Source organism: Alkalitalea saponilacus (genome assembly GCF_900168165.1).
In the GTDB taxonomy this organism is placed as follows: Bacteria; Bacteroidota; Bacteroidia; order Bacteroidales; family Marinilabiliaceae; genus Natronoflexus; species Natronoflexus saponilacus.
In genome coordinates this window covers 1-230686 of record NZ_FUYV01000001.1, presented here as the reverse complement: position 1 = coordinate 230686, position 230686 = coordinate 1, and the positions used below count along the sequence as shown (strand labels likewise).

Sequence of the window (230686 nt, the reverse complement as noted above, 5' to 3'; positions counted from 1 at the left end):
AACGTATCATTAAGTTAAATTTTGAAGAGCCATTTGTTATAGTCAGTTTTGTCTGTTCTTCGAAAGGGAACTTAGTTTCCTGTTTAAGATTAATGTTCCGGTCTTTCCAATTGAGTTCTGAGGCAATAAAAAGATTAAGGAACAAAGAGTCTCCAGAATGTGTGTATATAAATTGATTATATTTTGCATGGTTTTCCATTCCAGTGCCTACGCAACACCACATGGCCTCATTTGGTGCTGAATAGACTCTGTAATGACGGGGTCGCGCTGTTGTGAAATAAACATATCCTCCATGCTCCGGATGCTGAGTAGAAAGAATATGATTGAAGAGTGTTCTTTCAAAGTAATCGGCATAGTGAGCTGAAGGTTGTTGCCTGAATAAAACTTCGGTCAACCTTAACATATTATATGAGTTGCACGATTCAGGGCCATCAACATCTCTGATAAAATCGCTGCACGCGTTTACACTTGGGAAGTGCTCCCTGCGGCTATTGCCTCCAAATGCAAGCGACCGATTTTCAGTAATGGTTTCCCATGAGAATCTCCCAGCTTTGTTGTATTGATCATCGCCACTTAACTCCGCAATGCGTGAAAATCCAATGAACTTCGGAATCTGGGTGTTGGCATGTTTGTTATCTAAATTATCAATTCCCTGCGACAATGGCTCCAAAAACATCCTATGTGAATATCGTTTTGCAGCATCCAGATATTTCTTGTCGCCGGAGATTTGATAAGCATCTGCAAAGATTTCATTCATTCCCCCATGCTCCTCATCGAGCATATGTTGCATTTGTTGGTCATCTAGTCCGGAAGCAATCTCTATTCCCCAATTGCAAAATTCCAAAAACATGGATTTCGCCTCCTCGTAACCACAATACAGCCAGGCGTCTCTGAGACCTGCATACATCTTATGCAAGTTATAAAAAGGAGCCCATGAAGAGTTGTAAACTCTGAAATCACCAATTTTGAACCCTGACCAAAGTGCTTCGCTGTTTGGAAAACCACCCAAATAACCTACTCCCCACTCAGGATTATTGATGGCATTTGCCTCCTGACATTTTTTAAGCTCGGAAAGCATATATTCCAACCTTCTTTTAGATTCCTGATGGCCTGTAGCAGCATAATTTAAGGCCATGGCTGTTAAATAATGGCCGGCAACATGCCCATCCAGCCCATCCCAGTTGGGATAGCTTGGAGCTTTCTCGGGTAAACCGGCTTCTTTACGGTAGGGTGCAAGTAACCTATCAACATCATATTGCAAAAGTACTTCGACATTAAGATCACGGGCATTTTTAAATTTCCCATCCAACAGTTTAACGTCAGACAAGGGGAATGTATTATAATACAATTTTTCTTGTGCTTGAGCGGTGTAAAAAGAGATCAATATGATGATATTAATCAGAAGAAGTTCTATTTTTTTCATGTGTCTATGATTTATAATTCAATGGCCACATGGGACTCACCATAATAGTCATACTCCTATCAAAGAACAGTCTCTCATGGCTCGTAAATGCAGCAAATAATTCCAAAACATTTTTTTGAGATAATCAAAAAAACTTAGGGCTATGATTTGATAACCGGAAGTAATAATCAATGCAGGGTTTAAAACTATTTTATTTTCCAGTTTTAAAAGAAACAGTAATATGTAGATAAAAAAATAGTAAGGAATTTTACAATTCCTTACTATTTTTCTAAAATTAATATTACTTCAACAAGAACTTTTCAACTCTTATTTGGTTATTTTGATCAGTTAACTGAATAACGTACATCCCTCTTGCAAAACCACCTACATCTAAACTATAGGACTCATTTGCAGAGGTGCCAGAATAAACAAGTACGCCCATGCTATTAAAAATGCTTATTCTAAATGGTGATGATTCGTATGCTATATTTAGATTATTTGTTGCCGGGTTGGGATATATTCGAACCCTACTTTGCTCGATGTTGGTCGTGCCAACGGATGATGCCTTATTAGCAATCTCCTCAGGCCCAAATGCATTAGCAACACTGCCATCCAAAGCTCTAAGCGAACCAGGGAAATAAGATACAGAGATATATTGTCCCGAAGAAACATTTGAACTCAAAGAGAGAATGACTGCATTCCCGTTATCAGGATCAACATTCGCCGCTTCAACACCTATATTACCTGACGAGAAAAATCTGTAATTACTGCCTCGCAACGAATTACCATCAATGGGCTTATCGAATAACAGCCTCACAGAATTTCTCCCAACAAGTTCTGTCTCCAAGAATTGTGGCCCCTTAACTACTGCATCTTCCTCATTTAATACAAAAACCGCATCGGCATTTGCCTTCAGCAAAGGAACCTCGAACACTTTAACCACCCCGTCAAATTCTGCTTCCACGGTGTAGTTACCATGGAATGCATTAAAAGTTAAAGGTTCATTGGCCGGCATTACTGCATCGAAATTAGTTGCCCACTTAGTTTTAGTATAATAAAGTAAGGTATCGGCAGCCAGCTTTGGTCTTCCATCTCTATCAAAGAAGCCTGAATTTTCACGCCAGGCCCATCCGTCTCTGAGTGACCAATGATATAATCCTACAATAGAAGGGTGAGAAAAAGCAATTGTAAGAACCATGATATAATCAGCAGCTTGCTCAGCCTGCGTAAGATTTCCGCCGAAATCATACTCAGTCAGTTTAATTGGCAAGCCTGGTTCAGCAACAATATTAATGTTACGTACCAACTCATTAATCCCTGGCCTGCAACAATCCCAGAAATGAGCCTGCATTCCTACACCTGTAACCGGTGCACCTTGATTTAACATTTCAAAGATCAAATCCCGGTATTCTTCGGCCTGACCCCAATTGTACTCCACATTATAATCATTTATATAAAGTTCGGCATCAGGATCTACTGAACGTGCCCATTTAAAGCTGTCCCATATAATACGGTCTCCTACTTCATTTCTTAACCAATCAGCATGACCGGTAAGTGGCTCATTCACTACGTCATATTCTTTAATAATCCCTCTATAACGTTCAACATCCCGAAGAACCCTCTCTTTACAAGCTTCATAAATATCATCTGGAGTTGGCAAACTCCTCACCCAATTAGGGGTTGAATGGTTATCGTTACCACCCCAAATCAATGCATGTCCTCTCAGCTCCCAACCAACTTTTTGAGCCCATCTAACGGCATTTTCAAATACGGTATAATTGGGCGGACCGGGCTGTGACTGAACACCACTCCATTTAAAAGAGTTTTCGGTAACACCGGCGTTAAAATATTTATACATCGTGGCTTTTCTCCAGTCATCGTTGGATGCGACTGTATTGGCGTCAGGATCGAAAAACCCAGCCTCTGCAACATATTCATTGCCATCAGCTGTTGTTAATGCAGATCCCCCACAATTAATCCTTAAAGTAAAATCACCATCAACTTCTTCAACAACAATCCCTTTTATAGCTACATTATCCACTACAGCTTCAAATTCAATAAGAATTTGATTCCCGGAAGATGTAACCACCAGACTCCTATCTACAGCAATATCTCTACCTCCGGCCACTGCATGAGTATCAAAATTTTCCAAAAAGAGTTCCCCATCAACCCGCACATTAAATATGCGGGCATTATTTCCTCCATGAAATATTTCAGCGAACTTAAGGGTGACTTCATAATCTTTTCCAGCTTCAACCGGGATGGCATAGGCTATATAGCCACCCCATCGTTCAGTCCGGTAGATTTCGGCATCTTTTTCGGCCTGTACAACATTATTTGTGGAAAAAACATTGCCCATGCTTTGAGCTCCTTGGGAGAAATCAAAGGCAATGCCAAATGGGAATTCATGTTTCTGCATTCGAATAGCGACTTCGCCCGTGTAAGGCTCTCCGTTTCTATCGAATATTTGTATGCCATAGGAGTCCATACGAAGCTCCTCGATACGCTCTTGCGCATTGTTATACCAACTGGTATAGTTTTGAGCTTGTACGCTTATTGGAAAAATAGATATTCCAATAAGCATACATAGCAGTATATTAATTGATTTCATAGAATAGATTGGATGGATAAAAATTAGGCTGATTAATTATTTAATTGTAACGGTTGCTTTTTTCAGATCTGATTCATGTGAGCTATTTCCATAATAAACCACATATTCACCGGGAGTTACAGTTATTTTTTGTTGCTCCCAATCGTAAAATTCAAATGAAGATTGCGACAATTCAATTTTTGCCTGACGTTTTTTTCCTGCCGGAATATCTACTCTCTGGTAACCCCTCAACGTTTTTAACGGGCCGTTTACGTCTCCAACTTTCCGAATATACACCTGTACTATTTCTGTACCATCGCGGTGGCCGGCATTTTTTACCGGTATGGTAATCGTTGTGGTTTGATCTCCACTTAATTTAGATCTGCTAAGCTTAGCTTTTCCAATTTCGAAATTGGTATAGCTTAGACCAAATCCAAATGGGAATAGCGCCTCTGTGGTATATCGGTAGGTACGGCCCTGCATGGAGTAATCTTCAATATCACCCAGATTATCTGAATTTGCATAAAAAGTTACAGGAAGCTTCCCGGATGGGTTAAAGTCTCCAAATAAGACATCGGCCACAGCCAAACCTCCTTTTTCTCCACCATACCAAGCCTGAAGAATAGCGTCGGTGGTTTCCAATTCAGGCTCAAAAGCAATTGCTGAACCAGAACAATTAACAAAAACGACAGTTTTGCCTGCATCTCTCAGAGCTCTCAAAGCATTCCTTTGTACAGCAGGTAATTCAATATCGGTACGATCTCCGCCTTTAAACCCGGGATAAGAAACCGGCATCTCTTCTCCCTCTAAATGACCGGAAAGACCTCCCACGAAAATTACAGTATCAAATCCTTCAAGCCTCTTTACCAGAGCTGCGTAATCCACGTCCTCTTCTCTTCCAAAATCGAATTCGATATTGGCTTGCCAGTTTTCTCTGTGTGCATACCTTATCTTTATGTGGTAGGTTTCACCGACTTCTACCTTGAATGGGATTCTGGTTGATAATGTTCTCCAATTGGTATAGCTTTCCAGGACTTCGTCATTTACACTCAGTTCAAAAAATCCGGTTGCTCCACCCTTAAATACAATCTCTTCAGAAACCGTTGGGGTAAAAGTTGTTTCATATACTGCCGAAAACTCCTCAAGCCATACTCCGGGAGCAAATTCATGCTGTCCGGCTGCCGTTTGTCTGATGGAATTAGCCATTTGACGAACAGCAACAGGCTCACCCTCAAAATTTGGATGATTCCAGTATGTCGCTTTAAAACCTGAACTACCATCAATTGATGTTAAAGGAAAGTAGCTAATGGTTACCTGATCATCAACCAGATCGACACCTTTTTCGTAATAAATTTCTGCGTTAGGTAATTTAGATTTAATACCGTCAAGAATTGTGATGGTATTTATGGGTGTTCCGTTATAGTTTCCCCAAAGCATCTCTTCATCATCAGCATTAGGGCCAATAACTGCAATTCTTTGGATGGTTGTTTTGTCCAAAGGCAAAACACCGTTAGGATTGTAAAGCAGCGTCATGGTTTGCTGAGCCATTTCATATGTGAGTTGGCGGTGGCGCTCATTATTAAGAATCGTTTCGGGAATTTGAGCCCAGGGCACAATTGAATCATCATCCATATCACCCAGATCAAAACGTCCAATTAACACGCGCATCAAACTAATGTCTATGTCTTCCTCTGTAATCAGGTCCATTTCCAAAGCCTTGGGTAAATCTTTGTAGTGATAATTGTCCCAGATACATTCCAGATCGGTACCCCCCAACAGAGCTCTTGCAGCAGCATGTTCACGGCTTGATGAAACATTATGTGTTGTATAAAAATCTGTGATGGCACCACAATCGGCCACGACCAAATGTTCAAACCCCCATTCTTCACGAAGAATTCGTTGCAAAAGTCTTGTGTTACTACAACAAGGCTCATCTTCAAGACGCTGATATGCACACATCACTTGTCGCACATCGGCATCCTGAACCAATGCTTTAAAAGCAGGCATGTAGGTTTCGTAAAACTCTCGCGGACAAACATGGGTAACATTTAATTCGTGACGGCTCCACTCAGGCCCTGAGTGTACTGCATAGTGTTTGGCACATGCTAAAAGTTTGCGATAGCGGGCATCTTCGGGACCCTGTAGACCTTTTACAACTTGTACGCCCATATTTGACATCAGAAATGGGTCTTCGCCATAGGTCTCCTGACCCCGTCCCCAGCGAGGATCACGAAAAATATTTACATTGGGCGTCCAAACAGACAAACTTAAAAATCTGCGATTCTCTTCGCCACGACGCATGGCCTGATGATATTTAGCTCGCGCTTCATCTGATGTCGCATCAAAAATCTGAAACACCAATTCATCATTAAATGATGCGGCCATCCCTATGGGCTGGGGGAAAACCGTAACGCTATCGTTGCTGGCGTAACCGTGTAACGCTTCGCTCCACCAATTAAACCTCTTAATCCCTAATCGGGGGATGGGATCTGACTGATCGCATAGCAAAGCAGCCTTCTCTTCAACGGTTAAACGGGAAATTAGATCCCGCGCGCGTTCTTCCGAACTTAAACTTGGATCCTGAAAAGGGTATTGCTGCGCTGAAATTGCTAATGAACATAGCAAGCAAATTGTAATGGATAGTAAGTTTTTCATTTATATTTAATTTAATATTGTCATTGCCAATATTGAAGTTCCATGAGATATCATTTATATAATATTAATTTTCTCACTCATGAAGCATTCATTAAGTAGTTATATTTTAAAGTTTTACTTCAATTTTGCCACCATTGTAAAAAACCTTTCGATCAATTACCATTGGAACCATTCCAGTATTCTTACCTTTTTCGACCTTCACGACATTAAAATGTCGCTCGTTAAGCATACCGGGAAATGAGCCCTTTCTATCATCAATGGTTAATGTGCTGTTAGCATCATCCCAATAAAAGGTTATTGTTGAATAGTATCCTTCCTCGTAATTATAATTATCTTTCTCATCTTCATAGAGAGTAAATTTCCCGTTGGCACCGGGATAAATGCGTATTTCAAGATTGTCCCATTTCTTTTCAGTTGCATATTGCACTTTTGGACCCACAGGCAAAATAGAGCCGGCCTTTATATATAGCGGCATGATATCAATCGGGCTTTGTTTTTTAATGGTTTGGCCACCCGAATGTTTCTCTCCAGTCCAGAAATCTATCCAATCTGTTCCTTTAGGAAGATAAACCTCGGAGGACTTCACCGTGCTAAAATCCTCTCTGCCATTTGTGGTATACATTGGTTCAGTGACCGGGCATACAAGAATAGATTTTCCAAACATATATTGATTATCAATATCAAGAACCTTTGGATCGTTTGCAAAATCCATCACCAGTGCTCGCATAAAACTTGATTGGTTAGCAGTCACATCCCAAGATGTAGAATATATGTATGGCAGTAGAAGATATCGCAAATTAATAAATTTTTCAATGGCATCATAAACAGGTTCCCCTTTGCTTCCGAACTGAAAAATCTCTCTTGGGGCTTCCGCCCCATGGGAACGCATCATAGGGCAAAACGCACCAAACTGAATCCAACGCGCGTACAATTCTCTGTAGTCAGGGTCATCAAGTCTGGCAGGATATTCCCACAGGAAAAATCCGCCTATGTCGCTGTTCCAATGCGGGATACCGGATAGAGAAAAATTAAGTCCTGCTGAGATTTGATTTCTTAGAGCATTCCAGGATGCAACAACATCACCTGTCCATGTATTTGCTCCATATCGTTGCTGGCCTGCAAAAGCTGAACGAGTAAGGATGAACACCCTTTTATCGGAAGTTACAGCTCGTTGATTCTTATAAACTCCGCCTACAGTCATTAGTGGATAAGCATTTCGAACCCTCCTGAATGAGCCAAGATATGTGTTGAAGTCAAAATCCTCAGGTTGCCAGTTAAAATGATCTGGTTCAGTTGAATCCATCCACCAGCCATCAATTCCAAGAGAAAAGAGCCCTTCGTTCAGGTATTTCCAGTAAATATCCCGAGCCTCTGGATGGTATGCATCATATACCCTGACCCCGGATGGATAATCGAGTCTTGGAGGCCATAACTGTGAACCGGACTCAGGCCAGGTTGATATATTCATCAACATTCCTCCAGCGTCAAGCTCCCTGTACTGTTTGGTTTTTGGCCCAAATGATGACCAAATGGTAATAATCATATGAGCATTAAGTTCATGCACCTCATTTACAAACCTTTGAGGATCTGGAAACTCAACATCAAGAAACTCCATGGCATTCCAAAGATAATTGCTTCCCCAGTACTGCCAATCCTGTATTATACCATCCAGCGGCACACCCAAGTCTCTGTATTTCCTTACAATTCCAACAGTTTCTTCCTGACTTTTATAACGCTCCTTACTTTGCCAGTAGCCATATGTCCATAGAGGAAACATTGGAACCTGGCCAGTTAACTCACGCATTTCAGCAACTACACCATCGGCATTGCCACCATACATGAAATAATAATCTATGCAATCTCCAACTTCTGAATTAAATGAAGTCGCTTCTGTGGAGTCGGAAAAGATGGTTGGGGAATAATTATCCCAAAAAAGACCATAACCTTTAACCGACTGAAAGAAAGGGACAAAAGACTCAGTATTATTCTGAATCATATTCATTTCTAAGTTTCTTTGAATCATCCTTCCCTGCTGCTGAAAACCTAAACCATAAATCGGTTCATCGGTTTCCAAACCAAAAGTTTGAGAAACGCTATAGGATTTTACTCCAGCATCATCGATTTCAACGAATACCGCGCCATCATTCTTCTCTTTTAACAAGGCTTTGCCGTTGTTCTTATAAAAAGAGACTTGTCCGTTGTTTGTGTTCAAATTAACCGTTAAGTCATCGCTCTGCAATGAGATTAAGTCATTTTCCGAAGAAATATCCAGAGAGATCGATTCTGGCGATTTAACAACTGAAAGACTCTCTTTTTTGAAATTTGTTCCTTCCGGCCATTTAATAACTCTAACAATAGAGTTGCTGAAGAACTGAATTTCAACTTGCATTGAATTACAATGGACAACAACCCCTGTTTCTGTTTCCTGATATGATTGAGATACAGCAGAGGAACTTATGAAGAACAAGAATAAATAAATAAGCATCAATCGCGTCATCAAAAAATGAAAAAAGTTTCTGCCTTCATTGCGAGGTCTCACTGTTCGCATATCAATTGCGCTCAGATTTTTCTTTGTGGTGAATACAAATGGATGTTTCATATAGTTTGGATTATTAGTCTTGTATACTTGCCTGAGAGAATCAATACCATATTAGAAACTAATTCTTCCAGGCCAAGTATCACAGTTAATAATTAGTTATTCATTGGTTGAAGTTTGGCTGCAAATCCACCCCTACGTAACATTTTTACATCAATTGTGCTTGATTTATTCACCACAGAGTAATAAGTAGAGAAATCCTTATCATGATTTCCATCGGAAATCAACACAATTCTATAATCAACTCCATCATCCAGAAAATCAAAGCTCAAGGTATAATTCTTCTCTACATTTTCAGAATTTATTCCACCAACATACCATAACTTATCATTTCTACGAGCCATAACAACATCGCGTCCCGGATAGCCATCCAACAATTTTGTATCATCCCATGCCACCGGCACATCTTTTAAAAATGACTTGGGGGCGTCTGGTAAATTATAATAACCTTCAGGCCGATCAGCCATATGCTGAAGAGCAGATTCATAAAGCACACTTAAGGCCAATTCATGTCCATAAGAGGTTAATGAAGGATATTGTGAATTGGTGAATGTAACAGGTGTGTAATCCATTGAGCCAACTACGTTGCGGGTGAATGCCATAACACTGTTGTGTTCCGGTGCTGTAGTAGTAAACTCAGGCCCGTTATTGTACCATTCGGCACCGCGCACCCCTTCCAGGGTCATCAGGTGCGGGTATGTTCTTGCCCAACCTCTTGGAACCACCGAACCATGGAAATTCACCATCATTTCAAACTTGGCTGCATCTTCAAGAATATCAAGATAATATTCTATCATATATTGCTTTTCGCTGAGGAAAAAGTCAACTTTTACTCCAACAAAACCCAAACTCTTTAGCCAGGCAAATTCCTCCATCCGGTTTTCATGTGTTTTCATGCGATCAATGGGAGTGGCTGTAATCCATTGAAACATGCCAGAGTTATACCACAAAAAGGGCTTTACACCTTTTGAAAGTGCATATCTTGCTGCATCCTCAACATTTCCTCCGTTTGACATAACATCCCACTCCCAGTCGAAAAGGGTATATGGCCAACCCATGGCAGCAGCTAAATCGGTAAAGGCAGCAACAGTTTGAAAGCACCTTGTACCATGATTGTCAGACCAATAATTCCAGGAAACCAACCCGGGCTTTATCCAGTCGGTGTTCTCCAGAACAGAAGGTTTGGAAACATCATCAACCAAAGTTGACTCAACGATATCAGACAACGCGCCCATGATTACAACGCGCCAGGGAGATTTCCATGGCAAATTGATGGTTGGTAATGCCTCTCCTTTACCTTCATGAGGATAGGGAAGAGTTACTTTGTATACAGGCACGTTCTCGGAATTATTTAGTTTTGTTGCACAATAGGTTCTATCCAATCCTGCCTCATGGATGAGATACCAACAGCCGGTATCGGGAGTATTGAACAAGGCCGGATATCCCCAATCCCCACCAGATTGTGCATCCTTCATCTTGGTATAAAGATGTTCGTTTGACAGGTCAAAGTCCTGAAGCCACCTTGTAGTACTATCCGGAATATGATAAGATGTTAATTCATCCAGAATGGTATATGTTCCACTACCCCTTGGAAATTCATAACGAAATACAATTCCATCGTTATAAGCTCGTACTACCACGTTTATTCTGGATCGCTCTGAATTCTCAAATTCCATAACTACTTCATTGGCCACATTGCTACGCTCACTGCGCTTTCCATGTATCGAGGTATATTGCTCAACCACTCTCTTGGGGCGGCTTGCCTTTAAAAATCTTAGATTATCTGAGAAACTTTGGTCATTGCGTATAAGACCCAAATCAATACGCGGAATAACTTCAGATTTTTCGTCATCACTAATATAATTTACCTGTAAATACCAGCTTCCGGTATTGCCATCCTGCTCGCTTAGCAACATAACTTCGTTTTTGCTATTGGGTGATAGAACAACTGCTTTTTGTGACATTAAAGGGAATGCCAAAAACGCAAAAACAAAGGGAATGAACCACCTAAACAAATTCGGTTTTAACATTAAATCATTCATCATTATAGCTTTAAAATTTACATATTAATTGATACTTGCTTTCCATTATAAACGACTCTTTCATTATAATAACCGGAAGGCTCGATTCCGAATCCGAAATTGCTGCTTACGATTACAATATTAAATTTTCGCTCTGACAACATGCCAGGGAAAGCACCATTTCTGTTACTGATGGTTAAAGTCCTGCTACTATCATCCCAATTAAATGTGATGGTCTCAAAAACACCATCTTCGTAATTGTAATTATTATTCTCATCCTCATATAAAACAAACTCTCCATCCGCTCCTTCATATATGCGAATTTCAAGCTCATCAGCCGGCTTCTCAGTTGAGAATTGCATTATGGGCCCCATCGGTATAATAGAACCTGCCTGCACAAAAAGAGGAATCACATCTAGCGGAGCATCGGTTTTAATGGTTTGATTACCATTAAAACGTTCTCCTGTCCAGAAGTCATACCATCCTTCTGATTTTGGCAAATAAACATCCCATTCGTCAACACCTGGCTCTATGATCGGAGCCACCATTATACCGTTCCCAAACATATACTGATATGGTTGTTTGAGAGCCGTCTCATCTTCTCTAAAATCCATTACCAAAGCTCTCATCATGGTTGAACCGCTGCTGGTAACCTGCCAGGCTTCTGAATAAATATAAGGGAGTAACCTATATCTCAGATTCAGCATTTTTCGCATATTTTCCTCTACTGTTTCACCATATTTCCATGGTTCTGTTTCACTCATATAACCATGGTTCCGGAAAATTGGCTTAAACGCACCCCACTGAAACCACCGGGTTAGTAATTCACGGTAATTTTCATCGGTGTATTGAGAATGCCCGGGTCGGAAAAAGCCTCCAATATCGGTTGTCCAATAGGGCAACCCTGTGATTGTGAAGTTCAGTCCGGCAACAATTTGACGCCTGTATTCGTCCCAGGTGCCGCCAACATCACCGGACCAATTAATGACTCCATATCTTTGTTGTCCAGCAAAAGCAGATCGGGTTAAAATACAAACCCTTTTATCAGAAGTGACTTCTCGCTGACCTTCATAAACAGACTGGCTAACCAGAAGAGGATATATTAACCGATAAAAGTCGCCCGGGCCAATGTGCGTCATCTCTCCGGTTAGGGCATCATTTTCCGGCTCAACAGCATCCATCCACCAGGAATCTAGGCCGTGAACAAACATATTCTCGTACAATGTATTCCAGTACGCTTTTCGAGTTTTGGGATTGAAATAGTCCAACCAGTTGGTGTTAGGTATAAAGTGGTTGTTGCGTTGATACTCTCTTCCCAATTCAGAATTGATGTCAGGATTTGACCAAATTGAGATGCAGAAATGTGCATTCAGGTCATGAATTTCACCAATAAACCCGGTGGGATTTGGATAATACCTCTCGTCAAACTGCGGAACACCCCATCCTTTGTTTCCCCAATATTGCCAATCTTGTACAATCACATCCATTGGCAAATTTCGTTTACGAAATTCCTTTACATTCTCTATCAATTGGTTAGATGAAGAATAGCGCTCTCTGCATTGCCAAAAACCATAGGCCCACTTAGGCAACATAGGAGCAACACCTGTCAGATTACGGTAAGAAGAAATCACCTCATCGGCCGTAGGCCCATAAAACACAATGTAGTCAATCATTTGAGCATGAGGAGAACGATAGGTTGTTACATCCTCCTTCAATTTCCATGATAAGGTTGGTTCATTATCTGATTTACATATCAGCTGAACATCATGTTCACCAGCCTCAAGATTTACCAGAACCCCTGCAGTAGGTGGAAGCCACATATTGGTTTGGTCCATAACTGGAATGCCATTTATAACCACATAATGACGATTACCCATATCGCCCAAGTCTAAAAAGATGGAGTATTCTCCACTTCTGGGCACAGTAAAGCTCCCGGTATAAAGAGACTGATCCTGTGCCACCTTCTGTGTTCCTGCAGTTGTAGTAACTTCTGCGATACTGCCCTGATCTAAATTGGCATCATCTTGTTTTTCAAGTTGAACAAAATTGTCTGTTGGGTTAAAATCAGTTAATCCATACTGATGCCAGAGCAACCCATAGCCCTTGTTCGAATAAACAAATGGGATAACAATCTGACTGTTTACCTGAGTTAACCGACGGGTAAGGCCTTTAAGATTAAAGTTTCCATCCTGAAACTGACCTAAACCGAAAATGGCCTCATCGGAAGGAGATTCGAATTTTTGCTCTACAAAAAAGCATGATTCACCCATTATTGAATCTGGCTTCAATAATCGTGTACCAGGCATTTCCTTTAGAAAAACCTCGCCTTCCTTATCAACATAAGAAATCTGACCGGTTCTCTTATTGACCTCAACAACCATTCTATCCAGAGATATGCTAACAATATTTCCTTTTTCAAAAACTTCAAAAGGCGGCACTTCAAGGTCATTCTGTATAACAAATTCAGGAAGAATCTTGCTGTTCTCTAAAGTAAATTGCACCCGAACGGTATTATCCGTAAGCGGATATACTAACAGAACTCCCTCATCTGTATGAAAAGTTACCCGATTACTTTCTTTTAAATAGCTCTTTACAAATTGGTTTTGGCAACTCAAAAAGAAAAGAGCTACACTTAACAGAAAAATAGCTTTCATAATAATATATTTATAATCTCATTTATATGTAATTACTTAAGCCCCGTGTTCTTTCACCTTATCTAAAAATTGGATATTTATTATAATCACTTGCCTTCCTGGAAGCCAAGCTCTCATTTATATAAATTAGACTCTCAAATAAAAACCAATCTTGTTTAAAAACTTCTTATTGTCGCATACACTCCATAAACTTCATCCTCTATCTCAAATAAAGGTTTTAAGGTGTAAGTTGACCCGTTGTTATTAAGATAAAACAGATCATTTTCAGAAACCAGATTAGCCAAAATTGATTCATGATCTCCTTTTAAAATCAATTCATTACCACTTTTAAATGCTAATAAGACAGGGCCATAAAACAAGGCGATCACATTCTCATCGTCGGGCATGGTTTTAAGATGAAAGTCATACTCAAAAGACAAACTAATTTTGTCTTGATCATTCCATCGTTGATTTAAACTGAGGAATGATTCCGGCTTAGTATTAATATTTTGTATTTCATCATTAACAGAAACGGTAACGTTGTGTGCCCATGAAGGAATAAAAAATCTGAGGTCTAACTCTCTCTCTTTTGATGTTGAAACATTAAACTCCACCAATGTGCTATGAGGGAAATCTCCTGTTTGTTCGATTTCCACATCCAATTCGGCCCAATTTAGCTTTGATGGGATATACATATTTATCCATAATATTGAGTCGTGGTGAAAATAGATTCCTGAATTAAGTTGGGCAAAAGCCTCAATTGAAGAACCATTGCAACAATGAAAGTCATTTTCTTCTAGAAACTGCTTTTGCCTGGGCGAGCCCAAAGGCAAATGGTAAACACACTTGCCTGAGCGGGCACTTTGTAATGCCATAATTGAATTATAAAAAGTATTCATATAGGCATCTGCATATTTTGGGTCAGCAGTCCAGGAGAACAATGACTTTGAGATCTTCTGAGTATTATGCGAAACGCAAGTTTCAGCAATTTCCTTTGTCATGGTATTGCTCAACATCCCCGGCACACCCCAGTGTTCAGCACTTAATGAAGTAGGTGTTATAACGTTAGGTCGGGGTCCACTACTAGAGCCATTAGCGTACACATGATAATTGATTAACATATCCCAAAAATTTATCACGGCGTTGCGATACTTCTCATTATTATTTATAGGATATGCCTCTGCAAAACCATTAACCAGTACAATATGTGTATTGGAATGGAGACCCGACAAGATGTTTTCATTATTTGCCATTGGTTTAAGGAACCAATCACGGTCGAAGAGTTGAGCCAATTCCAAGTGAGCAGAATCGTTTGTCACTGCATATAGTTTGTAAAGCACCTCATTCATTGCCCCCGCTTCATTCATTGGATTAGCTCCAGCACTATAGAGAACTTTTTCAATGGTTTCCTCATCAAGTTTCGACATGCGCATCTTTACATATGCAGCCATTTGTTTCACCATATCCAAAGCCTTTTGATTGCCTGCAAAAATGTATGCATCCAGCAAGCCCTGCATGATTTTGTTGTATGTATAATAAGGAGCCCAAACCCCACCAAACTGAGATTCTAACACGTCAAAATCTCTTTCAGGAAATGCACTTAGATAGCCATTCCCAAATACCATCTGACATTTATAAAGTTCATCCACCATGTAATTTATTCTCTCCAAAAAATCAGAATCCCCATACCTTGCTACTAAAAAAGAAGCAGCAGAGAGGTAATGCCCAGTGAAGTGACCTTTAAGGCCAATCCACGGAGCTTCCCAACCATCAAGAGGTTTCGTATTGGTTGGTAATCCTGCATTTTCTCTGAAATTATGAAGCAACCTGTCGCTGTCAAGAGACCTTAAATAGGCTGTATTTAGCTGTTCACGCTCTTTCACCCAGGAATCGGTTAACGTTACCAAATGCCCGGGAAAAGGTAATGCTGTGTCTTTAGAAAAAGCAGCAGATGACTTATCCTGATCCTTAGAAGAACTGCAAGAGTAAATCAAAACACACAATAAAACAGATAGTACTTTAAGATTTTTCATAGAAACAATTCCTTTCTAATGCAATTAATATCGTAGAATGGCTTTTGATTCTATATCTCTGACAGAGCTTACAGGAACCAAAGTAAAACTATATTTATGACCTTCGGCACTTGGCCTTAAGAGGTATGGTTCGTGCGGTGGCGATCCCCAAGGCTCATCTCCACTTACTCCAATCATCCGATAATCAATATGCAATTCAACTAAATCTTGAGGTTTAATATCGTTAATATGGCGAAGGTTAGAGTCTTTATTCATGCCAGCATCAAAATCTTCAATGGGGTTGTTCAAAGCATTAAATTCTATGATCGAATCTGCAACCACTAAAAGTCCGGTGCCATCCTTCCTGCTAAGCGCTAACCAGCGTACATCCGTGCGATGACCATTTTCCTGTGGACGTACATACGGTACGTACATATCTGCTACAGTTGTTTTGTAACGACCTATAAAAGTTGATGAGTTTCGATCGGAGTAATTTTCCCAGGGGCCTCTTCCGAAATACTCCACTTGGGTTAAATCCGCAGGTAATTGCATCTTCATTCCCATACGTGGGATAATGGGTACATCGTCACCAAATGTAATCAACTCATTATCTATCTTAATCATACCATTACCCATTATGGTATATTTTGTTGTCCAGATTGATTGTAACGAATCAAGATTATAAACCACTTCAACCTGAACAGCATTTCCAAGTTGGTTTGCTCTCACACTTGCCGCAACAGGCAATTGTTCAGATGCCTCTTTCCATAGGCGGCATCTCTGTTGCATTCTCCATAAATAATCGTTATCGATAGGAGCGCGCCAAAACGCAGGTCGGGGGCCAAAACCATTAAGGAACAACTCTTTTCCCTTGCTCTTATAGGAAGTTATAATTCCTGTTTCGGAATCAATTGCCAGAGAAAAATCCCTTCCTGTAATGTTTATCGAAGCGCCTTCACTATAGGAAACTTTTCCTGCTTTTGTTATGTCGAACTGAGCTCTGGGTGCTTCAACGGGTAGTTTTATTTGTTGCGATGCTATCTCCCACCCTGCCGGTAAAAGATTTTCAGCTTTTTTGGTTTTGGCCGAAAGAATGATAAAATACTCAACACCGGGTTTTGCCTTTATGCGCCGCAAATCGATATTTACCGTTTTAGATTGACCCGGTGGGATATCTAAAACGGAAAGTTTTCCGGTTCGGACTACCTTCCCGTTTGCTGTAATTTCGTAACTAAAAGCGTAATCAATCAAATTTGTAAAGAAGAACTTGTTGGTGATGGTTATTTGACCCTCCTCAATATTTTCCGGTTCAAAACCGATATTCTGATATACGTGCTTTACTTCCAGACTATGAGGCTTAATGCTTCTGTCGGGGAAAAGCACTCCATTGATAACAAAATTTCCATCTGAGGGGGTTCCTTCCGGTCCATAGTCTCCTCCATAAGCCCAAAACTCTCCCTTTTCATTTTCATTGGCAAGGCCCTGGTCAACCCAGTCCCATATAAAACCACCCTGTAATTGCGGGTATTTCTCAATAATCTCCCAATAATCCTTCAGGTTTCCAATGCTGTTACCCATAGCATGAGCGTATTCGCAGAGAATCAATGGTCTATCGGTATGGTTTTGAGCATAATGCTCAATATTGTGAGGCCTTGCATACATTGGAGCAACGATATCGGTATTCCATTCGAGACCTGCCTGCTCATATTGGATTGGACGCATTTCGTCGCGACTACGAATAAACAGGTACGTCTTATAAAAATTATAGCCATTACCGGCCTCATTTCCCAATGACCAGATAACCACCGACGGGTGATTTTTAGAGCGCTCAAACATGTTACGCGTACGGAAAATATGCGCTTCTGTCCAATCGAGATTATTCCCAAGACTCCTCCCTTTTGCTCTATCATAGCCCATTCCGTGCGATTCAATATTGGCTTCATCAACCACATAAAAACCATATTTATCGGCAAGATCGTAAAAGAAACTGGGCTGCGGATAATGGCTCAACCTAATAGCATTAACATTAAGTTCTTTCATTCGTCTCAGATCAAGCATGACGGTTTCTTCATCAACCACCTGTCCGTTAATGGGACAAAACTCGTGCATATTAACTCCCTTAATAAGAACCGGCTCCCCATTTACCAAAAATTGCCCGTTCTTGATCTCACTTGTTCGAAAACCAATTCTAATTGATGCTGCCTCGGTAATATTACCGGATTGGTCTTTCGAAGTAAGCAATAGAGTGTACAAATTAGGCGTTTCAGCAGTCCATGAGTCAACGTCAGGTATCGTAGCCTTAAAGTTCAGATGTCCAACAGAATCAACAATCTCAATAGATTTCGAATCTGAAGCCACAGATTGACCCTTGTTATCGATTATTTCATAACTGAATGATTTCAATGTTGAATTTCCGGTATGGTTTTTCAGTTCTACATCGAGATCGAAAACACCATTCACATAGCTCTCGTCCAGTGTTGCTTTTGCATAAAAATCACGCAGCCGAACCTTTGGCTGTGCATACACAAACACTTCACGCGGAATACCACTTAAACGCCAAAAATCCTGACATTCGAGGTAGGAAGCATCGCTCCAGCGGAACACCTCCACGGCAATTGAGTTTTTACCGGGCTTTACATACGGAGTTATATCAAATTCCTGCGGTGTTTTACTGTCCTTACTCATACCAACCCGCTGACCGTTCACCCATACAAAGCCCACCGATTTGATAGAACCGAAATAAACAAAAACCTGCATATCTTCCCACGATTGGGGAACTTCGAAATCACGTCGGTAATACCCAATGTTATTCTTTTCTAAATCATTAACATAGGGCGGCTTAAAATTCCAATTTGGATAAAATTCATAACTAACGTTTGTATATATGGGATAGCCGTAACCATGCATCTCCATGTTCGAGGGAACAGGGATATCATCCCAACCTGAAATATCGAGATTTACATCGGCAAAATTCTTTATCCGGTTCGAAACCCCGGTTACAAAATTGAATTTCCATGTACCATTTAATGAGGTAAACCTGTCAGAAGCTTCCCTATTATTCTTTAAAGCCAGCTCCCTGCTTGCATAACTATTAAAGGAAGCTCTTGGCAGTTCTTTATTAATGCCTTGTATGGCAGGATTCTCCAGCTCGGGGTGTGGAGGCCGATCCTGTGCCTCAGAATTCAATGCGATTATGCATATTGAAATGAGGATAAATAATCTCTTCATTGTGTAATATTTAAAAATTCTTTAGTCAGGCGGAACCCACCCATATTTCTAAAGGTTTGAAATATGCCATAAGCATATTTCACAATCACCTATTTAATTATTACTTATCTGCGAAACTACTGTAGATTCTTTTTATCAACAGTCCAAACTTCCGATTTTGAAAGAAGACAGGGGTTGCCGGTAAACATTTTTCCAGCTTTTTCGTCACCCTTAAGCTGCCACTTGTACCATGCAGTTGCTATAATGGCAAACTCTCCGCCATGTGGTTGACGATAGGTTCCGCCGTGGCCAACATCCATATTGGCTACAAAAACAGGCACATGATTGATTCGATTGAAATCGTCCATCCCGTTATTATAGGCAATATCCGACTCTCCACCAAGCAAATAAAGTGTTGGTGTGTGTAGTTTTTCCAGATGATCTTTGGATAATGCCGGCATACCCGGCATTCCTCCACCCGGATTAGGCAGTATTCCACTGTTGCATATAATGGCTGTGGTTACCCTTGGATCGGGAGCTGCCTCAAGAGCTTGTAATCCACCACACGACATCCCGCTGACCGAGATTTTCGATACATCAACTTTATTGTAGAATTCACTTTCGCTTTTACTGCTTTGAGCAATTGCCCAGTCAATGGCATCAGTAAGTTGGGAGGAAACAGACCTGCCGCCTCCTTGCTCTTGCCCTTCATGTGGCATAGGGCCTATGGCAATTACCAGAAATCCGTGTGAGGCCACTTCCGACAGAAAATTAATATGCTCCCAGGGAGAATTGGCGCATGCGCCATTGCCCCATACAATGATTGGTAATTTATATTGATCTCCAAAAACATCAAGATTCATTGGTCGAAAAATGGTATGAGTAATTAAAGAACCATCCGTGTACATAATAGCGCTATAATCACCTGTTCCCCCATCTTCAACAACCCTGGGCTCGTTCACTATTAAAGAGATATTCTGTTGTGCATATATCCCGAAACTTAAAAACATCAGGAACGATAAGAGAAATCGAAAAAAATTGCCATAGAACTTCATAATTAATATTTCTTTGAGTTAGATATTTAAGCGTTTAATTGAATAATAGCTCGTTAATATTTCTTTATTTGCCTAATTATCAAGCACTTATAAATCTATTGCGATAATATTTAATCAACTGATAATAAAAAGCTTACTTGTGTCTTATATCTAATAATCTAAAAGTCTAACGATCTATTGATTGAACTTCCACCAGTCAAAATCGAACAGATCTTTTTCTCCCCTAAAAACAAAATAGACATCGCGAACACCTTTTGCATGTTCGTTTACAGGTGCTGAAAAAGTTCTCCAAATGCCACCTTCCCGCGAGGTATTTACATCAACTGTTGCTATAATTGGGCCATCGAGTTTATCAACCCTTATTTCAATTTTTCCTCCATAAAGTGATGCAACACTCACCTCAACCGTCTTTGCACCAGTAGAAAAATCAGCCCCTTTTACCATAATGTAATCACCATGATTTATTGAGGTTACAAATTTACGATCAGCAATTCTCTCTCCCCTTGCCCAATCAAAATCGCCTTCCCATTCCGTTTCAGATCTGGTTTTAACCCCTTCGCTCCAGGCCATTGTTTCCGCTTCAACACGTTTGAAAGGATTTAGAGTTCCCACTTGTTCCGGACCTTCTACCGTCCAGTAAGGACGGTTTTGTATGGTTCCATCAGCGTTATAGATCATTTCATCGAGCATCACCGAGCGGCGCTCGTAAAATTTAGTGGTTGTTAGTTTAAGTAAATCGTAACTGTGGCCAAAGCAGTACCATTTCCCTTTGAATTCAATAATTCCGGGATGGTTGCCCCTGCTAAGTTCTGTTGCGTCCATAATCATACCCTTATACCCCCATGGACCTGTGGGCGAACTACTCATGGCATAACCAATTCCCTCGGGGCAACATGTAGATGCATAAGCCATGTAATAATGCTCATTGCGTTTCCAAACCCAAGGACCCTCCTGATAGTTTGCAGGTGTAGTTTCTTCTACCATAATATCTCCGGAATATGAAATCATATCCTCATTAAGTTTCACATAGTAAACTTTTGGATTTCCCCAATACAAGTAGGCCTGTCCATCATCGTCGATGAAAACAGCCGGGTCAATATCATGATGGCTATTCTGAATCAAAGGCTTTCCAAGCGGATCCACAAAAGGACCATACGGGCTATCGGCGACTAAAACCCCTATCCCTATCCCATTGGGAATGGGACAATAAAAATAAAACTTCCCATTGCGTTCGATACAATGAGGAGCCCATGCTCCATTGTCGTATGGAACCCAATCAAAATTATCTAACGATGCTACCACACCATGATCTGTCCAATTCACCATATCGGTTGATGTATACAACAACCAATTAAACATTTTAAATCCCATGGCATCATCAGCATCGTGACCCGTATACAAAAACACAGTATCGTTATAAACCATAGGTGCCGGATCAGCGGTGTACTTAGTTTGGATGATGGGTCTTTGAGCAAAACTATTTTGAATCATCATGAAAGAGATGACCAAAAACAGTGTTACTCGTAAGGTTCGACTTTTCATAGCTTTCATATTAATTTAGGTAATTCGAAATTTAATGTGCGATTCCATGTTTTTTTGCTAATACAGAGAATTCACTGAAATAAAAATTCATTCATGAGTATAAATCCAGCTCTTAAATAATTGGCTTCATGTGAGATATAATCGTCTCGATCTTGGCATCTTTAACCTTTTAATTCCTCATCAAACACAATCGCCACTTTACCACATTTCCCTTCATTCATAAGCTCATAGGCCTTATCTGCTTCATTTAGCGAAAATCGGTGCGTTACCAGATCTTCAGGATGAATGCCCCATCTGACCAAACGCTCCACCAACTCCTCCATTCGCCAGATATTGGTTACCCAGGAACCATGAATGGATATTTGATCATGAATGATGTCGGGACTTGGATTGAACTCAACCGTACCTCCCTCGCCAATCATAACCATTTTGCCCCATTTTCTGGTTGCTCTGATACAAAGTTGACGCCCGTGGGTGTTGCCGGAACAATCGACGGTTTTTTCAAACCCTTGATTTTGATAGGTTGTATTCAGAACCTCTTGAAGCGTCTCAGAACCGGAAACAAAAGTTTGATTGGCCAATCCCAGATTTTTGGCAATATCGCATCTCTCTTTAACGGTATCTACTCCCACCAGGTGATTCGCTCCCATTGCTTTGGCAAGCATCAGAGCAGCAAGTCCTACTGGCCCCAAACCAACTACCAGAACGGCGTCATTTCCCGACACCCCGATCCTTTCGAGGCCTTCATAAACAGTTCCAAATCCGCAGGCAATTTGTGCACCATCCACATAGGTAAGTTCATCTGGTAACAATACACAATCCTTCTCCTCTGCAACAATATACGGAGCCATTCCTCCATCCCGTTGCCAGCCATAGGCTGCACGCGACGGACTGGTACAAGAAATCATATAACCTCTGCGACAATCATTACACACGCCGCATCCTGAGATATGATAAATCACTACCCGATCGCCTTCTTTAAACCGCTTAGTATTTGATCCACATTTAACGATTTGTCCACAAGGCTCATGTCCTGCAATTTTATTCTGATATGCTTCCGGCCCTTTTCCCAGGTGTTCACGGTAAATGGCTCGTATATCGCTACCACAAATTGTAGAAGCTTTCATTCTGATGAGAACTTCACCCGGACCGGGCTGTGGTATGGTAACGTCTTTAAAATCCACGGTACTATTACCCGGAAGATATGCTGCTTTCATACTTGTTTCCATATATTCTTTCTCCTTTAATTTGATATTTTACCATCTAAATCCCATAACGCTTCCCAACCTTTTGCGCCTTCCCATAAAAAAACCTGTCCTTTAATCAAACGGCAATTTTTATCGATGCCGGCAATTTGCTTCATCTCCTCATTGGTGATGGACTCCCCGGTGACTGCTTTAAGGTTATTTACTATTTTTGCAGGCGAAACAGAAAATGGTATTACCACTTCCCCCCTTTGAACTCCCCACTTAATACAGACTTCAGCAGGATGCAAATTCAATCTTTCTGCGACTTTTACAATCACCGGGTCTTCAATATCAACAGTATCTTCCTTCGTTCTGTCGCGCTCCGGTCTTTTAGGGGAGCCAATTGGCGAATAGCCAATTGGCTGAATATTCCTTTCAGCCAAATAATTAAATAACTCAGATTGTTGAAAATGGGGATGCAACTCCATTTCATTTACCACCGGCTTAATTTTGGCATCTCTTAATAACAACTCCATTTTTGGAATGGTCATATTGGACGTACCAATAGATTTTACCAAACCCATCTCCACCAACTTTTCCATTTGGCGCCAGGTCTCCATATATTTTTCATGATTATATGGTCGTGAATCAGGGTTGCGAGCATCGCCGTCGCAACCGGGAGCATGATAATTCGGAAACGGCCAATGCACCAGATAAAGATCCAGATAATCAAGCTTTAAGTCGTTTAAACTCTTCTTACATGACTCAACAACCTCATCATGGGCATCATTCCAAACTTTGGAAGTAACCCAGAGCTCCTCGCGCTTTACAACTCCCTCGTTGAGCAATCCTGAAATTGCATTCCCAATTTCAGGTTCGTTCATATATACCGAAGCGCAATCAATGTGTCTGTATCCCTTTCTGATAGCAAAATCAACGGCCTCGGCAATCTGATTTGCATTGTAATTGTCGGAACCAAAAGTTCCCAGACCCAAAACCGGAATCTTTGCGCCATTGCTAAGCGTGACTTTCGGAACGCTTTCTGCGCCAATATTTTTCTCTGTATCTGATTCCATATATAACTATCTATTTTTGATATTCTTTTGATGTAACGAATCCAAACCTTGCAATTACGACAAAGCATATGAGCGGCAGGATAAATGATAAATTTACAGCCGAAAAACCCAATACATATTCAAAATCTATAATCATGCCCTGTAAAGGGGGCATGAGTGCCCCTCCCACAATGGCCATAACCAGCCCTGCAGCACCAAGGGTGGTATCCTCACCAATGCCTTCAAGTGAAATACCATAAATGGTGGGAAACATAAGCGACATAAATGCAGATGTTGCGATAAGGAAATACAAACCTCCCATGCCCTGAATCAATATCGTTCCAGAGATGGAAATAATTCCTCCAATTGCGAAAATCATCAATAGCTTTCGCGAATTGAAGTATCGCATCAGGAAAGTGCTTATGAACCTAAAAGATATAAACAGAGCCATAGCCACCATATTATACCTCTGAGCAGTAGCTTTGGATAGTCCAAGATCTTCGGCATAGTGAATAATAAACGTCCAGCACATGATTTGAACTCCCACATAAAACACTTGGGCGATAACCCCTTGTCGATAAATCGTATTTTTAAACAATCGTTTAAAAGAGGCTCTAACCGACGAATTTGGATTCTCATCGCGGGTATGTGGCATTTTTGCAATCAGAAAAACCACTATCATGCCAATAACGACCAAACCTAATGCCACATAGGGGTCGCGTATCACAGCCAGATCGTGGGTGCGAATGGCGGCACGTTCAGCGAATTCTAATGATTCAAAAATTAAGTTTCCGGAGCTGTCCCGTAAGTCGGACTGCAACGAAGCCAATATGACGTTTGAAGCCACAAACATGCCAAGAATTGAGCCCAAAGGATTAAATGACTGCGCCAGATTCAACCGTCGGGTTGAGGTTCTTTCATCACCCATGGAAAGAATGTATGGATTGGCCGTTGTTTCCAAAAAGGCCAATCCAAATGTTAGTATGTAGAGCGATGCAAGGAAAAAACCAAACATTTCGAACTGCGCTGCGGGAATAAAAAGTAAAGCACCCGTTGCATATAGAGCCAATCCAAGAATAATTCCCTTTTTATAACTAAATCTGCGCACGAACAATGCTGCCGGTATGGCCATGGTTGCATACCCCCCGTAAAAAGCAAACTGTATCATAGCTGCCTTTGCATTGGGAATTTCCATGATGGTTCTAAAAGCTGCAACCAAAGGATTTGTTATATCATTGGCAAATCCCCACAATGCAAACAAGCTTGTTACGATGATAAAAGGGAAGAGATATTTCTTTTCAACAAGTTTTGGCTTTGACATAAATCTATGTTTTTATCCACTATCGTTTAACAATGGTATATTCTCTTCCTTTTTCTGTACTAATATCGTACATATAAACCTCTGGTACATCAAACTCATTCAGGTTGGCTGATGGAGAAATTAAAGGTCTCTTAATTTCAGGCAACTGATAAAAAGGATTGCTATTATTGCCTTGCGCAACCGACATTGCTCCTTGTCCTTTTAGGTCAATTTCGTTGGCTACTCGAATCCGTAAGTTCCCTCCCAGAGTAGATTTAATTACAGCTTTTGTTATTTCATGATTCTTCCACTCCAACTCAACAATTTCGAATCCTCCACGAGTTCTCAGACCGGTAACCCGTCCATTTGGCCACACATCGGGCAGTGCAGGAATCAGATGAATCGCACCATCGTGGCTTTGCACAAGCATCTCAGTCAGTCCGGACGTAAATCCAAAATTTCCGTCAATTTGGAATGGAGGATGAGCATCAAACATATTTGGGTATGTTCCACCCATCTCAGAATGGGCTCTGGCATTCTCTTCGCGTCCTACAAGTTTGATTTGCTCCCTCATGAGATTATAAGCATGATTTCCGTCAAGCAGACGTGCCCACAAGTTAATTTTCCAGTTGATTGACCACCCTGTTGATGGGTCGCCACGATGGATAAGACTAGTTCTGGAAGCGTCGGCCAATTCAGGATTTTGAAATGGCGATATTTGATTTGAAGGGAACAACCCATATAGATGTGAAACATGCCTGTGCTTGTCATCCGGGCTATCCCAGTCGTGCATCCACTCCTGGAGTTGTCCATGCTGACCAATCTGCATAGGAGGCAACAGGTCAAGGATTCTTTCCATTTCAGGAATTAAATCCTCCTCAATTCCTAAAATCTCAGCCGCCCTGATGGTTTTTGTAAACAAATCAAAAACCAACTGGTTATCGATGGTTGTTCCAGCTGCTATTGATGATTGATAGTGAATGGTAGGCGAATTTTCAGGCGAATTAGAAGGCACTACAACCATCCATCCGTTTTCAGGCTCTTCAACCATGAATTCGACACAGAACTCTGCTGCACCTCTTAAAATATCATAAACTGATCGCAGATACTCAACATCGCCGCTATACTCGTATTTATCAAACAAGTGCTGACTCAGCCATACGCCACCCATTGGCCACATTCCCCAGTAGGAACCGTCCACGGCACCAGTAATTCTCCAGATATCGGTATTATGGTGAGTTACCCATCCATTGACTCCATACATTGTTTTGGCAGTTTCCCTTCCGGCTTCTGAAAGCTCACGTATCATTTGAATAAATGGCTCATGCAATTCACTTAAGTTGGTTGGTTCAGCCGGCCAGTAATTCATTTCAGCATTAATGTTCAAAGTATATTTACTGTCCCATGCCGGGAAAAGTTGATCATTCCAAATCCCCTGTAGGTTTGCAGGCTGCGTGCCCGGCTGCGATGAAGTGATTAACAGGTAACGACCAAACTGAAAATACATGGCGGCCAAAGAAGGATCATATCCCCTGCTAAACTGTTCGATTCGAACATCAGTGGGATTCTTTATGGAATCCGTTTGTCCTAAGTCCAAAGAAACGCGGTTAAAATACTCCTGGTAGAAAGCAACATGTGAACTACGCATCTGATTATAATCTCCACCAATTGCTTCGTTTAAATATTTCTCAGCAACCTGCTGCGCATCACCACTAATATCGGTATAGTTTATGAAGTTTGTTCCTATGGATACCAATATGGTTACGCTGTTGGCGTTTTCAACCCTAATTTCATTATTGACAGCGGAGACCGTACCTCCATCGTTGATAAATTTACTCAACACCACGAACTCCACCTTCCCTTCAACCGTTTCATGGCTGCTGGTGACTCCACTCATTCTAATCATATCGTTACCAATGGTGCTGACTTCAACATGCCCGGGACGATCCATTGTTGATGTAAAACTGATGGATCCGGGCTTATTGGCAGTTAAACGAACCACTGTAACCTCATCTGTAAACGATGAGAATACTTCGCGCTTAAACTTAGTTCCATCAACCGAATAAAGAGTTGTGGCAATTGCTTTTTCAATATCTAAATCTCTGTAAAAAGAAGTGTAATTTTCATGTCCCTGAAAATTAAGTCTTAAATTACCCGCTGTTTGATATGGCATTCCATGAGATCTCTTTGATATAATGTTCTCATTGGCCATATCTTGTGCTTCAATAAACTTCCCGTCAAAAATCAGCTGCCGAATTGTAGGCAGTATTTCTAATGCACCAGGGTTATCATTTCTGTTAGGACTTCCTGCCCAAATGGTATTCTCATTTAATTGAATAAGTTCTTCATCAGGAATTCCGAATACCATTGCGCCCAAACGACCATTTCCAACAGGCAATGCCTCTTCCCACATGGTAGCAGGCTCAGAATACCATAGTTTCAGATCCGAATGAGCTTGTTCATTACTACATGAACTAATAATCATCATCAAAAAAAGAAAACTAACAATTTGTTTCATATCTATATCATTTTAATATTTTTCTCACTATTAAGATCATGGCTGGCATTAAGCAAAAAGGTGATCGTTAACCCAAAGGAGTTACCCCTTTTTTTAGAATAATATTTCCATACTTGGCCGTTTCTCCTGTCATAACTACTGCAAAGGCCTCTTTGGAGCGTTCATAAAAAGCAAAACGTTCAATGCGTTTCACTCCATTAATCTGCGGATTGGTTTTTTGCACAGCTTTTATATATTGTTCCTCCACGCTGGAATCCAGCACATCACCATCAACGGCTGCCATCATAATTAACGGATGAGGGACATAACTGTCCAGTTCAAACAGAGGCAATACAGCCTCGAGTATATCTGGAATTCGAAGCCCATCTGCCCGAATCACTCTTTTATTAAATGATTCACCCGGAAAATGTGAATCGGCCAACACTATTTCATCGCCATGCCCCATACGGGCAAGAATACTCAGTAATTCAGGGCTGATAAGTGGTGATATCCCTTTTAGCATGATTTCTATTTTATATTATTATCAATAATTTCTGCGTTAAATTCCATGGTCTTAATATCATGATCATCCGGATGTCTGATGGCCTCCATTAATAGACTAAAAGCCATTTCTGCCATTTCTTTCTCCGGCTGTTTTATAATTAATGTTTTGATGGACGACACAGGTGAAAAAGTATCCGCACCAAAGCTGGCTATGCCGATGGTTTTTAGTCTATCCGGTTCACTCTCCTTTAAATAATTCAATGCACCAAGGGCTAAAAAATGAGAATCAAAAACAATAGCATCTGGTTTTTCTCTAATCCGAAAAAGCTCCTTTGCTATCTCTTTCCCTTTCTGCACACTGAAAGCACCCGGAATGTTTATGCAGTTTAAATAAGACGATTTAATCTCCTTAACGCCCAATGTATAACCCCTTTGCCTGTCCTTGAACAATTGAATGGAAGATGAACCCGAGAAATAGGCTACTTTAGAATAGCCTTCCTTTCCTAGTCTCATAACCACTGATTTAAGAGCAGACTCATTTTTAAGCACCACCGAAGACTTTTTCAACGATGAATTCACCCGGTCAAAACAAACCAACGGAATCTTATATTTTTCCAAAAGATTAAAGTGGCTAGTATCCTGAGTCTCCATTGAATGAGATGAGACAACACCTGCAAGATTTTGCTGTATGATTGAGTGAATAATCTCAGTTTCTTGCTTCAGTGATTCTTCAGATTGAAAAACAGCAACAATATATCCGGATTCAAACGCCTTTCTTGTGATATTACTAACAAAATTTGAAAAGAAGTTATGATGAATATTTGGAACGATTACACCTATAATATTGCTCCCTAAACCCCTCAACTGCAAAGCATTTCGATTTACCTGGTACCCCTTGCTCTCTGCATAGTTAATAACCCTGTCTCTTGTTGCAGGATTAATTACAGAGCTAAATCTCAATGCTCTTGATACAGTAGAATGGTGTAAACCAAGCTCTTTGGCTATGTCTTTAATAGTAATTCGTTTCATAACAGCGAATGCACACGTGTGCATTTGTTTGTAAAATAAAAGTGAAATTCACACAAAATCGTATAAACCTCACGTATCAGACACTATTATTCAATAAAAAATTGCGTTGCACCCAAACACAACCCAAATAAAAATACACATTACTTAAATAATATTCACAAATATACAACAGAATCGCAAATATCCATTTGCAAATTTGAATAATTAGTGTTTAAAAATAAGATAAAAAGAATTCAAGCATAGAAATTTCAAGCAATTTTGAACCATGTAATACTAAGGTTCTAGAACCATTATAAACCACGGCCTTAATCCATACAACTCTCACATTGACAACAACTAACAAACCAAAACGCAGAATAAAGTGCTAAAATAGAATAACCGACGTCTATGTTTTGGAATAATTTAACAAATCTTTAAAGCATCTCAAAGCCCACCAAAATAAACCGAAACAGAACAGAATACACTTTTCTCATCTTTTTTTATCAATTAATACATTTTTTTATTTAAATTTGTTATTGCATAAAAATTAACATCTTAAACAACAAAAATTATGAAGAAAATTTACAATTTAATTGTAGCACTATTCGTGTGCTCTGTTTTAGTGAACGCAGAAGAACCCGTTTACACGAACATTCTTCCTTCAGGAAATTTTGAAGGTTTCGCAGACAAGGCCGCAACAGGGTGGGCTTTTTGGAACAGTACAGAATGGGATTTGGTTGCAAGTGACAACACCCTAGATGCCACAAGCACACAAATGATTAAGGCTGTTGCCAGGGACAATGCAACTAATGCATGGGATGCACAATTGGTATCTCCTACTTTGGACATTACAATTGATAAGGAGTACACCATTACATTCCAAGTCCGTTCCAATGTGGCTGGTCAGGGAAGGATATCTCTTGGCGACAATCAGTTAAGCAATCAGTATTTACCAGATTTTAACACCTCTAATGAATGGGTTGAGTTATCATTTGGACCCTACACCGCCATTGGAGAAGAATTAAGTATTCGATTTGACATTGGATACATAGCTGATGTTGAGTATTATTTTGACAACGTGAGGGTATATACCATCCTTGAGGACGAGAACGGTGATGAAAATGGTGAAACTGGACCAATAAATGTATTTCCTGCCGGAAGTTTCGATGGCTATGCTGACAAGGCTGCTCTATTAACTGAATGGAATCTTACAAATGGACCTGTTGATGAATTGGAGTTACTGGCAAGTAACAATACTCTTGATGATAACAGTGTAAATATGGTTAAATTGGTAGCAGGTACCGGTACTGATGCCTGGAGTCTTCAATTTACAACGCCTGTTATTCCTCTTGAAGAAGGCAAGCATTATGCGGTATCATTTGATATCCGTTCCGAAGGTGTTGGGAAAATGCGAATTTCAACAAGTGCTGCGGATCAATTTATCGATAACCAATACTGGGAAGATATAGATACAGATGAGAATTGGACTAACTTCAGATTTGAATATACTTACGGAGATCCAAGTCGTCCATTAATCGCAGGACCTGCCAACGCGGTTCAATTGAATTTTGACATGGGAACCATTCCGGAAATGACATACTATCTGGATAATGTTAAAGTTATTGAATTAAGTGATGCCACTTCAACACCTGAGTTATTTAAGATAGAAGGATCTCCTGTTTACGCGACAAACGGCAATGTAATCATTGATGACGCATTTGGAAAGAACATTGAAATATACGCTATTACCGGCGTTCGAGTATATGGAGCATCTGCTACCGCAGACAGTGTAACAGTACCTCTTTCAAATGGCATCTACATTGTAGTAGTAAACAACGTAGCCACTAAAGTTCTTGTTAAATAAGTTACTAAGTCCTTTTTCACAGGTTGTGAGAAATATTAAATAAATAAATGGTTGTAAACCAATGTGGTTTACAACCATTTATCTCTCTCTTCAGAGGTGCAATTAACACTTGGTCCCATCTCAAAAAACATTCATTCTTACTATATTATACTTCAAAAGTTTAAATAACAAAACCTCGTAGTGCAATATCTATTGAATATCTCAGAATCTATAAACATATTAGCCGTAGGGTAATATCAACTGCATTATTCCAAATAGTAAAGTGACATCATCCAGGGGTAAACAGATAGAACTCTATACTGGTTAACTCTCAACACTTCGTCTCGCAACGCCCTTATATTTTATATATAGGAAATAAATATCCAAAATTAAAACCCATATATCTATAACCAAAATTGACTTAGCTTAAAAATTTAATATTTTTATATATTTTAAAGCTCAATTGATTGTTAGTCCCGAATACCCCGGAATAGAAATTTAGATGTTAAACAATGGCAAACGCTTTATTATAAGCAAATTACGCATATAGTAGGAAGGCTTTTACATACCTGATAGTCAAGCAGATATAGAAGCTTGACGAGCTATTAAAGTTATTTCATAATATATATCCAAAGTCAGAGTTAAAAGCATGTTGTAATCGTAGTATTAACCCGTAACATCTGGCACAGAAATTCTAACATTACCTAATATAAACACCGTCTTAGTCCTAATCTTTTCAATTAATCATTCGAAAGCAGTCATCTATGTGTGAAAAAAACAAAATATTACACTGAAGATTTTTCCATCTTAGCTAATTAAGAATCAACACGAAATAGTTATATGAACATTAACTTAAATAAACTATACTACCATGAGAAAAAATTTCATTTTATCTTTTTTTGTGCTGGCATTTGCTGTATTACATTCCTGCACTGAAAGAAGCAATGACATTGCTGTTTTTGAACACTTTCGGTACAAAGGAAATGATGCTTTGTTCGACAAAGAATTTGACCCACAGAATCAGTATCTCAATCCCGTATTGGCAGGCTTCTACCCCGATCCTTCCATATGTAAAAAAGGAGATACTTATTATGTCGTGCACTCCTCATTCAGTCTATACCCGGGAGTACCCATCTTCAAGAGTAACGATTTGGTAAACTGGGAACAAATAGGACATGTTTTGGATCGTCCTTCACAATTGGAATTAGAGGGACTACAAATTTCCAATGGAATTTTTGCTCCTGCCATTGAATACAATCCATACAATGAAACATTTTACATGATAACAACCAGTACCTGGGGTATTGGCAACTTTTATGTAAAAACCAAAGATCCAGAACAAGGATGGAGCGATCCGATTGTATTTCCACAAGTTAGAGGTATCGATCCGTCAGTATTTTTTGATGATGATGGAAAAGGATATATTTTGGAATGTGCTGAACCGATGGGCGGAGCCGATTATCGTGGTCAGAGAGCAATCCACATGCATCTATTGGATGTAGAAAATGACGTTATAATAGGAGAACCAAAGGAGATAGTAAGAGGAGGAGCCAGACCTGAAGATAGACCCATCTGGATAGAAGCTCCCCATATCATAAAAAAATTTGGTTACTATTATCTGATTTGTGCCGAAGGGGGAACTGGACTTAATCATTCACAAGTTGTGTTTAGGAGTAAAGATGTATGGGGGCCATACATTCCTTATGAGAACAACCCTATTTTAACTCAACGTGACTTACCTGAAGATCGTGAGGATAAGATAACAACTGCCGGGCATGCAGACTTTGTTCAAGACGAGAACGGTCGGTGGTGGGCTGTTTTTCTGGGTGTTCGTCCCTACGAATTTGATATGACCAATGTTGGAAGAGACACCTATTTATTGCCAGTTGAATGGCCAGAAGGTGGGTGGCCTACAATATTACCGCAAGGCGAACAAATTCCGATTGTTAATAACAAGCCTGGTTTAAATCCTGACCCGAACATTCCGCCTACTACCGGGAATTTTGAATTCATTGACAATTTTGATTCAGAAGATCTTGGCTTTACCTGGATGCACATACGTACACCTCGTGAGAAATATTATAATGTAGGAAGTGGCAAGCTGGAATTACGTCCGCGTGATATCACCACCGAAGAGATTGGCAATCCATCGGCTATTTTGCGGAGACAACAACATACCACCTTTGAGGCTGAGACCAAACTTGAATTTTATCCTGAAACTGAAGCTGATTTTGCAGGCTTCACTCTTTTCCAGAATGAAGAATATCAATTTCTATTTGGAAAAACCATAGTTGACGGAAAAACTTCATTAGTTGTAAACAGACTTGAGAAAGATAAAGAGACATTGGCTACAGTTGAATTAACAGGAAGAGATAGAAACCGTCCGGTTTATCTTAAAGTTACCGGAGATGCAGCCGACTATAGTTTCTTGTACAGCATGGATGGGAAAAATTGGGTAACAATGGTAGAAAATGCTGATGGAAGAAACCTTAGCTCAAGAGTTGCCGGAGGTTTTATTGGAGCTCTTATAGGATTATACACCACCAACAACTTCGAACTGTAACTTTCATTTAGAGTGAAGTTTCAAAGGTGTAAATTTTGAAACGCCTATACAAGAAAAACTCCGAATAAGGGAATTTTCATTCCCTTATTCGGAGTTTCTCTTTTAAGAGCATATTTTCACGGTGCGTTTCGGGCAACCCGGAATCCCTGATCAGGCCCGGATCCATTTGCTTCAAACATACCACGGTAGGAAATTGCACATGCATGTTCTCCACCAATCCAGCCCCCGCCGCGCCAAACTCTCCTGTGACCACTTTCAAGTTCATCATCTTCGTACCAATCCCAACACCATTCTCTCACATTTCCTGACATATCATAAAGCCCAAGCTCATTTGGCCGTTTTTGGCCTACAGGGCGAGTTCTTGAATGATTATTCTCAATATTAACCCAACTCCATTTTCCATCTAAATATATATTTCCGGAATTTCTCCAATACCAGGCAACATCCTTCAGGTTATTAGAACCACTGTATATATAATTATTGCTTTTTATGCCTCCACTGGCAGCATAATCCCATTCAATCTCGGTAGGTAGTCGATAACCATCAGCTGCTTCGTTAATTTTTACACTCCATTTTAAATCATCAAATTCGCTGAAATTATTCAAATCAATTTTCAATGTATCCACAATATAATAGGGCGTAAATCCTTCAACCTCACTACGTCGATTACAATATAAGATACACTCATACCAACTAACCATATCAACTGGGAGGTTGTCCCCGGAAAATTGTGACGGGTTATATCCCATCACCTCAATCCATTCTTTCTGTGTTATTTCGTATTTACTCAAAAAAAAGTCTTTAACAACAATGTCTTTCCCAAAAAAATACGAATGTTCATTTTTAAACTCACCTCCATTTATTAATATCAACTCATTGGAAGCATCTTTTTTACACCCCGATAAAATCAATACAGGCATCAGCGCCAAATAGAAAAAAAATTTCTTCATTAGTAAAATATTAACAAGTTAATTTCTAAAATCCAGTCAATTGAAAACAATCCTGTTATGCATTATAAAATTAATAAAATAGAACAGTAACACATTCCTGGTAATTAAGATTTATCCATACAACTATCAAAAAAATAATGAGATCTATAATCACAATCAGGGTTGTGAAGTATTTTCCATTGATTTTATATGATCATATTTTAAAATTCTGCCCGACAAAAAAATTGTCGGGCAGAATAAAACTAAATGCTTTTATGCCATTTTATGCTTAAAACATTAAACTTAAGAATCTATTGAACTGGTACAAACCTCCAATGCGAATTGTGATGGTTGGTGTTTGCCCATTGACCTACATCAGAGCCGTTGGAAGTTCTTCCCATACCATCAAGGTATAATCCGGTTCCTCTGTTTCTTAAACGGTAATAACCGCTTCCTGCAGACTCAAGGCTCCATTGTGCATTGTTGTGATTTGTGTTAGCCCACTGTCCAACATTTGCACCATTCTCATTTCTTCCCATACCATCAATATACAAACCTGTACCTCTGTTTCTAAATCTTTCAAAACCACCGGAAGCTTCTCTAGTCCATTGCGCGTTTTGGTGATTGGTGTTGGCATATTGTCCGAGGTCGGCTCCATCAGAAGTTCTACCCACTCCATCTAAAAACAGTCCTGTTGCCCGGTTTTGTATCCTATAGTAGGTAGCTCCACCACCACCGGTATTACCGCCATCTCCAGTTCCTTCACCTGCACTCCATACGGTTGCATTTACCGAACCCTGGCTGTTCCCGCCATATGCTTCTGTAAGTAGAATCGCATATGGAGACATATCATTTAAATGATATCCAAGATTAGCCCAGGCATTCACATGATTTGCGAAAGTAATAGTGCGATTTTGCCCAACAGGAACCTTAGATCTTCTTGTACTGTATATTTGGGTAAAAGTCTGAGTTCCTTCGATAGACGGGGCATTTACCCTGGTATCAGTATAGATATCATAAGTTGAACCGTCGCTGTTAACAGTCCCAAGGAATCTGCCATAAGTAGGTCTTTGAGTACCCCAGCTTTCATTTACATAATACTCAATCATTGGACTTCTGGACCAGCCATAATATCCAAAAACGCCACCACCACTATGGTTATGAACACCTATATTATAACCAATAATTCTTGTTTTGGAACCGGAACTCCATCCTTTTCCACAAGTAAAATTACCATTGTAATCCCAAGAAACACTATAATTTCCTCCTTCTCCGTTTCGGTAATCTATCCAGCCACTATGGTCATCTGTCCAAAGTTGCCAGAAATATCCATCATGTGTACCCGAATCATATGATTTAAGGGTGACATCAGACATTTCATCGTTCATTAAATCTGCGTCAATGATATCTTCAGAACAACCAGCAAACATAAAAACTAATGCTGCTGCAATAAAAAAAACTTTTTTCATAATTTTTGTTGGATTTTTATCAGTGTAAGGCATAAAAGCATTCATTTTGAATTGTGTTTTTTACTATTTACAGACTAGTTTTAAAAAATGTAAAGAAATCAACTGGGGAAACCTTTGGTGTGATGATAGAGAGTAACGCTCACATTTTTTAGCGTTCAAATATACTTTTTTATATTTAACCAGAATACAAATTCAGCTATTATTTTTCTTACTATCCTAAACTATTATATTGTTTATCTAAAAAGAGCTCGTACTACAATACCCTGATATTGCGCACTCTAATCAATTTGATAACCATTAATTGCATATAATCCTAAACAACAATCTATAAAACTTTCACCTATTCATCTAAAAAATGAAATTTGAATCAAAATTTCATCAAACTTCCTACATGTATTTATTTATTTACTGTTAAAATAAGAAGCATGAAAAAATCAACTTCAACATCCTTTATTATGATTTCTATCTTACATAATTATCTCTTTTTGCAAATTTAATATCTGATTTCATAAACACGTTCGCTCCGGATTTAACTATTTTTGTTTTTATTTTTTAGTTTTTCAATAACTCATTATAACTACCACGAAGGGTACACCTGAAAATGTCATTATAGATGCTCAACATGAACCTGCCTAACACAATTTGCATATTGAGGAGCTAACCGATATAAAAATTTTGAACAGAAAGTATAATTGATATTGATAAAACAAATTGCATCACGATTAATCTCCTTATTCAATTACGTTAATAGCAAATTCGTATTAACGTAATTTGTGTTTTAATCCCTGTTCCAACGGGATATACCTTGAAACCGAATGATAGGTTCTAGGGGTTCTCTATTTGCCAATACTTCAGTCAGATATCATTTTTATTTAATTTAAACCTCTAATTATGAAATTATTTCGACTCTTAATTCTGTTATTAACCTTAAACCTATTGCCTTCAATGGTTGCTGCCTGGCCGGGCATGGAACTCCCGCCATTACACGTTGATGGCAGATATTTAAAAGATCCTTGTGGGAACAACGTCCTTTTACATGGCGTTGCAATTACGCCAAGTCCTTGGTTCAACGGTTGTATGTATGGCAACGAACACTGCAGGTGGGAGAATTATGATGTACAGGGCTGTTTGAATTACAATTTTGCCATCATCAACCGATTAACCGATACGTCTGATGGATGGTACCTAAACTACATAAGATTGCACATTGATCCCTATTGGACAAATGATCCTGGCCCTCCAATTTCAGAGCATGACATTTCCAGATTTAATTTCAACCGTTTGGTACAATATACCGATGAAGTGATCATTCCTTTAATCAACCACGCTCATTCGAGAGGCTTATACGTGGTGCTGAGACCACCCGGAGTTTGTCCTGAAAGAATCTCTGTAGGCGATGCTTACCAACAGTACCTGACAACTGTTTGGGATTTTCTTTCCCAACATCCTCAGATCAGAAATGCAGATCATGTAATGTTTGAGATAGCCAATGAACCGGTAGAAATTCTGGGCACAAATGGTGTATGGGGAGGTACATCTCAGGCCCATTTCGATGCCTTAGTGAATTATTTTCAACCTATTGTTGATTTAATAAGAAACAATGGTGCAAATAATATTTGTTGGATTCCTGGCACGGGGTGGCAATCGCACTATGCGGGTTATGCAAACAATCCTATTACCGGCGGGAATATTGGATATGCAGTTCATATTTACCCGGGGTATTGGGGAGGAATAAGAAACTATCAGGATTTCCTAAATGGATGGAATGTAAACGTTAAACCTGTTGCAGACATAGCGCCAATAATCATAACAGAAACGGATTGGGCGCCGCAAAGTTATAAAGATGCCGGGCATTATGTTTGGGGAATTGGAAATACTGGGGTTGCAGGTGGCCAGGGATTCGGAGCTAATTTTAAATACATAGTTGACCAATCCGGTAACGTAAGTTGGAATGTTTTAGCTCCTGAGAACCTTATACATATGGGAGATCCAAATGGCGCAACGGCCTACAACAATGACTGGGAAGCAGTTGCAGCACCTGTAAAGCAATGGTTCTCCGAATATGCGGCAGGTAACATTCCAACCAGTAATTGTGAACCATTAGCAGGTTGCAGCGGAAACGTGCAGGATGGGATATACACAATATCAGCAAAACACAGCAACAAATGTCTGGATGTATATAACTTCTCCATGTCGGATGGAGGCAACATTGTTCAGTGGAGTTGCGGAAACACAGAGAACCAACAATGGCTAATTCAGCAAAACAGTGAAGGATACTACTCAATCCGAAGCTTATACAGTGACAAATGTCTGGACGTGGCAAATTGGTCAACAAATGATGGGGCCAATATTCAGCAATGGAGCTGTAATGGACAAGAGGTTCAGCAATTTTGTCTACAAAGCACTGGCGATGGGTATTACACCATCGTGAATAGAAATAGTGGAAAATGTATTGATATAACAGATTTCTCTATGGATGATGGTGCTAATGTACAACAATGGACTTGTTATAATAACGATTGTCAACAGTTTGCTTTAACACCTGTAACAACGCAAACAATTGCCAATGGAACGTATAGTATCCAGAACAGAAACAGCGGACAAGCTCTGGACAGCTATAATCTCGGTACAAGTGATGGTACTAACCTGGTACAATGGCCAGGAACAGGGCAAACCAATCAACAGTGGACCATCACTCACGTTGAAAACGATTTCTACCGAATTTCTCCTGTTCATGCACCAACCAAGGCCCTGGATGTAATTGATTATTCCTCTGCAGATGGAGCCAATGTGCAATTATGGGAATATTGGGGAGGTACTTGTCAACAATGGCGTTTCATCGATGTTGGAAACGGATATTTTCAGATAGAAGCTCGCCACAGCGGCAAACTTCTTGAAGTAGCAGGTGCATCCTTGGACAATGGAGCCAATGTTCAACAATGGCCTGCCAACAATCACCATTGTCAACACTGGATACTATCATCCTTGCGAAGTGCATCATTACTCGAAAATGAAGTCGGTTCTGATAATGAAACTGCACTGGAAGTTCAGGTTTTCCCCAATCCTGTTACAGATGGGAATGTTACCATAGTACTACCTAAAACGAAGATTGATGCTAGCAATGAAATAATTATAAACATCATGAATTTGCAAGGAAGCACAGTTTATTCAACAAAAATTTGTCGTAATCATAGCATCAATATATCATTAAACTTAATACAAGGTCTGTATATATTAGAAATAAATGATGGAGATGAGAGGTATGTCCAAAAGTTAATTATAAAATAGAGAGTTCCAATTTCGCAAATTTTAATATGTAAAAAAAGGCTGTCCTCGTTAGGACAGCCTTTTTCATTTAATTGCACTAAAAAACTACAAGAATATCTCTAAAACAAATTTCCTTAGAAATTTGACTTCATTGTTTTCAAAACTCTCATAACAAAAATAACCTATACTTGCAAGAAGTATCTTTAAAATCAGATATTTCATTTCTAATTATGAGTAAATCTTCAAAAAGCTGAATTGTTATTTACTTATTTTAGGCAGATTTAACCCCAAAGACACTATAGCAACCTAATAAACTGAACAATACAAGACCAAAATATTTTTTCATCTCTGCTCTAGTGGTAATTATCCAATAAGCCCTATCCATATTTTAAAACACCAATAAAAAAAGCTTCCACGTAATATTACTAACTTATTTTTCCCATCGAATCATCTTATCAAATAGATAGCAAAACTTACAAATACGCTCCTAATAACCAGAAAAGGCTCTAGTTTATAATAGCGTTTCTACTTTCAAGGGCAACCTCATGGGACAGGGATTAATACCCCGGTCTAAACTATAAGAACAAGGAATTAAGCTGCCCTTCACAGGACGAATATGAAATACATCACTTCAGCCCAAGGCGTTGCTTTGGGCTGAATTAATTTAGGCTTTCAGCCTGTTGGAAGACACAATCTCAATGCGCAGCATTGTTTTGGGTTGGATTAAATAAGGCTTTCTGCATTGGAAATACTTTTGGCATTGATGTAGCGCACAGATAAAGGATCTTGCTTATTGCAACGCCATTGAGTGGCCAGATATCGCTTATAGAAAATAGATATTCTTTAAATGGGGGTTAAATTAAGGAACCCCTCCCCAAAAAAACCAATTTTAAATCATCTATTTGATAAAAAAAGAGGTTGTCCCGGGGGGACAACCTCTTATACAAACCAAATAATGAATAAAACTTCAAAAACTAAAGTATATTCCAATGATTATCAAACTTACTCCTTTCCAGCTAATCCATCTGCAAATCCACCATAAGTGTGCTTGCGTCTGAATGTAGATTCTGTCCATAAACCGATAGGTTCTCCACCTCTCCATGATGATCCTTGTGGACTATCAGTAGGACTCCAATGGGTTATACCATATTGTAGGTTGGCCGGAATAATTTCAAAATATTTCTGAATGATAAACTTGTAATGATCACTCATGGCTCTATGTTGTTCGCTTGTTACATCAGCTGTTCTCACAGTGTTGCCATCTTCATCAATAAGTCCCATATCCAATTCGGTAATTTTAATAAATTTACCGGTTTCGGCCAATAGCTCAAACATTTGAATGATATGAGCATCTCTAACAGCTTGCTGTGCAGGATCCATATGATATGAAACGTGCATCTGAGTACCAATTCCATCAATCACTGTTACGCCATCGCTTTCCCATCTGTCAATCCAATAGATAAGACTCTTGAGTTTGTGATTGTCATCCCAGAAAGATTCGAGATTGTAATCGTTAACAAACAACTTCAAACCATCTGGACCATATTCACGTGCTAATTTAACGGCTACGCGAACATAATCATCACCCAAATAATCTTGCCAGTAGAAGCTATTTTCAGCAGCTTCTTCTGATACAGTACCTCGAACGGCAGACTTAAGATCGTAAAATCCTTCTCCTACATTACCTTGGCCAGCAAGTGGTTCGTTAACAACATCCCACTCTTTAACATAACCGTCAGTAGCTTGCATCATACCTGAAATCCAATTACGCAAAGCATAAGTTAACGTATCAGCCTTTTCTTCAGGGCTGAGAGGAATGGTGTTGCCTGACTCTTCCGACTCCCAAACGATATTTGCAAAATAGTAAGTTATCGCAGTTGGATTTACATTGAGATTGAAAGCTATAGACCTCATACCGTCACCCTGACCAGGAATAGTACTAGTGGCTTCATAATATTGCCATTCAGTGGTGAATTGAGGATTCTGCGGAAGCATCTGCCAATGCATGTATGAGCCAGGTGCTCCATGACACTGAGATTCAGAATTGGCTTCTGCAGAAGCTTTGTACCAGAAAGATATTCTATAATTCTCACCAGCTTCCCATGCCTTGTTCGGCGTATAAATAAAGAATTGAGTGTCCCAGGGATTAGCAGGATTATCAACAGAATTGATCTTGATAGCGTTCATTCCGTCGGGTCCCTCGCCTTCAAGAATAGCACCGGGAACATCGGCCTGACCACTCTCGCGAACGATGAAATTGTCCATTGAACCACCTACCAGCATCTCACTGTTCTCAAGTTGGTTTACGTAATAAGTAACCGCTGCTGCAACTTCATGAGTTACCCTCACCCATTCAATTTCATAGGTTCCCACGTAGTGTCCTGATTGCAACATCACAAAAGCATCGTTGGCAGTAACAGTACTGTTAAGCTCAACTGACACCTCTTCCCATTCTTGTGTTATTGGAATGGTTGTATTTTGTTGAGCGCCCCAGGTTCCCAAAGCCACAGTAATTGATGCCTCACTAGTTCCTTTTATACGTATCGTAACTTTATGCCTGGTATCTTCCTTTATAGAAATGCCATTGGCAACATGATATTGCACATCCCAGAAGTTAGGTTGTGCTTCAGTACTGGTTACCACCAATCGTCCATCCTCAACAACAGGCTGAACAGGTCCACCTACCCAACCGGTAAACCCTTCTACTCTATAATCCTTAAATCCATCAACAACCTCATCTTTTGCATCAGGATCAACCTCAATCTCTCTGTCAGCAATTAAACGATTTAGGTAGTTTCTGTTTTGTTGTGAATGCCACACCAATGTATGACCATAAATTTCAATTCCTGCACTTCGGGCAGCCTCAACAAACTGAATTACCGAACCAAAATTCATAGAACCATTGTCGCCAACAACAGAGCTATACTTCATGGCATTTCCTGCTGTCAGCATGTCAAAATTTGAATTCATTACCCGGTAAACATGACCTAATCGTAGGTATTCACTAACAGTAACACCTGCTCCTAACTTGAAATTGGGACTTGCAGCTCTATCAACGTAGGATTTTAGGAAATCATAGTCATTAAGATATTCCAATTCAGCAATAGATTCAGGTTTTTCAACCTCAAAGAAATCTATTGAGTCATCCACGCATGAAACGGCAAAAATCAATAGCAAGAAGCACGCGGCTAAAATATTTATTGTATGTTTCATATTTTTTGATTTTACAAAAAAATTGCTATTATTTTAATACGGATGTAAACCACTCAGGCTTAACTCCCCTGTCTCGAACCACCATAGTATCAGTAATGGTAAATTGAACATCGCCATAATCTATGGTGTACTCCAGATAAAGCGCATCACGATCTTTATTACCCCAGCTGTTTTTCTCGCCTTTAGAGACAAATGTTCCGGTGCCGCTAGCTGTAATTCCATCAGTATCGGAAGTAATTACACAATTACCTTGATCATCGAAAGTAAGTAATAAGACACAACTACGACTAAAATCATCCAAATCTCTGGATTGATGTTCCCACGCAATTGTATTTAAAGAACGTGTGGAAATGGTACTAACAACTTCATCCCACTCAACATACTCTGCACTCCGTGTAATGGTACCCGATTGGTCTCCCGAAATGACATCCTGACCTCTGCGCAAATAATTAGCATCATACTTGTTGATGTATTTAATGGCATAGAGAATATAGTCTTTCGGTTGAACTTCCCAATCGTCAGCTACGCCTCTTCTTGGATTTTCCACAAGAGGAACTCCTTGAAGAATTGAGTCTGCATTTGTAACCGAAGTCATAACTACAGGAATCACATAATGGGTAGTCAGAGCCAAAGGATCTGCAAAAAAGGCTTCAGTTAGCTGAACCGTAACACCTCCAAGTATATCTCCTTTTTTGATGGTTATTCTGTCAGATGAGAGAGAATAATAGTTTTCCGGCATAGCAACGATGTCCTGCAATGGATCCTCGTTCCCATCAAATGCAAGTCCATCAACTAAAGAGTTATCAACTTGAATTTGAATAACAACATCTGTATTGTTAGCATAAACACCACCCATTGTAGCCATTATCTGAGCCTTGTATTCATTATCAAGAGTGGTATCGTAAACATCTTCCCCAAGGGTGATGGTACGAATAGGACTCTGGTAGGCAAAATATACGGCAGTGTGCTCAAAATCGGGAAACTCCCAATCTGCATTGTCACAGGATGTAAACAATCCTGTTACAAACGCCGTAATAAGTGTTATAAATAATATCCTTTTCATTTTCGATCGTTTAAATGTTCAATATACTACTACCATCCTTGGTTCTGAAATAGGTTGTCGTACTTAGTTACTTCACTAAAAGGTATAGGACCATAGTACATGTGATTTTGATAAGCACGGCTTTCTACCATAGGAATAACAGTGTAGTTCCCACCTTGAATTCTCATTCCCATTGCCGGTTCGGTAAGATCTTCTTTCCAGCGGCGCAGATCCCAAAAACGGAAGTTTTCAAAACTCAACTCAATTCTACGCTCGTTGCGAATCAACTCACGCATTTTATCTCTATCACCCATTGCAGAGTCAAGGTAAGGGTCGCTACCATTTACACCAATGCCGGCTCTTTGCCGAATTGCCCTTACAACATCGTAAGCTGAATAACCATGGGCTCCGGTTCCTGTTGGCCCCCAGGCTTCATTGGCTGCTTCTGCATACCCAAGAAAGAACTCTGTATAACGCATGAATGCTCTGTAACGCCATCCGCCAGCTTCATTATCCGGATTGGCATTGACAGTATGATTCAACAATTTTCTTAAATAGTAACCTGTTCTGGTTGAAGTTGCCACTCTATTCAGGGCGTTGTTTCCTTCGGCGTCTGCGGCAGTATTAATTACCGCATTTGTGTGTCCAGCTGTTGTACCATTATAAATTACAATTTGTGCCAAACGAGGATCTCTATTTGCATAAGGATCGTTGGGGTTGTAATTACTATTGGGATCATCGATAGGATAACCATTCAACATTGGAAAAGCATCAACAAAGTTCTGAGTTGGATTTACACGTCCTCTTCCAAATAGAGTTGGAGGATAATTATCCTGCTCCAGGCCTAAATTCTGCTCTTTATTTCCCCGCCACAATATCTCACGCGGGTTGAATCCTGCATCGAAATCACGAATTTCATTATTATTGGCATACCATAGATTTCCCAAAGGATCCACCTCATTTACAGGATTTGCGCCGAGTCCAGCCAATACTTCAGCCATCCTATCAGCAGCATATTCCCATGTAATGGTTGAACCGGCACTATAAGCAGGACTGGCAGCCAAAAGAGCGGCTTGAGCATGAATTGCTCTGGCAATTCGGGCACTCATACGGTTTTTGGCATGATCTCCGAAGACACGGCTATATTGACTGGCTGTTACCCCCATGTTTGCATACTTCGCAGGAACAAGACTGTTCTGTGAAATATCACCATAATCATCAGGGAGCAGACCTATAGCTCTATTAACGTCAGCAATTAAAAAGTCAATACACTCCTGAAAAGTATTACGTGGCAAATTAAACTCAGAGGTAACAGTCTCAGGTTCCGTAATAATAGGAATTCCCAATAATTGGCCATCAGGCCCGGGTCCTGCATGATGCAGCAATAAGTGATGCATCAAAAGAGCCCGCATTCCATATGCATCCCCCTTAAAACGATCCCTATACATTTCTGCAACCAAAGGATCGGCAGCCCAATTCACATCATCAGCTATATCCAGGACAACATTCAAATAATTCCATGCTGATCTTAGGTTTTGCCATCGATCCATCGGGTTATTGTTCGCCCTCCATGATCCGGTAGCCATGGCACGCAATCCACTATTAGGATCGTTGATAACAGCGTTGTCGGTGGCAACATCTGTAATCTGCCATGAGGCCAACGGGTTGCCTATATAAACATGTCCTAAAAGACCTGCGGCCCATAATGGCATGTTTAATAAATCACTCTCTTCTTTATGGTTCTCAATAGCAGGTTCAAACATGTCATCACAACTTGTCTGAGCTATAAAGAACAAAGCCAAAAGTGCAATTAAGGATATTTTATTACTTTTCTTCATAATTAATTACATTTAATTCTGATTATGCCTAAAAGAAGCCTTTTACACCAATGTTGTAAAAACGAGTCTGTGGAGCACTTCCAACATTCATTTCAAAGTGTTTGCGCTCCTTAGAAATAGTCAGAAGATCATAACCACCCACATATACACTCAATCCTTTTACAAAAGAGCCCTCCAAGGCTGTTTCAGGTATATCGTAAGTTAATTGAACCTGCGATAAATTTATTCTGTCAGTCTTGAATAACCAGTAATCAGAAGCACGGAAATTATTTGCGCCATCTGTAGTGGTAAGTCTTGGATAAGTGGCTGTATCTTTGGTTTCTTCAGTCCACCTGTCTCTTACGATATCCGAATACTTATTTTCTCCGCGTACCCAATAATATGAGTTATTCTTCAGTCCATGCCCTCCGAAGTATCCGTTGGCCATAGCAAATAAAGTGAAGTTACGCCATTTTGCGGTGAAATTTACCCCTAAACGGAATGGTGTATCCCAACGACCTAAAAATACCTGATCATTGTTGTCAATGACTCCATCACCATTTTGATCCTTGTATCTAATGTCCCCGGGGCGCACAGTTTCACCAAAAGCTTGCACGGGAGCCGCATCAATTTCGTCCTGATCTCTAAACAAGCCTAGGCTTTCCAATCCCCAAAGTCCATTCACATGGTATCCAATTCTTGACAAGTGCATATTCTCTTCAGATAGATTCTCATCACGTCTTGAAGCTTCAGTTGTAGAATACATACCGCTCACACCAAGAGTCAAATCAACACCACTTACCTCCTGATTGAAATACATGCTAAAATCAAACCCGGAACGATCATCAATGTTGTAATTCACATACGGAATCAGAGATCCAGATGGATAACCTACCTGTGTGAAATATATTGGATAGATAGAAACCGGACGGGTGATACCTCCATCCATTGTACCCATAAAGTAATTGAAATCAAAGGTCATAGCCCGGTTTAATATTGAACCACGTAATCCAACATTGATTTCTTTTCTTTGTACAAATGTCATGAGTGGACTTTCTCCCCGGTTAAATCTGGTAGCGGCCTCTCCACCTAAATCAGCCCATGAGTACCATCCTGCTCGTTCTACAATAGGCTTATAAAGATAGTAACCCATCTCATTCTCATCGGTTCTGATATCCATATCCTGATTAATGATACCTCCGGAAACAGTTAGCATCAGATCATCAAAAAAAGAAGTTCCAAAGAAATCCTCTTTAACAGGACGCCATCCTAAAGTTACAGTTGGTGAGAACCCAAGTCTGTTATCTGAAGGAAGTTTTGCTGAGTATGGAAGAGCAGAACTAAAATCGACATAATACTTATGATCGAAATTATAAGAAGCCTGAATCCCAAGATTCACATTGGTAAGCATGTGGTATTGCCCACTCATTCTTCTTTGCCATGCATTTGCAACCACCATACCATACCAGTTGTGATTTTCGTTAACCGTACGTGAAAAATCAAAGAGTCCACCCAAGTTATAGGTATATCTGTAAGCAGAATTGTTTATTTGCTCAGTTCCAGATCTTCTGTCAACCCCATATGAATTAAGACTTGCAATTCTGTCGGGACCGTCATAGTTAGTCCAGATTGGCTCAAAAGTCGCATATTCGTTTACATATGTCTTATTATAAGTCATAGCATAGTCAATGCCATACCATGAACGGAATTTTAATCCCTCCAATACAGATTTAAGATCTAAGTCAAAACGTGTATTGAACTGAAACTGACGACTCACGAACCTATCGGTACCCGCAGCATATGCATCGGCAACCGGGTTAGTTGGATCTAGCTGCGTGCCTCCAAGAAAATATCTGCCATCTATCACATTTCTACTGGCATCTATCTGTGCCCATGATGGGGCATCATTCTCTTCCAGATAAGTTAATGGAATCAGGGGTGCAACCCTGTTTGGCCTAAGATTAGCGGCACCACCCCACCAGTTTGTTCTGGCGCCATGTGCGTCATAAAAAGTGGCATTCGCATCGGTACTTACAGTGAAGTTTTCATGTAAGTTCAAATCCAAATTACCTCTGGCAAACATGCGGCTTACATAATTCTCCGAAGTGTTTCCTACATCAAGAATAGAACTTTCACGTAAATATCCTGTGGTGGTATAGTATTTAACGCGTTCATTACCTCCAAATATCTCAGCAATACCCTCAGTCTGATTATACATTCTCTTTAAGTAATCCGAAGAGTACATGTCTAAGTTTGGGTACCGATAAGGGTTATCTCCGGTTGAATGGTAATAGATTTGCTCCGCGCTAAAACTAGGATCCAATCCATCATTCATACGTGCTTCATTGTAATAGGTCATGTATTCCGCTGAACCTAAATATTTAGGATAGGCCTTTGGCACACGAACACCAGAATTAACACGTATATTCAGTGATGGCTCACCTAGTTGCCCCCTTTTGGTGGTAATTTGTACCACCCCTTTTGAAGCACGGCTACCATAAAGCACCACAGCTGCAGCTCCTTTAAGAACTGTAATTTGCTGTATTTCTGTTGGCAAAACATTATTGGCATCACGAACCATACCGTCAATAACGACAAGCATTTCATTCATGCCCCAAATGTTCCCGTTAACTCCACCAACAACATTTTCGATAAAAGAAAAACTAGAAAGGGTATAGGATTTCTTTGTCAATGCTTCAACATCTATGACAGAAATACCTCCCAACAGGTCTTGTTCGTTCACAGAACGAAATGCGACCTCGACCTTTTTTTCAATTGTATCGTTAACCAATGTCTCAGTTTCTACTAAATCAACTTGGGCAGAAGCATTTAGAGCACTGAAAGCAAGAACAATACAAATTGCGAGACCAATATATATATATTTCATTTTAGTCTTATTTTATATTCTCAATTTGTTACCAGCCCGGATTCTGATAAAACTCGGGATATATGCTCACATCTTCTGTCTTAAGAGGAAGCCAGTAATGTCTGTTGGTGAGGTTACGCTCAATGATAACCTCTTCCCTCCAATTAAGGACAGAGTTTTCTCTTGGATCTACATCAGGATCAAGAGGTGCGGCACGATCAAAATGTTGTCTGGTTTTGATGTTATAGGGATACTCTGTCAACAATAACCAGCGACGTAGATCGTTGAAACGATGGCCTTCAAAAGCAAGCTCAACAGCACGTTCTCTTATCAGTTCGTCCATAAAAGCAGCCACTGACCCGGTGTATTTACTATGTACTTCATCAACACCTGCTCGTTCACGAACTGTATTAACAGCTTCCACCGCACTTTTTGAGAAGGTGGCAGCTGATGCATTAGGATTACCATACCCTTGCGCAGTTGCTTCAGCATACATCAGATAAACATCAGCCAATCGCATCCAGGAAAGGTGCATATGTGTTGCAAAACTGTATCCATATCTTTGATCCCATCTGTTTGCGCCCAATGGAATAAACTTATAATTCAAATATCCAGTTCGGCTAACTGATCTGGGGTCATTAACATAGCTACCTCCGGTGTAAAGATTCGCAAACCTCCATTGTTCATCTATAGGGTTTGTAATGGTTCCAGCCACCACTTGCATTCCGTCAAACACAAAATTGTGATAGAATCTGGGATCCCGATCCAACCAGGGCTGAGTTTCACTAAAACCTGACTCATCGTCTGTCAAAGGCAACCCGTTTTGCATCCCAAAGTAATTGACATAATTAGCAGCCGGTGCCAAAACGATTCCATCACCTTCTGCCATTGGAGAGGGCTGGTAGGAGTTCATCTGCCTCCAATATGAATCGGGGCCATATGTCGGACTTCTGATGATCGCTTCTGTACCTCCAGGCATTAACCAACCCTGCTGAATGGTATAAAACAGTGAAGAATAATCCTCAAAAGGAACAAGTGCATATTGAGTTTGGCCACCCTCAACCAGGCTTAACACTTCTCCAAAAGCATCAGCTGCAAGTTTACTCATCTCTGCATCATATTGCAGTGGTATACCATTTACTCCTTGTGACATTAAGGGACTTGCGCCATAAAGATAGGCTTTGCCAACCATGGCCATGGCCCATATTTTATTAACACGCAATTCATTATTCCCCAATGTACGAGCACCAACTTCAGTATTATCCCAGTTAATAGGGAGAAGCTCTGCTGCACGTTTAAAATCTGCTGCCATTTTTATGGCATTCTCTTGGTATGATTCACGCGGAAGAGTCAACGGTTCATCACTGGGTAATACCTGATCAACATAAGGCATACCTCCCCAGTAGGTGGTTAGCTGAAAATGGAACCAGGCACGGAAAAAGTACAATTGTCCTTTGATAAAATCTCTCTCCATCTGCGAGGCATCAATCAGAAGACCATTTTCGATAGCTTCCAGTCCCATATTGGCAACTCGGATACCATGCCAGGAACCACCCCAAATTGATTTCTGAAAGCGATCTCCACCTGCACTCCAGTTGCGATCCAGAAAGCTGTCACCTTTACCAATATAATTACGATAGTTTCCTCTGTCGATGGCAAATCCCATCAGGTACTCTCCGTTACCCAGAGTTACAACTTCGTCTTCGCCCCAGTTAAAGGAACTAACCCAAAAATGCTTCGAAACATCGGGTGTTAAATGATACATTCGTTCAACAAACCCCTGGAAATTTCTAAAATCCTTAAAAGCATCCTCCGGAGAAATTATAGACTCAGGAGCCTTGTCCAGATAGTCTGTACATGCACCTACGCTTATCATAAGCGAGATGGCCATTCCGTATAGATAATAGATCAATTTTGTCTTCATCATAAATATATTATAAAGATATTCTTACACCTAAATTATAACGTTTCTGTGTTGGATAAGCAGTGTTACCTCCAGTATTCGATTCACGGTCATCCGGCATCTTTGTCCAAAGGATCAAATTGTTACCATTAACGAATACTTTCATGTTATTCAACCCAATACGTCTTATCCAATCATCACTTCCAAAAGTATAAGAGATTTCAGCATACTTCAATCTTAGGTAGGACCCATCATGAAGGAAGCGTGTACCGCTGGTATAAGGACTAGCCTGCGTACTCCATCTTGGCAAAGGGACATCTGCATTCATATCGTCTTTAGACCAATAAGACCCTTCGTCGAAAGCGGTATTCCTAATACCTCCAAGACTTGACAGTCCAACATAACGGGTTACATTTCTGGCTCCATAAAATTGAACAAAACCGCTCCAACCCTTATAGTCAGCTCCTATCTGTAAGTTCATGGTTTGCTGTGGCACCCCTGTAAAAGCGTAAGGGATGTTATCAAAGTTTGTAATAATACCATCAGCATCAAAATCTAAAATGATGTAATTTCCAGGCATCCTATCTGCATCCAATGCATCGTGAGCAGTGCTACCGTATAATTCATCCCAATTATTAAAATAGCCATAATCTACGTAAGCTCTTGTCTGATCAATGGGTTTCCCTGCAAGATTCTGGTAATTAGGTCTAAGAATTGGGTCATCAGCATATTTGATTTCACTCTCAGCATGGGTATAAAATACATTACCCCATAAACGCCAGTCACGTCCTACAGGCCTGTTCCAACGCAACTCCACCTCATAACCGTGAGTATCAACCTCCCCAAGGTTGGCTACAGGAGCATTGGCTCCATAATAGCCGGGAATGGCGCGTCTGTTTCCTTGCAATAGGATATCGCTTCTTCTCTCAGTAAAATAATCTACAGATCCTGCCAGAAATCCTCCCAGGAAAGCATAGTCTAAACCAATACCGGTTTTAGTTGCAACCTCCCACCGTAAATTTGGATTTCCAACCAGCTCCTCGAAATACCATTGATATGGACTTTGAGCAGGGTTGATGCCGGTAATAGCATGGTTAAAGGCACCTCCATACCCCCAGGTATCCATATAAAGCCAACGGTTTTCTCGGGCAAATTCATTCCAACCGATTCTGTCATCGCCAATCTTTCCATATGAAGCTCTGAACTTCAACATATCCACCCAATGTAAATTGAGATTTTTAAACATTGGTTCTTCTGACATCATCCAACCCACAGCACCTGAGGGGAAGAAACCGAATCTGTAATCCACTCCAAACTTTTCTGAACCGTTGTAGGCGCCATTAAATTCGACCATATAACGTCTTAAAAAGTCATAGGTACCTCTAAAAACCCAGTCCTCACGATAAATTGGTTGATTACTCCCTCTTGAATACTCTTCACGGCTAAAGTTACCCATAGCTCCAACAGTATGACTTCCAAAGGTATTATTATAGTTGATCTGTGCGGAATAGTTCATTCTGCGGAATGTTTGATTATTATCAACGCTACCAGGCGTTGTAAACCAGGCGATGTTATTTTGATAATCAAATCTATTGTTTCTATCAACAGTTACATTGGTGTACTCTATTCCTGTTTCAGGATCAATCCATTTCATTGGTTCAGCTTCCCAATCATCCCTATCATTAATACCACGATTTATTTCGCGGAAGCTGTTATCTAATACAAATTTACCTTGAACAGATAAACCTTCCAGGAAGAATCCCAAATCCTGCTCGAGAGTAAAGTCGGTATTAACCCGGTTATTGGTAGTGTAACCAACACCGTTTACACTAAGATCCATCATTGAGTTTGTGGTAGAATGGGTGGGGCTGGGATGATAGTACCCAAATGACCCATCGCTATACTTAGGTCTGAACGCATCAGGAGCAATTCCATAAAATGCAGCCCACACAAGATTTTCCCATTCAAAAAAGTTTGTTCCTTTTGTAACCCCATGTGAACCTGATAAATTCATTCGTAGAGTTGTTGTATTTGTCAGAGAAAAATCAAGGTTACTACGAACATTGAGTCGGTCAAACCCGAATCCTGTTTCATATCCACGATTGTTCTCAAAGCTTTTGTATAAGTCACCCTCGTGCGTATAATCCAAACCCACAAAATATTTGGCAAATTTACTACCCCCTGAAACGTTAACATTAGCATTATAAGATGTAGCATATTTTTTTAGCAGCTCATCTACCCAATCGACATTAGGATAACGCTCAAATTCTTCCTGATTTGCAGGCCATCTGTACTTATCAATAATTGCCTGTGGCTGATAATAACTCCATGCCTCCGGTCTATAAGCAAGCTCGTGCTCAATCACCCGGTTACGTAACATTAATGCATCATACGAATCCATTAACTTTGGCAATTTTGAGTGTGTTTTAAGAGTAGTGGTAAAATTAACATCAATGCTTGCTCTTCCTTCCTGTCCACGTTTAGTCGTAATTAGAATTACACCATTAGCACCGCGAACTCCAAATACTGCTGTTGCTGATGCATCTTTTAAAACAGAGATAGATGCAACAGAGTTAATGTCAACGCTGCTCATTGGTCGCTCAACACCATCAACCAATACCAAAGGCTCGCTATTGTTCCACGAACTTACCCCCCGAATTACAATATCCGGATGCTCTTCTCCGGGTCTTCCAGAGCTAGACATAGTTACAACCCCCGGTAGGTTACCAGTCAATGCTTGACCTAAACTTGATACCCCTCCGGTACGCTCGAGTGTTCTGCTGTCAGTCTGAGAGATAGCACCTACCACACTTTCCTTTCTTTGTTGACCGAAACCAACAATAATAACCTCATCAAATACTGTTACTTCATCTTCCATAACAATATTTACCTGAGTCATCCCGGCTATATCAAGCGTACGGGTTCTCATACCTATGAAGGAGACAACTACAACAGTATTCTCTCCATCCAATCGCAACGTAAATCTTCCATCTATGTCTGTAATGGTTCCTACCGATGTATTATCGCGAAGATAGATCGCAACACCGGGAAGAGGTTCATTACGGCTATCAACTACAGTTCCCTGAACAGTCTGTTGATTCTGAGCAGACAATATGAGACCATTTAAAATCATCATCAGAGAAATCAGCAGTCTGATATTGAACCACCCCTTAGAGAAGTAAAATATTCTCTGTTTAATTTTCTTCATATCATTAAAATTTGATTTTCGGCCGAGCACAAACAAAAACTGCTTGCATTGGCATTTTTTTTAGATGTAATTATTATAGTAACATGGAATTCGGAATGAACTTCTGACATTCGAATTATACCAACTTAAGATATTATCGTCCCTAATTCTATTCATAAGCATTTTAGTTTACAATTTAGACTTTTTATTACAAGCGAAATTAACTTCTATTTAGATTTTCCTTTTTAGATATGAGATACTTCTTTATTAGTTTTAGATATTTTTTTAAATTAGTGTTAATTTTTTAGAAAAAAACAACTAACGAACCTCATGCCCTATAAAATCTTCTTTTCCCGATGCCCCAATTCGCATAAAAAAATTAACAAATCAGTTTTCGAATCCATTTTAGAGGTTTTATTTTAGAGAAATGTTCGTTTCGTATCTAAATTTGAAAGCGATTAGCTTTTATCAACACTCAAACATACATAAAACGAACATGATTTTACATTTTTTTTACTTTTTTTGTTTTTACAAGTCAATAGTTCGTTAAACCTTCAGCGGCCTCAGTGCTCTAAAATATAAATCTGAATTTACATCAAATAAATTCTGAACACCTTGTTAAACAAAATTATGAATAATGTAAAAATAATAAAGTCGATACCCTAAATAGAGTATATTTTTGCAGAAAAGGTGTAATTTTATATCAAAAACAGTAAATATTCATTGAATTAGATGAATTTTACACAATCATTAAAAAAAACAACCCTACATTGTTAAAAAAAGTAAACGAGCGTGATCGGTTTGATGGAAGCGAGCGACAGGGTTTCCATTTGATATAGTACAAGCCATTTTAATAACTCAAATAAACTTCAGTTGAGTTTAAAGAGCGATAAATGGTTATATCCTGCTCACACCTAACCCCGTTCGGCTAGGGCTTCAGAGTGAGAGCTCGGAGTGAGCTCAATCGAACGCTCGCGTAGAAGCCAAGAGGGGACGCATAACGCACAATTCTAATCAGTAATTTTTTGGTTGACTTGAAACTAGTCATAAAACTCAACTACATTTCCAGAATTTCTGATGGGGGCTTACCAAAATGCTTCTTAAATACAGTGCTAAAATATGCAATACTTGAAAAGCCACACATCTCACTAACCTCAGTAATTGTTAATTTTCGGGATTGTAAGAGTTCCAAAGCTCTGCTTAAACGAACACTTTTTATAAAATCACTGGGCGATTTATCTGTTAAGCTTTTAATTTTCTTGTAAAGAAGAGAGCCACTCACATTCATTTCAGAGGCGAACATATCTTTGTTAAACAATGGATTTGAGATGTTTTCCTCCACAATCTTTAAGGCCTTCTTAACAAATTGATCATTTAACTCGTTGGTTAATATCGGTTCATTGTCCACACTTTTAATTAACTTCAATGCCTTATCATGAATTGCACTCCTGTTTATGATAATGGATTTAATCCTTTGCTTTAGTAATTTAGTATTGAATGGCTTCATTAAGTAATCGTCGGCGCCAAGTCTTAACCCTTCAAGTTGCTTAGCTTGATCACTTAGTGCAGTTAACAATACTACTGGGATATGAGAAGTTTCATAGGTGGACTTAATCAATTTGCATAATTCAAATCCATTCATTTCAGGCATCATAACATCAGAAATAACCAGGTCGGGCAAATTGTCCGATATCATTCCCCAAGCCTCTTTCCCGTTAGAAGCCATCAATACTTTAAAATCTGATTGTAATGAAAGAAGTAAGAACTCGCGTAATTCATCATTATCTTCAACAACAAGGACAGTAGGTGAATCTAAGTTTTCAAAACCATCTTCTAAAAAATCGTCAGGTTGAAAAATTTCTTCAGATGGTTTGGGTATGGTTAAAATCTCTACCTGGTTAAAAGCAGTCTCATTAGCTGGGATAGAAATTTTAAAAGTAGTACCTTCATCTAACTGACTTATACATTCTATAATACCACCGTGAAGCTCGACATACTTCTTAACCAATATGAGTCCAATACCAGAACCAACAACACGGGAATTTATAGCGTTCTCTCCGCGGTAAAATTCTTTAAAAAGCTGCTTTTGTGCACTTTTGTCAATTCCTATTCCATAATCCTGTATCTCAAGTAACCAATTCTCCCCTTTGGTATAAAATTTTACATCAACAACTCCTCCAGTATGAGAATACTTTATGGCATTTGAGATGAGATTATCAACAATCTTTTCTATTAAAACCTCATCGATGTATGCTTCCTGAAAAGCAGAATTTTCTTTAAATCTAATGTCTATATTTTTTTCACTGGCTAAAGAATCAAACATTAAAAGACGATTTGAGATTAACTTAACCACATCAACCTTCCTGACCGAAAGTTGCTCTTTCCCCACATCAGCTTTCTGGAAGTCCATTAATTGAGTAACTACTGTTGTCAATCGAAGAACTTGAGCACTGGCGAGCTCTAAATAGTATTTACCAATTTGTGACAAACCTGTCTCAGTGCTTAACTCATCAATCGGTGCTTTTATTAAGGTAAGCGAGGTTCTCATATCATGGGCAGTATTAGCAAAAAACCTTATCTTCTCTTCGGAATGCAACTGTTTAATAAGATTAATATGGTACTTCAAAGAGAAGTAAAAAACCCCTAATAAAAACAACGATACAGCAAGAAGAAACCACCACGTTTCCCAAAATGGAGGATGCTTAATTATTTTAAGAGTCCGTTCGTCAACAACTTTTAGCATCGAATTATCATACATTCTGATTCTCAATGTAAATTTGCCCGTAGGTAAATTAGAATAATTCAATGTTCTACTACCGATTGGAAGGCTCCAATCAGAGTCCAACCCTTCAAGAATCCATGAGAACTTGGAGCCTGATGTCATGTTCAATGGTAAAATATCCAAAGATAGGGTTCCCTGATTATGTCGTAATTCAATCTCATTTAAACTGTTGATTGGAACAGTGAGTTCTGGTCTTAATGATTTACCCATAACTCTAAGTTCCTGCAAAAAGATTTTGCCATTAGGTATAATGGGTTCTATATGTTCTGGATCAAAAATTACAGAACCTCTATTGGTTCCAAATACCAGTTCTCCGGAGTTCAACCTTAGTCGAGCGGTTCTGTTGTAGGATAGGCCTGAAAAACTCTCTATTTCTGAAAAATTCTCGACCGTATGGTTGTTGATATTAAATTTGCAAAGACCTGTTTCGGTTCCTAACCAAAAATAATCGCCATCTCTAATAATGCTATTAATAAATCTGGAAGGTAATCCCGATGACTCATCAAATCTTTCCTTTTCTCCTGATACCAAATTATATTTGAGCAAACCATCTCCTACAGTACACAACCAGACATTTGAACCTGAAATATAAAAATCATGAACAAGGTACCCGCTTAAAACTATATGCAACTCACCAGTCTCTGTATTTAAAGTACTTAATCCATAAGAACATCCCAGGAGCATCGTATTTTCAGAATACTGCTGTATTAAATAGACAGGCTGAGCCATGTAACTTCTAAACTCTCCAGTAGAACTATTATAACGAATAATATCTCCTCTTACACCAACAATCCATAGTTGATCTTTTTTGTCGCGGTAGATATCAAATATAAAATTGTTGTTAAAATCTATGTTCTCAGTTTCACTGCTGTAACGAGCCAACTCCTCTCCTGTAGTACCATCCAGCACAAAAACTCCGGCAGAATAAGTCCCAGCCCATATGTTCCCATTTACATCCTCATTAATCGACAGGAATACCTGAACCTCCTGCTCTTCATTATGATAAAAAGACGCCCACTCATTAGTTGATCTATTCCATCTGCTTAGTCCGCTATTGGTAGCAAACCATAAATTTCCACGTCGATCTTCAACCATGTCATTGATATCGTTGCTAACTATGGAATTTGGTTCGTTTATAATATATTCTACACGTTTAAGATAACGAGGACTATAATCAAAATACGAAACGCCGCCACTATAAGTGCTGATCCAAACCCTACCATTTCTATCACGGTAAATGTCATACACACCGTTTCCTCGTAATGAATGCTGATTGTTTAAATCCTCCTTAAAAAGATTTGTTACATGATACGTATCACGGCGTATCTCCCAGGCTCCTTGACCATCAACACCAATTAAATAAGTTGAATCAGTTACTTGCTCAATGGCTAGAATCGGCTGTCGGGGAATGGATTCAATTCGAAATGATCGGGAATTTATAAAATCATATGCATATAAACCTGAAAAAACAGTTCCAATCAGGAGTACAGATTTTTCTTTATCATAATATAAATCAGAAATTCTGGTGAGGGTAGTAAGAGACTCTGGCAGCTCATATACCACGTCCTCATTTTTAATATCAAATAATACAAATTGATTTTGAGCAGATACAGCCAGGGTTGTATCATCAATCCATTCTATAAATTGGACATCAGTAAACTTATCAAAAAGAGAAATTTCACCGTTCTCGTATTTTACCAAACCATCAACCGAAGCGAACCAGAAATTTCCGTCTACATCTATCACTAAATTGCTGATGCTTAGAAAACGGAAGTCCATAAGGACTGCCAAATTTACATAGAAGTCAAATTGGTCAAGAACAGGGTTGTAACGAAATATCTGACCGTTGTTCGTGTATGCATACAAAGTTAAATCATGATAGATTAGTCGAACAAGCACAACATCGGAGGTTTCATATGGGAGAGTATAGAAATGGTAATCATCATTAGATAAACGAAGAATCCCCATTTTGGAAGCCACCCAAACAAAACCATAGTTATCCATGACAGTTGAGGATGTCTCCCTCAAAGAAATTCCATGAATATCATTTATATTGTGGAATATCACATTTGAGGTATATCCATTAGAAAGCGTAAGACCCAATAATAGAGTGATAATGAAACGACGCACTTTTGTTAAACCAGATAAATAATGATTCCTGATTCGAAAAAAAGAGAGATCAATTATATCAACTCGAAGTTTGTCGCCCATTAGTGCAAATAATCTGTTAGCTTTCTCCACAACCTTATACTTCATAGAATCCAAATAAATCAGGTAATATTCTGTGTTGTGATTACAAACTTACAATAAAAGTAAAAAAACACTTTCATAAAAAGCAATAAAACTAAAATAGATATTAAAATTTGAATAATACAATAATAAGAAAAAGAGAGAGATTATTCACTGAATATCAACAATTTTAACAATTCTCCGTTGAACTGTTGAAAAAGAAATTACCAACCGCTTTTCCTTTTCGCTATATTTGGGTGATTTTTTTTTAGAACTATCCTTAACAAAATCCGAATATAGAACCCAAAGAAATATTAATTGAAAGGAGAAGCACGCAATGATTCAGAACTATTCAGAAGATACCATTCAAACGCTTGACTGGAAAGAACATATCAGACGCCGACCCGGTATGTACATCGGGAAACTCGGCGATGGCTCATATGCTGACGATGGTATTTATGTGTTGCTAAAAGAGGTGATGGACAACTCCATTGATGAATTCATGATGGGGTTTGGAAAAAAAATAAATGTAACCATGCAGGATGGCTATATCTCGGTTAGGGATTTTGGCCGTGGGATACCTCTTGGAAAAGTGGTTGATGTGGTTTCAAAAATGAACACCGGTGCCAAATACGACAGTCGTGTGTTTAAAAAATCTGTGGGACTAAACGGAGTAGGGGTAAAAGCTGTTAATGCTCTGTCGGTCAATTTTAAGGTACATGCATTCAGAGATGGAGAAACAAAGTGCGTTGAGTTCAGCAGGGGAGAAATCATCAACGATTCTCCGGTAGAGCCCACCAAAGAGCCAAACGGCACTTTGCTGGAATTTAAACCGGATGACACCGTGTTTGAATCATTCACCTTTCGTGAAGAGTTCATAGAAGACCTGCTAAAAAACTACACCTTCCTGAATACCGGTCTTACCATCCATTTTAACGATAGATCCTACATATCAAAAAACGGACTGTTAGATCTTCTTGATGAGAAGATGACCGACACAGGAATATATCCAATTATCCATTTAAAGGATGAAGATCTGGAAATAGCCATTACCCATACCAGTCAGTATGGCGAGGAGTACTATACCTTTGTAAACGGACAACATACTACACAGGGAGGAACGCATTTGATTGCGTTCCGGGAAGCCTATGTTAAAACCATCAGGGAATTCTATAATAAAAACTTTGATGTGGCAGATATCCGTCAGGGTATAGTAGCAGCAGTGAGTATAAAAATTCAGGAACCTGTTTTTGAGTCGCAAACAAAAACCAAACTGGGTTCCAAAGATATGGTTCAAGGTGGGGCATCGGTGAGAAACTATATTCACGATTATTTAAAGCAAAAACTGGATAATTTCCTTCATAAAAACGGCGAAATCGCTGACATTCTCTATAAAAAGATACAGGAATCTGAAAAGGAGAGAAAAGCCATTTCCGGCATCCAGAAATTGGCACGAGAAAGAGCGAAAAAAGTCAGTCTTCACAACAAAAAACTGCGCGATTGCCGCATTCATTACAACTCCAACGCCGAACGAAAACTGGAAACATCCATTTTCATCACCGAGGGAGATTCGGCCAGCGGATCCATCACAAAATCGAGGGATGTTACTTGCCAGGCAGTATTCAGTCTGAAAGGAAAACCCCTCAACACCTATGGTCTAACCAAAAAGATTGTTTACGAAAATGAAGAGTTCAATCTTCTTCAGGCAGCGCTTAACATTGAGGAAGGACTGGAAACGCTGAGGTACAATCACGTCATCATAGCTACCGATGCCGACGTGGACGGAATGCACATCAGGTTACTGCTCATCACATTCTTTCTTCAGTTTTTCCCAGAATTGGTGAAAAACGGACATTTATACATCTTACAAACGCCACTTTTCAGGGTAAGAAACAAAAAAGAAACCCGTTATTGCTACACAGAAGAAGAGAGAATTAAGGCAATCAAAAGCCTGGGAGCAAACCCTGAAATCACAAGGTTTAAGGGATTGGGAGAGATTTCGCCCGATGAGTTTAAGCACTTTATTGGAAAAGATATGAGACTTGATCAGGTAAGGATGAAAAAAGAAGATGCAGCAAAAGAACTGCTTGACTTTTATATGGGGAAAAACACACCTGATCGCCAAAATTTTATCATCGACAATTTGATTGTCGATGAAGAGATGCTTTAGCTTATATAAATATCAGGATCTATTAAACCATATAATTAGGATGATAGAGAGAATACAGACCAGCAAAATCAAACTTCGAGAAACATAATCTACTGGTCTCTATATTTCTTAAATCTAAAATTCTTATAAGATGTTGATCAAAAAACATAACAGCCAAGATGGATAACGAAAAAGCATTCGACGAGAACGAGCCTAAAGGTCAAGACAACAGCAACCAAATACCGGAGGAAGCACCAAAAATCACTCCGCTACAAGGCATGTATAAAAGTTGGTTTCTTGATTACGCATCCTATGTGATTTTGGAGAGAGCTGTTCCGCACATCAATGATGGATTAAAGCCGGTTCAGCGTCGCATTTTACATGCCATGCGTCGTTTGGATGACGGACGTTACAATAAAGTAGCCAACATCATTGGCCACACCATGCAGTTTCACCCTCACGGCGATGCTTCCATAGGGGATGCCATGGTGCAGATAGGTCAGAAAGAGTTACTGATTGATACACAGGGAAACTGGGGCAATATTTTCACAGGGGATGGTTCTGCTGCGCCGCGTTATATCGAAGCCAGATTGACAAAATTTGCGCACGAAGTGGTTTTTAACCCAAAAACCACCGAATGGAAACCCACCTATGACGGAAGAAATAAGGAGCCAATAACCCTGCCGGTAAAATTCCCATTGCTTTTGGCACAAGGTGTTGAAGGGATTGCCGTGGGGCTGGCATCTAAAATTCTGCCGCACAACATCCAGGAACTCATCGATGCATCCATTGCACATCTCAAAAATCAACCATTTGAGTTGTATCCCGATTTCCCTACAGGCGGTATGATGGATGTTGCAAGGTATAACGACGGGATACGCGGAGGAGCAGTTAAGGTACGAGCCAAAATAGCAAAACTCGATGCCAAAACCCTTATTATTTCAGACATCCCATTTGGCAAAAACACCACAACACTCATTGAATCGATTTTAAAAGCCGTAGAAAAGGGAAAAATTAAAATCAGAAAGATAGATGATAATACGGCCGAAAATGTGGAGATACAAGTTCACCTGCATCCAGGTGCATCACCCGACAAAACAATTGATGCCCTCTATGCTTTTACCGATTGTGAGGTGTCTATTTCTCCCAATGCTTGCGTTATCAGAGATAACAAGCCGTGTTTCATCGGAGTTTCGGAAATTCTGAGATCCAATACAGACCATACCGTTCATTTGCTGACTCGTGAGTTGGAAATCAGGAAAGATGAGCTGGAAGAAGCCTGGCACATGGCTTCGTTGGAGAAAATTTTCATCGAGAACAAAATTTACCAGCGCATAGAGGAATGTACCACATACGAGGCCATTATCCAAACCATTGACCATGGTTTGGAGCCTTTTAAGCCTAAGCTTAAAAGAGAGGTCACACGCGATGATATCATTAAATTAACTGAAATTAAAATCAAACGTATATCACGTTTTGATTCGAATAAGGCTGATGAATACATTGTATCCATCGAGGAGGAACTTGAGCAGGTAGAGCACAATTTACAAAACATCATCCCCTACTCAATCGACTATTACAAGCGATTGAAAAAGCAATACGCCTCTAAATACCCTCGTAAAACTGAGCTGCGCAACTTCCAAACCATTGAGGCCACCAAAGTCGTGGTTAAAAACGAAAAGCTTTACATTAACCGTACAGATGGTTTTGTGGGAACTTCGCTCAGAAAAGATGAATACATCTGTGATTGTTCCGATATTGACGACATCATTATTTTTTATAAAGATGGTCGCTACATCATCACTAAAGTACAGGAAAAAGCTTTTGTAGGGAAAAACATCATTCACATTGCGGTATTTAAGCGAAACGACAACCGCACCATATACAACGTCGCATACCGCGACGGGAAAGGTGGAAATACATATGCCAAACGATTTGCTGTCACAGGAATCACCCGCGACAAAGAGTACAATGTGACCCGCGGCACCGAAGGTTCTGAGGTGGTTTATTTCAGTGCCAACCCCAATGGTGAGGCAGAAATTCTGAAAGTAACACTGCGACCAAGACCACGAATCCGGAATCTCATTTTCGAATTCGATATGGGAGAGCTTCTTGTAAAAGGTCGCAGCGCAATGGGTAACATCCTTACCCGTCACGATATCCATAAAATCACGCTGAAAAAGAAAGGTGAATCGACATTGGGAGGCAGAAAAATATGGTTTGAACCTGAAGTGCTTCGCCTCAACACCGACGCAAGAGGCACATATTTAGGTGAATTCCAAAATGATGACCAGATACTGGTCATTACCCGTGACGGACAGTTCTATCAAACCAATTACGATCTAAGTAATCATTACGAAGACAACATATTATATATCGAGAAATTTAAACCGGAAACTGTATGGTCAGCGGTCTATTTTGATGCAGACCAGAACTACCATTACGTTAAGCGATTCCAGACAGAGCAGGTGAGCAAACCCCAAAAATTTATTGGTGACAATGCAAAATCCTACCTGGTGAAAATGACCAAGGTGGATTATCCCCGATTGGAAATTAAGTTTGGCGGTGAAGACAAAGACAGAGAAAAGGCCATCGTGGAAGTAGCGGAATTCATCAACGTAAAAGGCTATAAGGCAAAAGGGAAAAGACTCACAACCTACCAGGTTTCAAAAATAAACGAGTTGGAGCCTCTCAACAAACCCGAAGAGCCTTTAGAGCAAGAGCAAAATGCCGATGAGAACGATGCCGCCTCCAACAAAGATGAATCGGATGGTCAAATGTCAATCTTTGATAATTAAATGATGGGGTTTAAAAGAGTATATCTGTTAGGATTCATGGGATGCGGAAAATCTACCGTGGGAAAATCCCTGGCAAAAGCAATAAAATGGGATTTTATTGATTTGGATGATTTCATTGAAAAGAAATCAGGAATTTCCATTCCTGATATTTTTGCAACGCATGGAGAGGCATATTTCAGGCAACTGGAATCTACAGCCGTTGCCGAAACCACATCCATGAAAAATGTCATAATAGCAACAGGCGGAGGTGCTCCATGTTTTCAAAAAAACATGGAGGCTATGAATCAGGCAGGGTTAACCATATACCTTCAACTCAGTGCTGAAGGTTTAAGAGACCGGCTAAAATCGGGTAAAACCAATCGTCCACTTATATCTAACAAAAGCGATAATGAGTTGCTGGAATTCATAAAAGAAAAATTAGCCGAAAGAGAACCACATTACAAATTAGCCAAGGTTACCGCAGATGCAACCGCGGTTGGCCCCCAAACCTATATAAATATTTTGAAATCATACCAGACAATAAAATAATTGCTATTTTTATGATCAAAATATCCGGTACGCATGGAGGACAAAGAGACAAATCCTATTGAATCAGGTGGTAGCACCAGAGCATCAGCGCTGGAAAAGGAAATAATTAGATTAAAATCTAACTCTAGAAGACAGTCTGCAAAATATCAAAGATTAAAAAAATGGACCATCTTTCAACTTTTCTTTTTCTTTCTGCTCTTCCTTATGTTGCTCCTATTTAACGTCATACAATGGCCGGCCGGAAGCGACTCCATTCGTCAGGAAGCTGTCGTAATCAGAGATACCATCAGAGTTACGGAATATCGTGATGAAGCACCTATACCTCACATAGAAAGCCTGATTAAAATACCTGTTCCTGAAAACGGAATACTTTTCAGTGTTCAAATTGGTGCTTTTACTTCAATAAACCTCGCAGATTTCTCATTAAACCACGTATCCCTCAACCAATATTCATTTGAAGCCATTAATCAATATACAGTTGGGCTTTTTGAGGATTTTAACAATGCAGAGAAGTTCAGACAAGAGATAGTCAGAATGGGCTTTGCCGATGCTTTTATCATAGCTACAAAGAACGGAAGACGAATAGATTTGCAGGAGGCTTTGGTATTACAGAGAGACTAAAACCACCTCAAAAGCCATGATGTAGGAATAAAAAACACTGACTGCTATAATTCCAGAAGCAATCAGTGTTTAACTTTGATTCATGTCCGATATATTCTACTTTATCAGAAACTTGTGAATACAGGAATGCTTATAAACATCTCCGGGCTTTAGAATAACCGAAGGGAAATGTGCATGATTTATTGAATCAGGGAAATGTTGGGTTTCAAGGCAAAAACCTTCATGTTTATTATAAACATTTCCATGTTTGCCCTTCTCATTTTCCATCCAGTTTGATGAATAGAACTGTATACCAGGCTGAGTTGTATGAATCTCCATTACTCTGCCACTTGCAGGATCATGCGCAACGGCAGCCAAAACCATTTCTCCTGCTCTGTTTTTTAAAATCCAGTTATGGTCATATCCACCGCCATTCTTCAATTGCAAATCTTCTTTAAACAGATCCTCCCCGATAGGCTTTGCAGTCGAAAAATCCATTGGAGTACCGGCAACTTTGAGAATTTCTCCGGTTGGAATGGAGGTATCATCAATAGGGGTAAAATAATCAGAATTAATCATTAGCTGATGATCCAAAGCCTTTCCTGAACCCTCACCACCCAGATTGAAATATGAATGGCTGGCAAAATTGACCAGAGTGGTTTTATCTGTAGATGCTTCATAATCCAACACCAGTTCATTCTCCTCTGTTAATGTGTATGTAACTTTAGCGGTAACATTACCCGGATAATTCTCTTCTCCATCCTCAGAGAAATAAGTTAATACAACTTTATTTTCCGACAAACTCTCAACATCCCATACCACTTTATTGAAGCCGGTAACTCCACCGTGTAAATGATTTGGACCATTATTAACGGCCATATTATAAACCTTGCCTTCCAACTCAAATTTTCCATTGGCAATTCTGTTGGCACAACGTCCACAAAGAACGCCCATGTATGATCCATTACCATTGATGTAATCTTCCACATTGTCAAAGCCAAGTACTATATCTGCAAATTCGCCCTTTTTATTTGGGGCATATATACTTACGATTGTTGCTCCAAAGTTGGTAATTTGAGCAACCAAACCATTCTTGTTGCGAAGTGTAAACAAACTTGTTTTCTTTCCATTTACTGTAGCTTCAAACAGTTCTTCTTTAATGATATCAAATGTTTTCATAATCACTATTTTTCTAATGCTTTTATATGTTTTTAGTCAACTGGCCAAAATTATAGCGGAATAATCGAAGTAGATCCATGGGAAAGTAGACTCATCTGCAAACACAAATGAAACTCCTCCCAGCAGTAAACGCTATCCCAATATACCGATTCTTTATGAGATTTTTGCTATAGAACCACTTTAACAGCTCCTTTTTGCCTAATAAACAATTTATGACAGGCTCCTTCCCCGAAAACAGACTCAAGCGTTGTTACATATTTATCCAACAGATTTTTCGGAACAAAAGCCTGGATGGTGCCTGCAAATCCACCGCCATGTACCCGCCATGCACCTTCGTCTTTAAGCACCATATTGCTTAAAGCCAAACCTAAGGAGACTCCCTGCTCCTCTACGTTATTCACCGGAAAGATATTCTGATTATACATATACGAACTATATCCTGAATCAACCACCATCTTAAGAAAAGAGTCAAAATCATTTTTTTCCAGGGCTGAAACCTGGTCAACCACTCTTTCATTATCACCCAGAAAATGAATGGCTCTTAAAATGGCTCTGTCGCTTATCGTATTGCGAATTTCCGGAATGGCGCCAAGCACTTTCTCCATAGATACTTTCCGAAGCACATCAGCGCCCAAGTGTTGGGCTATTGATTTCATTTCAACTGGTATGGACGCATATTCGTCATTCAAATCAGCGTGATTTCCTCCTGTATCAGTAATGACAAGGACATATCCGGTTGAAGTAAAATCAAAATTCACTTTCTTCACCAGCGGATTGGCAGGGTCTTCAAAATCGATGGTAACAAGTCCTCCTACGGAACAAGCAGTTTGATCCATTAGGCCACATGGCTTACCAAAGTATGTATTCTCAGAATACTGCCCTATGATTGCATTCTGAACAGGATCCAACTTCCCATTATTAAATAAATGGCTTATGATTGCTCCTATAAGCACTTCAAATGAAGCAGAAGAGCTTAGACCGGATCCTTTGGGAACTCCGCCGTCAATGCACGCATTGAACCCTCCAATCTCAAATCCAAGTTCTTTCATTTTCGCGCAAATACCCTTTATAAGTGATCCTGAGGTAAAGAATTCCTTCTCATTCGGCGACAAATCTGACAAATCAACCTCAAACTGTGGATATCCTTTGGAGAGTATGCGTACGATATTTGTTCCATTCGCAGCCGCAACTGCAATATTATCCAGGTTTACAGCACCGGCAAGTACACGGCCAAAGTTATGATCTGTATGATTGCCGCCTATTTCAGTTCTTCCGGGAGAACTGAACAGCATTGCTTCATTTGCTTTGAATGTAGTTTTAAACTCATTGATAAGTGAAGCGTAACGATCTGCCTGCATTTTCAATACAGCAACGTCATTGCCATATAATTCCTTAAGAAAGGGGTTTTCATCAATATTCAACTTCTCAAGAATCTTTTCAATTTTTTCCATCATAATAGAGCTTTAATAGTTGAAAATCCTGTTTTTCTGCAATGTATTTAACAAAACTTAAGTATTCGAATGAGTGACACTTCACAAAGAAAACGTTTTTTCACAACAAAACCTACTGGTAGGGTGTGGTAGGTAATTAAATCTTAAACAAATATGTTTTAAATAGTTAAGCAACAGTATTATTTGCGTTGTTTTTGGGAAACAGACACCGTTTGATTCAAGAATAAAAAAAATCCCCGTCATCGGACGGGGATTTTTAAACAATTTCTAATCAAATCACTAAAGTGATTTCTCGGTGAATTCTCCTAATTTTTGATATTTTCTGTATATCTCTTCATATTTCTGAGAACTATCTGCATCTGGATAGTAGGTTTGTTCAAAACCCTTACCCATTGCTTTTTGAGCATCTTCAACTTTTGTATATATTCCTGCCACCACCGAAGCAAACATGGCTGCTCCAAATGCACAGGTTTGTTCTGTTCTGGCAACTTTAATTGGCATATTTAAAACATCGGCAAGAGTTTGCATCACAAATGGAGATTTCTTCGCAACTCCACCCAAACCAATTATTTCTTTAATTTCAACACCTTCGCGTGCAAACCTGTCAACAATTGCCTTTGAACCGAAGGCTGTGGCTTCTACCAAAGCTCGGAAAATACGTGGTGCAGATGATCCTAGTTTTAGTCCTGCAATTGAACCGGTAACTTCCTGACTTGCATCGGGGGTACGTCGACCATTCATCCAATCAACAGCTATGATGGTGGATTCCTCAACAGGAATCTTAATTGCTTCTTCAGCAAGTTTAGGAATAATGGCGTTTACACTCTCTTCAATAAGTTTTTCGCGCGTTTCTGCATCAACAATAGAGGTTTCGGCAAGGATGTTCTCCAAAGGCCAAGCCACTACTTTTTTAAACCACGCATAAATGTCTCCGAATGCAGATTGTCCGGCTTCCAGACCAACATAACCCGGAATAACTGAACCATCAACCTGACCGCAAATACCGGCAATCAGTTTATCTCCGATCTGCTCATATGGAGCAATCATGATATCACAAGTTGAAGTTCCGATGGCGCGAGCAAGTACATTGGGGGTAACTTCTCCTCCTACAGCACCCATATGGCAGTCGAAAGCACCAACACCTACGGCAACATTAGTAGTAAGGCCTAATCTTTTTGCCCACTCATCAGTTAAATTCCCAACTTTAACATCACTGGTATAAGTTTCTCGGAATAATCTTTGACGATATCCAGCCAAAATAGGATCCAAAGCAGTTAGAAATTCTTCAGATGGTAAACCATCCCACTTCTCCAACCACATTGCTTTGTGCCCTGCCGCACATCGGCTGCGCACCACATCTTCAGGTTTTTGTTTGGCGGTTATTAAGGCAGGCATCCAATCACAGTGCTCAATCCACGAATATGCAGCCTCGCGCACAGCTTTGTCTTCGCGTAAAACATGCAAAGCCTTAGCCCAAACCCATTCTGAAGAGTAAATACCTCCTTCGTAAGCAGTATAATCTATCTCCCATTTTTTGCAAAGTTCATTTATTTCTGCAGCTTCTTTAACAGCAGTATGATCTTTCCAAAGTACAAACATAGCATTTGGATTCTCGGCAAACTGGGGCAACAATGCTAATGGGGTTCCAGATTTATCAACAAATACGGGAGTACTTCCGGTGGTATCAAATGAGATCCCGACAACGTTTTCAGCAACGTCGGATCCTGCTTTTGATAAAGAATCCTTTATAATGAATTCCATTACCTCTATGTAATCAAGAGGATGTTGTCGATACTGATCCCTGGCAGGATCACAATATTTTCCATCAACCCACCTTGGGTAATGTTTTACTGATGTGGAAATTTCGTCTCCGGAAAGTGCATCCACAATAACAGCTCTTGCTGAATCGGAACCATAGTCCAGACCAATTACATATTTCTTTGACATTTTCCTATCTTTTAATTTTTTATCGGTTACTTCTGCCCATAATAGGCATTCGCTCCATGCTTGCGTTCGAAATGTTTGGTTGTGAGGAGGGGATTCATAGACATATTTGGATTTACAGACTGTGCTACAAACGCCATTTTTGCAATCTGCTCCAAAACGACGCTGTTATGTACTGCATCATGTGCATCTTTCCCCCAAGTGAATGGTGCATGGTTTTTGACCAATACACCGGGAATGTGCATAGGATTAATCTCTGCAAATTTTTCAATGATAACAGTCCCTGTTTCCTTTTCATAGGCACCTCCTGTAACTTCCTTCTCTGTCATATCCCGCGTACAAGGGATATCACCTGCAAAATAATCGGCATGTGTAGTTCCAACAATTGGTAAATCCATCCCGGCTTGTGACCATGCAGTGGCGTAGGTTGAATGCGTATGTACAATGCCTCCGATCTCAGGAAATGCTTTATATAGTTCCAAATGCGTAGGTGTATCACTGGAGGGTCGTAAGTTTCCTTCTACAATGTTCCCCTCCAAATCCAGCACAACCATCTGATCGTCGGTCATGTTATCATATTCCACTCCACTTGGTTTTATTACCACAAGTCCGCTTTCCCTGTCGATCGCACTCACATTACCCCATGTAAAAATCACCAATCCATATTTTACAAGGTCAAGATTGGCTTTACAGACATCTTGTTTCAATTTTTCTAGCATAAGATTTGCTTTAAATAAGTTTTCAATCAACTGGTGAAAATATAAACCAACTTATAAAGTTGGTTTAAAGCTCTGTGCTTATGAAGATCGTCCCTTATAGTTACATTCAGAACTGCATGGATTGTCATTTCTGTTCAATCCATGCAGTTAAAAAATGAATGGTTTATATCAGTTTACCAGAAATAAGCATAAAGGGCAACAATGATTACCACAATACCCATGGCCATAGTAAAGAACACCTTATCGGTCTTTATGATGTCCGGATTGAAATCATATGCTTTATCATCCTGCAAAGAGCTTTTAGCATTTGTATACATAATAACAGCTAAGAAGGTCATCATGGCAGTGGTCATAAAAATTGAATTAAATCCAAGGTGCAGCATGCCCATGCCAAACAGGTTGGTTCCCCATAACATTCCGGCCACAAAAGTAATAATTGCAAGAGCTGCAAAAACATGTCCGGCGTTCATTTGCTTTTTAATGTTTTCAGGGCTCATAGGAGTTGCCTTTACCTTATGCTTGTCGGTCAACACCAAAGTAATTGACAGACCAACCAATATGATAAATACATACCCCATGCGTATCATCCAGGGCAAATCGGGTAGAGCCAACTTCATTAATATACCGGTTGGAATGGTGGCAATGGTTGTCCACAATGCAGCCCGGTTGGTCGCTCTTTTCCACAAAATCCCCATACCAAACACTGCCACTACCCCAGGATAAATAAACCCTGTATATTCCTGTATATACTGAAATGCCTGATCAAGACCACCTAATAAAGGTCGCGCAGCAACAATGGCTATAGCTAGAGCAACAAAAGCAGCAAAACGACCAACACGAACCAACTGGCGCTCGCTTGCACTCTTATTTATAAGAGTTTTATAAATATCAAGCGTGAAAATGGTGGATGTAGAGTTCAGCAAGGATGCAAGAGAAGAAATTACGGCAGCAACCAGTGCGGCAAAGGCGAGACCTCGGATACCAACAGGTGCAAAATTTCTAAGAAGCCATGGATAGGCATCATCTGAAATAGCAACCTCACCAGCCAGAAGTGTTGAATCGCCCATCTGGTTTATAAATGCCAAAGACCCGTCAGCTGTTTCTACAGACATCCCATGTATGACATATGCAGTAATACCTGGTATAATAACAATAATAGGAATTAAAATCTTCAGGTATGCCGCAAAGAGCAATCCACGTTTGGCTTCCTTTAGGTTTTTAGCAGCCAACCCTTTTTGAATAATGAATTGATTAAAACCCCAGTAGCCAATATTGGTAAGCCACATGGCACCAAATATGACTGCCAGACCCGGCAGATTCAGAAAAGAATCACGTGTACCTTCAGAATCACCAATAATCATATTGAAGTGGGTGTCTGTCTCACTTGCTCTGATCTGGTTAAGAACAACCCTGAAACCTTCGAAAGCAGATTTTCCATCGCCGGCAACCGCATCCAAAGCAAACCAGGCAGTGATAAGTCCTCCAAAGATCAGGAAGAACACCTGTACAATGTCAGTCCAGGCTACTGATTTCATTCCTCCGTATATAGAGTAGACTCCAGCAAAAATCAACAATCCCGGAACTCCATAAAGAATTGGAACCCCCAAAATCTGATTCATAGCAAGGGCTCCAAGCCATGCAACAGAGGTCAGGTTAACAAAGACATAAACCAACAACCAGAAAAAGGAGAAAAAGAAACTCACACCTGAGCCATATCGCTCTCTGGCAAACTGTGGCATGGTGAAAATCTTTTTATCCAACATTTGAGGTAACAGATATTTTGCTACCAAAATCAGAACAATCGCCGCAATCCACTCATATGCTGCCATTCCAAGTCCAATCGCATAACCAGACCCTGACATTGCAATAAAGTGTTCAGCAGAAATATTTGCAGCAATCAAAGAGGCTCCAATAGCCCACCATGATAATGTTCCTCCTGCTAAAAAATAATCCTTGGAATCCTTTTCCTCTCCCTTCTTTGTTCGTGAAATCCAAAGACCGATTCCCATAATAAGAGCAGCGTATGCTCCGAAAATCAGATAATCAATTGTTGTAAATCCCGCATTCATAAAAATCATTTTTAGAACTAAAACAGGTAAGCCGAGACCAAAAATCTGTTTGACTTACCTGCTAGCATGAAATTAAATACCTTTACTAAGATGGTAGAATAAATCATTCCACTTCAACTCTTTTTTAAAATCTGAAATGGTCGTTTTATCATCGATCAACAGAAATTCTATGCCTGCCATTTCTGCAAAATCTTCCATGCACTCTGCCGTAATAACCTGACTAAAGGATGTGTGATGTGCTCCTCCTGCCAGAATCCATGCACCTGCTCCTACTTCCAGATTTGGTTTTGGAACCCATAGCGCACTGGCAACAGGTAATTTTGGCATAGGAGCATCCAATGGCACTACTTCAACCTCATTAACAACAAGGCGGAAACGGTTACCCATATCCATAATAGAGGCATTGATTGCACTGCCTGGACGAACAGTAAACGTTGAACGCACCGGGTCTGCTTTTCCACCAATTCCCAATTCATGAATTTCAACTTTTGGCTTGTTTTCCGCAATAGACTCACAAACCTCAAGCATATGCGCACCCAATACTTTTGCTCCGGATGGATTAAAGTCATATGTGTAATCTTCCATAAACGAAGTTCCGCCTTCCAATCCTGTGGCCATAACTTTCATTGCTCTTACAAGAGCTGCAGTTTTCCAATCGCCTTCTGCACCGAAGCCGTATCCATCAGCCATCAAACGCTGCACAGCAAACCCCGGTAGCTGCTCCAAACCATTCAAATCTTCAAATGTATCGGCAAAAGCTTTAAAACCTCCCTTTTCAAGGAAAGTACGCAATCCGATTTCAATTTTGGCAGATTCACGTAATGAATCATGTTTCGCTCCTCCTTTTCGAAGTTCTGGCACAACATCGTAATTTGCTTCAATCTCCTCTGCTAATTTGGTTATATCAGACTCAGAAACAGCATTAACTTCCTTTACAAGATCACCAATTCCATATCCATGAACTGTGAAACCCAGACGGATTTGCGCTTCAACTTTATCACCTTCTGTTACCGCAACATTTCTCATGTTGTCTCCAAATCGGGCGACTTTTAAATTCCGTAGCTCGTTCCAGCCTGCTGCTGCACGAGTCCAGGTTCCTATTCTTTTTTGAACGCCCTCTTCTGACCAATGGCCAACTACAACTTTACGCTGAATTCGCAGACGGCTACCTATAAAACCAAACTCTCTGTCACCATGGGCTGCCTGATTCAAATTCATGAAATCCATATCGATTTCTGACCAGGGTAGATCTTGATTATACTGAGTATGAAGGTGTAAAAAAGGCTTCTGTAGGGACATCAAGCCTGATATCCACATTTTCGCAGGCGAAAATGTGTGCATCCATGTAATGAGTCCTAAGCAGTTCTTTGCATTGTTAGCTTCTATACACACATTAAGAATTTCTTCCGCAGTTTTAACAACCGGTTTATATACAATTTTAACCGGTATATGCGCTGATTCATTTAAAGCTGCTGCAATGGCAGTAGAATTTGAAGCAACCTGTTCAAGGGTTTTTGGCCCGTATAAATGTTGACTTCCTGTTACAAACCAAACCTCAAGATGTTTAAGCATAATTTCTTCTATTTAATTTGTTATAATATAATTATCTGTTTTTTTAACAAGGTGAATCAAATTTAATCTAAACATTAAACCCTGCCAAAAAATGTTTTACATACTGGTTATAAGTCACCCCGATTCTTGTTGGTCATCCTCATGCCATACATCTCTTATAATGTGATCATTACTCCAGATTATAAGATCTCTGAAATATTACAAACAGATCTTCTTCAGACATGAAATGTACACATTGAAATAATTCTATAAAAGTAATTGCTACTTTTTTGAAAAACAAGAAAAAATTAAGAAATCATTCAAAATATTTTGATTGTTTAAATATAGTAACTATTACAATTATAGCAATTCAGAGATTAAACTTAAATCTGATATGTCTGAATAAATAATAATAGAGGCAATTTTAACTGCGTTTGACAATTGAGGAGTGAATCTTTCATTTTTTTGCAGAAGGAACATAATCATTAATCCATTGCCAATCAAACCGCTTATGAGTCAAAATTTAAATACATTACCTGGTGGTTCTATATGATAAGCAAAGTATAAACTGTCTCTCATTCTAGCCCAAACCCGTGATGGATTTAGGCAAACGTACAGTCGATCACTATTTACGGACCCTCTTCAACCCTACTGAGTATTCTGTCTTAATCCATCTGTTAACTTTTTAACCACTTTATAGTTATAGAAGAATTCACGCCCAACCACACGAACGATCGTATAAACGGGGATGGCCAAAAACATTCCCAGAATACCTGAAAGGTAGCCAGCCATCATAATTACAATAAAAATCTCCAACGGATGTGCCTTTACACTATTCGAGAAAATTACCGGCTGAAACACCATATTATCGGTTAATTGAACCAGAGAATAAATTAAGGCTATCCATCCCATCAAAGCGAGAAGAGATAATGGTAAAGGGATTTGAAGGTAAATAATTATTCCCGTAACAATTCCAAAGAAGGCTCCAATTAACGGCCCAACATATGGAATTACATTCAAAAGCCCACTGACCAGACCAATAGTCAATGCATGATTAAAATTAAAACCAAGCAACAAAAAGCCTGACGTAACCAGAAAGCAAATTAAAAACACCTGGATAAGGACTCCCAGAAAGTATCTACGAAGCAGGTATCGTACAGAATCTAACACATGCCGCAAACCCGCTTCATATTCATCAGGAATAACCAGCATCAGCAATCTCAAAAGCAGACCTTCCTCTTTAAGAAAGAAAAATGTGATAAAAGTAATTGCGAAAGCAGCCACAAATAGTCCTCCAAAAAAACTGACAACTCCGGAAACAGTCTCCCTAATACGATTCATGTCCAACAGAGCTGCTGCAGCTTCCCTTAATTGATCTTCCAACGCAACGACGATGGTAGCATTTGATTCACGATAGGGTTGTAATGCCTCATAAAGCATTTGGGTAACCCTATCAAATACCTGAGTTATGTCTACATTAGATAAGTATTGAAGTTCACTTCCGATCAATGGAATTGTGAAACGGAAAAATGTAATAATCAAAATCCAAATGACCAGTACAGTCAGCAGAGCAGCCAAACCATTACTCAAATGTTTTCTGCCAATATGGATGCGTTTAAATTGATCAAACAAAGGTCGAGCAATTAATGAAAACACAGCTGAGATCAAGATGAAGAAAAAGACGGATCGAAAATACCAGACCAAAAAGCCTCCGGCGATTAAAATTGCTACCAGCGCAAGGTATTTCACAACATCTTTCATGTGTCTAAAATTAGTTTTTAAAGAACCACATGGAACTCGTCCCGATACCTCGGGACTCGTTTCATCTGTTTAATCTTTGCTCTTTATATGTTCCCGAACCATCGGGAGAAATCGTCCCGATGCTTTTGGGACTCGATTCCTTGAACTAAACATGCTTATATTTTCGCTCAGGGAATTGTCATATTTAAAGCACAGGTCACAACATTCATCGAAAAAATGATTCCCCGTGCCGCCAAATTTTGATAATTCCCTCATAAAGAATGCTCATTGCTTTTGGCAATAACAAACATCATCCGGGTCAACTAAACTGTTTCAAAACACCTACAATGATGATGCGCTCATAGGCTATTGTAGAACAAGTTCCTTGATTTCAAATATAATGACTTTTTATGATTTCCAATCCCAACGCCTTATAGTATTACTATTCTTAAAAGCAATCAGACTCTCCAAATAAATAAAAATTAAGAATCTGCATATTCTATATAGCGCATCTACTGGCTTTCATCAACAGAGATCAAACTATATTTGAAAAAACAGCAGGCATAAGATTCTTGATTATAATATAATACCATATGCAAATCTTATTTACCATAATTTCTGTCTTTCTCAAACTTGTATTTTTCGTCTAAAACATCCCAATCGTCAAGATTACGCAAAAAATAAAATTCTTTTTGACTTATATTACTACCTTATGTGACTAATACTAAATTTACATATTTCGAACTTTTTATAATACTCTATGCTTTAATAAACATAACGTCTTCTTTTCTAATCAACTAAATATTGCATTTTATCAAAATAGATTACTTTAAACAACAATTACAGACAAACTCTATCTACCTGTTTTTGTGTACTATAGCAGAAATAAAAGCCAAATTCATCTCAATCCTAGTTGAACACAAGGTCAAAAAAATTTGATATTCTGACAATTACTTTTGATATTCGTCCTCTGTAAACACACATCACACACACCTAAACATAAGCATCAACAACATGAAAGGAGCAATTATTGGAGACATCATTGGATCTGCATTCAAAAATTCTGACTTGCCTGATACAGATTTTCAACTGTTCAGACCAACATCAGAATTTACGGATGACACGATCTTAACACTTGCCACTGCCGATTCGGTATTGCATGGAATTGATTATAAACAGTCGATAGTTAACTGGGTGCTGAAGCATCCCAATGCAGGCTATCGCAAGGACTTCCTGGATTGGGTAAAATCAGATCAGGGCAATCCTTATATAAGTAAAGGGGATGGCGCTGCCAGAAGAATTAGTCCAATCGGATTTCTGGCGCAAAGCATGGAAGAAGCTCTCCACGAAGCTGAAAAATCAACCATTGTAACCCATAACGTGCCAGAAAGAATTGCGGCAGCTCAAGCCACGGCTGTGTCTGTTTACATGGCATTTAACGGGGCCACCCGCAAAGACATTAAATCTTATGTATCAGCTCATTTCGAATACGATCTTAACTTGAAAACCTCTTACTGGAAAGAACATATTAGAAGTGGACAACCCTTAATAACGCCTGTTCCCCCGGCACTATCAGCTTTTTTTGAAGCTTCTGATTTTGAGGAGGCAGTAAGGCTGGCAATCTACATAGGTGGTCCGGCCAATACCATTGCTTCTATTACCGGAGCTCTGGCTCAGGCTTATTTCAAACACATTCCAAAGGCTTTTATAAAGAGAGCACTCACCAGACTTACAGCTGATATGGAAAATCTGATTGATAAGTTCGACCAATCTTGCAGAATTGAAGAAAAGATATCTGTAAGCTAAACTTAATATAGCAGCCAATACAAAAAGAGCAGTCATATCGAATGACTGCTCTTATTTTTATGCGCTACAATATTATTTCAGAGCCAGTTCCAGAACGTTCATGATGTTTTCAACATAATGAAATGTTAACCCTTCAACATAGATGTTCTTAATTTCATTTACATCTTTCTGGTTGTCTTTCGATAGAATGATCTCCAGAATGCCTGCCCTTTTGGCTGCAAGTATTTTCTCCTTGATACCCCCAACAGGAAGAACCTTTCCTCTAAGAGTAATTTCTCCAGTCATAGCAACCCGAGGTTTTACCGGACGTCCAGTAAAAATGGAAGCCATTGAGGTAACCATCGTAACACCAGCTGAAGGGCCATCTTTTGGGATGGCTCCCTCGGGAACATGAACGTGAATGTTGTTCTGCTCTGCAATGACGGGATCAATATTCAATTCCTCAGCATGCGATTTAATATATTCCAGAGCCAATACTGCAGACTCCTTCATCACATCACCCAAATTTCCGGTAAGAGTCAGATTCCCCTTACCTTTGCTCAGGCTACTTTCAACAAACAAGATATCGCCTCCACTTGCTGTCCATGCCAAACCTGTTACTACCCCGGGGGGCACATCCTTCTCCCAGCTGTCTCTGGAATATTTTTCCACACCAAGATACTCTCTCAAATCGGCCATGGTCAGACTTTTCTTCACCTCCTCATCCGAAGCAATTTTAAGTGCAATTTTTCTGAAAAGCTGGGCCAATACCTTGTCGAGCTGACGAACTCCCGACTCCCGGGTATAATTCTCGATCAAATAGGTTAGAACTTTTTTATTTAGTGATACCATGCTTTTGGGAACACCATGATTGGCCAACTGCTTGGGGATTAAGTGCTGTCTGGCAATTTCAACTTTCTCTTCAACGATATACCCAGTAACGTTTATTAATTCCATCCGATCCAGCAATGGAGCCGAAATGGAATTCAAAGTATTGGCCGTTGCAATGAACATGACTTTAGACAAATCGTAATCCACATCCAGAAAATTATCATGAAAATTGCTGTTTTGCTCGGGATCCAAAACCTCCAGCAATGCCGAAGCCGGATCTCCATGATAACTACTGCTTATTTTATCAATCTCATCAAGAATAAAAACAGGGTTGGATGAACCTGCTTTTTTAATATTCTGAATGATTCGTCCGGGCATGGCTCCTATATAAGTTTTGCGGTGTCCCCGAACCTCTGACTCATCATGTAATCCACCAAGCGACATCCTGACATATTGTCGGCCAAGCGCCTCTGCAACGGATTTTCCCAAGGATGTTTTACCCACTCCGGGAGGGCCATACAGACAAAGGATGGGCGATTTTAAATCACCCTTTAACTTAAGCACAGCCAGATGTTCAAGAATCCGTTCCTTTACCTTATCGAGACCAAAATGATCACGATCAAGAATTCGTTGAGCCTTCTTCAAGTCAAAAACATCTTTGGTGTATTGCTCCCAGGGCAAGTCGATCATGGTTTGCAAATAATTATGCTGTACCGAATACTCACCCGAAGCAGGATTCAATCTACGCAGTTTATCCAACTCCTTTTTAAAAACATCTGCAACCTCCTTTGACCACTTTTTCTTTTTCGAAGCCGCTTCCAGCTCTTTAGCAGCTTGCTCAATAGGGCTGGCACCCAGTTCATTCTGAATGGTTTTCATTTGTTGCTGCAACAAATACTCCCTCTGCTGCTGATCGATGTCAATCTTAACCTTAGACTGTATGTCATTTTTGATCTCAACCAACTGAACTTCACGAACCAGATGCTCTACCAACAAAAGCCCCCGCTTTTTCAGGTCGTTGGTTTCCAAAACACGTTGCTTTTCTGAAATCTTAATTTCACTGTTCGCACCTATGTAGTTAATCAAAAATGCAGGACTATCAATGTTTTTCAAGGCAAAAGATGCCTCCGGGGGAATATTGGAAGAGCCTTTGATTATTCGCATGGATAGATCTTTCAAAGATCCTACTATTGCCTCAAACTCACGCTTCTCGTCTCCCTCAGGTTTTACTTCATCAAGTAAAGAGACTTTTCCGGTAAAATAAGGCGTATCCGAAACTATCTCATGCCACTGAAAACGCTTTCTGCCTTGAATGATAACAGAAGTGGATCCATCGGGTAGTTCCAGAATTTTCAAAACACGGGCAATGGTTCCTACTCTGTAAAGATCCTCTGGTACCGGGTCTTCAGTTTTATGATCCTTTTGACAAACTGCACCCAACACTCCTTTAGACTTTTGAACGTCTCTTACCAGCTGCAATGATTTCTCCCTTCCGATGGATATGGGAAATATCACCCCCGGAAAAAGCACTGTATTTCGTAATGGAAGTATGGGAATTACATCAGGAACCTTCTCTTCATCCATCAATTGTTGGTAATCGTCATCTTCAACAATGGGGATAAACTCTGCCTCCGACTCCAAAAAATCGCTTAATTGAAAATTAAATGATGCCTTATTGGTTTTATTCATAATATTGAAACCTCTCTCGAACTGACAAAATGTCTTAAGTCGCTTTGAATTATATAATGTTCCTTATATGACAATAGCCATGCCAAATAAAAGGATAATATTGCTGAATGATTGCTATAAGATCCGTTTAACTCAAAAAAAAAGCTTCGGTACGACCGAAGCTTTTTGGTTTCTTTTCTCCTAAAAAAGAATTATTTCTTTTTATTGTCGAAATGTTTTTGATATCTGTTTCTAAACTTATCAACACGTCCTGCGGTGTCAACCAGCTTCATCTTACCAGTATAGAACGGGTGAGAGGAACTTGAAATTTCTAGTTTGATTACCGGATATTCAACTCCATCGACCTCTTCTGTGTCACGAGTATTAGCGGTTGAGCGGGTAAGAAATACGTCTCCATTGGACATATCTTTGAAAGCAACCATACGATAATTATCCGGATGAATTTCCTTTTTCATTGTCTTTTAATTTGTGTTTTATTCGTCTCCGGGCACCTTGATGTTCAGTGATTAAAGATGTTTCGGAAACTTTAACGGTTTTACAATCACTCTTTTAATTCTTAAACGGGTTGCAAAGGTATATAATAACCAATTAATCACCAAGTTTTTCTTGAAAATTGATCTTCATATTTTTGATTTATGATGATGGAAACCATAATATATGCATATATTGGGTTTAGGAATCAAGACGGCTTTTGGTATCGACGGGTATTTTACCTGCTCTTTGCTCTTCCCTTTTTTCAGGATCAAATATAAATCTGTAAGTGATGTGCTTTTTGCCAAAATCCGCATCCATGGCATTAAGCAGCGCTTGCATTTTTGGATTGAAATCTCCAACCCACGATATCTCCATCTCTTTCAGGTAAGTCTTTTTTGCCACAACGTCCCGCAAATGCCAAAAAATACCGGACTCTATTCCCATGCGTTGATATTTCGTTTTGACACCTAAAACGACTACCCGACCTCTGTCCATTTTATTCATCCATTTATAGAAAACAAAACGTATTTTGTTCCATAAACTAAACTTTCCGTTGAAGTATTTAAGAATCTGATTGACATCTGGAAAAATAACAATCAACCCGATGGGTTGATCGTTATGGTAGGCATACCATATCAACTCCTCATCCAGAAATGGTTTTGCTTCACGCAGGGATTTACGCAGTGTTTCGGGATTCATCGGTGTAAAATTTTCATGAAAACGCCAGGCATCATCATAAATCTCTACAAAATCATGAATGAATTTTTCAGATTCTTTCCAGGTAAAATGCTTATAGGAATATTCTTTCCGTTTTACAACCCGCGAAGCAATGTTCCAAAATCTTTCGGGGAAAGGTTTTAATACATCCAAGTGATGGGTTACCTGTTCAAAATAGTTATCAAACCCATAGTTCTCATAGAAGTCGCGATAATATGGCAGATTATATTGCATTCCAAATGCAGGAGGCGTAAATCCTTCCACCAATAAACCCCAAAAGTTATCATTTTCCCCAAAATTAATAGGGCCGTCCATAGCTTCCATCCCTCGTTCCAAGAGCCAATCGCGCGCAGCGTCAAAGAGTTTAAAAGCCGCTTCGCGGTTGTTGATGCATTCAAAAAAACCCATCCCGCCGGTGGGTTGTGAGTAACCAAAAGCTTTGTCCCGGTTTATGAAAGCTGCAACCCGACCAATAGGAGCATCCTTATCATCCAACAGGAGAAATCTCGCGGCTTCCCCATGTGAATAAAAATTGTTACGCGCAGGATCGAAAATTTCTTCGATTAGGTTGTCCAAAGGACGAATGTAGTTGGGATCATTCTTATAAATAACCTGAACCATGTCTAAAAACATGGTACGGGTTTGTTTATCACCAACAGGAATAATTCTCATTTTGCAACTTAGTCTTTGTATGATTTAACTCCGTTCTTTATAGATCTCTTTTTCGCCCTGTTTAAATTTAGTTTCAATTAAATATTATTAGATGCGAAAATCCATAGATTATAGACAGATAGAATTGATAAAAAAGATAATTAGAAATTTCTGTCCCGATGGTTCGGGATTAGAGTTTTGTCTATCGGTCTAACAATCTATTATTATATAATTTATTATTAAAATTTGACCAATTCTAGTTACTTTACCGGAAAACGGTGAAGTATCCGCTAAAAATATTTGTTGCATACCAATTTACACATCCAAAAATAGTTATCTCTGGAATTATTTCAACTAAAACAGGGTAGGAATTTTAACAGTTAACGCAATTCAATATCAAGATTAATAACTCCCCAGCTCAAACAACATCTCTTCTCCGGCAGCTTTTAGATGTACTTCAGATTTTTGAACCCAATCACGAGCCAGTTTTTCAACAGGAGTTTTTAACTCCGTATTGAATCGTCCGGCCATTTTCAGGCAATGGGCAACAGCTTTAACAATTCTCTTATCGTGTCCCATGGCATCGAGGGTATCTATCTGATTACCGACCAGGTTGCTTAACACAGGGCCAACAAACCTGAACTGCCAGCCAATGGCCATTAACGCAGTATACCTAACATATAACTTTGGACTTAACAACCATTTCTCCAAAACACCGTCAGAATTTCCCCTTTTACCAAGAAGGTTAAATGCCATTTGTTCTGCCAATTCAATGTTGGTAATTGATTCTGACCACTCGTTTAGCTTTTCATCAGATAATTCATCTCGTTGTGCCACCATGGTGGCAAGAATCATCATTTCCCGAATATTGCGATACCACAGTCTTTCCGCCAATTCGTTGCATGGTTTGTATTGTTGTGATATTTGTCGCAAATGCACCAGCGAAACACCATACATTTTTTGATATGAAAGACCTGCGGTTGCTAACTGACCAGCTACCTCACCATTCATCAACTGTCGTATCCGGATCTGAATCATCTTCATCTGCCGGTCAATATTCTCATCAAACGCGAAAAACTTCATTCGTGTAAAGTTTACTTATTTTTTGGTTCCCTAAGCGGTAGTTAAGCCTTTTTGGGAAAGAAGCACAACTATTATTTGAGCAAAATTTGCTCAAATAATATTCTTTCAAAAACTTAATCATCTACAAATAACCATCATAAAAAAAGAAATACCAAATTAGGGTTTAAATATTATTTTTTTTAAAAATTACTCTTGCAAAATTACAAGAAAAACCTTTATATTTGCAGTGCTAAAAAATGGTGATTGTAGCTCAGTTGGTTAGAGCGTCGGATTGTGGTTCCGAAGGTCGCCGGTTCGAACCCGGTCTTTCACCCTTTCGTAAACCCGGTAATGAAAATTACCGGGTTTTTTCATTATTAAATACTCTGTCCATCTACGTTTTACTCCCCTCCATCAAAAAAAAGTGCATCTTTTTTTGAATTTCCATAACTTGTTGCGATTAAAAGAGACATCTGCCTGAATTTTGAAATAAAAGCAATTGGTTTATGGCATACTTATACCTATCGGCAAAACCATACATACAATTCACAAGAAATAGTTCCGAACTAATGCAAAACGTCCGGAATAAAATTACCATCATCGTTTTTTTTGTGCTTTTCCATAGTCAGGCTTTTGGGCAAAGCATAATTGATATGATAGACCGCGCATCCAATGCCACTTTTACGGCTATCGCATGCGATAAGGATTTGCACCCAATTGACACCGCGCGAGCCTTTTTTATCAGTGCAGATGGTTTGGCAATTACCAGTGCTGCATTGTTTCAAAATGCCGACACGCTGATTTTTACAGATCATCAAAACAGACGACTTGCGATTTCCCGGGTTTTGGCCATACATGAATGGTCAAATCTGGCCATCATCCAGGTTGCCGGAATTCGCAACCGCGACAGCGATTATCTTTTACCAGAGAGAACAAGTTTTTCAACTCCATCTGAAATTCTGGCATTTACTTATGCAGAAAATGTAAACGAAGCCTTCACATTAGGCGAAATCCAATCGGTTCTTCATTCAGGATTCCTGGGACGTTCTGCCACTGTAACCATCAACCGAGGAAACAGTTCCCGAGCAGCTCCAATCATCAACTCAAACGGCCATTTTATTGGTATTTACGGATACCTTCCAACACGAAGTCAGGGGATATTAATATCATCTCACATCATTCACGATGAGCAATGGACTTCGATAAATCTTCCATGGGACAAATTTAAGCGCCATATGCACAAAAGCCGCCTGACCACTTCTTTGATGTTTCAGGCCATAGTATTGCAAGAGATGGAGTTATGGCTGGATGCTGCAAGAACATACACCTCATCAATCAGAGTTATGCCAGACAAAGCAGAATTATACGCGCTCAGGGCTATCTGTCGATACCAATATGGCAACCATATTGGAGGAGAAGAGGATTGCAACAGATCTGTCAGTTTGAATCCTGCTTCGGCACTTCCTCACTTAGCCAATGCCATTAACAACATTAACCAGAAACAATATCGCAGTGCTCTAGATCACTTGGTTAATTGTGTTGAATCGGAAAAACCTCCTGTACAAGCATGGCTCATGCTAGGACAAATACAAGCATTGCATGGACAAGTTCGCGAAGCTTATGCCAGCTACACCCTGGCCATTGAGCAGGACTCGCTTTTTGCAACAGGATATTACGAACGTGGCAGGTTGCTGATGCAGCATGCTACCGACCAGGAACGTGCGCTTAATGACTTTATGCTTGCAGCCAGACTGAATCACCAGCTCCCGGGTGTTTATACCCTCATTGGAAACATCAGGCTGAACCAAATGGACTACCTGGAAGCCATCAACGATTTTAACCGAGCTTTGCGAACCAACCCCGAGGATGTGCATGCTCTGATGAACCGTGGAATAGCACATTATAACACAGGATTAAAAGAACAAGCCTGCGAAGATTGGGATACCGCAGGACGGTTGGGAAACACACAGGCTTTCAGGCTGATTTCAAGACACTGTTCAGAACTTAGACGAAGCCGGAATACATCAGGACGATAATGGTGAAATCCCAACATAATTTAGTAAATTTGCAGGTTTAAACTAAGAAAAACAATGGTTACACCAGAACAGATTAAAGACTTAAGTGGACGTGAGTTGGCGTTAAGGAGGTATCTTTGACATCGACCGTAAAATAATTGAAATAGACGAAGAAGAGATCAGAACCCAGGCACCTGATTTTTGGGATAACCCCAAAAATGCAGAAGAACAGATGAGGAAGCTGAAAGACCTCAAAAGCTGGGTCACGTTATATGATAAAGTAAAATCAGCCATCGAAGACCTACAGGTTCTGAATGATTTTTTCAAAGAGGGAGAGGCCGACGAAAGCGATTTGGAGAAAGCCTTTCAAACTGCCAAAAGTTATATAGAGGATCTCGAACTGAAAAACATGCTCCAAAAAGAGGAAGATAAACTTGGAGCCATATTGAAAATTAATGCCGGCGCAGGAGGCACTGAAAGTCAGGATTGGGCTGAAATGCTCATGCGAATGTACATGCGATGGGGAGAACAGAACGGTTATAAAACAACTGTAAATCACATTTTGCATGGCGATGAGGCAGGTGTAAAAACCGTTACCATTCAGTTTGAAGGCGATTACGCATACGGATATTTAAAAAGTGAGAACGGCGTTCATCGGCTGGTTAGATTATCCCCCTTTAATGCAGCCAATAAAAGAATGACATCGTTCACATCGGTATTTGTAATTCCTCTCATTGATGATTCCATAGAGGTTGAGATCAACCAGTCGGATATAACCTGGGAAACCTTTCGTTCCAGTGGTGCTGGAGGACAAAATGTAAACAAAGTGGAAACAGGAGTCCGGTTGCGACATGCTCCAACGGGCATTGTTATTGAAAATACCGAATCGCGTTCCCAGTTAGGGAATAAAGAAAATGCTCTTCGTCTTCTGAAATCGCAGCTTTACGAAATAGAGTTACGAAAACGATTGGAAGAGCAGAACAAAATTGAATCCCAAAAGAAAAAAATTGAGTGGGGTTCTCAGATTCGATCATATGTATTGCAACCATACAAACTGGTAAAAGATGTGCGCACCGGATATGAAACCAGTAATGTACAGGCCGTTCTGGATGGTGATATTGATGGATTCATAAAATCCTGGCTAATGGAGCACGGAGCATCAGATGTGTTTGAAAAACAGTAAACCATGATACAAATACTACATAATCCCAGATGTAAAAAAAGTCGTGAAGGGCTGAGCTTTTTAATAGAAAAAGGTATCGAACCTGAAGAGATCAGATATCTGGATAATCCGCTCACGAAAGATCAAATCAGGGAATTGATCAAAAAAATGAACATTAAACCCGAAGATTGGGTTAGAAAAAATGAAGAGATTTATAAACAAAACTATAAAAACCGGAATTTGACAGATGAGGAGTGGATAGAGATCCTTTTCACTCATCCCAAATTACTTGAAAGGCCAGTGATTATAAACGGAGACAAAGCAGTGATTGCACGTCCCGTTGAGAAAATTTCAGAAATACTTTAATACAGGATAATAAAAATTAATGCAGATTCACTCCTCCATAGAAACATACAATGACCTGCCACCCATTGTAACCATGGGCACCTTTGATGGGGTGCATCCCGGGCACAGAGCATTATTACACCGGGTAAGTGAGTTAGCTCGCAACGAAGGAGCTCCGTCGGTGGCTTTAACATTTTGGCCACACCCGCGTATCGTATTGTCACAGGATGCCGAAAAGTTACGCTTGCTGACTACTTTGGAAGAGAAAACCAAAATCATCAGCGAAGCAGGAATTGATCATTTAATTGTGGTTCCTTTTACTAAGGAGTTGGCCGCACTTGCGGCCAAAGATTTCGTGAAAACGATCCTCATTAATAAACTCAGGGTTAAACACCTGGTGATCGGTTTTAACCACCGGTTTGGCAAGGGAGGCACCTCTCTGAAAGAGATCATCAAATTATCAAACCTCCATGGCTTTGATGTGAGCCAATTTCGGCACATAGATATCCATGGTCAATTCCCAAGCAGCACAAAAATAAGGGATCATCTGCTAAAGGGTGAAGTTATTGAAGCCAATATATTATTAGGATATCAATATACCATCAACGGGCAGGTTACCGGTGGAATGAAATTGGGAAGATCCATTAATTATCCGACAGCCAATCTTATGCTTTCAGAAAAAGCAAAGCTGGTGCCTCTTGATGGGGTGTATGCCTGCAATGTTCAGGTAATGGGAAAATCATACGGAGGAATGGTAAATATTGGTGTTCGTCCTACGGTTAATCACCAAATGGATAACCGCTCAATTGAAGTTCACATTTTAGATTTTCAGGGAGATATCTACTCAGAGGAGATTTCTCTCAGGTTTGTTGCCAGAACCCGCGATGAAATGAAATTTGCAAACATTGACGAACTTCGTCTTCAGTTGCAGAAAGATGAAATTGAAATTAGAAAAATATTATCCGATCACAGATTAAATTTTATACCATAATCTGATACCTAAAAATTATAAAATAAAAAAGGAAACCATGAGTAATAATCAGGATTTTAAAGTAGCCGACCTCTCATTGGCCGAATTTGGGAGAAAAGAGATTGCACTTGCAGAAAAAGAGATGCCTGGATTAATGTCCCTGCGTGAAAAGTACGGAGCAGAAAAACCTTTAAAAGGTGCAAAGATCATGGGATCATTGCACATGACGGTTCAAACTGCTGTTCTAATAGAAACCCTCACCCATCTTGGAGCATCTGTACGCTGGGCAAGTTGCAACATCTATTCCACTCAGGATCATGCAGCGGCAGCCATTGCTGAATCCGGAGTGCCTGTTTTTGCCTGGAAAGGTGAAACCCTTGAAGAATACTGGTGGTGTACTGAAAGAGCGCTTGATTTTGGAAACGGAACGGGGCCCGATCTGATTGTTGATGATGGCGGCGATGCCACCATGATGATACACAAAGGTGTAGATGCCGAGAAAGATCCTTCAATTCTTAAAAAAGATTACAGCGGTGAAGGTGAAGACTTCAGAGAGTTGATGGCTATTTTAGCGAAACTCCATGGTCAGAATTCAGGCCGTTGGCAAAAAGTTGCTGCCGGTGTTAAAGGCGTAAGTGAAGAGACTACTACCGGAGTACTTCGTTTATATCAGATGCTGGAAAAAGGAGAGCTTCTTTTTCCTGCCATCAATGTGAATGATTCGGTAACGAAATCAAAATTTGATAACCTTTATGGATGCCGTGAAAGTTTGGCCGACGGAATTAAGCGTGGAACCGATGTGATGGTGGCCGGTAAAACGGTAGTGGTTTGTGGGTATGGTGATGTTGGAAAAGGGTGCGCGCAAAGTATGCGCGGGTTTGGAGCCAGGGTGTTGGTAACTGAAATCGACCCCATTTGTGCACTTCAGGCAGCCATGGAAGGGTATAAAGTAACAACGGTAGAAGAGAGTCTTGAAGAAGCTGATATTTTTGTTACGGCAACCGGAAACAGAGACGTTATTACCGTTGAGCATATGCAGAAAATGAAAGATACAGCCATTGTTTGCAACATTGGTCATTTTGATAATGAGATTCAGGTGGAGAAACTGGAAAAACTACCAGGCATTAAAGAGATCAACATCAAACCACAGGTAGATCAGTTTATTTTCCCCGATGGGCATTGCATCATTCTTCTCTCACGGGGTCGTTTGGTTAATCTTGGAAACGCCACAGGACACCCAAGTTTTGTTATGAGTAACTCCTTTACCAACCAAACACTGGCGCAACTTGAGCTCTGGAAGAGTAAGTATGAACTGGGTGTTTACACTCTCCCGAAGCACCTGGACGAAGAGGTGGCGCGTTTACACCTATCGAAACTGGGAGTTAAACTTACAAAACTCTCGAAAGAACAGGCCAGCTATATTGGCGTGCCATTAGAGGGGCCATTTAAACCTGATCATTACAGATATTAAAAAGGAATCATAAAAAATGCTGCCAAAGGCAGCATTTTTTATTTAATTGTAAACCCTCAAAAGATTCCCGCTTCGTTGGGTTCGATAAGATTTAAGTCCCGGGCCGTCACTCGCAGGGCCTGAAATGGCGGGAGCACGTGCCGGATAAGGTTCGAATGTGTTGAGTAAAAATTCCGAATCGCAACAGGGGCAGATTCCATAAAACTGAGTTTCATCCAGAATTACTGCACACCTGGTCTCGTTGCTGAAAGGGCAATAACGTTCATAGGCAATGAAATCAGTACCGGTTCGGAAAATAATTAGACCTGAAATACCTGGTCGTCCGAAATCGTCACTATATCCGCTTCTATAATGAAGCGGGATATAGAAAATTTCGTCCATAAAATCAGGCATTCCCACATCAATAGTAATGCTAAACCGAACATTTGGCACAGGATCTTTTTCGGTTTTGCAACCCAAAAAAACAAAAACTGTAACCAAAAAAAATATAAATCGTATCATTAAGTTATTTTAAATAGTTGCGACAAAAATTAAACCACAAATATGCATGTTTAAATGTCTAAAACAGATGTTTTAGCAAATTTAAGTGCGCTTTATTTGGTAAATTGTTTTGTTCGGGCTAATTTAGCTATTATTTTTCAGACATGGGCGACGCGTTAGGTGACATAGTATACATCCTTTTAATGCTCGGAGCTTTGATTTTTAGTTTATACAAAAAATCAAAATCAGCCGGGCAAGATGGGGATTTTATGCCCGAACACGAAGTTGGTGAGAGCCCGGGTGAGGCTTTTCCTACATTTAAAGATCTTTTTGGAGATGCAGATGAGGAAGAGAAAGTTCCGGCTATAGGGAAAAAAACACCGGAAACTGAATACGCCACCATGCAGGCTGAAAAGTTAAAACCGCAAAAGCTGGAATACAAAAAGCCGGTTTATCAAAGTATTCAAAAAAGGGAAAGAATCAAAAAACCGGAGCGGGTCAGCCGTATCAAGCAGAAGATTTCCCAAATGAGTTTAGCCACTAAGGAAAAAGCGATTGACGAAACCTCTTACTGGGATGATGAAGAATTTGATTTGAAAAAAGCCATCATCTATTCTGAAATCATAAAAAGACCAACCATCTAAAAAGGTCAATCGGCTAAGCTAACTAACCAACAACAATCATTTAATTTAAGAAATCATTGCTATTACATAGCAAAGAGTCCCGGATAAGAGTTCGGGATTCTTTCATTTTTTTTATAAAGACATTAAATTATTAAAAAACATAAGGAGGAAACAACCATGTCAAAAGTGAGTTACATCACGGAGGAGGGTCTTAAAAGATTACGTGAAGAGTTGGTTCAATTGGAATCAATTGAAAGACCCAAAATATCCAAGCAAATCGCTGAAGCAAGAGATAAAGGCGATTTGTCGGAAAATGCTGAATACGATGCTGCCAAAGAAGCCCAAGGGCTATTGGAGATGAAAATTGCCAAATTAAAAGAGACCATTGCAGGCAGTCGTCTCATTGATGAATCCAAACTGGATACATCGAAGGTGCAGATTATGAATAAGGTCAAGATTAAAAATCTGAAAAACGATGCTGTAATGACCTATACCATTGTTTCAGAAAGTGAAGCAGATCTTAAAGCCGGAAAGATTTCCATATCCACTCCAATTGCAAAAGGCCTATTGGGAAAAAAAGTGGGCGAGAAAGTAGATATCACTGTTCCCTCAGGCATTATGCCTTTTGAAATATTAGAGATTTCTTTGTAAATTGACAAAAAACACTCTGATAGTATGGCATCAATATTCACAAAAATAATCAATGGCGAAATTCCATCTTTCAAGATAGCAGAAGATGAGCGCTATGTGGCATTTCTGGACATTACACCGTTGGCTAAAGGCCATACCCTGGTAGTGCCTAAAAAGGAGGTAGATTATATTTTCGACCTTGAAGATGATCTATTACAAGGGATGATTGTATTTTCTAAAAAGGTAGCCAAAGCCATTGAAAAATCGATAGAGTGCAAACGAATTGGCATTGCGGTAATAGGGTTGGAAGTTCCCCATGCGCATGTTCATTTGGTTCCGCTACAAACTGTTGCAGATTTAAGCTTTTCAAAGCCTAAGCTAAAATTAAGCAATGAAGAGATGGAGCAAATTGCAGCGGCCATAAAAGAAAATATCAACTAAGTGTGAAGCCTCGCGGTTTAACAAAAAAGCAGGTATAACTTTGTTATACCTGCTTTTTTATTATCGTTTAACCCTTCCGGGATTTTTATTGATGAATTCTTTCCAACTTTTAGCCCCTGAAGAAGGTATTGGTGATCGCATCTGAAAAAAATGACAAACAGCTGCGGCTAATCCATCTGTAGCATCCAGATACTTCTGATCCTGATCATCATGAAGTTTCAGGTATTGCTTTAGGAACAGGGCCACCTGCTCTTTTGATGCATTACCTCTCCCGGTGATGGCTTGTTTTATTCTAAGCGGAGCATATTCAAAAATAGGTATTGAACGGGAAAGCGCTGCAGCCATAGCGACTCCCTGTGCCCGCCCCAGCTTTAGCATCGATTGCACATTTTTACCAAAAAAAGGAGCCTCAATGGCCAATTCATCTGGGTGATAAGTGTCTATGAGCTGAACAACGCGCTCAAAGATCCGTTTAAGCCTGAGATAGTGGTCTTCCAGTTTATTCAGTTCCAACACCCCCATAGCAACCATAGAAGGCTGATTGCCTTTTATCAACAATACCCCGTACCCCATAACTGTGGTTCCGGGGTCAATGCCAAGAATGATTTTCTCCCCTGCTTTTTTGGTCATCCCATGGTTCTCTTCATAACGGAACTAAAATGCGTAATTTTGTCGCCAAATTGAGCCACCAGCGATTGAAGTTCAGGTGCCAACAGGTCATCAAGTTGGCCAATCTCTTCACTGTTGTTACATCGCCATTGTACTGAGTAAATCAGATGTTCGCCGCCTGTTTGTGAAACCACCTCGAAAACCTCAACAACGAGTTGAGGCAACGAAGCCTCAACATTTGGTAATAATCGGGTTTTAATCCACTCCTCCCAAACATCAGCAAATGTGACGGGTACATAAAAGGATGTATTGAAAATCAGTACAGACATCCCTTAAGCAATTACATCAAATCCACAATATGGCACCAAAACATCAGGAATTTTAATACCTCCCTCAAATTGGTTGTTTTCCAGTATGGCGGCTAAAATTCTTGGCAAAGCCAGGGCACTGCCGTTAAGTGTATGCGCCAATTGGGTCTTTTTTTCACCCTCCTCACGAAAACGGAGTTTCAAACGATTACTCTGGAAAGTTTCAAAGTTGCTGACTGAACTCACTTCAAGCCATCGCTCCTGAGCACCTGAATATACTTCAAAGTCGAAGGTTAGTGCCGATGCAAAACTCATATCGCCACCACACAGGCGCATGATGCGCCATGGTAAGCCGAGTTTTTCAACCAGACTCTGCACGTGGTTCACCATTTCATCTAAAACAACGTATGATTTTTCGGGATGAGCCACCTGCACAATCTCCACCTTATCGAACTGATGTAAGCGGTTCAAACCGCGAACATCCTTACCGTATGAACCGGCTTCGCGACGAAAACAGGCTGAATAGGCACAGTTACGTACCGGCAATTGATTGCCATCTAAAATTACATCCCTGTAAATATTGGTCACGGGAACTTCTGCCGTAGGAATGAGATATAAATTATCGGCTGTAACATGGTACATCTGTCCCTCCTTATCGGGAAGCTGACCGGTACCGAAGCCTGAATCTTCATTCACCATCAGTGGAGGCATCACCTCTTCGTAACCTGCTGCAATGGCTTCATCCAGGAAAAAAGCTATGAGTGCACGTTGTAAACGTGCTCCATGACCTTTGTAAACAGGAAAACCGGCTCCGGTAAGCTTTACACCCAGTTCAAAATCAATCAGATTGAACTTTTTTGCCAGCTCCCAATGTGGCAGAGCTTCTGTCAATTGAGGTATGAGACCACCTTCGCGCACTTTGATGTTATCATCGGCGCTTTTTCCCGCCGGAACAGATGGATGGGGAAGGTTGGGCAACTGCACAACCAGGTTTTGCAACTCTGTTTCGATGGAATCTTGCTGAGTTGTCAGGTTTTTAATCTGCTCTTTTAATCCGGCAGTTGTCTCTTTGGCCTGATTGGCCTCTTCCGCCTTTCCCTCTTTAAAAAGTTGTCCGATGGATTTTGACAACCGGTTCATTTCGGCCTGAAGGTTGTCGGCCTCAGTCTGGGTTGACTTGCGTTTGTTGTCAAGTTCGATGATTTGATCAACAATATTGACGGCGTCAAAGTTTTTAATCTTTAAGCGCTCTATGACTTCCTGTTTGTTGTCCTGAATTTGTTTCAGCGTAAGCATAAAGTTATATCTGTATAAGATGCGACAAAATAAAAATCTCCTGTATCTGTTACGAAAGTAACAAAAACAGGAGACATTTTAAGTTTTTTCTGTTGTTACTTATTCGGCAGCAACAGGCTCAACGGATACAAAAGAACGATTGTCTTTTCTTTTACGGAAAACTACGTTCCCCTCAACAAGGGCAAACAAAGTATCGTCCTTACCAATTCCTACGTTATCGCCGGGGTGGTGCTTGGTACCACGCTGACGTACGATGATGCTCCCGGCTTTGGCGAATTGTCCGCCAAAGATTTTTACACCCAGTCGCTTGCTTTCTGATTCGCGACCGTTCTTGGAACTACCTACTCCTTTCTTATGTGCCATATCACATTAATTTTTTAATTAACCAATCTGGATGTCTTCAATCTGAATTTGACTCAGGTACTGACGGTGACCGTTTTTCTTCTTGTACCCTTTACGTCTCTTTTTCTTAAATACGATAACTTTATCGCCTTTAAGGTGAGAAAGAACTTTAGCAGTTACTTTTGCTCCTTCAACAACAGGGGCGCCAATTTTTACGCCGCTTTCGTCTTCAACTAAAAGAACTTCATCAAACTCAACCGAAGCACCTTCATCAGCACTCAAACGGTGTACAAATACCTTTCGGTCTTTTTCTACTTTAAATTGCTGACCTGCAATAGTTACAATTGCGTACATCATTCATTATTTTTCTGTTACTTTCCGGAGGTGGACAAATTCACTCACTGATTGCCTCTTCTAACCCCGCGAAATTGATTCGGACTGCAAAATTAGACAAATTTATTGTGTTAACAAACAAATTATCAGAGATATTTTATAAAAATCAAATGCTTTTATATGATTCCTTTTGTTGGAGGATAAAATTAAAGAATTCCTCGCATCCGGAATAATGTTTCAATATTGGGGAATCGGCAAGAAATTGTGGAGGATCCTCCACAATTTTAACTTAGTCTAAAAAAAGGTCTTTCCATAGGATTAATCACATTTACTACCACATATAAAGAGCTGTAGCATCTATGTGGAAATTTCTATTCTACTTTTTGGCACGCTGTTTTCTTACCTAATCAGTAATTCTTTAATGTTTAACTTAAAACATTTACGTCATGAAAAACGCAGGAATTATATTACTCGCCATTATTACTATGTTAGTATCCCCTTCTTTTGTTCAGGCACAGGAAGTAAATACCGGAATTAAAGGAGGTTTTACTCTAAGCAATCTTTACATCGACCGCGATGAACTCAACGATGAAAATTCACGGGTTGGTCTTCACCTTGGTTTCTTTAGTCAGATTCTGCTTGGTGAAACGATTGGACTCCAACCTGAGTTTTTGTTTACCACAAAAGGGACAGAAGGCAGGTACGATGGGTTCGTCAATCAAACAGTAAACTTCAACATCAACTACATTGACATTCCCATTCTGGCGGTACTGAAACCAATTGAAATTTTGGAAATTCATGCCGGACCGTATATTGGATTTATGCTGAACAGTAATATAAAATATTCGGGAGCCATTGAAGGCGAAGAGAGTCTAGATAGAGACCATTTTAAAACGATGGATTATGGATTGGCGGCAGGATTCGCGCTGAATTTTGGAAATATTGAGGCAGGAGCACGCTACAATATTGGCCTGCAGGAGTTGGCAGACAGCAATGTTAGTCGATCTCTATTAGGGGATAGCAAGCATTCTTATGGTCAGCTTTTTATTGCCATTAAATTATAGCGTGACCGATTAGTCATTTCTATGTAGTCAGAGGTTAGATAAAACCAGGAGGAGTCCTGGTTTTGCTCAAGTGGTAATTGTTTAATTCGATAAAACACTTGGGGACTGAACATATACCAGATAAACGAGGATATTAAAGGCTGTTTTTTAGTAGCAATAATAATTTTGCCTTATGAGTCATTTGGTCGTAAATTGTAATGAGGTCATTGCTATTAAACCTAAAAAACAAAATTATGCTAATCCGAATCCTCAGTCTGATCGTTCTAATTATGTCGATCGCCACAGTCGCGAGCAGTCAAAAACAGCCAACCCCATACCCGGACGCTGTTTTGATGTATCCCGAACAGGAAAACACTTTACTCTCAAAAGACTCTTACGAAACAGTTAAATCTTTTTACTCAAAAGAGGCTGGATCTCCACGAACCGAAGACGGTGATGCTTCGTCTGGTAATTTTGCATTCTTTATGTATAAAAGAAGCCTCCCTGACGATTTAGGTGTCTCAATTTCTTCCGGCAGAGGCAGATCAACTGTTACAGGTGACATATTTAACAGGCTAAAAGGTTTTGAAGTGCAAGGAATAATCACGAATGATCAGTTGATGGAAATTAAAGAGGAATACAGCTTTTTGAAAAACTGTTACTATGCATACAAACCGGATGATAAGGGTGTTTTAACACCTGAAGATCGAATCATATTCAGGAAATACGAGAAAAAAACAGGTTTGGGATGGACTGAACCGGTTAATCAGGACGAAATAATGAGACAGATTGAGGCATTAATGTCATCCGGACGTGTTGCTGAAGGTTTGGAATTGGCTCAAAAGATGAAGGATGACATGTCAAGAGGGATGGAGATCAGATCAAATGAGGAGGCTGTTAAAATGTGGATTAAGTGTTTGGACGAAATATCAGAGAAAGCCTATAAAACAATGATTATAATTTCTATGTAGCATGAATATCCCGGAGAGGTTTATCACTCTAGAGTTTATAATCATCATATATTTTAAATATTATGTTACTTTTATGAATTGTAAACAATTAAATATCTTAACCATGAAAAAAATGATTTCTTTACTGGTGGTTGTAGTTTTTGCTATTACTAACATGAGCGCCCAAAATGATGCAGAAAAGCTAACTGCGCTTCTCGATGGGGTGCTTGATTTAAGCGAAGCATCTATTACTGAAAACACAACAGTCCCTGTCATCAGTCAACTGGCAGCACAGCAGGCTGAAACAACCATTGAATTAACGAAGGAGAATATTTCGGAGGCCTTTACAAAAGGAATGGATTATGCCAATGCTCTCATTATTGTTGGACAGCATACCATTGTTAAAATTACCAACTGGAGCGACTGTGTTGCTTCCGGCTCCTGGGATGCTTGTATGCCAAAAGGTGAAGGTCTTATCCGGAGAGGAAGTTATACCGAGAGTAACGACTATATTAACAATATTATAGGTGTGCCGGATGCTCAAACCAGAACACTGTATCTGTTTAAATAAGCATCAAAAAAGAATTTGGTTTAAATGAATCTCTGCCCTTTAATAAGTGCAGAGATTCCTTTTTTCCTGCCAATGGAGCGTATAAATAGGTCGAAAATGCACATCTATTAATCACCCCGTTTCGAAGAAATATTGTTACTACTTAGATAGACTTCCAGACTTAAAAGAAGTAGGCAATGTCAACTTAGTTAAATAATATTTCCCATAAAGAGTAGAGATTGAATCGACTCTTTCATGCAAAAACTGTTCATACGGGGAATCATCCAGGCCATATACGAAAGCTCTGCGTGAGTAAATTGAAGGTCGATTTAAACAATCGGTATAAACCTCACGGCCTTCTATTAAAGCATTAACTATAATATCATCTAAGGCTAAATCACTCTCATCCATTTGCATTCCGTTTATGATGTTTTCAACATGTTCGCCTGTGGAATATGCCACTCTGCCAATAATTAACCAATGGTCAACAACTAAATACAGAGGCGGATTATCATTATCTATGTTTGATATAATATGATTGCTCACCATGAATTCACTTTCCTTAAAATATTTATTCAAAGGAACTATCCCAACGGTAAGGTTCCAGATTAACACCCCAAAACCAATTTTTAAAATATCAAACCTATTATTTACAGCAATTGGGCCAAATATCATTGCTAGCAGAAACGGCAGCATTACCATAAACTCAGCATTACCATGAGAAATGAAAGCAAAAGTCAGATGAAGTGTAAAAACAAATAAATGAGTCAAAACCACTGTGCCAAACAAATCTCGGAACTTAAACCGAAAGCTCTTTAAAGCATAAAAAAAGCCAATAATTAAAACAGTTAGCCCTACTACCATTCCAAACAAATACATTGAACTCAACGTCAATAAATTTGGAATATATCCGTGCACCTGAACAAAAGTCCTTATAAAACTTATGGGTGTCAGAATAAAATTAATCCACCCCATTTCTGTGTTAACCCGTGAATAGTTATAATAATCATGTAAAATAAACTCAAAGAAAGAATTAATTGTTAGACTTATATCATACTCCCAAACCATTACCAGAGCATAAACCATGGGAACCATCAAAGCCGGAATAAAATAATATAACAAAATCCGGTTTAATCGCTTGTAGTAGAACAAGCCACCAAACAAACCAAGCCACCAAAAGAAGTGAATTTGGTGAATTAATGCGGCAAAAGCCGCCAGAAAACCGGCAACCCAAACCATTTTGACCTGTCCTGTTTTCAGGTAGGTATTCAGAGCCAGACTGGCAGCCATGGAAGCAACAATTGGCATCAGGTATGTCTCATTTTCTGTTGCAAAACGCATAACACCCCAGGAAGCACCTACAAAAATCAACCAGGCAATTCGATTAATCAAATTGACATTTGATTGTTTTAGGAAAATATCCAAAATATAGAGAGACAGGAAAGCACATACAGCATTCATTATTATTAATGCAGAAAGCACATCACCGATGCCAAGCAAGGATGCTAACTTTACCCAATACCAACCAATCAGGTTATAAAGCAGATGATGATGCAGAAATAAATCACGTCCTTCTTTTATTTGGGTCGCATAGCTATATGCATCCAATGTGCTGCTGTAAACGGGGAATATTAAATATAAAACGAAAAAAAGGAAGCAGACAATGGTGGAAAAATATCCATAATGGGATCGGCTTAAGTAATTTGATGACATATTTATATATTTACATTTTGAGAATCTGCCCGAAATGAGCATCTCAAATATACAAAAAGTCCGGATTATCATTCTGCACAAAGATGGATTAAAATCCATTCTTAGAAAACAGATGCGAGCATACGGCTCTTAAAAACACTATATAATGCAATTTTCTTATGTTCCGTAGGAACGTTTAATTTTATAAAGCCGGATTTTAATCCGGTTAAAATGCAAACTTAAAGAGTTTTTGATTTCTGTAGGAACGACTCAATTTAATGCATATAAGTTCATTTAAGCCCTTCACTCTCCGTAGTTTTCTCTGTTCAGCAAAGTTTGTTGCTTCCTCACTGTTGTCTCCATAGTTTCAAGGCTATAATAACTAAAACATAACATATTTTGCAGCTCGACCGCTCGGCTGTATTGGTAAACATCCAGCATGTTTTAATATATACCACATCGAACTGCGTTTCTCATCAAAGGGAAAACTTTGATCGTAAAAAAACTGGCTTAAACGTGGTAAATAGCTTGATGATAAATAAATTCTTTACTATTTTTGATGTAAGGTTAATTATCAGATTCAGAACATGATAATTGCCGACATACAAGCAATGAATCAAACATTAAATACTTTTCTGATGAAACAACTTACTTTAAATATAAAAGATAATAAATTCGATACCTTTTTAAAATTCATTAAAACACTGGATTACGTGGAAGTGCCGGAAGTTGATAAAAAAGCACTGAGCGAACTTCAAGGCAGCCTGAACCAGGTAAAATTGATGCAGGAAGGTAAAATTGAAAAACAATCGGCTGAAGATTTCTTAAATGAGTTATAGCGTATACCCAACCCCCGATTTTAAAAAGTTTTTCAAGAAGCTTGCTAAAAAACATACTTCTTTAAAAGCCGATTTACAGGGACTTACCAAAATCCTGAAGAAACAACCGGATTCCGGTTTAAACCTTGGTCACGGCATTCATAAAATACGTATGGCAATTACCTCAAAAGGTAAAGGCAAATCCGGTGGAGCAAGGGTTATCAACTATCTTGTAACCGAAGACAACGAGGTTTATCTGGTTTACATTTACGACAAGAGTCAACTCGAAAATATCACAAAAGAACAAATTATGGAACTACTTAAAAAAGCGGGGCTTATAAAGTAAAAAAGCCCAAACTTGTCGGGCTTTTATTCTTATTTCTTCTTTAAGTTAATTACTACCCCATCTGTACAACAAGATTTGTACTTCTTAGTATTTGTTTCATATCCCTCTTTCTTAAATGAAAGAGATGGCAGCCAGGCCATTTTGCATTCCGACGTTTCGGAAATGGCATAGTAAATATAGTGAAGTTTTTGGAGTTCAGTAGGAACGTCTAATTTTATAAAGCCGGATTTTAATCCGGTTAAAATGCAAACTTAAAGAGTTTTTGATTTCTGTAGGAACGACTCAATTTAATGCATATAAGTTCATTTAAGCCCTTCACTCTCCGTAGTTTTCTCTGTTCAGCAAAGTTTGTTGCTTCCTCACTGTTTTCTCCATAGTTTCAAGCCTATAATAACTAAAACATAACATATTTTGCAGCTCGACCGCTCGGCTGTATTGGTAAAACAAGCGGCAGAAACGAGCAGCAAACTACCGGATGAAATTCGACGAAGTTGAAAACCTCGCCTTTAGATTTGTATCGTATGGGAGCTTTTGTCTTTAACTACCAATTTGGTAATTTGCCTTAGGATGCTGATGTTTACTTAAACCCATTTTTTTTGTATTTTTGTAAATACAATTTATAGTATTAAGAATACATTTATGATGTTCGGGGATACTAAAAGGAGAAAAAGTACAGGACGACTCTACTTTAAAAGAAGTCGGAATTTCTGCTCCTGTGAATGGGATGAACGAAAAAAGCGGGATAAGACCTCCTGTTGAAGCAGCTGTTATCATCAATGGCTTGGATTCAACATGGATTTAGCACTTAAAAAGCATATAGAAGACCCAGATGCAAAGGGCGAAAAGGCATTTCTTTTAAAATGCAATATTCTAAGAAATGTAGTTGTTAAACCTAAATGAATAACATGAACATTCAAGCCGAAAAAGCGATTATTATAGAGCAGTTTAAGCAGGTAAACGATGTCGATCTGATTCATGCGATAAAAAACATGCTCAATTATGCTTTAAAGAAAGAAAATAAAAGCATTGATATACCGGAAGCCCACCAAAAACTGGTAATGGAACGTTTTGACAAGGTGCGCAAAGACCCCGGCAGGCTTTTGGATTGGGACGAAGCAAAAAAAACACTGAAAGCCTGATGAAAAAGTACAAAATAAAAATTGAACCTGAAGCCCTTGCTTGCCGACATACAGGAAATTACAGATTGGTACAAAGAAGCACAGGCAGGACTTGGCAAAAGGTTTCAGAAAACAGCAATCTAGCATATAAACTCTCTTAGTAAAGCCCCTCATATTTACGCCATCCGTTACAAAGAAATACGTTGTGTGTTGGTTAAGAAATTCCCATACATGGTTCATTTCTATATTAACGATGATAATAATACGGTTGAAGTTTTAGCTGTAATCAGTACTGACCGTAACCCAAAAATCTGGCAGGAAAAAACAAGTAAATACAAACACCCAGTTTGATGCAAATTCCTTGGTTAACCAAGCGACAGAGCCGAGCAAACGCTTGGTATACCAAGAATTGAAAATCGACGAAGTCAATGGCAGCTAAAAACTGCCGGTTAAGATTCAACGAAGTTGAAAACTTCGCCGAGCGGGGTGTGCTAAACCACCTAATTAACATCTAGTTTACTTAAGCCAATCAGCATCAAAAGGATAAAATAAAAACATTATCCTATCTTTATTAACAATGGTATCATTACGTACATTCGAAGAATAAATTCGTTCAAGTGTGGTGCTATTATGTATTACGAAAACATATTTTAATATATCGAAAGACCATGGGCCATATTGCGCAACCGTATTTACAGTTATTGTATCATTAACTACATTATAATTCCCTGTTCGCATTTTAGAATAAAATTCGTGAAACCCAGCAACAATCTGGTTGTGTGAATAATATTTTCCAAGCCTACCTTTAAACTCATTCCTATCTGTTATAATAAAGGGTCGGCACAAATAATCATCGCAAAGCCCAAAATAATAACCATCAATTCTTATCAGAGTATCTATACCATTATACTCTCGGGGGAAGTCCCGGGTAATGCTTCGCATCTCGCGATAATTGGCGCAGGAATACAAAAAGCATAACAAAAGTAGAAATATTAAATACCGCATAATTTGTTTAATATAATGAATAAGGATTATAATAACCTGAAAAGCCCCAAGGTTCATTATATACACCGTAAGGAGTTATAAAAAGTGGCGAACCTGATTTTATTAAATGTACTCCATTTTGGAAAATATCTTGCACAGCAGGATGATTGATACCTGCTCTTGAGACAAAATGTTTTCCATGACGTACCCCAACCCAAGCAGGACTGGAGTAAACCCGGCCATCAGCATAGGTGCCTGCTTCGGGTCTTGCAAGAAGGCCAAACTTGCGATAAAACCTGCTAAAATATGACTCGTCACGGTCGGCGTTCCTATCTGGGCTATTTGTATATACCGATTTCCCAATTAATAACCCACCAATTTCTAGTTCTGCAGCCGATGTTCTCAATCTATCATATTTATCACCCAATACAGGCCAAAAGTCGTTTTCAATGCGTAGGCTACCACCTGGGGCAAAAGCCTGAACACCTCCAACTCTCTGCGCATGAACACCTGTATATTGAGTAGAATACATCCCAAGCCCCCATCCTTTATATTTAACGCTACCACCCATACTAAATTCACTATATCCAGAACCTCGTCCAAATCCAAATCCAAATTCCATCTCACCCACAGGAATTGATGAGCCTACATTATAACCCCATCCATTTCCCTCTCCACCATATTCTGCATATGCGCTAACGTATCCAATGTCTGCATATCCATAGCCATAACCTCCTTGATAACCAACGCCAAAACCACCTGATGGAATTCCATTTTTATCGGCCCATCGGGCAAACTGATTTAGCCCATCCCAAGCACCATACCATTGTTTTTCAGCCCAACGACCAAATTATTTAAAGAACTCCCCACTCGGGTCCGTATAAATCAGCGGATTATTATAACAATACGCATACCTGTTATAATTAAACCAATTCCCCGGAGCCTGAATAAACGGGTCGGGACTCAGGAATTGAGCCATGAGCGGATCATACATCCGGCCATTCATGTTAATCAGGCCGAAATCGTCCAGATGTTCGTGCATGGTGTAGCCACGTGAGAACAGCAGGCTGGTGCGGTTGTCGGGTTGTGACCAATCACTCGGGTTGCGACGTGCGCCCCACGGGTCGTAGGCGTAGCGTTCTACTACCTGCCCTGCTTCGTTGGCCACTGCCAACAGGTTGCCCTGGTAATCGGAATAGGTATAGTATAGATTTTCCTGACCATTGGAGTAATCCATGATGGCTGACAGGCCATTTTGCACTCCGACGTTTCGGAAATGACATAGTAAATATAGTGAAGTTTTTGGAGTAGGGATTTTGGCATGGGTGGTTTTTTCCGTCGAGTTAAAGTCATTTGACTAATACATCTTCCAGATGGTCAAAACTATTGTGAGATACTAACATAAATCTGGTGCATTTCGTATCTTTGCCTTAGATTATTATAATTCTTTAATGAACTGATTCATTGAAACTATAATAGCCACAGAATAATGAGAACTATAACTGTAGAGATAAAAAATGATATAGCATTAACTTTTCTGCATAACCTGAAAAGCATGCACGTCCTTCGGGTTATAGACGATAAAACCACAACGTCTAAACAAAAACTCTCGGAACGTTTCGCCGGATGCCTGTCGAAAGAAAGAACGGAAGAAATGCAAAAAGAACTAACCCAAATGCGCAATGAATGGGAAAGAGATACTTATTAAAAAAATGAAGCTATGAATTTGCAATATATTACTGATACCAAAGGGCATAAAAGCGCGGTACTCCTTCCCCTGAAGGACTGGGAACAAATACAAAAAGACCTTGACGAACTGGAACGTTTAAGGAACAAAAAACTGTTCATGACCGAGCTGGCTGAAGCTGTTGAAGAAATGAAGCTGATTAAAGAGGGCAAGAAACAAGCCCGTAACGCCGAAGATTTTCTCAATGAGCTTTAATGTTAAATCCATATCCGTTTTTGAACGCCAGGCCAAACGCCTGATGAAAAAATTTCCATCGCTCAAAAAGGAAATTCAGGAACTCATAAAAGGACTAAAGGAAGAACCCGGAAAAGGCGCTTCCATTGGTCATAACTGCTATAAAATACGCCTTGCCATCGCCAGCAAGGGCAAAGGTAAAAGCACCGGGGCAAGGGTTATTACCCATTTTGTATTTAAAGATGATACCGTTTACCTTATCTCCATTTACGACAAATCGGACATTGAAAACCTTACCGATAAAGAAATTCTGGAACTTATTAAACTTATTCCATAAAAATGCCCGGTCTCCCGAGGCTTTAAATTTTATTCTCCGTTGGCGCGAGTTTGTTCCTCGTGTCCTTTTCACCATTAATTCTCACCGTTGCCGAGGAGCGAAGTTAGACACTGTCAATTTTAAATACACTTGCACTACATTTCAACGGTTCATTGCTAATCCGGACTTTGATTTTGCCCCGATTACAAATCATGAGTGGTCGAAAGATCAATTTTAGGTTAAGTTTGTCATTTTTCCATTTTATTTTATGATTGTGGAATCAATGGAGCTATTCTATCTTATTTTTTATGGAACTGAAAAGCGACTGAAATATTCCTTCTTCATAAGCTCTGGATTCCCTCCACATTCTTTAACAATAACTGCCACTAAAGTTTGCCATAGTTCTATTGTAAATCTACGTTTTGCAGTTTTATAACCTAATCCATTTTGTTTTTTATACAAAAGCAAAAGCATTGAAGCTATCAATGTCATATACAAAACCACCTTTATTCCATTTTCACTTACTGAGATAAAATGACTTGCATTGAGTTCTTGTTTTATAAATCTAAAGAACACTTCTATTTCCCATCTCTGTTTATATATTTCAGCTATTTCCTTTGGTTCGAGTTCTAAGTCGTTGGTAATAAAGTAAAAAACATCTTCCGTTTTTCGTTTGCTTGCCTTTTTCCCGGGAAGATGCTCTTCTTTTTTTATTTTGCGTTTAGCAATTATAAGCCGATAGCATTGGTCATAGTCAAAAGCACACTTACCACTTAAATTTACTACCTGACTACTTAATAAGTAGAGTTCATCTAAATCTTTTTGATTTTCAGAGAGTTCTTCTGACTCTACGATATGAAAACGCCGGTTGGTTTTTAAGCGTCCAACAAATCGGATGTCCTTTGTATTGAAATTAGCAAAAGCTTTTGTTGCAGCCACACCTCTGTCAAAGGTATAGATATTAAGGTGGGAATCTGTTTTGCTTGCATCATTGAGGATCAATTCCGGTATGGCAATATCTTCACTAGTATATTGAGGATCTGTAAATAGTTTAACATTACATGCAGTTAATCCATCAAAAGCCATAGTTAACTTTACCTGCTTAACTTTTTCCCCTCCATTAGTTCTCGCATTCCCTGGTGATAAGCCCTGTGTAAGTTTATTGCACGTTTCAGCCACCATACTGCTGTCAACTCGGATAACTTTATATTTTTGTTGTTCACTGGGAGAGAAATATTTAGAAAATTCAAGGTAGATTTGCTCATATGCCAATCGAAAAAAATCGGAGTCAATTACCGAAAGGCGTGTTGAAATTGAACTCCTGGAGATTTTCATATCTGATGCATAAGAGAACATTGTTTTGAATAGATCACTTTCAAAGAGATCTTCTAATACACGCTGACTTGTCCTTTCTGTTGTTAAAATACCATATAACAACAAGTTAAAGATTCTTTCTCCGAATAGAACCTTAGCGCAATAATCAACTTTAGTGTCTTTAGCTAACCTAAATAGTAAATCCTCAGGGATCAGTTCTAGGATTTTCTGAATTCTAACCTTATGATCTTTAAATAATGCCATTCTACATCTTTTTTGCAAAATTACAGATGTAGTTTAAAATAATCACTAATTTAATGCGTTAGTTATCAACTTTATACAACATTTTCTGTTGATAAAGTGGCCTAGTTTTTTGTTTTCATTTTTTATACTTAAAATGGTTATAAAATCTTTCGACCACTTATGATTACAAATCGGCGCGAACGGTGAAATCTATAGATGGATGAAATTTTGAACCTTTTTTAGGAGGCATCAGTCGGGGGCCATATGAACTGCTAATATAATTATTGACAGATGTCGAATTGTTGGTGATTGGGTTACGTGCGTTTTGAGCATTCAATCCAATATTCATGAGGAACAAACTCAAAACCAAAATATATACTATTATACCTTTCATAGATTACCTGGAATTTGGGAAATGGGAGTTTAGGAAATAAAAATCAGTAATTGTCGGACTATATTTAAAAAGAGAATGTTTCAAATTCGCTGTTTAACCGGACATCTTCTAATCCATCCAGAAACACACTTATGGTGTTATCATTATTTAACACAGCACTTAACCTATACCCTATAACCGTGCTTTGAACAATAGCTTTTCGAATAAGCTCCCCGCGGAGATTGTGCTCACTTAATACTGTTCTGATTTCTCCATTTATGCGAACTGTTGAGCTATTCAAAATTCTATCTTCAGAATTATCAATAAAACATCCTGTTCTGAAGTTCATAAGTTCACCATTTACTTCAAATGGCCTGATTGAACTTATGAAATCTCCAGTCAAATTATCAAATATTATATATCTCTCTCTACCTTTTCTAAACAACAAATAATTGCCATTTGGGGACAAAGCAGTATCCCAATTTCCACCTAAAATTTCTGGATTGCTCCACAATAACGTACCCGCTGAATTAAATGATTGCAGCCCGGGATAATTAGTTGAAGTTAGTGCTACATGACTTCCATCCTGAGAAACAGAAGACAGAGAGGATTGTATATCAACCGGTTGTTCCCATGAAGTGTTATTTTCCATATTGAAATATCCAAAAAAACGTATCTGGTCATTATCTTTTTCATTTTTTAGATAATACACTCCATTGTCATTTGTTGCAGCATAGTTCCCCACATCAGGAACAGATTTTAGCTGGTTCCCTTTTGAATCAAGAACTTTTAATTCTGAATAATCATTTTCACTAAGATAGGTATATTCGTAGATCATGACATGGGAGTATTTACCGTCATCGCTAATTGACGCTCTTAACACCTTGTAATCTAACTCTTTGCTGTATATCAAAACGCCGTCATCGGTAAATAATTCAATTTTACTTACAGCCTTATCAGAACCGGTTGAAGATTTCAATATCTCAGGGTCAAGAACCTCAACATTTGTAGCCTTAGCCAGAAACTTGCCATTACTGGATTTAAATACTACTGGATGTTCCTTTATGCCCTGGTTCGTTGATTTTAATTCGTTATCGACATTAACATTAAGTCCCTTCCAGCTTAAGGGAATATCATCTATAGTGACTGAAATGCCATTAAGATTAACCGTTTGAGCTGTAATTGGGAGTAACATAGCCTGGATAATGAGCCATGATGCTACTAATAAGAAATTTACAATATGTGTTTTCATAAAAGCTTGGAGTTTTCTAATGTTAGGAATTAAAAACTATTCAATAACTCTTTTAAGTTATTGATTTCATTCTGTTGTTCAAGTAGTGCTTTCTGGTGATCAATCACATACAGCGTTAGCTCCTCAATTTTCTGAAGTAAAAGTTTATTCATTTCGGCCAAATCCACTCCATTAGCATCGGTGTAAACCTGATTCTTTTTTCCCGATGATGTGTTCATTTCCAGATTAAAGCCGCCAGCCGTGCCGCTCACACCGTCCTGTAGAGTTACCAATACGCTATCTATTCCCTGACGGCTACCGGTGTTTATTACCACTCCTTCTACCACGGTAGTATATGTACTCTCTTTGCAACCGGTTCCCATGAGGAGCAGGATGAGGGTGGTTATGGTTAGTGCGATTAGTATCTGTTTCATGGCAATGGTAGTGCTATTGCCGGGATAAACACGGCAGAATTAGTAATATATGGTATCCCGATATGTCTCGAACGCTTTGATATAGACGCTGTCGATGCGAGAATGAAACGTATTGTCACGATTTAGCTCTATGTAGTACCTGCGATATTTGTCACCAATACTCCATACTCCATTTCGATAGGGAGCAAATGGACCCACGCCATTAAATGTTCTTATAAACTTATTAATATCACTTAAAGTATCAAGCTTTTCATAAGGAAGATCGTTAAACCGAACCACATCACCCCCAGTTGCTTCTTTGCTGAAAAGAACTGGTGCAAAACTTGCCTCCGCACTCATCTCAATTACAACATCCCCTGTGTACCCAGTGGGGAAAGAAAGCTGTGAACCCATAACATTCTCACGGTCGCTAAGATAGAATGCATACCCCTTCTTACCCACGTTGAGCCAGGGGCGATGCTCACCTGTAAGCTCCACACGAAACGCACCGTTGGCATCGGTGTAAACCTGATTCTTTTTTCCCGATGATGTGTTCATATCCAGATTAAAGCCACCAGCCGTGCCGCTCACACCGTCCTGTAGAGTTACCAATACGCTATCTATACCCTGACGGCTACCGGTGTTTATAACCACTCCTTCTACCACGGTAGTATATGTACTCTCTTTGCAACCGGTTCCCATGAGGAGCAGGATGAGGGTGGTTATTATTAGAGAGCTTATTTTTAGTTTCATATGGCAGTCAGTCAGGGTTAAACAATATCATCTTATACACAAAAATATTAAAATATTCAATCAAGCAAAACATTATCGCAAAATCTAATTTGTTGTTTATTCCAAAGAACAAAACTTCAATTTAAAATCATTCTAAAAAACACATCCGCTTTCGAAAACTTTCAGTAAATTTGCAACATGGTTGCAAATTTAGACTATATCAACAGCATACTAAGAAATAACAAACTGAATGTTACCGAAATACGGCAACAAATTCTTGATATTCTTTTGCAACCGGCCATGGCTTTAACCCAAAAAGAGATGGAGGAATTGCTGACTCAACGGATGAATTCAGTGGACAGAGTGACGCTATACCGTAACATTAAAACCCTGATGCAAAAGAAACTGATACATCAGATTATCGTTGGAACCAACTCCGTAAAATATAAACTGGCTGGAAATCACAAAACCGGTAATCATCCGCATTTTCAGTGTGAATTGTGCAACCGTTTGGTTTGTATGCCGCACCTTCAGGTTCAGTCAGAACATCTTCCTGAGGGATTTGTTATGAAATCAAGCAGCCTGATTATTGAAGGGGTGTGTGCGAGTTGTAATGGGAAGGTTTGAGGTTTAATGGTTAAGGTTTTGGGTTGATGGTTTATAGTTATGAAAGATACGTGCGGGATGAGGGTTCCACTTTTAGGAGGTTAGGGGGCAAGCGATGGGGATTGAAGTTCAATGTTTAAAGTTCTGGGTTGATAGTTGATGGTTTATAGTTGGAATTTAGTTGATGAACTAATTATATAAAAAAGTCACTGATTTATTAAAATACGAACAATCATTAAAGTATGAAAAATAAAATACTCTTAATAATATTAGCTGGTTTTTTAATGGCCGGATGTAAGACCGAACGCACTGCTGATGTGGTTTCAGTGAGTATATTACCACAAAAGTTCTTTATTGACCAACTCACAGGGGAATCTCTGGATGTTAACGTTATGATTCCTCCGGGGGCCAGCCATGCCACCTACTCTCCTACCCCGCAACAATACAGAAAACTTTCCGACTCCCGTTTGTATCTGGGAATTGGTCATTTGGGATATGAACAAGCCTGGACACCAAGGCTAAAGGAGCTAAATCCTGAAATGGCTCTCTTTACTCTATCGGATTTAGTGGAGCCAATTTATGGCACCTGCGATCATTCACATGACCACGGACACCATCATCACCACCACCATGGGGTTGACCCGCACATCTGGCTTTCGCCAAAAGTAATGCTGGAACTTTTGCCTCATATAAAAGAGGCTCTCATGGAAGCCTATCCCGAATTATCGGAAACCATCAGCAATAATTACCCTCAACTATATAGTCGTGTTGAATCCATACACCACGAGATGGAACAAGTAGCCGCCAGTGTTACTCAACGATCTTTTATGATCTTTCATCCGGCTCTCACCTACCTTGCCCGTGATTACGGATTGGAACAGGTATCCATTGAAGTGGATGGAAAAGAACCTTCCCCGGCAATGCTTGCATCAACCATTTCACAGGCAAAAGCGAAATCCATCCCTGTAATATTCATACAAGAAGAATACGATATTCGTAACGCCAAAATGGTGAGTGAATCAACAGGCATGAAAGTGGCACAGATCAATCCTTTGGCATACGATTGGGTTGAATCGATGCAGCATATTATGAATCTATTCAGAAAGCATTTATAGAAAAACTGATACATGAGTAATTTACTTGCCAGGCTTGACAACATCACCGCAGGCTACAATGGCGAACCGGTTCTAAAAGGGGTATCTCTTGATATAAGGGAAAATGATTTTATTGGAATCATTGGACCCAATGGTGGTGGAAAAACCACCATGCTGAAGGTTTTGCTGGGAATCTTGGAGCCATTTCGCGGAAGAGTTGATTTTCCCGGAGGGAAAATTAACATAGGGTATTTGCCACAGGCCTCACAAATAGACCGAAGTTTTCCCATTTCGGTTAAAGAGGTTGTGGAAGCCGGTTTAAAGCCAATTCGCGCATGGAGTCACCATCTTTCGAAAGCACAAAAAGAGTCTGCCTATAAATTACTGACAGAGGCAGGCATGGAGAGATATTACAAAAAACCAATTGGGGAGCTTTCGGGTGGACAGTTGCAAAAGGTTTTGCTTTGCCGTGCCATCGTAAGCAATCCGGCACTTTTGGTTTTGGATGAACCAAACACATACGTTGATAAGCATTTTGAAAGTGAACTTCATCAATGGCTGAAAAAACTCAATAAAAACATGGCCATTGTGCTGGTTTCCCACGATGTGGGAACCATTCCCTCACTGGTAAAATCCATTGCCTGCGTTAACGGAACACTCCATTATCACCCGTCCAACCAACTCACAACAGAATTGCTCAAAGTTTATGATTGTCCAATTGACCTCATCTCCCACGGACATGTTCCTCACAGGGTTTTAAAAAATCATTAGAAATGACTGATTTTATTTCACTATTTCAATATACATTTTTTCAAAATGCACTGATTGCCTCGGTGCTGATCAGCATTTTGGCAGCTATGATCGGTACATATATCGTCTCCCGAAAGATTGTCTTTATAAGTGGGGGTATCACCCATGCTTCATTTGGAGGTATTGGTATCGCCTATTTTCTTGGATTAAACCCTTTTCTTGGAGCGGCTATTTTTGCCATCCTTACCGGAACAAGTATTGAGTGGATTTCAAGCAAAGGGAAAGTTCGGGAAGACAGTGCCATTGCCATTCTCTGGTCGTTGGGTATGGCTTTAGGAATCATATTTGTGTTTATGACTCCCGGTTACACACCGAATCTTATGAGTTTCCTGTTTGGAAGCATCTTATCTGTGGGAAAATCCGACATCGCCATCATGCTGATAATTACATTTTTTACTGCCCTGTTCTTTCTGGTTTGGTACCGGCCAATTATATACTCTGCTTTCGACCCTGAATTCTCGAAAATAAACGGCGTTCCCGTCGCTTTTTTCAGGTATGCCATGGCAGTGCTTGTGGCACTTGCCATTGTGGTGAGTATCCGTGCAATGGGAATCATTCTGGTGCTTAGCTTGTTTACCATTCCGCAATCCACCGCCATGTTATTCACCAACAGTTTTAAACGGATCATTCCGTTATCAATCCTTTTTGGATGGCTGGGTTCATTTATGGGTCTGTTTATGGCCAATCATTTTAACATTCCATCGGGAGCAGCCATCATTTTTATGCTCACCATACAATTTCTGGTAATAAAAGGCGTGGCGGTTTTATTGGAGACAAGGATGAAAAGACAGTGATGTCTTTTTGTCTTTAGGGGCGTAGCCCTGACATCTAAATTTCTCCATGGTGCTGTGAAGATATTGAATGGTGTTTTTGGTCTGTGATTACTGTTGCTCCGGACTAAAATGGCTTTTTGGAAACCAAATGAATATCACATAATAGTTCAAAATAGAGATAGCTGGTTAGAAAAAACAATCAGTTCATCTTTCTATTTTCATTCCATAAAGCCTCTGCAATAATCATATCAAAGGGTGAAGTAATTTTAATGTTCTCCACATTCCCTTCCACATGATGAATCTGGCATCCCAAAGCTTCCACTACGGAGGCATCATCGGTAAATCGTTCTTCATAACTTTGACTGTATGCCTTTTTTAGCAGAGCGGTTTGAAAAACCTGCGGCGTTTGAACCATCCGATAGTTTTGCCGCTCACGCGCAAAACTACTATCCCCGCTAACTTCCCGCAAAGACTCTACAGGCGGAAGGACCGGAATAACAGCTCCCTTTATTTCAGCATTTTTAAAACAACGTGAAATGGTCTCCCTGCTAACAAAAGGACGAACGCCATCGTGTACACCTGTCATTCCAGCATCATCAACCAACTCCAAACCATTTTTTACACTCTCAAAACGTGTAACACCTCCATTTGCCAACCGATGATTAATTAAAAATTGATGCTTCTCGCATAATTCCTCCCAATATTTTTGGTGAGAAAGAGGTAAAACAAGGATGATGCTAATTTTCGGATCAAAATGATGAAAAGCCTCAATGGTGTGCATCAGGACTGGTTTTTGCCCAATGGGCAAAAACTGTTTTGGAAGTTCGGCTCCCATTCGAAGACCTTTGCCACCGGCAACAATGATGATGTTTTGATGCATAAATGTACAATTACTATGAAAATATAAAACTAAACAGCAGAAAACAAAGAGACAAATAATTATTTGTATTCTCTCAATTTTAAGAAATCATTAAAAAGGAATAAATCAATTTATTGTTTAAATTTGAGAAAAAAACCTATGACCCCAATTAGCCTGAATAAAATAAAACCCTGGTATGAGGGTGTTCTTTCTATTTTTTATCCCCAGCTATGTTTTGCCTGTAATAGAAATTTAAACCATGCCGAAGAGTTCCTTTGTAAAAAATGTATTGTACATCTCCCGCGTACCCAATTCGAAAACCAAATTGACAATCCGGTGGCACAAATGTTTTGGGGGAGAGTCTCTATTGCTTTTGCTTCTTCCCTTTTCTATTATCGAAAGGGCGAAGTAATTCAGGAAATTATTCACAGACTAAAATACAGAAGAAATCTGCATGCAGGTCTCTTTTTAGGTCGATTGGCTGCACGTATGGTAAAAGAAAGCAATCTGTTTCCATTTCCGGATTTAATAGTTCCAGTTCCTTTGCATAAGAGAAAAATGAGAATGCGCGGGTATAATCAAAGCGAACTCCTGGCTCGCGGTATGTCAGAAGTTTTGGGTGCTCCTTATGATGCAGAGGTCGCACTCCGGCAGGTTTATGGAGAATCTCAGACTCAAAAATCACGATACGAAAGGTGGGAAAATGTTGATGAGGCTTTTATTTGTGGAGAAATTTCAACTGATATCAGAAATATTTTGCTTGTTGATGATGTTGTTACCACAGGTGCGACCATTGAGGCATGTGCATCGGCTTTGCAGAAGGCTTCCGATGCAAAAATTAGCGTGGTGACTATTGGTTATGCAGCTCGTTAAAGAATATCCTTTAACTTTTTAAGTCCTACAGAAGCCTTTTCCTTAATGACGGTTACATTTGGGGAATTGATATTTGGCTGACCCGGATCAATTACAAATATTGGAACACCACTTGGGACATAAGAAAGAAGTCCGGCCGCCGGATAAACATTCAAAGAAGTCCCTACAACAACAAATATTTCGGCAGATTCAACAATTTTCATAGCATTGTAAATGGCATCTACTGACTCACCAAACCATACAATATGTGGCCTGAGTTGTGAGCCTTCATCACATAAATCACCCATTTTTAACTCCCAATGATCTAATTCATAAACAAGTTCAGGGTTTGATGTACTTCGGACTTTTTTAAGTTCACCGTGCAAATGCAACACTTTTTTACTACCTGCTTGCTCGTGAAGATCGTCAACATTTTGGGTAACAATATGTACATCAAATGAGTCCTCCAAACCAGCAATGATTTCATGTCCGATGTTTGGTTTTGATTCAAACAGTTTTTTTCGTCTTTCATTATAGAAACGGAGAACCAGTTCCGGATTAGATTGCCATGCTTCTGGTGATGCTACCTGGGTTACATCATATTTTTCCCATATTCCGCCCATGTCTCTGAATGTTGGGAGACCACTTTCTGCACTCATCCCCGCACCTGATAGTATTACTAGTTTTTTCATTATTCGAATTATCAAAACATGCATTAGTCAACAACAATAGCATGTTATTTTCAAAAGTAAACATTTAAAAGTAAAACAAAAACACCAAATACCGTTGCTAAATGTGCTTATTTTCTTATTTTTGCGAATGTCCAAAGAATTTAAAAAAATGAGCGCAACAAAAAAGATAAAAACCGCCCTGATTTCGGTTTTCTACAAAGATGGCCTTGATGAAATTGTTAAAACACTTGACAAACAAGGCGTAAAAATATACTCAACTGGTGGAACCCAGTCATTCATTGAGCATTTGGGAATAAAAGTGAACAGTGTTGAGTCTCTTACAGGCTATCCTTCCATTTTGGGTGGAAGAGTTAAAACACTTCATCCTAAAGTGTTTGGAGGGATTCTTGCCAAAAGAGATGATGCAGAGCATCAATCCCAAATGAAGGAGTTTGAAATTCCTGATTTGGATCTTGTTATTGTTGATCTCTATCCTTTTGAAGAAACAGTGGCTTCAGGTGCAGACCATGCAAGCATCATTGAGAAAATTGACATTGGTGGTATCTCTTTGATTAGAGCAGCAGCAAAAAATTATAAAGATGTTGTAATTGTTCCCTCGGTAAATCAATATCCAAAGTTATTGGAATTATTAAAGGAAAAGAAAGGGGAAACTTCACTGGACGACAGAAAATATTTTGCAGCTTCGGCTTTTGCGGTATCTTCAGGGTATGATTCTGCCATCTATAACTATTTTGGAGGAAAAGATTTCCCGGCTTACCGCGAAAGTGTTGATGAAAGTATGCCTTTACGTTATGGTGAAAACCCCCATCAAAAAGGGGTGTTCTATGGTGACTTCAGTGAAATGTTTGAGCAACTTCATGGGAAGGAGATTTCATACAACAACTTGTTGGACATAGATGCAGCTGTTTCGCTAATTGCAGAATTCGAAAATACCACTGTTGCAATTTTGAAACATAACAACGCTTGTGGTTTGGCCTCGCGAGAATCATTGACACAAGCATGGCTTGACGCATTGGCCGGCGATCCTGTTTCAGCTTTTGGAGGCATTGTTGTTACCAATAAGAACGTAGATGCGGATGCAGCTCTTGAAATGGATAAGATATTTCTTGAGGTGGTTATTGCTCCGTCTTATGATGCAGCTGCCCTGGATATTCTTAAACAGAAAAAGAACAGAATTATACTGATTCAAAAGAAAGAGTTTCTTCCTCCGAAAAACTCAAGAACTCTGCTTAATGGGGTGTTGGTGCAAGAGAGAGATGCTAAAACTGAAACCCCCGGCGATTTGAAAACTGTAACCAATGTGGCTCCAAATCAGCAGGAAGTGGATGATTTGCTTTTTGCTAATAAAATAGTAAAACACTCAAAATCGAATGCCATTGTTTTAGCCAAAAACGGACAGTTACTAGCCAGCGGTGTTGGTCAAACATCCAGAGTCGATGCACTGAAACATGCCATTAATAAAGCTCAGTCATTTAAGTTTGATTTGAATGGCGCCGTTATGGCTTCTGATGCGTTTTTCCCTTTTGCTGACTCAATTGAGATTGCTCATGAGGCAGGGATAAAATCGGTTATTCAACCGGGTGGCTCAATTCGAGACAATGAGACCATTGATTTTTGCAACAACAATAAGGTTTCCATGGTTTTTACCGGGATTCGCCATTTTAAACATTAAAAAAGACCTTTAAATGGGATTGTTTTCATTTTTATCTCAGGAATTGGCAATGGATTTAGGTACTGCCAATACAATTATAATCCACAACGATAAAATCGTTGTGGACGAGCCCAGTATTGTAGCTTTGGACAGACGAACCGACAAGTTGGTTGCCATCGGTGAAAAAGCTCGCCAAATGCATGGTAAAACGCATGATAATATTTACACCATACGCCCATTACGTGACGGGGTAATCGCAGATTTTAACGCTGCAGAGCAGATGATTCGCGGCATGATAAAGATGATTGATAATAACAAAAAACGGTTGTTTACCCCATCTTTAACCATCGTAGTATGTATTCCCTCAGGTAGTACTGAAGTTGAGATAAGAGCAGTTCGAGATTCTGCTGAACATGCAGGCGGTCGTGAAGTTTACATGATTTATGAGCCAATGGCAGCGGCGCTTGGTATTGGGTTAGATGTTGAAGCGCCTGAAGGTCACATGGTGGTGGACATTGGTGGAGGATCAACTGAGATTGCGGTAATCTCCTTAGGAGGGATTGTTACCAATCGGTCTATTCGGATTGCAGGTGACGATTTAACCGCAGACATCATGGAATACATGCGTCGCCAACACAACATCAAAATTGGAGAAAGAACTGCCGAAGAGATTAAAATCCGTGTTGGTTCGGCGTTGCCTGAATTGGATGAGCCTCCGGTGGATTATATTGTAAATGGGCCAAACCAGATGACGGCTTTACCGATTGAGGTGCCTGTATCTTATCAGGAAATTTCCCACTGTCTGGAAAAATCCATCTCAAAAATGGAAACAGCCATTTTGAATGCTTTGGAGCAAACCCCTCCAGAATTATATTCGGACATTGTAAATAAGGGGATATATCTTGCAGGGGGAGGCGCATTGTTAAGAGGATTAGATAAAAGACTTACCAACAAGCTTAATATACCTTTCCATATTGCAGAGAATCCCTTACATGCAGTTGCCAGAGGAACTGGTATTGCTCTTAAGAACCGAAATAAATTCCAATTCCTTTTGCGATAGCAAAAGGAATTCTTTTGAATGATTCTGATTTTTAATCAGAATCATCTGCTTAAAAGCAGCATGTTGTGATTTTTGATTAGAGATGTTCATCACTTCAATACAAGTAAAACAATTCCCTTATTATGAGAAATTTTATACGGTTCATAATTCGGTATTATTTCTTCTTTCTTTTTTTACTGTTTGAAGTTATCTGTTTTTATTTGCTGGTATCCTACAACCATTATCACAGAGAAACATTCCTGAATTCGTCAAATAAAGTTGCTGCCTCAATTTTAACCGTATCAGGATCTTTTACTGAGTATTTTTCGCTTAAACGCTCAAATGAGGAACTTGCACGTGAGAACGCTTATCTTCGGGCAATGCTGCCCGAAAATTTAAGAGATACTGCTGCAAAACCATTAAATGAGAATGAACGGGATAGTGTAAATTATATCTATTATCCAGCTGGTGTGGTTCATAATTCGGTTAACAAGCTACAGAATTTTATAACCATTAATAGAGGAGCTAGAGATGGTATAGAGCCCGAAATGGGCGTTATTTCAGCTCGGGGAGTAGTGGGTGTTGTCAGGCATGTTTCAAAAAATTATTCTACCGTATTGTCCCTTTTAAACACACAGGTCAGAGTATCGGCAAAACTCCGGGATTCTGATTTCTTTGGATCAATTGCCTGGGATGGAAACTCTGTTGCTCATGCAATATTGAGTGATATTCCTGCCCATGCCTCCATCAGCATTGGCGAAGCAGTTGTTACAAGCGGATATTCAGCCATATTTCCTGAAGGTGTATTGTTAGGAACAATTGAAGATTTTGAATTGCTGCCCGGCGAAGGGTTTTATAGGATACGCGTAAAGCTGTCTGTTGATTTCAGACGATTAACACATGTTGAAGTGATTGAAAAAATCACTTCTGAAGAAAGATTGGAACTGGAAAAATTAACTCAGGATGATTAATAATTTAGGGAAATATCTGATCAATTTTCTGGTGATTGTCTTTATTCAGGTTTTAATTCTGAATAATCTCAATCTGGGAGGATATATTAATCCCTGGCTGTACCTTTTGTTTATCCTCATTTTACCTGTTGAAATTCCGGATTGGATGCTTTTGCTAATAGGGTTTTTAACAGGCTTATTAATGGATATGTTCTTAAATACCATAGGGATGCATGCCTCAGCAACGGTATTCCTGGCATTTATTCGACCTTTTCTTTTGCGTTTTTTTGCGCCAAGAGATGGCTATGAGCCTGGCAGTTTACCTATACCCTCTCATTTTGGAGTAGGATGGTTTTTAAAATATGTATCTCTTACGGTAGTTGCCCACCATATTTTTCTTTTTTACGTAGAAGTTTTTAACTTTGATACACCGCTCCTTACGTTATGGAAAGCTATTGTGAGCTCTGTGTTTACAATTGCTTTTATCATGGTTGCGCAGATGTTTGGAGCAATGAAGAGTAGCAGATCGTAAAAAATACTTGGGTGGGAAACAGCAACAGAGCCATAATAATTGGTCTATTCTTTGGAATGATCGGATTGATTTTTATCATCCGATTGTTTGTGCTACAAATAGTTGATCCATCCTATAAATTTTCAGCAGAAAGCAACACCCAGAGAAAAATCACAGAATTCCCCACCCGGGGACTTATTTATGACAGGAATGGGAAGCTGTTGGTTTCCAATCAGCCTGTTTATGATCTGATGATCGTTCCAAGAGAGGTTGTCCCTTTTGATACAGTAGACTTTTGCAATGCTCTTAACATCACGCGCTCAGAACTTGATCGTTTGTTTGAGGAAGTTCGTTTCAATCTTCAAAGGAGACGCATTTCAAGTTTTCGACCATCTGTGTTTTATAAGCAGCTGCCTGCTGAACAATACGCCATATTACAGGAAAAGCTTTATAAGTTTAAAGGTTTCTTTGTTCAGCGACGTACGGTACGTAAATATGAATATCCCAATGCTGCTCATGTTCTGGGGTATGTTGCAGAAGTTGGCGAAACGCTTTTGCAAAGCGATCCTTATTACTCATTAGGTGATTATACTGGAATTAGTGGGATTGAGCGTACGTATGAAACATTTTTGAGAGGGCAAAAAGGAGCAAGATATGTCATGGTTGATGTACATGGAAGGGAAATGGGATCCTTACGAGGAGGAAGAATGGATACTTCCGCCGTTGCAGGAAGCGATGTTGCCTTAACCCTGGATATTGAATTGCAGGCCTATGGCGAAAAAATTATGCAAAACAAAATCGGAAGCATTGTTGCCATTGAGCCATCAACAGGAGAAATTCTGGCTCTGGTTTCCAGTCCTTCCTACGATCCCTCACTTCTTGTTGGTCGTCAACGCTCCAGAAATTTCCCCATATTATCATCAGACACTTTGTCGCCGCTGCTAAACCGCGCTATTATGTCCGGATATCCTCCGGGATCTACCTTTAAAGTTTTAATGGCACTTGTGGGATTGCAGGAGAATGTTTTAAGCCCTACAACCCGCTATCCCTGTCATCAGGGATATACAGCCAGGGGAATTCATGTGCGTTGCCGTCCGCATGCTTCACCCATTAGTTTGGTACCATCCATAGCCGTTTCGTGTAATACTTTTTATTGTCATGTTTTTCGAAACGTGCTTGATAATCCGATTCATGGTTCACCACAAGAAGGGCTGGAGCAGTTTCGCAATTACCTTCTGAACTTTGGCTTAGGAACCAGGCTGGGGAGCGATTTCTTCAATGAGAATAGAGGGTTCGTTCCCACGCGCGGTTATTATGATAGAATTTATAACGGTCGTTGGGGTTCGCTCACGGTCTTGTCGTTGGGTATAGGACAGGGAGAAATCCTGACCACACCTATCCAGATGGCAAATATGACAGCCGCCATCGCTAACAGAGGACATTATTTCACGCCTCATGTTATCAAGGAAATTGAAAATGATACCATTCCTTCCCGCTTCAAGGTTCCGCACCACACAGGAATTGACTCAGTACATTTTGGACCTGTGATTGATGGAATGGAAGAATCCGTTTGGAGCGATGTAGGTGCTACCGCACGCATCGCAAGAATTCCTGGGATTTCGATTTCCGGAAAAACAGGAACAGCGCAAAATCCGCATGGAGAGAATCACAGTATTTTTGTGGCGTTCGCTCCTAAAGACGATCCCAAAATAGCCATTGCAGTTTATGTTGAAAATGCAGGATACGGATCGACTTACGCTGCACCTATTGCCAGTTTGATGGTGGAAAAATATTTAAACAGAGCAATCCACTCTTCACGGGGATGGATTGAAACACGAATGATGAACGCTAATTTTATAAATGAGAGCACAGAATAGAACAATCAAAGGTGTAGACTGGTTTACAGTTTTACTCTATCTATTTATGGTGGGGTTTGGATGGGTGAATATTTATGCCGTGAATACCGATCCTGACACTCTCGTGTTTTTTGATTATTCAAAGGAGTACACCAAACAGATTGTCTGGATTGGAGTGTCATTTGTCACCATTGGCGTCATTATGCTCACCGACAGTAAATTCTTCGTGGAGTTTTCATATGTTTTTTATGCTATTACCACGTTTTTATTGATTCTGGTAATATTTATAGGAGTTGAAATAAATGCTGCTAAAGCATGGTTTCAAATAGGTGGAATGCGCTTTCAACCTGTTGAACTTGCTAAAGTTGCAACGGCTTTGGCCGTTGCCAGGGTTATGTGTCGGTTTCAATTTTCATTTTACAATATTTCGGATATACTGAGATTGGGAACTCTGATATTCCTTCCAATTCTCATCATCATCATACAAAATGACACCGGTTCTGGTATTGTTCTATTAGCTTTATTTATCGCATTTTTTAGAGAAGGACTGTCTCCATATGTGTTTGTTTTTGGATTTGTGGCCATTGCCGTTTTCATACTTACCATGATTATTCCGAATCATTCCATCATCCTTATATTGTCTGTCGCGTTTATTTTGATGGTTCTTTTCAACCGGTTTAGAAAAGAGGCTCTGATAATGACAGCCATATCCGTGGTGTTTTTTGGGGTTGGTGCTGCCATTTTCAAAACTGCCGGGGGAGGCGTAAATTACGATGTTGCTTTGCTCATTGCCATGGCCGCATCATCGATTTTTTTGGCTATAAAAGCCTTACTTCGCCGATTGCCAAAGTTGGGGGTTCTGTTGATTTTTTTCTGGGGAACTGTGGCTTTTACCTATTCAACGGACTATGTTTTTGAAGAGATGCTGGGTGAGTATCAGAGAAACCGAATTCTGGTTATGCTTGGCCTCAAGGATGATCCATTAGGTGTTGGGTATAACGTTAACCAATCTAAAATAGCAATTGGATCTGGCGGTCTACTGGGAAAAGGTTTTCTGCAGGGTACCCAAACCAAGTTTAATTTTGTTCCTGAACAGAGTACCGACTTTATTTTCTGTACAGTTGGAGAGGAGTGGGGTTTCTTAGGAACCTCTATCGTGGTGCTTCTTTTTGTTATATTATTGTTAAGATTGATTTTTCTTGCGGAGAGACAGCATTCTGATTTTAGTCGGATTTATGGATATGGGGTAGCATCCATTTTCTTTTTTCATGTTGCAGTTAATATTGGAATGACAATCGGTTTAGCGCCGGTAATTGGAATTCCGTTACCCTTTTTCTCATACGGAGGCTCCTCTTTATGGGGTTTTACTATTTTGCTTTTCATATTCCTTAAATTGGATACCAATAGAACACAATTACTTCGATAGATAGTTATTTAGTGTTTTTAAGTTCTTTTCAGATTCTCCGAAACCCTCTTTGTTTACAAATCATCATGAAGGTTGGAGCCAAATAGATCATGGCTTCATGATTCAGGTTCTTGTCAGATCTCTTTTTTTTGCTTATATTTGAAAGGATGTTGGGATTTTGCGTTCAAAATTTTGCTTCTTTCTAGACCGGAACGCCTTCGTATCCCGGGTTTCTCAGTCTTTCGATCTGATAGTATCATCCACAGAATAGTTGATTTTAATTACATGCAAGTATTTATATATATAAAAAATATTAATGCCTATGAAGTATCAAATTTATACATCGCGTAATTACAGGCAAATTGCGCAATTCGAGAATGTAAGGAAGGAGCATCTGCGGGATATAGATGTGGTGGCAAGTGTATTACCTTTTAAAACCAATAATTATGTTGTTGAGGAATTAATTGATTGGGATAATTACCAGAATGATCCCATCTTTATTCTAAACTTTCCTCAAAGAGGAATGCTTCACCCCAATCACTTTGAAACCATGGCTCGGCTTATTGATACAAATGCCGATGCGTCAACCATTAAAGAAGCGGCCAATATAATTCGACACCAATTAAACCCCCACCCGGCCGGACAATCGCACAATGTTCCTGAAATTAATGGACAAAAACTTACTGGTGCCCAGCATAAATATGACGAAACCATGTTGTTTTTCCCAACTCAGGGACAAACATGCCATGCATACTGTACATTCTGCTTTCGTTGGCCCCAGTTTACCGGAATGGACAACCTTAAGTTTGCAATGAAAGAGGTTGACGATGTGATAGATTATATTAAAGTCCATCCTGAAATAACTGATCTTCTTATAACCGGAGGCGACCCGATGGTTATGAATGCCAATATCCTCGACACATACATTTCAAGAGTTCTTGAAGCGAAAATTCCTCATTTGCAAACCATACGGATTGGAACCAAGTCTTTGGCATTTTGGCCATACAGATATATTTCTGATCCTGATGCTGAAGATGTACTCAAAATATTTGAAAAAATAACAAATGCTGGGATAACGTTGGCATTTATGGCACACTTTAATCATGTTCGGGAGCTTGAAACGGATGCGGTTCAGGAAGCAGTGCGGAGAATTAGAGCCACCGGTGCACAAATAAGAACCCAGTCTCCATTGTTGAATCACATCAATGCCAGCTCTAAGGCATGGTCGGACATGTGGACAAAACAGGTGAAGCTTGGAATGATTCCTTACTATATGTTTGTAGCTCGTGACACTGGAGCACAGGAATATTTTGGTGTTTCCCTGACACGTGCCTGGGAAATATTCAGAAATGCCTATAACAAGATTAGTGGTATTGCCCGAACTGTTAGAGGGCCTAGTATGTCATGCACACCGGGGAAAGTTAAAATTACCGGGGTTACTGAGATCCAGGGTGAGAAGGTTTTTGTTCTGGAATTCATTCAAGGAAGAAACAGGGAATGGGTTAACAGGCCGTTTTTTGCAAAATATAATCCAAAGGCGCTTTGGATAGATGATCTGGAGCCTGCATTTGGTAAAAAGGAGTTCTTTTTTGAAGAGGAATTGGCTGCTATGTTACTCGATTAATAGTGACTCCTGAGCATAAAGAACAAAGCACAACACCTATTAAGGAGTTGTGCTTTGTTCTTTTCCACAATTATGGGCTTTCTAAATAATTTGAATTGACTATTTTTGTTTTTCAATCTAAAAAAATGAAGCCTTCTAAATCACTAAAACTAGTATTAAAAATTGTTATTAGTGCAGCTGCATTGTACTATGTTATCACCAGCATCGATTTAATTGAGATCTGGGGAATGATTATTTCTGCAAACCCCATTTTTCTTATTGTCGGTCTTTTATTTTATACAGCCTCTCAGGTTGCAGCTTCATTTCGACTTAAAAAATTATTTGAGTTTGTACCCATTCCTGTTTCCACATTTGTTAACATCAAACTATATTGGCTTGGGTTGTTCTATAACCTATTTCTACCCGGAGGAGTTGGGGGTGATGGATATAAAATATGGTTCATAAGAAAATGGTATAAAACCGAGATCAAAAGAGTTTTTGGAGCCATTATTTCCGATCGCATAAGCGGCTTAACCGTAATCGTGGTTATGCTCTTTTTAATAGTCCCATTTCTTGATTATGCGCTGCCATTTAAACGGTGGGTGTGGATAGCCATCCCTTTCGTAGCCATGGCTTATTTTCTGTTTCTTCACTTATTTAACAGATCGCTGCGACCGGCATTTTTTCCGGTATTGCTCTATGCCCTTGTTGTTCAGGGGCTTCAAATGATTTGTGCTTATTTTATTCTGTTATCCATTGGTGCGCCTCTCGACGGATATGTTTTAGCTTACCTTTTCCTCTTTTTTGTTTCGGCTATCGCAGGTAGTTTACCCATTACGTTAGGAGGCATTGGTGCCCGGGAGTTTGTTTTTATGTGGGGGGCTCAATATCTTGGGATTGATGTCAGCTCAGCTATTGCACTTAGCCTGCTTTTCTATGCTTCATCTGCTCTCACAGCGTTACCGGGTGTAATGTTTACCATTAAACCATCAGCCATGTTAAATCATGATGTAGAAAGCCCTGATTAGCATACTATTATCAGGTACCTAACTTCTGCAGACGTTTGTTCAACTGTCTTAATCTGAATGTCTCGAAGTAATGGATTATACGACGTAGAATATCAAGATAGAGGGTAACATAAAGAATTACTATTCCTATCCAGATAATGAAGGTATTGAAAAATGGAGTGGCAATGAAAAAAGGACCAATCCTTTTTTCAGGAGAATAAAAGTGAGCACGCCCCCATTGGCCTGATGGTTCTTTAAAAACCGGATGACGCTTTTGTATAAACTGTTCTCCCGTAAATTCAAATTGTTTAGGCTCTTTGCGTTCCATTACCCAATCGGCTAATGCTTCGTTATGGAATTTTTGCCTGAATTCCACAACAGCATCAACCGACCCCTTTTCTACTATGAGAGATTGCATTCTCTGATCTTTCAAAGCAGAAAAATGCTGGTATTCCCGATTGAATGTTTGCCGTGTCAACTCAAGAACGCTACTGATGGATTGGTGGATATCAATTGTATATTCAGGCAGGTTCCGAATATCAAAACTAAAAGTTACCAGATTGGGATACTTTTGCTGCAGTTGCATCAGCCCAGCTTGAAGAATTCTTTTCTGATTATTAAAAGTGCCAAGGTCATTTCTTCCCTTTGCCCAATTTGCTGCATCATTGATTTTTATTAGCTCGGGAATTAATGTATTGGCATAATATGAGTTCTGACTCATGATCATCTCCTCAAAGAAAAAATTCTTCTGGTACCGGTTATTTTTAAACTGATTTACAGCCAATGCTTCATAGGACCAACGCGTTACCATTAAATCCCCTATTCTTGGCACAAATTCCTTAGAGGAGATGGAATTATGCAGTTTATCGTAACTCACAATAACCCCACTAAACAACAGATGAGGGATTAAAATGAGAGGAATTAAAACATAAATAGCAACAACGGAATTTAGACCACTGCTGATGTTAAGTCCCAGCATGTTTGCAAAACATGCTGTGCTAAAGAGAATAATCCAATAGCTAATTGTTAGCCCCTTAACTTCCAGAATATAATTACCAATCAGTACAAAACTCAAAGTCTGAATGGCTGAGATGGTAAACAAAACCAGTATTTTACTATTAAGAAAACTGAACCGACTCAGGTTTAGAAACGATTCACGCTTAAGAAGTTTTCTGTCCTTTATAATCTCTTCGGCGCTTACGTTTAAACCTATAAACATGGAAACCACAACGCACATAAAGAGGTAAGCTGGTAGGTTTACATTTTCAGAGAAAATGTAAAGATCAGGATTATCGGCTGACCCTACCAGAAATTTTGTAAAAAACCCAAGAATGATGGCAAGAATAGGAGCTTCCAGTATATTTATAGCGAGGTATTGTTTATCTTTTAGCTTGGAAAGCGCATCTCTTAACGCGAAAATCTGAAATTGCTTTTTGCGACCGGGAATGCTGAACCAGTTTTTGGGAAGCGGTTCCTTTCGGGTTATGTTGCGTTTGTGTTTCCACTCGTACTTCTCTTCAAAGTTTTCAACATAGAGCTGATACCAGTCCTCCGGTTTTACCTTGCGTTGCCGGATCAGATTTCCGTATGGGTTCACAATCCGGGCTTCAACAATACGAAGGGGTTGTTCTGTCTTTACATTTCCGCAAACATAACACTCCCGTTCTTCGGGGTTGACGTAGTTGGCTTCCTTTTTAAAATAGGCAATGGCATCCATGGGATTGCCATTGAATATGATCCGGCCACCTTTATCAATCATCAGAAGTTTATCTAATAATTTATAAAGGTCTGAAGACGGCTGGTGAATGTTGATAATTACAAGTTTCCCTTTTAAAACCTGACGTTTTAAAAGCAACATGACTTTTTCTGAATCCATCGAGGATAATCCAGAAGTGGGCTCATCGACAAATAAGATTGACGGCTCTCTAATCAGTTCAAGAGCAATATTGAGCCGTTTGCGTTGACCTCCGCTGAGAATTTTATTCAGGGGTGTTCCCACCACCATGTCGCGGGCTTCTACCAGGTCAAAATCCTTAAGCGCATTCTCAACCAGTTGTTTAATCTCTTCTTTATTGAGGTTATTAAAACAAAGTCTGGCGTTGAACCAAAGATTTTCAAATACCGTAAGTTCCTCTTTTAACAAGTCGTCCTGGGGAACATATCCGATCACTCCCTGTAGATTTTCTTTTTCTGCATGCAGGTCGTAACCATTGATGTATATTTTACCGGAACTGAGTTTATAATTCCCGTTAAGAACGTTGAGAAGTGTGGATTTTCCGGTTCCGCTTCCTCCCATAATACCCACAAGTTGCCCGGATCTGCCTGTAAAACTAAATGGATGAATGCCAATTTGATTATTACTGAATTTATAAGCTACATCCATTGCCCGGAAAATGATTCGACCGGTTTCTTTCTGATGTATGAATTGCTCTGTTACCCGACTATAGTAAACCGGCGGCATGCGGGATGTCTTTATAACCGAACCAACTGCCAGCGGGTACGGGCGGTTGCGCTCAACTTTATGACCGTTTAGATAAAGGTTGCGCTCTCCGTCATACCTGAAAATATAGGTGTTTGTACTTGTGATGTGCAAAACCCAGACGATCACCTGTTGCTTGGGGTTAAACAAAAGTTTTACATCAGGATGGGGCTTTTCATTGTTGCCACTGATTAATAACAGAAGGTTTTTATCGGGAACATCCAATGGATTATCAATGATGAAACGTTTCATGTTATTGTAATCCGTCTGGGCAATGCGGAACTTCCCTGCCAACAGGTCAACAAAACGAAACTCCTCTTCCCCTATCTCGTCATCTTTTTTTAGAAAATCCAATAACTGCACAAACAGCAATACTTTTGGCTCCTGCTCCAGTTCAGAGTTGATTTTGGAAGCAATGTTCAGTATTCTGGATTTGTTGTCGCTGGATTGTTTATCCTTTAAAGACTGATCATCACTGTCTGCTTGTGAGTGGTATCTGTTAAGATAGACTTCAAACCGGCCCAGATATTGATCGACATACTCCTTGCTGAAATGTTTTGAGAGAAAATCGCTGACCAATGAGTGCGCACGCCCTGTTCTGCTCTCCTTTTTAACATCGGTGAGCAAAGCAAAAAGTTGCATAAGGGCTTCAAGAAGGGTCTCACTCATGGCAGATTAAGTGGTGTTTGTCGCAGAGAGGGGGAGCTTCTGCCGTTGTTAAATCTCAGGTTAATTTTTACAGGTTGAAGATAAGAAAAAAAGCTGTGCCATGCGAAAATTTCCCCCAAGAGTATTACAACATACGTTCTATCCCCATCTCCAATCCTGTTAGCTCAGCAAGCCCTTTCATTCTGCCTATCAAAGGATAACCAGGATTAGCTGAACGGTTATAATCATCAAGCATTTTTATTCCATGATCGGGGCGAACCGGCATTCTGAAATCGTTTCTCCCTTCGTTCATTCTTCTTTTTTGCTCCACAAGAAGTGCTTTAACCACCTCATACATATCTACACAACCGTGGATATGTCCATATTCATGAAAACATCCGTCGGGTAACAGAACATTGTTCCTAAGATGGAGGAAGTGAATGCGATGACCAAATGATTTCACCATATCCACAAGGAGGTGACTGCTTCTTACGGAGAGGGAACCGGTACAGAATGTGACACCATTTGATATGGAATCATACTGGTTTACAATCCACTCAAAATCTTCCTTTGTGCTGGCAATTCTTGGAAGGCCAAGAACCGGAAATGGCGGGTCGTCCGGATGTATGGCCAATCGAACCCCGGATTCTTCCGCTACAGGAACAACATCCTTCAGAAAATCCCCCAGATGCTGACGCAGCTTATCGCGGTCAATCTCTTTGTATGTATCAATGAAGCTCAGAAATGCTTTTTTATAGTCGGGGGTTGAGCCATCTACAGCTCCATCTATAAATCCCTGGGTAACCACAATGATATTATAAGCAAGAGTTTCTGCCTCTTCGGCACTCAATTTCCGGAACTTTTCTCTGGCCTTTTCTACTATCTCTTTTGGGTAATCGTTTTCGGCTCCGGGGCGTTTCAGAATAAAGGCATCGAATGCAACAAAGGTTGGAAAATCGAAATACATCACTTCACCTCCTGATGGTAGTTTGTAATGTAAATCGGTTCTGACCCAATCAAGAACCGGCATGAAATTATAGCAAACGGTGTCGATGCCACATTTCCCTAAGTTTCTGAGTGACTCCTGATAGTTTTTTATAAGTCTGGGACGGTCTGCTGATTTAATTTTGATTCCTTCCGAAACAGGCAAGCTCTCAACCACGCTCCATTTCATGCCGTATGATTCAATCATGTTTTTTACACGCATGATTTCTTCTACCGGCCATACTTCGCCGTTTGGAATATGATGAAGTGCCGTGACTATTCCTTCAATTCCAATTTGTTTTAGCTCTGCCAATGAGACTGTGTCTTTCTCACCGAACCACCTCCAGGTCTTTTCAAAAGCCATGTTTCTTTGTTTTAATTTTTTCTGATGGTAATGAATTACACTCCGCTGAAGGAACTGAATCCTCCGTCCACCGGAATAATGGTTCCGGTTATAAAACTGGCTGCATTGCTGCAAAGGAACTGAACAATGCCATTTAGCTCGGAGATGTCTCCAAAGCGTTTCATGGGTGTTCTGGCTATCACTTTTTTACTTCTTTCGGTTAATGAACCGTCAGGATTGATAAGAACAGCACGATTTTGGTCGCCAATAAAAAAACCTGGTGCAATGGCATTTACCCTGATTTTTTCGTTGAACTTAGTTGCCATTTCCATTGCCAGCCACTGGGTAAATATGTTCACTCCGGTTTTTGCAACTGAATAACCCGGTACGCGGGTTATGGCTGAGTAAGTTGCCATGGAAGAAATATTGACGATGCTTCCTTCTCCCTGTTCGGCCATCACCTCACCAAAAACAATGGAGGGATAAATGGTTCCGGTAAGATTGAGGTCGGTTACTTTATGGAAGTCCTCCATTTTCAGGTCGAATATTGTTTGCTCTTCTGTCAATGTCCCTCCAGGAGTATTTCCTCCGGCAGCATTTACCAGAATATCAATTCTTCCGTATTGTTCCTTAATTTGCTGGCGCACGTTCCGAAGGCTCTCCATATCAAGAACATTACAGGTAAGACCGGTCACTTCTCCCAATGTTTGAAGCTTCTCCAGTCTTGCGTCCAAAGCTTCCTGACGGATATCCAGTATGATAACTTTAGCTCCGTTCTTTAGAAGGTTCTCAGAAATACTACTTCCCAAAACGCCACCACCACCTGTTACGATGGCTATCTTCCCACTTATATCAAATAATGATTGCTGCATAAAACAAGATTAATAAAAATTAACAAAAACACTCATATTTAAAGGCTTGAGCAAAGATTTGAGACAACAAAAGTATTCATGAATCAGCATCAATACAAATAGTATATATGCATTAAAATGTATTATATTTGCATTCCAAGGACGTTAAAATGGAAAAGAGCAGATTATCAGATATCATGCATGAACGGGTAGTTATTCCCGGAGGCAGTCCCATAAGGGTAAAGTGGAACGATTTTCCACATTTTACTTTTCCATGGCATTTTCATAGCGAATATGAAATTGTTTACATCATGCGCAGCAGAGGGACCCGGTTTGTTGCAGATAATATGGAGCCATTTGAGGAAGGTGATTTGGTAATAGTTGGCAGCCAGGTTCCGCACTATTGGAGAAACGACGAGCATACTTCAGACCGCGATGAAAACCAGCATGTGAATGCCATTGTGGTTCAGTTCAGGTCGGATTTCTTGGAGCAGGCCTTAACCAATTATCCTGAACTTGGTTTGATTAAAAATCTATTGGAAAAATCAAAGTCGGGAGTATTTTTTGAAAAGAGTTTCGCGTTGACTTTAGAGCCAAAACTAAAATTGTTGTATGAAGAAAAAGGTTTTAACAGGTTTATTTTACTGCTGCAAATATTGAACGAAATGGCCGGCACTAAAAAGTGCCGGCAACTGGGAACCGGAAATAATGAGGTCATCCCCCCCGATGTAACCGATGACCGTTTAAAAAAAATCATCAACTTCATTAATCTCAACTATACTGATAAAATTACGCTTGAGCAAGTAGCAAGCCTGTCTGGAATGAATCCCGCCTCTTTTACCCGGTATTTTAAAGGGAAAACAGGAAAAACACTTGTTCAGTATATCAATGATATGCGAATTGATTATGCTTGTAAGTTATTGCAGAACACAGATTATTCAATTTCAAGGATTTGCTTTGAAACCGGATTCAACAATCTTTCCAATTTTAATCGGTTTTTCAAAGAACGGATGCGGATGACGCCTCGTGATTATTTGCGTCAGTTTATGAAATGACCCCCTCTTGTATAAATACCTTAAGGTATTTACTATAATTTATGCTTATCTTTGCCTTTGACAGATAAATACTTAAAATATTGTGCGATATAATTCGAATGGTTAGAATTTTATTGCATTACATAATTGAAATTTTTGTTCCGGTTTTAATTTATTAACCGGACATATGACAACTATTTGGCATTATGACGAAAAGAGAATTACTGGAGAAAGCAGTAAAAGAACGGATATTGTTGTTGGATGGAGCAATGGGTAGTCTTATTCAGCAATACAAACTGAAAGAAGAGGATTTTAGAGGTGACAGATTTAAAGACCACCCCTGTTCGGTTCAGGGAAACAATGATTTGTTGTCTTTAACCCGACCTGATATCATATCAACCATTCACGAGAAATATTTAGAAGCCGGTTCCGACATCATTGAAACCAACACTTTTAATGCCAATCGCATATCGCAGGCCGACTATGAAATGGAGTCGATTACATATGAGTTGAACAAAGAGTCGGCACGGCTGGCTTCCGATGCAGCAAAAAAGTTTTCCACGCCTGAGAGGCCTCGGTTTGTAGCAGGAGCTCTGGGGCCAACCAATAAAACGGCTTCTCTTTCGCCCGATGTAAACAATCCGGGATACCGAGCGGTTACTTTTAATGATTTGGTGGAAGTATATGCCGAACAGGTGCACGGTCTGATTGACGGTGGTGCCGATGTTCTTCTGCTGGAAACCATTTTTGATACCCTCAATGCAAAAGCAGCACTTTACGGAATTCAGAAGGTTTTAAAGAGCCGCAAACTGGAAGAGATGCCTATTATGGTATCGGTAACGGTTGCCGATGCCAGTGGCCGCACACTTTCGGGACAAACACTGGAGGCTTTTATTATATCGGTATCGCATTTTACGCTGTTTTCAATTGGTCTGAACTGCTCTTTTGGGGCAAGGGACTTAAGAACTTATGTTGAGGAACTGGGACGGAAAACTCAATGCTATATCAGTGCATATCCAAATGCCGGACTTCCAAACCAGTTTGGGGAATATGATGAAACTCCCGAAGAGATGTCTCCGCAAATTTGGGATTATCTTAATAACGGACTGGTGAACATCGTAGGTGGGTGTTGTGGTACAACACCCGAACACATTGCCGCTTTTGCAAAACTGGTTGAGGATGCAAAACCTCATGTTCCAAAAAAATTGGAGCCCACCACCATGTTGAGCGGTCTGGAGCCTTTGGTCATCAATCCCGAATCAAACTTTGTAAATATTGGGGAGCGTACAAATGTGGCAGGCTCACGAAAGTTTGCCCGCCTTATTCGCGATGAGCTTTACGACGAGGCACTTTCCATTGCCAGAGACCAGGTGGATGGTGGTGCCCAAATCATTGATGTGAACATGGACGATGCCATGTTGGATGCAAAGAAGGAGATGGTTACTTTCCTGAATTTGATGGCATCGGAACCGGAAATAGCAAGGCTGCCATTCATGATTGACAGTTCCCGCTGGGAAGTGCTGGAAGCAGGCCTGAAATGCATGCAGGGAAAATGTGTGGTGAACTCCATCAGCCTTAAGGAAGGCGAAGAGCCATTTCTTGAGCAGGCCGAAAAAATTAAAGAGTACGGAGCTGCCATGGTGGTAATGGCTTTTGACGAGAAAGGTCAGGCAGATACATTTGAGCGACGCATAGAAATTTGCGAACGCGCCTATCGGCTATTGACTGAAAAGGCGGGAGTCCCACCTCAGGATATTATATTCGACCCCAATGTGCTGGCCATTGCCACAGGAATAGAAGAGCATAATAATTATGGGGTGGATTTTATCAATGCCACCCGCTGGATTAAAGAGAACCTTCCATATGCAAGGATTAGCGGTGGTGTCAGTAACCTTTCTTTTTCGTTCCGCGGAAATAACATCGTGCGTGAGGCCATTCACTCGGTCTTTTTGTTTCATGCCATTAAGGCAGGAATGGATATGGGGATTGTAAATCCCGGAATGTTGCAGATATACGATGAAATTGAGCCTGATTTATTAACTCTTGTTGAAGATGTGGTACTGAACCGAAGGGACGATGCCACGGAAAGACTTATAGAGAAAGCGGAAAGCTACAAAGATACGGGAGGAGAAAAAGCCGCCGCGTCAAAAGACGCGTGGCGCAGTGGCTCTTTGGAGGAACGTTTACATCATTCTCTGATAAAGGGTATCGACAATTATCTTTTAGAAGATTTACCCGAAGCTCGCGAAAAATATCCATTTGCCATCGACATCATTGAAGGCCCCCTGATGGATGGGATGAATATTGTTGGCGACCTGTTTGGTTCGGGAAAGATGTTTTTACCACAAGTGGTAAAAACGGCAAGGGTTATGAAAAAAGCGGTTGCATGGTTGCAACCTTTCATTGAAGAAGAGAAAAAAGCTGCAGGTAATGCATCCTCCAAAGCCGGCCGTATTCTAATGGCCACGGTTAAAGGAGATGTACACGATATAGGAAAAAATATTGTAGGTGTTATTCTTGCCTGCAATAATTATGATGTAATAGATTTAGGCGTGATGGTGCCAACCGACCGCATTTTGCAGGAAGCTGTAAATCAGGAGGTGGACATTGTTGGTCTTAGCGGTTTGATAACGCCTTCGCTGGAAGAGATGGTAAATGTTGCCAAAGAGATGGAGCGGCGTGGCATGAAAATGCCACTTCTGATTGGAGGTGCTACCACATCAAAGGTGCATACTGCCGTAAAAATAGAACCGTCGTACTCGGGGCCGGTTATCTACGTTAAGGATGCTTCGCAAAGTGCGCAGGTGGTAGGAGCTCTGATGTCCAAAAAGGATGTTGATTCTTATACCGGCAAAATCAGGGAAGAGTATGAAGCTTTGCGACAGGCCAACAGCAACAAAAAGGAGAAAAAGTATCTTCCCATTGAAGAAGCACGCCGAAATAAGTATCATATTGACTGGGATAAAACTGAAATCGTTACACCAAAGAAATTAGGCATCACGGTTTTTGACGACTATCCGTTGGATGAGATTATTCCGTTCATTGACTGGACATTCTTTTTCCATGCCTGGAGGCTTACCGGGAGCTATGATGACATTGAGAAGGTAAACAAAACCATTACCCCTGACGAGTGGCTGGCCAAATTCAGTTCCGAAAGTGCCAAAGATAAAGCCCGGGAAGCTTTAAAGTTGTGGGATGATGCCATGGCCATGCTGCAACTAATAAAGGAGCAGCAAATGGTAAAAGCCCGTGCGGTGATTGGCCTATTTCCGGCCAATGCCAATGGCGACGACATAGACGTGTACGACCATCAACAGGCAGATAAAAAGCTTTGCACATTCCATCATTTACGTGAGCAGCAGGAGAAAGCCGGGAAAAAGCATTACTATTGCCTGTCTGATTTTGTGGCCCCCGGCGACAGTGGCAAACAGGATTACGTTGGTGCCTTTGCTGTTTCGGCAGGGGAAGGCATTGAGCCGTGGATTGAAAAATATGAGGCTGCCAACGACGATTACAGTGCCATTTTGCTAAAATCACTGGCCGACCGCCTGGCCGAAGCTTTTGCTGAACTGATGCATTTCAGGGTGCGAAAAGAGTTTTGGGGATATGCATCTGACGAAGAGTTTAATCATGCCAATCTGATTCGTGAGAGATACAGAGGAATCAGGCCGGCGTTGGGTTATCCGGCCTGCCCTGACCACAGCGAAAAGCGTACGCTTTTCGATTTGATTGAGGCAGAAAAGAATGCCGGAATTTCTCTCACAGAGCATTTCAGCATGTATCCAAATGCATCGGTAAGTGGAATTTATCTGGCACATCCCGAAGCCGTTTACTTTGGAATTGGTAAAGTGCAGCGCGACCAGGTGGAAGATTTAGCAAACAGAAAAGGCTGGCCGCTTCGTGATACAGAAAAATGGTTTCCCGTAAATTTGGCGTATTGATTTTTGATATAGAAAAAATTCATATAGTAAACTTCAATGTCGTATGGTTCTCTATATACAAGCAAATTACACCAGAAGACACTAATCGTTGCAAAATTTTGATTATTTTTGGTTAAACAAAAACCAGCCAGATGATTAATGATAATACAAATACATTATCAATTATAAGAGATATAGTTAATAGGATACTCCCTAATAGTAGGATTCTCTTATTTGGCTCTCGTGCAAGAAGAGATAATCGCGATGATAGTGATTATGATTTTCTTATTATAACTAAAGAAACAATAGATATCAGAAGAAAAAGAACTCTTAAATCTGTTTTGAGAAAAGAATTGGCACAGTTAAAAATTCCAGCAGATATTTTAATTCAAAGTGAAGATGAGATAAACTCTAAAAAAGAAATTACAGGACATATAATTAAGCATGTTCTAAGAGAAGGGGTTACTCTATGAGAAAGGACACAATAGATTTTATAAAACAATGGCTACTAAAAGCTAATGAGGATTTATTGGTTGTTGAAAAGTTGACTGAATTTGAAATTATTGCTACTTCTTCTGTCTGCTTTCATTGCCAACAAGCTGTTGAGAAATTTCTAAAAGCTTTTTTAATTGCAAATGGAGTTGACATTAAAAAAACACACAACATTGAGTTTTTACTTTCAGAATGTTCTGAAATTGATAAAGATTTTGTTGAAATTGACCCTAAAGAGTTAAGCGAATTTGGAGTTGATGCAAGGTATCCCGGAGATATGTATATTCCCGATGAATCAGAAACATTAGAATACAAAAACCTTGCATTTGAAATTAAAAAAATTGCTGAAAGCAAGATTTATATGATTCTAGAAATGAAATGATTTCTGCTAATAATAAATCCAATACGGAACTTAATTGTAGCTTGAAACATATTGCCCCACATCAATTATATGATGGAAAGGCGTCACAAATATTTGTAAAACATTCTTCAAAATAACCTATAACACTATGCCAACAGCAGCTCAGCTAATTCGTGATTTGAAACAGCCCGGATTTTCATTTGAACTGTTGCCTCCTTTAAAAGGCAACAGCATAAAAAGGGTGTATAAAACCATTGATGCCTTAAAGGAGTTTAACCCGTTGTTTATCAACATCACGTCCCATCGCGATGAGGTGGTATTTAAAAGCATCGACAACGGATTGTTTGAGAAGAAGGTTACACGAAAACGTCCCGGAACCGTTGCTGTAGCTGCATCCATACAACATTTGTATGGCATTAAAGTTATTCCACATATTATTTGCAGTGGTTTCAGCAAAAGCGAAACCGAGTACGCTCTGATTGATTTGAATTTTTTGGGAATACATGATATACTCCTGCTTAGGGGTGATAAATCCAAAAACGAGAAATTCTATCAACCTCAGGATGAGGGAAACAAATACGCCATTGACCTGATACATCAGGTCAATGATTTGAATAAAGGAGTTTTTCTTGATAACACACAAGCCGAAGCTTTTGACACTCCTTTCAGCTTTGGAGTGGCAGGCTATCCCGAAAAGCATGAGGAAGCTCCCAATATGGAATCTGATTTGTATTGGCTGAAGAAAAAGGCTGATGCAGGCGCAGAGTATGTATTTACGCAGATGTTTTTTGATAACAGTAAGTACTACGATTTTGTAAAACGATGCCGCGAAGTCGGCATCGATATCCCCATTATACCAGGTTTAAAACCGGTTACGCTGATGAATCAGCTTACCGTTTTACCAAAAATATTCCATACCGACATCCCTGAGGATTTTGCCAAAGAAATAAGAAAATGCAAAACCGATGAACAGGTTGTTGAGGCTGGAATTGAATGGACAACTATGCAAGCAAAAGATTTAATTGCCAATGGCGTAAACCTGTTGCATTTCTACACCATGATGGCCACCGAAAGTGTTCGAAGGGTGGCAAAGGCCATATATTAGAAATCCTTCTGATTGTTTATTGCAGAACCATCTTTTTTGACTTAATTTAGAAGAAATTTAAGTTGCCTTAAGATATATAGGGACTGTTTAATATGTTATTATAAAGATGATTGGGATAGAAAGAATGATTGATATCGATAATTAGATATCTCTGATTGTCTTTTTAATCTTTTTATCTGTCTAAAAATCTCAACTCTAAAAATCTATTAAAAGGGTATGCTTTTAAAATCGATTAATCCGGCCACCGGAGAAGTAATAAGAGAATATGATGAGTGGCAATGGAGCGAAATTGATGCTGCCATGGATGAAGCTGTAGCTTCATTCCATCAATGGCGAAAAGTGCCCATCTCCAGGCGAAAGGATTTATTGGAGGCATTGGCCGCCAAGGTGATTGAACAGATAGAAGGATTGGCTCTGAACATGGCTCTGGAAATGGGAAAACCCATTAAGGAGGCCAAAGCCGAACTGGAAAAGTGTGCCTGGCTTTGCCGTTATTATGCCGAACATGCTGAAACGTTTCTGGAGCAAGTGCATGTTCCTACCGAAGCGACTTCATCGTATATTTCATTTCAGCCACTGGGTCCGGTATTGGCCATTATGCCTTGGAACTTTCCGTTTTGGCAGGTTTTCAGATTTTCAATTCCGGCCATATTGGCCGGCAATTCTGTGTTGCTGAAACATGCATCCAACGTCCCTGCATGCGCCATCGCAATTGATCGATTATTTTCCGATGCAGGATTTCCTTATAAAGTTTTTCAAACGCTGTTGATTTCCAGAAGAAAAGTCGACCGGTTGATTGCTGACAGAAGAATACAGGCTGTTACTTTTACAGGCAGTACGCCGGCAGGTCGTATGGTTGGCGAACAGGCAGGAAAAAGTTTGAAGAAAACAGTTATGGAATTAGGTGGCAGCGACCCATATATAATTCTCGCCGATGCTGATTTGGAAAAAGCCGCGGACGCTTGTGTTCAGGCAAGAATTTTGAACGCCGGCCAAAGCTGTATCTCTGCAAAGCGGTTTGTTGTTGAGGAACCCACCTATGACCAGTTTCTGGATATGGTGGTTGCCCGAATGAAAAAAGTTGTGATGGGTGACCCCACAGATTCCGGAACAGATCTGGGACCACTCGCGCGTAATAATCTGCGACTTGATTTGGAAATGCAGGTTAACAACAGTGTTGAGAAAGGTGCCGAATTGGTTTTGGGCGGCAATGCAGAGGATTACCCGAACGCTTTTTATCCTCCAACGGTTTTAAGCAATGTTAAACCCGGAATGCCTGCCTATCACGATGAACTCTTCGGCCCGGTAGCTGTACTTATCAAGGCAGCCAATCAGGAAGAGGCCATTTGCATTGCCAATGATACCACCTTTGGTTTAGGCGCAGCCGTTTTTACTTCCGATGTTGAAAAAGGCAGATACATTGCCGAATTTGAACTGGATGCGGGTTGCTGCTTTGTTAATGATTTTGTTCGCTCAGACCCTCGATTGCCATTTGGTGGTGTAAAAGAGAGCGGACATGGAAGAGAGCTTTCAGTATATGGTTTGAGGGAATTTGTGAATATAAAAACGGTGGTAGTAAAGTAAATGGAAGAAAAAGAAGCCTTTAATAAAGCAGCAGCCATTTGTGCCCGGCAGGAGAAATGCATCTCTGACATTGAGAAAAAACTGGAACAATGGGGAGTAGAAAATATTTCCGCGGTTATTAAAAGGCTTGTGGAGGAGAAGTACATTGATGAAAGACGTTTCGCCGGATTTTTTGTTCGCGATAAATTCAGGTTTAATCATTGGGGGAGGAAAAAAATTCAGTGGCATTTGTTTCAAAAACAATTGCCCCGGGATATCATTGATGATGCGCTAAACACCATTAACGACGACGAATACCGTGAAGTCCTCTATTCTCTTTTAGCTTCAAAACGTAGGCAAATCAACCAATCAGACCCATTTAAAGTTAAAAACTCACTGTTGAGATTTGCCGGCTCCAGAGGGTTCGAGTATGATGTAATTATAAAATGCCTCGACTCACTAACGGAAGATGAGTGATTTTAATTTCCAGGAAATACAAACTTTAGGTGTTTAATAAAAATCGGTCTGGTTTTTGTTAAATTTTGTTATAATCCATTTGGGGCAGAACTTTATTGCACCAAATTGAGTAAACCAAGACATCAGAACTGACTTAAATTGTCACTAAACCTAAAGTATATGTATAGATTTTTACTTTCGGCCATCATCTTCATTTTTTCGTTAAATACATTTACTGCAGAATCGCAAAGGCGACCATCGTGGGTGCGTCAACGCCCATCCGATGCGGATTTCTATATTGGTATAGGAATGGCTCCCAAAAGCCGTGATGACCAGAACATGCAATACGCCAGAGATGCCCGAAATCAGGCCTTGGAGGAGTTGAGTTCTGAAATTAAAGTTACCATTTCCGCCAATTCCATGCTGCGGCAATTTGAAAATAACTTCCAGTTTCAGCAGCAATTTGAATCAAAAGTTTACACCTCAGTACAGCAAACGCTCGAAGGTTACGAAGTTCATACCTGGGAGAATCGTCGTGAATATTGGGTGATGGTTCGCCTCAATAAGAATGTTTATGCCCAGCGTCGGCAGCAACGGCTGGATATGGCTAAAATGCTGGCATCGTCCTACTTTTTTGATGCCCGTGACGCTGTAGCTGTTGGAGATGTATCCAGAGCTTTAACATCATATTTTAGAGCAGTAACCGCGTTGCAGGACCACGTTGGTGAGGATTTAACACACCGAACCGCAAGCGGAGCTGTCAACTATGCCACAGATATCATGAGTGATTTACGCAGACTTTATCGTAACATCTCGTTTACACCGATAAATAATCATTTGCGTGTTGAATTTTCCCGTCAAATGCAGGAACCTTTGGCTCTCAAGGCTGAGTACTTTTCCAATGGTGAAATATTACCTGTTGCCAATCTGCCGGTAAAATTTGAGTTTTCGCATGGTGAAGGTGTTTTAAACTCTCAAAATGTGACCTCCAATAATGGCGAAATTCAAAGCACCATAAGCCGTTTAGTCTCCCGCCGTAAAATGCAGGAGGTTACCGCATGTTTGGATTTGGCCACCATTATTCGGGACGAAGACCTGGAGAGTCCCCTTTTACCATATTTTTTCCCCTCTGAAGATTTGCCATGTACCCGCTTTACCATTGAACTGAATAAGTCAACGGCATTTTGCAGAATTGAGGAAAATATTTTTGGAAACATTGACCCGGTTCACTCCTTTGGAAACCTTATTCGTGCTGATTTAAATGAGAACTTTTTCAATTTTTCAATGGATTCGGCTGATGCTGAATACATCGTCAATTTATCCCTTAATTTTAGAAAAGGTGACGAGCGGGTTGGAACCGGCTATACCGTTTTTTTGGTGTATGCTGATTTGCATATTTCGGTAGTTTCGGTCAACAATGGCACCAAAATATTCTCCGATGGCTTTATGGAAGTTCGCGGTATGCGACCCGGCAGTTATCAGCACGCCCTCAATGAGGCAAGGGAAAATGTACTTAACCGGTTCAGACGAGAGATTCTGCCTAAACTTGATGAGGTAGATATGTAGGATTAGCGTATAGAGCTTTAGTATCAAAACTTAATTCTCAATTTTAGAACGATATTTTTAGAATCACTTGACATGTACGGATTGATTTCCTAAATTTACACGTACGTAGTAGGATTGAATATGGATACAAAATTAACATTGAAACTTGACCAATCCGTGATTGAGAAAGCTAAGCAATACGCATCTTCACGTAAAAGAAGTTTATCAGGTTTGATTGAGGACTATCTTAAGATGTTGATTGTGAAAGATAAATCTGAATCCGGTGATGAAATTGAGATATCTCCATTTGTTAAGAGTTTGAAAACAGGCGTTAAAATTCCGGATGAACTTGACTACAAAGAGGAGTATCGAGACTACTTATGGGAGAAATATAAATGAAGTATAAACTATTTCTTGACACCAATGTGGTTGTTGATTTATTAGGAGAACGGGAGCCATTTTATGAATCAATTGCGAAAATTGCTACTCTTGCCGATAAAGGAAGTATCCAATTAACAGTTTCTGCATTAACATACTCAACAGTTTATTACCTTTTGTCAAGATTTGAAGATAAAGAGGTAGTAAAGGAAAAAATTAGAAAATTTAAGATAATTGCCAAGACCTCTGATTTAACCGATAAGGTAATTAGTAAAGGGTTGGACTCGAAATTTAAGGATTTTGAAGATTCCTTACAGTATTATTGCGCCATCAATGCAGAATGCAATGTGCTGGTTACCAGAAACTGGAGAGATTTTAAGGAATCAGACATTCCGGTTCTTACACCCGATGAATTCCTTGCCAGTTTACAGAATAAGTAAATCTCGTCCTAATGCCGACAAAAAGCATCAAACCAGCCAGTTTGTCAAATATCCAAACAAGACTCCCTTATAACGCCGACTTAAATTGCTCAAGAAAACGGATGTCGTTTTCGAAGAACAGGCGGATGTCCTTTATCTGGTATTTAAGAACAGTGATGCGTTCAATTCCCATTCCGAATGCAAAACCTGTATATTTTTTGCTGTCGATGTTACAACTTTCCAATACATTTGGGTCAACCATGCCGCAACCAAGAATTTCAACCCAGCCGGTGTATTTACACATGGTACAGCCTTCTCCACCACACAGGGTACATGAAATATCCATCTCAGCCGAAGGTTCGGTAAATGGGAAATATGATGGTCTTAAACGAATTTGCGTCTCTTTACCGAACATCTCCTTAGCAAAATAGAGTAGGGTTTGTCTGAGGTCTGCAAATGATACATTCTCTTCAATATAAAGCCCTTCTACCTGATGGAAGATACAGTGTGCCCTTGCCGAGATTGCTTCGTTACGGAAAACTCGCCCCGGAAAAATGGCTCTGATGGGAGGTTGCTCTTTTTCCATAACCCGCACCTGAACCGATGAGGTGTGCGTACGCAATAAAATATCAGGGTCTTTATGGATAAAGAAAGTATCTTGCATATCACGTGCAGGGTGCTCCGGCGGAAAGTTTAGCGCAGAAAACACATGCCAGTCGTCTTCAATTTCAGGCCCCTCGGCCACGGTAAATCCCAAACGTGCAAAAATGTCTACAATCTGGTTCTTCACAACCGACAACGGATGTCTTCCTCCCAATGGGAATGATGCGCCCGGACGGGTTAAATCTGTCTTTCCGTGGGAGGTGTCGGATTGCTCATGTTGTTCCTTAAGTTGCTGAATTATCTGCTGAGCTTCGTTCTTGAGTTGATTTAAAGCCTGACCAACCGCCTTCTTTTCAGTTGGAGGTACGGTTTTAAACTCATCAAAAAGGGATGATATCATTCCTTTTTTACTTAGATACTTTATTCTGAGCTCTTCCGCTTCGTTGGAAGATGTAGCTTTAAGTCCTTTAATCTCCGAAAGGAGTGCATCTATTTTATTCAGCATCGGATTTTTTTTTGTTTCGAAATACAAAAATAGTAATTATCAACTAACAATCCATAGACAATGGAATTTAAGCATCAAAAATGGTATCCGAGTCCAAAATACCATCTGACTCCTCCTCCATCTGAATTTCCGGCACCGCCAAGTCTGATGGGTCCAATAATGCTGTCATACTCCACAAGCAACCCATAGCCAATAATGGTTTCATCTTCTCCGATTATAATGTTTTCCAGCTCAGAATGGTTGGTTGATTGGGAAACTATTCCATTTACCATAAGAGTACCGTGTAGTTTCCGTTGAAATCTGTATCGGATATCCACTTTTGCCATGACAAAATCCTGAACAATCTTTTCACGCGGGTTTAGCCCTGCAAAACTTATTTCATTTGACCTGTTGTGAAATGGCATTCCTCCTACAAAATTTAATCCCGGTAGTGGCAAATCCTTATTGCTGTAACCAACCTGAAACCCCGGATTTAATACTAGTCTGGATGATAATTTTTGATACCCCTGAAACCCGACCGTAAGAAAAGATGTGTTTTTCTCTCCATAACTTGTGGACTCACCAATAAGGAATCTGGAGTCATTTCTTCCTCTATAAACCTCATCAATATTGAGGTAATGCTTAAAAGTTAAATGAAAAACACTTCCTCTGTCCGGAAAATGTCGGCGATTAAGGGTATTTCGGGTTGATGTAAAACATGCTGAAACAAATGAGTTTCCAAACCTCTTTACACCTTCGGAAAAAAGCTCAAAAAATCCGCTGTTTTGCGACATCACAGAGCGTTCATAACGCATGAATGCGTTATGTTCCCAGCGGGTTCCAACAGTTGTCATTAATCCCAGTGCCAGACTGGTGTAGTAATGATTGAATGTTCCATAAACAGCATTGTTGTCATGATAGATTGGCAAATTATTGCTTTCCAGGTTAAACTCAACTCTGGATGCCAGTCGGTGGCTTTCGCCCAAGTAATTAATGATGGATGTGTTTAAGCGAGGCTTTTCAGAGATATCAAAGGTAGTGGAAAGACGATTTCCACGCATCAAAATGTTACGTAACGTAACATTTGTAATGATTCCGGCTTTATATTCATTATCATAATGAAGTGAAAATTTGAATCTTGCTGTCTCGGACTCAATGGCCTGCAAATCTAATGCGAAACCATCATCACTAATTGGATATATTCTGTACGAAACCGATTCAAAATACCTGGTTCCAATAAGTTTATGTATTTTCTTCTCCATATCGCGGGGAGCGATGGTATCTCCCGGTTCAATACCCAAATTACTAATGAAAAAATGATAACTGATTCGCTCAAGACCGTTAATTCTGATTTCCGAGATTTTTATCCTCTCCGGGATTTTTTGCGTCGATGGAGCTTCAGATTTCTCAAATGAATTGATTTTTTCAGATAAGGATTCTAACTCAAACAACACAGTACGTGCCGCTTGTTCTCCTCGGTCAATTATAATATCTCCGTCAAAGAAACTGGCTGCGGTAAAAGGTTCCAGCTCCGGGGTAATCAAGATGTCAACGTATGGCATTTGCAGTCTCATGGAGATATTATTGCCGATCATTGCCGCCGAAGAGAGTATACTAGTTGGCGATAACAGGTCGGCAGGAGAAGTTTTATCCGGCGTTCCAACATTAACACCAATGATGATGTCTGCGCCCATCTCTTTGCACAGCTTCACCGGAAAATTATTTAAAACCCCGCCATCAATTAAAATCATTGAATCATTTACTACCGGAGCAAAAACAGACGGGATGGCCATTGTGGCGCGCAAAGCCGTGGTAAAGTCCCCTTTATCAAAAACAATTTGTTCTCCTGAAATCAGGTCGGTTGCCACACACTTAAAGGGAATAGGAAATTCGTCGAATGACTCGATTCCCGACTTATGCCAGGAGAGTCTGGATATCATTTCCGAAATGGAATGTCCGCTGATAAACCCAGCAGGAGTTCTTAAACCATCTCTTGTAATGTCTAACTCAACATGAAAACGCTGGTAATCATGTTTCTCCTCAGGAAGAACTATTGATAGCGGAACTCTGTCAGATAATAACTGTCCCCAATCCAATGCTCTCACAATTGAATCAAGTTCAGAAGCGCTATAGCCAATGGCGTAAAGACCTCCAATAATCCCCCCCATGCTGGTGCCTGTTATGTAGTCGGGACGAATTCCAGCTTCTTCCAGTACTTTCAGTACGCCAACATGTGCGAGCCCTTTTGCACCACCACCACTCAATACCAGCCCTATTTTGGGTCGCTCTTCGGTTGGTTCAGTTGCCAGAACCGAAAACGAGAATATAATTGTGAGAAGAAGTGAGATGATGATGCGCATGAACTAGCAATTACTCTTTATCTGAAATTTATTCTGATATAAATCTAATGAATTCGAAGGCAAATTATTGAAGATGAAGAAACAATTTTGCTCAAACGAGCAAAATTGATGTTTTAACCGTAACAAATCCGGGTGTTAAATGATGCCCCTGGCTTTTAGTTCCAGGTATTGATTGATGGTGTCTATGGTGAGATTCTCGGGATTGGTCAGAATGGCATGAATACCATATCTTTCAAGCTCTTTTACGATTTGCTTTTTTTCATAGATAAATTTCTCAGCAATGGCCTGCTGATAGATCTCTTCAGTATCTTTAGCCTGATGGTGAATCATACCAGATATTTCGGAGTTTTCGAAAAAAATGACCATCAGCAAATGGTTGGCAGCTAATTTGGCCAAAACATACATCTGTTGCCTTGCTGTTTTTATGCTCTCAAAATTTGTGAACAGAACCAATAGACTTCTTTGATGAACGCGATGTTTTACTGAGGCATACAATGCCTCAAGGTTATGTTCCAGGAACCCTGTTTTCTGATTATATAGCAACTCCATGATGGAGTTCATCTGGTGGCCTTCACGGCGGGGAGGAAGCATGTTGCAGATTTTCTCATTAAAAGTAATAACCCCTGCCTTGTCATGCTTCAGCATGGCTATGTTAGTCAGCACAAGCGAAGTATTAATAGCATAATCCAGGAGGGTCATTTTGTTGAATGCCATTTTCATGGTTCTTCCCATATCCAGAATACAAATTACCTGTTGCGATTTTTCATCCTGATACTGGTTAACCATCAAATGCCCCTTCCTGGCAGTGGCTTTCCAGTTAATGGTTCTGATGTCATCACCCTTTATGTAATCTCTTATTTGGTCAAATTCGGTATGATGACCAATTCGTCTTATTTTTTTTATCCCGATTTCTGAGAGACGATTGCTGATGGCCATGATTTCGTATTGCTTCATTTGGATAAATGAAGGATATACTTTTACCATGGCATCTTTATCAAACTGGTAACGGCGGCTAAACAACCCAATCTGACCCTTAATAAAAACATTCAGCACCCCAAAAAAATATTCGCCCCTCTCTTTTGGTGTCAGGGTATATTTGTACGTAACTGTTTTTTCGGGATGTAAAGTTGCTTCTATCCGAAAATCCCGAATTTGAAACTGAAACGGAATTTCATCAATAATCTCAGCATTGAATTTAAAGGGTAACTTACTCTCGATTGAGATGCAAACTTCGTTTTCATCTCCGTTGGAGAATCTTTCGGGGAGTATCCTCTTTCCAATAAGTCGACTTTTATTTCCGGGAGCAAAAAGTATCAGCCCATCAATGATTATGAGACTTAAGAACACTCCAAAAGCAAGCCATGCTACTAACAAAAACACACTCCATAAAAAAGCCAGGACGTAGAGAAAAGCTACGAACCCCAGTAATTTGTAGAATCTGTTGTTGATGAATAATGGCTTAAATGGAATCTTCATTTTTCCTGATTTTGCTGTATCATTGTTTATCTTCTTTTCTGGAAATTATCTGGGGATTTCCACTGAATCAATTATCTGGCGAATAATGGATTCAGGTCTGATACCTTCCATCTCTTTTTCAGGAGATAAGATGACTCTGTGACAAAGAACCGGATAAATGACTTCGTGAATATCTTCCGGCGTTACAAAGTCTCTCCCTTCCAGAGCTGCATAAGCTTTCGCGGTATTTAAGATGGCCAATGAAGCCCTAGGGCTTGCACCTAGATAGAGTGCGCTATTTTTTCTTGTACGATCAACAATGGTCGCTATATAATGCAGCAGTTGTGGGTCAACAATTACCTGGCGGGTCAACTCCTGAAATTCAATGATTTCATCGGCAGACACAACAGGCTGTATCTCGTCAATCTCTTTTGCTAATCCTCTGTTGCATGAGTTCTGAAGAATGGATACCTCCTCCTCAACGTCAGGGTAATCAATTTTGATTTTAAAAATAAATCTATCGAGTTGTGCCTCAGGCAATCGGTAAGTACCTTCATGCTCAACAGGGTTTTGCGTCGCAATTACCAGAAACGGATTTGCCATGGGGTGAGTCACTCCGTCAATAGTGGCCTGACGTTCCTCCATAACCTCAAATAGAGCTGATTGAGTTTTTGCAGGAGCTCTGTTTACTTCGTCAATGAGAATCAGATTGGAAAAAATCGGTCCACTTCTAAACTCAAAAGCAGAACTTGTATTGTTAAATATGGTTGTCCCCAATACATCTGAAGGCATTAAATCCGGAGTAAATTGGATTCTGGAAAACCCGGTATTGATGGTTTTTGCCAGAAGTTTGGCAATGAGTGTTTTCGCAACTCCCGGTACACCTTCAATCAGTACATGACCATTGGCCAGGAGTGCGGTTAAAAGCAGGTCAAGAACCCGCTCCTGACCAACGATGACTTTACCTATTTCATTTCGGATGCGAAATGCAAGATGGTTCAGTTCCTGAACCTTTAAACGGCTTTCAAACATGCCGTTTTCTTCGTTATAGTTGTTGGTTAATTCTTCATTCATAATCAGCGACAGTTTTTATAAAAGAATTCCAGTTGACGATTAAATTGCTGCAGGTCTTCCTGCGATATATTTTTTACCCTATCCAGGTTTTTTGCCATTCTGAACAAAGCAGCTACGCTGCGTTCTCGTACACCTGATTTTTCAGATATCTCCTCAATGATTTTACTTTCATCACTCGTAATTTGTATGAAATACCTATTACGTATGTACTCCTTAAAGTACAGAAACCTCTTTCTGGCTATCCCGGCATGGTCATTTTTTAAAAGGTATAACCGACTAATGGTTTCAACAAATGAGAGAGTAATATTCCGAGTTGCATTTATGATGGGAATGGCTCTTTGGCGACGCTTCCCATGAAAAACCAACCAGAAAAATGCTGCCATCAGAGTCAGGTACCATGCCATTCTTAATGCAGGCTCAGCCAGAATGAAATCTATTTCGGAACCAATTGAAGTAACACCAGTTTTATGGCTTTCATCCCAAACGGTAGTGGTTACTGGTAGATACGAAAGGCTTTTAAATATATACTCACTCTTGTTTCCCGATAAAAGATGATAATTAGTAAAGGCAATGGGGTTGGCGTTGATGAATATGGCGCCATGGCCATGTTGAATTTTGATGAAATTTGTTCTGCCCCGGTTGTTGTGGCCCAAAACAGTGGTTCGCGTTGAATCATAGGATTCAAAATAGTTGTTCGTTATTACCTTTCTAAACCAATAGTCTTGATAGCCTTTTTGGATGGCTTTATTGGTAAAATGATAACCAATTGAATCATTTGTTATAGATAAAACCGGCGGCATTGCCCGTCGGACTCTCAGATTAAAGGTGTCTTCAAAACATTCGGAGAAAGATTCTGCAGCAATAAAAACATGGTTCCCTGCGCTTGCAACTTCCAGTAGCCTGGAAACCTCGTCGCAATTTGGGTCGTAGTTATTATTTATGTATATGAAATTTGTATTTACAGGTGTGGCTTCCTCTAAAAAATCATTTAATCCTGAGTGTTTAACAATTAATTCCTGACCGGGGAAAAGATGGTTTATTACATTATAAACCAAACGAGTTCCCAGTGGTTTTGCGTGTCGGTTTGAGTAACTGTAAGTCCAATCCAAAGGTTGGGGAGCAAAAAATGCAGAGACAACCAGAATAATCACCCCAATAATCAGGATGATGGATATCACACGTTGAAATCTGCCGGATTGGTTCATATTCTTTTTTAACAGTTAAATTATCAGGCAACAGATGCCATTCCTTCTTTTATGGTTTTCTCAATTTTAGTAAAACGCTCTGAATCCGGATCAAACTGTCCAAACCAAACGTATTCATAAAGTTTGATAATTTTACGGAAGGTTTGCTGTATGCTTTGATCCTTTATTTCGTATAAGTAATCCTTATTTGTCTTCCATGTTCGGATGGTGATACAACTTCTTTTCTCCAGGCTTTTTAGGTAGAGCAAATAAAGAATCCTGACTGCTTCCCGGTAAGCTTTATTGTTCTTGTATAACTTAAATAGGTGTTCTAACTCTTTTTCATTATGGGTTTCATCGGTTTTCATTAGATGAATTTCCGACAAATCCCCTTTTCGCATGTAATTGAAGAATCCTCCAAACGGAATGTTGAGCAGCTTAAGCACAAAAAACAGAGAAACCACAATTACCAATCCCAGCAACAAGTATTTAATTGTTCCCCCCTGACCTTGCATGCCACTGAGGATTTCCTGCCAAATCCAGGCCAATATGCGCTGTAGCAATCCTGGCCTCTCATTTTCACGATCGTAATTATATGCCGGGTTGTTTTGATACTGACGAATTTGTTCAATTGGCGGTTCACGGTATTCTATTTTGCTGTTATCATCCCATGGTGTTACTGATTGAGCATTAGAATCCGGCTGGGGGGGGATTGTCCCCCCCCAGATCAGCATAAACATGATGCCAGTTATCAGATATAAAATACTCGGATTTCTTTTTGATGCCACCGCGAATGATATTTAGAAGAGTTTAGCTCATGTTTGAATCATCCGTGATCTCTTCAATTTTCTGAAGAAGTCCCGGATTTTCCTTTTGTTCCTTTAAGCTATAATACTGAATAGCAATGGCAACAAAAACAATCGGGTATATGATGTATTGTGCTAAAGTTCCAATGGAGGTTGTGAAGATTACTGCCAATGAGGTAGAATCTATAGCTCCTTCTCCTGTCACAGATGAATAGCCTTGAACAACACCAACAACAAAGGCAGGTATACTGAATATGGTTCCAAGCAATGAAACGATAACGGATGCTATCACTATGATTCCGAATGTGACCCACCAATTTCCAAAAACCAGGCTGAATGATCTTTTTATTGCCGAAAATGCCCCTATGTTTTCATCAACGAGGGGCATATAAGTCATCGAGAGAGGCACAAACACAAAAACAACCGGAATTACAACCAAAGCTATGATTCCCATGAAGATAATAATGGCTGTAATAATTGTCGACGATGTTAATGAACTTAATCCGAAAACAAAAATTCCGCCGATGGCAGCTGTTACCATTATGATTATAAAAGATATGAAATAAAGCCCGATAAGTGGTCCGATAAAGGGAACAAACCCATTCCACACATCTGCAGAAGAAAACTGGTCTTTTCCCTTGTATACATAGTGTTTTATATAAGAAGCTGACAGGCCTGTCAGAAAAATTGATGTCGCAAAAGATACTAATACCAGAAGAGTAAGCAACCATGGATTTACCAAGGCGTTTGAGTCGACAATACCACCTTCCAGTGCTTGAAAAAAACGAGATAACTCATTGCCTGAATAGTAGGCTCCAATGATAGAGGTGATAATAATTGGAATGCCTGCATACCATATTATTACTTTGCCAAGAGGTTTAAACTCTTGTTTTAAAAACGTGAATGTGGCATTTATGACTTCTGAGAAGTCTCTTTTTCTGTTAATTTGGATTTCGGTGTTTTTCATTTGAGTTAGTTTTTCTATATACGTAATATGGAACTATTACAAAGTACCACAAAATTAATCCTAAAGATAGTGCAATTATCAAAATAGCCGACAGCGTTGACATGGTATTATAATGACGCGTAATATAACTTTCGATCCAGGCAGCAATAACAAAGAAAGGAACCAGTCCAAGCATGATTTTTGTGCCCCTGCGAACTCCCTTTAAGAAGCTGTCTTTTCGGGTATAAGTTCCCGGGAATAATATACTTTTACCCAGAAGGATGCCTGCACCTCCTGCCAGAACTATTGCCGATAGCTCCAGTGTTCCATGAATCATGATGGTTATGGAGGCAACAGTACCAAGCGATTGTTGAAAGAAGAAAGTGATGAATGATCCTACCATTACCCCGTTTCGGAATAAAACATAAGCCGTTCCCAATGGGGTTAAAACGCCGAAAAGGAATGCCACAAATGAAACATAGACATTGTTGAAGGTGATAGACAAAAACATTAAAAATGGAGTCATTTTTCCATATACTCCCAAAGGATCACCTTTGGCAATGTTGTCAAGTGTCATGTTCACATATGCATCACCCAGAATAAGTCTTATCAGATCGGAATCAGCAATGGCACCTGCAACTCCAATCATGATCGAAATAGAGAAAATAATCAATGACCATAAAAAATCTTTTCTGGCTTCATACAGGGCAACAGGAAGTTCCTTTACCCAGAAACTCAGGAGTCTTGAACTTTTCTCCTTTTTGTTACGGTAGATCAGTGAATGTGATTTTGCGCTTAGTCCATTCAGATAGTCAACGATTCCAGATTCGGGATAAAATGTGCGTGCATAGGAAAGATCATTGGTAAGCAGAATATATTGGTCGGCCAGATCATCGGGGCTGATGCTCCCCGGACTATCCAGTTGTTTCTCGAAGTTGCTCCAGCGTGCTTTGTTAAGGCTGATGAATGATATTTCCTTCATCCGGGTAGAATTATATTTTTCTGATTCAAATGTTTTTATCTAAATTTGAAACAAATTTAGCATATTATCTTAAATGTCCATAACGGATGGAGACATTCAATCTTAATACCTCGCAAAATGTTGACTTGCAATATCAAATTGCAAGTTTAGGAGACAGAATTCTGGCATATCTTCTTGATGCCCTATTTATTGGATCCTATTTTCTTTTTTTACTGTTAATCTTTTCCTCTAACCTTTCGGACCTTGGAGGATGGTTTCTTCTATTCTTTATTCCTGTAATTTTTTATCACCTGCTTTTTGAAATGGTTTTTAACGGACAAAGTCCGGGAAAAATGATCATGCGTATTAAAGTTGTTAAAACTGATGGTTCACACCTGACTTTTGGTGCATGTTTTATAAGATGGATATTCCGAATCATCGATGTGTCCCTTATGGCAGGAGCAATTGCCGTTCTTATAATTATCATAAACGGCAAAGGACAAAGAATAGGAGATATTGCAGCATCTACCACAGTTCTAAGAATTCATAAAAAGAAATCAATGACCTCCTCTCCTTTTATGAATATTGAAAAGAGCTATACACCACACTTCCATCAGGCTGAATTACTTTCGGACAAAGATATACTTGTAGTAAAGGAAGTGCTTGAAGTGTATCGGAAATCACCGGACAACAAGAGTAACCATGTGATATTACTAAAAACCAGAGAAGCCATCTCCAAAAAGATGGCTGTTACCAGCGATATGACTGATGTCCAGTTTTTATATGCAATAGTAAAGGATTATAACTCAATCCACATGAGGGAGCCAGCTAATGTATAAAAGAAAAACTGGCTTGAGTTTTTTACTCAAGCCAGTTTTGTTCTATTTTCTCTGAACCTTTTTTAGAATCAATTTCTTCTCGACATAAAAATCATAATATAATAGGCTAGTGTAGCCAAAGCGGATAATGCAGCAACCACGTAAGTGTAAGCAGCCCAACTAAGTGCGTCTTTGGCTTCTACATGACTTCTTCCGGAAGTTATTCCGCTCGTGGTAAGCCATTTCAGTGCCCGATGGCTGGCATTGATCTCTACTGGCAAAGTTATAAATGCAAAAGCTGTAAACACCGAGTAACAAGCAATGATGATGATCAGTGCTAAATCAAATGAGATGACTGTTGGCAGTAAAAAAGCACCAACAAACATTGAAATAAAAATAATATTAAGCAATCTGGCACTTACATTTTGTAATGGAACCAAAGCGGATCTCAGCTGCAACGGAGCATAAGCTCTGGCATGTTGCACTGCGTGTCCACATTCGTGAGCGGCAACGGCTGCTGCGGCAACGTTACGACCATGATAAACTTCCTGACTTAAGTTTACTGTTCTGTTAGCTGGGTTGTAATGATCAGATAATTGCCCCCCTACCGACAAAACTTTTACATTTGAAATGCCATTGTCGTAAAGCATTTTTTCAGCGATCTCTTTTCCTGACATCCCACCTGAAATGGGCGTCTGAGAGTACTTCTTAAATTTACTTTTCAGGGTTGAACTGACAATCCAGCTTGCCAGCATAAATACAATGAAAATTATCAGCAATGGTGATGAAAACATATCTCCTCCTTTTTTTAAAATTGTCCAACATTGGATTGCAAAAAGTTTGCCACAATACTATGTCGGAAAAACTGTCATACTGAAACGGCAAATTATATGGCTGGTTTGATTCTTAGTCTCTGACCAGGTCTGATTCGTCCGGCATCGGTAATGTTATTAAGCCTCATGATATCTTCATTGGAAACACCCGGGTATTGTCTTGCAATGGTCCAAAGGTTATCTCCCGATCGCACAGTGTACCATACATAGTTGGCATCGTCTCCGGCCGATGCTGTTGCAGTAGCCGGCGTGGCTGCTGCTGCCTGAACTGGTTGTCCCATGTGTCGTGCAGCGATTGCACGAAAATGATCTGCTCTACTTGCAGGTACATAAATGGTCAGTCTCTGACCAACCCTGATTATGTTACGGTTAATATTATTCCAATACCTTAAATCTGACGCTCTTACGTTAAACCATTCAGCTATAAGACCAACGACATCACCTGATTTTACAGTATATTCAATGGGCACTGTTCCTGCCGGAGCAACAACTGAGTGGGTTGCGCTTGATGGCGCTATCACAAGCTGGTTGTTGGGGAAAAAATCTTCTCTTCGATGTGCGTAAATGGTGTCTTCAATAGATGCAAACATGGTGGTTTGGTCAAAAGCGAGTCGCAACGGATACAAAGCGTTTTGAGCCGGGATAACATCCCTGCGATATTGCGGGTTTAGCTCCCTAATGAACTCTATTGGAATATTTGTCATCTCTGAAATTTGCTCAAAATGCAATGGCTGACTGATCATGACCGTATCTGTTGCAACGGGAAAATGAACGGGACGGGCATGTAAATTATGCTCTTCAGCGTATTTGAATGCATAGGTTGCAGCTATAAAAGCCGGAACATAACCCCTGGTTTCACGGGGCAGACGATAATAGATGGCCCAGAAATCGCGCTGACCGCCTGAGCGACGTATGGCCCGGTTTACATTTCCCGGTCCGCAATTATATGCTGCCAGTACAAGATGCCAATCTCCGTATATGTCGTATAAATCTGACAGGAAATCTGCTGCAGCTTCGGAAGCTTTAACCGGATCACGACGTTCATCTATATATGAATTTACATTCAGTCCATAATGTTTGCCAGTGTGATACATAAACTGCCAAATCCCTGAAGCTCCGGCACGTGACAAAGCTCTTGGATTTAATGCCGACTCAACCACAGGAAGATACTTTAATTCAAGAGGAAGGTTACGGGCATCAAGTGCTGCTTCAAAGATTGGGAAATAGTGTTCCGATAGTCCCAGCATGTTTTCCATCTGGGTTCTTCTTCTTTGTGTATACAGTTGAATGTAGGCCTTTACCTGGCTGTTAAAGGGATAATAAATGGGAGAGTTAATATCCGCCAGTCGTTGAATATAAACCGAGTCGGGAATTTCATCAACCAGCATTTCCCTTGATTTAATGATGGTATCAAGCACCATATCAAGGGATGATGCAGATCGTACGTGCCAAAGATTAACCATGCTGTCAAGCGATGTAACAAAAGCTTCTCTCTCTGCGTCGGTTGTCTTTACGTTGCTGGAAGAGGTGCTTGCATAAACGCCAGCTGTCATTCCTAAAGTAAAGAGCATAATTAAAATATATGTCTTCATAAAACTCCTTGTTTGTGGTTCATAAAAATTATTGCAATTTACTACAGAAAACGATATTGTGCCATATATTGTTATATCGTACAATGTTTTATTTGGTTAAAACCTGATTTGAAGTTGTAACGCGGGAATGGCATTTGACTCAGGGTATGGTTGAAGCAGTACCGGTTCAAGACTAAATGACAGGTCATCACTGATATCAAAATCGTAAAAATGTGCGTCAACTGCCGCATCTATGATGTTAGCCAAATAGATGGCAGCAAGACCAATATAACTCAAATCTCGGTCTCTTTTATATCTGCGGCGTTTATTTTGTAAAGCTCTTTGAAACCATTCAGCATAACGACCGTGTACATCGTCAATTGTAAGTGTTGGAGGAATAAATCTTTCATAGCTGGTGTTTCCCGGATCCCGGATCAGAAAATCACGATATGCCGATCGGTACCTGTTGTAATAAGTCGTGTTAAATGAGATTCCATACACAACGCCTCCAATTCCTGCATATAACAGGGGAACTTTCCAGTATTTATCATTGTAGATTTGGCCCAATCCGGGTAGAACCGCGGAATAGAGTGTTGCTTTATGAGGTGAATGATGATACTCTTCGGGATAGAAGTCATAAAGATAGACTTCGTTTGAAACGAAGTCTGTTGTATCAGCCGCCTGTCCTTCAATTAATACCGGCATCATTAAAAGAATGATGACCGGAAACCCGATTCTTTGTTTAAATATACTCACCTGGCGAATAAAATTACTTTTTTCACTCCTTCTTTTTATCCAGAATGGAAATGATCTTTTCCAGTTCCTCATCAGACCGGAAAGGGATGATGATTTTTCCGTTGCCTTTGTCGTTTCTGGAAAACTGAATGTTTGTTTTAAAGAAATTCGACAGCTGTTGTTTCAATTCGTCATATTCAGGGTTAGTTTGCACTGTGGCAGGTTTTTCAACCGGCTTTTCCTCAATTTCTCCTGAAGCAGCTTTACGAACCATTTCTTCAACTTTACGAACCGAGTAATCGTTATCAATGGTTTCGTTGAAAATACGAATCTGGATTTTTGGATTCTCAACGTTGATGATGGCTCTTGCATGACCCATTGAAATCTGTCGCTCACGCAATCCCAATTGAATTTCAGCCGGAAGTTTTAGTAAACGTAAATAGTTGGCAATGGTGGATCTTTTCTTACCCACTTTATCTGAAAGGCTTTCCTGTGTGAGTTTACACTCCTCCATAAGACGCTGATAACTAATGGCAACTTCAATCGGATCCAGATCTTCACGTTGGATGTTTTCAACCAGCGCCAATTCCAGCATGGTATCGTCTTCTGCGTCGCGAACATAGGCAGGCACTCTGTTTAATCCGGCCAGTTTGGCTGCTCTGAAACGACGTTCACCGGCGATGATCTGATAGCTGTCATCGCTTATTTTTCTTAACGTAAGCGGCTGAACAATGCCAACACCTTTGATGGATAAGGCCAGTTCATTCAGTCGTTCCTCGTCAAAATGTGAACGCGGCTGCCATGGGTTGGCTTCAATTTTTGAAATTTCAATTTCCATAATTGAAGCAGCCGGACGGCTTTTGCGTACATCTTCGGTGTTGTCAATTAAAGCTCCTAATCCTCGTCCTAAAGCACTTTTTTTTGCCATCTTTTATGATAAAGTGATATTTAAATGATTTTATCTTTATTGTCCATGCGTGTCATATTGTTTTTTTGTAACAATTCACGCGCCAGATTTAAATAGTTGGTAGCACCTTTTGATGCGGCGTCGTACATAACAACTGCTTTTCCGTAGCTGGGTGCTTCACTCAGTTTAATGTTGCGGGTAATAAGGGTTTCAAAAACCATTTCCTGAAAGTGAGTTTGAACCTCTTCAACCACCTGATTTGATAGTCGTAGGCGAGAATCATACATGGTTAAAAGGAAGCCTTCAATTTCGAGTTCAGGGTTTAATCTGTTTTGTATGATTTTAATGGTGTTCAGAAGTTTTCCAAGTCCTTCAAGAGCAAAATATTCGCACTGAACAGGAATGATTACCGAATCGGATGCTGTTAAGGCGTTTACAGTTATTAATCCCAACGACGGAGAGCAGTCGACCAGGATGAAATCATAATCATTGCGAACCTTTTCCAGCACTTCCTTTAATACATACTCTCTTTTGGGCATGTTTAGCATTTCGATCTCGGCTCCAACCAGATCAATATGGGAAGGGAGCAGGTATAAATGGTCTATTTCTGCTTTCAGGATGGCTTTTTGAGTATCAACCTTGTCAACAATACATTCGTATATGCTGTTCTCAATGTTGTTAAGATCAAAGCCTAAACCAGAAGTTGCATTGGCCTGTGGATCTGCATCAACAACTAACACGCTGTATTCCAGAACTGCCAGACTGGCAGCAAGGTTAATTGCTGTTGTGGTTTTACCAACACCTCCCTTTTGATTCGCGAGAGCTATAATTTTTGCCATAAAACAGATGTTTAAATTTGGTACGTCAAAGTAATAAAAAGTTATTTTTTGACGAAAGCCAAAGTTAATCTTTTATTGGTAAATAAATAGAAAATACGGATATAAAATTATGCTTGGTGTTGACTTGTTGGGAGTTAAGTGTATCTTGCGTGTGTCAAACATTTCCTATATGCAACAAGTGTGAGTTTTTCTCTTAGTTAGAAGCCTCTTTTGATTTATAATACACTATTTATCGGGGTCGATTGATTTATTTTAGCCCATTCCCTTAAGTTTTTGTATTTCCCGATGATGTTGCACAACAAGATCTTCCTGCTTCTTTCGGGCCTTCTGACGATATTCTTCGAAATCGTCCTTCAAATTATTCAGCTCGTGCTTGGTTTTACTGATCGTCTCAAGATTTTTTTTGTATAAAAGGAATATGAACACGGCTAATAGTAATATTCCTGTCATCGTAAATATAACCAGACTCAGAAAGAATCTCTTGTGCATGGATATTCCAACCAGGCTGAATGCATCACGGGCTCTTTCAGCCTGTGACAATTTTTCCCGGGTATCGTTCAATTCTTTACTTAACTGTTCTATTTCTGATTTTTGACTGAATATGGTCGAATTCAGTGTCCTGATGTGGTTGTTTTTATAACTTAGTGTATCGACAGTGTTGGTGTTAAGCTGGTTTAGCCATCTTTCGGGCACCATTCTGTATTGCTCCCATCGAGACGACTGATTGATTATAAAATCCAACTGTTCCTGGATGGATGAATCGGTTATATATGGTCTGTTAGGGTTTGCGACAACAATGCCTATGTTTAAGATAAAAGCCACAAACGGAAGAATAATACGCCAAATACTTTTCATATTCTTTGTTGTTTTGTCAGATTCGATACTGTAAAGATAATTGGAATATACTGCAAACGCTAGGCTTGGTTGTTTATTGCATGTTTTTTTTATTGTTTTTCCGGTTTTTTTCTTGATTTGAAAACCAGTTGATGGAATCGTTGATGGCCATTTCAATTGGGCGCACTTTTAATCCCAGATTTTTTTCAGCTTTATCATTGCTGTAATAATTTTCAATGGTTAAAATTTTGGCATTAACCAGATTTAAATCTGCTGCAATTCCAGATTTTTGAAGAAGCGACCCAAAAAAACCTGCGATTTTAAGGACTAACGAAGGAATTCTAACCAGAATAGATTTTTGGCCAGTGATGTTTATGAGTTTTTTCAAAAACTCATAATAGCTCAGGTTCTCACCCGCAAGAAGATAATTTTCATTTGGTTTCCCGATTTTCATCGCTTTAATAACTCCTTCAGCGGCATCTTCCACATGAATAAAGTTTTTACCCCCGGGGGGGTAAAAAATTATTTTTTTTCTCAGCGCCATTAAAATAATTCTTCCGCTGGATGGCTTTCCGTCATAAGCACCCAGCAAAAATGTTGGGTTAACGGTTATTATGTCAATTTTGCCTGAATATATCGCCATTCGTTTTTCAGATTCGGCCTTACTTTTAGCATAATTGGATAAAGTGAATGGATGTTTTTGCGGTCTGGTTTCGTTTCCCGGGCTTGTTTTGGTTCCATAACCAAAAACATTGGCGGTACTTACGTAAATAAATTTCTTAACCTGGTGTTTGATTGATGATTTTACAAGGCTTTCGGTGGCTTTTACATTTATCTCATAATATGGTTGGTACGATGAGATTCCCTGAGAAGTTAATGCTGCAGCATGAATAACGGCATCACATTGGGGAAGAATTCTATCCAGCGTAGAGCTATTTGTGAAGTCACCCTCTACGAGGGTGAGTTTTTTATCAGTCATTCCAATATAGCTTTCCGCTCTTCGAAGCAGCCCGATTACAGAATAACCTTTTTCAATTAAAAGCTTAATGATGTTTGTTGCCAATAACCCATTGGCTCCTGTTACCAGAATATTTTGCATCACTTAACCGTTTTTTTAGCTGCAACAATTTCCCGTTTTACCGCCCTGGTCAGCAACGGTAGCTTTATATTTCGCGGAGTTAATACCAAAAGTAACCAGTTAATTCTATTTGACCAACCAAGTAATATCAAGGGCTTTTTTTTCAATAAATTGCAAATGGCTTTTTTTGCCACCATTTCCGGCGACATCAGCCCTAAGCGGCCTATCCACCCCTGGTTTTCGATTCTTTGCGTTACGCTTTGGTTTGTTTTCATGGGACCCGGGTGAACCACACTTGCAAAAACATTGCTGTTTTTTAATTCCTGGTTCAGCCCGAGAGTGAACGACTGAACAAACTTTTTAGATGCGGGGTAAACTGTTTTATAACCAATGGGGCTAAAGGATGCCATACTTGAGACATTTAATATGTACCCGTTTTCCTGTTTCAGAAGATTGGGCAACAACTGATGGGTAATCAGCGTCAGCGCTCTAATATTAAGTTGGATAATGTTGTCAATATAATCTACATCTGAATCTACAAATGATCTGGTACCACCTAGTCCGGCATTGTTTACAAGTATGGAAAGATCATAATTATCATTTACCCAATGGGTTAATTGAAGAATGTTCTGTTTATTGGTTAAATCGATTTCGTAAATCACCGATTTTGTGCCGTTTTTGCGGCACAAATCTGCCACCTCATGAATATTTTCTTTAGGTAAAGCAACTAAAATTGTATTATATTTCCGCTCAGACAGCTCGATGGCCAAATATTTTCCTAACCCTTGACTGGCACCGGTAATCAGAGCATAAGTATCTCTATATTGTCTGGTCATTGTGTCACATTTTGAGTTTGATTGTAATTGGATGTTATTTTCATGGTAAACATTTACAAAATTCTATTACCGAATACCACCTATACAACCCATGAGTGTAAAATTGCGAAATTGAAAATGGTTTTACAAAGTTTACAATAAAAAAGAAGGTGTTGCCTGTATAAATATTATACATGTGTAATTGTTGTTAAGAAAAAATTGCCAATTACTTACATGGTTTAAAAAAAAGCGTATTTTTGTGGCCGAAAAACAGATCGTATAACGTTAAGCCGTTTTAAATTAGTGCTGTAAATAATATTAGAATGAATTATACATTGTTCGATTTTCTAACGCTGGTAGGCTCTCTGGGGATGTTCCTCTACGGAATGAAGATGATGAGTGAATCACTTCAGAGAGTGGCCGGTTCAAAAATGAGAAGCATCCTGTCAGCTATGACCTCCAATCGTTTCTTTGGGCTACTGACAGGAATTTTTGTTACTATAGTGGTTCAATCTTCAACAGCCACAACGGTAATGCTTGTAGGATTTGTTAATGCAGGACTGATTACCTTAAAGGAATCCATTGGCGTAATTATGGGTGCCAACATTGGAACTACTTTTACCGGCTGGATGATTTCCGTTTTTGGATTTAAATTTCAAATTAGTGACTATTCATTGCCAATGATTGCCATTGGGATACCTCTGATTTTTTCGAAGGCAATGGTTCGTCGAAGCTGGGGTGAGTTTCTCGTAGGTTTTGCATTGCTGTTTTTAGGTCTCGACTTTATGAAAGACAGCGTGCCTAATATCAGAGAAAATCCCGAGATCATGGCATTTGTGGAAGGATTCTCAGATCTGGGATTTGGCTCTATTTTGATTTTCCTGATGATTGGAACTCTCCTAACGGTGGTCATTCAATCTTCATCGGCGACTATGGCTCTAACTTTTGTTATGATCAGTCAGGGGTGGATTGAATTCCAGTTTGCTGCTGCCATGGTGCTGGGAGAGAACATTGGGACAACCATTACCGCCAATATTGCGGCAAGCGTAGGAAACATCAGTGCAAAACGTGCAGCAAGGATTCATTTTATCATTAATGTGCTGGGTATTTTGTGGATGTTGATGGTGTTTAACTCATTTGCTGATGCCATTTTGAGATTTGTTACTAGTCCGGGAGGAATGGGAATGGATAGTGCTGCTGCTATACCAACGGCGCTTGCACTGTTTCATACTGTCTTTAATGTATTAAATGTTTCCATATTTATCTGGTTCACTCCGCTGTTGCAAAAAATTGTAGTTAAGCTTGTTCCTCAAAAAGTTAAGGATTCAGAAGAAGAGTTCAGGCTTAAATACATTACCACGGGCATGTTGTCAACTCCTGAACTATCATTGCTTCAGGCGAAAAAAGAGGTGCAGTTTTTTGCAAAGCATTCTACAAAGATGTTTGGTTTTTTCAGAAAGATGTTGAAAGAGCCCACCGATAAGAAATATAACAAGCTGTTAACCAAAGTTCAAAAATACGAAGGGATTTGTGATAACGTAGAGGTGGAAATAACCAACTACCTGAGCCAGATATCACAATATAAAATGAGTGTTAACGGTCAGCAGCGGATGCGTTCAATGCTTAAATTGGTTGGTGACCTTGAAAGTATTGGCGATTGTAATTTCAACCTTGCACGATCGGTGAACCGCATGAGGGAAAAGAAGATTACCTTTAACGAGGAGGCGATGCAAAAACTTGAACTGATGTTTAATCTGGTTGAGGAGTCACTGGAAATCATGCGGGAGAATCTTGATAAGGATGAGAGCAATATAAATTTGGGTAAAGCTATGCAAGTTGAAGAGCAAATCAATAATTACCGCAATCAACTTAAAGCTGAGCACCTTGATAACCTTTCAAAGGAAGTTTACTCTTATGAGGCTGGGATATTATTCAATGATATTTTCTCTGAATGTGAAAAACTTGGAGACTATGCGATTAATGTTTCTGAAGCGTTAACTGAATCAGCTTCTAGAAGAGCAATGAAATAGGAATTCAAAAACCAACATGATAGAACAAATAAAGGGAGCTCATGAGACTCCCTTTATTATTTTAATGCTCTAGTAAGATGAGAGTGCATTTCTAAGCTTCTCAAATCGTCCCTCATAATCTTTCATTGATAACTTAATAACCTCTTTTGCTTCTTCAGCATTGTACGTATGCGTTATTTCAGATTCACGATTCATACCGGGCATATCTTTGTAGGTAAGGAAATAGTGTTTTAGTCTTTCAACTACCAAATCCGGTAAGTCAGAGACATCTCTTATGTCGCCGTATACTACATCGCCTTTTAAAACCGAAATGATCTTGTCATCGGCGGCATCGTTATCAATCATTCTGAACCCCCCTATTGGGATGGCTTCGGCGAGAATATCGCCGTGCATCACATCTTTTTCAGTCAGCACGCAAATGTCAAGTGGATCACCATCTCCCTTTACATTTTTCCGGCCTGATTTTTCTGCACTGAAATCACCTACCAATCTTCCACAGTATGTCTGCGGAATAAATCCATACAGAGATGGAACCACGTTTGAATATTTTTGGGGTCTGTCGATACGCAAGTATCCACTTGCCTTATCTATTTCGTACTTAATGGTATCTGTGGGTACCACTTCAATGAAGCAGATGACTTCATCGGGAGTTTTTTCTCCGATATCTATTCCATGCCAGGGGTGTGATTTATATCTAAGTCCCATTAATCGTCCAATTGGTTCCATTAAAATATTTGTCGACATATCGAGTTCTGTTGTTTGATTTTTTCGTTTTTTAGTCATTGTATCAGCAAATAAAATGCTTTTTGATTAATAAATCTCTAACAAATTGTTACAAATGCTTAACCGGCCCATCCTTCTCTGTCTAGACTGCGGTATTGAACGGCCTCGGCAACATGATGAGATTTGATGCTTTCTGAAGCTTCTAAATCAGCAATGGTTCTTGAAACTTTAAGAATTCTGTCGTATGCACGCGCCGACAGATCCAGTTTTTCCATGGCATTTTTTAATATCATACTCCCTGATTCATCTAAAACAGCATATTGTGCCAAAAGTTTACTGGTCATTTGTGCATTACAATGTATTTTTGGATGTTTCTTGTAACGTAACGTCTGAATTTCCCTGGCCTTGATTACCCTCTCCCTGACTTCATGACTTTTTTCTGAAGTTGGCGCTTCGGCCAACTTGTTAAATGGCACCGGAACAACTTCTATGTGTATGTCAATCCGATCAAGTAAAGGGCCTGAAATTCTGCTGAGATACTTTTGAACCACACCGGGTGAACAAACGCATCTTTTTTCAGGATGATTGTAAAATCCACACGGGCACGGGTTCATACTGGCCACAAGAGTGAAACTTGCCGGATACTCCAGAGCAAATTTCGCTCTGGATATGCTGATTAACCTATCTTCTAGTGGTTGACGTAATACCTCCAACACGGTACGTTTAAATTCCGGAAGTTCATCTAAAAAAAGAATTCCATTGTGAGCCAAAGAAATCTCTCCGGGCTGAGGATAAGTCCCACCGCCGACCAAGGCTACATCAGAAATAGTGTGATGAGGGCTTCTGAACGGCCGCTGCGTAAGCAGAGCCGTGTTTCCTCCAAGTTTTCCTGCCACTGAATGAATTTTGGTGGTTTCAAGCGCTTCGGAAAGTTGCATGGGCGGCAAAATGGACGCCAATCGCTTGGCCAGCATTGATTTTCCAGCACCGGGCGGGCCAATCATTATGAGATTGTGCGAACCAGCAGCAGCAATCTCCAGCGATCGTTTCACACTTTCCTGACCTTTTACATCTGAAAAATCAATTTCGCAGCCATGTAATCCTTCCATAAACTCCTGATGGGTATCCACAACCGTCTTTTCCAGCATTGGTTTACCATTTAAAAAGTCAATGACCTGTTGCATGTTTTCAGCTCCATACACATCTAGTTCTTCAACAACTGCAGCCTCTCTGGCATTGGCTTTTGGTATGATGAGGCCTTTAAAACCCTCCTTTTGTGCACGAACGGCAATGGGAAGTGCTCCTTTTATTGGATTTAAACTGCCATCTAACGACAGTTCCCCCATCATCATATAGTCACCAATTATGCTGTCGGATATTTGTTGGTCACCTGCCAGAATGCCTATAGCCAAAGGCAGATCGTATGCCGATCCTTCCTTTCTTGTATCGGCCGGAGCCATATTTATAACAATCCGCTTTCCGGGCCATTCATAGTTATAAATTCGGAATACCGATTCAATTCTTTGCTGACTTTCCTTTACAGCGTTGTCGGGCAATCCAACCATGAAAAATCGGATTCCCCGGGATATGTCAACCTCAATTGTGATGGGAATGGCGTCAATGCCTGTAACTGCAGCGCCATGGGTTTTTACTAGCATTGGGAAAATGATTAAGAGACCGGATCAGGGTCATTGGTTAATTTTCATACAATTTATGAAATTATTTTGTTTGATACTTTATGAGTAGGAAATTTTATAGAGAAATATAACCAAAAGAGGTTGAACCTGATTGGGTTCAACCTCTTTTGGTTATATTCAAAATTGTTACTGATAGTTACTCAACCATTTGGTTGCGAACAACATATACTTTATCGGTAATTTGTCTCAACTGACGCTCTGTTATGGCTCCATCTTCAATGGAGTTGTAAACTCTCTGAATGGGCTTTAGTTGCTGCATTACTTCGTCAATAGCAGGATTGTCTTTTACAACTTCCATCAGGGACAAAAGTTTATTAAGAGATGATTTCTGATTCATGACAATGGCCACCATTTCTTTGTTTTGATAAGTATCCTCAGAAATATGGGTGGCAATATAAAGAGCCTCTACCCAACTTCCAGCCAAAACAAGCATGGAAACAGAACCGCGTCCTGCTCTGTTAAGGTGTTCGTAGGTGTTATAAAAAGTATTGGTAATCAGTTCAACAAGTTTCTCCTTGTCGTCCTGGTTGGCTTCTATCTGATCAATGATGTCCGGGCTTACTGCGCCTGAGATATTCAATGCGTCAATCAAGCGCTTGCTTACATTCATATAATCAATGGTAGCCTGTCTCTGGTTGTATGTACTTGCATAACTCAAATCTGTACTATATATCCCCAGGTTGATGGCTTTTGATTTTTCTGTCAGGTATCGCTCAACATTGGACACAGGGTTGCTGAGGGTCAGAATATATGAAGCACCTATCCTGTTAAGCATTTCTGTCGTTTCAAAGCTTGTGGGCAGAGGATAAACAAATTCGCGTACATCTTGTTCTACCCTGGCTTTATCTAATGTTTCGGTTTGATTGCCGTCATCTCCTGAAGAAGTTCTTCCTGTGCGGCAAGCACTTATTATGAAAGAGAACAGAATAATGAGACTGACTAATGTTGTGTGGTTTAAGAGTCGTTTCATAATTGATGGTTGTTTTAGTTTGTACAAATATAACTGATTATAATTTATTTTGTACGGCCTTATTGTATTTTTGCATCAGCTAAAAAATAAATTTTAATGAAGGATTCCACTAAAGGAATATTGTTGGCCTGTTTATCGGCATTGATGTGGGGATTACTCGCCATAGCATTAAAAATAGCACTGAATTACACAGATTCATACACCATTGTTTGGTGGCGATTTGCTGCAAGCTTTTTAATTTTAATACTTTTTTATCTTTTCAGGAGTCCACGCTCTCTTCGCGTTTTAAGAAACCCTCCAAAGATTTTGTTGTTGGGAGGTGTGTTGCTGGGCATTAATTTCTTTGGGTTTCAGCAAGGAATTGAACATGCAGGCCCAGCTGTTTCACAGGTTATTATTCAGGCCGGCCCTGTTAATCTGGCTCTGATTGGGTTCATAATCTTTAAAGAGAAGATTAATTTTATTCGAATCACAGGATTCCTTTTGGCCGCTACCGGCTTCTATTTCTTTTATCACCAGCAAATGCAGGTAATGCCAGATGGAGGAGGGGCTCTCAGAATAGGAGCTTTATGGACGTTTGCCGGAGCTTTGGCATGGACTGGTTATGCTATCATTAATAAGATAATGGTTAAAAGAATGGCCCCCATGCAAATCAATCTGATCATTTATGGAATTCCTGCCTTGATTTTTATTCCATTTGCTGATTTTCAATCGCTCTATTTGCTGAATTCCCCAATTGTTTGTTTGTTGTTTCTTTTTCTGGCCTTAAATACCATTCTGGCATATGGCGGGTTATCTATGGCACTTAAATATACGGAGGCCAACCGCATAAGTATGATAGTGACACTAAATCCCATCATTACCTTTATCATCTTAGAAATTCTTTTATTGATCAATGTTCATTGGTTTGAATCGCCTCCAATGGCACCAATGGCATACATTGGTGCATTAATGGTACTCGGTGGAGTTGCTCTTGCGGTAGGTGCCAGAAAAGTGCAGTGGAAATGGAAAAGGACACGAATAAAGAATGATTAGATCAGACATCAAGATTGACATTGCGCTGGTTTTTGCAGACAGGGGAGAGTGAAAATCAATGTTTTAAACACTGTAAGGAAATCTCATATCTTTGATCATCAGTTGAATGGAAGTGTTTCCATTGAACACATTTTCTTCAATGGTATAGCAAATGTCAAAATAGTCTCCACTTTTTATCTGCTTAATATACTTTCCCATACCAAACCCTATTCCCTGCATAATGGTAGCGGATCCCTCCTCAATTAACTCCAACTTTACGTGATCGCGATCTTTTCCAACCAGTTTGCTGGTTCCGTAATCCACCACTCTTCTGGTTATAAAAACCGGCTTCATATTTCCCGGTCCGTATGGTGTGAACTGTTTTAGTATTCTGAAAAATTTCGGTGTAATGTCCCTGAGCATGATGTCTGCATCGATCTCAATTTGGGGAATTAACTGCTCCGGAAGGATGTTCTCTTCAACATATTTGTTAAATCGGCGTGTAAATTCCGGAATTTTCTCTATTTGCATGGTTAAACCGGCAGCATACATGTGTCCTCCAAAGTTAACCAACAGGTCGCTACACGACTCAATCGCCTTGTAAAGGTCGAAACCATCTACTGATCTGGCTGAACCGGTGGCCATCCCCTGGCTCTGCGTAAGAATTACAGTGGGACGATAGTAACTGTCTGTTAGTCTCGACGCTACAATTCCGATGACCCCTTTGTGCCAGTCCGGTTTAAACAGGACTGTTGCTTTTTGCGCTTTCATCTCCTCACTGGCATCAATTAAATCCAATGCTTCCTGAGTGGTTAACCTGTCCAGATCCTTTCGTGTTTCATTGCAGACGTTGATGTCCTGACTCATTTTTTCGGCCAGAGATTTATCTTCACTTATGAGTAACTCTACTGCATCCCTGCCTGATTCAATCCGGCCTGCGGCGTTAATTCGGGGGCCAATTTTAAAAACAATATCACTGATGAGAAACTCCCGGTGCTCCATGTTGGCTATCTGGATGATGCTTTTTAGTCCGGTACGAGGATCCCTATTGAGTTTTTCCAGACCAAACGCTGCTAACACGCGGTTCTCGCCGGTAATTGGGACAATGTCGGAGGCAATGCTTACTGCCACCAGATCGAGATAGTTATACAACTCTTCCTCGGGATAGTTCATGGTTCGACAAAAGGCCTGCATGAATTTGAACCCGACACCGCATCCTGAAAGCTCCTTCTCCGGATATTCACAGTCTTCGCGTTTGGGATCGAGACAGGCAGCAGCAACGGGCAGTTCGCTTCCGGGCGTATGGTGGTCGCAGACAATAAAATCAATACCCATTTTTTTTGCCTGGGCTATTTTTGTAACAGCTTTAACTCCACAATCCAGGGATATGATCAAATGACAACCGGCATCGTGAGCAAATTCAATGCCTTCCATGGAAATGCCGTAACCTTCTTTGTACCTGTCGGGGATGTAAAACTCCAGATTTTGATAATAATGGCGAAGAAACGAGTAAACCAATGCAACTGAAGTGGTGCCGTCCACATCATAATCACCATAGATCATGATTTTTTCGCCGTTGCGTATAGCTGACAAAAGCCGTTTAACGGCTTTGTCCATGTCTTTCATTATGAAAGGATCGTGTAAATGATCCAAGGCTGGGCGAAAATAGGTTTTTGCGTCATCAAAATTGGTTACCTTTCTTTGAATCAGCAACTTTGCAAGAATTTCATCTACATTAATGGCCTGACTTAATTGTAAAATTAAGTCTTCATCCACCTCATCCTTTATGCTCCAACGTTTTTCCATTACCTGATTTTCGTGCCGGGTTGATCATGATTATTCAACAATAATACAAAGATAGGTTTTTTAACACTCCATCCTCACGAAACTTCAAAATGTAATTGAAAAACATCGGTAAGTTTGTCCTTAACAATCCGGCTTATTTCTGTAAAGTCCTGCTGTTGATTTAATTCATTTTCGATGGATGTAACCCCTTTATCGATAAATCCACATGGATTGATATACCTGAAGTAATCAAGATTTGTATTGATATTGAGTGCGAAGCCGTGCATGGAGACATGCCGGCTTGCTCTTACACCAATGGCACATATTTTCCGGCTTTGTGCCGGCTTATCGGTGTCAAGCCACACACCTGTTGCACCTTCTAATCTCGATCCCAAAATTCCAATCTCTTTTAATGTCAGAATAATGGCCTCCTCCAGATTGAATATGTACTCCTTGATGCTAAGTCCCATCTCTTCCAGGTCAAATATGGGATATCCCACCAATTGGCCGGGGCCATGGTAAGTGATGTCACCACCACGATTGATTTTATAAAATACGGCATCGATCTTCTTAAGCAGGTCATCGGTAATTAAGAGATTTGATGGCATTCCGCTTTTCCCAAGTGTGTAAACATGGGGGTGTTCGCAAAAAATCAGATGGTGCTTTACAGGTTCCTTCGATCCGGGATTCTCCCGGTTATGAAGTTTTGTGTTTACGACTTCATCGAAGAGTTGCTCCTGATGATCCCACTCCTGTTTGTAATCAACTTTTCCGGGATTGTGGAAAATGGTAGTATGTTGCATTTTAATCATTTAACGCATTAATATGTTTTTCGGCGTGGTAGGATGATCTTACCAACGGACCACTTTCCACAAATTTAAACCCTTTTTTTAATCCTTCTATCTCATAAATTTTGAATTGTTCAGGAGTTATATACTCCTGAACCTCCAGATGCACTGCTGAAGGCTGTAGGTATTGTCCGATGGTGAGAACTTTTACTCCCTGATTAACAAGGTCGTCCATGGTTTCAAGAACTTCTTCCTGAGTTTCTCCCAATCCTAACATTATCCCGGATTTGGCAACAACACCCCGGCCGGCAATGTGCTTAAGCACATCAAGGCTAACGTCATATTTGGCTCTGGAACGGATTTGCGGTGTTAACCGGCGAACCGTTTCCACATTGTGGCTTATCACTTCAGGTTCTGCATCTATGATCTGATCCACCAGGTTTGTCATCCCCTGAAAATCTGGAATCAGCACTTCCATGGTTATGCCGGGATTCACCTCTTTCACTTTTTTGATGGTCTCAACCCAAACACCTGCTCCTCCATCGGGCAAATCATCACGATCTACAGAGGTGATAACAGCATGTTTAATCTTCATAATCTGTATGGAACGAGCTATTCGGAAAGGCTCTTTAAAGTCTACCGGTCCGGGTTTTCCTGTTTTTACGTTACAAAATTTGCAAGCACGCGTACAGGTATCTCCCAATATCATGAATGTGGCTGTTCCGGCTCCCCAGCATTCTGCTGCATTGGGACATTTTCCACTGGTACAGATGGTGTGCAGTTTATGATCACGGATGGTTTTATGCATCCAGCTGTATTCAGAAGTATTGGGAAGTTGAATTTTAAGCCAATCGGGTTTAGATCTGCGTTGTTGAATTTTAACCATTTTTATTGATGTTGTTGTTTTCGATAATCCATTAAAAACTAACACTTCGAAGATACATTTAATTCTTCGAAGTGTTATGATTTAACGTTTGAAAGCGGAGAATGTTTATCCTTCTCCCATTACTTTATTGAACTCTGAGAATAAAAACACCAAAGGTTCTGCCGGGGTTGTCGGCTCCTGTAATGGCATTTGGAAATCCGTTGGGCTGAGGTGGAGCAACAGTTCCCATGGGTACAGATACATTTCCTCCCTGGTATGTTCCACTGGCTACCGGGGTTCCCCACAAGTCAAACACACTGTAAATTCGGTATGATTGTCCGCTTTGCAGATGGTTTGAAAGATCCGCGTTAACCTGACTCTGATCATTCCAGTTATATATAATTAGGTCAAACCTACCTGAATCGTACTGATTGTTTTGCACAACCACTTTGGTCCCGGTTGGCAGACGGTTGGAGTATGAATTGTTTGGGAAATCAGAAGGATGTGGTCCGATTTCTGCACCAAAAAATTGGTTGTTTTCGGCTATTGCAGATCTCCATTGTCCTCGCGTATAAGTATTTCCTACAATATAATTATCTCGCAATTCAATAAACTCGTTCCAGAGCTGCGTGCTTCCATCAACACCCAGAGTGGCGCTGTATCCGAGTCGGAGGCTTCGGGCATTTGCCACCGGCGTCCAGGAGTGGTTTCCGATTAAACGTGTCCGATCCACCGGTTGATGGCCACCTATCAGAAGTCCGTCTGATTCGCCATATACACTGGCGCCTTCAATCGAAGCGCCTGTGCGGAACCAGACATTGCGCAAAAAGTCGAATCCTTCAAGATACCCATTTTCAGTATAGGCATGAATTCCAAATCCATATCCAAAGAACAGAATGTTATTGGCAATGGTTTTGGTTCCATTTCTATTTTGCGCGTATATGCCATGACCTCTGCCACGTTCTGAAAAGAAACCATTGTTATAAATGATATTTCCGTAGAGTTCGCTGTCAATGGCACCGGTCCAGAAACCTACACCCCCTTGGTTGTTATGGATTATACAATTGATGAGTTTTGAATTTGGAGCTTCAAATTCAACACCTCCAACCAGCTGCATACGATTGGTGTTTGTGTTGGTTATTTCCAGTTCTCTGAATATTACCCATTCACCCTGAATTAACAAAACATGTCCGCCAGATCCTGACTGGCCATTTATGGTAACCCTTTTACCCGGCTCTGCGGCAAAAATAATGTGGTTGTTCCTGGTGCCTCTTACACTACTCGTAAATCGTCCATTATAGGTTCCCTCTTTGAGAATGATAAGGTCTCCGGGTGATGCCGGGCCATTGGCTCTCAAAGCAGTGGCGAGGTCGTAAGGGTCGTTGTAGGTTCCTGCAGCATTTGAACGGCCGTTTGGTGCCACAAAGAAAGCTGCATCTGCCATGTTTACCGGCCCGGAGGTGTCATTATTTCCCGTTGAAACCGTCACCGATAACGAACGCGAGTTACTTGTTCCACATGCATTCTGGGCAGTTACCGCAATTGTACCACCCGATGCCCCTGCAGTAACAGTAATGGTGGAACTGTTTTGCCCGCCTGTAATATTCCAGCCGTTAGGTACAGTCCAGTTATAAGTGATGCCCGGAGTATTAGTAACAGAATAAGTAATTCCTGTTTGTCCTGAATTTACCTGAGTTGAACCGGAAATGGTTGAAGGTCGTGCAGGCGTATTACCGGCGATATTGATATGATAATCACTCCCTGAAACAGGGGATGCCGTTACTTTTGCATGTTCAACTGCACCCAAACTGTTGGTTACATAAGCTGTAAATCTGAGTTGATCTCCAAAAGCAAAAGGAAAGGTATCTGCTGTTTTTAACAACAGTTCATTATTATCATAAAGAGCTCCCGATAATCCAGTGTACCTTATGTTTGGAGAATTTGCTGAGGAGGTGCTGCTTTGAATCATTTTAATACTCTGGTTGCCATCCGGAGATTTAACATTCAGCAGAAGGATTTGCTGCCCGGCTCCATTAAATGTAAATGTATGAACACCTGAATCCAGATAATGACGTTCTGTTAAAAGCAAACGTCCCTCTAAATCATTTACAGATAGAACGAATTCATCGGCACTTTTAACGTGCACATCAAATCGTGTTATATCGGTAAAGGGATTTGGATAGTTTTGCGACACTGAAAACTTTTCAGGTTTCCTGACAGTTCCGTCTCCAACAGACAGTCCTGTTTCAGTTATAACGAAAACATTGTTGGGATAATAAATTGTGGCGGAACCCTGGCGGGCCAAATTTTCGATAATTATGCTATCGGGATCGGTTATTTCACATTGATAACTGGTGATGAACTCCAGCCTGATTTCATTTGCATGGATACTTATCCATGCAAAATTAAGGATTGTCAACAAAGTGACGATAATTTTACTGTACATCAGCGCATTAAATTTAAAGGCAGAAACAATCCACAGGATTATTCTTCCGGTAATACTTCACATATCATACTTCTCAGAGAAAACGGCTATGGCCATTTTCTCACGCGAACTTGCCTTTTGGGTTATGGCTGATGCCTGAGGTCATATTAAACGTAACTATTGCCTATTTATTTCTATATTTAATGTTAAAGTGATAAGTATTTTGTGTTAAAAAACATTCAACAAACTTTAATGTTTACACTTTTTATCATTATAAATCCCAACGATTTTTCGCTTACCTTTTTATATTGAATATTTTGAGGTTATCTTTGCATTTTGTTTTTTGCTACTCACTTTTTCAAGTAAACAATTATTAACCAATGAGTCAGATAGAATTAAGCGAACAGGAGCAAATCCGACGAGATAGTTTAAAGGAACTTTACAAACTGGGTATCAATCCCTTTCCTGCCGATGAATTCCCCGTTACCCATCAATCAAAAGATATTCTGGATCAATTTGATGATCATCCTGATCAGTTTCAGGAGGTGGTTTTAGCGGGTCGCATTATGACACGCAGAATTATGGGTAGCGCTTCCTTTGCGCAGATTAAGGACGGGAAGGGACGCATGCAGGTGTATATCCGCCGTGACGATATTTGTGAAGGAGAGGATAAAACCATGTACAATACGGTTTTTAAACGTTTGCTTGACATTGGAGACATCATTGGAGTTAAAGGGTTTGTGTTTAAAACACAAACCGGTGAAATCTCTTTACATGTAAAGGAACTCACCGTATTAGCCAAATCTGTTCGTCCTCTTCCAATCGTAAAAGAGAAAGACGGGAAGATTTATGACGCATTTACCGATCCGGAAATGCGCTATCGTCAGCGTTATGTTGATTTGATAGTGAATGATCATGTGAAGGAGACCTTTTTGGCCAGAACGAAAATTATGAATACCATGCGAAATTTCTTCAATGAGCGTGGTTATTTAGAGGTGGAAACGCCAATTTTACAGGCGATTCCCGGAGGAGCGGCAGCTCGTCCGTTTATTACTCACCACAATGCCCTTAACATCCCGCTATATTTGAGAATTGCTAACGAACTTTACCTTAAACGCCTGATTGTAGGTGGCTTTGATGGAGTTTACGAGTTTGCCAAAGATTTCCGAAACGAAGGTATGGACAGAACCCATAACCCTGAGTTCACCGTCATGGAAATCTACGTGGCTTACAAAGATTATAAGTGGATGATGGATTTTACCGAAGAGATGATTGAACGTGTAGCTCTTGAGCTACACGGAACTACGGAGGTAAAACTGGGAGATAAAATCATAAATTTTAAGCGTCCCTTCAAACGTGTTCCCATGTTGGAAGCCATAAAAGAGCACACTGGAATGGATGTTTCAGGAATGGATGAAAAGCAGTTGCGTGATGTTTGCAAAAAGCTCAATATTGAGGTGGATGCTTCCATGGGAAAAGGAAAAATGATTGATGAAATCTTTGGAGAAAAATGTGAGCATCACTACATTCAGCCCACATTCATAACCGATTATCCGATTGAGATGTCGCCGTTGTGCAAAAAACACCGTGAAAATCCAGAACTTACCGAAAGGTTTGAGTTAATGGTAAACGGCAAGGAACTGGCAAATGCCTACAGCGAGTTGAATGATCCCATAGATCAGTTGGAGCGTTTTCAGGATCAGCTGAAACTTTCGGAGAAAGGCGATGATGAAGCCATGTTTATTGATCACGATTTTGTTCGTTCATTGGAATATGGTATGCCCCCTACCTCGGGAATGGGAATTGGGATTGACCGCCTCACTATGTTTATGACCAATCAGGAATCCATACAGGAGGTGTTGTTTTTCCCGCAAATGCGACCCGAAAAGAAAGCGGAGAAAGATGGTGACGACAAATTCGAAGCTTTAGGGATTCCCGAAGAGTGGATACCAGTTGTTCGAAAAGCCGGTTTTCAGAGAGTAAAAGATTTATTAGAAGTTGATAATCCAAATAAATTGCACCAGCAATTGTGCGGACTAAATAAAAAGAATAAACTTGGCCTGACAAACCCATCCAAAGAAGAGGTTTCAGAATGGCTTTCGCAAAGTTAAGTGCGTAACAAAAACAATATTATCATGGACGTAACCGCGTCGAAAATCGGAATTATAGGTAGTGGCAGCTGGGCAACAGCCATAGCGAAAATGGTGTTAATCAGTTCTGAAAAACTGAACTGGCATTTCAGAAGTCCCGAATATATTGAAAGATTTAAAACAGTAAAACATAACCCAAATTATCTCACATCTGTTGCTTTTGATATTGACCGGATTTCATTTTTTCAGGACATCAATGAACTAATTGAAGCCTCTGATATATTAATTTTCGCAAATCCATCGGCTTTTTTAAATCAACTCTTATCCGGGTTGACGGTGTCCCTTAAAGATAAGCTCATAGTTTCAGCAATTAAGGGACTTGTGCCAGAACATAAATTAATCATCGCCAGTTATTTTAATAAAATCCATGGTGTTCCGCTCGATCAGATTGCAGTTATATCAGGTCCATGTCATGCGGAAGAGGTTGCCTTGGAAAGGTTGTCCTACCTTACCATCGCTTGTCAAGATGTTAAAAAGGGACGCGAGTTTGCTTCCAGATTACAATGCAGTTTTATAAAGACAGTGGTGTCGGATGATATTTATGGGACGGAATATGCCGCAGTTTTAAAAAATATTATGGCCGTAGCATCCGGGATTTGTCATGGATTGGGCTATGGTGATAATTTCCAGGCAGTTTTAATCTCCAATGCCATACAAGAAATAAAACGATTTGTTGATACTGTGCATCCCATTACTCGTGATATAAAAAGCTCTGCATATCTGGGAGATTTATTGGTTACTTGTTATTCACAGTTCAGCCGGAACAGAACTTTTGGTACCATGATTGGGAAAGGGTATTCTGTAAAAAGCGCACAACTGGAGATGCTGATGATTGCCGAAGGTTACTACGCAGCCAAGAGTATAAAAGAGATAAATGATAGGTACAAAGTGAACATGCCTATTACCGATGCTGTTTATAACATCATATACGAGAAGATATCCCCTACCATTGAGATCCGGTTATTAACCGAATCTCTGAGATAAAGAGGAGCTTATTTTTAATGTCAAAAAATTCACATTTAACAATGCAAAAAATTTCAATAGACATTCAAAAAACCGGAGGCTTTATATCACTTGATGAAGTGAAAAAGCAAGCCGGAAATGTGTTGGCCTGCCAACAAAAACTTCATGATAAATCCGGTGCCGGGAATGATTTCCTGGGTTGGATGGAGCTGCCTGAAGCCATCACCAGCGAGGAACTTAAAACCATTAAAGCTACGGCTGACAGGTTAAGCGAGCAATCAGATGTCGTTGTGGTGACCGGAATTGGCGGAAGCTACCTTGGAGCCAGAGCTGTAATCGATGCTTTGTCCAACTCTTTTGATTTTCTGATGGCAGACCGCAAGCGGCCTGTTGTTTTATATGCCGGACAAAACATCGGAGAAGATTACTCCCATGAACTTTTAGAACTATTAAAAGACAAATCTTTTTCGGTAGTGGTAATTTCCAAATCAGGAACAACTACAGAGCCTGCCATCGCATTCCGATTATTGAAAGAACTGCTGGAAAAGAAACATGGTGCAAATGAAGTGAAAAACCGAATTGTAGCCATTACCGACGAAAGCAAGGGTGCTTTAAGAACACTTGCCGATCGAGAAGGATACCAAACTTACGTTATACCTGACGATGTTGGTGGACGGTTTTCTGTTTTAACTCCCGTAGGGTTACTTCCTATAGCTGTAGCCGGCTTTGATATTGAAAAACTGGTAGAGGGAGCTCGTGACATGGTTAAAGCAACTGCACCCGATGTGAGTTTTGAAGATAACCCTGCAGCAGTTTATGCAGCAGCCAGAAATTTATTATATCAAAGTGGAAAGAAAACTGAGATCCTTGTTAATTATCACCCAAAACTGCACTTTTTGGCAGAATGGTGGAAACAACTTTACGGAGAAAGTGAAGGTAAAGAGAACAAAGGAATTTTCCCGGCTGCCGTTGATTTCACAACTGATTTGCACTCCATGGGACAATGGATCCAGGAAGGTGAACGTACCATTTTTGAAACGGTTATCTCTGTTGAGAATTCCAATCATACCGTTAAAGTTCCTTCCGATAAAGATGATCTCGACAGCTTGAATTATATTGCAGGAAAGAGAGTAGATGAGGTTAACAAAATGGCCGAATTAGGCACTTTGGTTGCACATGTAGACGGAGGTGTTCCCAACATCCGAATCTCTGTTCCTCAACTGAACGAATACTTCTTGGGGCAATTGATTTTCTTCTTTGAAAAAGCTTGTGGAATCAGTGGATATGTTTTGGGAGTAAATCCATTTGATCAACCGGGAGTAGAGGCATATAAAAAGAATATGTTCGCACTTTTGGGCAAGCCAGGTTTTGAGAAAGAAACTGAAGAAATTCGCAAAAAGCTATAGAGTCGGATATTATTATTTAGATAGTAAAAATATAAAGAGGCTGTCGCAAAAGTCTAATAACAACTTTCAATACATACAATTTGCAAGCAACCTCGTTTTACCCCTTCAAACCTCCCCCAAGTGGGAGGCTTAAAGTCCCCCTATTGTTTAGTCAAATGACTTTAACTCGGGGGATTTAGGGGTGAATTATTTATGTGTAATTTATGTTTTTAAAGATGAGGATAATTAAAATTTACTTTTGAGACAGCCTCTTTCGCTTCTATATGTATTCATCCGAAAATAATTTAGTTAATTAATTGGCCGAATGGAACTTCCATGAGCTGTTATTTTCGTGCTCTTGTTGTGAGTTGCTCACTCATGGGCGTTTCATTATTACTTTCTTTCAACAGTTTCGTATGAAAATTGCAAGTTGGTTTTAGGATCGGTAAATGGACCTTCCATCATTACACTGTTCCAATCGTCTCTCTTAATTTCAGGAAACCAGGTGTCCACATCATCAAATTTATGATGGATGTGCGTAAAATATATGCGCGTGGCTACCGGCATGAAAATGTCATACACTTCGCCTCCGCCTATTACAAACAATTCTTGCTCTTTTCTGCACTTGTCCAACACATCTTCTATGGTACGAGCCATTTCACAGCCATTACAAGTCAACTGTGGGTTGCGGGTTAAAACGATGTTTCGTCTGTTTGGCAATGCTCCGTTTGGCAAAGATTCGTAGGTCTTTCGTCCCATCACGATCGGATGGCCTGTGGTGAGTTGTTTAAACCGTTTTAAATCGCCGCTGATATAGGCAAGTTGGTCGCCACTAAAGCCTATTCCGCCTTTTTTGTCAATAACCACTATAATTGAAATATGCATAGTTGATTTTGCTTATGGTTTTGAAATAATTAAACAGCAATATCGCCTTTTATATGGGGGTGGGGGTCGTACCCTGTTAAATTAAAGTCTTCAAACACAAAATCATCAATTGATTTTACATCAGGGTTGATTTCCATTTTCGGCAATGGTCGTGGATTCCGGGATAATTGGAGATTCACCTGATCCAAATGATTCAGATAGATATGTGCATCACCTAAAGTATGCACAAAATCACCTGGTTTAAGACCTGTAACTTGTGCCATCATCATGGTTAAAAGTGCGTATGATGCAATGTTAAAAGGCACTCCGAGAAAAATGTCGGCACTACGCTGATACAACTGGCAACTTAACTTTCCATCGGCCACGTAGAATTGGAATAAAATGTGACATGGAGGCAGCTGCATCTCATCTATCTGACCTGCATTCCATGCACTTACGATGTGTCTTCTTGAGTCGGGATTGTTTTTAATGGACTCAACAACTTGCTTAATCTGATCAATATGTCCGCCGTCATAAGTCGGCCAGGATCTCCACTGGTATCCATAAATGGGCCCCAACTCCCCGTTTTCAAGCGCCCACTCATTCCAGATTCTCACTCCGTTTTCCTGAAGATATGCCACGTTGGTACTCCCCTTTAAAAACCAGAGTAATTCGTAAATAATGGATTTCAGATGCAATTTCTTTGTCGTAACAAGAGGAAAGCCATCCGAAAGATCAAACCGCATTTGATGTCCAAAAACACTCAATGTCCCTGTTCCTGTGCGGTCTTCCTTGCGAAAGCCCTCAGAGGTAACTCTTTTTATAAGATCCAGATATTGTTGCATTTTTTTTATTGTTTCAAATCAATGGTTGTCATAATTGGGAAATGGTCTGAATAATCCAGAGGTAAACGTTCAAAATTAAAGGATTCAAACTGTGGATCGTGAAAAATGTAATCGATCCTGAATGAAGGTAATCTACCATTATAAGTCCCTCCAAAGCCAACGCCCGACTCCCGAAAGGCATCTTTCAGATTGCCTCGCATGGTTCGGTAAACATATGAAACCGGTGTGTCGTTAAAATCGCCACAAACAATCACCGGATATGGCGAATTCTCAATATGCCTGGCCAAAAACTCTGCCTGACTTGAGCGGGATTTAAACGCCCTGGTAATTTTTTGTGAAATGTTTCGTAATCCCTGTCGCTGACTATCGCTCATGCGGAAATCCAAACTATCAAGAACGCTCAATTCATGATCCTGAAATCCAATGGATTCAAGATGTGTGTTGAAAACGCGAATGATCTTTCCATCCACATTTACATCAGCATAGCTTGCCATGTTCAATGAGTTTTCAAACCTGATGGCATTGCCGTTTACTATGGGATGCTTTGAAAATATGGCCAGTCCGTAACCTGTATTTCCGGGATGAGTTCTGAGATAATCAACTTGCCGGTATCCATATTTTCTGAATCTGGCAATAATGGCCGTAGGCGTGTATTCATCACGCCTCATGCTGGTAAAATACTCCTGAAAACAGATGATGTCAGGATCTTTCCTAAGAATATATTCAAATATGGCTTCAGGCGCACCATCCATCCCGGAATGTTTGTAAAAATCAAACATTCGTGTGTTGTATGACATGATGGTAACCGGGCGTTCAAGCTGCTGAATGTTATCTATGGTTTTTGCACGAAACTGAAAAGTGTTGTTCCAATGTTGCAATGAGATGGCCAATACCACAAAAGGAATCAGTGATAATAAACTCTTTCTTATGAGCAGCCATCCCAGCATAACCAGATTCAATAGCCAAAATACCGGGAAGGCAAATCCGGCAAAGGCAAAAATATGCAAACGCGCAGGGTTAACATATGCTGTGAGAACCGACAGAAGTATCAATACTGCCGGGGAAAGCACGATAATTAATGATATGGAATATATTAGCTTTTTCAACTTTCTAAATGTAAAACATTAATCATTATCCTGGCTCGCCTCAAAAAGAATCTTCTTCTCCTCTGCGGTGAGGCTGTCGTATCCGCTGGTTTTAATTTTCTCCAGAATTCTATCTACCTCTTTCAAACGTTTCGTTTTAATGGCGTTGTATTCCAGGTCAGATAACGGTCTTTTGTGTGTAACTTTCAGGTTTTTTTTCTTGGCGAACAACTTCGACATTTCAGATTTCTTGAAATGTGATGGAATTCCTGAATAACTTCCGGTTCCCTTTTTACTCCATTGCCATCCTAAATAGAGTCCCACAACCGCTCCTCCCATATGCGCAAGGTGCCCACCTGTATTACTTAGTGCCGGGATGCTTATTAAATCGATGATAAAGGCTACCAGAGCAATGTATTTTAATTTTACTGAGCCAAAGAACAACAGAAAGACCGTGTGATCGGGGCTAAACCGTGCCACTGCGAATAATATGGCCATAACAGACGCCGATGCTCCAAGCAGTATGGATGAAGGAACCACATTGTAAAAAGCCGGAACCAGGTTGTACGCCAACAGATAAACGGCAGCCCCTGCAATCCCTCCTAAAAAATAAGTTTTGAGAAATAAACGGGATCCTATTATTTGAAGAAATAGTCTCCCAAACCAATACAGATATAGGATGTTAAACAGAACATGAATAAAATCGAAATGAAGGAACATGTAGGTTAAAACCGTCCACGGCCTTACGAGCAGTCGTGCCGGCTCAGATGGCACCGAAAAAAAGGCCAGCCAGGGCCGAATGGCATCAGGAGACCAGCCGCTGAGCACCAAAAAAAGCTGAATGAAGCGAAAAGCCAAAAACACTCCAATGTTGATGTAAATCAACCGGGTGAGGATGGTTCCGTATTTGAAGGATTCCTTAATTTCCCTGATAATACTCATAATGTGTTAATAAATCCCTTTCTTCTGCCAATATTTAATTAAAATAAAACCCCACAACATGCCCCCCAGATGAGCAAAATGAGCTACATTCAAATGTCCCATATTTACTGATGTATATCTGCTAATTCCCAAAAACAGTTCCAAAACTCCATAGAAAATTACAAAATATTTTGCTTTTATCGGTATAGGAGGAAATAATAACATCAATCTGGTATCGGGGAACAGCATTCCAAATGCAAGCAGGATTCCGAAAACGGCACCCGATGCTCCAATGGTAACATGACTATTAAGAAAATCGGTGCGAAATCTCATCAATGATTCAATAGCCACCTCTCTGCTTATTTCCTGGTTCGGTTGCAGCACGAAAAACTGACTGAGATTTTCGTGTGTGGGGTTATTCATTGCATTCGTGATCTCTTTTAACACAGGCACAATCTCAATATACTGAACTGTAAGATGAATAAGTGCTGCGCCAATCCCGGTTACAAAATAGAAAATCAGAAATCGTTTGGGACCCCATACCATTTCCAGCATCCGCCCAAACATAAAGAGAGCAAACATGTTGAAAAAAATATGGTAAAACTGCGGGTAGGCATGTAAAAACATATATGTAACCAACTGATAAGGCTGGAAATCATCTGCCATTGGCACATGCAATCCCAGAATCTTTTCGAGTCGTATGCCGAAATTCTGAGCCAGCAAAATGCTGGCCAGAAAAAATATCCCGTTTATTATCAGTAGATTTTTAACTACCGGAGTCAGTGATCCAAAGGGTGATGCTCCGAAATTCATATCGTATGGTTTAAATTTCTATCTAAATCGTTTGTCCAATTCTTCGTTATCGATGATGGTGATAACAGGTTTTCCTGTCGGGGAAAAATGTGGCATGTTACAACGAAATAATTTTCCTGTGAGAGAAGTCATCTCTTCGGCGGAAAGAGTCTCCCCGTTTTTCATGCACGCGTTGCGTGCCATGATGGTTGCCAATTGCTCCCTGATCTCTTTTGCCGGATCAACTTCCCCGGTTTTGTATGCTTCCAGCAGGTTTTCAATGACCCTGGAAGCATTTACGTGATCAAATTCTGAAGGAATTCCGTTTATACGGAATTCTCCATTGTTAATCTCTTCCAAATCAAATCCAAATATAGAGAGTTCTGCCTTTATTTCCCTCAGTAATGTACACTCTTCTTCATTAAACACCAAGGTTTCTGCAAAAAGAACCTGCTGGGTGGTAGATTTGTTCGTTTTTATTGAATGTAAAAACTGTTCGTACAAAATTCGCTCATGTGCTCTTCGTTGATCAATGATCATTAATCCTGACTTAACAGGTGTGATGATAAACCGGCCTTTCATCTGAAAGTAGGTAGCCGATGATGGCGGGTTTTCCATCTGATCGGGTGTTGGCACTTCGTCAGTGTAATCGGGGTTTTTTCGTGATGGAAGAACGATGGACTCTGGTGTTTCATCCTCATCTTCAAAGGAGGTGAGGTTCTCAAAATCAGGTTCATCATCGGAATCTCTGTAAAGAGATTCCCAGCCTGAAGTTTTGCTCCGGTTTATCGATGTGCTGTAATCCGTTTTAAACGGATTGTAATCGGGATTGAATTTTACTTCCGGCATCTTAACCTCAGATTGTCTGGTAAATGCCGGAATATTAATTTGCCCTTCTGTATCAAAATCAATAGAGGGAACGGCGTTGTGCTTTCCCAGGCTCTCTCTGACTGCGGCGTTGAGAATTTTCCAAATCAGTTTCTCATCCTCAAATTTTATTTCCGTTTTGGTGGGATGAATGTTTACATCAATTAGGTCAGGGTTGATATCAAAAAAGAGAAACCATGAAGGATAGGCATCTTTTGCGATCAGGTTCTCATAAGCATCCATAACGGCTTTGTACAAATATGGATGCCGCATGTAACGATTGTTCACGAAAAAATACTGATCGCCGGCAGTTCTCCTCGCAGTTTGGGGTTTCCCAATGAAACCCCGCACGTTTACTATAGACGACTCGGTGTTTACAGGCAGCAGATGTGCGTTGCACTGTTTCCCTATGATGCCAATGATTCTCTGTCGTAAATTCGATTGCTGGAGATTAATCAATGGCTGATCGTTATGTATGAGAGTGAAAGCCACTTGCTCATTGGCCAACGCCACTCTTTGTACTTCGGTAATGATGTGACGCAATTCGGTGGCATTTGTTTTTAAAAACCTGCGCCGTGCCGGTACATTATAAAACAGGTTTTTAATTAGAAAGTTGCTGCCTGTTGGGCAAGAAACCGGTTCTTGTGTTTCCACTTTCGATCCTGCGATAACAATTCGGGTGCCCAGTTCTTGATCCGCAGTTTTTGTGTTGAGTTCAACGTGAGCAACTGCTGCGATGGATGCAAGAGCCTCACCGCGAAATCCCATAGTCCTGATGGAAAACAGATCATTTGCCTCCTTTATTTTTGAAGTGGCATGGCGCTCAAACGCCATGCGTGCGTCGGTCTCACTCATCCCACTGCCATTGTCAATAATCTGAATGAGTGTGCGTCCGGCGTCTTTAATAATGATCTTAACTTCGGTGGCACCTGCATCAATGGCATTTTCTGTAAGTTCTTTAACTACCGATGCAGGCCGTTGTATAACTTCACCCGCTGCTATTTGGTTGGCAACTGCATCGGGGAGGAGCTGAATGATATCCGACATGGGCTTTTCTCTTATTTACAGAAGCAAACAGGTTTTACATAAATTGACTGTACCAGTCGTAACCGGCATGTAACAGGTAATAGAATAAGGCCATCAATGCAATAAGGATGACTACCAGTCTGATGTTTGATTTTCGTCGTACACTTCTGCTGACTTCGAATGTGTTTTTTATTCTACGACGCATTTTTCCTTTTATGCGATCTTCAAAAGAGCTGTCGGTTTCTCCATCCTCGGTGGGATTTAATCCCATCTCAACCCTGATTCTTCTTTCTCTTTCCCTGCGTTCCTCTTTTGCCTCATCATAATAGATGGGATCAAGATGAAACTTTCGGTGCTGGGGGATTTTAATAAATGAAAATCTCATGCTTTTTTCTTTGGTTGTATGGTTTTAAACGCAAAAACTTTGCCTTTTTTGCTTTTCATTACCATCTGAATATTATATGATGCAAATTTACAAAATTGGGTTGGTCTTTCCATATTTTTAATGAAGGAGTTATGCGCATTGATTTTTACATGATCTGATTTCGTGAATTTTTGTGTGGGGTTTTAAACTTCCTGCTTAAGATCATTAATTGCGAATCCGGCATCACTGTTATTTGAATAAGGTTTATCCATAACATCATCATCCTCGCCGGCAAACTCTGTAAAATAAGCTTCAAATTGGAAACCAGAAAAATTAAGGAAATCAGATTTATGTGACGTAGCTTTTATAGATTGTCTGTCTGAAGTATACGACATGACTCATTGTCTCCATACATGGATGTTTGATTACAACCTGTTAATAGGGATCCTCCCTTAAGTTAACATATGAAAAACCATTGTTTTTTCTATTGCACACGTGTGTTTTTAAATCTAAGAAAAAGCTCGTCATATTACTGTACTTAAGTGGATTAAAAAGGCCGTTCTGTTGTGGTCTGTGTGACAAACAATTATAAAAGCAGAAATGAAAAAGAAAAAAAATAAATGTAAAAATTCTTGCATTGAAAGCAAATTTAGCTTAAAATTGAACTTTGAAAATAAAGGTATTTTAATGTTTCAAGTTTATGCCTAAAAGTTAGCAGATTTGCAATATTAATGACGTATTGACTTATTTATAAAGCTCTTAACTTTTCTGATTTATTAGATTAAAGGATCTTTGTTGTTTTATTTAGAATGTGAACAAACGTGAAATTTGCATAATCGTTTAGTTTATAAAACAGCCAAGTATAGAATTTGAGATAAAATGAACATAAATAATGATTCATTTCTAAAGTAGAGAGCATATATCAATTTATAATGGTTTATAATTAAAAGTAAGAATTGATGAGAATAGAAAATAGATATCAACAAAAAATGAGTTATTATTAAATAAAACATTAAGATTTGAGCAGAACAGAACAGTATACTAATTAAATTTTAAGGTGACGATTTTCAAGCAGTATTATTTATTTTTTAACTTTAACTAGAGAACTATGAGAAAAAATCTGATTTTAATTTTTTGCTTGTTTTTAAGCTACACTACATTTGCGCAACAGCGTGTGAGTGGTGTAGTTAATGACAGTCAAAACTTTCCTGTTCCGGGCGTAACCGTTCTGGAAAAAGGGACAACAAATGGAGTCATCACAGACTCTCAAGGAAGTTATACAATTGATGTAGCCGGTGCAGACGCTGTATTGGTTTATTCATTTGTAGGAATGGAAACACAAGAAGTTTTAGTAGGAAATCAAACTACAATTAACGTCTCAATGCGGGATTTCTTCTCGGATTTGGATGAAGTTGTGGTAGTTGGTTATGGTGTTCAGAGAAAAAGATTAACTACCGGAGCAAATATTAATGTCGGTTCTGACGATATTCTTCGTCAGAGTAATACGGAGGCTCTTGGCGCTATACAAAGCCAGGTGTCGGGTGTTAATATTGTTCAGAACTCTGGTATGCCAGGTGAAGGGTTCAAAGTTAACATTCGTGGACTTGGAACCATTGGTAACTCGCAGCCTTTATATGTAATTGACGGGGTTGCCGGTGGAAACATTAACCACCTGAATCCAGCCGACATTGAGTCAATTGATATCTTGAAGGATGCTGCATCTGCGGCCATTTATGGTTCGCGTGCTGCCAATGGTGTAATTCTAATTACAACAAAACGCGGACAAAGAGGAGCAATGCAGGTTTCATATGACGGTTACGTTGGAATTCAGCAAATTGAGAATTTGGCAAAACCACTTACTGCCAGCCAATTTATCGAAATTCACACTGAAGAGAGAATTCAATCCGGCCGCTCCCCTGAAGACTGGGCAGGTAAAATACCCGGATTGTACCAACAAATTCAGAGTGGACAGTGGGACGGAACCAACTGGATGAATGAGATCTATAACAAGAATGCTCCGATCCAGAACCATGCGATTAACATCAATGGAGGTTCAGATCAATCTGTATTCTCTATGGGATTCTCTTACTCTTCTCAGGAAGGTGTATTGGGTTCACCAGTGGAGCCTCATTTTGACAGATATACCGTACGTCTAAACAGTGATCATACCGTAATTGAAAGTAATGGACGTGACATTGTGAAAGTTGGACAAACTTTGAATTATGGTTATACGGAAAGATCCGGGATTGCAATAGGTGGAATGTACTGGAATGATGTGAGAAACATGTTATCAGCAAGTCCATTGGTTCCTGTCTATAACGATGCCGGAGAGTGGTTTGCAAATGCTGACACCCAATCATCAGGTTTGGCTACTGTTAGTCCACGACTTTACAATCCCGTTGCTCAGATGGTTCTTCAAAGAGGGATGAATGAATCCCGCAATTATAATCTGAATGGTAGTGCATATTTACAAATTATGCCCATTGAGAATTTAACTTTCCGAAGCCAGTATGGTTACAGATATAATGGTAACACATACCGCAACTACGAACCAGGCTATGACCTTGCCGGTGATGCAAGAAGTGGTGCACCAAGTATTACACAAACTTCAGGAAATGGTCACAACTGGACATTTGAGAATACTTTAAACTACTTGCTAAGACAAGATGCACATACTGTTGACGTGCTTGTTGGACAGTCCATCGAAAAATGGGGATTGGGATCAAGTATAAATGCACGAAATGCTTACCCAACATTTGTTGGTTTTGAGTATGCTTATCTGGATAACACTGATGGTATCACAGCAGGTGTAACCAGAACTCAAGGAGCTCCTCATGCTCAAGGTCAATTGGCATCTTTCTTCGGAAGGGTAAACTACGACTTCAATGAAAGATACCTGCTGACACTTGTGATGAGAGCAGACGGTTCTTCAAACTTTGCGAGAGGTAATCGTTGGGGATATTTCCCTTCAGTTTCTGCCGGTTGGATTATGTCTGATGAGTCGTTTATGCAGGATATTGATGCCGTTGACTTTCTTAAGCTACGTGCAAGTTGGGGACAAAATGGTAATTCAAGCATAGATCCATTTCAATACTTAGCTCTGATAGGTTTTGGTAACCTAAATCAGTACAGGTTTGGTTCCGATAGGAGTCAACTGCAATTAGGTGGCTATCCATCAATGCTGGCTAACCCTGATGTGTCATGGGAAACTTCAGAACAGCTAAACATTGGTGTGGATGCCTATTTCCTCAGGTCGCGTCTTCAATTGGCTTTTGACTACTATGTGAAAGAGACAAAAGACTGGTTGGTACGGATGCCTTTACCTGCCATATATGGAGCCGATGGTTATATTATGGGTCCCGGAAGTATTCTTTCACAAGGAACGGATCCTATCTATCGCGTAGAAACAGGCTTCCCTATTGGTTATTTCTATGGATATAAGATTGCAGGAATTTTCCAGAATCAACAACAAATCGATAATTGGGATGGGCCATTCTTCCAGGAAAATCCTCAACCCGGAGATATCATTTTTGTAGATTATGATGGTGACGGAGAAATCACCCCTGATGATAAAACCATGATTGGTAATCCTCATCCTGATTTCAGAATTGGATTTGGAGTGAATTTTGCCTACAGAGGATTTGATTTTTCAGTATCAGGGCAAGGCGCTTTTGGACACCAAATTATGCAATCATATCGTTCATTTGGGGATAATGAATACCATAACTATACCACCGATATCTTAAGCAGACGTTGGCATGGTGAAGGAACTTCTAATGTGTTCCCACGCATGGTTGCCGGTAACAATCCTCAAAGGTTAGCCATCTCAGAAATTTATGTTGAAGATGGAGATTATGTTAGGATTCAAAACCTTACACTTGGGTATGATTTTAAGAGATTGATGCCTAATTTGCCACTAGGGCAAGCCCGTTTGTATGTTGCAGCCAATAACCTGGTTACGTTTACTAATTACTCAGGTATGGATCCTGAAGTTGGATATGGTGATGATCAACCATATGTGTCGGGAATTGATTTAGGATTCTATCCGTCTCCACGTACATATCTGATTGGTCTTAACCTGAAATTTTAAAACCATTAAATCTAGGACATTATGAAAAAAATATTATATTTATTGATTGCCGGTGTTTTGTTTATGGGATGCGAGGATTTTCTTGACACTGATCCTCTTACTCAAAAAACATCTGCGAACTTTCCTCAAACCCGAGCCGATGCGGAACAATTAATGGCCGGGATATACACCGTCATGAGTTCCTTACAACACAGGGCAGATGAGAGTCCATTCATTATATGGGAAATTGCCAGTGATGATAAACTTGGTGGTGGAGGTCTGAACGATGTGAAAGCCCAGGCTTATGAAACATTTCAATTCTCTGATAATGAAATGACATTATGGCCATGGCAAACTCTCTACCAAGGTATTCATCGTGCAAATTTTGCGCTTGAGGTTTTGGATAACGTGCCTGATCAAGAGTTAAGCCCTGATATGAAAGATCAATTTAAAGGTGAAGCTAAATTTTTAAGAGCATGGTATTATTTCCAACTGAATACCATTTTTAATGAGGTACCGCTTAAATTGACTACCGAGGCGATTAATTTACCTGCTTCTTCTGCGGATGAGATTTACGGACAAATTGCATCTGATTTAAAAGCGGCCATTGAGTTGATGCCGGATGTACCATATACCTCAACTCAACAAGGACGTGTTACTAAGTGGGCTGCTCAGGCATTGATGGCAAGATGTTTCTTGTTCTATACCGGTTTTTATGGTCAACAGTCTATCACGCTGCCTGAAGGTGGTTCAGTAACGAGAGCCAATGTTATTTCATGGCTTGAGGATCTTACAACCAATAGCGGACACCATTTGGTTGATGATTTTCATGAGTTGTGGCCATACACCAATTCTCTGACCATTGGTGATTATGATTATATTCAGGATTATATGGCAGAAACAGGTAAAACTTTACTTTATGCTGCTGATAACGGAGCAAGAAATCCTGAAGCTATTTTTGTGCAGCAGTTTAACAATTTTGCTGCCTGGAATATAGACAGAGGTTATTCAAATACTTATCAGTTGTTTTTTGCTTTGCGGGGTCTTCAAAACGTTGCCAGAACATTTCCGTTTGCAGGTGGTTGGGGACAAGGAAACTCTGTTCCGGAATCGCTGGTTAATCAATGGTTGGAAGATGAGCCAAATGATCCAAGGCTGTGGGCTTCAGTTATCGACATTGAGGCGGAGCTAATGCAGAGATATGTGCTTTCAGATCCTGAAGATCCGAATAGTGAGCTTGTTTATGCTGGTTATCAAAGAGGACAGTGGGATTTTGTGATGGAAAGTAACTACTGGGGCAAGAAAATTCATGGTGTTGCAGTAAGAACAGAACAAGGTCAGTACTTTAGTAGCTATAGCCACCTAATGTATGGTACTCAGAATAATAGTCAACTTGGCCATACCGATGATTTGATGTTCATACGTTATGCTGATGTTCTTTTGATGTTGTCTGAGTTGAAAGAAGATGCAACGTACATGAATGAAGTAAGAGCCCGTGTAGGTTTAGATCCTGTAACTTATACTCTTGAAAATCTTCAGAAAGAACGCAGATATGAGCTTGCATTTGAAGGTTTAAGATGGAATGATATGAGACGTTGGGGAGCTGAGTATACTACCACTCATCTTGAACATCAGGAAGGCGTTGCCATATTGGATTATGGTCAATGGACTACGCACACTGCTCTTCACCCATCTGGTTATACAGCTCGTTACAATGCTACCCAAGGATTTTTCCCAATACCTTTCAGTCAGATCAGACTTTCTGAAGGTCTATTGGAGCAAAATGCCGGATACACTGAAGGAGGACTTGGTTTATATCAAGGTTACTAATAGTTTTATATAAAACTGTTTTATTAATATTAAGGTTGCCAAAGAAATTTGGCAACCTTTTTTTGTGTGTAAAAGTGATTGTTCAAAGTCTTACCTTTTACGGTTGCAGAAAGGAGACTATTCGAGGATAATGGCATTTTATATTTGGAATGGAATGCGAATCAAATTCCATTTTTGTTTTCAAAGAGGTCATTGGATTTTGCTGTGAAGAGAAATCAAAGAGGCAATAATTATTGTTGTGTTATTTTCTCCCGAGATTCCAAGAATAGACTTGGACTATATATGAAGTTAAAAAGGGTTGTCAAAGAAATTGGGCAACCCTTTTTGAATTTTAAACTGTTAATTAAACAGATTCATAAGCATGTTCTCGCGTTTTTTTATACTCAATCTAACCCGTATAGAAACTTTTGGATGAGACCTCGGGAAAGTTCTTCCTGTTGTTGACTTTATCTTTTTTGACGGGATATTATCTCTGAGTCAAAACTTGACTTTAAAAATGTCTTTAATTGAGACTAGTTCTTTTTATCTATTTGCCAATGCAAAAATGTGTAAAAATAGATTAATGGAATTCTAAAAATAAAAGATCCCAATTTTAAAAGTTAAAAAGATTAAATAAAAGCATATTAATATATAATTGACAGAATAATATAATAATTTGATAAGAAAGTATTAGTGAGTAATAGTTTCATCCCTTAACTTTGCCTGAAAGTGTTCATTGAACACGAAGGTGTTTTAAATCGTGTAAGATTAGAAAAGACAATAACTACTGTATTATTTCATCTATAAAAATAGTAATGAGCTAATTAGAAAGGTAGTTTTCGCTTAACATTTTTTTTTAAAAAAAAACATCAAGTCAGGAGCTTTTAGTGGCTTAGTCTCTTTAAGTAATCACTCAATAATACTTAATCAGTTTGTAATTAAATTAAATCTTATGAAAAAAACGTTAGGACTTTTGTTTCTGATGATGCTGACAACATTGTTAGCAGCTCAAGATGTCACTGTAACTGGACGGGTGACATCTGAATCTACCGGGGAAGCCATTCCCGGGGTCAGTATAATGGTGGTTGGAACTACCATTGGTACTATTACCGATATTGATGGTAATTATTCTTTATCTACTCAAATGGGAGAAACCTTAAGGTTTTCTTTTATTGGGTACAATAATGAAGAGGTGACTGTTACCTCAAGCACTATTAATGTGCTAATGACCGATGCCTGGACTGATCTTGATGAAGTTGTTGTAATTGGTTATGGCGTTCAGAAAAGGGCGTTAGTTACCGGCGCTAATGTTAATGTACAAGGAGATCGCATCTCTGAAATGAACACAACAACAGCAATGGAAGCTTTGCAGGGAGTCGCTGCAGGTGTAAGTGTAACTCGTAATAGCGGAGCTCCTGGAGCAGGGACACGCGTTACTATCCGGGGCTTAGGAACAATTGGTAATTCCAGTCCTCTTTATATTGTTGATGGAGTAGCTGTGGGAAATATTGATTATCTGAATGCATCAGATATTGAATCCATCGATGTTTTAAAGGATGCTGCTTCCGCAGCGATTTATGGGTCTCGGGCAGCTAACGGGGTAATACTTGTAACCACAAAACGAGGAGTGAGGGGAGCTCAACCCCGTGTTACTTACGAAGGATATTATGGGGTACAGAATATTTACAAAAACTTAACTCCATTGAATGCTCAGGAGTATATGTTTATTATGAACGAAGGGCGCACAAACGATGGACTAGCTCCCTATGACTGGGAAACCAGAATAAGAAATAACAGTTACTTAAATGCCAACTTCCCGGACCAATTGGGCTCTCAGTTAGGAGACTATGTATGGAATAAACTTCAAGACGGATGGGAAGGTACGAACTGGATCCATGAAATGTCAAAGGACAACGCACCTGTACAAAGTCATGCTATCAACATCACCGGAGCCAGTAATGACGTAACTTATTCATTAGGTTTTTCCTATTTCGACCAGACTGGTATTTTAGGAGGAGATATTACTGATGCTGGCTATAAAAGAATTACAGCCAGAATGAACACCGAAATGATTATTTTTAAAAATGACAGACACAATGTTCTGACAGTTGGCGAGAATTTTACCTATACCAATACCGAGAATAGAAGTGTTGCAACCGGAAATATTTACTGGAATGATCTTCACAATGCACTCGTTACGAACCCTTTGATGCCTGCATATTGGGATCAGTCTCCACATTCTAAAGGCTTTACTCCTACGCTTGAAGGTGTTGCGTTAGGCCAACACAACCCTCTTGCGGTCATGTACCATCGCCACAACTATAATTGGGGCAAAGGAAATAATATTACCGGAAATGTATATGCTATCCTTGAACCGATAGAAGATTTACGGATACGTTCCTCATTTGGAGTCAATGCATGGTTTGGTCATAGCCGATCATGGGCGCCAACATATCGACTAGCTACACAGTATAGTAATACCAATGATGCTGCTACTCAGGAGATGTATCAGGGAGTCAATTACACTTGGACTAATACAGTTAATTATGATTTTGCAATTGATGATCATCGCATTGGTTTATTAGTTGGGTCAGAAGTTTTAGAAAATAAATTAAATTTTAATGTAGGAGGAACCAAGGCCAAAACCATTTTTGGTTTACCTCAATATGCTTATCTGGATAATGTAGTTGCGGAGACTATTAGCGACATAGGCACTTGGGGGCGCGATTGGGCAGCACAAGGTGGCGGTCTGTTATCCTATATGGCAAGAGCTTCATATAACTACCAGGAAAGGTATATGCTAGATATGACTTTCCGTGCAGATGGATCTTCAAACTTTGCAAGAGGCAACCGTTGGGGATATTTCCCTTCTGTTTCTGCTGGTTGGAATTTTACTGAGGAAAACTTTTTTGATGGGTTAGGATTTATGGATTTTGGTAAATTAAGAGCGAGTTGGGGGCAGAATGGAAACCAAAGCATCCCAAATTTTATTTACAGTTCCAATATTGCATATCGCCCACAAGGATATTACTTTGGTCCTGATAAACTGGTTTCATCACCAACAGCTGTTCCTGAAAATGTTCCAAACCCGGATGTAACCTGGGAAACTTCCGAGCAGTTAAATATCGGACTTGATGGACACTTTTTGCGTATGCGATTAGCCCTAACCTTTGACTGGTATAAAAAAACTACGAAAGATTGGTTAGTTAGAGCTCCGATACAGGGAACCTCAGGTGCCGGAGCACCATTTATAAATGGTGGAGACATTGAAAATAAGGGATTTGAGATTTCTCTTGGATGGAATGACCGTATTGGGGAATTTAGATATGGGGCTATGGTTAGCGGAGCCTATAATAAGAATGAAGTTACCCGGCTTGCAAATGCTGAAGGCATAATTACCGGACCACCACATGTTTTATCGCAGGGAACCTCTTATATTTCAAGAGTAGAAGTCGGTAAGCCAATTGGTTTTTTCTATGGATTCCAAACAGATGGAATTCTTCAGAATCAGGATGAAGTAGACGCTTATGTAGGCCCCGATGGTCGTCCATATTTCGAGGATCAGCGTCCCGGTGATGTTCGTTTCGTTGACCAGAATGGAGATGGTGTAATTGATGAGAATGACAGAGTCATGCTGGGTAATCCAAATCCCGATTTTGAGTTGGGAATCAGACTGAATGCTGAGTTCAAAGGATTCTTTGCCAATACGACATTAACTGGAAAGTTTGGGATGCAAGTTATGCAGTCCTACAGATCCTTTGCAGATCAATTTACCCAAAACTACACCACTGACATTTTTTCACGTTGGCATGGAGAGGGAACATCTACCAGAATTCCACGCTTAAGTTCATCATCGCATCGTAACACGAACTATATTTCAGATATTTATCTTCATGATGCTGACTATTTAAGAATAAATAACTTAACTGTTGGATATAGATTTGATCGCTTTTTAAGTAACGTAAATTGGATGGAAGCTGCATCCTTGTATTTTTCTTTTAATAACCTTTACACCTTTACAAAATATGATGGTATGGATCCGGAAATTGGTTTTGGCCATGATGCTGACTGGGCATCAGGTGTAGATTTAGGGCTATATCCATTGCCAAGAACCGTTATGGTTGGTGTAAACGTAACATTCTAATTCTAAACAAAAACAGTATGAAAAGAATAGCACATATAATGGTTACTGCCGGTTTGATCTTATTCGCCGGAAGCTGTAGCGAGGACTTTCTGGATACTAAGAACTTGTACCAGAAAAACCTGGAAAACTTTTATCAAACTCCTCAGGACATAACTGAAGCTATGGGAGGTGTTTATAATGCACTATACGTTAATGGAGTTCATAGTGAGGAGCATGTGGCTGCCAATTTGTTGAGCGATTATATGTTTGGCGGAGGTGGCCCGGATGATATATCGGCAAAAAATGTTGCAAATTTCGTTGATCCAAATGAAGATACATACAGAGATTTGTGGATTGAGACCTACAATGGCGTTTACCGTTCAAATGCCATTATAGAAGCCGCTTCTCAAGCCGATTATACACCCTTCTTTGATACAGAGCAGGAAGCAATTGATTTTCGTAATTCTGCAGTTGGAGAAGCATATTTTATGAGAGGTTTTATGATGTATAGAGCAGCTCGTTTTTTCGGTGGAATGCCATTAATCAATTCTTCTGAGACTCCACGAGATGTTCCAAGATCAAGTTTTACAGAAACTTTCAGCCAAATTGCATCAGATTTCAAAATGGCAGCAGAACTTATGCCGGCCATATCTGCAGATCAAATTGGTCTGAGAGATTATGGACATGCAAACCGATGGGTTGCAAAAGCCTATCTGGCAAGAACCTACTTGTTTTATACCGGATATATGACTAATATGGCAGGTAGTCCGACCGATGTGGTTCCTTTACCTGATGGTGGTACCCTAACCAGATCTGAAGTTGTTACCCATCTTGAGAACATTATGGCGAGCAGTGGATATGCTTTGGTATCAGACTTTAGAAATCTATGGCCATATTCACATGTAAATCAGAGTGCTGGTCAGGTGGTTTTACCTTGGGCAGAGGACGAAGGGTTAAATTGGGTTGGTCAGGATGGACACAATTCTGAAATAGGTACTGGGAATACAGAAGTGATGTTTGCTCTTCGATTTGCTTTTGGAAATTGGGATTGGGACAACGGACAGAAATACAATAACAGAGTCCCATTGTTTTTTGGAATTCGTGGTAATTCTCTGGTTCCTTTTGGTCAAGGTTGGGGATGGGGCACCGTTCATCCTGCATTTTTTAATAGTTGGGATGATGGGGATATCCGGAAGAAAGGTTCTATTCTTGAAGTAGGTGACGCTGCCCAGGCAACTGATGGTTATAGCTCCCCTGACAATGCTGATCATGAAACAGGATTGTTTAATAAGAAATATACAACGCTTCAACATGGCGGTGCTGATGGTGTTCAGGGAATGTTCTATTATGTTTATGGCTGGTCACATGGAGATGGAATGCAATTGTGGGCTGCACAGGATTTTTACTATCTACGGTATGCGGATGTTCTACTGATGCATTCAGAACTAACAGAGACTGCCGATGGAATCAATGCTGTCCGCCAAAGAGCAGGTTTAGATCCAGTCAGTTGGTCTACAGAGAATCTTAAAGCCGAGCGTAAATATGAATTTGCATTTGAAGGTTTACGTTGGTTTGATTTAGTTCGCTGGGGCGATGTTGAGAATTCATCAAATAATTACTATTCAGTTGTTGCTGAAGTTAGTAACGCCGGAGGAATTATCGTAAACCATAGTGTCACTTACCGTCCGGAGACTAAAGGCTTATTGCCTATACCTGAATCTGAAATCAGGCTTTCCAACGGCGTTTATGAACAAAACCCAGGGTGGTAATTTTTAGTCTAAACATAAAAACTATATAAAATGAATAGAATTAATATATATTGGCTGTTTATAGGAGCACTAATGTTGGTCTTTTCAGCATGTGACCCTATTGAAGACCGGGATGTATTGAAGAACAGCTTTAATCCGGATGCAATTGAACTGGAAGCAATTCAATCCACGCCTGGAGGGAATAAACTAACACTGAAAATGAACACTCCCGGAGTAGCAGGATATTGGGATTATGTCATTGACAAAAAGTTCTCTGACCGTGTTGAGGTAATTTATCCAATACCAGGGTTAAACACTTTCACATTTCATGTAACTACTGCATATATGACAGATGGTACACCTATGAATGTCGAGTATGTGTCCGCTTCTATTGATGTGCAAATAGACGTGCTGGATAATCCCTTACCTGCCGCGTATTATGCATTAGTAGGTGATGACTTGGAAGGTAAAACCTGGGTTTTTGATGGCGGTCCTGAACCGGAACAAGGGGGACTATGGTGGTATATGGTGTCTCCTGATAATTATCAAGAGGTATGGTGGAATGCTGGAGGCGAATGCTGTCCTCCATCCGATGCCGCAGGAAGAATGATATTTGATCTTGATGGCGGTGCAAACTATACCTATTATTCAGGTCCAAATGCGGATCCTATTACTGGAAGTTCGTTCGCTTTTAATAGTGATTTCACACAACTGCGCATCGTAGGAGATGCGAATATATTAGGTTCAGAAGGAAACCCCGGTGACAATCCGGTGTTTAATATTATTGAATTGAGTTCAGACAGAATGGTATTATTTGTGCCAAATGCAGCAGGAGGTACAGGTTGGGTTTGGGTTTTCCGTCCTGCATAGATTCTGGCTATTAACTAAGTAAATCATCTGAGAATATATCCACCTCTTGCTTTGTAGGAGGTGGATATTAGTTATTATTGATCTCTTATGTTTTTTGTATGGGGAAATATCAGTTAATGCAACTTAGGTTTAAGGTTGTTTTGTTATTCTGTTTGGTGTTGCTAAAACCGGGGTGCACAACCACCAGATCTTCATCTGACTGGCAATTGGTTTGGAGCGATGAGTTTAATTACCATGGCTTACCAGATCCATTGAAATGGAATTATGATACCATAGGAAATACCTATGGATGGGGTAATAAGGAACTTCAATATTATACCTATGCAGAGCCAAAGAATGTCTGGGTAGAGGGAGGTTTTCTGCATATTAAAGTTCAAAAGGAACGGATACATAGTTTTGATTATACTTCAGCCCGTCTGACCACTCGGCATAAAGGAGATTGGAAATACGGACGTGTGGAAGTTCGAGCCAAGCTACCAGGAGGCAGAGGCATATGGCCGGCAATCTGGATGTTACCAACAGACAGTGAATACGGAAGATGGCCAAATAGCGGCGAAATTGATATAGTTGAGCATGTGGGATTTATACCCGATTCTGTATTTGTTACTGTCCATACAGAGACGTTCAATCACATGATTAACACACAAAAAGGCACTTCTGTTTTTTTACCCCAAAGCGAGTATGAATTTCACATTTATGCAGTTGAGTGGTGCTCAGAAAAAATCGACTTTATTATTAATGACGAGTTAGTTTTTACTTTTAATAACAGTGGGCAAGGCTCTGCTGAATGGCCGTTTGATCAAAAATTTCATTTGTTGCTGAATGTTGCAGTAGGAGGAAACTGGGGAGGTCAGCAAGGCGTTGACGATTCCATTTTTCCTGCGGCCATGTTAATTGATTATGTAAGGGTTTATCGTTTTCGTAATTAGAATCTCTATCTTATAGTTGTTATCTTTTTGAATTATATTCAACCTATCAACCATCTCTTCTCAATGGGAGGCCGGAGCAAAATGGTCTTTTTTTATGCCATGGTACGATTATAATCGTACGGTCAATGTGAACGGTACAGCGTTTGCCGCAGAGGGGCATGAATTTGCTGATGCTGATTGGTGGAGAGATGCTTTTAGTAGAGATTATGTTTTAACCCGGGATCAAATGCCGGATTTAAAATAGTGGAGAATTTATCCGATGACTTTCAGAGTCATCGGATAAATTAATATGAATTAATTCTGTTGTTGAACATTTAAATTTAAAGGTTTTATCTCTTCTCCCCAGTAAATCGTGGTATGTGGGAATGGAATTTCGATGTTATTCAGATCAAACGCTTTCTTGAGGCGCTTACGGTATTCTCTTCCAATTCCCCATTGCTGGCCTGGTTTTGTCTTTATTCTTGCACGGATCACCAGCGCACTATCGCCAAACTCATTGAGGCCAGATACTTCCATGGGCTCTATGATATGTATTTTGAAAGCATCATCGTTATACAATTCATCCCCAACCTCTTTCATTACTCTCATTACGTTGTCAACATCCTCTTTGTATGCTACGCCAATATCAAAGGTCATGGCGGACCATTCTTTGGTCATGTTGGAGATGCTGTTAATTTTCCCGTTTTGGAAAATATGCACCACGCCGCTCACATCTCTCAGGGTTATGGTGCGGAGTTCTAATCTTTCGACCAACCCCCCGGTACCATTTATTATGGCCACATCACCTCTTCTTATCTGATTATCCAGCAACATGAAAAAACCTGCGATGTAATCACGTACCAATTCTTGTGCACCAAAACCAATTGCCAGACCTAAAATTCCTGCACTGGCCAGAATAGGACCTATATTTACGCTAAACGAACTCAAAAGCATCATTATTACCACCATATAAAGCACAATCTTTAAAAATGCATGAATAATGGAGGTGAGCGTAGTTATTCTTTTATGAGCCTCAACCGTATCAACATGCTCATCTTCTTCGGCACGCTTATACAGAATTTTTCGAAACTGCGCTTTTGAAAATCTAAGAATTTTCAAAAAAATTGCAAATGCCAGTAAAATAATAACTATTCCGGGTAATTCAGAAATAACCCAGTTTGAAAGGCTCCTTATCATGTTTTCCCAGAATTCTGTTGAAAAATATTCTGTCATAATTTTTATGGTTTAAGTTTATTTTCCGATCATTTTTGATGGGTCTACCCATTTGTCAAATTCTTCCTCTGCGAGATAACCCAGAGCTAAAGCTGCTTCTTTCAGTGTGGTGTTTTCGTTGTGCGCTTTTTTTGCAATTTCGGCCGCTTTATAATATCCAATATGTGGATTAAGCGCCGTCACCAACATCAGAGAGTTATCCAAATGCATTTTTATTCGTTCGTGGTTGGGTTTAATCCCAATTGCGCAATTGTTGTTGAACGATACACAAGCATCTCCTAAAAGTTGAGCCGATTGTAGAAAGTTATAGATGATAACCGGTTTGAAGACATTCAATTGAAGATGTCCGTTTGATCCCGATATGGAAATGGTTACATCGTTTCCCATTATCTGAGCGCAAACCATTGTTAGCGCTTCCGCCTGAGTAGGATTTACCTTCCCGGGCATGATGGATGATCCGGGTTCGTTCTCGGGAATAAGAATTTCACCAAGTCCCGATCGCGGACCTGAAGCAAGGAGCCTTATGTCATTTGCAATTTTCATCAGGCTTACTGCCAGTTGCTTTAGTGCTCCATGACTTTCAACCAAAGCATCCTGTGAGGCAAGAGCTTCAAATTTGTTGGGAGCCGTTTTGAAACTGAATCCGGTAAACTCTGAAATAAGTCTGGCAACCAGCTCATCGTAACCTTTTGGTGCATTCAGGCCTGTGCCAACAGCAGTTCCTCCCAGCGCAAGCTCTGAAAGGTGATCCAGCGTGCGTTCCAGGGAATTAATTCCATATTTTAGTTGGGCTGCAAATGCCGAGAACTCCTGCCCCAGAGTCAATGGTGTTGCATCCATTAAGTGGGTACGGCCGGTTTTAACCACATCATCTAGTTCTCCGGCCTTAGTCTCAAGCGTATTCTGTAAAAGTTTAATACCTGGTAATGTAACCTCATTCAGAATTTTTATGGCAGCAATATGCATCGCTGTCGGGAAAGTATCATTTGAGGATTGTGATTTGTTAACATCATCGTTGGGATGTATAAAGTTGTTGTCTCCTCCCGGTTCACCTCCTCTGATTTGCTCTGCCCGGTTTGAAATGACTTCATTGCAGTTCATGTTGGTTTGTGTGCCACTGCCTGTTTGCCAAACGACCAATGGAAATTGGTCGTTTAGCTTTCCGTTGATGATCTCATCACAGACTACGGAGATCAATTCCTTTTTTTCTTCCGAAAGTAATCCCAGTTTATAGTTTGCATGCGCCGATGCTTTTTTCAGATACCCAAAAGCCTTTATTATCTCGATAGGCATTGAAGCTGGAGAGCCAATAGGAAAGTTCATTATGGAGCGTTGCGTTTGAGCACCCCATAATTTATCTATGGGAACTTTCACTTCTCCCATGGTATCCTTTTCTATTCGAAATGCCATTTCTGTTATTTTATACGAGTTCTGTAAGTAATTTAGGTACAAGAAGATGAAATCTAGTAAAATCCCTCAAAGGGGAACAGAAGAGCCATACGGGCATCTATCTATTTCTTTCTCAGAGAACCCATTGATGCTATATTTTTCATTGCATCTACGATAGAAATTCGTTAAACTTTTTTATGCTCTTGATTTACAACCACATACAAACATGTTTTTAAGTTTCGTAATGTATTTAAAATCAAGTACATTCTTTTATCTAATAATCTAACGATCTATTGTATGAGTAACTGCTATCGTAAGGTTACTTAATCAACAATTCGCACTTCGGTGGTTACCGGAATCACTTGTTTATAAAGTGCTGATACGCCACAATATTTCTCTTCGGATAATTGTACGGCTCGTTCAAGTTTCTCAACCGGAAGGTCTTTCCCTTTAAACTCGTAAATCACCTTCATGGATTGGTATGTTTTGGGATGATCTTCGGAAAGATCTCCTTCAACTTTTATCTCCAAACCTTCCAGATCTACTCTCATTTTTTTCATCATCGAAACAACATCCATTCCGGTACATCCGGCTAATGCCAAAAGCATTAGCGGCTTGGGGCGAATACCCTTGTCTTCTCCCCCAACTTCCTTGGCTGCATCCAATGTAATTTTATGACCAAACATTTCGCTTTCGAATGCCATGTTGCCTTGCCATTTGATTTTTACCTCGTTCATCATATATCTATATATTTAATTTATTTGGTGTATGGTGCAAATTTAATCTTTCTTTTTATCTTTGCTCCATACAAAGTTATAAACATTTGGTTCGATGATTTTGTTGAATAAGTCATACACGACAGCAATTGTGTTTTAACTTTTTTCATAAACGAAGTAAATCTCCGTTTAAAATAATCATTGTGCTGGTTTTTTTATGCTTTTGTTGCTGACTTATCATGCCATATCCTTATAATCTATATGCCTGAATGGAAGAATAGTCGGAAAAGGTTAAGAGATACTATTTATTAAGCAATTTAATTCAATCATTGATGAAACGCGAACATCAAGTTAAGGAATTTGAACGACCAGATCTAAAAAAATATGAGATTTTTAATGGTCTGAGTGAAGAACAAGTTCAGGAGGCTATAACAAGTATGCAGTGCTCAGCCTATAAGCGCGGAGCAATCGTTTACAATGAAGGTAGCAGGATAAACGGCAGTTACATCGTAAACAGCGGAATATTAAAAATCTACAAAACAGGGTTCGATGGTAAAGAACAGATCATCAGGTTTGCCCGTTCAGGTGATTTGATTGCTTTCCGTTCGGTCATTAGTGATGAGTTGGCTTGCACCACCGCGGAAGTTATACAGGATGCCACATTATGCTATATTCCGGGAGAAACATTAACCGGTTTGATTAAGGTTAATCCGGAGTTTGCCATGGATTTGATGAAGTTGACATGTCGCGAGTTGGGAGAAGCCAACAAATATCTTACTGATATAGCTCAAAAGACAGTAAGAGAGAGGCTTGCAGAGGTACTCCTATTGTTGATGGATACTTTTGAACTTGACGATGACTACACGCTCCAGATTTCATTAACGCGTGAGGAACTGGCTAATATGGTTGGAACAGCAACCGAATCTGTGATTCGGTTATTGTCTGAGTTTAAAGCTGATAAACTGATTGAGATTCAAGGCAGACGAATAAAACTTTTAGACATCCCCAAACTCATAAAAATTGGGAATGTCTATGTTTAAGTTTTAGAATAACATGATTTCCAGTGGAGGAATTGGCAAGTCTTTGGTTCCTCTGGAACTTCCTTTGTAAAGAGGAGACTCATTTGGAATCACTTCAACTCTAACGGCATTTAATGCTGTTAACAAGGCAGCTCCTGTTGGAGTAAATAATTCGACCTCAATAGGCCCTGCTGTTACCGGGATCTGGTTAGTTTCAATCATAACACTTGTGGCAGGTGCAGGCACTTTTAATGTGCCATGCGAAAAGCTGACAGACCCTCCGCCATAGGCTACCGGTGCTGACAGACTAGCATTAACAGGAGCTTTTAGCAGTTGTAATCCTGTAACAGCTCCCATGATGTCAATTAATATATCCTGTGCTTCATGCAACCAGGCCTCCGGCTCATTATTTTCATGGTGATGATGGTGATGACCTTGCTCATGGTCGTGATGATGATGAAAATGATGGTGATCCATATCGAAGTCATGCGTTTCGTGCGCAATTTTCTCTGCCTGAATCAGAGCCTTTAGTACTTTAAATCCAAATTCCCTGTATTGTGGTTCAATTTTGAAGTCTTCGAAAAGATGCTCCAAAAGATGTATGGCTTTATGTGATGATAAATGACCATGATGGTGTTCTACTTCAATCAACATTCGTGAACTGCCATCTGCAGTACGCAGATGGCGCACCGAAGCTCTTCCTATTTTTTCTGCGGCCGCCTTCATGTTTGAGGTTACGATTTTTTCATCAGCACCGGCACTTATGAGTGCTGCTGAAAACATATCACCGGCAAATCCTCCGGAGGCATTAATAAATAACTGCATAATAAGTATTGTTTTATCTGTTCTTTGCTATAAGTCCGGCCACCACAGCAGCTCTTAATCCTCCGTCAATGTTAACCACAGTCAGGTTGGGTGCACACGAAGCCAGCATGGATGTAAGAGCAGCTTCCTTAGCCCTGAAACCATATCCAACTGAAGTAGGAACTCCAATAACAGGCAGCGGAACCAATGATGCGACAAACGGAGCTAAAGCACCTTCCATTCCGGCAACAACAATCACTGCCGCCACATCGTTTTCTATTCCTGTCTTCACTGCATCCAAAACCCTGGTGGGGTGAGCGATTCCTCTGTCTTCAAAGACGATGGTTTTAACACCTATGCAGCGCAATGTGAGAGCGCATTCTGCAAGAACCGGATGATCGGCTGCTCCGGCACTGATGATTAGAACCGCTCCCCTTGAAGGGGGAGCCTCCCCTATCATCAGAAGATTGGGAGTTTCTTCAATGACGTATTCTGCTTCAAAATGAGCTGCAATTTCCCGATTGTGGGGACTTCGCGACACTAAAACACGTGGATGTCTTTCCAAAAGAGCTCTGGCAATCTCCACGCTCTGCGAAGCCGATTTATATTCGCCGTATATAACTTCCGGAATGTTGATGCGAGATCCCCTGTTAACATCGGCAATATAGTTACGTGCAGTTTGTATCCAATCAAGGGTAAAATGCCTTTGAGCTTCCTGCCTGTTTAGTTCTCCCGATGCTATTTTATCATACAATTCATCGAATGTCATAGTGATATCATTTGATTTTTATTATTAAAACTATGGACCATAATCAATATGGGTCATCATTTAATTACTGGTTCAATTCTACAAATGTGGTAATTTTTTTCATTTTCCGTTGTACTTTTCATGTAATTCATTCATAGTTTGATTGTTTGTTTCTATCGCGACCATGTGACTTCTTTGTCTAAATTTTCAACCAGTTCGTAAGTTGAATTAGTTCGTTCGTCAAATTCAGACAACTAAAACTCACACAATCAGTATGCTAATGCGGGTAAAAACTTGTCTAGCTAAACATCGTTCTTATGAAAAAAAATCTACTTTTAACCAAACCAAATCTGTTTTTTGTTTTATTTCTGTTGTTTATGCCTGTTGTTCTTTTCGGACAGCAGAACTATTCAAATTTCATGAATGCTTCTCAGGTTCTTGGTCAGCCTGATTTTGCAACAATTAATGATACTTATAATCAATCGTCGCTGCTGGGTGCAACCTATAGCGCTGTAAGTTCAAAGGGAGTTCTGGCAGTTGCTTTGCAACAAGGCTGTGGGGTATTTATATGGAATTCATTCCCAACTACAAATGGGGCTCCTGCAGATGTGGTGATAGGAAATACCAATTTCACCACAATTACAGATGGAACTTCCGAAAGCATCATGAGTACATCGGATGGTGTTGCATTTAGTCCTGATGGAAACCGGCTGATTGTTTCCGATGCTGGAAACAACAGAGTATTGATTTGGAACTCCATTCCAACAACCAATGGTCAGGAAGCCGATGTCGTGATTGGTCAGCCCATTTTTACCAGCTCCGCAGAAGGTACAGGGCGACGGTCACTTAATAGACCCACGGGTTTGTTTGTAACCACAGATGGTAGATTAATTGTGACAGACCACAACAATAACCGCGTATTGATTTGGAACGCCATCCCTTATGAAAATAACATCCCGGCCGATGTGGTCATTGGTCAGAATGATTTCAATTCTTCCGGTTCCGGAACAGGTTTAAATCAGTTAAATGGACCTTATGGGGTATGGGTAGCACCAGATGGAAAATTGGTGGTTAGTGATCACTTCAATCATCGGGTACTGGTTTATAACACCATTCCTGAAACGAATGGCGCTTCAGCAGATGTGGTGGTTGGTGAAACGTCAACAGCCAGAACCCGAATTAATAGATTACGTAATCCTTCAGGGGTTTCATTATCACCCGACGGAAAGCTATTTATTAGTGATTGGGGAAATCACAGGGTGCTAATTTTTAACGAAATCCCAACTACCAATGGTGCAAATGCCGACATGGTATTAGGTCAACCTGATTTTACTGCAAGAACCCAGTTTAATCCCGCAGGAAGTGTGGATGCCAGAAACATGAATTATCCCTATAATGTTGCCAACGATATTAACGGCAGGCTCTTTCTTTCCGGACGATATATGCATCGTTTGATGATTTTTGGTGACGCTCCAACTGAAGAAACAGATGTTGCGATTACAATTTCAGGTGTAACAGAATCGGTTTGTGAGGGCGGACAAGTATCGTTTACAGTAACTCTTACAAATCATGGAGAAATTGAAGCAACCGGAATTATCGCAACCGCTGCTCTACCCCATTCGTTCAACTATGAGTATCATGAAGCAGATGCAGGAACTTACAATCATTTATCAGGCTATTGGAATGTAAAAGCAATGGCACCCGGTGAAAGTAAATCTCTTACAATTATCGGGAATGTTCCGGCTGCATCACCGGGTAATTTAACGGCCTATGCTAATCTAATTGCACTTAACCAGCTGGATTATAACTATTCCAACAACTCAGATAACACATCCTTTGAGATAAGCATCGGGGACGTCCCACAAGGAGGTAATCTAAATGGCCCAACCGAGGTTTTTGTTAACCAAACTGTTACTTATTCATTGGAAGGTGTTGAGAACGCAGTTGATTATATATGGGATATTAAAGGTGCCGCATCTGTCAGCGGATCCGGAAACTCAAGAGATGTAACATTTGGTACTAGTCCGGTAACAATTAAGGTTTTTGCAGTAAGTGAATCCTGTACCGGAAATGTATTTGTTCTTTCAGGTTTCAATATCACTGAAGACTCAACTCCTCCTGTTCCAAACATTGTGGAGTTACCGGATATTAACTCGGAATGCTCTGTTTTTGAGTTGACTGCTCCAACGGCTACAGACGATTATGCCGGAACCATTACCGGAACCCACGATGCAGAGCTGCCAATTACCGCACAGGGGACAAAAGTCATTACCTGGACTTACGATGACGGGCATGGGAACACCAGCACGCAGCAACAGAACGTTGTGATAGAAGATGTCACCGCTCCTGTTCCTGATGTGGCTGAACTGCCGGACATAACTGCCGAGTGCATGGTGACAGAATTAACTGCACCAACTGCTACCGATAACTGCGCCGGAACCATTACCGGAACCCACAATGCCGAATTGCCAATTACCGCACAAGGCACAACAGTCATTACCTGGACTTACGATGACGGGCATGGGAACACCAGCACGCAGCAACAGAACGTTGTGATAGAAGATGTCACCGCTCCTGTTCCTGATGTGGCTGAACTGCCTGACATAACTGCCGAGTGCATGGTGACAGAATTAACTGCACCAACTGCTACCGATAACTGCGCCGGAACCATTACCGGAACCCACGATGCAGAATTGCCAATTACCGCACAGGGGACAAAAGTCATTACCTGGACTTACGATGATGGCAATGGAAACATCAGTACGCAACAACAGAACGTTGTGATAGAAGATGTCACCGCTCCTGTTCCTGATGTGACTGAACTGCCGGACATAACTGCCGAGTGCATGGTTACAGAATTAACTGCTCCAACTGCCACCGATAACTGCGCCGGAACCATTGTCGGTACCCACGATGCAGAACTGCCAATTACCGCACAGGGGACAACAGTCATTACCTGGACTTACGATGATGGGCATGGGAACACCAGCACGCAGCAACAGAACGTTGTGATAGAAGATGTAACTGCGCCGGATATCAGTCAATGCCCAGAAAACATCGTTGCAGTAGCAAATACTGCAGGGTGTAGCGCGATTGTTTATTGGAATGAGCCAGACGCAATCGATAACTGCACAGATAATCTTACGGTCAGTCGTTCGCATGTACCAGGAGATATTTTCCCACTCGGTGATACCGAAGTCGTATACACATTTACAGATCAGGCAGGGAATAAAGCAACCTGTAGCTTTATGGTTACCGTGGTTAGTGATCTGCAAATATCCCCCGAGAAAGAGATGGTGCTATGTTATGGGAATCCATCCGGAAGCATCTCATTAACGATCAGTGGAGGAAATGGAAGCTATTCATTTAATTGGAATGATGGGGAATGGGATGAAAGTGAATGGACTGGATTGTTTTCTGGCACATACCAGGTTGAAGTTACAGATGGATATGGTTGCTTAAAAAATAGTTCTTTTGCAATTTCAGAGCCACTTCCTATAAATACAGATGTGCAACTTGAAGGGAATGTTTTGAAAGCACTAAATATAAATGCCGATGGATACAGATGGTTTAACTGTAATTTCCCGGAGATTCCTGTTGCAAACTCCGAAGAAATAGAGTTTGTTGCTTTGCAATATGGAGAATATGCTGTTGAAATAACAGTAGGCAATTGTACCGCAGTATCTGATTGCATTTCCTATTTTTCAACATTCGCCGGAGAGCAAATAGTTGGCAGCATGCAACTGATACCCAATCCGTCTAACGGAGTAGCCACTCTATCGACTGACAGTAGTAGAGAGATTATTTCGATTCAGATATACAGCCAGTCAGGATCTTTAGTTCGTGAATACCGCGGGCTGTCAGAAAGTTTGGTTGAAATTGACATATCTGATCAATCAGGAGGAGTATATATTATCGAGGTGCTCTATTCTGATGACAGAGAAGTCATTAAAATGATTATCAGATAAACTGAATATTAATTGTATTTCTCAAAGATTGCAGGCGTAAAGATTAACATCTTTACGCCTGTTGCTTTTCGCCTTGTTTTTCAATGCATTATATGATCATAAAAGTGGTAATTGCATCCTTAAAAAGGTTATATTTTTGGAAATTCCAATTATTTAATCAAAATTTGGGCGTTATTATTCAAATAGTTCGAACAGAAAATTTATTTCTATGGAGGCGAACGGGTATCTATCGATGGTTGAAAAAGCCATTGTTGAAAATGCTGATTCGATAGCATTTAGTGATTTTAAAGGCGAAGATTATACTTTTCGTCAGGTAGGGAAAGCCATCTTTAGACTTCATGTTGTGTTTAAAGAGTTGGGAGTAAAAAAAGGTGATAAAATTGCTCTTATTGGCCGGAATATGTCAAATTGGGGCATTTGTTATCTGGCCACTGTTACATACGGTGCTGTTACCGTACCTATTTTGCCGGATTTTCACTCCAACGACATACATCACATCATTAATCACTCTGAATCGGTGCTTTTGTTATCGTCCGATTTAATGTTTGATAAGATAGATGAAGGACAAATTCCAGATGTTAAAGGCATTATTTCCGTTAATAGTTATGAGCCACTGGTTGATCCAAAAGGGAAAGTGAAAAAGGCGCTGACCAAGGCTGATGAAAAAACCGGAAACGGCAAATTTGATGTAACCCGGTTAAAGTTTCCGAAAATGGGCAGCGAAGAGGTCATGGTGCTCTCATATACATCCGGAACATCGGGATTTTCAAAAGGAGTTCTGCTTCCACACCGCAGCATTTGGTCTAACGTTAAATATGCCAGCGATACATTTGATTTGGTTGCAGGTGATAGAATTGTCTCTTTTCTGCCAATGGCGCATGCTTACGGCTGTTTGTTCGAGTTTTTATGGCCTTTTATTACAGGCTGTCACATAACATTTTTAACACGAACTCCATCTCCTCAAATTATTACCGAAGCATTCAGGGAGGTTAAGCCGCACTTGATTTTGTCGGTGCCCCTAATTCTTGAAAAGATATTTAAGCGCCGAATTATGCCAAAGCTCGAGAAACCTGGTTTAAAGGCGCTTCTAAAAGTTCCGGTCTTGAATAAGCTGGTTTACAACAAGGTACGAAGCACCTTGTTTGAGGTTTTTGGTGGTGAATTTAAAGAAATGGTTGTTGGTGGCGCTGCACTTAACCGTGACGTAGAGATGTTCCTTAAAAAAATCAATTTCCCCATCACAGTGGGTTACGGAATGACCGAATGTGGCCCCCTTATCAGTTATGCTCCGTGGGATAAAACAGAAACATTCAGTGCCGGGAGCATTGTTGACAGGATGCAGGTACGCATCGACAGTGAAGATCCATACAACGTGGTTGGAGAAATTCAGGTAAAAGGGGATAACACTCTGCTTGGATACTACAAAAACGAGAAAGCAACACGTGATATTTTTACCGATGACGGGTGGATTCATACGGGCGATTTGGGTGTAATAGACGAGAACGATTTCATTTTTATCCGTGGGCGGAGTAAAAATATGATCCTTGGAGCATCGGGACAAAACATATATCCCGAGGAGATTGAAGCAGTGATTGGAAGCAAGGATCTGGTTCAGGAATGTTTGGTAAGGGAGAGTGACGGAAAAATTGAAGCTCTCATATACCCCGATTACGAAGTGTGTGATTTATCAAACTGTAGTTCTGAAGAAATAGAAACGGTGATGCAAAAACTTAGGGCAGAAGTTAACAGGGAACTTCCACCATATATGGCTATATCCAGGATGATTATTTTTCCTGAGGAGTTTGAAAAAACTCCAAAGAAAAGCATTAAGCGATATAAGTATGTGAAATAAGGGCATGGAACAACAGAGAATATAAAGAATCAAAATAGAGCCTATTGCAACCTGAATTTTACCCCCAGGGTAATAAAATTAAAAGAGGTTGAATTGAAGTAATTCTGGTAATTGTATCCCAAAAATGGGGATAAACGGAAACGCCCCAGATTGGTGAGATAAAAGTCCCCTTCAATGGAAAACACCTCTCTGTATCTGGGGCCAAAGTTCGACTTGTTGCTCCATTTATATTGTCCCTGTAAATTAATATTTCCGCCGGTAAAAGTTTTTTCAAACCCAAAACTCTGATCAAAATATGTATACTCAGGATCAGTAAAATAGCTGAATCCAATCCCGTAATCGAATTTAATTGAGCGAATTGGAATCCGAATAATTAAAACCTGCCAGTCAATTATTGACATACCTCCGGTAATATCATTTACATATAACCAATTAAATTCCGTTGCAAAAAGCCCCCGATTTCCTCTTATCCCGGGGTTTATCATATACGCATTTGATCTGAAGTCGATTCCGGCTTTTGTTGTGGCTTGAAGTGAAACCAATTCCGGTCGATAGAGTCTTTGATAAACCGTATTGCGTTGAGCATCTGCCACAACATATGCCAATTCACCCACACCACGAAACAAAAAAGCCATCATTTCGAACCAAACTAAGTTATCATCATCAGATTGATAGCTAGATCGGGAAGAGGAGGGTTTTGCATTACCCCAACTGCTACTTCGTGAAGACGAACGATCTTTTGAGACGTTCTCACGAACATCACGAACCTGAGCCATGTTTGGTAAAATTGATATGGCAAGAAATACCAATAGAAGGATTACTTTTCGATTGTATTGTATATTTGAAACTTCACGTTTCAAATTCCCATGATTGGGTTTACCCAAAGCATTCTTTTTATAAAAGCATAGTTTTGACATAGGAATAAGGTTTTTCTCCTTTTTAACAAAATATATGCCATGAAGAAATTATGCAATGTTTTATTTCGGAAAAAAAACGAGGTCACATTTGCAAAGAGATGGGAAAACCTTAATTTTATTCTGTCGCCAGAATGAACGACAGAGTTAATTTACAAGTTTATTCAGAATAAATGAAGATACACTTTATTGCCATAGGTGGAAGCGCCATGCACAATCTGGCCATTGCCTTAAAAGAAAACGGAGCCGAAGTAAGCGGTTCCGATGATGAAATATTTGAACCCAGTAAAACAAGACTTAAAAAGCATGGCCTTTTGCCGGAGACAGAAGGCTGGCATCCGGAAAAAATAACAAAAAATCTAAATGCCATCATATTGGGAATGCATGCAAGAAAGGACAACCCCGAACTTCAGGCCGCCGTTGAGCAGGGAATTAAAGTGTATTCATATCCGGAATTTTTATATGAGCAGAGCAAGAACAAAACCCGCGTTGTAATTGCCGGAAGCCATGGAAAAACCACCGTTACATCCATGGTAATGCATGCTCTGAAAGTTAACAATGTAGATTTTGATTACATGGTAGGTGCTCAATTAGAGGGATTTGATACCATGGTTAAAATCTCGAAAACCGCCAAAATCGCAATATTTGAAGGAGATGAGTATTTGTCATCTCCCATTGATTTACGTCCGAAATTTTTATGGTATAAGCCTGACATTGCACTAATTACAGGAGTTGCCTGGGACCACATCAATGTGTTCCCAACCATTGAAGAATACAATAAACAGTTTGAACTGTTTATTGACTCCGTTCGCAACGAAGGCTATCTGACATGGTTCGAAAACGATCCTGTTTTGGCCAATCTCATCAAAAATAAAGACAGAAATATATCAATAGAACCATATCAATCCCTTGAATCTATTGCAAAAAACAGATCCACAATCATACGCTATAACAACAAAGATTATCCTGTGCCTGTTTTTGGAAAACATAACATGGAAAACATGGCCGGGGCACTCAACATATGTCTTCAGCTTGGATTAACTGCTGATGATTTTCTAACAGCAATGAGATCATTTAAAGGTGCAGCAAGAAGGCTGCAGCAACTGGCAGAGACCTCATCAGGAGTTGTTTTTTACGATTTCGCTCATGCCCCGTCCAAGGTAAAGGCTACTGTTGAAGCAGTTAAGGAGAGATTTCCGGAGAGAAATCTTGTTACAATACTGGAGTTACACACATTCAGCAGTCTGAATAAGGAGTTTCTTCCTCAATACAAAGATACATTACAATTGGCTGATGAGCCAATTGTATTTTACAATCCAGATGTTCTATCACACAAAAAGCTTGCAACCATTACTCCAAAAGAGGTAGCAAATGCTTTTGGCATTGATGAAAAAAACATCATAACCACCGCCGATCAGTTAGAAACATACATTTCAAAAACCTCATTGAACAATTCAAATTTATTAATCATGACATCCGGAAATTTAGGAGGGATTGATTTAAAAAACATGGTTGACAAACTAGTCATGAACCACTAAATTTGCATACTGATTTTATCTAAAACATTCATTTTCAGAAATCAGAAACGAATAACATTGAAACGGTTCCGGTATCTGTAACTATTGCTCTGTTTAACCGTCACATCTATATAAACCTGAAATGTTTAAAAACCCATGTTATGAGAAAAAAATGTACCCTTCTGATCTTCCTGATACTTTGTTTAACTACATTAAAAGGACAGGTCCTGATAGACTCGGTTAAAGAGAGTTTTGAGAATGTAACCCAACTTAATGTTAAAGGCGCCTTTTGTAAAGTTGATATTTTGGCCGGTACAGATAACGTTGTTGAGTTTGAAGGACAAATTCGTGCTGTGAGAAGACACGAGGATATCAAAATCAGATATGAACAAAAAGGGAATGTTCTTTCGGTTTGGATTGATAAACCCGATAATTTGCCTGCTCAAACTAAAGGCTTTCTGGCTTTTACCGTTCCATCATCAATAAAACTGCAGGTTGAAACCATTTCTGGCAACATTGTCACAAAAGATGCAGGAACATCAACCGTAGAACTAAAGTCCTTATCCGGAGCGATCAGTGCTGAAAACATCAATGGAAATTTAAGAGTTTCTACCGTTTCCGGAGGTATTAATGCCGCCAGAATTATCGGGAATGTTGAATCGAAAACCTTGAGTGGCTCCACGTCCATTGAAGAGGTGCAAGGTGAACTCAATGTAAACTCTGTTTCAGGCAAAGTAAAGGCTTCATCTGTTTTAAATGGCGTGATTGTCAAAAACACATCAGGTTCGGTAACGGCAGATCAGGTTATTGGATCCATAGATGTAAAGACCGTTTCGGGAGCCATTAATCTCCAATCCATAAGGGGAGACATTAATGCAACGAGTAGTTCTGGCTCCATAAGTCTGGATGGTGTGGTGGGCGGTCTTTACCTGAAGAGTGTTTCAGGAAGAATAAGCGGAAATGATCTGGTACTTACTTCAAATAGTCAGTTTCACAACACATCGGGAAACATTGATTTAACGCTCGGAACCGATCTGAATATGCTCAGTTTTAATTTAACAACAACATCGGGGAGTTTAACCGTTGGCAACACCCGCGCTACCCGCAATTTGGTAGTTGGCGACGGAGAAATAGTGGTAACATCCAGAACTACTTCAGGAAATCAAAGATTCAGATAAAAAAAAAAGGCTGTCCAAAAAGTAAATTTAAATTTTCCTTATCTTTCAAATCGTAAATTACACGTTAATAATTCACCCCTAAATCCCCCAAGGGGGACTTTAAGCCTCCCACTTGGGGGAGGTTTGGAGGGGTGAAAGCAAGGTTGTTTTACAAATTGTAAGTAATGAATATTATTAACAGACTTTTAAGACAGTCTCCTTTCTATATTCTCGCTTTACTTCGTTGGAAACGCAAAATGGAAATGTGGGCCAAAACGCTCAAAAGCGGCCTTGTCCAGCATTTCTCGGTGATCAGGATGAGCAACAGAAATAATGGCTTTAGCTCTGTTTTGCAGACTCATACCATATAAGTTAACTGCTCCGTATTCTGTTACCAACCAATGCATATTGGCTCGCGTGGTAACAACACCTGCTCCTTCCATCAAAGTGGGGGTTATTTTAGAAACTCCTTTTGAAGTTACCGAAGGCATTGCAATAATTGGTTTTCCACCTTCTGAATGACCTGCACCGCGGATAAAGTCAATTTGACCACCTACTCCGGAATAATGGGTGGTTCCGATACTATCGGCACAAACCTGTCCGGTTAAATCTACTGATAAGGCAGAGTTGATGGCCGTAACTTTTTTGTTTTTACGAATAACGTGAATTCCATTGGTGTGCGAAACATCCATCATGGCAACCATGGGGTTGTCATCCACAAAATCGTAAAGATTTTGTGATCCCATAAGGAAAGAGGCAACAATTTTACCTTTGTCAATCTGCTTTTTCTTACAGTTTACCACACCACTTTCTATAAGCGGAAGCAAACCGTCAGAGAACATCTCGGTATGAATACCCAAATCCTTATGGCTTCCTAATTCGGCCAAAACAGCGTTTGGAATACCACCAATTCCCATCTGAAGACAAGCTCCGTCCTCAACCAATTCGGCTACATTACGGCCAATGGCTTTTTCAATATCCGAAAGCGGTGCATTGTTATGGATGTATAGTGGCTCATCATGCTCTACAAAATAATCAATATCGCGAATGCTAAGCATGGCATCACCCCATGCGCGAGGTACATGTTTATTTACCTGAGCAATTACGGTGTCAGCATTTTCTATGGCAGCCAAAGTTGCATCAACAGATGTTCCCAATGAAACAAATCCGTGCTTATCGGGAGGAGATACCTGCACCATGGCAACATTTACATGAAGGTAACCCTGACGGATCAATTTTTGAGTTTCACTCAAAAACACGGGAATGTAATCTGCATACCCCTGCTGAGTAACCTTGCGAACATTGGCTCCAACAAAGAAAGATTCCAGCTGGAAAACTCCTTCCAGCGCCTGATCGGCATAAGGCGCAGGTCCTTCGGTGTGGATGTGTTGAACCTTCACATCATAAAACTCCTTTTTTCGTCCCCTCTCAACCATGGCCTTAATTAGGGCATGTGGAGTAACTGCAACACTACTCAGGTGAACTCTGTCACCTGACTTAATGACTTTTACTGCCTCTTCGGCTGTAACTGGCTTGTAACGCATCTGATAAACAGTTTTATATTAATACTTTCAAATTATTCTTTGCTCAGTCCCCTGCCTGCCAATCTTGTTTGTAGCAGGAATCCTCATTAAACTGGTTGAGAAAATATTGGGGGGATGAAAAACGCTGCAAAAATATCATTTTTATCCAGATATAAAATCATTTAAAGCAATGCTTAATAGCACATTTTTTGTTTTTTTGAAAAAAACAAAACAAAAAGTGAACAATAGTGATACTTTTGCCGTTTTAAATTGGGATGTTGTATAATGTAACAACATAGAACTGTTTAACATACATTCTAAATCTCAAAAAAACCATAATATATAGCCGCTCCCTAAACACCAGAGACATGAGTATCAGCGAATATTAAATCCCACAAGTGAAATTTATACCAAATCAGAACCAGTACCAGATACATCCTAATTTAAAACGTAACAATCTATTGTTATTATGAATTTTGAAGTCAATAATAAATTGAGATCTATAAGGGACACCTATACTCAATCGGGAATAAAAGTTGATAAAATGAGCAAAAATCCATTGCAACAAATATTGCAATGGGTAACCAACGCAGTTGATGCCGGTCATCCGGAACCCACAGCGATGATTCTCTCCACCATTGATATTCAATGTAAACCTCACAGCAGAGTTGTTCTGTTAAAGGGAGTAACAGAGAACGGACTTCAATTTTTTACCAACTATACCAGTCATAAAGCACAGGAGATTAAAGACTATCCTGATGTTTCCTTACTGTTTTTCTGGCCGTTATTAGAGAGACAGTTGAGAATTGAGGGGAAAGCATCAAAAATATCACCGCAATCATCCGATGAATATTTCGATTCAAGACCCAGAGCTAGTCAGATTGGTGCCTGGGCTTCACCCCAAAGCCAACAAATGAATTCTTTTGAAGCTCTTCGGGAAAATTTTAATAAAGCAGAACAGCAATTTAAGGATCAGAAAATTTCAAGACCCCCGCACTGGGGAGGATACGAAGTTATACCTAATTATGTTGAATTTTGGCAGGGGCAGCCGGGAAGGATGCACCAACGGTTCTGCTACAGGTTAATAAACAACAAATGGAAAAATGAAATTCTTGCTCCTTGAATCCGTTATCCGGTAGTAAGTGATTGGAACACATCTTCCAGGGATTTTTGTTTTTGAGTCAGTTCCATAATAATGAAATCATTATCAACGGCAAACCGGAACAGCTGAGGCCGGATCTCTTTGCCTGCCTTTACTCTTAAAATCCATTTGCCGTTAATTAAATCAGCACCTGCCACCCCATCAATAGTTATGAGTTGTTCGGGCGCAGGTTGCCGGTCAAAAGCTACGGTGAGTTCATTTTCTCCGGTACGATGTCCGCTTTCAAGATTTTCGGGTTGCTCATCGGCCACCACATTTCCCTGGTGAATAATTATGACCCGCTCGCAAATGGCTTTTACCTCCTGCATGATGTGAGTGGAAAGCAGAATGGTTTTGCTCTTTCCCAGATCGTTGATTAAATTTCGTACGCCAACAATCTGGTTTGGATCCAACCCCGATGTCGGTTCATCAAGAATGAGCACTTCCGGATCGGGCAAAAGAGCCTGAGCAAGACCCACCCTCTGACGATAACCTTTAGATAAAGCGCCTATTTTTTTATGTCGTTCAGGCACCAGTCCGGTTAAATCAATCATCTCCTCTACCCTCTTTTTATTGTTCCTGATTTTATAAACAGAGCCTACAAATCCCAGGTATTCGGCCACATACATATCCAGGTACAGAGGATTGTGTTCAGGTAAGTAACCAACCTTCCGACGAAATTCCACACTATTAGCGGTAACATCGAATCCACATACTTGCACATCTCCTGATGAAGCCGGCAAATAGCCGGTAAGAATTTTCATCATGGTGGATTTTCCGGCGCCGTTGGGGCCTAAAAAACCAACCACTTCGCCACTCTGAATCTGAAACGACACATTTTTCAATGCTTGTTGTGAGCCGTAAAATTTTGAAACACCTGAAACTGAAATGGACATATTAATTGTTTTTTATCGCATAAAGTTATTAATTTTCGATCAAGAGAGAATACTTTTGCATCGTAATTCCTTTTACAATCATTTCAACCATATATCCAATGTCTGAATCGAATCATTTGCCACAATATTGCCAATCGCTTTTTAAATATGAACGATTTAAAACCTGCAACATTAAAGCGGGCAACGTCATAATCGGAGCAGATTATCCCGTTCGTCTGCAATCAATGACCACAACCAACACCCTGAATACAAAAGAGACAGCTGAGCAGTGTATTCGCGTGTATAAAGCAGGGGGAAAACTTGTAAGAATTACCACTCAAGGGCGAAGGGAGGCAGAAAATCTTAAAGCCATTAAGGAAGAGATTTCATCCAAAGGTTATAATTTTCCGCTTGTGGCCGATATTCATTTTAATCCCAACGCAGCCGAAATTGCGGCACAAATTGTTGATAAAGTACGCATAAACCCAGGTAATTTTGCCGGAGGTGCTAAAAAATTTGAATTGGAAAACATCTCCAACGAGATGTTTTCTCAGGGATTATCCGAAATTAAAAAGAAACTAATTCCATTTCTTGAAATCTGCAAAAAAAATAACACCGCCATTCGCATAGGAGCAAACCACGGTAGCCTTTCCGACCGCATCATGGCAAAATATGGAGATACCCCCGAAGGAATGGTGGCATCCATCATGGAATATCTGAAAATATGCCGTGAAAATGATTTTAACAACATTGTTCTCAGCATCAAATCAAGCAATACGCGGGTGATGGTGCATACCGTGAGGCTTTTGGCTGCCACCATGATTCAGGAAAAGATGAATTATCCTTTGCACCTTGGAGTTACCGAAGCCGGTGCAGGCGAAGATGGACGCATTAAGTCGGCAGTAGGAATCGGGGCGCTTTTGGCCGATGGATTGGGAGACACCATCAGGGTATCGCTAACTGAAGATCCGGAAGCAGAAATTCCCGTTGCCCGGGAACTCAAAGAGCATTTTGAAGCGTTAGAAAACCACCAACCTATTGAACCAACATCAACCGGGCACTATTCTCCATTTAGTTATAAAAAGCGGGAATCCATGACTGTGGGATGTGCCGGTGGCGAGAAACCTGCAATGGTAATTGCCGACCTGCGTGAATCGGTCGTCTCAGGAGAATGCAAAATCGCTCCGGAGGCATACATCACCAATGACCCACAATTAATTGTTCCGGAAAACTGGAAGGATTGCGTCAAAATAATACCATACACGAAAGCAGAAGTTTCGGACAATACATGGCCATTATTTAAGATTGATGATTTGGATAAAATAAAGGATGGTAACGTTACTATTTTGGAATTGACATACAATGAACTGAATACTAAGTGTATTGAAATACTCAAAAAGCAGAACAATATAATTGTTCTGCTTACAACCGACCATCAAAACGGGATTGCAGAACAAAGGGCTTTCTTTTTAACCTTGCAACATCATGGTATAAACCATCCTGTTATCATTCATCGAAAATATAAAAACACAACAATTGAAAAAACTCAGATTATAGCAGCCGCCGATATGGGATTGCTTTTTCTGGATGGCTATGGAGATGGCATCTCCATAAATGCCAACGACTTAACCACACCCGAACTCATTGATTTGCAGTTTGGGATTTTGCAGGCTTCGCGGGTTCGTTTCTCTAAAACAGAATATATCTCCTGTCCCGGTTGCGGACGTACCCTTTTTGATTTGCAGTCTACCACCAAAATGGTTCAGGAGAAAACCGGTCACTTAAAAGGGCTTAAAATTGCGGTAATGGGTTGCATTGTTAATGGAATTGGCGAGATGGCCGATGCTGATTATGGTTATGTGGGGGCCGGACCAGGTAAAATATCCCTTTTCAGGAAACGAGAATTGATTAAAAAAAGTATTCCCGAAAAAGATGCAGTTGCAGAGTTGATTTCACTTATAAAGGAAAATGGAGATTGGGTTAACCCCGAAAATTAGCTCCTTTTATCAAAATTATAATGCTGATAATGGAATCGTTTGAGTTTTTTTTGCAAAGGCTAAAAGCTTTTTTTAAATTGCAATATTGAGTACCCAAAAACAGCAATAACTATTTCTAATAACAAATAAATGAAGAAAATTCTCCTATTCATGCTGCTGGTCGTAAATTCGACAATGCTGCCGGCCGGGCAAATTGAACTAAGAGGCACATACCAGGGAGAGAATTTATATATAAAAAATCCGTTTGCTGCCACAGGTGTCGGTTTTTGTGTTTACGAAGTCACTGTAAATGGAATGACCACCACCGATGAGATAAATTCCAGTGCCTTTGAAGTTGATTTATCGGTTTTTGGTTTCCGGTTGGGAGAACCTATAACCATACGTGTAAATTACAAAGAAGGGTGCACTCCAAATATCCTGAATGCAGATGTACTGAATGCTCGGGCAACTTTCGTTGCTGAAGGATTACATATAGAAAACGGAAAATTAATCTGGAACACCCGAAATGAAACCGGACCTCTCCCTTTCATCATTGAACAATTCAGATGGAACAAGTGGGTTGAAACCGGCCGTGTTGACGGTAAAGGCGTACCAGGACAACATACTTATTCGGCTGAAGTGAGACTGCATGCCGGCACCAATAGATTTCGAATCAGACAGGTTGATTCCAGAGGAAACCGGCGTTTATCAGGGGAAATCACTTACACAAGCAACAAACAACCGGTTACTTTTAATATTACTTCTGATGGGAATTATATCCGCTTTTCTGAACCAACACTTTATGAACTTTTTGATGGTTTTGGAAGGATTGTGGTCAGAGGATTCGGCGACAGGCTGCAGGTGGCAAATCTGGAACGTGGCAATTATTACCTGAATTACGGAAATACAATGGAAGTGTTTAATAAAAGAAGATAATGTATTAGAGATCTACATCTTTATAGTCAAATGCATCAATAAATATCCTCAATTTGTTTTTTGATTTTCCGCACTCAATATCATAATTACCGGCCAGCCTTATAAACAAATATCCTTTTAGGTTGCACTTGCTCTATCTGAGGTGTGCCGGTTTTATTCATGAATAAAACCGTGCTTGAGACATCTAAATGTTTCCTATTATTCAGCGAATTCTTTTTTGCAACGAGGATTATGAATAATTTGCTTTTATCGGAGTGCAGATATAAAAACGTTAGGCGACAGTCCCCCTCCTAAAAAACTAATCCTATTTTGTACTCCAATTATACTCTTGCGCTTAAATCAATTCTCCACCGTCAAAGAGAAAACAAATTCTACACCGCCACTTTTCGGACTTTTCACGATGATTTCACTACCATGGAGTTCAATGGCATTTTTTACAATGGCAAGCCCTAATCCAGTTCCACCATTTTCTCTGGCTCTGCCCTTTTCAACCCGATAAAAGCGTTCAAATATCCGTCCCAGATGCTCTTCATCAATACCGGGGCCATTATCAGAATATGAGATAAATACTTTTCCTTCATCACTTAGAAATTCAGTGATTCGGATTTTAACATTCTCTCCTCCATATTTCAATGAATTCTCAATAAGATTTTGGAATACGGACAGTAACAATTCCCGATTGCCATTTACGCTGGTCTCCGGTAATATGCTGTTCTCCACCTCTGCATTGAAAACCGAAATCTGCGATTGCATATTTTCAGTCACCTCATCAATGACACTGCGCAGGTCAGTTTTCTCCATTTTATAATACCCAGATGCCTCTTCAATCTTGGTCAGCATCGATATATCACGAATCAGCTGCGATAATCGTTCAATTTGTCCGGCGGCCTTTTCAATAAAATAGAACTGTTTTTCGGGTTCTACTTCTCTGTGTGTTAAAATGGTTTCCAGATAACCTTTTATGGAGCTTACCGGAGTCCTTAGTTCATGAGCAATATTGGAGGTCATCTCCTGTTTCAGGATCTTCTCCTTTATTGATCGCGTCACATCCGTAATGGACACCTCATAGCTTTTGTCCTGGAAAATAATGCACTGCGCTTCAAAAAATCTAGCGTTGGCATGTATTGCCAACCTTTTAACCGGTAGAGATTTGAACGAAATAGAATATGAAGAATGAAAATCGATAAATTCCCTGATTGGTGCAAACTCTTTAATTTCTAGAAAGGAGTCGGCATTTACCATGTGAGTATCAGATATGACACTTAGATATTGAACAAAAAAGTTATTGGCAAAAATCCTTTTATTATTAGAAGAGAACAGCGCAATTCCCACCTTTGAAACCTGTATATGCTGAATCAGCTTCTCCCTTTCAGCAGCAAGCTCATTGTTTGTTTTGCGCAAATTGTTATAAATATTTACTATTTGCTCGCCAATAATCCCCAGTTCGTTTTCCGGAAATTTTGAAGGAGAATCTATCGGCTCATTATTGGCGGCTCTGATGGCAAAATCCTTAAGTTTAAGAATTGATTTCCCTACCGTATCAGAAACAAAAAGAAGTACACTACTGGTGATCAGAAACAATAAGGCAATGAAATACCAAAAGAGGTTTTCCACACTCAAAAACTCTTTAATACCCAGACTGTAAACCACTGCTGAGCGAACAAAATAATTGTCGTATCTTTTTGCAAGGTAATAGAAGTCCTGATTTGTAGAACTGGACAATCTGATATCTGACCCCCTGTTGTAAAAAAGAGCAGTTTGAACCTCGGGTCGATTGATATGGTTTGCCAGTTCATGATAGTTTTTGAAAAAACTATCATATAATACCCTTCCATTAAAATCAATCACTGTTATCCGGATATCATCCCGTGGAAATATTCTCTTAATTGAGTCAATAAACTCAAAACTCCCGGTAGAATAGATGCTATTATAAATAATATAGCTGTTTACAATATCAGAATAAGTCTCCAAAATACTCTTCAACTCATGAATACGATACTGCTTTTCTCTATGATACTGGAATACAGCAATAACGGAAGAAAACACCAGAAACACCATCAAAAAGTAGATGAATAATTTCCTTCTATATGAGGTTTTTGCAATCATAACGGGAGTTTTAAAAGTGAGATAAAACTACTATGCCAATAATTTTTCCGGTTCAAAGCAGTAGCCATGTCCCGACCGGTTTACAAAGGCCTTGCCGTAATCGGCCATTTTTTTTCTGAGTCTTGCAATGTGCACATCAATGGTTCTGTCGTTTACCACCACATCATCCTTCCATACATAATCCATAATGGTTTCACGAGAAAAAACTTTTCCGATATTCCCGGCCAATAGCAAAAGAATTTCAAACTCTTTTTTGGTCAATATAACTGTTTGTCCCTTCACCATTACCTTTTTGCTGAACACATCAATCATCATCTCCCCTATGGTAATATTTTCCTCTTTTTTCCCGAGTTTACTTGCTCTGTTCAAAATTGCTTTTACACGGGCAATTACTTCGCGAATTGAAAAAGGTTTGGATATATAATCGTCGGCACCAAGACTGAAACCTGTTAAGGTATCATTCTCTGTATCGCGAGCCGTGAGAAAAATTACCGGAGCCTCAATTTTACGTTCTTTCTTAAGCACTTCAGCTAATCGAAAGCCAGACATTTTTCCCATCATGATATCCAAAAGGAAAAGGTCGAACTTTTCCGGTTTCATGGTAAGTGCCTCTTCTGCTGAATTGGCAACACTCACTGAAAAACCTTCGCTCTCAAGGTTAAATTTGAGGATTTCACAGATGTCCTGTTCATCTTCAACAACTAATATCCGGGCGGTTTGCATTATAAATGATGATTTAATTGTATCAGGTTATAGTATCTATATTCACATGCCTATGCCTTACGTCCTTACCCATGCTTGAGTAAATGGCTGCTTCAGCAATATTTGTTGCATTGTCACCAATTCGCTCAATATACGATACTATATTCAATAAATTAATGAAAGTTTTGATCTCTGACTGAGATTTTACGTTGGGCAGCTGCTTTTTGGTGATTCTTTTGGCAAAAGAGCGGTGCAACTCATCCACAACATCATCGTTTTTGATGGTCCATACGGCATAGTCCATGTCATTGTTTCTCAATGCCAGCAGGGACTTTTCTACCATATTTATGCTGATGATGAGAATGTCAAGAATGGCCTCTGTATGGCTTTGAAAAGCCTTTACATCATCCGCTTTTTTAATATTCCTGATGATATTGGCGACCATGTCGCCAATTTTCTCAACATTCAGAGATGTACGATACATGGCCATCAGCAAGCGCAACTCCGCAGCCATCGGGTTATAAAGAACAATGATGTTGATGATATCGTTACTCAGTTTTACCTCAAATTTATCAATTTCTTTTTCGTTCTTCTTCGTTTCGTTAAAATGCTCATCAGAAACAGTACCTCCATCCATTTCGATGATGGTTTCAAGAAGACGTAACTGCTTTAACAGCAAGTTTGAATATGATTCAAACTCTTTATTCAGGTCGGCTAAAGCCTTTTCTTTTTTAACACTCATTTTTTCAGGATTTATTTCCTAACAATAGATCGTTAGATTATTAGATGTTAGATAAATTCAAATATTTGATTTTATACACATTACATATTTTGAGAACTGATTTGCATATGGCTGTGAATCAAGCAAACATAAAGCTTAACGAGCTATTTATTAATACATTACAGATAAAAGATGATGAAGAACATACATCAACCAAATTTTCCTGTCAGGTACTCTTCGGTTCTTTTGTCTTCCGGGTTTTGGAAAATCTTTTTGGTTTTACCATACTCAACTAAATCTCCAAGATACATAAAAGCCGAGTAATCCGAAATTCTCGCAGCCTGAGCAAGATTGTGTGTAACTATTACAATGCTGTATTTCTTTTTCAGTTCAACAATAAGATCTTCAATCTTCATGGTTGATTTTGGATCCAATGAACTGGTTGGTTCATCCATCAGAATAACTTCCGGCTTAATGGCAAGAGCTCTTGCAATGGAAAGTCTTTGCTGCTGTCCTCCGGACAAGCTCCCACCGGGAGCATTTAGTCTATCTTTTACTTCATCAAAGAGCGCAGCTTGGGTTAAAGCTATTTCGCATACCTCATTAAGTAACTTTCTATCGCGAATCCCCACCAATTTTAATCCCGCAACGACATTATCATAAATTGACATGGTTGGGAATGGCGTTGGCTTTTGAAAGACCATTCCAATTTTTCGGCGTATGGTTACCGGATTTACCTTAGGATCATATATATCGTTACCATCCAACAAAACCTCGCCAGTTATGGAGGCCGATTTAGTTAAATCGTGCATCCGGTTCAGGGAACGCAGGAATGTGGTTTTTCCACAACCCGACGGTCCAACCAAAGCAGTAACTTTCTCATTATATATGGGCATGGAGAGGTTTCTAACCGCCACATTGGTTCCATATTTAATAGTCAGGTTCCTTGCTTCCATCCTGACTCTGGAAGTCTCCTTCTTCTCAACCGTAGTTTCAATTTCATTTGTTGTTGTCATAACTGAAGAGGTATTGTTATCGGATTTTACCTTTTTTCTCAATGTTAGTAATTCCATTTTAGTAATTCTTTTGACGTGTTAATAACCGGGCTGCAACAAATAGGATGATCACGAAAGAAAGCAACACAATGGCCGCCGCCCAGCCCATCTGATGCCACTGTGCATAAGGACTGATGGCAAGGCTGTAAAGCCTTTGTGGCAAAGTATCAACCGGTCCAAAAATCATCCCTGTCCAATGATTGGGAAGGTAATTGTTTCCAAAAGAGGTAAACATCAGCGGTGCTGCCTCTCCGGCTGCTCGTGCAAACGCGATGAGAAATCCGGTAACCAATCCGGTTTTAGCCGCAGGCATCACAGTTGATAAAACCACCCTCCAGCGAGGTAAGCCAATTGCCAGTCCGGCTTCCCGAATTGACCATGGTATGGTCATTAGAGAGCTTTCAGTGGTTCTGGCAATAATCGGGATCATTACAAAGGCGAGAGCAACTCCTCCTGCCAAACCAGAAAAAGTTCCCATTGGTTTAACGATCAATGCAAATGCTAAAAGACCTTTTAATATGGCAGGCATGCCATTTAAAGTATCATTCATGATACGTAAAACCGGATTCAACTTATGTTCCGGGTACTCCGATAACATAATTCCAGCACCCACTCCAATGGGAACAGCTATTATCAGTCCAATAAAATCGACTACAACAGTTCCTATCATGGTGTGCACCAATCCAGTTGGCTGCCCCTGCATAGCTCTGGCAGGCGACCCAAGCTCTTCAGTAAAGAAACTCCAGTTGAGAGCTCCAAAACCATGATAAATAACGTATGCAAGTATAATGACCAAAGGAATCAAAACGGTAATGGTACTAACAACCAATAATCCCTCCATTATTTTATCCTGTATTTGTCTTCTTCTTAAGGTTTTCATACCGCCTGCCCTCCAGTAATTGAATATTTTCTAATGATAAATGCCGCAATTAGGTTAACAATTAAAGAGATAACAAATAGTGCCAATCCAATTGCCATTAAACTTGACAGGTGCAAATTTCCGACCGCTTCTCTGAATTCATTAATAATAACCGATGGCATGGTAGCTGCGGGTCCAAAAATTGAAAACGGGAATGTATTTTTATTGCCGATTAACATGGCAACCGCCATTGTTTCTCCAATGGCACGCCCAAAGGATAGAATTGCTCCTGATAGAATACCACCTCTTGCATATGGTAAAACGGCCATCCTGATCACCTCCCATTTGGTTGCCCCCAGTGCATAAGCAGCTTCACGCTGTTCTTTAGGAACTTGCCTGATTGCATCGCGGGTTAGTGCGGTGGTGTATGGAATAATCATCAGAGCTAAAATGATTGTTGCAGTAGTCATTCCATAGCCAATAGGAGTTCCTACAATTGGAAGTAATGATGGGGCATGATCAGCTGCCCACATAAATACTGGCATATACACTTTTTCGCGCATCCATGGAGCGAATACAAATATTCCCCAAATTCCAACGACCACACTAGGTATGGCAGCAATAAGGTGAATCAGATTTTCAATGATAGCTCCCAGCCATTTTGGTGCGTACTCTCCTACAAAAATACCAATAGCAATAGCCGGGAAAAAAGCAATGGCCAAAGCACCAACACTTGTTACCATTGTTCCGAATAAAAAGGGAAGCGCTCCAAATACAAAATTAACACCCGGATCCCATACACGTCCTTTTAGAAACCCAACGACTCCAAATTCATTGAGAGCCAAACTGCTTTCCTTGAAAAGCACCCACGCCATTGCAAAAGCAAGGGCTATGATGGATAATCCCAGGATTACACTGATTGTAAGAAAAAGCTTATCGCCCCACCAGCGATACACCCCATGTAAAGGTCTTTCTAATATCTCCTTTGTTGTATCCTTCATTTTATATTAATCCTAATCTGTATAAAACCATAAAAGGCGGAGAACTCCCATTCAGGGGTTCACCACCTTTGAAAATTATATTCTAAAGACTAAGTACTCTGTCCAAAACTTTAGTTCCAATCAACTCACCGTTCCATTTTAATTGTTTTATCATTTCAATATTTCTTTCAATGGCTGCGTCTGGAAGTCTGGCAAAACCAAGTCCTTCAGACAATTCCTGGCCTTCGGTAATACTCCAAACCAAAAATTCAATGAGCTCTTCGGCTTCAGATTGATTTGAGATTGCATTGTTTTTCTCCAGATTCTGATACACCAACATCCATGCAAAGCCTGCAATGGGATATCCATTAGGTGCAGGTGTATTTGTAAAAAGAATTCTTGTATCAGCAGGTAGCTCAATGTTAGCTGCTTCGGTGGTGGCTGCATAAGTAGGTTCAATAATATTACCGGCAGCATTTTTCACATAACCAAACGACATATTGTTTAACAGTGCATATGAAAGGCTGTTATATCCAATTGCTCCTGGCGTATTAATTACAACTCCTGCAACACCTTCATTTCCATTACCTCCTACACCTACCGGCCAGTTTACACTGGTTCCCATACCTACTCGGTTTTTCCACTCATCTGAAACACGTGTCAGATAGCTGGTCCAAATATTTGTGGTACCTGAACCATCTGAGCGGTGCACTACAGTGATAGGGATGTTTGGAAGATTTACATCCGGATTGAGTGCTTTTATTTTAGCATCGTTCCATCTGGTAATTTTTCCCAAATATATATCTACCAGAATTTCAGAATTAAAAACAAGTCCTTTGGTAATACCAGGTAAATTGTAAGTAGGTACCACATCAGCAAGGGTGATTGGCATGTTAAATGCTTTCCCTCCTGTTTTAGCTTCAATATCAGCCATAACCTCGTCTGAAAGAAATGCTTCACTCATCCCAAACATTATGGTTTGCTCAATAAATTGACGAATACCACCTCCTGAACCGATGGATTGATAGTTGATGGTTATACGTCCATTTGTAGCCTGACGGTACTCATCAGCCATGGCTGTTACAAGTGGAGCGGGGAAAGTTGCTCCGGCACCTAAGATGTCAACTCGTTGTGCTCTTGCGGCTCTTCTTTCTTCTGAAGTCTCAGATCCTGATCTGCCACCACAAGCTGACAAAACAGCCATTGATAGCAAGATTACCATGAAAGGTAGTACGTTTCTTAAATTTCTCTTTTGCATATCTGTTTAAATTTGAAATTTCAACTTTTATTGAGGCATTTACCTCTTTCTTTTCAATTACAATAATATGGCGCAATTATTACCTGAACGTTACACAATTGTTACATAATTGTTACAACTCATAAACCTCATATATTTGATTTTGTGATGATTAAAAAAACCGGAATACAATAGTATTCCGGTTTTTTGCTTTTGGCAGTGCATCGAGATTAACTATTTCTCATTCAAAATTTGTTGACCAATCAACTCTCCTCTCCACTTCAATTGCTTGATCATGGCCTTGTTTTTGTCAATGGCGGCTTTGGGTAATCTTGCATATCCAAGCATTTCGGATAGTTCCTGTCCATCGGTAATACTCCAGATCAGAAACCGAATGAGCTCTTCAGCCTGACGTCGGTTAGATATGGCATTGTTTTTATCAAGATGCTCATATACCAACATCCACGCGAAACCGGCTATTGGATAGCCATTGGGAGCCGGGGTATTGGTAAAAAGGATACGCGTATCATCAGGTAATTCAATGTTAGCGGCTTCAGTAGTGGCAGCAAAACTGGGTTCAATTATGTTACCGGATGAATTGATCACAGAACCGTAGGCAAGATCGTTTAGTATCGCGTAAGCCAAGCTGTTGTAGCCAATTGCTCCCGGCATATTTTTAACCACTCCGGCAACGCCTTCATTTCCGTTACCGCCTACACCCGTTGGCCAGTTTACACTGGTTCCCATACCTACGCGGTTTTTCCATTCGTCCGAAACCCTTGTAAAGTAACTGGTCCAGATGTTGGTTGTTCCTGATCCGTCAGATCTGTGAACAACGGTAATCGGAAGGTTTGGAAGATTTTTTCCAGAATTTAGCGCTCTGATTTTTGGATCATTCCATCGGGTGATTTTTCCCAGATAGATTTCCACCAAAACTTCCGCATTAAAAACCAATCCTTTATCAATTCCGGGTAAGTTATAAGTAGGAACCACGTCGGCAAGAGTAATCGGCATATTAAAGGCTCTTCCTCCGGTTGAGCGCTCAATGTTACCAACAATTTCATCAGAAAGGAAAGCCTCGGTCATTCCAAACATGATGGTTTGTTCAACGAACTGACGAATACCACCTCCCGATCCAATGGACTGATAGTTCACTGTTACACGGCCATTGGTAACAGTGCGGTACTGATCAGCCATGGCTGTAACCAAAGGAGCGGGAAAAGAAGCTCCTGCTCCCAGGATGTCAACTCTGTTGCCCTGTGCCAGAGTGTTTGTGCTTAAAGAAAGCATCATTGCGGCAGACAATGCAAGCGATGCGAATAACGATGATTTACTTTTGGTTGATTTCATTATTACAAATTTTAAATAAATAGATGTTTCAATTGTTTGTGGAAGGCATTAATATGTTTCTATAATTATATATAGATACTTGAAGTAAAAATAAAAGCAGACACTTAGTCACTTATAGAATTAATGAAAAGTGCCTGCTTATTTACAAAGAACGGAAACTAGAAGTTATACTGAGCTCTTAAAACCCCAAGAAGAGGACTCTTATCATAATCACCTCTGTCGATGTCAACATAGATTACGTTGGCCATGAATCTGAGGCGGTTTGTAACATAGTGGTTCAAAGCGAAAGTAATGGTGCTTTGTTTTCCACCAAGGTAAATATCATCATTAAGATCCATTACGCTGTAACGAGCGGCAATTTCCCATGCGCCTGACTCATTGGCCGGACGGATTCCACCAACAGCACCACCTGAGTAACTGCGACTTTCTCCGGTTAATACATAACTTGTTTGTACGTGGTAACCAGAAAATGAGGCATCGTCCATATCAACATTGCTTACACCCATTTGCATGTATTCTCCTTCAATAGAGAATGCTCCACTGATGAATAATAACTCAAGTCCGAATTTGGTGGTATTCTCGGCATTTGGAAGACTGACATCAATTAAGCGAACTGCTCCTCCTCTTGAATCGCGAGCCTCTGGACGATCACGTAAGCGGAGTCCGTTGTTGTCGTTAAAATCTTCATATACCACTGAAGCCCCAACGTGAAATACGCCTTCTCCAACAGGAGCTCCATAATATCCGCGCAAAGCGATACCAAGTGGCATGTTGTTATGGTAGCCTTCTTCATCGGTCTGGAAAATACCTCTCTCACCTAAAGCACGGCCAAAAAGCATGGTTTTTAAACCTGCATCGCCAAGACCTAATTCATAGGCAACTCCCATTCTACGTGCGGGTGCAATAACATTGCTAATAGAAGATCTTTCGATAAAAGTGATTTCATTCGAACTGGTTAGCTGATTTAGTCCTTGAGGAACCTTAAATTGTCCAATCCAGATACGTCCACCATGATCAAACTTTCCTCGTAATCGAAAGTCGTTAGCACTGATTCCTTCATCAGCGAAATCAACCTCAATGCGTCCGTCCCACTTTTCATTTATAGTTCCACCGGCCCCTAACCGAGCTCTGCGGTTGTTAAATCCATTGCTGAACTCTTCGGCATCGCTAAGTCCAAAGAAAGAGTCCATGTGAAGTCGTCCCCGAATCTTAAATTCCTGTGCATCAATATTGCTTGTCATGATTACTGATAACAGCACACTTAAAATTGCTGTTCTAAATAATAATTTCTTCATTTTTGTCGATTTAAAGTAAAAAAGTTGTTTCATTGTTTTTTTAGTTTCACATGACAAAACTATTTTCAAATAATTACACACTTATTTCAGAATTATTGCAATATGGTTACAAAATACAATAATATTTTATTGAAGGTTGATGGCAGCCGACATCGCTTCAAGACGGGAACTGAACTGCAGGTTTGCATATCCCGCGTTTCTAGCATTAAGTTCAAAGCGTAGTCCCTCTTCACGAGTTACAAAATTGACTGCTGCGCCCTGATTAATCATCCCTTCGGATTCGGTAATGATAAGTACACCTAAATTACGTGCTTTTTCAAGCAATTGTCGGCTGTTAGTCGACAAGGAGATATCTTTACCAATAAAAACAACTTGTCCAAAATTTACATCTTCTACTTTATCGCATTCTCTAATAACGTAATACTGATGACCGAAACGCTTTCCTGCAGAGTGTATCCTGAGTTGGTCGGCTACTTCTTTGTTACCAACAACAGAAATAACAAAATCTCCGTCTAAAGCCCCTTCATTCCAGCCGACATAGCGAATAAGATTGAGGGTATAAAAAGCCTTCAGGTTTGCATCCTGAGCCGACAACCACTGCATTGGCAGTGCCAATAAAATAATAAATAAAGATAAGTTTTTCATGTTCAATTAATGTTTTGGGGTTCATCATTTATCAGTAACAATAAATAAAGTTGTTCGAAAAGAATTATGATAATTGAGTCGATTAAGAAAATGACGCACGCAAAACTATGTTCAAATGGTTAACCCCGGATAAAAATCGTGTTACAAAACCGTTAATTTATTGACCCAATTGTGCACAGTAAGTATATATTCGACAGAGAATTATTCATCGACTAAGCAAAAATGTTAGTCCTATGATGATTTGAGTATTAAAAAAAATATAACCTTTGCGAACCAAATACGTAATAATGGGAACCTTAACAAACAAATTTATAATAGAAATGAAAAACATTTTACAAATTACCTCTTTTGCCATCCTTGGTGCATTTTTAGTAGCATCTCTTCAAAGTTGTAGCAGCGATAAAAAAGATTCTGCAACAATAGATATTGAGGGTGTATGGAGAATTACACATCAAAAAGTATTTATAAATGGGAACGACCTTACTGCAGGTTTAAAAGACACTAACGGCGAGGAGGATACAAATACCGAAGAGGAGGACAGTGACCTAAACTGGGAACCAATTAATTATAATGAAAATGATCCTGTTCAGTATTATGTCAGTTTCGAAAATGGAACCTATAAAGAAATAACGGTTTCTGTTCAAAATGGAGAATCCAATCAGTTGGTTACTGCAACAGGAACCTACAGTTTAAATAAAAACGAGTTGGTGATTTCAAAAAACCAAATTACCTACCTCGCAGAGATCAATTACAGCTCAAACACACTATATCTATATTTTGATTTCCATCCGGAAATTATGGAATCCCAAATGGTAAGAGCCTCCCTCTCCCCTGATAATGGCACAGATGATAATAATGGTGATGACGAAAACGGAGACAAGGATGACAATGGAGATAACGAGGGTCTTCCTAATTGTGCAGCAAGGCATCAGAGAGATGCAAGAGTTGGATCAAAATTGAATCCTAAGTTGATTGAATCAGATGTAATTGTAGAAGGAACTTTACCTGATGACACTGAGAATGGATTTTTATACAGATACTATCTTCAGGTTAAGCCTTATGCTAAGTACAACATATCAATATCTGAAATATCTGCTGATTATAATGAGGACATTCACGAATCGTATCATTATATGGATGTCATCATTAAAGAGGAATTTGTAACCGACTATATTTTAAAAGAAACCAGAATTCATTCCGGAAAAACATCTGAACTAATGAGTGTAACTCCTGCAACAGAATGTTTGTATATCGAATTTTTCAGTTTTCAGGAGAGTATCGAATTCAAACTTGAAATAACAGAACAAGAATAAATCAATTCACCTAAAACCAATAAGGGACAGCAAAGAAACGCGCCATCATATTGACTTTGTCAATATGTGCTCATAACGGAAAGTGTAGCGGCCTAATCTTTACGACCTTAAAAAACAATTAGAAGCTCATGAAAGTATATATTAAATACCTCTTTCTTTCCGTGGCACTGGTTTTTGTGCTTGCCTCCTGCAGCAGCGACAGCAAAAAAGAAGAAGTCGTCCGTATTGAAGGTCTTTGGAAAATTCTGGAAGAAAGGTTTCAAAGCAATGAAGACGACAATTGGGTTATTATGTTCCCTGAAGATAATGACAACATACAGCCCTACATGCTGTTTGAAAATAGCCTTTACACCTATTACGAGATTAAGAACAATGAAGACACTTTAGATCAATATACAAAAACCGGGAGCTATTCGATAATCAGGGATACTTTAGTTATCAGCTACACCGGAGGTGAGCGAATAGAAAGAACTCAATTTATTATCAATGGAAATAAACTTACTCAAAAACTGTCAACAGCCGTTCAAGGTGAAGAATTGGTAATAATATCTGAAAAGATCAGGGATATTGAGCCTCCGGTGGCGGATGAACTCAACGATAAAGATGAAGACCAAAATGGAGATCAGGATCAGCCAGATTCAGCGAATTTAGAAGATTTGCACGATCAAAACAGTGCACAAGGCTCAAACAAGAATCCTGTTCGCATAAATTTGAACCAAATAATTGACAATTCAACTCAAAACATAGTGGACACATTGGATACTCAAATTACCCAGTATCGCTATTACATCAAAGCTGAACCAAATAAAACCTATAATGTAAGGGTGTTCAACGTCAGCACGGATTTCTCGGGTCTGCCATCAAGATTGCAATACCTGCAAGTTTTGGTAACAGACGTTCCTTATCCCATCGATGGTGTAAACCAAAAAACAGAATTCCGGATACGCGACAGAGACAACGAACTAGTTGAAGGAAATTCAAAAGAGTTTACAACCACTACGGGATATATTTATGTTGAAGTCTTCAGATATAATGAGGATGATGAATTAAGTTTTAGTCTGGAAGTCAAAGAGGTTGAGTAACCACTAAAATGAGAATTGAATAATTCTCATATATATAGACCATATCGCACCCAATCCGAGCAGTATACTACTGCTTGGATTGGGTGCGATTTTTTTTTGAAATCAGAGGAGCTACAGATTTAAAGCTACGAGCACTCCAAAACGAAAGGAAAAATGATACCATTCGAAAATGAATAAAAAAAGTCAATACTGTCCTAAATAATCTTCAGTAGGATTTATTGCTCTTTAAAAATAGTAGTTTTAGCCAGAAACATCTACAATTTCAGAATAAAACCCCCTGTATGTATTTTTGAACTGGTTCAGGAGGTTCATCAAAGGGTTTATCCAACCACTTTTGCAAGTCAATTTTCACAAACATATTCAACCTGATAAACGCAACTAAATTTGACAACCTCCAGCCATATTGGGCTAATGCTTTTAAGTATTTTAGGACAAGTATAGTTATCAAAGCAGTCCATATTTGTATCATTACAGCATTTTCGCTAGTTCCGATGAAAGATTTAATATGAAGGAGTTGC

178 protein-coding genes, 1 tRNA gene and 1 pseudogene (1 of these 180 cut by a window edge) are annotated in these 230686 nt (G+C 39.9%); 73 read left to right on the top strand and 107 right to left on the bottom strand.

Annotated features, from left to right (window positions below; genetic code table 11):
• The 16 genes from B5X70_RS00885 to B5X70_RS00810 all read right to left on the bottom strand — a co-directional run.
• A protein-coding gene (locus B5X70_RS00885) for a glycoside hydrolase family 127 protein (RefSeq protein ID WP_079555966.1) crosses the window boundary here: on the bottom strand, window positions 1-1423 show its 5' portion. Its footprint begins 962 nt before the window's first position; only the first 1423 of its 2385 coding nucleotides appear in the window; its start codon is at window positions 1421-1423; its stop codon lies off the left edge, out of view.
• A gap of 280 nt (window positions 1424-1703) precedes the next feature.
• Window positions 1704-4013 carry an endo-1,4-beta-xylanase gene (locus tag B5X70_RS00880; RefSeq protein WP_079555965.1) on the bottom strand — a complete coding sequence of 770 codons (2310 nt, stop codon included), beginning with the start codon at window positions 4011-4013 and terminating at the stop codon, window positions 1704-1706.
• 36 nt (window positions 4014-4049) lie between these two features.
• Entirely contained in the window at window positions 4050-6647 is a 2598-nt protein-coding gene (gene xyl3A, locus B5X70_RS00875; RefSeq protein ID WP_079555964.1) for a xylan 1,4-beta-xylosidase, read from the bottom strand.
• Window positions 6648-6753: 106 nt separating this feature from the next.
• Window positions 6754-9246 carry a glycoside hydrolase family 31 protein gene (locus B5X70_RS00870; RefSeq protein ID WP_232468414.1) on the bottom strand — a complete coding sequence of 831 codons (2493 nt, stop codon included), beginning with the start codon at window positions 9244-9246 and terminating at the stop codon, window positions 6754-6756.
• Between the two features lie 92 nt (window positions 9247-9338).
• Window positions 9339-11207, bottom strand: coding sequence for a glycoside hydrolase family 97 protein (locus tag B5X70_RS00865; RefSeq protein ID WP_262481294.1), 1869 nt, complete (start codon window positions 11205-11207; stop codon window positions 9339-9341).
• A 95-nt stretch (window positions 11208-11302) separates the two neighbouring features.
• Window positions 11303-13918, bottom strand: a complete 2616-nt coding sequence (locus B5X70_RS00860) for a glycoside hydrolase family 31 protein (RefSeq protein WP_079555963.1) — start codon at window positions 13916-13918, stop codon at window positions 11303-11305.
• A gap of 155 nt (window positions 13919-14073) precedes the next feature.
• Window positions 14074-15930 (bottom strand): glycoside hydrolase family 127 protein, encoded by a 1857-nt coding sequence (locus B5X70_RS00855; protein WP_079555962.1) that lies wholly within the window; start codon window positions 15928-15930, stop codon window positions 14074-14076.
• A 24-nt stretch (window positions 15931-15954) separates the two neighbouring features.
• A complete protein-coding gene (locus B5X70_RS00850; protein ID WP_079555961.1) occupies window positions 15955-19137 on the bottom strand; it encodes a beta-galactosidase, LacZ type in 3183 nt (1060 codons plus the stop codon).
• A gap of 116 nt (window positions 19138-19253) precedes the next feature.
• Complete coding sequence (locus B5X70_RS00845) at window positions 19254-20171, bottom strand: alpha/beta hydrolase family protein (RefSeq protein WP_088328577.1); 918 nt, start codon at window positions 20169-20171, stop codon at window positions 19254-19256.
• Between the two features lie 174 nt (window positions 20172-20345).
• Window positions 20346-21713, bottom strand: coding sequence for a glycoside hydrolase family 43 protein (locus tag B5X70_RS00840; RefSeq protein WP_079556209.1), 1368 nt, complete (start codon window positions 21711-21713; stop codon window positions 20346-20348).
• A 161-nt stretch (window positions 21714-21874) separates the two neighbouring features.
• Entirely contained in the window at window positions 21875-22942 is a 1068-nt protein-coding gene (locus tag B5X70_RS00835) for a zinc-dependent alcohol dehydrogenase family protein (RefSeq protein WP_079555960.1), read from the bottom strand.
• A 14-nt stretch (window positions 22943-22956) separates the two neighbouring features.
• The gene (locus B5X70_RS00830; protein WP_079555959.1) at window positions 22957-23976 is read right to left on the bottom strand and encodes an aldo/keto reductase; all 1020 of its coding nucleotides are present in this window, start codon (window positions 23974-23976) and stop codon (window positions 22957-22959) included.
• A 10-nt stretch (window positions 23977-23986) separates the two neighbouring features.
• Complete coding sequence (gene fucP / locus B5X70_RS00825; RefSeq protein WP_079555958.1) at window positions 23987-25276, bottom strand: L-fucose:H+ symporter permease; 1290 nt, start codon at window positions 25274-25276, stop codon at window positions 23987-23989.
• Window positions 25277-25295: 19 nt separating this feature from the next.
• On the bottom strand, window positions 25296-27773 hold the full coding sequence (locus tag B5X70_RS00820) for a glycoside hydrolase family 95 protein (RefSeq protein ID WP_079555957.1): 2478 nt from the start codon (window positions 27771-27773) through the stop codon (window positions 25296-25298).
• A gap of 67 nt (window positions 27774-27840) precedes the next feature.
• Window positions 27841-28275 (bottom strand): L-fucose mutarotase, encoded by a 435-nt coding sequence (gene fucU, locus B5X70_RS00815; protein WP_079555956.1) that lies wholly within the window; start codon window positions 28273-28275, stop codon window positions 27841-27843.
• Between the two features lie 5 nt (window positions 28276-28280).
• Window positions 28281-29285: a LacI family DNA-binding transcriptional regulator gene (locus B5X70_RS00810; RefSeq protein ID WP_159449971.1), complete on the bottom strand. Its 1005-nt coding sequence runs from the start codon at window positions 29283-29285 to the stop codon at window positions 28281-28283.
• 550 nt (window positions 29286-29835) lie between these two features.
• Between B5X70_RS00810 and B5X70_RS00805 the strand changes: the two genes are divergently transcribed.
• Window positions 29836-31128: a carbohydrate binding domain-containing protein gene (locus tag B5X70_RS00805; protein ID WP_079555954.1), complete on the top strand. Its 1293-nt coding sequence runs from the start codon at window positions 29836-29838 to the stop codon at window positions 31126-31128.
• A gap of 850 nt (window positions 31129-31978) precedes the next feature.
• Complete coding sequence (locus tag B5X70_RS00800; protein ID WP_079555953.1) at window positions 31979-33670, top strand: glycoside hydrolase family 43 protein; 1692 nt, start codon at window positions 31979-31981, stop codon at window positions 33668-33670.
• A gap of 116 nt (window positions 33671-33786) precedes the next feature.
• Here the strand turns inward: B5X70_RS00800 and B5X70_RS00795 are convergent, their stop codons facing one another.
• Together B5X70_RS00795 and B5X70_RS17825 are read right to left on the bottom strand one after the other, a co-directional pair.
• On the bottom strand, window positions 33787-34620 hold the full coding sequence (locus B5X70_RS00795) for a formylglycine-generating enzyme family protein (RefSeq protein WP_079555952.1): 834 nt from the start codon (window positions 34618-34620) through the stop codon (window positions 33787-33789).
• A gap of 290 nt (window positions 34621-34910) precedes the next feature.
• Window positions 34911-36068, bottom strand: a complete 1158-nt coding sequence (locus B5X70_RS17825; RefSeq protein ID WP_159449970.1) for a glycoside hydrolase family 11 protein — start codon at window positions 36066-36068, stop codon at window positions 34911-34913.
• An 891-nt stretch (window positions 36069-36959) separates the two neighbouring features.
• Here B5X70_RS17825 and B5X70_RS00785 point away from each other — a divergent pair.
• Complete coding sequence (locus tag B5X70_RS00785; RefSeq protein WP_079555951.1) at window positions 36960-39356, top strand: RICIN domain-containing protein; 2397 nt, start codon at window positions 36960-36962, stop codon at window positions 39354-39356.
• Window positions 39357-40337: 981 nt separating this feature from the next.
• Here B5X70_RS00785 and B5X70_RS00780 read toward each other — a convergent pair.
• The 7 genes from B5X70_RS00780 to B5X70_RS00750 all read right to left on the bottom strand — a co-directional run bounded on the left by B5X70_RS00780 (window position 40338) and on the right by B5X70_RS00750 (window position 58401).
• Window positions 40338-42548, bottom strand: a complete 2211-nt coding sequence (locus B5X70_RS00780) for an endo-1,4-beta-xylanase (protein WP_079555950.1) — start codon at window positions 42546-42548, stop codon at window positions 40338-40340.
• A gap of 28 nt (window positions 42549-42576) precedes the next feature.
• Window positions 42577-43611 carry a DUF5627 domain-containing protein gene (locus B5X70_RS00775; protein ID WP_079555949.1) on the bottom strand — a complete coding sequence of 345 codons (1035 nt, stop codon included), beginning with the start codon at window positions 43609-43611 and terminating at the stop codon, window positions 42577-42579.
• A 29-nt stretch (window positions 43612-43640) separates the two neighbouring features.
• Entirely contained in the window at window positions 43641-45428 is a 1788-nt protein-coding gene (locus B5X70_RS00770; protein WP_079555948.1) for a RagB/SusD family nutrient uptake outer membrane protein, read from the bottom strand.
• Between the two features lie 28 nt (window positions 45429-45456).
• The gene (locus tag B5X70_RS00765; RefSeq protein ID WP_079555947.1) at window positions 45457-48294 is read right to left on the bottom strand and encodes a SusC/RagA family TonB-linked outer membrane protein; all 2838 of its coding nucleotides are present in this window, start codon (window positions 48292-48294) and stop codon (window positions 45457-45459) included.
• Between the two features lie 28 nt (window positions 48295-48322).
• On the bottom strand, window positions 48323-50200 hold the full coding sequence (locus B5X70_RS00760; protein WP_232468416.1) for a RagB/SusD family nutrient uptake outer membrane protein: 1878 nt from the start codon (window positions 50198-50200) through the stop codon (window positions 48323-48325).
• 7 nt (window positions 50201-50207) lie between these two features.
• On the bottom strand, window positions 50208-53384 hold the full coding sequence (locus B5X70_RS00755) for a SusC/RagA family TonB-linked outer membrane protein (protein ID WP_079555945.1): 3177 nt from the start codon (window positions 53382-53384) through the stop codon (window positions 50208-50210).
• A 1036-nt stretch (window positions 53385-54420) separates the two neighbouring features.
• Window positions 54421-58401, bottom strand: coding sequence for a hybrid sensor histidine kinase/response regulator transcription factor (locus tag B5X70_RS00750; protein WP_079555944.1), 3981 nt, complete (start codon window positions 58399-58401; stop codon window positions 54421-54423).
• Window positions 58402-58711: 310 nt separating this feature from the next.
• On the opposite strand from B5X70_RS00750, the gene B5X70_RS00745 reads away from it, so the two are divergent.
• The 4 genes from B5X70_RS00745 to B5X70_RS00730 all read left to right on the top strand — a co-directional run bounded on the left by B5X70_RS00745 (window position 58712) and on the right by B5X70_RS00730 (window position 64470).
• A complete protein-coding gene (locus B5X70_RS00745; RefSeq protein ID WP_079555943.1) occupies window positions 58712-60544 on the top strand; it encodes a DNA topoisomerase IV subunit B in 1833 nt (610 codons plus the stop codon).
• A gap of 158 nt (window positions 60545-60702) precedes the next feature.
• A complete protein-coding gene (locus tag B5X70_RS00740; RefSeq protein ID WP_079555942.1) occupies window positions 60703-63321 on the top strand; it encodes a DNA gyrase/topoisomerase IV subunit A in 2619 nt (872 codons plus the stop codon).
• The gene (locus B5X70_RS00735; protein ID WP_232468417.1) at window positions 63322-63849 is read left to right on the top strand and encodes a shikimate kinase; all 528 of its coding nucleotides are present in this window, start codon (window positions 63322-63324) and stop codon (window positions 63847-63849) included.
• Window positions 63850-63882: 33 nt separating this feature from the next.
• The gene (locus B5X70_RS00730) at window positions 63883-64470 is read left to right on the top strand and encodes a hypothetical protein (protein ID WP_079555941.1); all 588 of its coding nucleotides are present in this window, start codon (window positions 63883-63885) and stop codon (window positions 64468-64470) included.
• A gap of 96 nt (window positions 64471-64566) precedes the next feature.
• Here the strand turns inward: B5X70_RS00730 and B5X70_RS00725 are convergent, their stop codons facing one another.
• The 7 genes from B5X70_RS00725 to B5X70_RS00695 form a co-directional block, all read right to left on the bottom strand.
• The gene (locus B5X70_RS00725; protein WP_079555940.1) at window positions 64567-65628 is read right to left on the bottom strand and encodes an aldose epimerase family protein; all 1062 of its coding nucleotides are present in this window, start codon (window positions 65626-65628) and stop codon (window positions 64567-64569) included.
• A gap of 167 nt (window positions 65629-65795) precedes the next feature.
• Entirely contained in the window at window positions 65796-67082 is a 1287-nt protein-coding gene (locus B5X70_RS00720; protein WP_232468418.1) for a galactokinase, read from the bottom strand.
• A 276-nt stretch (window positions 67083-67358) separates the two neighbouring features.
• Window positions 67359-69026, bottom strand: coding sequence for a ribulokinase (locus B5X70_RS00715; RefSeq protein ID WP_079555939.1), 1668 nt, complete (start codon window positions 69024-69026; stop codon window positions 67359-67361).
• Between the two features lie 26 nt (window positions 69027-69052).
• Complete coding sequence (locus B5X70_RS00710) at window positions 69053-69742, bottom strand: L-ribulose-5-phosphate 4-epimerase (RefSeq protein ID WP_079555938.1); 690 nt, start codon at window positions 69740-69742, stop codon at window positions 69053-69055.
• Window positions 69743-69915: 173 nt separating this feature from the next.
• On the bottom strand, window positions 69916-71811 hold the full coding sequence (locus tag B5X70_RS00705) for a sodium:solute symporter family transporter (RefSeq protein ID WP_079555937.1): 1896 nt from the start codon (window positions 71809-71811) through the stop codon (window positions 69916-69918).
• A gap of 72 nt (window positions 71812-71883) precedes the next feature.
• Window positions 71884-73383, bottom strand: coding sequence for an L-arabinose isomerase (araA, locus tag B5X70_RS00700; protein ID WP_079555936.1), 1500 nt, complete (start codon window positions 73381-73383; stop codon window positions 71884-71886).
• 627 nt (window positions 73384-74010) lie between these two features.
• Complete coding sequence (locus B5X70_RS00695; protein ID WP_079555935.1) at window positions 74011-75123, bottom strand: AI-2E family transporter; 1113 nt, start codon at window positions 75121-75123, stop codon at window positions 74011-74013.
• 993 nt (window positions 75124-76116) lie between these two features.
• Here B5X70_RS00695 and B5X70_RS00690 point away from each other — a divergent pair.
• A complete protein-coding gene (locus B5X70_RS00690; protein WP_079555934.1) occupies window positions 76117-76908 on the top strand; it encodes an ADP-ribosylglycohydrolase family protein in 792 nt (263 codons plus the stop codon).
• A gap of 72 nt (window positions 76909-76980) precedes the next feature.
• On the opposite strand, the gene lon is transcribed toward B5X70_RS00690, so the two are convergent.
• The 4 genes from lon to B5X70_RS00670 form a co-directional block, all read right to left on the bottom strand.
• Window positions 76981-79407: an endopeptidase La gene (lon, locus tag B5X70_RS00685; protein WP_079555933.1), complete on the bottom strand. Its 2427-nt coding sequence runs from the start codon at window positions 79405-79407 to the stop codon at window positions 76981-76983.
• A gap of 191 nt (window positions 79408-79598) precedes the next feature.
• Entirely contained in the window at window positions 79599-79862 is a 264-nt protein-coding gene (locus B5X70_RS00680) for a type B 50S ribosomal protein L31 (protein WP_079555932.1), read from the bottom strand.
• 217 nt (window positions 79863-80079) lie between these two features.
• Window positions 80080-81270, bottom strand: a complete 1191-nt coding sequence (locus B5X70_RS00675; RefSeq protein ID WP_079555931.1) for an N-acetyltransferase — start codon at window positions 81268-81270, stop codon at window positions 80080-80082.
• Window positions 81271-81651: 381 nt separating this feature from the next.
• Window positions 81652-82332, bottom strand: a complete 681-nt coding sequence (locus B5X70_RS00670; RefSeq protein WP_079555930.1) for a DNA alkylation repair protein — start codon at window positions 82330-82332, stop codon at window positions 81652-81654.
• Window positions 82333-82570: 238 nt separating this feature from the next.
• On the opposite strand from B5X70_RS00670, the gene B5X70_RS00665 reads away from it, so the two are divergent.
• From B5X70_RS00665 to ahcY, 6 genes are all read left to right on the top strand, one after another.
• A tRNA-His gene (locus B5X70_RS00665) sits at window positions 82571-82646 on the top strand.
• Between the two features lie 171 nt (window positions 82647-82817).
• Window positions 82818-84347 (top strand): tetratricopeptide repeat protein, encoded by a 1530-nt coding sequence (locus B5X70_RS00660; protein WP_079555929.1) that lies wholly within the window; start codon window positions 82818-82820, stop codon window positions 84345-84347.
• Window positions 84348-84401: 54 nt separating this feature from the next.
• Window positions 84402-85509 (top strand): peptide chain release factor 2 gene (gene prfB, locus B5X70_RS00655; RefSeq protein ID WP_143255002.1). Its coding sequence is split into 2 segments (ribosomal slippage): window positions 84402-84464 and window positions 84466-85509, totalling 1107 coding nucleotides; the frame shifts between segments, so codons are not numbered across the junction.
• Between the two features lie 3 nt (window positions 85510-85512).
• Complete coding sequence (gene arsC, locus B5X70_RS00650) at window positions 85513-85854, top strand: arsenate reductase (glutaredoxin) (protein ID WP_079555927.1); 342 nt, start codon at window positions 85513-85515, stop codon at window positions 85852-85854.
• Between the two features lie 19 nt (window positions 85855-85873).
• Complete coding sequence (locus B5X70_RS00645; protein WP_079555926.1) at window positions 85874-86824, top strand: bifunctional riboflavin kinase/FAD synthetase; 951 nt, start codon at window positions 85874-85876, stop codon at window positions 86822-86824.
• Window positions 86825-86861: 37 nt separating this feature from the next.
• Entirely contained in the window at window positions 86862-88274 is a 1413-nt protein-coding gene (gene ahcY, locus B5X70_RS00640) for an adenosylhomocysteinase (RefSeq protein WP_079555925.1), read from the top strand.
• Window positions 88275-88316: 42 nt separating this feature from the next.
• On the opposite strand, the gene B5X70_RS00635 is transcribed toward ahcY, so the two are convergent.
• On the bottom strand, window positions 88317-88775 hold the full coding sequence (locus tag B5X70_RS00635; RefSeq protein ID WP_079555924.1) for a Rieske (2Fe-2S) protein: 459 nt from the start codon (window positions 88773-88775) through the stop codon (window positions 88317-88319).
• A 143-nt stretch (window positions 88776-88918) separates the two neighbouring features.
• On the opposite strand from B5X70_RS00635, the gene B5X70_RS00630 reads away from it, so the two are divergent.
• From B5X70_RS00630 to B5X70_RS00620, 3 genes are all read left to right on the top strand, one after another.
• On the top strand, window positions 88919-89398 hold the full coding sequence (locus B5X70_RS00630; protein ID WP_079555923.1) for a hypothetical protein: 480 nt from the start codon (window positions 88919-88921) through the stop codon (window positions 89396-89398).
• Window positions 89399-89554: 156 nt separating this feature from the next.
• Window positions 89555-90028 (top strand): transcription elongation factor GreA, encoded by a 474-nt coding sequence (gene greA / locus B5X70_RS00625; protein WP_079555922.1) that lies wholly within the window; start codon window positions 89555-89557, stop codon window positions 90026-90028.
• Between the two features lie 24 nt (window positions 90029-90052).
• On the top strand, window positions 90053-90448 hold the full coding sequence (locus B5X70_RS00620; RefSeq protein ID WP_079555921.1) for an HIT family protein: 396 nt from the start codon (window positions 90053-90055) through the stop codon (window positions 90446-90448).
• Window positions 90449-90508: 60 nt separating this feature from the next.
• Here B5X70_RS00620 and ruvC read toward each other — a convergent pair whose 3' ends face one another.
• The 5 genes from ruvC to rplU all read right to left on the bottom strand — a co-directional run bounded on the left by ruvC (window position 90509) and on the right by rplU (window position 93360).
• Window positions 90509-91078 (bottom strand): crossover junction endodeoxyribonuclease RuvC, encoded by a 570-nt coding sequence (gene ruvC / locus B5X70_RS00615; RefSeq protein WP_079555920.1) that lies wholly within the window; start codon window positions 91076-91078, stop codon window positions 90509-90511.
• A complete protein-coding gene (locus B5X70_RS00610) occupies window positions 91075-91386 on the bottom strand; it encodes a DUF4286 family protein (RefSeq protein ID WP_079555919.1) in 312 nt (103 codons plus the stop codon). The genes ruvC and B5X70_RS00610 overlap by 4 nt, the downstream gene beginning before the upstream one ends.
• Window positions 91387-91389: 3 nt before the next feature.
• A complete protein-coding gene (gene serS, locus B5X70_RS00605; protein WP_079555918.1) occupies window positions 91390-92661 on the bottom strand; it encodes a serine--tRNA ligase in 1272 nt (423 codons plus the stop codon).
• 99 nt (window positions 92662-92760) lie between these two features.
• Window positions 92761-93024: a 50S ribosomal protein L27 gene (gene rpmA, locus B5X70_RS00600; protein ID WP_079555917.1), complete on the bottom strand. Its 264-nt coding sequence runs from the start codon at window positions 93022-93024 to the stop codon at window positions 92761-92763.
• An 18-nt stretch (window positions 93025-93042) separates the two neighbouring features.
• Window positions 93043-93360: a 50S ribosomal protein L21 gene (rplU, locus tag B5X70_RS00595; protein ID WP_232468419.1), complete on the bottom strand. Its 318-nt coding sequence runs from the start codon at window positions 93358-93360 to the stop codon at window positions 93043-93045.
• A 422-nt stretch (window positions 93361-93782) separates the two neighbouring features.
• On the opposite strand from rplU, the gene B5X70_RS00590 reads away from it, so the two are divergent.
• The 3 genes from B5X70_RS00590 to B5X70_RS00580 all read left to right on the top strand — a co-directional run bounded on the left by B5X70_RS00590 (window position 93783) and on the right by B5X70_RS00580 (window position 95900).
• Window positions 93783-94400 (top strand): porin family protein, encoded by a 618-nt coding sequence (locus B5X70_RS00590; protein WP_079555915.1) that lies wholly within the window; start codon window positions 93783-93785, stop codon window positions 94398-94400.
• A gap of 269 nt (window positions 94401-94669) precedes the next feature.
• On the top strand, window positions 94670-95350 hold the full coding sequence (locus B5X70_RS00585; RefSeq protein WP_157666480.1) for a hypothetical protein: 681 nt from the start codon (window positions 94670-94672) through the stop codon (window positions 95348-95350).
• 103 nt (window positions 95351-95453) lie between these two features.
• Complete coding sequence (locus tag B5X70_RS00580) at window positions 95454-95900, top strand: hypothetical protein (protein WP_143255000.1); 447 nt, start codon at window positions 95454-95456, stop codon at window positions 95898-95900.
• Window positions 95901-96038: 138 nt separating this feature from the next.
• Here the strand turns inward: B5X70_RS00580 and B5X70_RS00575 are convergent, their stop codons facing one another.
• Window positions 96039-97592, bottom strand: coding sequence for a hypothetical protein (locus tag B5X70_RS00575; RefSeq protein WP_079555912.1), 1554 nt, complete (start codon window positions 97590-97592; stop codon window positions 96039-96041).
• Window positions 97593-98209: 617 nt separating this feature from the next.
• On the opposite strand from B5X70_RS00575, the gene B5X70_RS00570 reads away from it, so the two are divergent.
• The 4 genes from B5X70_RS00570 (at window position 98210) to B5X70_RS18000 (ending at window position 100014) form a co-directional block, all read left to right on the top strand.
• Window positions 98210-98410 carry a hypothetical protein gene (locus B5X70_RS00570; protein WP_079556206.1) on the top strand — a complete coding sequence of 67 codons (201 nt, stop codon included), beginning with the start codon at window positions 98210-98212 and terminating at the stop codon, window positions 98408-98410.
• Window positions 98400-98735 (top strand): type II toxin-antitoxin system RelE/ParE family toxin, encoded by a 336-nt coding sequence (locus B5X70_RS00565; RefSeq protein WP_079555911.1) that lies wholly within the window; start codon window positions 98400-98402, stop codon window positions 98733-98735. Before B5X70_RS00570 ends, B5X70_RS00565 begins: the two co-directional genes overlap by 11 nt.
• A 905-nt stretch (window positions 98736-99640) precedes the next feature.
• Window positions 99641-99874 (top strand): hypothetical protein, encoded by a 234-nt coding sequence (locus B5X70_RS00560; RefSeq protein WP_143254999.1) that lies wholly within the window; start codon window positions 99641-99643, stop codon window positions 99872-99874.
• On the top strand, window positions 99874-100014 hold the full coding sequence (locus tag B5X70_RS18000) for a hypothetical protein (protein WP_157666481.1): 141 nt from the start codon (window positions 99874-99876) through the stop codon (window positions 100012-100014). Before B5X70_RS00560 ends, B5X70_RS18000 begins: the two co-directional genes overlap by 1 nt.
• Window positions 100015-100369: 355 nt before the next feature.
• On the opposite strand, the gene B5X70_RS00555 is transcribed toward B5X70_RS18000, so the two are convergent.
• The 4 genes from B5X70_RS00555 to B5X70_RS00545 all read right to left on the bottom strand — a co-directional run bounded on the left by B5X70_RS00555 (window position 100370) and on the right by B5X70_RS00545 (window position 102074).
• Window positions 100370-100795 (bottom strand): hypothetical protein, encoded by a 426-nt coding sequence (locus B5X70_RS00555; protein WP_079555909.1) that lies wholly within the window; start codon window positions 100793-100795, stop codon window positions 100370-100372.
• A 70-nt stretch (window positions 100796-100865) separates the two neighbouring features.
• A complete protein-coding gene (locus tag B5X70_RS00550; protein ID WP_079555908.1) occupies window positions 100866-101459 on the bottom strand; it encodes a polymorphic toxin type 23 domain-containing protein in 594 nt (197 codons plus the stop codon).
• Window positions 101460-101482: 23 nt separating this feature from the next.
• Window positions 101483-101611, bottom strand: coding sequence for a hypothetical protein (locus B5X70_RS18475; RefSeq protein WP_262481293.1), 129 nt, complete (start codon window positions 101609-101611; stop codon window positions 101483-101485).
• 76 nt (window positions 101612-101687) lie between these two features.
• Window positions 101688-102074: an RHS repeat domain-containing protein gene (locus B5X70_RS00545; protein ID WP_079555907.1), complete on the bottom strand. Its 387-nt coding sequence runs from the start codon at window positions 102072-102074 to the stop codon at window positions 101688-101690.
• 252 nt (window positions 102075-102326) lie between these two features.
• Between B5X70_RS00545 and B5X70_RS00540 the strand changes: the two genes are divergently transcribed.
• From B5X70_RS00540 to B5X70_RS00530, 3 genes are read left to right on the top strand one after another with little or no spacing between them, the layout of a single operon-like run.
• Window positions 102327-102545 (top strand): hypothetical protein, encoded by a 219-nt coding sequence (locus B5X70_RS00540; RefSeq protein ID WP_079555906.1) that lies wholly within the window; start codon window positions 102327-102329, stop codon window positions 102543-102545.
• A gap of 12 nt (window positions 102546-102557) precedes the next feature.
• On the top strand, window positions 102558-102779 hold the full coding sequence (locus B5X70_RS00535) for a hypothetical protein (RefSeq protein ID WP_079555905.1): 222 nt from the start codon (window positions 102558-102560) through the stop codon (window positions 102777-102779).
• Window positions 102769-103095 carry a type II toxin-antitoxin system RelE/ParE family toxin gene (locus B5X70_RS00530; RefSeq protein WP_079555904.1) on the top strand — a complete coding sequence of 109 codons (327 nt, stop codon included), beginning with the start codon at window positions 102769-102771 and terminating at the stop codon, window positions 103093-103095. The genes B5X70_RS00535 and B5X70_RS00530 overlap by 11 nt, the downstream gene beginning before the upstream one ends.
• A gap of 285 nt (window positions 103096-103380) precedes the next feature.
• Here the strand turns inward: B5X70_RS00530 and B5X70_RS00525 are convergent, their stop codons facing one another.
• From B5X70_RS00525 to B5X70_RS00505, 5 genes are all read right to left on the bottom strand, one after another.
• On the bottom strand, window positions 103381-104652 hold the full coding sequence (locus B5X70_RS00525) for an IS4 family transposase (RefSeq protein WP_079555903.1): 1272 nt from the start codon (window positions 104650-104652) through the stop codon (window positions 103381-103383).
• A gap of 163 nt (window positions 104653-104815) precedes the next feature.
• Window positions 104816-105025 (bottom strand): hypothetical protein, encoded by a 210-nt coding sequence (locus B5X70_RS00520; RefSeq protein WP_079555902.1) that lies wholly within the window; start codon window positions 105023-105025, stop codon window positions 104816-104818.
• A 64-nt stretch (window positions 105026-105089) separates the two neighbouring features.
• On the bottom strand, window positions 105090-106256 hold the full coding sequence (locus B5X70_RS00515) for a hypothetical protein (RefSeq protein WP_079555901.1): 1167 nt from the start codon (window positions 106254-106256) through the stop codon (window positions 105090-105092).
• Between the two features lie 29 nt (window positions 106257-106285).
• Entirely contained in the window at window positions 106286-106669 is a 384-nt protein-coding gene (locus B5X70_RS00510) for a hypothetical protein (RefSeq protein WP_143254998.1), read from the bottom strand.
• Window positions 106670-106708: 39 nt separating this feature from the next.
• Window positions 106709-107401 carry a hypothetical protein gene (locus B5X70_RS00505; protein ID WP_088328583.1) on the bottom strand — a complete coding sequence of 231 codons (693 nt, stop codon included), beginning with the start codon at window positions 107399-107401 and terminating at the stop codon, window positions 106709-106711.
• 177 nt (window positions 107402-107578) lie between these two features.
• On the opposite strand from B5X70_RS00505, the gene B5X70_RS00500 reads away from it, so the two are divergent.
• The 4 genes from B5X70_RS00500 to B5X70_RS00485 all read left to right on the top strand — a co-directional run bounded on the left by B5X70_RS00500 (window position 107579) and on the right by B5X70_RS00485 (window position 110684).
• Window positions 107579-108007 carry a Fur family transcriptional regulator gene (locus B5X70_RS00500; RefSeq protein ID WP_079555898.1) on the top strand — a complete coding sequence of 143 codons (429 nt, stop codon included), beginning with the start codon at window positions 107579-107581 and terminating at the stop codon, window positions 108005-108007.
• A gap of 221 nt (window positions 108008-108228) precedes the next feature.
• Window positions 108229-109101 (top strand): metal ABC transporter solute-binding protein, Zn/Mn family, encoded by an 873-nt coding sequence (locus B5X70_RS00495; protein WP_079555897.1) that lies wholly within the window; start codon window positions 108229-108231, stop codon window positions 109099-109101.
• Window positions 109102-109113: 12 nt separating this feature from the next.
• The gene (locus tag B5X70_RS00490; RefSeq protein ID WP_079555896.1) at window positions 109114-109851 is read left to right on the top strand and encodes a metal ABC transporter ATP-binding protein; all 738 of its coding nucleotides are present in this window, start codon (window positions 109114-109116) and stop codon (window positions 109849-109851) included.
• A gap of 2 nt (window positions 109852-109853) precedes the next feature.
• Window positions 109854-110684, top strand: a complete 831-nt coding sequence (locus B5X70_RS00485; RefSeq protein WP_079555895.1) for a metal ABC transporter permease — start codon at window positions 109854-109856, stop codon at window positions 110682-110684.
• Between the two features lie 178 nt (window positions 110685-110862).
• Here B5X70_RS00485 and B5X70_RS00480 read toward each other — a convergent pair whose 3' ends face one another.
• Window positions 110863-111543 carry a 2-C-methyl-D-erythritol 4-phosphate cytidylyltransferase gene (locus tag B5X70_RS00480; RefSeq protein ID WP_079555894.1) on the bottom strand — a complete coding sequence of 227 codons (681 nt, stop codon included), beginning with the start codon at window positions 111541-111543 and terminating at the stop codon, window positions 110863-110865.
• Between the two features lie 138 nt (window positions 111544-111681).
• Between B5X70_RS00480 and B5X70_RS00475 the strand changes: the two genes are divergently transcribed.
• On the top strand, window positions 111682-112395 hold the full coding sequence (locus tag B5X70_RS00475) for a ComF family protein (RefSeq protein WP_079555893.1): 714 nt from the start codon (window positions 111682-111684) through the stop codon (window positions 112393-112395).
• Here B5X70_RS00475 and B5X70_RS00470 read toward each other — a convergent pair.
• Window positions 112392-113066 carry an SIR2 family NAD-dependent protein deacylase gene (locus B5X70_RS00470; RefSeq protein ID WP_079556205.1) on the bottom strand — a complete coding sequence of 225 codons (675 nt, stop codon included), beginning with the start codon at window positions 113064-113066 and terminating at the stop codon, window positions 112392-112394. The genes B5X70_RS00475 and B5X70_RS00470 overlap by 4 nt on opposite strands.
• 148 nt (window positions 113067-113214) lie before the next feature.
• Between B5X70_RS00470 and purH the strand changes: the two genes are divergently transcribed.
• The 8 genes from purH to B5X70_RS00430 all read left to right on the top strand — a co-directional run bounded on the left by purH (window position 113215) and on the right by B5X70_RS00430 (window position 123109).
• Window positions 113215-114738 (top strand): bifunctional phosphoribosylaminoimidazolecarboxamide formyltransferase/IMP cyclohydrolase, encoded by a 1524-nt coding sequence (purH, locus tag B5X70_RS00465; RefSeq protein ID WP_079556204.1) that lies wholly within the window; start codon window positions 113215-113217, stop codon window positions 114736-114738.
• Window positions 114739-114751: 13 nt separating this feature from the next.
• Window positions 114752-115777, top strand: coding sequence for a rod shape-determining protein (locus B5X70_RS00460; RefSeq protein ID WP_079555892.1), 1026 nt, complete (start codon window positions 114752-114754; stop codon window positions 115775-115777).
• Between the two features lie 122 nt (window positions 115778-115899).
• The gene (gene mreC / locus B5X70_RS00455) at window positions 115900-116727 is read left to right on the top strand and encodes a rod shape-determining protein MreC (RefSeq protein ID WP_079555891.1); all 828 of its coding nucleotides are present in this window, start codon (window positions 115900-115902) and stop codon (window positions 116725-116727) included.
• A complete protein-coding gene (gene mreD / locus B5X70_RS00450; RefSeq protein WP_079555890.1) occupies window positions 116720-117238 on the top strand; it encodes a rod shape-determining protein MreD in 519 nt (172 codons plus the stop codon). Before mreC ends, mreD begins: the two co-directional genes overlap by 8 nt.
• Window positions 117239-117249: 11 nt before the next feature.
• Window positions 117250-119094, top strand: a complete 1845-nt coding sequence (mrdA, locus tag B5X70_RS00445; RefSeq protein WP_079555889.1) for a penicillin-binding protein 2 — start codon at window positions 117250-117252, stop codon at window positions 119092-119094.
• Window positions 119078-120499, top strand: a complete 1422-nt coding sequence (gene rodA / locus B5X70_RS00440; RefSeq protein WP_079555888.1) for a rod shape-determining protein RodA — start codon at window positions 119078-119080, stop codon at window positions 120497-120499. Before mrdA ends, rodA begins: the two co-directional genes overlap by 17 nt.
• Before the next feature lie 301 nt (window positions 120500-120800).
• The gene (locus B5X70_RS00435) at window positions 120801-122102 is read left to right on the top strand and encodes a KamA family radical SAM protein (RefSeq protein WP_079555887.1); all 1302 of its coding nucleotides are present in this window, start codon (window positions 120801-120803) and stop codon (window positions 122100-122102) included.
• A 125-nt stretch (window positions 122103-122227) separates the two neighbouring features.
• Window positions 122228-123109: a lysylphosphatidylglycerol synthase transmembrane domain-containing protein gene (locus B5X70_RS00430; protein WP_079555886.1), complete on the top strand. Its 882-nt coding sequence runs from the start codon at window positions 122228-122230 to the stop codon at window positions 123107-123109.
• 10 nt (window positions 123110-123119) lie between these two features.
• Here B5X70_RS00430 and B5X70_RS00425 read toward each other — a convergent pair whose 3' ends face one another.
• The 3 genes from B5X70_RS00425 to B5X70_RS00415 form a co-directional block, all read right to left on the bottom strand.
• Window positions 123120-126236 (bottom strand): ATP-binding cassette domain-containing protein, encoded by a 3117-nt coding sequence (locus tag B5X70_RS00425; protein ID WP_079555885.1) that lies wholly within the window; start codon window positions 126234-126236, stop codon window positions 123120-123122.
• Window positions 126237-126360: 124 nt separating this feature from the next.
• Complete coding sequence (uxuA, locus tag B5X70_RS00420; protein ID WP_079555884.1) at window positions 126361-127563, bottom strand: mannonate dehydratase; 1203 nt, start codon at window positions 127561-127563, stop codon at window positions 126361-126363.
• A gap of 35 nt (window positions 127564-127598) precedes the next feature.
• Complete coding sequence (locus B5X70_RS00415) at window positions 127599-128414, bottom strand: SDR family oxidoreductase (RefSeq protein WP_079555883.1); 816 nt, start codon at window positions 128412-128414, stop codon at window positions 127599-127601.
• A gap of 149 nt (window positions 128415-128563) precedes the next feature.
• Here B5X70_RS00415 and B5X70_RS00410 point away from each other — a divergent pair, with 149 nt between their 5' ends.
• The 10 genes from B5X70_RS00410 (at window position 128564) to B5X70_RS00365 (ending at window position 139687) form a co-directional block, all read left to right on the top strand.
• Window positions 128564-129448: an AraC family transcriptional regulator gene (locus tag B5X70_RS00410; RefSeq protein WP_079555882.1), complete on the top strand. Its 885-nt coding sequence runs from the start codon at window positions 128564-128566 to the stop codon at window positions 129446-129448.
• Between the two features lie 185 nt (window positions 129449-129633).
• Window positions 129634-133368 carry a methionine synthase gene (gene metH, locus B5X70_RS00405; protein WP_079555881.1) on the top strand — a complete coding sequence of 1245 codons (3735 nt, stop codon included), beginning with the start codon at window positions 129634-129636 and terminating at the stop codon, window positions 133366-133368.
• A gap of 131 nt (window positions 133369-133499) precedes the next feature.
• On the top strand, window positions 133500-133820 hold the full coding sequence (locus B5X70_RS00400; protein WP_079555880.1) for a nucleotidyltransferase domain-containing protein: 321 nt from the start codon (window positions 133500-133502) through the stop codon (window positions 133818-133820).
• Window positions 133817-134221: a HEPN domain-containing protein gene (locus B5X70_RS00395; protein WP_079555879.1), complete on the top strand. Its 405-nt coding sequence runs from the start codon at window positions 133817-133819 to the stop codon at window positions 134219-134221. The genes B5X70_RS00400 and B5X70_RS00395 overlap by 4 nt, the downstream gene beginning before the upstream one ends.
• A 127-nt stretch (window positions 134222-134348) precedes the next feature.
• A complete protein-coding gene (gene metF / locus B5X70_RS00390; protein WP_079555878.1) occupies window positions 134349-135305 on the top strand; it encodes a methylenetetrahydrofolate reductase [NAD(P)H] in 957 nt (318 codons plus the stop codon).
• 216 nt (window positions 135306-135521) lie between these two features.
• Complete coding sequence (locus B5X70_RS00385; protein WP_079555877.1) at window positions 135522-136889, top strand: NAD-dependent succinate-semialdehyde dehydrogenase; 1368 nt, start codon at window positions 135522-135524, stop codon at window positions 136887-136889.
• On the top strand, window positions 136890-137345 hold the full coding sequence (locus tag B5X70_RS00380) for a regulatory protein RecX (RefSeq protein WP_079555876.1): 456 nt from the start codon (window positions 136890-136892) through the stop codon (window positions 137343-137345).
• A 159-nt stretch (window positions 137346-137504) separates the two neighbouring features.
• Window positions 137505-138890, top strand: a complete 1386-nt coding sequence (locus B5X70_RS00375; protein ID WP_079555875.1) for an LPP20 family lipoprotein — start codon at window positions 137505-137507, stop codon at window positions 138888-138890.
• Between the two features lie 120 nt (window positions 138891-139010).
• Window positions 139011-139268: a DUF6364 family protein gene (locus tag B5X70_RS00370; RefSeq protein ID WP_079555874.1), complete on the top strand. Its 258-nt coding sequence runs from the start codon at window positions 139011-139013 to the stop codon at window positions 139266-139268.
• Window positions 139265-139687 carry a type II toxin-antitoxin system VapC family toxin gene (locus tag B5X70_RS00365; RefSeq protein WP_079555873.1) on the top strand — a complete coding sequence of 141 codons (423 nt, stop codon included), beginning with the start codon at window positions 139265-139267 and terminating at the stop codon, window positions 139685-139687. The genes B5X70_RS00370 and B5X70_RS00365 overlap by 4 nt, the downstream gene beginning before the upstream one ends.
• A 67-nt stretch (window positions 139688-139754) precedes the next feature.
• On the opposite strand, the gene pheS is transcribed toward B5X70_RS00365, so the two are convergent.
• The 8 genes from pheS to B5X70_RS00325 form a co-directional block, all read right to left on the bottom strand.
• A complete protein-coding gene (gene pheS / locus B5X70_RS00360) occupies window positions 139755-140774 on the bottom strand; it encodes a phenylalanine--tRNA ligase subunit alpha (protein WP_079555872.1) in 1020 nt (339 codons plus the stop codon).
• A gap of 74 nt (window positions 140775-140848) precedes the next feature.
• The gene (locus tag B5X70_RS00355; protein ID WP_079555871.1) at window positions 140849-143113 is read right to left on the bottom strand and encodes a patatin-like phospholipase family protein; all 2265 of its coding nucleotides are present in this window, start codon (window positions 143111-143113) and stop codon (window positions 140849-140851) included.
• Between the two features lie 135 nt (window positions 143114-143248).
• Window positions 143249-144589 (bottom strand): DUF58 domain-containing protein, encoded by a 1341-nt coding sequence (locus tag B5X70_RS00350; protein WP_079555870.1) that lies wholly within the window; start codon window positions 144587-144589, stop codon window positions 143249-143251.
• A gap of 45 nt (window positions 144590-144634) precedes the next feature.
• Window positions 144635-145642, bottom strand: a complete 1008-nt coding sequence (locus B5X70_RS00345; RefSeq protein WP_079555869.1) for an AAA family ATPase — start codon at window positions 145640-145642, stop codon at window positions 144635-144637.
• Between the two features lie 2 nt (window positions 145643-145644).
• Window positions 145645-146847 carry a DUF4350 domain-containing protein gene (locus tag B5X70_RS00340; RefSeq protein WP_079555868.1) on the bottom strand — a complete coding sequence of 401 codons (1203 nt, stop codon included), beginning with the start codon at window positions 146845-146847 and terminating at the stop codon, window positions 145645-145647.
• Between the two features lie 23 nt (window positions 146848-146870).
• On the bottom strand, window positions 146871-147614 hold the full coding sequence (locus B5X70_RS00335; protein ID WP_079555867.1) for a DUF4129 domain-containing protein: 744 nt from the start codon (window positions 147612-147614) through the stop codon (window positions 146871-146873).
• Window positions 147615-147636: 22 nt separating this feature from the next.
• Window positions 147637-148599 (bottom strand): hypothetical protein, encoded by a 963-nt coding sequence (locus B5X70_RS00330; RefSeq protein ID WP_079555866.1) that lies wholly within the window; start codon window positions 148597-148599, stop codon window positions 147637-147639.
• Window positions 148574-149560 (bottom strand): stage II sporulation protein M, encoded by a 987-nt coding sequence (locus tag B5X70_RS00325; protein ID WP_079555865.1) that lies wholly within the window; start codon window positions 149558-149560, stop codon window positions 148574-148576. The genes B5X70_RS00330 and B5X70_RS00325 overlap by 26 nt, the downstream gene beginning before the upstream one ends.
• 86 nt (window positions 149561-149646) lie before the next feature.
• Here B5X70_RS00325 and B5X70_RS00320 point away from each other — a divergent pair, with 86 nt between their 5' ends.
• Window positions 149647-150378, top strand: a complete 732-nt coding sequence (locus B5X70_RS00320; RefSeq protein WP_079555864.1) for an RDD family protein — start codon at window positions 149647-149649, stop codon at window positions 150376-150378.
• Between the two features lie 68 nt (window positions 150379-150446).
• On the opposite strand, the gene B5X70_RS00315 is transcribed toward B5X70_RS00320, so the two are convergent.
• The 8 genes from B5X70_RS00315 to B5X70_RS00280 all read right to left on the bottom strand — a co-directional run bounded on the left by B5X70_RS00315 (window position 150447) and on the right by B5X70_RS00280 (window position 157990).
• Window positions 150447-151151, bottom strand: coding sequence for a zinc metallopeptidase (locus B5X70_RS00315; RefSeq protein ID WP_079555863.1), 705 nt, complete (start codon window positions 151149-151151; stop codon window positions 150447-150449).
• A 92-nt stretch (window positions 151152-151243) separates the two neighbouring features.
• On the bottom strand, window positions 151244-152782 hold the full coding sequence (locus B5X70_RS00310; protein ID WP_079555862.1) for a lytic transglycosylase domain-containing protein: 1539 nt from the start codon (window positions 152780-152782) through the stop codon (window positions 151244-151246).
• Between the two features lie 96 nt (window positions 152783-152878).
• A complete protein-coding gene (locus tag B5X70_RS00305) occupies window positions 152879-153517 on the bottom strand; it encodes a DUF5683 domain-containing protein (protein WP_143254997.1) in 639 nt (212 codons plus the stop codon).
• 22 nt (window positions 153518-153539) lie between these two features.
• Window positions 153540-154424: a ParB/RepB/Spo0J family partition protein gene (locus B5X70_RS00300; protein ID WP_079555860.1), complete on the bottom strand. Its 885-nt coding sequence runs from the start codon at window positions 154422-154424 to the stop codon at window positions 153540-153542.
• A 20-nt stretch (window positions 154425-154444) separates the two neighbouring features.
• A complete protein-coding gene (locus B5X70_RS00295) occupies window positions 154445-155242 on the bottom strand; it encodes a ParA family protein (RefSeq protein WP_079555859.1) in 798 nt (265 codons plus the stop codon).
• Window positions 155243-155494: 252 nt separating this feature from the next.
• The gene (locus tag B5X70_RS00290; protein ID WP_079555858.1) at window positions 155495-156097 is read right to left on the bottom strand and encodes a hypothetical protein; all 603 of its coding nucleotides are present in this window, start codon (window positions 156095-156097) and stop codon (window positions 155495-155497) included.
• A gap of 73 nt (window positions 156098-156170) precedes the next feature.
• Complete coding sequence (locus tag B5X70_RS00285; RefSeq protein WP_079555857.1) at window positions 156171-157175, bottom strand: NAD-dependent epimerase/dehydratase family protein; 1005 nt, start codon at window positions 157173-157175, stop codon at window positions 156171-156173.
• Window positions 157175-157990, bottom strand: a complete 816-nt coding sequence (locus B5X70_RS00280; protein ID WP_079555856.1) for an SDR family NAD(P)-dependent oxidoreductase — start codon at window positions 157988-157990, stop codon at window positions 157175-157177. Before B5X70_RS00280 ends, B5X70_RS00285 begins: the two co-directional genes overlap by 1 nt.
• 302 nt (window positions 157991-158292) lie before the next feature.
• On the opposite strand from B5X70_RS00280, the gene B5X70_RS00275 reads away from it, so the two are divergent.
• Window positions 158293-159999, top strand: coding sequence for a Na/Pi cotransporter family protein (locus tag B5X70_RS00275; protein ID WP_079555855.1), 1707 nt, complete (start codon window positions 158293-158295; stop codon window positions 159997-159999).
• Window positions 160000-160068: 69 nt separating this feature from the next.
• On the opposite strand, the gene B5X70_RS00270 is transcribed toward B5X70_RS00275, so the two are convergent.
• From B5X70_RS00270 to B5X70_RS00260, 3 genes are all read right to left on the bottom strand, one after another.
• The gene (locus B5X70_RS00270; protein WP_079556203.1) at window positions 160069-160743 is read right to left on the bottom strand and encodes an inorganic pyrophosphatase; all 675 of its coding nucleotides are present in this window, start codon (window positions 160741-160743) and stop codon (window positions 160069-160071) included.
• Between the two features lie 98 nt (window positions 160744-160841).
• The gene (locus B5X70_RS00265; protein ID WP_079555854.1) at window positions 160842-162380 is read right to left on the bottom strand and encodes a YifB family Mg chelatase-like AAA ATPase; all 1539 of its coding nucleotides are present in this window, start codon (window positions 162378-162380) and stop codon (window positions 160842-160844) included.
• Window positions 162381-162555: 175 nt separating this feature from the next.
• Window positions 162556-163389, bottom strand: a complete 834-nt coding sequence (locus B5X70_RS00260; protein WP_079555853.1) for a hypothetical protein — start codon at window positions 163387-163389, stop codon at window positions 162556-162558.
• Window positions 163390-163485: 96 nt separating this feature from the next.
• On the opposite strand from B5X70_RS00260, the gene B5X70_RS00255 reads away from it, so the two are divergent.
• Entirely contained in the window at window positions 163486-164424 is a 939-nt protein-coding gene (locus B5X70_RS00255; RefSeq protein ID WP_079555852.1) for a DMT family transporter, read from the top strand.
• A gap of 63 nt (window positions 164425-164487) precedes the next feature.
• On the opposite strand, the gene recJ is transcribed toward B5X70_RS00255, so the two are convergent.
• From recJ to B5X70_RS00235, 4 genes are all read right to left on the bottom strand, one after another.
• Window positions 164488-166209: a single-stranded-DNA-specific exonuclease RecJ gene (gene recJ, locus B5X70_RS00250; RefSeq protein WP_079555851.1), complete on the bottom strand. Its 1722-nt coding sequence runs from the start codon at window positions 166207-166209 to the stop codon at window positions 164488-164490.
• A gap of 74 nt (window positions 166210-166283) precedes the next feature.
• The gene (lipB, locus tag B5X70_RS00245) at window positions 166284-166991 is read right to left on the bottom strand and encodes a lipoyl(octanoyl) transferase LipB (protein WP_079556202.1); all 708 of its coding nucleotides are present in this window, start codon (window positions 166989-166991) and stop codon (window positions 166284-166286) included.
• A 1-nt stretch (window position 166992) separates the two neighbouring features.
• Entirely contained in the window at window positions 166993-167907 is a 915-nt protein-coding gene (gene lipA, locus B5X70_RS00240; RefSeq protein WP_262481292.1) for a lipoyl synthase, read from the bottom strand.
• Between the two features lie 79 nt (window positions 167908-167986).
• The gene (locus tag B5X70_RS00235) at window positions 167987-170287 is read right to left on the bottom strand and encodes a hypothetical protein (protein WP_079555849.1); all 2301 of its coding nucleotides are present in this window, start codon (window positions 170285-170287) and stop codon (window positions 167987-167989) included.
• Window positions 170288-170646: 359 nt separating this feature from the next.
• Here B5X70_RS00235 and lysS point away from each other — a divergent pair, with 359 nt between their 5' ends.
• Genes lysS through B5X70_RS00220 form a run of 3 tightly spaced genes read left to right on the top strand, consistent with a single transcriptional unit; the run spans window position 170647 to window position 174785 of the window.
• Complete coding sequence (gene lysS, locus B5X70_RS00230) at window positions 170647-172377, top strand: lysine--tRNA ligase (protein ID WP_079555848.1); 1731 nt, start codon at window positions 170647-170649, stop codon at window positions 172375-172377.
• A gap of 24 nt (window positions 172378-172401) precedes the next feature.
• The gene (locus B5X70_RS00225) at window positions 172402-173400 is read left to right on the top strand and encodes an NAD(P)H-dependent glycerol-3-phosphate dehydrogenase (RefSeq protein ID WP_079555847.1); all 999 of its coding nucleotides are present in this window, start codon (window positions 172402-172404) and stop codon (window positions 173398-173400) included.
• A 41-nt stretch (window positions 173401-173441) separates the two neighbouring features.
• On the top strand, window positions 173442-174785 hold the full coding sequence (locus tag B5X70_RS00220) for a glucose-6-phosphate isomerase (protein WP_079555846.1): 1344 nt from the start codon (window positions 173442-173444) through the stop codon (window positions 174783-174785).
• A gap of 372 nt (window positions 174786-175157) precedes the next feature.
• Here the strand turns inward: B5X70_RS00220 and B5X70_RS00215 are convergent, their stop codons facing one another.
• The 8 genes from B5X70_RS00215 to B5X70_RS00180 all read right to left on the bottom strand — a co-directional run bounded on the left by B5X70_RS00215 (window position 175158) and on the right by B5X70_RS00180 (window position 181923).
• Window positions 175158-175649: a dihydrofolate reductase gene (locus B5X70_RS00215; protein ID WP_079555845.1), complete on the bottom strand. Its 492-nt coding sequence runs from the start codon at window positions 175647-175649 to the stop codon at window positions 175158-175160.
• A gap of 29 nt (window positions 175650-175678) precedes the next feature.
• A complete protein-coding gene (locus tag B5X70_RS00210; RefSeq protein WP_079555844.1) occupies window positions 175679-176473 on the bottom strand; it encodes a thymidylate synthase in 795 nt (264 codons plus the stop codon).
• Between the two features lie 5 nt (window positions 176474-176478).
• Window positions 176479-177579 carry an endonuclease/exonuclease/phosphatase family protein gene (locus B5X70_RS00205; RefSeq protein WP_079555843.1) on the bottom strand — a complete coding sequence of 367 codons (1101 nt, stop codon included), beginning with the start codon at window positions 177577-177579 and terminating at the stop codon, window positions 176479-176481.
• Between the two features lie 18 nt (window positions 177580-177597).
• The gene (locus B5X70_RS00200) at window positions 177598-178500 is read right to left on the bottom strand and encodes a rhomboid family protein (RefSeq protein ID WP_079555842.1); all 903 of its coding nucleotides are present in this window, start codon (window positions 178498-178500) and stop codon (window positions 177598-177600) included.
• A 6-nt stretch (window positions 178501-178506) separates the two neighbouring features.
• The gene (locus tag B5X70_RS00195; RefSeq protein WP_079555841.1) at window positions 178507-179292 is read right to left on the bottom strand and encodes a rhomboid family intramembrane serine protease; all 786 of its coding nucleotides are present in this window, start codon (window positions 179290-179292) and stop codon (window positions 178507-178509) included.
• An 18-nt stretch (window positions 179293-179310) separates the two neighbouring features.
• Window positions 179311-181185: a DNA mismatch repair endonuclease MutL gene (gene mutL, locus B5X70_RS00190; RefSeq protein WP_079555840.1), complete on the bottom strand. Its 1875-nt coding sequence runs from the start codon at window positions 181183-181185 to the stop codon at window positions 179311-179313.
• Between the two features lie 34 nt (window positions 181186-181219).
• Entirely contained in the window at window positions 181220-181549 is a 330-nt protein-coding gene (locus B5X70_RS00185; RefSeq protein WP_079555839.1) for a hypothetical protein, read from the bottom strand.
• A gap of 182 nt (window positions 181550-181731) precedes the next feature.
• The gene (locus B5X70_RS00180) at window positions 181732-181923 is read right to left on the bottom strand and encodes a hypothetical protein (RefSeq protein ID WP_079555838.1); all 192 of its coding nucleotides are present in this window, start codon (window positions 181921-181923) and stop codon (window positions 181732-181734) included.
• Between the two features lie 713 nt (window positions 181924-182636).
• Between B5X70_RS00180 and B5X70_RS00175 the strand changes: the two genes are divergently transcribed.
• The 7 genes from B5X70_RS00175 (at window position 182637) to B5X70_RS17995 (ending at window position 195320) form a co-directional block, all read left to right on the top strand.
• Window positions 182637-185618, top strand: a complete 2982-nt coding sequence (locus tag B5X70_RS00175; protein WP_079555837.1) for a SusC/RagA family TonB-linked outer membrane protein — start codon at window positions 182637-182639, stop codon at window positions 185616-185618.
• Between the two features lie 21 nt (window positions 185619-185639).
• Window positions 185640-187427 (top strand): RagB/SusD family nutrient uptake outer membrane protein, encoded by a 1788-nt coding sequence (locus B5X70_RS00170; RefSeq protein ID WP_079555836.1) that lies wholly within the window; start codon window positions 185640-185642, stop codon window positions 187425-187427.
• 931 nt (window positions 187428-188358) lie between these two features.
• Entirely contained in the window at window positions 188359-191550 is a 3192-nt protein-coding gene (locus tag B5X70_RS00165) for a SusC/RagA family TonB-linked outer membrane protein (protein ID WP_079555835.1), read from the top strand.
• 17 nt (window positions 191551-191567) lie between these two features.
• Window positions 191568-193298, top strand: a complete 1731-nt coding sequence (locus B5X70_RS00160; protein WP_079555834.1) for a RagB/SusD family nutrient uptake outer membrane protein — start codon at window positions 191568-191570, stop codon at window positions 193296-193298.
• A gap of 30 nt (window positions 193299-193328) precedes the next feature.
• Window positions 193329-194147 carry a hypothetical protein gene (locus B5X70_RS00155; RefSeq protein ID WP_079555833.1) on the top strand — a complete coding sequence of 273 codons (819 nt, stop codon included), beginning with the start codon at window positions 193329-193331 and terminating at the stop codon, window positions 194145-194147.
• 116 nt (window positions 194148-194263) lie between these two features.
• Window positions 194264-195076 carry a glycoside hydrolase family 16 protein gene (locus tag B5X70_RS00150; RefSeq protein WP_079555832.1) on the top strand — a complete coding sequence of 271 codons (813 nt, stop codon included), beginning with the start codon at window positions 194264-194266 and terminating at the stop codon, window positions 195074-195076.
• A gap of 94 nt (window positions 195077-195170) precedes the next feature.
• A complete protein-coding gene (locus B5X70_RS17995) occupies window positions 195171-195320 on the top strand; it encodes a hypothetical protein (RefSeq protein WP_157666483.1) in 150 nt (49 codons plus the stop codon).
• 50 nt (window positions 195321-195370) lie between these two features.
• Here the strand turns inward: B5X70_RS17995 and B5X70_RS00145 are convergent, their stop codons facing one another.
• From B5X70_RS00145 to B5X70_RS00135, 3 genes are all read right to left on the bottom strand, one after another.
• Window positions 195371-196288: a mechanosensitive ion channel family protein gene (locus B5X70_RS00145; RefSeq protein WP_079555831.1), complete on the bottom strand. Its 918-nt coding sequence runs from the start codon at window positions 196286-196288 to the stop codon at window positions 195371-195373.
• Between the two features lie 18 nt (window positions 196289-196306).
• Window positions 196307-197698, bottom strand: coding sequence for a class II fumarate hydratase (gene fumC, locus B5X70_RS00140; RefSeq protein WP_079555830.1), 1392 nt, complete (start codon window positions 197696-197698; stop codon window positions 196307-196309).
• 302 nt (window positions 197699-198000) lie between these two features.
• The gene (locus B5X70_RS00135) at window positions 198001-198417 is read right to left on the bottom strand and encodes an OsmC family protein (protein ID WP_079555829.1); all 417 of its coding nucleotides are present in this window, start codon (window positions 198415-198417) and stop codon (window positions 198001-198003) included.
• Window positions 198418-198725: 308 nt separating this feature from the next.
• On the opposite strand from B5X70_RS00135, the gene B5X70_RS00130 reads away from it, so the two are divergent.
• Entirely contained in the window at window positions 198726-199433 is a 708-nt protein-coding gene (locus B5X70_RS00130; RefSeq protein ID WP_079555828.1) for a Crp/Fnr family transcriptional regulator, read from the top strand.
• Between the two features lie 3 nt (window positions 199434-199436).
• On the opposite strand, the gene larC is transcribed toward B5X70_RS00130, so the two are convergent.
• The gene (larC, locus tag B5X70_RS00125; protein WP_079555827.1) at window positions 199437-200237 is read right to left on the bottom strand and encodes a nickel insertion protein; all 801 of its coding nucleotides are present in this window, start codon (window positions 200235-200237) and stop codon (window positions 199437-199439) included.
• A gap of 13 nt (window positions 200238-200250) precedes the next feature.
• Complete coding sequence (gene larB, locus B5X70_RS00120; RefSeq protein WP_079555826.1) at window positions 200251-200985, bottom strand: nickel pincer cofactor biosynthesis protein LarB; 735 nt, start codon at window positions 200983-200985, stop codon at window positions 200251-200253.
• A gap of 296 nt (window positions 200986-201281) precedes the next feature.
• Here larB and B5X70_RS00115 point away from each other — a divergent pair, with 296 nt between their 5' ends.
• Together B5X70_RS00115 and B5X70_RS00110 are read left to right on the top strand one after the other, a co-directional pair.
• The gene (locus B5X70_RS00115) at window positions 201282-204932 is read left to right on the top strand and encodes an HYR-like domain-containing protein (RefSeq protein ID WP_079555825.1); all 3651 of its coding nucleotides are present in this window, start codon (window positions 201282-201284) and stop codon (window positions 204930-204932) included.
• A gap of 208 nt (window positions 204933-205140) precedes the next feature.
• The gene (locus B5X70_RS00110; RefSeq protein WP_079555824.1) at window positions 205141-206784 is read left to right on the top strand and encodes an AMP-binding protein; all 1644 of its coding nucleotides are present in this window, start codon (window positions 205141-205143) and stop codon (window positions 206782-206784) included.
• A 41-nt stretch (window positions 206785-206825) separates the two neighbouring features.
• On the opposite strand, the gene B5X70_RS00105 is transcribed toward B5X70_RS00110, so the two are convergent.
• Complete coding sequence (locus B5X70_RS00105; protein WP_079555823.1) at window positions 206826-207701, bottom strand: hypothetical protein; 876 nt, start codon at window positions 207699-207701, stop codon at window positions 206826-206828.
• A 170-nt stretch (window positions 207702-207871) separates the two neighbouring features.
• On the opposite strand from B5X70_RS00105, the gene B5X70_RS00100 reads away from it, so the two are divergent.
• Both B5X70_RS00100 and B5X70_RS00095 read left to right on the top strand, forming a co-directional pair.
• On the top strand, window positions 207872-209236 hold the full coding sequence (locus B5X70_RS00100) for a UDP-N-acetylmuramate--L-alanine ligase (protein WP_079555822.1): 1365 nt from the start codon (window positions 207872-207874) through the stop codon (window positions 209234-209236).
• Window positions 209237-209376: 140 nt separating this feature from the next.
• Window positions 209377-210393 carry a DUF4097 family beta strand repeat-containing protein gene (locus B5X70_RS00095; protein WP_079555821.1) on the top strand — a complete coding sequence of 339 codons (1017 nt, stop codon included), beginning with the start codon at window positions 209377-209379 and terminating at the stop codon, window positions 210391-210393.
• A gap of 215 nt (window positions 210394-210608) precedes the next feature.
• Here the strand turns inward: B5X70_RS00095 and B5X70_RS00090 are convergent, their stop codons facing one another.
• Window positions 210609-211916: an acetyl-CoA hydrolase/transferase family protein gene (locus tag B5X70_RS00090; RefSeq protein WP_079555820.1), complete on the bottom strand. Its 1308-nt coding sequence runs from the start codon at window positions 211914-211916 to the stop codon at window positions 210609-210611.
• A 448-nt stretch (window positions 211917-212364) separates the two neighbouring features.
• Here B5X70_RS00090 and pdxH point away from each other — a divergent pair, with 448 nt between their 5' ends.
• Entirely contained in the window at window positions 212365-213018 is a 654-nt protein-coding gene (pdxH, locus tag B5X70_RS00085) for a pyridoxamine 5'-phosphate oxidase (RefSeq protein ID WP_079555819.1), read from the top strand.
• Window positions 213019-213023: 5 nt separating this feature from the next.
• Here pdxH and gldA read toward each other — a convergent pair whose 3' ends face one another.
• Window positions 213024-213932: a gliding motility-associated ABC transporter ATP-binding subunit GldA gene (gene gldA / locus B5X70_RS00080; RefSeq protein ID WP_079555818.1), complete on the bottom strand. Its 909-nt coding sequence runs from the start codon at window positions 213930-213932 to the stop codon at window positions 213024-213026.
• 98 nt (window positions 213933-214030) lie between these two features.
• Here gldA and ispG point away from each other — a divergent pair, with 98 nt between their 5' ends.
• The gene (ispG, locus tag B5X70_RS00075; RefSeq protein ID WP_079555817.1) at window positions 214031-215908 is read left to right on the top strand and encodes a (E)-4-hydroxy-3-methylbut-2-enyl-diphosphate synthase; all 1878 of its coding nucleotides are present in this window, start codon (window positions 214031-214033) and stop codon (window positions 215906-215908) included.
• Window positions 215909-216037: 129 nt separating this feature from the next.
• Window positions 216038-216823 carry a hypothetical protein gene (locus tag B5X70_RS00070; RefSeq protein WP_079555816.1) on the top strand — a complete coding sequence of 262 codons (786 nt, stop codon included), beginning with the start codon at window positions 216038-216040 and terminating at the stop codon, window positions 216821-216823.
• A 339-nt stretch (window positions 216824-217162) separates the two neighbouring features.
• Here B5X70_RS00070 and B5X70_RS00065 read toward each other — a convergent pair whose 3' ends face one another.
• From B5X70_RS00065 to B5X70_RS00020, 10 genes are all read right to left on the bottom strand, one after another.
• Window positions 217163-218929 carry a sensor histidine kinase gene (locus B5X70_RS00065; RefSeq protein WP_079555815.1) on the bottom strand — a complete coding sequence of 589 codons (1767 nt, stop codon included), beginning with the start codon at window positions 218927-218929 and terminating at the stop codon, window positions 217163-217165.
• A 30-nt stretch (window positions 218930-218959) separates the two neighbouring features.
• Window positions 218960-219652, bottom strand: a complete 693-nt coding sequence (locus B5X70_RS00060; RefSeq protein WP_079555814.1) for a response regulator transcription factor — start codon at window positions 219650-219652, stop codon at window positions 218960-218962.
• 22 nt (window positions 219653-219674) lie between these two features.
• On the bottom strand, window positions 219675-220373 hold the full coding sequence (locus B5X70_RS00055) for a phosphate signaling complex PhoU family protein (RefSeq protein ID WP_079555813.1): 699 nt from the start codon (window positions 220371-220373) through the stop codon (window positions 219675-219677).
• Window positions 220374-220561: 188 nt separating this feature from the next.
• Complete coding sequence (gene pstB, locus B5X70_RS00050; protein WP_317045052.1) at window positions 220562-221425, bottom strand: phosphate ABC transporter ATP-binding protein PstB; 864 nt, start codon at window positions 221423-221425, stop codon at window positions 220562-220564.
• Between the two features lies 1 nt (window position 221426).
• On the bottom strand, window positions 221427-222287 hold the full coding sequence (gene pstA, locus B5X70_RS00045) for a phosphate ABC transporter permease PstA (RefSeq protein WP_079555812.1): 861 nt from the start codon (window positions 222285-222287) through the stop codon (window positions 221427-221429).
• A complete protein-coding gene (pstC, locus tag B5X70_RS00040; protein WP_079555811.1) occupies window positions 222284-223267 on the bottom strand; it encodes a phosphate ABC transporter permease subunit PstC in 984 nt (327 codons plus the stop codon). Before pstC ends, pstA begins: the two co-directional genes overlap by 4 nt.
• A gap of 82 nt (window positions 223268-223349) precedes the next feature.
• Window positions 223350-224504, bottom strand: coding sequence for a phosphate ABC transporter substrate-binding protein PstS (pstS, locus tag B5X70_RS00035; RefSeq protein ID WP_198314241.1), 1155 nt, complete (start codon window positions 224502-224504; stop codon window positions 223350-223352).
• Window positions 224505-224717: 213 nt separating this feature from the next.
• Window positions 224718-225833, bottom strand: a complete 1116-nt coding sequence (gene pstS, locus B5X70_RS00030) for a phosphate ABC transporter substrate-binding protein PstS (RefSeq protein WP_079555810.1) — start codon at window positions 225831-225833, stop codon at window positions 224718-224720.
• A gap of 158 nt (window positions 225834-225991) precedes the next feature.
• Complete coding sequence (locus B5X70_RS00025; RefSeq protein WP_157666484.1) at window positions 225992-227128, bottom strand: OprO/OprP family phosphate-selective porin; 1137 nt, start codon at window positions 227126-227128, stop codon at window positions 225992-225994.
• A gap of 126 nt (window positions 227129-227254) precedes the next feature.
• On the bottom strand, window positions 227255-227773 hold the full coding sequence (locus tag B5X70_RS00020; protein WP_079555808.1) for a YfiR family protein: 519 nt from the start codon (window positions 227771-227773) through the stop codon (window positions 227255-227257).
• Window positions 227774-228093: 320 nt separating this feature from the next.
• On the opposite strand from B5X70_RS00020, the gene B5X70_RS00015 reads away from it, so the two are divergent.
• Together B5X70_RS00015 and B5X70_RS00010 are read left to right on the top strand one after the other, a co-directional pair.
• The gene (locus B5X70_RS00015) at window positions 228094-229086 is read left to right on the top strand and encodes a hypothetical protein (RefSeq protein ID WP_143254996.1); all 993 of its coding nucleotides are present in this window, start codon (window positions 228094-228096) and stop codon (window positions 229084-229086) included.
• A 128-nt stretch (window positions 229087-229214) separates the two neighbouring features.
• The gene (locus B5X70_RS00010; RefSeq protein ID WP_079555806.1) at window positions 229215-230168 is read left to right on the top strand and encodes a lipocalin family protein; all 954 of its coding nucleotides are present in this window, start codon (window positions 229215-229217) and stop codon (window positions 230166-230168) included.
• Between the two features lie 262 nt (window positions 230169-230430).
• Here the strand turns inward: B5X70_RS00010 and B5X70_RS18210 are convergent.
• Window positions 230431-230686 (bottom strand): annotated as a pseudogene (locus B5X70_RS18210) (hypothetical protein); the annotation flags it as partial.

Bases quoted from the DNA above. Each gene is read 5' to 3' on its own strand.
- xyl3A (WP_079555964.1), bottom strand. From the start codon at position 6,647: ATGAAAAACTTACTATCCATTACAATTTGCTTGCTATGTTCATTAGCA.
- purH (WP_079556204.1), top strand. From the start codon at position 113,215: ATGAGCGCAACAAAAAAGATAAAAACCGCCCTGATTTCGGTTTTCTAC.
- B5X70_RS00320 (WP_079555864.1), top strand. From the start codon at position 149,647: ATGGAGACATTCAATCTTAATACCTCGCAAAATGTTGACTTGCAATAT.
- B5X70_RS00340 (WP_079555868.1), bottom strand. From the start codon at position 146,847: ATGAACCAATCCGGCAGATTTCAACGTGTGATATCCATCATCCTGATT.
- B5X70_RS00185 (WP_079555839.1), bottom strand. From the start codon at position 181,549: ATGAGATTTTCATTTATTAAAATCCCCCAGCACCGAAAGTTTCATCTT.
- B5X70_RS00835 (WP_079555960.1), bottom strand. From the start codon at position 22,942: ATGGAAACAAGTATGAAAGCAGCATATCTTCCGGGTAATAGTACCGTG.
- B5X70_RS00275 (WP_079555855.1), top strand. From the start codon at position 158,293: ATGAATTATACATTGTTCGATTTTCTAACGCTGGTAGGCTCTCTGGGG.
- B5X70_RS00695 (WP_079555935.1), bottom strand. From the start codon at position 75,123: ATGAAAGATGTTGTGAAATACCTTGCGCTGGTAGCAATTTTAATCGCC.
- ispG (WP_079555817.1), top strand. From the start codon at position 214,031: ATGTCTGAATCGAATCATTTGCCACAATATTGCCAATCGCTTTTTAAA.
- B5X70_RS00235 (WP_079555849.1), bottom strand. From the start codon at position 170,287: ATGTACAGTAAAATTATCGTCACTTTGTTGACAATCCTTAATTTTGCA.
- B5X70_RS00325 (WP_079555865.1), bottom strand. From the start codon at position 149,560: ATGAAGGAAATATCATTCATCAGCCTTAACAAAGCACGCTGGAGCAAC.
- mutL (WP_079555840.1), bottom strand. From the start codon at position 181,185: ATGTCGGATATCATTCAGCTCCTCCCCGATGCAGTTGCCAACCAAATA.
- arsC (WP_079555927.1), top strand. From the start codon at position 85,513: ATGATACAAATACTACATAATCCCAGATGTAAAAAAAGTCGTGAAGGG.
- B5X70_RS00500 (WP_079555898.1), top strand. From the start codon at position 107,579: ATGGTTGCAAATTTAGACTATATCAACAGCATACTAAGAAATAACAAA.
- B5X70_RS00715 (WP_079555939.1), bottom strand. From the start codon at position 69,026: ATGTCAAAGAAATATGTAATTGGTCTGGACTATGGTTCCGATTCAGCA.
- B5X70_RS00690 (WP_079555934.1), top strand. From the start codon at position 76,117: ATGAAAGGAGCAATTATTGGAGACATCATTGGATCTGCATTCAAAAAT.
- B5X70_RS00155 (WP_079555833.1), top strand. From the start codon at position 193,329: ATGAATAGAATTAATATATATTGGCTGTTTATAGGAGCACTAATGTTG.
- B5X70_RS00460 (WP_079555892.1), top strand. From the start codon at position 114,752: ATGGGATTGTTTTCATTTTTATCTCAGGAATTGGCAATGGATTTAGGT.
- B5X70_RS00020 (WP_079555808.1), bottom strand. From the start codon at position 227,773: ATGAAAAACTTATCTTTATTTATTATTTTATTGGCACTGCCAATGCAG.
- B5X70_RS00735 (WP_232468417.1), top strand. From the start codon at position 63,322: ATGATGGGGTTTAAAAGAGTATATCTGTTAGGATTCATGGGATGCGGA.
- B5X70_RS00805 (WP_079555954.1), top strand. From the start codon at position 29,836: ATGAAGAAAATTTACAATTTAATTGTAGCACTATTCGTGTGCTCTGTT.
- B5X70_RS00760 (WP_232468416.1), bottom strand. From the start codon at position 50,200: ATGATGAAGACAAAATTGATCTATTATCTATACGGAATGGCCATCTCG.
- B5X70_RS00675 (WP_079555931.1), bottom strand. From the start codon at position 81,270: ATGAGAATTATTCCTGTTGGTGATAAACAAACCCGTACCATGTTTTTA.
- B5X70_RS00370 (WP_079555874.1), top strand. From the start codon at position 139,011: ATGGATACAAAATTAACATTGAAACTTGACCAATCCGTGATTGAGAAA.
- araA (WP_079555936.1), bottom strand. From the start codon at position 73,383: ATGCTTAAACATCTTGAGGTTTGGTTTGTAACAGGAAGTCAACATTTA.
- B5X70_RS00725 (WP_079555940.1), bottom strand. From the start codon at position 65,628: ATGAAAACATTTGATATCATTAAAGAAGAACTGTTTGAAGCTACAGTA.
- B5X70_RS00315 (WP_079555863.1), bottom strand. From the start codon at position 151,151: ATGTTTTCATCACCATTGCTGATAATTTTCATTGTATTTATGCTGGCA.
- B5X70_RS00270 (WP_079556203.1), bottom strand. From the start codon at position 160,743: ATGTCGACAAATATTTTAATGGAACCAATTGGACGATTAATGGGACTT.
- B5X70_RS00810 (WP_159449971.1), bottom strand. From the start codon at position 29,285: ATGAAACGAATTACTATTAAAGACATAGCCAAAGAGCTTGGTTTACAC.
- B5X70_RS00265 (WP_079555854.1), bottom strand. From the start codon at position 162,380: ATGCTAGTAAAAACCCATGGCGCTGCAGTTACAGGCATTGACGCCATT.
- B5X70_RS00785 (WP_079555951.1), top strand. From the start codon at position 36,960: ATGAAATTATTTCGACTCTTAATTCTGTTATTAACCTTAAACCTATTG.
- metH (WP_079555881.1), top strand. From the start codon at position 129,634: ATGACGAAAAGAGAATTACTGGAGAAAGCAGTAAAAGAACGGATATTG.
- B5X70_RS00295 (WP_079555859.1), bottom strand. From the start codon at position 155,242: ATGGCAAAAATTATAGCTCTCGCGAATCAAAAGGGAGGTGTTGGTAAA.
- B5X70_RS00860 (WP_079555963.1), bottom strand. From the start codon at position 13,918: ATGAAAGCTATTTTTCTGTTAAGTGTAGCTCTTTTCTTTTTGAGTTGC.
- B5X70_RS00255 (WP_079555852.1), top strand. From the start codon at position 163,486: ATGAAGGATTCCACTAAAGGAATATTGTTGGCCTGTTTATCGGCATTG.
- B5X70_RS00670 (WP_079555930.1), bottom strand. From the start codon at position 82,332: ATGAAGTTTTTCGCGTTTGATGAGAATATTGACCGGCAGATGAAGATG.
- larB (WP_079555826.1), bottom strand. From the start codon at position 200,985: ATGACATTCGATGAATTGTATGATAAAATAGCATCGGGAGAACTAAAC.
- pstA (WP_079555812.1), bottom strand. From the start codon at position 222,287: ATGAAAACCTTAAGAAGAAGACAAATACAGGATAAAATAATGGAGGGA.
- B5X70_RS00110 (WP_079555824.1), top strand. From the start codon at position 205,141: ATGGAGGCGAACGGGTATCTATCGATGGTTGAAAAAGCCATTGTTGAA.
- pdxH (WP_079555819.1), top strand. From the start codon at position 212,365: ATGAATTTTGAAGTCAATAATAAATTGAGATCTATAAGGGACACCTAT.
- B5X70_RS00740 (WP_079555942.1), top strand. From the start codon at position 60,703: ATGGATAACGAAAAAGCATTCGACGAGAACGAGCCTAAAGGTCAAGAC.
- B5X70_RS00560 (WP_143254999.1), top strand. From the start codon at position 99,641: ATGAACATTCAAGCCGAAAAAGCGATTATTATAGAGCAGTTTAAGCAG.
- fucU (WP_079555956.1), bottom strand. From the start codon at position 28,275: ATGCTAAAAGGGATATCACCACTTATCAGCCCTGAATTACTGAGTATT.
- B5X70_RS00410 (WP_079555882.1), top strand. From the start codon at position 128,564: ATGGAAAAGAGCAGATTATCAGATATCATGCATGAACGGGTAGTTATT.
- pstS (WP_198314241.1), bottom strand. From the start codon at position 224,504: ATGCAAAAGAGAAATTTAAGAAACGTACTACCTTTCATGGTAATCTTG.
- B5X70_RS00025 (WP_157666484.1), bottom strand. From the start codon at position 227,128: ATGAAGAAATTATTATTTAGAACAGCAATTTTAAGTGTGCTGTTATCA.
- B5X70_RS00565 (WP_079555911.1), top strand. From the start codon at position 98,400: ATGAGTTATAGCGTATACCCAACCCCCGATTTTAAAAAGTTTTTCAAG.
- uxuA (WP_079555884.1), bottom strand. From the start codon at position 127,563: ATGGCTTTTGAAAAGACCTGGAGGTGGTTCGGTGAGAAAGACACAGTC.
- B5X70_RS00180 (WP_079555838.1), bottom strand. From the start codon at position 181,923: ATGTCGTATACTTCAGACAGACAATCTATAAAAGCTACGTCACATAAA.
- B5X70_RS00870 (WP_232468414.1), bottom strand. From the start codon at position 9,246: ATGAAACATCCATTTGTATTCACCACAAAGAAAAATCTGAGCGCAATT.
- B5X70_RS00215 (WP_079555845.1), bottom strand. From the start codon at position 175,649: ATGCATATTTCAATTATAGTGGTTATTGACAAAAAAGGCGGAATAGGC.
- B5X70_RS00060 (WP_079555814.1), bottom strand. From the start codon at position 219,652: ATGCAAACCGCCCGGATATTAGTTGTTGAAGATGAACAGGACATCTGT.
- B5X70_RS00010 (WP_079555806.1), top strand. From the start codon at position 229,215: ATGAAAGTATATATTAAATACCTCTTTCTTTCCGTGGCACTGGTTTTT.
- B5X70_RS00475 (WP_079555893.1), top strand. From the start codon at position 111,682: ATGACCCCAATTAGCCTGAATAAAATAAAACCCTGGTATGAGGGTGTT.
- ruvC (WP_079555920.1), bottom strand. From the start codon at position 91,078: ATGACCAAAAAAGCAGGGGAGAAAATCATTCTTGGCATTGACCCCGGA.
- B5X70_RS00210 (WP_079555844.1), bottom strand. From the start codon at position 176,473: ATGCAACAATATCTGGATCTTATAAAAAGAGTTACCTCTGAGGGCTTT.
- B5X70_RS00505 (WP_088328583.1), bottom strand. From the start codon at position 107,401: ATGAAACTAAAAATAAGCTCTCTAATAATAACCACCCTCATCCTGCTC.
- B5X70_RS00765 (WP_079555947.1), bottom strand. From the start codon at position 48,294: ATGAAATATATATATATTGGTCTCGCAATTTGTATTGTTCTTGCTTTC.
- B5X70_RS00745 (WP_079555943.1), top strand. From the start codon at position 58,712: ATGATTCAGAACTATTCAGAAGATACCATTCAAACGCTTGACTGGAAA.
- gldA (WP_079555818.1), bottom strand. From the start codon at position 213,932: ATGTCCATTTCAGTTTCAGGTGTTTCAAAATTTTACGGCTCACAACAA.
- B5X70_RS00300 (WP_079555860.1), bottom strand. From the start codon at position 154,424: ATGGCAAAAAAAAGTGCTTTAGGACGAGGATTAGGAGCTTTAATTGAC.
- B5X70_RS00660 (WP_079555929.1), top strand. From the start codon at position 82,818: ATGGCATACTTATACCTATCGGCAAAACCATACATACAATTCACAAGA.
- B5X70_RS00635 (WP_079555924.1), bottom strand. From the start codon at position 88,775: ATGATACGATTTATATTTTTTTTGGTTACAGTTTTTGTTTTTTTGGGT.
- fucP (WP_079555958.1), bottom strand. From the start codon at position 25,276: ATGTCAAAGCCAAAACTTGTTGAAAAGAAATATCTCTTCCCTTTTATC.
- B5X70_RS00830 (WP_079555959.1), bottom strand. From the start codon at position 23,976: ATGGAATCAGATACAGAGAAAAATATTGGCGCAGAAAGCGTTCCGAAA.
- B5X70_RS00520 (WP_079555902.1), bottom strand. From the start codon at position 105,025: ATGAAAGGTATAATAGTATATATTTTGGTTTTGAGTTTGTTCCTCATG.
- mreC (WP_079555891.1), top strand. From the start codon at position 115,900: ATGAGAAATTTTATACGGTTCATAATTCGGTATTATTTCTTCTTTCTT.
- B5X70_RS00610 (WP_079555919.1), bottom strand. From the start codon at position 91,386: ATGTCTGTACTGATTTTCAATACATCCTTTTATGTACCCGTCACATTT.
- B5X70_RS00165 (WP_079555835.1), top strand. From the start codon at position 188,359: ATGAAAAAAACGTTAGGACTTTTGTTTCTGATGATGCTGACAACATTG.
- B5X70_RS00170 (WP_079555836.1), top strand. From the start codon at position 185,640: ATGAAAAAAATATTATATTTATTGATTGCCGGTGTTTTGTTTATGGGA.
- B5X70_RS00310 (WP_079555862.1), bottom strand. From the start codon at position 152,782: ATGAAGACATATATTTTAATTATGCTCTTTACTTTAGGAATGACAGCT.
- B5X70_RS00350 (WP_079555870.1), bottom strand. From the start codon at position 144,589: ATGAAGATTCCATTTAAGCCATTATTCATCAACAACAGATTCTACAAA.
- metF (WP_079555878.1), top strand. From the start codon at position 134,349: ATGCCAACAGCAGCTCAGCTAATTCGTGATTTGAAACAGCCCGGATTT.
- B5X70_RS00355 (WP_079555871.1), bottom strand. From the start codon at position 143,113: ATGCGCATCATCATCTCACTTCTTCTCACAATTATATTCTCGTTTTCG.
- B5X70_RS00630 (WP_079555923.1), top strand. From the start codon at position 88,919: ATGGGCGACGCGTTAGGTGACATAGTATACATCCTTTTAATGCTCGGA.
- pstS (WP_079555810.1), bottom strand. From the start codon at position 225,833: ATGAAATCAACCAAAAGTAAATCATCGTTATTCGCATCGCTTGCATTG.
- B5X70_RS00055 (WP_079555813.1), bottom strand. From the start codon at position 220,373: ATGAGTGTTAAAAAAGAAAAGGCTTTAGCCGACCTGAATAAAGAGTTT.
- B5X70_RS00345 (WP_079555869.1), bottom strand. From the start codon at position 145,642: ATGAATGAAGAATTAACCAACAACTATAACGAAGAAAACGGCATGTTT.
- greA (WP_079555922.1), top strand. From the start codon at position 89,555: ATGTCAAAAGTGAGTTACATCACGGAGGAGGGTCTTAAAAGATTACGT.
- B5X70_RS00290 (WP_079555858.1), bottom strand. From the start codon at position 156,097: ATGAAAAGTATTTGGCGTATTATTCTTCCGTTTGTGGCTTTTATCTTA.
- B5X70_RS00550 (WP_079555908.1), bottom strand. From the start codon at position 101,459: ATGGAATTTGGATTTGGATTTGGACGAGGTTCTGGATATAGTGAATTT.
- B5X70_RS00105 (WP_079555823.1), bottom strand. From the start codon at position 207,701: ATGTCAAAACTATGCTTTTATAAAAAGAATGCTTTGGGTAAACCCAAT.
- B5X70_RS00130 (WP_079555828.1), top strand. From the start codon at position 198,726: ATGAAACGCGAACATCAAGTTAAGGAATTTGAACGACCAGATCTAAAA.
- lysS (WP_079555848.1), top strand. From the start codon at position 170,647: ATGAGTCAGATAGAATTAAGCGAACAGGAGCAAATCCGACGAGATAGT.
- B5X70_RS00780 (WP_079555950.1), bottom strand. From the start codon at position 42,548: ATGAAACATACAATAAATATTTTAGCCGCGTGCTTCTTGCTATTGATT.
- B5X70_RS18475 (WP_262481293.1), bottom strand. From the start codon at position 101,611: ATGGAATTCCATCAGGTGGTTTTGGCGTTGGTTATCAAGGAGGTTATG.
- B5X70_RS17995 (WP_157666483.1), top strand. From the start codon at position 195,171: ATGCCATGGTACGATTATAATCGTACGGTCAATGTGAACGGTACAGCG.
- B5X70_RS00585 (WP_157666480.1), top strand. From the start codon at position 94,670: ATGTCGATCGCCACAGTCGCGAGCAGTCAAAAACAGCCAACCCCATAC.
- B5X70_RS00845 (WP_088328577.1), bottom strand. From the start codon at position 20,171: ATGAAGTTCTATGGCAATTTTTTTCGATTTCTCTTATCGTTCCTGATG.
- serS (WP_079555918.1), bottom strand. From the start codon at position 92,661: ATGCTTACGCTGAAACAAATTCAGGACAACAAACAGGAAGTCATAGAG.
- B5X70_RS00330 (WP_079555866.1), bottom strand. From the start codon at position 148,599: ATGAAAAACACCGAAATCCAAATTAACAGAAAAAGAGACTTCTCAGAA.
- B5X70_RS00485 (WP_079555895.1), top strand. From the start codon at position 109,854: ATGACTGATTTTATTTCACTATTTCAATATACATTTTTTCAAAATGCA.
- rpmA (WP_079555917.1), bottom strand. From the start codon at position 93,024: ATGGCACATAAGAAAGGAGTAGGTAGTTCCAAGAACGGTCGCGAATCA.
- B5X70_RS00225 (WP_079555847.1), top strand. From the start codon at position 172,402: ATGGACGTAACCGCGTCGAAAATCGGAATTATAGGTAGTGGCAGCTGG.
- B5X70_RS00770 (WP_079555948.1), bottom strand. From the start codon at position 45,428: ATGAAGAAAAGTAATAAAATATCCTTAATTGCACTTTTGGCTTTGTTC.
- B5X70_RS00755 (WP_079555945.1), bottom strand. From the start codon at position 53,384: ATGAAGAAAATTAAACAGAGAATATTTTACTTCTCTAAGGGGTGGTTC.
- B5X70_RS00145 (WP_079555831.1), bottom strand. From the start codon at position 196,288: ATGACAGAATATTTTTCAACAGAATTCTGGGAAAACATGATAAGGAGC.
- B5X70_RS00430 (WP_079555886.1), top strand. From the start codon at position 122,228: ATGAAGCCTTCTAAATCACTAAAACTAGTATTAAAAATTGTTATTAGT.
- B5X70_RS00175 (WP_079555837.1), top strand. From the start codon at position 182,637: ATGAGAAAAAATCTGATTTTAATTTTTTGCTTGTTTTTAAGCTACACT.
- B5X70_RS00570 (WP_079556206.1), top strand. From the start codon at position 98,210: ATGAAACAACTTACTTTAAATATAAAAGATAATAAATTCGATACCTTT.
- B5X70_RS00545 (WP_079555907.1), bottom strand. From the start codon at position 102,074: ATGGATTACTCCAATGGTCAGGAAAATCTATACTATACCTATTCCGAT.
- fumC (WP_079555830.1), bottom strand. From the start codon at position 197,698: ATGGCATTTCGAATAGAAAAGGATACCATGGGAGAAGTGAAAGTTCCC.
- B5X70_RS00590 (WP_079555915.1), top strand. From the start codon at position 93,783: ATGAAAAACGCAGGAATTATATTACTCGCCATTATTACTATGTTAGTA.
- B5X70_RS00070 (WP_079555816.1), top strand. From the start codon at position 216,038: ATGAAGAAAATTCTCCTATTCATGCTGCTGGTCGTAAATTCGACAATG.
- B5X70_RS00720 (WP_232468418.1), bottom strand. From the start codon at position 67,082: ATGATGGAAAAAATTGAAAAGATTCTTGAGAAGTTGAATATTGATGAA.
- lipB (WP_079556202.1), bottom strand. From the start codon at position 166,991: ATGCAACATACTACCATTTTCCACAATCCCGGAAAAGTTGATTACAAA.
- B5X70_RS00015 (WP_143254996.1), top strand. From the start codon at position 228,094: ATGAAAAACATTTTACAAATTACCTCTTTTGCCATCCTTGGTGCATTT.
- B5X70_RS00150 (WP_079555832.1), top strand. From the start codon at position 194,264: ATGCAACTTAGGTTTAAGGTTGTTTTGTTATTCTGTTTGGTGTTGCTA.
- B5X70_RS00840 (WP_079556209.1), bottom strand. From the start codon at position 21,713: ATGAAAAGTCGAACCTTACGAGTAACACTGTTTTTGGTCATCTCTTTC.
- pstC (WP_079555811.1), bottom strand. From the start codon at position 223,267: ATGAAGGATACAACAAAGGAGATATTAGAAAGACCTTTACATGGGGTG.
- B5X70_RS00645 (WP_079555926.1), top strand. From the start codon at position 85,874: ATGCAGATTCACTCCTCCATAGAAACATACAATGACCTGCCACCCATT.
- B5X70_RS00820 (WP_079555957.1), bottom strand. From the start codon at position 27,773: ATGAAACAAATTGTTAGTTTTCTTTTTTTGATGATGATTATTAGTTCA.
- B5X70_RS00710 (WP_079555938.1), bottom strand. From the start codon at position 69,742: ATGCTAGAAAAATTGAAACAAGATGTCTGTAAAGCCAATCTTGACCTT.
- rodA (WP_079555888.1), top strand. From the start codon at position 119,078: ATGAGAGCACAGAATAGAACAATCAAAGGTGTAGACTGGTTTACAGTT.
- B5X70_RS00115 (WP_079555825.1), top strand. From the start codon at position 201,282: ATGAAAAAAAATCTACTTTTAACCAAACCAAATCTGTTTTTTGTTTTA.
- B5X70_RS00515 (WP_079555901.1), bottom strand. From the start codon at position 106,256: ATGAAAACACATATTGTAAATTTCTTATTAGTAGCATCATGGCTCATT.
- B5X70_RS00775 (WP_079555949.1), bottom strand. From the start codon at position 43,611: ATGAAAAGGATATTATTTATAACACTTATTACGGCGTTTGTAACAGGA.
- B5X70_RS00705 (WP_079555937.1), bottom strand. From the start codon at position 71,811: ATGAATGCGGGATTTACAACAATTGATTATCTGATTTTCGGAGCATAC.
- lon (WP_079555933.1), bottom strand. From the start codon at position 79,407: ATGAATAAAACCAATAAGGCATCATTTAATTTTCAATTAAGCGATTTT.
- B5X70_RS00530 (WP_079555904.1), top strand. From the start codon at position 102,769: ATGAGCTTTAATGTTAAATCCATATCCGTTTTTGAACGCCAGGCCAAA.
- B5X70_RS00480 (WP_079555894.1), bottom strand. From the start codon at position 111,543: ATGCATCAAAACATCATCATTGTTGCCGGTGGCAAAGGTCTTCGAATG.
- B5X70_RS00365 (WP_079555873.1), top strand. From the start codon at position 139,265: ATGAAGTATAAACTATTTCTTGACACCAATGTGGTTGTTGATTTATTA.
- B5X70_RS00395 (WP_079555879.1), top strand. From the start codon at position 133,817: ATGAGAAAGGACACAATAGATTTTATAAAACAATGGCTACTAAAAGCT.
- B5X70_RS00555 (WP_079555909.1), bottom strand. From the start codon at position 100,795: ATGCGAAGCATTACCCGGGACTTCCCCCGAGAGTATAATGGTATAGAT.
- B5X70_RS00095 (WP_079555821.1), top strand. From the start codon at position 209,377: ATGAGAAAAAAATGTACCCTTCTGATCTTCCTGATACTTTGTTTAACT.
- B5X70_RS00385 (WP_079555877.1), top strand. From the start codon at position 135,522: ATGCTTTTAAAATCGATTAATCCGGCCACCGGAGAAGTAATAAGAGAA.
- B5X70_RS00490 (WP_079555896.1), top strand. From the start codon at position 109,114: ATGAGTAATTTACTTGCCAGGCTTGACAACATCACCGCAGGCTACAAT.
- B5X70_RS00100 (WP_079555822.1), top strand. From the start codon at position 207,872: ATGAAGATACACTTTATTGCCATAGGTGGAAGCGCCATGCACAATCTG.
- B5X70_RS00730 (WP_079555941.1), top strand. From the start codon at position 63,883: ATGGAGGACAAAGAGACAAATCCTATTGAATCAGGTGGTAGCACCAGA.
- B5X70_RS00800 (WP_079555953.1), top strand. From the start codon at position 31,979: ATGAGAAAAAATTTCATTTTATCTTTTTTTGTGCTGGCATTTGCTGTA.
- B5X70_RS00750 (WP_079555944.1), bottom strand. From the start codon at position 58,401: ATGAAGTATAAGGTTGTGGAGAAAGCTAACAGATTATTTGCACTAATG.
- B5X70_RS00090 (WP_079555820.1), bottom strand. From the start codon at position 211,916: ATGCGTTACAAGCCAGTTACAGCCGAAGAGGCAGTAAAAGTCATTAAG.
- B5X70_RS00285 (WP_079555857.1), bottom strand. From the start codon at position 157,175: ATGCAAAATATTCTGGTAACAGGAGCCAATGGGTTATTGGCAACAAAC.
- B5X70_RS00880 (WP_079555965.1), bottom strand. From the start codon at position 4,013: ATGAAATCAATTAATATACTGCTATGTATGCTTATTGGAATATCTATT.
- B5X70_RS00435 (WP_079555887.1), top strand. From the start codon at position 120,801: ATGAAGTATCAAATTTATACATCGCGTAATTACAGGCAAATTGCGCAA.
- pstB (WP_317045052.1), bottom strand. From the start codon at position 221,425: ATGGAATTACTAACATTGAGAAAAAAGGTAAAATCCGATAACAATACC.
- B5X70_RS00620 (WP_079555921.1), top strand. From the start codon at position 90,053: ATGGCATCAATATTCACAAAAATAATCAATGGCGAAATTCCATCTTTC.
- B5X70_RS00865 (WP_262481294.1), bottom strand. From the start codon at position 11,207: ATGTCACAAAAAGCAGTTGTTCTATCACCCAATAGCAAAAACGAAGTT.
- B5X70_RS00195 (WP_079555841.1), bottom strand. From the start codon at position 179,292: ATGAATTTCGGAGCATCACCCTTTGGATCACTGACTCCGGTAGTTAAA.
- B5X70_RS00535 (WP_079555905.1), top strand. From the start codon at position 102,558: ATGAATTTGCAATATATTACTGATACCAAAGGGCATAAAAGCGCGGTA.
- B5X70_RS00680 (WP_079555932.1), bottom strand. From the start codon at position 79,862: ATGAAAAAGGAAATTCATCCGGATAATTATCGTATGGTTGCTTTCAAA.
- B5X70_RS00220 (WP_079555846.1), top strand. From the start codon at position 173,442: ATGCAAAAAATTTCAATAGACATTCAAAAAACCGGAGGCTTTATATCA.
- B5X70_RS00280 (WP_079555856.1), bottom strand. From the start codon at position 157,990: ATGACCAGACAATATAGAGATACTTATGCTCTGATTACCGGTGCCAGT.
- B5X70_RS00495 (WP_079555897.1), top strand. From the start codon at position 108,229: ATGAAAAATAAAATACTCTTAATAATATTAGCTGGTTTTTTAATGGCC.
- B5X70_RS00375 (WP_079555875.1), top strand. From the start codon at position 137,505: ATGTATAGATTTTTACTTTCGGCCATCATCTTCATTTTTTCGTTAAAT.
- B5X70_RS17825 (WP_159449970.1), bottom strand. From the start codon at position 36,068: ATGAAAAAAGTTTTTTTTATTGCAGCAGCATTAGTTTTTATGTTTGCT.
- B5X70_RS00850 (WP_079555961.1), bottom strand. From the start codon at position 19,137: ATGAAGAGATTATTTATCCTCATTTCAATATGCATAATCGCATTGAAT.
- B5X70_RS00525 (WP_079555903.1), bottom strand. From the start codon at position 104,652: ATGGCATTATTTAAAGATCATAAGGTTAGAATTCAGAAAATCCTAGAA.
- rplU (WP_232468419.1), bottom strand. From the start codon at position 93,360: ATGATGTACGCAATTGTAACTATTGCAGGTCAGCAATTTAAAGTAGAA.
- B5X70_RS00540 (WP_079555906.1), top strand. From the start codon at position 102,327: ATGAGAACTATAACTGTAGAGATAAAAAATGATATAGCATTAACTTTT.
- B5X70_RS00260 (WP_079555853.1), bottom strand. From the start codon at position 163,389: ATGAAACGACTCTTAAACCACACAACATTAGTCAGTCTCATTATTCTG.
- B5X70_RS00160 (WP_079555834.1), top strand. From the start codon at position 191,568: ATGAAAAGAATAGCACATATAATGGTTACTGCCGGTTTGATCTTATTC.
- B5X70_RS00795 (WP_079555952.1), bottom strand. From the start codon at position 34,620: ATGAAGAAATTTTTTTTCTATTTGGCGCTGATGCCTGTATTGATTTTA.
- ahcY (WP_079555925.1), top strand. From the start codon at position 86,862: ATGAGTAATAATCAGGATTTTAAAGTAGCCGACCTCTCATTGGCCGAA.
- mreD (WP_079555890.1), top strand. From the start codon at position 116,720: ATGATTAATAATTTAGGGAAATATCTGATCAATTTTCTGGTGATTGTC.
- B5X70_RS00415 (WP_079555883.1), bottom strand. From the start codon at position 128,414: ATGCAGCAATCATTATTTGATATAAGTGGGAAGATAGCCATCGTAACA.
- B5X70_RS00135 (WP_079555829.1), bottom strand. From the start codon at position 198,417: ATGATGAACGAGGTAAAAATCAAATGGCAAGGCAACATGGCATTCGAA.
- B5X70_RS00425 (WP_079555885.1), bottom strand. From the start codon at position 126,236: ATGAGTGAGACCCTTCTTGAAGCCCTTATGCAACTTTTTGCTTTGCTC.
- B5X70_RS00065 (WP_079555815.1), bottom strand. From the start codon at position 218,929: ATGATTGCAAAAACCTCATATAGAAGGAAATTATTCATCTACTTTTTG.
- B5X70_RS00470 (WP_079556205.1), bottom strand. From the start codon at position 113,066: ATGAAAAAACTAGTAATACTATCAGGTGCGGGGATGAGTGCAGAAAGT.
- B5X70_RS00580 (WP_143255000.1), top strand. From the start codon at position 95,454: ATGAAAAAAATGATTTCTTTACTGGTGGTTGTAGTTTTTGCTATTACT.
- B5X70_RS00380 (WP_079555876.1), top strand. From the start codon at position 136,890: ATGGAAGAAAAAGAAGCCTTTAATAAAGCAGCAGCCATTTGTGCCCGG.
- larC (WP_079555827.1), bottom strand. From the start codon at position 200,237: ATGCAGTTATTTATTAATGCCTCCGGAGGATTTGCCGGTGATATGTTT.
- B5X70_RS00575 (WP_079555912.1), bottom strand. From the start codon at position 97,592: ATGTCATCAAATTACTTAAGCCGATCCCATTATGGATATTTTTCCACC.
- B5X70_RS00855 (WP_079555962.1), bottom strand. From the start codon at position 15,930: ATGAAAAATCTTAAAGTACTATCTGTTTTATTGTGTGTTTTGATTTAC.
- pheS (WP_079555872.1), bottom strand. From the start codon at position 140,774: ATGCTGAATAAAATAGATGCACTCCTTTCGGAGATTAAAGGACTTAAA.
- B5X70_RS00510 (WP_143254998.1), bottom strand. From the start codon at position 106,669: ATGAAACAGATACTAATCGCACTAACCATAACCACCCTCATCCTGCTC.
- B5X70_RS00200 (WP_079555842.1), bottom strand. From the start codon at position 178,500: ATGAGTATTATCAGGGAAATTAAGGAATCCTTCAAATACGGAACCATC.
- B5X70_RS00400 (WP_079555880.1), top strand. From the start codon at position 133,500: ATGATTAATGATAATACAAATACATTATCAATTATAAGAGATATAGTT.
- recJ (WP_079555851.1), bottom strand. From the start codon at position 166,209: ATGGAAAAACGTTGGAGCATAAAGGATGAGGTGGATGAAGACTTAATT.
- B5X70_RS18000 (WP_157666481.1), top strand. From the start codon at position 99,874: ATGAAAAAGTACAAAATAAAAATTGAACCTGAAGCCCTTGCTTGCCGA.